The organism is Streptomyces sp. NPDC055239 (assembly GCF_053606205.1).
In genome coordinates, this window is sequence record NZ_JBSGRD010000002.1 from 1 (window position 1) to 227,757 (window position 227,757).

Below are 227,757 nucleotides of genomic sequence, written 5' to 3' on the forward strand. Positions count from 1 at the left end.
GTTGATAGGCCAGATCTGGAAGCCCGGCAACGGGTGGAGGTGACTGGTACTAATAGGCCGAGGGCTTGTCCTCAGTTGCTCGCGTCCACTGTGTTGGTTCTGAAACCACGAACAACCCCGTATGTCGGGCCACGACTGCGGTGCGGTTGACAGTTTCATAGTGTTTCGGTGGTCATAGCGTGAGGGAAACGCCCGGTTACATTCCGAACCCGGAAGCTAAGCCTCACAGCGCCGATGGTACTGCAGGGGGGACCCTGTGGGAGAGTAGGACGCCGCCGAACTATTATTAACGGGAAACCCCCGCACCCTCTGGGTGCGGGGGTTTTCTGCGTTCTGGAGTCTTTTCTCATTCTGCATTTCTTATTTCTCGTCCGAGGCCCCTCTCCGGGGCCTTTTTTATTTCAGTCAGAGGCGGCCGGCCGCCTTCAGGGACAGGTATGCGTCCGCCAGGGCAGGGGCCAGGTCGGTGGGAGTCGCGTCCACGACTGTGACGCCGTGACGGATGAGTTGTTCCGCCGTGCGATGGCGTTCCGTGTGGGCCTGGGCTGCGGCTGCGGCGTCGTACACGGCCTCTGCTGTTCCGCGGGCCTTGGCCATCTCCTCGATGTGGGGGTCGGCCACCGAGGCGAGCAGGACTGTGTGGCGCTGGGTGAGACGGGAGAGTACGGGCAGCAGGCCCTCTTCGATGGGGGCCGCGTCGAGGCTGGTCAGCAGGACGATCAGAGAGCTGCGGGTCGCGGTGCGCAGGGCTGTCGACGTCAGGCCTCTGGCGTCCGTCTCGACGAGTTCCGGTTCCAGTGTCGACAGGGCGTTGACCACGGAAGGGAGTACCTCGCCTGCGGCCTTGCCCTGGACCAGGGCGCGTACCCGGCGGTCGTAGGCGAGGAGGTCCACCCGGTCGCCCGCTCGGGAGGCCAGGGCCGCCAGGAGCAGGGCCGCGTCCATCGAGGCGTCGAGGCGGGGTGCGTCGCCGACCCGGCCCGCCGAGGTGCGGCCGGTGTCGAGGACCAGCAGGATGTGGCGATCGCGTTCGGGGCGCCAGGTGCGTATGGCGACGGTGGAGCGGCGGGCGGTGGCCCGCCAGTCGATGGAGCGGGTGTCGTCGCCAGGAACGTAGTCGCGGAGGCTGTCGAATTCGGTGCCCTGGCCGCGGGTCAGGACGCTGGTGCGGCCGTCGAGTTCGCGCAGGCGGGCCAGCTTCGAGGGGAGGTGCTTGCGGCTGGTGAAGGGCGGCAGGACCCGGAGCGTCCACGGGATCTTGTGGCTGCCCTGGCGGGTGAGGAGGCCCAGGGGGCCGTACGAGCGGATGGTGACGCGGTCCGCCTGGTGGTCGCCGCGACGGGTGGGGCGCAGGCGGGTGGTGAGGCGGCGGCGTTCGCCCGGAGGGATCGTCAGGCCGTGGCGGGATGCCTCGATCTCGGTGCCGGGCTGCCAGCTGCTCGGGGGCCAGGCGTCGCGGATCTTGGCGCGCAGGGGGCGGCCGGAGGGGTTGGTGACGGTCAGTTCGACGTCGGCGGATTCTCCGAGTCGTACTGAGGTGTCGCCCGTGCGGGTCAGGCCGAGGCGGCGTACGGGAGCGGCCAGGGCGAAGTCGCAGGCGCAGGCCAGGGCCAGTGGGGCGTTCACGGCGAGGATGCCTGCCCAGCCGGGCCCCCAGATGCCTACCGGGAGGCTGCCGATGGCCGCAAGGAGCGCTGTGCGGCCGGTGACGGCCATCAGCGGGGGACCGGGACGTGGGCGAGGATCGCGTTGATGACCGAGTCGGCCGTCACGCCCTCCATCTCTGCCTCCGGGCGGAGTTGCACGCGGTGGCGGAGGGTGGGCAGGGCGAGGGCCTTCACGTCGTCGGGGATGACGTAGTCGCGGCCGGTCAGCCAGGCCCAGGCGCGGGCGGTGGAGAGCAGGGCGGTCGCGCCGCGCGGAGAGGCGCCCAGGGTGAGGGACGGGGATTCGCGCGTGGCACGGCAGATGTCCACCACGTAGGCGGTGATCTCGGGGGAGACGGACGTCTTGGCGACTGCCGTGCGGGCCGCTTCCAGATCGGCGGGGCCTGCCACGGGGCGGATGCCGGCGGCGTGCAGGTCGCGGGGGTTGAAGCCTTCCGCGTGACGGGTGAGGACGTTGATCTCGTCCTGGCGGGAGGGGAGGGGGACGGTGAGTTTGAGGAGGAAACGATCCAGCTGTGCTTCGGGGAGGGGGTACGTGCCTTCGTACTCGACCGGGTTCTGGGTGGCCGCGACGAGGAAGGGCTCCGGGAGCGGGCGAGGGGTGCCGTCCACCGTGACCTGGCGTTCCTCCATCGCTTCGAGGAGGGAGGACTGGGTCTTGGGAGGGGTGCGGTTGATCTCGTCGGCGAGCAGGAGGTTGGTGAAGACCGGGCCCGGCTGGAACGAGAACTCGGTGGTGCGGGCGTCGTAGATGAGCGAGCCCGTGACGTCGCTCGGCATCAGGTCCGGGGTGAACTGGACGCGCTTGGTGTCGAGTTCGAGGGATGCGGCGAGGGCCCGGACGAGGAGGGTCTTCGCGACTCCGGGTACGCCTTCGAGGAGGACGTGGCCGCGGCAGAGGAGAGCCACGACGAGGCCCGTCACCGCGGGGTCCTGGCCGACCACGGCCTTGGAGATCTCGGCGCGCAGGGACTCCAGGGAGGAGCGGGCGCTGCTGGAGCTTCCGGAGATCCCGGTGCTTCCGGAGTTCTCGGCGTTGTCAGTGGTCGGGTCCATCATGAAGTACGTACCTCTTTTTCGAGGGCGTCGAGTTGGTCGGCGAGGGTGATGAGGGCTGCGTCGTTGCCCGGGGGCGGGCCGAAGAGGAGGGGGTGCAGGTCCTGGCCGGGGGCGCGGAGCCTGGCGGACAGGGCGGGGAGCAGGGTTTCGGGTGCGTGGGCCTGGCCGGGGGATACGCCGATGAGGGGGGCGATGCGGGTGCGGGTGGCCGAGCGGAGGGCGGCGGATGCGCGGTCGCGGGCGTTCGCCTTGCGGTAGAGGCGGGCTCGGCCTTCGACGGTTTCGGAGGCGCGGATGGCCACGGGGAGGCGTTCGGGGACCAGCGGGCCGAGGCGGCGGGCGCGCCACAGGGCGGCGAGTGCTGCGGCGACGGTGAGTTGCAGGGTGCCCCAGAGCCAGCCGTCGGGGATCAGGTCGAAGAAGCCGCGGTCGGCGGTGTCGTCGGTCGCTGCGTCGTCGGCGGGCGAGGGGAGGTACCAGACCAAGTGGGGTCGGGAGCCGAGGAGTTGCAGGGCCAGTGAGGCGTTGCCCTGCTTGTCGAGGCGGTCGTTGAGGAGGATGTCGGGGGCGCCGAGCACGACGGTGTCGCTGCCTCCCTTGGCTGCCGGGAGGTGCAGGAGGCTGGGCAGGCCGTCGCTGAGGTAGCAGGCCTCGGCGTCCGGAGCGAGGGTGTCGTAGCGCAGGCCGCCCACGTCGGCGGAGCCCGCGCGCTCGGCGGCGGGCAGGGAGCAGCGGGGGGAGAGCGTGGAGTCGAGGCTGGGGGTGGCGTCCACGGTGACCCCCGGGGCGAGGGTGCTGACCGAGGGGGTTCCGGGGGCGATGAGGACGGTGCGGCCTCGGGAGTCCTCGGTGGCCGAGCGCAGACGCTTCTGCTGGCGTTCGGTGAGCCGGTCGGGGGCGGCCACCAGGAGGGTGGTGTCCGGGCCTGCCGCGGACCTGGCCTCTTCGGAGGTGGTGACGACGCGGGTGGATACGCCGCGGTCGGCGAGGAGTTCGGCGACGGCGCGGCTGCCGTAGGGGTCGGCGGAACGCGGGTCGAGGCGTCCGTGCTGGGCGCTGGAGCGGACAGCCGCGATGGCGATGGCGGCTGCCAGGAGGACGACCAGGGCGAGGAGCAGGCCTCGGGTCCGGGTCCAGAGTTGGCGGGGGGTGGGGGAGATGGATGTGGGGGCTGAGGGGCCCGGTGAGGGTGCGGTTGAGGGGGCCGTTGAGGGGGCGGGCCCTGCGGTCCTGGGGCCGGCGGTTGTGATGCCGCCGGTTGTGGAACCGGACGTGGTTCGGCTGCGGGTTCCGGTCCTGGTCCCGCTTCGAGCCTCGGTCCCGGGCTCCGTCTCGGCCCCTGTGTTCGTGGGGTCCTTGGGGGCCGTCACCTTGGGGCTCCCTCGGGGGTGGTGGTGAGGGTTGGCCTTGTGCGGGTCAGGGCGTTGTCCAGGGACGTCAGTTGGTCGTACGTCGGTTCTGTGGCTGTACGGCCGCCGTAGGTGATCGCGTCGAACGACTGGGCCGCCGTGTGGAGTTCGGTGGCGTGGCCCGGGAGGGTCCGGGAGGCCTCTGCCGCTGCCTCGTCCGCCGTGCGGCCGGGGCGGGGGTCCAGGAGGGCGCGTTCCTCCAGGGAGCGGACTATGGCCCGCATGCGCTCCTGGACGGCTTGGTTCCAGTGGCCCTGGGCGGCGTGGGCCTCGGCGGCGGCGCGGTGTTCCGCGGCGGTGCGGGGGCGGTCGTCGAAGAGGGCGGGGGATGTGGTGGGGGCGCGGTGCGGTGTGCCCAGGCGCCACCAGAGGGCCCCGATGAGGGCCAGTACGGCGAGGACGATGACCAGGAGGCCAAGACCGCCGCCCGGGGTTGCCCCCGAGGCGGCGTTGAACAGGTCGTCGACCCAGTCCCAGAAGCGGTTCAGGGCGCGTTGCAGGAGGCTGGGGTCGTTCTCGTGGTACGTCGGCTTGGAGAGTTCGCGTTCGGCCGCCTCCCGTGCGGGGTCGCGCGGGATCGTCACCGGTGGGGCGTCGTCGCCGCCGGTGCGTGCCAAGAGCGAGGTGACCGTCTTCGACCCGTGCAGTACTGCCCCCGTCACCGCATCAGCTCCCGGGAGTTCCGGGGGCGTTGGAGCCGCCGTTGTCCTGGAGGCCCGCCGCGCGCGCCAGTTCGAGGTCGAGGGCCTCGCGGCGGATCCGCTGGTCGATGTAGAGGAGGACCGTGACGCCGGCGGTGATCGGGAACGTGAGCATCGAGCCGATGACCGAGCCGACGCCGCTGACGATCAGGAAGGTCCAGCCGAGGTCACCGGTGCCGCTGTCGAGGAAGCCGGTGACGCCGTCGCCGCTCAGCGCGCCCGCGATGAGCGTGAAGGGGATGACGATGATCGACGCCACCACGTTGGCGATGATCGCGGCGAGCAGCTGGATGCCGAACACCCGCCACCAGGAGCCGCGGACCAGCTTCACCGAGCGGGTCATCGACTTCTTGACGCCCTGCTTCTCCAGCATCAGGGCGGCCGAGGCGAGCGAGAAGCGGATGAGCAGCCAGATGGCGACGATGAGGGCGCCGAGTCCGCCGAGGACGGCGAGACTGATGCCCGCGTCGGTCGACCCGGCCACCGCGATCAGTACGCCGGGCAGGGTGCCGACGGCGACGACCGCGGCGCCGATGAGCGGCAGGAGCAGCGTCAGGCCGATCAGCTTCGGCAGCTGCGGCTTGGCGTCCTGCCAGGCCTCTGCCGTGGTGACCGACTTGCCGAGCACCGCGCGGCTCGTGACCATCGTGAGCAGGGCGGTCGCGACGATCGTGCCGAGCAGCGTGATCAGCAGGATCACGCCGGAGTTCAGCAGGGTGTCGCCCAGGGCGCGGGTCAGTTCGCCGACGGTCGCGCTCGGGTCGTCGATGGCGTCCGTGCTCACGCTGTCGTCGAGGACGAGGCCCTGGAGCAGGATGACGATGATTTCCGTGAACACGGCCACGGCCAGGGAGATGCCGAGCACCGTGCGCCAGTACGTACGCATCGTGGAGACCGCGCCGTCCAGGATCTCGCCGACGCCGAGCGGCCGCAGCGGGATGACGCCGGGCTTGGCGGCGGCCGGAGGGCCCTGCCAGGCACCCCAGCCGGGGTAGCCGCCGGGGCCGCCACGGCCGGGTCCACCTGGTCCGGGGCCGCCGGGGCGTCCGCCGCCCCAGCCGCCGCCGGGCGGAGTCGGCGGCGCAGGCGGGGTCTGGCCGGATGCCGGCGGGCTGGGGGCGGACCACTGGGCGGGCGGCGGCTGCTCCTTGGACCACTTCGAGGGCGGGCCCTCGGGCTTGTCCGCGGGCTTGTCCTCGGGCTCGGCGGGTCCGGACGTGCCGGAGTCCTGTCCGTCGGAGGGGGCGGATCCGGGCGAAGCCCAGCCCGGAGTGTCGTTCATCGTCGCTCCTTCACGGTGCCCGTCCGCGGTCGCGGCGGCCGGTTGGCAGCCATCGTGCCACGGCACACCCTTGCGGTGACTGGGCGGCGTATGGGCTGCACACCTTCAATTGTCCGTCAGGTACGGGGCAGACTGGGCGGATGGCTGATCAGTACGCGCAATCAGGCGAGGACACACGGCCGACCGACACCCCGATGAGCGCAGCGCAACCAGCACACCCCGCACACGCTGCGGACCCAGTGGACCCGCTGAAGCCGCTGGACACGGCGATTCCCGCGATCCGCTGGGCCGAGCCCCCGGAGGGCCCCGTACTGGTCCTCCTCGACCAGACCAGGCTGCCCGGCGAGGAGACCGAGCTGGTGTGCACGGACGCGCCGGCTCTGGTGCAGGCGATCCGCACGCTCGCGGTGCGCGGGGCGCCGCTGCTCGGCATAGCCGGTGCGTACGGGGTCGCGCTTGCCGCCGCGCGCGGCTTCGACGTGGACGAGGCGGCGGGGGCGATCGCGGGCGCGAGGCCCACCGCGGTCAACCTCGGTCACGGCGTACGCAGGGCCCGGGCGGCGTACCGCTCGGCGGTCGTGGGCGGGGCCGATCAGGAGCAGGCAGCCGCCGCGGCCCTCGCGGCGGCGCGGGCGCTGCACCGGGAGGACGCCCTGGCCAGCGCGGAGATGGCGGTGCACGGTCTGGCGCTGCTCGACGAGATGCTGCCGGGCGGCGGGCACCGGATCCTGACCCACTGCAACACGGGGGCGCTGGTCTCCGGAGGTGAGGGCACGGCGTTCGCGGTGGCCCTCGCCGCGCACCGGAAGGGACGTCTGCGCAGGCTGTGGGTGGACGAGACGCGTCCCTTGCTGCAGGGTTCGAGGCTGACCGCGTATGAGGCGGCGCGGAGCGGAATGGCGTACACCTTGCTTACGGACAACGCGGCGGGGTCGCTGTTCGCGGCGGGTGAGGTGGATGCCGTACTGATCGGCGCCGACCGCATCGCGGCCGACGGTTCGGTGGCGAACAAGGTGGGGAGCTATCCGCTCGCGGTCCTTGCCCGCTACCACCACGTTCCGTTCATCGTGGTGGCGCCGGTCACGACCGTGGACCCGGACACCCCGGACGGAGCGTCCATCGAGGTGGAGCAGCGGGCGAGTCATGAAGTGACGGAGGTCACGGCACCCTATGTGCCGATGGCCGGATTTGAAGCGGGAGGCGGGATCGCGGTGGCACCTCTGGGGACCCAGGCGTACAACCCCGCTTTCGATGTGACACCTCCGGAACTGGTGACGGCGATCGTCACCGAGGAGGGCGTCGTTTCGCCCGTGACAGCAGGGGGCCTGGCCGAGCTGTGTGCCAGGTCACGCCAGGTATCGATGAGCTAATGGGATGATGTCAGGCATGAAGGGACGAGTCCTTGTCGTCGACGACGACACCGCACTGGCCGAGATGCTCGGGATTGTGCTGCGTGGAGAAGGTTTTGAGCCGTCGTTCGTAGCTGATGGCGACAAGGCGCTGGCCGCTTTCAGGGAGGCAAAGCCGGATCTTGTACTGCTGGATTTGATGTTGCCGGGCCGTGACGGCATCGAGGTGTGCCGCCTGATCAGGGCGGAGTCCGGGGTGCCGATCGTCATGCTCACGGCCAAGAGCGACACCGTGGATGTGGTGGTCGGGCTCGAGTCCGGCGCCGATGACTACATCGTGAAGCCCTTCAAGCCGAAGGAGCTCGTGGCCCGTATCAGGGCGCGGCTGCGGAGGTCCGAGGAGCCCGCGCCGGAGCAGCTCGCCATCGGTGACCTGGTCATCGACGTGGCGGGGCACTCCGTGAAGCGGGAGGGGCAGTCGATCGCCCTGACGCCGCTCGAGTTCGACCTCCTGGTCGCGCTCGCCCGCAAGCCGTGGCAGGTGTTCACGCGTGAGGTGCTCCTCGAGCAGGTCTGGGGCTACCGCCACGCGGCCGACACCCGCCTGGTGAACGTGCACGTCCAGCGGCTGCGCTCGAAGGTCGAGAAGGACCCCGAGCGGCCGGAGATCGTGGTGACCGTCCGTGGTGTCGGTTACAAGGCCGGACCGAGCTGACGTGACCCGGGACAGTTCCCCCGCACCGCCCGGGGCTCCGGGTGGCCGCTCGGGGCGGACTGGAGGCCCCGGGCGGCGCGCATCCACGTACGGACGGCTTCTCGAAGGCGGTCTGCTGTTGCAGGGCGGGGTTCAGGGCAGCCCCGTCCTGAGGCTCTTCGTGCGCTGGGTGCGGCGTCCGCTGCTGCCCGCTCTGCGGCTGTGGCGGCGCAACATCCAGCTGAAGGTCGTCGCCACGACGCTGCTCATGTCGCTCGGCGTGGTCCTGATGCTCGGCTTCGCCGTTCTCAGCTCGGTGAACAACGGCCTGCTCAAGGCGAAGGTGAAGGCCTCACAGAGCCAGGCCGACGGTGGATTCCGGGCCGCTCAGGACGAGGCGAACTCCGCCAGGTCGCGCTCCGGCGGGCAGGACAGCGGCAGTGGCACGACCGGCGGCGGTGCGACGCCGCCCACCGCCGTGTGGATGTCCGACCTGGTCGAGCAGCTCTCCAGCGGCGGTCAGAGCGCGTTCAACGTGGTGACCCTGAGCCCGACGTCCACGGCCGACGGCGCCAGCGTGCGCGGGCCGCGTGCCTCCGGGGGAGTGGACCCGATCCAGAGCGTGCCCGAGTCGCTGCGCGACAGCGTCGACAAGGGCACCAGGGCGTATCAGAGCAATACCCGGATCGTCTTCAACGACGGCCGCGACGCACAGCCCGGTCTGGTCATCGGCAAGCGCCTGAACGACCTGAACGGCAAGCCCTACCAGCTGTACTACCTCTTCCCGCTGACGCAGGAGGAGGAGTCGCTCGGCGTCGTAAGAACGACGCTCGCCACCGCCGGTCTGTTCGTCGTGGTCCTGCTCGGTGCCATCGCCTGGCTGGTGGTGCGCCAGGTCGTCACGCCGGTACGGATGGCCGCGGGCATCGCCGAGCGGCTCTCCGCCGGGCGCCTTCAGGAACGTATGAAGGTCACCGGAGAGGACGACATCGCGCGGCTCGGTGAGGCCTTCAACAAGATGGCGCAGAACCTCCAGCTGAAGATCCAGCAGCTGGAGGAGCTCTCGCGGATGCAGCGGCGGTTCGTCTCGGACGTCTCGCACGAGCTGCGTACGCCGTTGACGACCGTCCGGATGGCCGCCGACGTCATCCACGACGCGCGCGTGGACTTCGATCCGGTGACGGCGCGCTCGGCCGAGCTGCTCGCCGACCAGCTCGACCGGTTCGAGACGCTGCTCGCGGATCTGCTCGAGATCAGCAGGTTCGACGCGGGCGCGGCAGCCCTGGAGGCCGAGCCGATAGACCTGCGTGAGGTCGTACGACGTGTCGTGGGCGGTGCTGAACCGCTCGCGGAGCGCAAGGGGACGCACGTCCGGGTCGTCGGGGACCAGCAGCCCGTGGTCGCCGAGGCCGACGCACGCCGTGTGGAGCGTGTCCTTCGCAACCTCGTGGTCAACGCCGTGGAGCACGGCGAGGGCCGGGACGTCGTGGTGCGGCTCGCGGTGGCGGGCGGCGCGGTGGCGGTCGCGGTGCGGGACTACGGAGTGGGGCTCAAGCCCGGCGAGGCGACCCGCGTGTTCAGCCGCTTCTGGCGGGCCGACCCGGCACGCGCGCGTACCACCGGTGGTAACGGTCTCGGGCTCTCCATCGCGCTTGAGGACGCACGGCTGCATGGCGGCTGGCTGCAGGCGTGGGGCGAGCCGGGCGGCGGTTCGCAGTTCCGTCTGACACTGCCGCGTACGGCGGACGAGCCGCTACGGGGATCGCCGATACCGCTGGAGCCCGACGATTCGCGGCGCCACCGTGGCCTCAACGACGCGGGTCTCCCGCTCGGCGGCGCGAACAAGCTCGCCACGGTGCCCGCACAGCCGTCGGCTTCGGCGTCGGAGCGGGTGCCGCCGCCGGTCCCCGCGAGGGCGCCGATAGCGCCGCGGCTCGCACAGTCGGCCGCGACGGCGGACCCGACTGCGTTGCCGGGCAACGGGTCGCGTGTCGTCCCGCGGCGACCGATGGACGACGGCGTGCCGGAGGGTGAGGAGCCGGAGGGCTCTGCACCGGAGGGCTCCTTGCCGGAGGGCCCCGTGTCGGAGGGACCCGAGCCCGATGTGGCCCTGAGAGCCGGTGAACCGGCGACCGGAACAGACCGTGCGCACGCGATCGAAACGGATCCCGCCAGGGAAGGGGAGGCCTCTCGTGGGCGCTGACCACGATCGCCGCGCTCAGCGGCGTACGGCCCACCTGCGTCCGCTGCGGGCCGGTCTGCTGTTCGGCTCCTGCGGGCTGCTGCTCGCGGGCTGCGCCTCGATGCCCGACAGCGGCAACCTCAAGGCGGTCGACGCCTCCCAGCGGCCGGACTCGCAGTCGCAGGTCAGGGTCTACGCGATGCCGCCGGGTGAGGACGCGGGCCCAGTCGAGATCGTCCAGGGCTTCCTCGAGGCGCTGACCAGCGACGACCCCGATTTCGCGATGGCGCGCAAGTACCTGACCAAGGAAGCGTCCAAGAGCTGGAACCCGGATCTGCAGACGACGGTGCTAGAGAACGGGCCGAGCACGGGATCGGGCAGCGTCGCGGACGGCACCGAGACCGGCCGTTCGTTCCCGCTGACCGGGCGCAAGGTCGCCACGGTCGACAAGGAGCACGCGTACCAGCTCGACAACGACGCCTACAACAAGAGCGTCCACCTCACCCAGCGGGACGGTCCTAGCGGCAAGGAATGGCGGATCGACCGGGTCCCCCAGGGAGTCGTGCTCGGGCAGTCCGACTTCCAGCGGATCTACTGGTCCGTCAATAAGTACTACTACGCGACGCGTTCGGCAGGCGCCTCCGCGACGTCCGCCGCGACCGGCGGCGGCCAGAATCTCGTCGCCGACCCCGTCTACATACGCCAGCGAATAGATCCCGTGACGGAGACCGTCAAGGCGGTGCTCGACGGGCCCACCACCTGGCTCAAGCAGGTCGTGGACACGCGCTTCCCGACGGGTACGCGGCTCAAGGCGGGCACCAAGACGCTGGCGCCCGACGACCAGGGCAAGCTGACGGTGCCGCTGAACGAGAAGGCCGATCCCATAAACCAGGAGCGGTGCACCGAGATGGCCGCGCAACTGCTCTTCACGCTCCAGGACCTGACGTCGTCCGGCGTCGAGGAGGTGGAGCTGCAGCGCCGCAACGGCTCGCAGCTGTGCGTCCTGAGCAAGGAGCGGGCCGAGTCCGTCGCCTCGCGCCGCACCGCGGACCAGCCCGACTTCCAGTACCTCATCGACGACAAGCGGCGCCTTGTGCGGATGTCGGCCAATGGCGGCAGCAAGGTGCCCGTGCCCGTGCAGGGGCGGCTGGGCAGTGGTGAGCAGCCGCTGCGCTCCGCCGCCGTGTCGCGGGACGAGGAGCGGGCGGCCGGGGTGTCGCTCGACGGGCGCGCGCTGTACATGGGGTCGCTCGTCTCGCCCGGCGCGCTCGGCAAGCCGGAGGTGCGCAGCAAGGCCAAGTCGGAGGAGGACGGTCTCTCCACGCCCAGCTGGGACGGCCGTGGCGACCTCTGGGTGGCCGACCGCGACCCGAAGCGGCCGCGGCTGCTCTGGCTCGAGCAGGGCGCGGGAGAGCCGCAGTCGGTCGAGATCTCGAACCTCGACGGACGGATCGAGGCGGTGCGGGTGTCGGCCGACGGCGTACGGATCGCGCTTCTCGTGAAGGACAAGGACGGCAAGAAGTCCCTGAAGATAGGCCGCGTCGAGCGGTCGGGGGCCAAGGGCGAGCAGCCGGTCATCTCGGTGGTCGAACTGCGCCGGGCGGCACCGCAGATGGAGGAGGTCACCGCCATGTCGTGGGCGGGCGGCAGCCGTCTCGTGGTGGTCGGGCGCGAGTCCGGTGGCGTGCAGCAGATGCGGTACGTCCAGTGCGACGGCTCGGTGCCCGCGAGCGCGACGCTGCCCGGCCTCACCGGCGTGAAGGAGATCGCGGCGTCCGAGGACGAGCGGCAGCCGCTGCTTGCGCACTCGGACGACGGGATCGTGCGGCTGCCGACGGGTGCGCAGTGGCAGACGGTGGTCAAGGAGGGTTCGGCGCCGTTCTATCCGGGGTGACGCGTCTATCTGGGGTGTCCCGTCCATCCGGGGTGACGCGCCCCAACGACTCTTCCGCGCGGTGGAGTTGTCCACAGGCGGTTGTCCACAGGGGTGGCAGCGTCGCGCGCGGGTTGGCACAGTGGTGGGCATGCCGGGGTGGTGGCAGGACCTCACCGATCTGGTGCTGCCGGCCGAGTGCGGAGGCTGTGGCAGGCCTCGCGCGGCGCTCTGCGCTCAGTGCGGCGACGCTCTGTGCGGTGCCGTGCCGCGCAGAGTGCGCCCCGATCCACGGCCGCCCGGCCTTCCGGTGGTGCACGCGGCGGCTCCCTACGAGGGCGCGGTGCGGGCGGTGCTGCTCGCGCACAAGGAGCGGGGCGCGCTGGGACTCGCGGGGCCGCTGGGCGCGGGTCTGGCCGGGGCGGTGCGGGCGGGGCTGCGGCTGAGGGACGGTGACGCTTCAGTACGTGGCGCGGCTCCCGTACATGGTGACGCTCCGGTACTGCTCGTGCCCGTGCCGTCGGCTCGTGGGGCCGTGCGGGCGCGTGGGCACGATCCGGTACGGCGGATCGCGCTGGCCGCCGCGGCTGAGCTGCGGCGGGGCGGGACGCGGGCCCGGGTGCTCTGCGTGCTGCGCCAGCGGCGTGCCGTGGCCGACCAGTCGGGGCTCAACTCCCGGCAGCGGCAGGCGAATCTCCAGGGCGCCCTGGAGGTGACCGCGGGTGGTGGGCGGCTCATCGCCGACGGCGGCGACGGTGGTCGGGTCGTGATCGTGGACGACCTGATGACCACGGGCGCGTCTTTGGCGGAGGCGGCCCGCGCAATATGTGACGCATACACGGAAGGTAAAGAAAGGCGCGCGGCGGTAACAGCCCGTGAAATAGCGTGCGAGAACACGATCACCGCAGCTGTTGTCGCCTCCTCACCGGATTCTTTCGGAATAAACCGGAACTGATTGGGAACTTGCATCGTTGCAGGTAGTGAGAGGGTCGATACACCTGAATGGAGGTATGCGGCGGTAGAGGGTGACGCCATCCGCCCGAGCGAGATATCTTCAGTTGTGAGGAATGGCGGACGCCGTCCCTCGCATATCGGAATGCCGGTCGTCGGGGTTTTCTGTAAACACCCTGGCCGGTCGGGGTGGAGATCTTGTTCGTGGGGGAGGAGGAGGTGGAAGTCACCGAGTCCGAGGCTCCGGGAGTCACCGGGGCCTGGTGCAAAGAGGGGATGCTCCGCCGCCGAAGCGGGGCGATCCGGGAACGGAGTTCTGCGTGGACATCGTCGTCAAGGGCCGCAAGACCGAGGTACCCGAGCGGTTCCGCAAGCACGTGGCCGAGAAGCTGAACCTGGAGAAGATCCAGAAGCTCGACGGCAAGGTGATCAGCCTCGACGTCGAGGTGTCCAAGGAAACCAACCCCCGTCAGGCCGACCGTTCCGACCGCGTGGAGATCACACTCCGCGGACGCGGACCCGTGATCCGCGCGGAGGCCTCGGCAACCGATCCGTACGGGGCGCTCGACCTGGCCACGGCCAAGCTCGACGCACGGCTCCGCAAGGAGCACGAGAAGCGCCACAACCGGCGCGGCACCGGCAGGCTCTCCGCCGCCGAAGTGGCCGAGCGGGTGCCGGACGCGGCGACTCTCAACGGGGACGGCACCATCGCGCGTGACGAAGAGCCGGACGGCGTGCCCGTCAAGAGGATCGGCTCGTTGGAGATCCAGGGCGAAGGCCCGCTCGTGGTCCGCGAGAAGACCCACGTGGCGGCGCCGATGTCGCTCGACCAGGCGCTCTACGAGATGGAACTCGTCGGGCACGACTTCTACTTGTTCGTCGACTCGGAGACCAAGGAGCCGAGCGTCGTCTACCGGCGGCACGCCTACGACTACGGCGTCATCCGCCTGAACACCGACCCGATGGTCGCGCAGCCCGAGACGGGCGGCGGGGGCGGCGCGCTCGGCGGCTGACCTCGGTCGGCCGAGGGTGAGATGGTGCCTCTGGAGCGCATGTGCGCCCCCAGGGGCACCATCGTGCGACCCCTGCGCGCACCGCACGGCCGTCCGGGCATGAAATCATGGACGGAGACGGCCAACCGGTGTGCTGCTGCCTCGGGTTGGCGGCAGCCAACGCACAACGGGCCATGGCCTTCAGGGGGAGGAACGATGGCGGACAGCTTCGGACCGATGCGGGATGAGAGTGCCGACGGCGGCACGGGCATCGGCACGGACACGGGCGCACCGCGCAAGGAACCCATCAGGGTCCTTGTGGTGGACGACCACGCGCTCTTCCGCCGCGGCCTGGAGATCGTCCTCGCCGCCGAGGAGGACATCCAGGTGGTCGGGGAGGCGGGCGACGGCGCCGAGGCGGTGGACAAGGCCGCGGACCTGCTGCCGGACATCGTCCTCATGGACGTACGCATGCCCAAGCGCGGCGGGATCGAGGCGTGCACCTCCATCAAGGAGGTCGCGCCCAGCGCCAAGATCATCATGCTGACGATCAGCGACGAGGAGGCCGACCTCTACGAAGCGATCAAGGCGGGCGCCACGGGCTATCTCCTCAAGGAGATCTCCACGGACGAGGTGGCCACGGCGATCCGCGCGGTGGCCGACGGGCAGTCGCAGATCAGCCCGTCCATGGCGTCGAAACTGCTCACCGAGTTCAAGTCGATGATCCAGCGCACCGACGAGCGCAGGCTGGTGCCCGCGCCGCGGCTGACCGACCGCGAGCTGGAAGTCCTGAAGCTGGTGGCCACGGGGATGAACAACCGCGACATCGCGAAGGAACTGTTCATCTCCGAGAACACCGTGAAGAACCACGTGCGCAACATCCTGGAGAAGCTGCAGCTGCACTCCAGGATGGAGGCGGTCGTGTACGCGATGCGGGAGAAGATCCTCGAGATCAGGTGAGGCCCGCGGCTCGGGCTCAGCTCAGGGCGCGGGCTCAGCCCAGGGCGCGGACCAGTTCGGCGGTCAGCTCGGGGCGGTTCACGCGCTCCACCCGGACGGAGTCGCAGTTCACCCAGGAGGCCGCCTCACGCAGCGCCTGAGCGACCGCGGGCACGGCCTTGGGGCTGTCGAGCGACACCTGCTTGGCGACCAGCGTGCTGCCCTCACGGGCGGGATCCACGCGGCCGACCAGGTGGCCCCCGGCAAGCACCGGCATCGCGAAATAGCCGTGGATCCGCTTCGGCTTGGGGACGTACGCCTCCAGGCGGTGGGTGAAGCCGAAGATCCGCTCCGTGCGGGCCCGCTCCCAGATCAGGGAGTCGAAGGGCGAGAGGAGCGTCGTGCGGTGGCGGCCGCGCGGGGTCGTCTCCAGGGCCGCGGGGTCGGCCCAGGCGGGCTTGTCCCAGCCCTCGACCGTCACCGGGACGAGCCCTGAGTCCGCGACCACGGCGTCGAACTGCTCGCCCTTGAGGCGGTGATAGTCCGCGATGTCCGCGCGGGTGCCGACGCCGAGCGATCGAGCGGCGAGGCGGACCAGGCGGACCAGGCACTCGGCGTCGTCCAGGTCGTCATGGAGCAGCGTGTCCGGGATCGCGCGCTCCGCGAGGTCGTACACCCGCTTCCAGCTGCGGCGCTCGGTGCAGACCACCTCGCCGTACATCAGCGCGCGCTCGACGGCGACCTTCGCGTCGGACCAGTCCCACCACTCGCCCTTGTTCTTCGCGCCGCCCAGCTCCGTGGCGGTGAGGGGGCCTTCGACGGTGAGCTGTTTGATGACCGTGTCGTACGCACCGTCGGGCAGGTCGTGGTGCCAGTGCGGGCGGGTGCGGTAGGCGCGGCGGCGGAAGGCGAAGTGCGGCCACTCTTCGATGGGCAGGATGCACGCGGCGTGCGACCAGTACTCGAAAGCGTGCGGCCGGGCGGGGCCCGCGCCCGCCGACGCCCCGTCCCAGTACGCCGCCTCGACCCTGTCGCGGCCCACGGCGCCCAGACGCGCGTACGGAATGAGCTCGTGGGAGCGGGCCAGGACCGAGATCGTGTCGAGCTGGACCGCGCCGAGATGCCGCAGCACGCCTCGCACACCGGATCTGCGGTCCGGGGCTCCCATGAACCCCTGGGCGCGGAGCGCGATGCGGCGGGCCTCGTCGGCGGACAGGGCGATGGCGGGGCGCGGCAGGCTCGTCATGCCGGAAACCATAGAGGGCACCACTGACAACGCCCGTGGCCCGCGTGAACGGCTCGGAGGCCGGGGCGGTCCTCAGTCCCGGGCTCAGTCCGTTCCTCAGTCCGGGGCTCAGTCCCGGACTCAGCCCCGCGCCGGCAGATACGGCTGGACCGGCGACAGGCCGACGTCGCTCGGCAGCAGGGCGCCCACCCAGCAGTCACGGAGCGTGGACTTGTTCAGGAGGGCGCCGCGCAAGGTGCCCTCGAAGGTGAAGCCCGCCTTCTCCACCACGGCGCGCGATCCCGCGTTGCCGACCTCGGCGCGCCACTCCAGGCGGGTGCAGCCCAGGTCGGTGAAGGCCCACCTGGCCAGTTCGAGGACGATCTCCGTCATGTAGCCGCTGCCCCGGTGCTCCTTCGCCGTCCAGAAGCCGACCTCCCAGGCGCCCGAGCGCGGGTGGTGCAGGCTCGCGGCGGCGATCAGGGGGCCGCCGTCCCGGGGACGTACGGCGAAGGTGTACTCCGTGTCGTAGCGCCAGCCGTCCGGCACCATGCGCGTGATGAAGCCCGCCGCGTCCGCGCGCGCGTAGGGCGAGGGGATCGTGGTCCAGCGCTGGATGTCGGCGTCCTGGCAGGCTTTGTACGTCTCGTCCGTGTCGGCGGGCGTAAAGGCGCGCAGGCACAGACGTTCGGTGGTGAGGGTGACGGGCTCCATTCGGCGATTCTGCGGGGGCGAGGGAGCTGAGGCCAGTGCTTTTCAGCGCCCTTTCACCCGCATTTCGCCGAGCGCTGATCGGCACAACCCGGCACCTTCCAGGCCCCCCGTCCGTTGACGTATCGGCAGACCTCCCGGCGCGGCCCGCTCCTCGCTTACGATGGCCGTTGCCCTATGAGTAAACCGACCATGCCAGGCCCGACCGGCAAGGAGACCAACCCTCGTGTCCGTCCTCTCGAAGATCATGCGTGCAGGCGAAGGCAAGATCCTGCGCAAGCTGCACCGCATCGCGGACCAGGTCAACTCCATCGAAGAGGACTTTGTCAGCCTCTCCGACGCCGAGCTGCGCGCGCTGACCGAGGAGTACAAGGAGCGTTACGCCGACGGCGAGACCCTTGACGACCTCCTCCCCGAAGCCTTTGCCACCGTGCGCGAGGCCGCCAAGCGCGCCCTCGGCCAGCGGCACTACGACGTCCAGATGATGGGCGGCGCCGCCCTGCACCTCGGCTATGTGGCCGAGATGAAGACCGGTGAGGGCAAGACCCTCGTCGGCACCCTTCCCGCATACCTCAACGCCCTGTCGGGCAAGGGCGTGCACCTGATCACGGTCAACGACTACCTGGCCGAGCGCGACTCCGAGATGATGGGCCGCGTCCACAAGTTCCTGGGTCTGAGCGTCGGCTGCATCATCGCCAACATGACCCCGGCCCAGCGCCGCGAGCAGTACAGCTGCGACATCACGTACGGCACCAACAACGAATTCGGCTTCGACTACCTGCGCGACAACATGGCGTGGTCGAAGGACGAACTGGTGCAGCGCGGCCACAACTTCGCGATCGTCGACGAGGTCGACTCGATCCTGGTGGACGAGGCCCGTACGCCGCTGATCATCTCCGGCCCCGCCGACCAGGCCACCAAGTGGTACGGCGACTTCGCCAAGTTGGTCACCCGCCTCTCCAAGGGCGAGCCCGGCAACACCCTCAAGGGCATCGAGGAGACCGGGGACTACGAGGTCGACGAGAAGAAGCGCACCGTCGCCATTCACGAGCCCGGTGTCTCCAAGGTCGAGGACTGGCTGGGCATCGACAACCTGTACGAGTCGGTGAACACGCCGCTCGTGGGTTACCTGAACAACGCCATCAAGGCCAAGGAACTCTTCAAGAACGACAAGGACTACGTCGTCATCGACGGCGAAGTCATGATCGTCGACGAGCACACCGGCCGTATCCTCGCCGGCCGCCGCTACAACGAGGGCATGCACCAGGCGATCGAGGCGAAGGAAGGGGTGGACATCAAGGACGAGAACCAGACCCTTGCCACCATCACCCTTCAGAACTTCTTCCGCCTCTACAAGCGCCAGGACCACGGAGGCAAGGAAGTCCCCGGCCTCTGCGGCATGACCGGTACGGCCATGACCGAGGCCGCCGAGTTCCACCAGATCTACAAGCTGGGCGTCGTGCCGATCCCGACGAACCGGCCCATGGTCCGTGCCGACCAGTCGGACCTGATCTACCGCACCGAGGTCGCGAAGTTCGCCGCCGTCGTCGACGACATCGCCGAGAAGCACGACCGGGGCCAGCCGATCCTGGTCGGCACGACGTCCGTGGAGAAGTCGGAGTACCTCTCCCAGCAGCTCTCCAAGCGCGGCGTCCAGCACGAAGTGCTCAACGCCAAGCAGCACGACCGTGAGGCGCCGATCATCGCCCAGGCCGGCCGCAAGGGCTCCGTCACCGTCGCCACGAACATGGCCGGACGAGGCACCGACATCAAGCTCGGCGGCAACCCCGACGACCTCGCCGAGGCGGAGCTGCGCCAGCGCGGCCTCGACCCCGTCGAGCACGTCGAGGAGTGGGCCGCCGCGCTGCCCGCCGCCATGGAGAAGGCCGAGCGGTCCGTCAAGGCGGAGTTCGAGGAGGTCAAGGACCTGGGTGGTCTTTACGTCCTCGGCACCGAGCGGCACGAGTCGCGGCGTATCGACAACCAGCTGCGCGGTCGTTCGGGACGTCAGGGCGACCCCGGTGAGTCCCGCTTCTACCTCTCGCTCGGCGACGACCTGATGCGGCTCTTCAAGGCGCAGATGGTCGAGCGCGTGATGGCCATGGCGAACGTCCCCGACGACGTGCCGATCGAGAACAAGATGGTGACGCGCGCGATCGCGTCCGCCCAGTCGCAGGTCGAGCAGCAGAACTTCGAGACGCGTAAGAACGTCCTGAAGTACGACGAGGTCCTCAACCGCCAGCGCGAGGTCATCTACGGCGAGCGCCGCCGCGTCCTGGAGGGCGAGAACCTCCAGGACCAGGTCACGCACTTCATGGACGACACGATCGACGCGTACATCGCGGCGGAGACCGCCGAGGGCTTCGCCGAGGAATGGGACGTGGACCGGCTGTGGGGCGCCTTCAAGCAGCTCTACCCGGTGAAGGTCACCATCGAGGAGCTGGAGGAGGACGCGGGTGACCGCGCGGGTCTGACCGCCGAGTTCATCTCCGAGTCCATCAAGGACGACATCCACCAGCAGTACGAGACGCGTGAGGAGCAGCTCGGCTCCGAGATCATGCGTGAGCTCGAGCGGCGCGTGGTCCTCTCGGTCCTCGACCGCAAGTGGCGCGAGCACCTCTACGAGATGGACTACCTCCAGGAGGGCATCGGCCTCCGCGCCATGGCGCAGAAGGACCCGCTGGTCGAGTACCAGCGCGAGGGCTTCGACATGTTCAACGCCATGATGGACGGCATCAAGGAAGAGTCCGTCGGCTACCTGTTCAACCTGGAGGTCCAGGTCGAGCAGCAGGTCGAGGAGGTTCCGGTGACGGACGCGGCTGCGACCTCGCTGGACAAGAAGGACGCCGTTCCCGCCGGGAACGGCCGTCCCGAGATCCGCGCCAAGGGGCTCGACGCCCCGCAGCGTCCCGACCGTCTCCACTTCCAGGCGCCGAACGCCGAGGGCGGGGTCGACGAGGGGGACTTCGAGACCGAGGACGCGGGCGCACGGTCCGACTCGGACGGTACGACGCGCGCCGAGCGGCGCAAGGCCCAGAAGGGTGGGCGTCGCCGCAAGAAGTAGTCGCGGGACGCTTTAGCGGGACTGCTGGGGCCGGGCGCCGAGAGGTGCGCTCGGCCCTTTGCGTTGAGTTCTGTGTGGACCTTCGCGTTGCTACTTCGCCGGCGCGCCCACTTCCACCGCCGTGCAGCGCCACCTCTGGTCCGCTCCCAGGTGCAGGCGGAAGGCCAGGGCCCTGAGGGTGGGGCCCGTACCGATCCTCGCGAAGACCTCGTAGACCCCGGGGCGCGGTTCGTAGTGGCCGATCCGGTGGATCGTGGGGCGGCGGCCGTTCACGTTCAGGGGAGCCAGCTCGGCGAGGCGGGTCACGTCGTCGAAGGCGGTGTGCGCGATGTGGCGGGCCGCCCAGTGGACCGGCTTCTGGCCGCTGAGGACCAGGAGCAGGCGCTCGGTGAAGAGCTCTGTGGGGTGCGGTGGGGGCTGGGGCGGGGTCCTGAGGGGGCGAGCCGCCGTACGTGCCGCTGGGGCCGCCGTGGGGCGGCGGGTGTCCGTGCGGCCCGGTGGGCGGGTGGTCATCGGGCGGGTACGGGGCCTGGTCATCACCTTTTGCATGCCGTGTCGCCTCCGGTACTGGCTGGTAACTTCCGTTGGAGATCTTGTACGGGGGTGGAGGCGGGGGTCGCAAGGGGGTGCCGCTGCCGGGGGCGGGGCCGGGGGATTCACCCATCAGGGTGATCGGGGGTGTCCGGTGCCTTGGGGGCGCTGAGGTGTGCCGGGTGAAGGACGGGCGTTTCGGGTGACGCGGGGGGTGGGTACGGGGCGCAGCTCGAAGGGGGACTCCCGCGCGTATTCTGGGAGTCTGATCTTTGACCACTGTGAAAGCGGGCCGTCATGCGTGTCTACGTTCCCCTGACCCTGAGCAGCCTCGCCGAGGTGTACAAGGCGGGCGAGCTGGGTCCGGGGCCGCTGACCGCCTATGCCGTGACGCCCGCGCTGCGTGAGTGGTACGCCTCGGACGACATCGAGGAGCTGGAGTACGCCGCTCTTGGGCGGGCGGCGCTCTCTTCGTTGCGGCTGATCGCCGGGGATGCGGGGGCTGCTCGGCGGCGGGTCGTGCTGGTTGCGGATGTGGCGGACGGCGCGGTGGATCCGGGGGATCAGGGCGCGGGGGCGGATGAGCTTGGGGTCGGTGAGGTGCGGGTCACCGGGGCTTTGGGGATGAAGAAGGTTGCCGCCGTGCATGTAGATGCGGAGGACGCTGTGGCGGATGTTGCTGCAGCTGTGGACGGGGATGCGGGGGCCCTTGTGGACGGGGTTGAGGATCATGAGCTTCTTTGGTTTGCCACGCAGGAGATTCCTGGGTTGATCGGCTGAGGGTTCCCTGCGGGGCTGGGGCGGTGGGGCCCGCGTCTGCCTCTGGGCGAGCTTGCTCTCCCGCCCACCCGCCCGATTGCCCCGCGTCTACCTCTGGACGAACGAGCTTTCCCGCCCACCCGCCCGATTGCCCCGCATCCGACCTGGACCAACAACCCAAGGGTGGGCCCGTCCGGCGCGCGGGTACCGTTCCCCCATGGGGAAGCTTCAGCGCGGGGCGCACATCGTGTGGGACTGGAACGGGACGCTGCTGCATGACATTCATGCGGTGATCGAGTCGACGAACGCCTCGTTCGCGGAGATCGGGCTCGATCCGATCACGCTGGAGCGGTACCGGGATCTGTACTGCGTCCCCATCCCCCTCTTCTACGAGCGGCTGATGGGACGCCTTCCCACGGACGCCGAGTGGCAGGTCATGGACGCCGTGTTCCACAAGCACTACTGGGCGCGGGCCGAGGCGTGCGGCCTCGCCGACGGTGCGGCCGAGCTGCTCGCCGGGCGCCGGGCGGCCGGACGTACGCAGTCGTTGCTCTCGCTCGCGCCGCACGAGCACCTCGTGCCGATCGTGCGGCGGCACGGGATCGAGGAGCACTTCGTGCGCATCGACGGGCGCATGGACACCTCGCACGCCGGCAAGGCCGAGCGGATGGTGCGCCACCTCGCGGCCCTGGAAGGGGTGGCCGCCGCCGAGCGGATAGTCGTCATCGGTGATGCCGTCGACGATGCCGTGGCGGCGGCGCACGTGGGTGCGCGGGCCGTGCTCTACACCGGGGGCTCGCACAGCAGGGCCAGCCTGGAGGCTGTCGGCGTCGAGGTTCCCGTGGTCGACAGTCTCGCCGAGGCCGTGGAGGTGGCCGAGCGGTTGGCAGCCTAGGCCACCCCCCCCGGGTCCGGGTGCACCCCGCCTAGGTGGCAGGTGCCTTCGCGCGCAGCACCGTCAAGAACTCCCTCATCCAGCCCGAGTGATCCGGCCACGCGCGGGCCGAGACCAGCGTGCCGTCGACCACCACCTCCGCGTCCTGGAACGTCGCGCCCGCCGTCTGCATGTCCAGCTCCAGAGCCGGATACGCCGTCACCCTGCGGCCGCTCAGGCCGCCGATCGCCGCCGTCAGGAGCGGGCCGTGGCAGATCTGCGCGATCGGCTTGTCCGTGTCGAAGAAGGACTTGAGGATCTTGCGGAGCTCCGGGTCGTTGCGCAGATACTCCGGGGCCCGGCCGCCGGGGATCACCAGGGCGACGTACTGGCCGGGGTCGACCTCGGAGAAGGCGAGGTCCGCGGGCCACGTGTAGCCCGGCTTCTCCGTGTACGTGTCGAAGCCCGGCTCGAAGTCGTGCACCACGAACTGCAGCTTCTTGCGGGCGGGGGCGGCGATGTGGACGTCGTACCCCTCCTCGCGCAGCCGTTGGAAGGGGTACAGGACCTCCAGCGACTCCGCCGCGTCACCGGTCACTATCAGGATCTTGGCTGCCATCGGTGCTCGCTCCCCAATCGTGGGCGGACCGGATCCGGCCCGTCGCGCGCTGTCCGTTGTTGTCCGTCTGTCCGTCCCGCTCAACGTGCATCCGTGCGTCCGGTTTGCCAAGAGGGCGGGCGGTTGACGGATGGCGCGATAGTTCCTGTGCAGAGTGTCAAAGTTCCACCCCTTGTTTTGTACACATCCGGCTCATGACGAGCCCAGGGTGGAGGGCGATAGCCTGGAGCCGTGATCAGCGCGATATCCCGCGGGGGCGTGTACGCCCCCGCCCTGCGCCCGGGGAACACGGAGGACATCCGTGCCCGGGGCGTCGCTGACGCTTCTTCGTGGTGCGGACAGCCCACTATTCCCAGCCATCGATCAGCGAAACCGCTGAAAATGGCGGATAACCGCCCGCTCATCTCTCACCGCGGCATAACGTCGACTTCGACCGGAGACCCCGCGTCGTGGCGTTACGTCGGATCATTTCCTTCTACGTCACGCAACGGCGCGCGACAGGAGTCAGAGGACAATGCAGAACAAGCTGGACGAAGCCAAAGCCGAGTTGCTCGCACGGGCGGCCCGGGTAGCTGAGAACAGCCCGGTCGGTGGCCGCCTACCGAGTGGCGCACCGACCGGGTCGAAGGGCGAAGAGGCCACGACCGACCAGGACATGGCTCTCGCGTTCCTCCAGCGCTACTACCTGCACACGGCCCCGGAGGACCTCGCCGACCGAGACCCGGTCGACGTCTTCGGAGCAGCCTTCTCCCACTACCGACTCGCCGAGACCCGCCCACAGGGCACGGCCAACGTCCGCGTGCACACGCCGACGGTCGAGGAGAACGGCTGGACGTGCAGCCACACCGTCGTCGAGGTGGTCACCGACGACATGCCCTTCCTCGTCGACTCGGTCACCAACGAGCTCTCGCGGCAGGGGCGCGGCATCCATGTCGTCATCCACCCCCAGGTCGTCGTACGACGGGATCTGACCGGAAAGCTCCTGGAGGTCCTCACGGACCCGGGAACGGAGCGCCCGCACGACGCGGTCACCGAGTCCTGGATCCACGTCGAGACCGACCGCGAGACCGACCGTGCGGACCTGAAGCAGATCACCGCCGATCTGCTGCGGATCCTCTCCGACGTGCGCGAGACCGTCGAGGACTGGGAGAAGATGCGCGATGCCGCACTGCGCATCGCCGACGAGCTGCCCACCGAGCCGACCGCGAACGACCTGCTCGACCAGGAGGTCGGCGAGGCGCGCGAGCTCCTTCGCTGGCTGGCCGACAACCACTTCACCTTCCTCGGCTTCCGTGAGTACAACCTGACGGACGACGACTCGCTCGCCGCGGTGCCCGGCACCGGCCTCGGCATCCTGCGCGCCGACCCGCAGCACGACGGGGAGGAGGACCATCCGGTCAGCCCCTCCTTCAGCCGGCTGCCCGCGGACGCGCGCGCGAAGGCCCGCGAGCACAGGCTCCTGGTGCTCACGAAGGCCAACAGCCGTGCCACCGTGCACCGGCCCAGCTACCTCGACTACGTCGGCGTGAAGAAGTTCGACGCCGAGGGCAACGTCGTCGGTGAGCGGCGCTTCCTCGGGCTCTTCTCGTCCGCCGCGTACACCGAGTCCGTGCGCCGCGTGCCGGTCATCCGCCGCAAGGTCCAGGAGGTCCTCAAGGGCGCGGGCTTCTCGCCCAACAGCCACGACGGCCGCGACCTGCTCCAGATCCTGGAGACCTACCCGCGCGACGAGCTCTTCCAGACCCCGCCCGACGAGCTGCGCTCCATCGTCACGTCCGTGCTCTACCTCCAGGAGCGCCGTCGGCTGCGGCTCTACCTGCGCAAGGACGAGTACGGCCGTTACTACTCGGCGCTCGTCTACCTGCCGCGTGACCGCTACACCACCGGCGTACGCCTGCGGATCATCGACATCCTCAAGGAGGAGCTCGGCGGCGACAGCGTCGACTTCACCGCCTGGAACACGGAGTCGATCCTCTCCCGGCTGCACTTCGTGGTCCGTGTCGCGCCGGGCGGCGGGCTTCCGGAGCTCACCGACGCCGACACCGACCGCATCGAGGCACGGCTCGTCGAGGCCGCACGCTCCTGGGCCGACGGCTTCGGCGAGGCGCTGACCGCCGAGTGCGGCGAGGAGCGCGCAGCCGAGCTGCTCCGCCGCTACTCGGGAGCCTTCCCCGAGGGCTACAAGGCGGACCACACGCCGCGCGCCGCCGTCGCCGACCTGGTGCACCTGGAGCAGCTGAAGCAGGGGCGCGAGGACTTCGCCCTGAGCCTGTACGAGCCGGTGGGCGCCGCCCCCGGTGAGCGCCGCTTCAAGATCTACCGTTCGGGCGGCCAGGTCTCGCTCTCCGCGGTCCTTCCGGTGCTTCAGCGCCTGGGCGTCGAGGTCACCGACGAGCGCCCCTACGAGCTGCGCTGCACGGACCGTACGAACGCGTGGATCTACGACTTCGGGCTCCGCATGCCCAAGCCGCAGAACGGCAACGGCGACTACCTCGGCGACGACGGCCGCGAGCGCTTCCAGGAGGCCTTCGCCGCCGCCTGGGCGGGTGAGGCCGAGGTCGACGGCTTCAACTCGCTCGTCCTGCGGGCCGGGCTCAACTGGCGCCAGGCGATGGTGCTCCGCGCCTACGCCAAGTACCTGCGCCAGGCGGGCTCCACCTTCAGCCAGGACTACATGGAGGACACCCTCCTCAACAACGTCCACACGACCCGCCTGCTCGTCTCGCTCTTCGAGGCGCGGATGTCCCCGGACCGCCAGCGCGCCGGGACCGAGCTGACCGACGGGCTCATGGAGGAGCTGGACGGGGCGCTCGACCAGGTCGCCTCCCTGGACGAGGACCGGATCCTGCGGTCCTTCCTCACCGTCATCAAGGCGACGCTGCGCACGAACTTCTTCCAGGAGGCGGAGGGCGGCAAGCCGCACAACTACGTCTCGATGAAGTTCGACCCGCAGGCCATCCCCGACCTCCCCGCGCCGCGTCCGGCGTACGAGATCTGGGTGTACTCGCCGCGCGTCGAGGGCGTCCACCTGCGCTTCGGCAAGGTCGCCCGCGGCGGGCTCCGCTGGTCCGACCGGCGTGAGGACTTCCGTACCGAGATCCTCGGCCTGGTCAAGGCGCAGATGGTGAAGAACACCGTCATCGTGCCCGTCGGCGCCAAGGGCGGCTTCGTCGCCAAGCAGCTGCCCGACCCGTCCGTGGACCGCGACGCGTGGCTGGCCGAGGGCGTGGCCTGCTACAAGACGTTCATCTCGGCGCTGCTCGACATCACCGACAACCTGGTCGGGGGCGAGGTCGTGCCGCCGGCCGACGTCGTGCGCCACGACGAGGACGACACGTACCTCGTCGTCGCCGCCGACAAGGGCACCGCGACGTTCTCCGACATCGCGAACGAGGTCGCCCAGTCCTACAACTTCTGGCTCGGCGACGCCTTCGCGTCCGGCGGCTCCGCCGGTTACGACCACAAGGGCATGGGCATCACCGCCCGCGGCGCCTGGGAGTCCGTCAAGCGGCACTTCCGGGAGCTGGGCACCGACACCCAGTCCGAGGACTTCACGGTCGTCGGCGTCGGCGACATGTCCGGTGACGTGTTCGGCAACGGCATGCTGCTCTCCGAGCACATCCGCCTGGTGGCCGCCTTCGACCACCGGCACATCGTCATCGACCCGAGGCCGGACGCCGAGACCTCGTACGCCGAGCGCCGCCGCCTCTTCGAGCTGCCGCGCAGCTCCTGGGCGGACTACAACAAGGAGCTGCTCTCCGCGGGCGGCGGGATCTTCCCGCGCAGCGCCAAGGCGATCCAGCTGAACAACAACATCCGCGAGGCCCTCGGCATCGAACGGGGCATCGCGAAGATGACCCCGGCCGACCTGATGCAGGCCATCCTCCAGGCGCCGGTCGACCTGCTGTGGAACGGCGGCATCGGTACGTACGTGAAGTCGTCCGCCGAGTCGAACAGCGATGTCGGCGACAAGGCGAACGACTCCATCCGCGTCAACGGCGCCGACCTGAGAGTCAAGGTCGTCGGCGAGGGCGGCAACCTCGGTCTGACCCAGCTGGGCCGCATCGAGTTCGCGCGGTCCGGCGGGCGCATCAACACCGACGCCATCGACAACAGCGCGGGCGTGGACACCTCCGACCACGAGGTGAACATCAAGATCCTGCTCAACGCGGTCGTCGCCAACGGCGACATGACCGTCAAGCAGCGCAACAAGTTCCTCGCCGCGATGACGGACGAGGTCGGCACCCTGGTCCTGCGCAACAACTACGCGCAGAACACCGCCCTGTCGAACGCGGTCGCCCAGTCCCCGTCCCTCCTCCACGCCCACCAGCGCTTCATGCGCAGGCTCGGCAAGTCGGGCCACCTGAACCGGGGCCTGGAGTTCCTGCCCAACGACCGGCAGATCCGTGAGCTCCTGAGCTCAGGACGCGGGCTCAGCCAGCCCGAGCTCGCCGTGCTCCTCGCGTACACGAAGATCACGGCGGCCGACGAGCTGATCCAGACGACGCTCCCGGACGACGACTACCTGCGCAGGCTGCTGCACGCGTACTTCCCCGAGGCGCTGCGGGAGAAGTTCCCCGAGCAGGTCGACGGGCACGCGCTGCGCCGCGAGATCATCACCACGGTCCTCGTCAACGACACGGTGAACACGGGTGGTTCGACCTTCCTGCACCGTCTGCGTGAGGAGACAGGGGCCTCGCTCGAGGAGATCGTGCGGGCGCAGCTCGCGGCCCGCGAGATCTTCGGTCTCGGCAAGGTCTGGGACGCGGTCGAGGCCCTGGACAACGTCGTGGCGGCCGATGTCCAGACCCGCGTCAGGCTGCACTCGCGCCGTCTGGTCGAGCGCGGTACGCGCTGGCTGCTCAACAACCGGCCGCAGCCGCTCCAGCTCGCCGAGACCATCGACTTCTTCCGCGAGGGTGTCGCCGAGGTCTGGACCGAGCTGCCGAAGCTGCTCAGCGGCTCCGACCTGGAGTGGTACGAGGGCATCCGCGACGAGCTCGCGGGCGCGGGCGTCTCCGACGAACTCGCCCAGCGCGTCGCCGGGTTCTCCTCGGCCTTCCCGTCGCTCGACATCGTGGCGATCGCGGACCGCATGGACAAGCAGCCGATGGCCGTCGCCGAGGTCTACTACGACCTCGCCGACCGGCTGCGGATCACCCAGCTCATGGACCGCATCATCGAGCTGCCGCGGGCCGACCGCTGGCAGTCGATGGCCCGCGCGTCGATCCGCGAGGACCTGTACGCGGCGCACGCCGCCCTGACGGCCGACGTCTTGGCCGCCGGGAACGGCGAGGACACTCCCGAGCAGCGCTTCAAGGCCTGGGAGGAGAAGAACGCGGCGATCCTGAGCCGGTCGCGGACGACCCTGGACGAGATCCAGAGCTCGGACGCGTTCGACCTGGCGAACCTCTCGGTCGCCATGCGGACGATGCGGACGCTCCTGCGCACGCACTCGTAGGCCCCTGGCCCAGAGCACAAGGGGGGCGCCGGAGGCCAGACCCGATGTGTCCGTAGTGGTGATCGTCTACAACGACGCCGAGCGGCTGCCGACCGCCGTTCAGTCGGTGCTCGGCCAGACGCTGCACGGCGTCGAGATCGTCATCGTCGACGACTGCAGCACCGACGACTCGTACGGGACGGCGCAGCGCCTGGCCGCCGAGTACCCCGAGCGGGTGCGGGCCTACCAGCTGCCGGAGAACAGCGGCGCGGGCGGCGAACCCCGCAACGTGGGCATCGGCCACACCGTCGGCACGCACGTGATGTTCCTCGACAGCGACGACGTCCTGGAGCGCAACGCCTGCCGCAACCTCCTCGAAGCCGCCGAGCGCGACGGCTCCGACATCGTCTCCGGGCTCTGCGTACGCCTTTCCATGGACACTCGCAACAAGAAGCGCGACCAGTGGTACCCCTGGCTCTACGCCACGACGCGCACCCTGGATTCCGTCACCGAGCTGCCCGACCTGTTCGTCTGGGACACGCTCTCCACGAACAAGCTCTACCGCCGCGACTTCCTCGTCGAGAACGCCCTCCGCTTCCCCAAGGGCATGTTCTACGAGGACCTGATGTTCATCGCCGAGGCCTACCTCGCCGCCGGGCGCATCACGCTCATCCCCAACCAGGTCTACTTCTGGCACGTCCACGAGCGCGCCACCGCCGCCGCGAAGTCGGTGACCAACCGGCGCCACGAGATGACCAACTTCCAGCACCGCCTGGAGATCCACCGCCGGATCGACGCGCTGCTCGCGGAGCGCGGCCTCGACGAGCTGCGGCTCTTCAAGGACATCAAGTTCCTCAAGCACGACCTGGTGCTCCACCTGCGCGACCTGCCGTTCCGCGACGACTCCTACCGCCAGGAGTTCGCGGACCTCGCCCGCGGCTACCTCGCCGGGATCGACCGCGCCGCGTACGGCGAGGTGCTGCCCGCCCAGGCCATCTGCGCCTACCTCCTTGAGCAGGGCGACTGGGAGAACCTCCTTCCCGCCGTCGACACCCTCACCAACCGCGACAAGATCTCCGCGCCGCTCACCGAGCGGGACGGCCACGTGTACTGGTGCGCCGAGCACCTCGACGACCCGTTCGGCCGCCAGGTCCTGGACGTGACCGCGCTCGGCTATCACAGCAAGCGCCTCGACCAGATGTTCCTGCGCAATGTCCTTACCGGCTACGAGGAGTCGGCCGGAGTCGTGAAGATGGCGGGCCGCATCACCAACCCGCTCGGCATCGTCGGCCCCGACGCCGTGCTCACCGCCGAGCTCGAGTTCAGCGCCCGGCGCCGCAGCCTGCAGTCCTTCCGCTTCCCCGTCTCCACCGTGCGGCAGGAGGGGGAGAGCGTGACCTGGGAGGCCTCGGTCGACCTCGCGCGCAAGCTGCGTCCGCTCGGCGTCGTCGACGCGGTGTGGGACGTACGCCTCCACCTCGTCGCCGATGGCGTACGCACCCGGACGCGGCTCACCCCGAGCACTCCGGGGCTCGCCGAGGGGATGCTTCCGGTGCGGCCGAGGCTGACCCGGCTCGTCGCCGATCATCTGGAGCCCGAGGTCTCGCAGCGCGGGCACCTCGCGTTCCGGCTCGTCACGCGGGACGCGGCGGGCGGCCGGATCCAGGACCTGGTGGCGCGCGGCACGCAAGGTGTACCGGGGCGGCTTGCCAAGTCCGGCTTCCGCAGGGCGAAGAAGCTCCGCAAGGACCTCACGTCCGGGCAGAGCAGACTGCGCGTGTACGACGAGGTGTTCAGCCGCCTGCCGGTGAAGAAGGGCACGGTCGTCTTCGAGAGCCACCTCGGCAAGCAGTACAGCGACAGCCCCCGGGCGATCTACGAGGAGATGCGCCGCCAGGGTCTCGACTTCGACGCCGTGTGGTCCTACGCCGGGAAGCCCGAGGGGTTCCCGGATGACGCGACGCTGGTGCGGCGCTGGTCGTTGCCGTATCTCCGGGCCCTCGCGCAGGCCGAGTTCTGGGTCGACAACCAGAGCTACCCGCTCAAGCTCACCAAGCGCCCCGGGACGACGTACATCCAGACCTGGCACGGCTCTGCGCTCAAGCGCATGGGCTTCGACGAGCCCGCCTGGAAGCTGCGCAGCAAGGCGCGCCAGGGCGAGCAGGAGCGGGTGCTCGACCGCTTCGACCGCTTCCTGATCCGGTCCGAGCACGACGTGCGCACCCTCGCGAAGGCCCTGCGCCTCAAGGAGAAGGTGCTGCTCCGGGTCGGCTATCCGCGCAATGACGCCCTGGTGCGGTCGAAGCGGGCCGAGGACGCGAGCGGTGTGCGCGAACGCGGGCCGCTGGCAGCGGAGTTGGGCATCCCCGACGACAAGCGGGTGCTCCTGTACGCGCCGACCTTCCGGCGGCACGGCGGCCGGCACGGGCGCTTCGAGCTGCCCTTCGACGTGGAGAGGTTCGCCGAGGAGTTCGGCGACCGGTACGTGCTGCTCGTGCGCTCGCACTACCTGAACCACGTGGTGCTCCCGCCGTCCGTGCGCGGCCGCGTCATCGACGTCTCCGCACACCACGACGTCACACCGCTCTACCAGCTCGCCGACGCGATGATCACCGACTACTCGTCCGTGATGTTCGACTACGCCCTCCTGGACCGGCCGATGCTGTTCTTCACGTACGACTACGAGCAGTACGTCCACGAGGGCCGCGGCACCTACTTCGACCTGCGGGAACGGGCTCCCGGGCCGGTGCTCGACACCGAGGACGAGCTGTTCGGGGCGCTGAAACCGCTGAACGCCCTTGACGAGCAGGCCCTTGAGTACGGGGCGGCGCGGGCGCGGTTCGTGGCCGAGTTCGGCGAGTACGACCGGGGAGATGCCGCCAAGAGCGTCGTCGATCAGTTCTTCTCGCACCTCTCCGACACCTCGCGCGGGAGCCGTCGATGACCGAGTACGCAACGCCCCGGCGGGACATCTTCTTCGTCTCCAACAGCGTCAACGAGCTCGGCGGGATCACCAGTTGGTCCCACCAGATGGCACGCCTCTTCGTCGAGCGCGGCCACCGCGTGCACGTCATCGGCGTCACGGAGCCCGGCGAACCGCAGGACATCGGCACGGACCTGCCGTACCCCACCACGACGCTGTACGACGAGCATCCGCCGCGCGTCGGCCCCGCGCGCGGCATCAAGGGGCGGCTCAACGTGGCCGAGCACCGGCTGCGGACACGGCGCGCGGAGGGCATGCTGGAGCAGGCCGCCAAGCTGACCGCGCTCTTCGCGCAGGCCGGACCCGGTGCCGTCGTCATCGTCACGCAGGTGTGGGCGATGGAGTGGGTCGAACTCGCCGACACGGACGGCCTGTTGGTCATCGGCATGAGCCATGAGTCGTTCGGCTACTCCCGGTCGTCCTCGCGCGGCGCGCGCGTGCGCAAGCACTACAAGGACATCGACCGGATGCTCGCGCTGACCCGCGAGGACGCCGACCTGTGGATCAGACAGGGCCTGGACAACGCGTCCTTCATGCCGAACCCGCTGCCGTTCATGCCCGATGTGCCCTCGCGGCGCACCGAGAAGATCGTCACCAGCATCGGCCGCCTGCACGACCAGAAAGGCATCGACATGCTCCTCGACACCTGGGCGGAGGTCGCGCCGCTGCACCCGGACTGGAAGCTGCGGATCTACGGCTCCGGCGAGGACGAGGAGATACTCAAGAAGCAGTGCACGTCCCTCGGCCTCGACGGCTCCGTGGAGTGGATGGGGCGCACCAGCGATGTGCCGGGCGCGCTGCGGGGCGGATCGGTGTTCGTGCAGTCGTCGCGGGGCGAGGGATTCCCGCTCGCGCTGATGGAGGCGATGGCCACCGCGGTGCCGTGCGCCGCCTTCGACTGCGCGCCCGGCGTGCACGAGATCGTCCAGGACGGCGTCGACGGGCTGCTCGCGCGGCTCGGGAACACGGGTGAACTGGCGCGCAGGCTCGACACGTTGATGTCCGACAAGGAGCTGCGGGACCGGATGGGGGAGCTGGCGAGGGTGAACATCCAGCGCTACACGACCGAGGCGGTCGTGCGGCGCTGGGAGGAGTTGTTCTTGTTCCTGGAGCGGTAGTCGGGCGGGGCGCCTCGGCTACTTCTTGCCGCCCGTGAAGCTCTCGTACTCCTTCAGTACGTCCTCGGTCGGGCCGTCCATGCGCAGCTCGCCGTGCTCCAGCCAGAGCACGCGCTCGCAAGTGTCGCGGATCGACTTGTTGTTGTGGCTGACCAGGAAGACCGTGCCCGCGCGCTTGCGCAGCTCGCGGATGCGGGCCTCCGAACGCTTCTGGAAGGAGCGGTCGCCGGTCGCCAGGGCCTCGTCGATGAGGAGTACGTCGTGGTCCTTGGCCGAGCCGATGGAGAAGCGCAGGCGGGCCGCCATGCCGGAGGAGTACGTACGCATGGGGAGCGTGATGAAGTCGCCCTTCTCGTTGATGCCGGAGAAGTCGACGATGTCCTGGTAGCGCTCCTGGACCTGCTCGCGGGTCATGCCCATCGCGAGGCCGCCGAGGCGGACGTTGCGCTCGCCGGTCAGGTCGTTCATCAAGGCCGCGTTCACGCCGAGGAGGGAGGGCTGGCCGTCGGTGAAGATGCGGCCGTGCTCGACGGGCAGGAGCCCCGCGACCGCCTTCAGGAGGGTCGACTTGCCCGAGCCGTTCGTGCCGATCAGGCCGATGGCCTCGCCCTTGTAGGCGGTGAAGGAGACCTTCCTGACGGCGTGCACCTTGCGCACGCCGGACTCTTCGCCGTCCTTGCCGCCCCGCTTGAGGATGCGGCCGAGGGCGGCGGTCGCGCTGCCCCGGCCCGATGCGGATCCCGCGCCGTGCACCCGGTAGACGATGTCGACCTCGTCGGCGATGACGGTGGGGGCGGGGGCGGCGGGGCTGTTGGTGGGGGGATCTGTCTTCGTCAGTGTTGCTGTCGTCTCAGCCACGGCCGTACGTCTCCTCTGCCTTCCAGAAGTAGATAAACCCGCCGACTCCGGCGAGCAGCGCCCAGCCGAGCGCCCACGCCCATACGTGGTGCGGGAGCTGGTCCGCGTGGAAGCTGTCGATCAGCGCGAACCGCATCAGGTCGATGTAGACGGCGGCCGGATTGCTCTCCAGGAGGACCTTGAGGACGTGCGGCAGGTGCCGGTCCTTGAGGACCGCGTCGATGCTCCACATCACGCCGGACACGTACATCCACGTACGCAGGACGAACGGCATCAGCTGGGCGATGTCCGGCGTCTTGCTGCCCAGGCGCGCCATCACGAGGGCCAGGCCCATGTTGAACGTGAACTGCAGGGCCAGGACCGGGAGCACCAGGAGCCAGGACAGGGTCGGCGGTACGCCGAAGCAGAGCAGGATCACGACGAGCGCGCACATGGAGAAGAGGAGCTGCTGGAGCTGCTGCAGGCAGAACGAGATCGGCAGCGCGGCCCGCGGGAAGTGCAGGGCGCGGACCAGGCCGAGGCTGCCCGCGATGGCGCGGGTGCCCGCCATCACCGAGCTCTGCGTGAACGTGAAGATGAAGACGCCGGTGACCAGGAACGGGACGTAGTCCGGGACGTCGCGCTTGGTGTTCATCAGCATGCCGAAGATGAAGTAGTAGACCGCCGCGTTCAGGAGCGGCGTCATCACCTGCCAGACCTGGCCGAGCTTCGCCTGGCTGTACTGGGCGGTGAGCTTGGCGGTGGCGAAGGCGGTGATGAAGTGGCGCCGCTGCCACAGCTGCCGGACGTAAGCCGGGAGCGTGGGGCGGGCGCCGCTGACGGTCAGGCCGTGCAGGGCGGCGAGCTCGGCGGGGTCGGGCGCGGCGACCGCGTCCGCGGATCGGGATGGAGGGTCGAGGACCTGACTCACGTCCGCTGCTTTCACTCGGGAGTCATGGGGCATGCGGTGCGTACTGGCGTCCTTACGTCGGGACGGGACCGTATCGTCGCCACGTCGAGAGTAGAGTGATTCGACGTCGGAACGCAACCGTATCGTCGTCACGTTCTATGCTGTCCCTATGACGACGAGCAGGCCAGGAGATGAACAGTCGCGTGAGCAGTCGCGCCGCAGAGCCCCCGCAGGGGCCGCGGTGCTCCGCGAGGACGTGACCGAGGCCATCAGGGCCGCCGTCTTCGAGGAGCTGGCGGCGGTCGGGTACGCGCGCATGTCCATCGAGGGCATCGCGCGCCGAGCGGGCGTCGGCAAGACCGCCGTCTACCGGCGCTGGCGCTCCAAGCTGCACCTCGTGCTCGACCTGGTGTCCGCGATAGCGGTCCAGGGCCTCCCGATGCCGGACAGCGGCTCCCTGGAGGGTGATCTGCGGCTGCTTTACGAGGTGACGTCGCGCGCCCTGCGGCACCCGGTTGCCTCGCAGGTGATCCCGGATCTGCAGGCGGAGGCGGCACGCAACCCGGAGATCGCGGAGGCCATGCAGAAGGCGCTGCGGGAGGGGCAGCACGGGGTGGCGAACGGCATCGTGCGGGCGGCCGTGGCGCGGGGCGAGGTGCGGGACGGGGTCGACGAGGACCTGGCCCTCGACCTGGTGTCGGGGCCGCTCTACTGGCGCTCCGTGGTGGTGCGGGCCGAGCTGCCCAAGGGATACCTGGGCAGTCTCGCGACGGCTACGGCGGCGGCGCTTCGGGCGTTGTGAGCGGTGTGAGTGGTGTGAGTGGTGTGGGCGTTGTGGGTCCTCAGGCCTGGGGGTGCCTTTCCCGCATCAGGAACAGGGCCGTGCCCGAGCCGAGCGTGGCGATGCCGGTGCAGACGCTGATCAGGACCTGCTGCACCCCGTCGAAGGCGAAGCTGGTGGAGACGTTGGTGACCAGGGCGATCGCGAGGACGAGCCAGAGCAGGGCCTTCATGGCGGGGCCTTTCAAGTCGGTGGTGGGGCGGGGTTCGTGTCCCGCCGTGTGATCAACTCTCCCCGGTCGCGGGCGGCGTGACGATGGTGTCCTCTCCCGGACCGGGGGTGTAGCGCGCTACACCATCGCCCGGGGAGCGGCCTCGCCCGCGCGCGGGAGCGGGGTCGCATAGCCTCATGACCCATGACCATGCGGGACATGCGAGGCATGCGGGAGACACTGCGGCGGACGGAACGGGCCCTGGAGCAGCTGGGCGCGGCGGCGCTCCTGTCCCTCGCGTCGTACCTCTTCATCGGGGTCATCCTCCTCACCCTCGTCACCACGCTCCTCGTTGTCGGCGCGGGCATCATGCCCGAGACGGTCCTGATGCTGAGGCGGATGGCGGGCTTCAAGCGGCGCCGCGTCGCCCTCTGGACGGGCAAGGAGATCCCCGAGGCGTACGTGCCGCTGACCGGCACGCTCACCCGGCGGGTGCGCGCGGGGGTCACGGACCCGGCGACGTACCGCGATCTGCGCTGGCTCGGCCTGCACTTCTTCTACGGCTGGCTGCTCCTGTACGTCGCCCTGCCGGTGTTCATCGTCGGGATGCTGGTCGACGGCGTGTGGTGCGGGCTGCTCGGCCGCCGGGCCGTGGTCCTTCCGCTGGTGGCACGTATCGCCGACCTGGAAGCTCTGTGGTCGGGGGCGCTGCTCAAGGCGTCGCCGGAGGCGGAGCGGGCCGCGCGGCTCACCGAGCGAGTCGAGGAGCTGACCGTCACGCGGGCCGGCGCGGTCGCCGCGCACGGCGCCGAACTGCGCCGCATCGAAAGGGACTTGCACGACGGTACGCAGGCGCGGCTCGTCTCGATGTCGATGCGGGTGGGCCTCGCCAGGCGCGCGTTCGACAAGGACCCCGAAGCGGCGCGGAAGCTGCTCGCCGATGTGCAGGACCAGGCCGAGGAGGCCCTGACCGAGCTGCGGCACGTCGTACGCGGCATCCATCCGCCGATCCTCACGGACCGGGGTCTGGTGGGGGCGGTGCGGGCGCTCGCCGCGAGCAGCGGGCTCGATGTGGCCGTGCGCGCGGAGGGGGTGGAGGGCGAGGTCGAGGGCGGGGTGGGGGACGCCGTGCGCGCCCCGGCGGCGGTGGAGGCCGCCGCGTACTTCGTCGTCGCGGAGGCGCTCACGAACGCCGCCAAGCACAGTGGGTCGGAGCGGGCCTCCGTGGAACTTGTCCGGGCGGGTGGCGTGTTGAGGATTTCGGTACGTGACGAGGGGCGGGGCGGTGCCGACGACGCGGGCGGCACCGGGCTGCTCGGGATGCGGCGCAGGGTCGCCGCGCTCGACGGGACCGTGGAAGTGGCGAGCCCCGTCGGGGGGCCGACCGTGATCGAAGTGGAGCTGCCGTGCGCGTGGTGATCGCCGAGGACAATGCCCTGTTGCGGGAGGGGATGGTGCTGTTGCTGTCCTCCGTCGGGCACGAGGTGGTGGCGGTGGCGGCGAGCGGACCCGAGGTGCTTCCGGCGCTCCTGGAACACCGGCCGGACGTCGCCGTCCTGGACGTACGGATGCCGCCGGGGTTCCGGGACGAGGGGCTGCGGGCCGCGCTCTCGGCCCGGGAGCGGATCCCCGGACTTCCGGTGCTCGTGCTCTCCCAGTACGTCGAGGAGACGTACGCCGCTGAGCTGTTGGGCGGGGGTGCGAGCGGGGTGGGCTACCTCCTGAAGGACCGGGTCGGGCGGGTCGACGAGTTCCTGGACGCGCTGGAGCGGGTGGCAGGGGGCGGCACCGCGCTTGACCCGGAGGTGGTCACGGAGTTGCTGACCCGGCGCCGGGACGACCCCTTGGACTCGCTGACGCCTCGGGAGCGGGAGGTTCTTCAGCTGATGGCTGAGGGGCGGGACAACGGGACGATCGCGTCGGTGCTGGTGGTGTCGGACCGCGCGGTGAGCAAGCACATCGGGAACGTGTTCGCGAAGCTGGGGCTGCCGCCGAGTGACAGTGGTCATCGGCGGGTGCTGGCCGTCCTTGCTTATCTGAACAGGGAGTAGGGATCAGCTGGTGGTGTGGGTCAGGACCGCTTCTCCCGCTTGACGAACAGCGTCACGCCGCAGGCGAGGGCGACCGCGCCGGTTGCCACGCTGACCAGGGCCTGCCGTGTGTTGTCGTCTATGACGAAGCTGGACGAGATGTTGACGACGAGGGCGATGGCGAGCACGAGCCAGAGCATGATCTTCATGGGGTCAAGTGTGCCGGTCCTGCGGTGCGGGTTCGTCTGTGGGGGCGGGGCCGCGCCGGTATGTCCGTCCTCGCCATCCGCTGGTGGGCGCCTTTTCGCTTCGGCGGGGGAGTGCTGCTTACCGTGCTCCGGGCGGAAATACCGGCACACCCCCTCGCGTCTCGATGCCGACTGCGGGTGCGATGGGGGCCGGTTTCCCACGGCTGGGGTGCGTCGCATCTGGACCGCCCTCGCCGGTGGCACTCGTGCCCTCCCTCCCACCCGCCCGCCCGTGCTGCTGTACGAGTTCCCCGCCCACGCCCGTCTGCGTCAATCACTCCACCCGCCCACCCCTTGGCAACGCGGGGCAATCGGGCGGGTGGGTGGGAGAGCTTGTTCGTTCGGGGTGGATGCGGGGTGATCGGGTGGGTGGGTGGGGGACATCCGCCGCGGAGCGGTGGGCTTGTTCGTGCGGTCAGCGCCCCTGCGAGGGGTAGCGGCCTCGCAGCACCCGCCAGGCCGGCGGCAACGTGCCCGCGGCGGTGGTCGCCGTGACCACCAGAGCTATCAGCCCCGCCTGCGTCGCCGCCACGTGCGGCACCGTACGGAGCATCCCCACGCTGAAGGCGAGTAGCGGGACCAGGCCCACCACCCCGCCCACCGCGAGCCCGGTGACCGCGGAGGCCGCCGCCTCCAGGCGCAGCATGCGGCGCAGTTGGCCGCGCCCCGCCCCGGCAAGGCGGAGGAGCGAGAGCTCGGGCCGCCGCCCGATGGTGATGAGGCACAGCGTGCTGAGGATGGCGATGACGGTGAAGCCGCCGATCGCACCGACCGCCGCCACGGTCACCACCTCACCCAGCGCCTGGTCCTCCGGTTCCAACTGCTCGGGCGCGGGGTCCCGTTCGACCCGCGCCCCGGGTGCGGCCGCCCGCAGGGCATCGGCATCGGCGCCACTGCCGTCCGCGGCGACCAGGATCCGGTCCGCCGCCGACCCCGGTGAGGACACGTGTCGGAGCAGCTGTTGCTGAGAGAAGAGGAAGGCGCCCAGCGCCAGTTCGCGCTCATACGTCGCCACCACCCTGAGCCGCGCCTCGACCCCGTCCCCGAAACGCACCGTCACCGTCGAGCCGGGTCGTGCGTCCAGGGAGCGCGCCTGATCCCGGCCCACCGCCACCGTGCCGGGACGCAGCTCGCCGATGTCGCCGTCCCGGACGCCGGGGTCAAGGGTCCTGGCCAGGCCGCCGGGCGTGACGCCGAGCACCGGGAGGCGGTCGAGGCGTGGCGAGCCCGTCTCCTTGCGGGCCAGGACCACCGTGCTCCGCGTGACGCCGGTCGCGGCCACCACCCCGGGTACATCGTGGACCCGCTCCAGCGTGCCCGCGGTCAGGCCGCCCTCCGCGCTCACCGCGAAGTCCGCCCGCGCCGCTTCCCGCGCCTGCGTGCCCGCCGCGTGCGTCACCGTCGCGCCCGCCGAGAGCTGGACCAGGACGAACGCCGTCACCAGGATGATCGGAGTGATCGCCGCCCCCAACCTGCGTGCCGATGCGGTGCAGTTGGCCGCCGCGAGATGGCCTGCCGCGCCGCCGAAACGGCGCATCGGCGACCCGAGCACCCGCATCGCGCCCTCGGCGATCCACGGGCCGAGCAGCGCGCAGCCGATGGCCAGGACCACCGTCGCCGCACCGGCGGCCGCCGCCGCGGCCTCCCCGCGCTGGAGCGTGGCGGTGCCCGCCGAGCTCACACCGAGGAACAGCAGCACCAGGCCGGTGACCCTGCGCGCCGTGCCGGGCGCCTCATCGCGCAAGGCCTCCGCGGGGCGCACCTTCGCCGTCCTCGCGCACGCGATCAGCGCGGCGAGGCGGGCGACGAGAAGCGTCAGGCCCGCGGTGACGAGCGGGGCGGGCAACAGCCAGAGGGGGAGGGGGAGTTCCAAGCCTGATGGCAGTGCGCCGCGCGCGTCGAGGAGCGTACGGAGGCCGAGGAAGGCGGGGATCGCCGCGACCGCTCCCGCCAGCGCCGCCACCGCGGCGACTCGGCCGACCTCACGGCCCACCGCACTCCGCAGCTGCCGGGGTGTGGCGCCGACCGCCCGCAACAGGCCGAGCTCGCGCGAGCGTTGCTGCAGCGCCTGCACGATCGTCGACGACACGACGAGCAGCGCGATGAGTACGACGGTGCCGGCCACGGAGCCGAGCAGCGCGAGCATGCCCGCGCGGGCCGGGGCGACCCGGAGGAATTCGGCGCCGCCGCGCCCCTCCCCGGTCAGGACGCGCAGCCCGGCGCCGTCCCCGTCCGCCCGGTGCCCCACGCTCTTGAGGCTCGCGCTGTCCAGAGCGTGCCGCACGCGCGCGTGGAGGGCGGATGTGCTGGTGCCGGGCTCCGCCGTGACGCCTATCGCCGCCACCGACCCGGGGTGACCGGCAAGGCGGCGGGCCTCGGTGGAAGTGAAGTAGACGGCGGCGCGGGGTCCTTCAGCCACCCCGGTCACCTTGTACGTCGCGTCGGTGCCGGACGCGCGGACGGTGATCCGTTCGCCGACACGGGCCGTCCCCTCGCCCACGACGACCTCGCGGGCGTGCTCCGGTCCGCCCCCGTCCCGTAGGGCGTGGGGAGCAAGGCGGGCGGCGCTCCACGGCCGACCGACGGCCTCGCCGCCCCGCACGCCCACCTGGAAGACCTCGTCGGCGACGGCCGAACGGACCCCGGGGACCTCGCGCACGGCCGCGAGCGCTGCCCGCGGGACCCGCACGCGCTCGGTCAGGCCCGCGGTCGCCGTCTCGGGGTCACTGCCCCACGGCTTCGCCGTGAAGCGGGTGTTCTGGTCGCCGGTGACGACGAGGTCGGCCCCGGCGTACCGCTCGACGCGCGCGTTCCCGAGTCCGGCCGAGGCGAGCGCGAGGCCGAAGGAGCCGAGGAGGAGAGAGGTGAGGGCCAGCGCGGCGAAGACCGCTGCCCAGGCCTTGCGGTGCATGCGGGCGGCGCGCGAGGCGAGGAGCCGGGTGACGTTCGGGTTCGCCGCCATCACGCCGACGCTCCCTTCAAGCTCCGCATGATGTCGTGCACTTGGTCGCTGTCCGGCTTGAGGAGCCGGGTGGCGACGTGGCCGTCGGCGAGGAAGAGCGCCTCGTCCGCCCAAGCCGCGGCCGCCGGGTCGTGGGTCACCATCACCACGGTGTGGCCGTCCTGGTCGACGGCCTGACGCAGCAGCGCGAGCACGCCGTGCGCGGTGACGGGGTCGAGGGCGCCGGTGGGCTCGTCGGCGAAGACGACCTCCGGTCGGGTGACGAGGGCGCGGGCGACGGCCACGCGCTGCTGCTGGCCGCCGGAGAGTTCGGTCGGGCGGTCGTCCGCGCGGTCGCCGAGCCCGACCTCGGCGAGGCCGAGCGCGACGCGGCCGCCGTCGGGCTCGCCGCCGAGGAGCAGCGGCAGGGCGACGTTCTCGGCGACGCTGAGCGAGGGCACGAGATTGTGGGCCTGGAACACGAACCCGACGCGTTCGCGCCGCAGCCGGGTGAGTGCGGCTTCCTTGAGGGAGCCGATGTCCACGCCCCCGATGCGTACGGTCCCGGCGCTCGGCCGGTCAAGCCCGGCCGCGCACTGCAGCAGGGTGGACTTGCCGGACCCGGACGGCCCCATCACGGCGAGGAACCTGCCCCGGGGGAGCGTCAGCCGGAGGGGCGCGAGCGCGGCGGGCCCACCGCGCCGGTAGGTCCGGGTCACCCCGTCGAGACCGAGCGCCTCGGCACCACCCGATGGGCCGCTCTTTTCCAGGGTTCCCGCCACGGAACCTTGCCGCCTGAACATCGCTGAGAGCTCCCTGCCGCCGACCGTCACTGCCACCGGAAACGCTAGGCAGCGGGGGCCGGAGGGACGAGAGAGCGCGCTCCCGGAGCCGGGGTGTAGCAGGCTCCACCAGGGGTGGGGGTGAGGGCCTAACTCGGGGCGGCCTCAGGATGCGTCCGCACCCACCCCGCCCACGCCGACGCCACCATCTCGCGCACGTCCCGCTTGGCCGACCAGCCCAGTTCCGCGGCGGCGCGGTCCGCCGACGCCACGACGCGGGCCGGGTCGCCGGGGCGGCGGGGGGCCACGGCGGGTGCGCGGTCGTACCCCGTGACCTCGTTGATCAGGGTGGCCATCTCCTGGACCGAGACGCCCTCGCCGCGGCCGATGTTGAGCGTGAGGTCGGTGCCGCGCGGTGCCGTGGCCAGCTTGCGGGCCGTCGCCACATGGGCCTCCGCGAGGTCGACCACGTGGATGTAGTCGCGTACGCACGTGCCGTCCGGCGTCGGGTAGTCCGCGCCGAAGACGCGCGGGGCCTCGCCGTCCGTGAGCTTCTCGAAGACCATCGGGATCAGGTTGAAGACGCCCGTGTCGGCCAGGTCGGGGCTCGCCGCGCCCGCCACGTTGAAGTAGCGGAGGGACGCCGTCGACAGGCCGTGCGCCCTGCCCGTGGCGCGCACCAGCCACTCGCCGGCCAGCTTCGTCTCGCCGTACGGGCTCATCGGGAGGCAGGGGGTCTCCTCCGTCACCAGGTCCACGTCGGGCATGCCGTACACCGCAGCCGATGAGGAGAGGACGAAGGAGGCGACACCGGCCTCCGACACCGCCGAGAGGAGGACTCGCAGGCCTTCCACGTTCTCGTGGTAGTAGTGCAGCGGCATCTCCACCGACTCGCCCACCTGCTTCTTGCCCGCCAGGTGCACGACACCGGTGATCGCGTGCTCCGTCAGCGTGCGGGAGAGCAGGTCCGCGTCGAGGGTCGATCCGGTCACCAGCGGTACGCCGTCGGGGACGCGCTCGGCGATGCCCGTGGACAGGTCGTCGTAGACCACGGCCCGCTCGCCCGCCTCCGTCATGGCGCGGACCACGTGGGCCCCGATGTAGCCGGCCCCGCCGGTGATCAGCCAGGTCATCGTCAGTCAGCCAGCCTTTTCTGTCGTCAGCTCTGTCGTCAGCTCGTCGTCAGCGGTTCGGACGTGCAGTCTCGCAGAGCCCCGTGTACGGGCCGCGTCAGCGCCCGCCGACGCCCGCCCACCGCGCCAGACGCCTGCGCGCCACCCCCGCCACGCCCCGCATCCCCGGCGCGAGCCGCACGGCGAGGTTCCCCGCCTGTGTCGCGTAGGGCTGGGCGAGCAGCAGGCCCCGGCGCGACGGCAGTGCCGTGCGCCGAAGGAGCCCCGGGCCCGCGACCGCCCGCGCCGTCGTCTCGCGCGTCGTACCGTCGCCGAAGTGGAGGCGCAGCCGCAGGTCCCATACGCCGCCGCCGAGCGGACCCAGGTCCAGGACGACGTCGGTCAGCCAGGTGGCACCGTCTTCGGCGGGGTTGAACGCCGCCGTCCTGCGCAGCACCGGGCCCTCGCCGCTCCTCGGGGCGAGCTCCACGTCGACCGTGGTCGGGCCCGCGTCGGCCACCCGCCCGTACAGCTCGTGCAGCCGCAGCGTCAGGCGGCTGCCGTGCGCGCGGGGGCGCAGTTCGGCGTCCACCGCGAGGGGGAGGAGGCGGATGGGGCGTACGAGGAGGTGTTCCAGGGGCACCTGGGGGAGGTCGGGGGACCAGAGGGGGGTGGCGCCGTCGGGCGACCGTGCGTACGGGGGCGAGAGGCGCGCGGGGCGGGCCGCCACCTCCTGGAGGCGGGGCAGGTCGCGCGGCTCGGGGGAGGCCAGGATCACGCGGGCGATGACCCTGCCGGGGGCGGGCGCCGCGTCCAGGTCTGCCGTGTCGAAGGTCGCGAGGTACGCGCGCGTGGCCGTCCACCACTCCTGGCGGTACGCGGGACTGCGGGAGGTGAGCTCACGTGCGTACATCCGCAGGCTGTGGTCGATGAACTTCGCCCGGGAGGCCTGCGCGAGCCGTTTGCCCGCCGTGCCCGTCGGGCTCCGTGCCTCGCGCAGGATGTCGACCGACTGACGGTGGGCCTCCATGCGGGCCCGCCAGTTGTCGATGCCGGACCGGTCGAGGGAGATCGACAGCTTGGCCGCCGTGCGGCGCACGTTCCATACGTAGACCTGGTCGGTGATCAGCGCGATGCGGGGGCCCGCCGCGAGGACGCGGGCCGTGAAGACGAAGTCCTCGTACGTGAAGCGGCCCTCGGGGAAGCGGAGGGCGTGGCGGCGGAGGAAATCGGTGCGGTAGAGCTTGTTGACGCAGAGCGTGTCGTGGACCAGGCGGGTACGCAGCTCGGGGCGTGCGATGAGGCGGGCCTTCTTGTAGAGCATGGGCTGCCAGGGGGTCTCGCGTCCGGAGGGCAGCTCACGGCGTACGCAGAGACCGGTGACCACCTCGGCGTCGTGCCGTGCCGCCGCCTTGAGGAGGGCGTCCACCGCACCCGGCGGCAGGATGTCGTCGCTGTCGAGGAACATCACGTACGCGGATGTCGTGGCCTCGATCCCGTCGTTGCGGGGAGTGCCGCAGCCGCCGCTGTTGACGGCGCGGCGGACGGGCTTGACGCGCGGATCCTCCTGCGCGAGCGCCGCGAGCAGCGCGCCGCTGTCGTCCGTCGAGCAGTCGTCGACGGCGATCACCTCGCGGACGGCGGGGCCCTGGGCGAGCGCCGAGCGCACCGCGTCGGCGAGGTGCGCGGCGTCGTTGTAGCCGATCACGACGACGCAGACCTGGGGCGACGGGGCCGACGGGGGCGGGAGAGACAGAGAGGGGTCCACGGGGGAAATTTTAGAGGTTGCTGGTAATTATCCGATTAGGGGGGTTCGAGAAGTTAGGTGGGTTTAAGGGTGAATGGGTTAGGGGGTGGGTTAAGGGGGGCGATTCCGTCGCTCACCTCACCCGTGCGAGCACCTCGCCCGTCCGTGGTCCCCACGCCACGACCACCGCCTCCTCGGGCACCTTCTGGTCGGGCGAGAGCAGCAGCCAGCGCACGTGGTTGCGGCGGACCGTCCGTGTGCGCTCGGCGCGGGTCGAATCGGGGGAGAGGTAGTCCCGCACCTCCTGGAGGCGGCGGTTGCGCGTGTCCTCGGCCAGTGAGGGGTCCGGCCAGGCGGGCGCGACGAGGTTGGCGCCGTACGCGGGGAGGGAGCGGGTGGGGTAGTAGCCGTCGGTGAGGACCACGTCGCCCGCGTGCAGGCGGCTCGCCGCCCAGCCGTAGCCGGGCCAGCGCGGCGGCTGGTCGAAACCCACCGGGTCAAGGGCGCGCGGTACGACCGCCCCCGCCTGGAGCGTGAAGAAGCCGATGGCAGCTCCGGTGGCCGCGACGCCCCCGAGCGCCATGCGCCACCGGCGCCAGGGCCGTGGCGCGGCCAGCTCGATCGCGAGGGCGAACTGGAGCGGGACGAGGGTCAGGCCCAGGATGCGGCCGTAGGTGTAGTGGCCGCTCAGCCAGCCGTACGCGACGACCGCGCAGTCCAGGGCGAACATCAGGACCAGGGGGTCGCGGCGGTTCCTGCGGAATCTCAGGGCGAGGGCGGGGAGGCCGAGCAGCGCGAGCCAGAATCTCCCCGGCATCTCGGTGTAGAGCTGGCGGTGGATCCAGTCGACGCTCTCGTCGCCGACGAGGGAGAACACGGAGTAGTAGGGCCAGCTCGCCGCGATCACCGCAGCCGTCACGGCGGTCGCCGCCCACTTCCACAGCGCGGAGAGCGCGAAGGGGCGACGGGCCGACGCGGCGAACGCGACCACCCCGATCACCGCCGCCACGGACGAGATCGGGTGGACGAGGAGGATCACCCCGCACAGCGCGCCGAGACCCGCGTACGGCATGACGCCCCGAGGCGCCTTCGCGAGGGAGCCCGCGAAGGCCCACGCCCAGAACGCCAGGCCGATCGCGAACGTCGACGGATATCCGAGGTTCCCCGTCATCGACATCAGGCCGAGGTAGCCGCTCCACCACGCCATCCGGGTGCCCCAGAGCACCACCATGGCGAACAGGGCGAGAACGGGCGCCCACTGACGCGACGTCAGGACCCTCACGAACCGCCCGAGGCCCGTGAGCAGCACGAGCAGGTTCAGTGGCCCCGCGAGCTTCACCACCTCCCAGCCCGCGAGCCCCGTCGCCCGCGCGAAGACGCCCTGCGCCACCGCGTACGGCGAGTAGTACGGGCTGCCCGCGCCCGGCAGGTCCGCCATCGGGTGGCGCGGGTGGAGCAGGTCGGCCTTGAGCCGCTCGATCACCGCCGCGTGCTGCCCGAAGTCGCAGCACATCGGCACCCGCCAGAAGGCGAGGGACATGACGATCCAGAAGAGGCCGCCGAACACGACGTACGGGCTCGGCCGCCACCGTCTGCGCCTGTGCAGCGCCGTCGAGCCGTGGACCTGGCGCCGCGTGAGGAGCGCGGCCCCTCGCGTCGCCATGGTCATCGCATGAGCCTCTCCGCGACCCGCGCCGACGCCTGCCCGTCGTCCAGGTCGCAGTAGGCCTCGCGGAACGCCGCGTACGCGTCCGCGTGCCGTGCCGTGAGCGAGTCCAGGTCGCGAAGGGCCTCGACGACCTCGCCGGTGGAGGCGAGCAGCGGCCCTGGCGCCCGGGTCTCGAAGTCGAGGTAGAAGCCGCGGACCGTGTCGCGGTAGTGCTCCAGGTCGTAGGCGTGGAAGAGCATCGGGCGGCCCGTGTGCGCGAAGTCGAACATCAGCGACGAGTAGTCCGTCACCAACACGTCCGAGATCAGGAGGAGTTCGGCCGTGCGGGGGTGGGACGACACATCGCGTACGAAGGGTGCGTGGGCCCCGGGCAGGCGGCCCGCCGTCAGCGGGTGCTTGCGTACGAGCAGGACGTGGTCGTCGCCGAGCACGTCCTGCGCCGCGCGGAAGTCGAGCGCGGGTTCGTAGCGGAAGCGGCCGGGGGAGTAGGCGAGGTGGTCCCGGTAGGTCGGCGCGTACAGGACGATCCGTTTGCCGGGATCGATGCCGAGGTCGCGGCGCACGCGTTCGGCGACCTTGGCGCGGTCCTCGGAGAAGAGGACGTCGTTGCGGGGGGAGCCCGCCTCCATGACCTCGCCGTCGTAGGCGAGTGCCCGCCCGAGGTGCGGAGTCGAGAAGCGGTTCGGCGACACGAGCACGTCCCACTGCCGGGAGAGCTTCGGCAGGGCGTCGAGGTGGCCGTGGTCGGCGTAGAGGGTGTCGGTGAGATCGGTGCCGATGCGCTTGAGGGGCGCGCCGTTCCAGGTCTGTACGACGGTCTGCCCGTCACGCCGCTCGAAGAAGTCGGGCAGATGCCCTGCGGTGACGATGCGGCGGCAGCGGGCGAGCGCCTCGTACCAGGCGGCGCTGTGCTCCTCCACGCCCTTCGCTCCCGCGGGGACCCGCGTCTGCTGGTCGTGCGTCACCCACAGGTGCTCGACGTCCGCGCCGCGCCGCACCAGCTCCTCGTGGACCGCGCGCGGGGAGTCCCCGTCGAAGTAGAGCACCGCGTCCCGCAGTGGTTGGGTGCGTCGGCTCGGATAGTGCGCGGTACGCAGCCGATGCCGACGGTAGTCACCGCGCTCGCCCCGCGCGAGCACGGACCCGGACTCCAGGAGCAGCCGGTCGCCGAACCGCCGGTCGACGGTGAACTCCCGCCCGCCCACGGTCTGGTGGAGGGGAAAGGCAGCGGACACGGAGGCGAGCAGCCGCACGGGCATGCCGTCCTGCGGAACGCCGTGCGCGGCGGCGTCACTTCCCGCCTCCCGCAGAAACGCGTACCACCGCCCCTCCCGCAGCACCCCGCCCCCCGGCGCCACCACCCCACGGAAGCGGCCGGCGGTGCGCTCCACCGGGACCGTCAGTTCCTCGTCCCTGCCGCTGTGCCGGAGCACCAGTTCCGCCGTGTCCCAGTTCGCGTCGGAGACCGTGCCCTCGATCGTCAGCGTGCCGTCCTCGCTCCACACCACCCGGTCGGCGATCGGCTGCCGGGTCAGTTCGACGACGAGCTGGCCCTGGTCGTTGGCCGATGCGCACAGCTCGCGGCCGTTCGCGCGTGAGGCGTAGCGGCCCGGCGGCAGGTCGAGGGAAGCGGCGAGGGACTTCAGCTTGCCGTCGGGCAGGACCAGGTTGGCCTGCCAGCGGTCGCCGTGCGGGGGCTCGACCTCCTTGGGGGCGAGGTGCGGGGTCGGTGCGATGTCCTCCAGGTCCGCGAGGCGCACGCGTACGTCGAAGCGGTCGTCGCCCGGGAGCGCCACGGGGTAGTCGAACTCCGCCGACGAGTGCTTGTGCGTCAGGCGCAGGGCCGTCGGGCGCAGATGGCTCGGCAGATGGCCGCTGAGGACCATCTCGTCCCCGTCCTGGTGATGGGCGTCGACCCGGGCCACGTAGTCCTGGATCCGCAGCACGAGGCGGCCCTTGCTGTAGCCGAGTACCAGGCGCAGACCGTCGCCCAGTTCGCGCAGGACGGACTGGGCGGACGAGCCGTCCAGGGGGCGGACCGCCGCCCGCCGCACCGCACCGTGGCCCGCGACGACCACGCCGAGCAGCCAGTTGCCGGGTCGCCACCTGCCGCCCGTCTTCAGCTGCTCGGGGTCGATGGTCAGCTCGAAGCCGGAGAGGTCGTAGCAGTGCAGCTGCTGCCGGGAGTTCTCGGTGGCCTGCGGGGCGGCGACCGTACGGGTGGAGACCTTCCTCAACTGCGCCCTGCTGTGCGCCGACTTGAGGACGGCCGCCTTGACGGAGTGCCCGGGGCGCGTCGCCTCAAGGTTGCGCACGTACGCGTACCCGCTGATCCGAAGGAGACCGTCCGCACCCCAGCCGGCCTCCCGCACACGGGCGATGACCGGCAACTCACCACGGCCGATGCGGGCCAGCTCCTGCGGCACCCGGATGTGACCGCCCGACGCGCGGGGGTACGCGGCACTGCGCCGCACCACACCCCGGATCTGGAAGGCGCTCCCGTTGCGCTGCTCGAAGGTGAGCAGGTCGATCAGATCGGCGGTGCGGCCTTCGCGTACGAGGTGCCATTTCACGCGCAGGGACACCGGGAGCCCCGTGATCACCTCCGGGTCTGCGCGGCGCAGGAACGCCGACGCGCCCTTCATGAAGGTCGCGCGGTACTCGGGCCCGCCCATCGGCAGACCCTGGAGGAAGTACACGAAGTCGTCGCGCAGGCAGGAGGTGTCGTACGTCTTGCGCATCTCGGGCGCGTGCTCGGCGAGGAACGCGCTGACGTGCGCGCACGCCGCGATCCGGTCGCGCACGCCCTTGACGTCCGTGCGCCGCCGGGTGATCGAGCCCTCGCGCACCCGCCAGTAGTAGACGTGCTCGCTGAGCACGTCCACGGAGCCCGCGAGGAAGTGCGCGGGGATCATGACGGGCGTGTCCTCGTAGAGCTTGCCCTCGGGGAAGGTGAAGCCGTGCCGGTCCCAGAAGGCGCGGCGGAAGACCTTGTTCCAGGCGACGCGGTCGGCGAGCAGCTCCAGGTCGCGGCTGATGTGGGTGCGCGAGCGCGGCTCGGTCAGCCACTTGTACTGCCAGGCCTGCTGGCGTCCGCGCTCGTTCAGGCGCCAGACGTTGCCGCTCGCGAAGTCGGATCCCGTCGAGTCGAGGCTCGCGGTCATCCGCGCGTACGCGTCGTGCGGCACGACGTCGTCGCTGTCGACGAACGTCAGATACTCGGCGGTCGGGGTCGCGTGCCGCACCCCGGTGTTGCGGGCGGCGCTGAGCCCGGCGTTCGGCTGGCGCACATAGACGAACCGTGGGTCCTTCGCCGCGAACTCACGTGCGATACGCGGACTGCCGTCCGTCGAGCCGTCGTCGACGAGCACGGCCTCCAGGTCGGCCATGGTCTGCCCGGCGATCGACTCCAGGCACTCTTCCAGGAACTCTTCGACGTTGTAGATGGGCACGACGACGCTGAGACGGGGCTGCACGGCGACCGGCCTTTCATACGCTCCCGGACAGGGGAGTGGCGTGGGGGGGGCAATCATGGGAGTACGGGCGTATTCATCCCCTTTGCCCCTTCCCGTCAATTTCTTTGCCTTCCTTCACCCCAATGAGTGAGGCGGGGTCTTCGACAGGACGTGTTCGGTTGACTACCTTCGGTGTTCATGTCGCGCTTCTCGGTCGTCGTCCCCGCCCATCGCGTCCAGGGCTATCTGCGGGAGTGCCTGGACTCCGTGCTCGCCCAGAGCCACCGCGATCTGGAGCTGATCGTCGTGGACGACGCCTCTCCGGACGCGTCCGCCGCGATCGCCGCGGAGTCCGCCGAGCGCGACCCGCGCGTGCAACTCGTCCGTATCCCGGCGCACGCGGGCGCGGGCCCCGCCCGCAACATCGGAGCTGACCGCGCCACCGGCGACTACCTCCTCTTCCTCGACGGCGACGACCTGCTCCTGCCGGGCGCCCTTGAGGCGATCGCCGAGGCGCTCGACGAGAACGATGGCCCGGACGTCCTGCTCTTCGGCCACGACCGCGTCGACTGGTGGGAGAACGTGCGCGCGGGCGGCGACGACCTGACCGGAGACCCCCTTGCCGTCACCGTCGCCGCCTGGAACCGCGTCTTTCGGCGCGGCTTCTGGCAGGAGCGCCGCCTCGCGTTCAGCGACGGGGCGTACGAGGACGTGGTGCCGGTGCGGCGCGCCACCCTGGCCGCGGGCGCACGCACCGCCGTCCTCGACAAGGCCTGCGTCCGCTGGCGCGAGCGGCGCGGCGGCAGCTTCGCCACGTCACCGGGCCGGGCGCACTTCGCCGTCATCGGGCGGTACGAGGAACTGCTCGCCGCCGCCGACCCGGCAGAGCGCGCCCGGCTCGTCCCGCACGCCGCCGCGCATCTGCTCGCGGTGCTCGACGACGCCGGGCGCATCGCGCCGCGCGACCGGCGTGACTTCTTCCGCGGGGCGGCCCGCCTCTACCGGACGTACGGGCCGGTGGAGGCCGCGTCCACGCCGGGGGAGAGGGCCCTCGCCACCGCCTCGTACGCCGCGTACGAAGCGCAGCGCAAGAGCCGCTCCCGCAGGAAGGGCGTCACGCAGAAGCTCAAGGAGCAGAAGAAGAAGCTCCGCGCCCGCGCCATGCGCCTGACCTACCGCACCGACCTGCGCCGCCCCCTCGACCCCCACCTCGCGGTCTACGGCGCCTACTGGAACCGCGGAATCTCCTGCAACCCCGCCGCCATCCACGCCAAGGCCCGCGAACTCGCCCCGCACATCAAGGGCGTGTGGGTCGTCTCGTCCCGGCACAAGCACCGCGTACCCGCCGGGGTCGAGTACGTCGTCGAAGGCTCGCGGCCCTACTGGCAGACGATGGCGAGAGCGACGTACCTGATCAACAACTCCAGCTTCCCCGGCGGATTCACCAAGCGCCCCGGCCAGGTCTACCTCCAGACCCACCACGGAACCCCGCTCAAGAAGATGGGCCTCGACCAGCGCCGCTACCCCGCGGGCACGCACGGCATCAGCTTCCAGAAGGTCCTCGACCACACCGACCAGTGGGACTTCAGCCTCTCCGCGAACCCGCACTCCACCGAGGTCTGGGAGCGGGTCTACCCCTCGACGGCGTACCAGGCCCTGGAGGCGGGCTATCCGCGCAACGACGTCTACTTCACGACGGGGGCGGCTGAAATCGTCCGTATCCGGGAGGAGTTGGGGGTGGCGGACGGGCGCACCGTACTGCTCTACGCGCCCACTCACCGCGACTACCAGAAGGGCTTCCTGCCCCGCGTCGACCTGGAACGCTTCGTGGGCTCGCTCGGCCCTTCGTACGTCGTGCTCGTGCGCGCCCACTACTTCTACGGTGCCGACGCGGGCCTGCGCCGCCACCCGCAGCTCGTCGACGTCACCGGGCACGCGCGCGTGGAGGACCTCTGCCTGGCCGCCGACGCCCTCGTCACGGACTACTCGTCGCTGATGTTCGACTACGCCTGCCTGGACCGCCCGATCGTGACGTACGCCCCCGACTGGCAGGCCTACCGCCTCGCGCGCGGCACCTACTTCGACCTCCTGTCGGGGCGCGCGGGCGAGACGCCGGGGGCCGTGGCCACCACCGAGGAGGAGCTCGCCGGGCTCTTCCGCAGCGGCGAGTGGGACACGGCAGAGGCGGCACAGCTGCGCAAGGCCTTCCGTGCGCGGTTCTGCCCGTACGACGACGGGGGCGCCGCCGAACGCGTGGTCCGGCGGCTGTTCCTGTCGCGGTCGCAGTAGGTCAGCCCCGCTCGTGGTCGGTCAGCCCCGCTCGTAGGGCGAGCGGACCGGGAAGTACGCCGTCAGGAACGAGCGCATGGCAAGGGCCATCTCCTCGTCGGCGAGCTCGCTGTCCGGGGACTCGCCGATGCAGAACGCCGTCTTGTTGCGGCCCTGGAGCAGCTGGCCAAGACGTGAGTGATCGGCGCGGCTCCCGATGTCGACGAAGTCGTAGGAGATGCCCGCAGGTACCGCGCGCCCGGTGAGGTAGGCGTAGTGGTGGTGCAGGGACGACACCAGGGCCAGGTCGCTGTTCGAGCGGAAGCGGCTGCGCGCTGTGGCGCCGAGCTCGTCGGAGAAGCGTTCGGTGAGCTCAGCGAGGACGCTGCGGTGCAGGGCGTAGGGCGCGTGGAAGAAGCTGTGCGTCGTCGTCCTGCCGAACTCCCGCCGCAGCAGTTCCCGGTTGTTCTTCGCCGCTGCCAGATAGCCCTCGTCGTCCGGTGAGACGGGCAGCGCGGGCACGGACGCCGACGACCAGAAGAAGCGGGAGGTGCCCGAGCTGAGGAAGAAGGTCTCCGGGGTGGTGGGGCGGCCGAGGAACATGTCGTCGTTGAGGTAGAGGAAGTGCTCCGACAGGCCCTCGATGCGGTGCAGTTGGCTCTCGATGGAGTGGGAGTTGAAGGTGGGGAGCGCGGTGTCCGGGTCGGCGAACAGGTCGCGGTGGTCGATGACCGTGATGCCCGGGTGGGCCCCGTTCAGCCAGGACGGGGTCTGGCCCGCCGTGACGAGGTAGATGTGCCGGATCCAGGGCGCGTTCATCGCCAGGGAGCGCAGTGAGTAGCGCAGCTCGTCGCGGTTGCGGAAGCGGACGGCGCCGTGGTCCGGCGACGACTCGTCGTCGGGGCGGCCGAGTGCCGCCTTGCGGCGGGCGTGCCATTCGGGGTCGGAGTCGTCGACCCAGGTGTAGACCGCGTCGATCGGGAAGTCCACGTCGCCGATGAGGAGTTGGGAGAAGACGTCGAGGGTCGGGTACGTGCGGTCGGCGACGCGGAGGGTGGCGGTGGGGGAGAGGGAGGGCAGCTCGGATCCGGCGAGGGTGCTGCCGAAGGGCGCGCGCCGGGCGTCGGTCCCTCCGTCCGGGACCCGTGGCCAGAACGCCACCGTGCAGGACTGCCCTACGCCGTGCCGCAGGGAGAGCGTCGTCGTGGTCACCGGCTTGAAGATCTTGACGCCCGCGACCTCGCCGATGCCGTCGAGACGCTCGGCGAGTACGACTCCGGGTGCGGCGTCGCGCGGATGGATCAGCTCGGCGTAGACGGGCTGGCCGTGCAGGGACTCGGCGAGCGCCTTGAGCGCGCCGTCGCGTTCGTCGTCGGCCACGGCGAGGGTGTGCGTGGTGCCTGACGTGCGGACGAGGACGTAAGGGATGTCCTCCGACTCCAGGGCGGTCGCGGTGAGTTCGAGGTTCCAGTCGGTCATGTCGGGCGCGAGGACGTCGTCGCGGCGCTCGGCGAGGCGGCCCACCGAGCGGATGAGGATGCCGCTGGTGTCGGCGGCGATGATCTCGTCCTCGCGGGCCCGCTCCTCGACGCCGGGCGCGGCGTCCAGGGTGTACGGCGTGGTCGGGCGGAATCCGCATCCGCCGGACGCGACGCCGAGCGCCACCCGGTCCGCGCGGTCGTCGAGCCGCTCGGGGGCGTCGCGCCGGGCCACGAGCCGCGAGTACAGCTCCTGCCAGCGCGCGGTGACGTCGGTGGAGGAGAAGCGGGCGTATACGCCTTCGCGGGCGGCGTGGGCGTAGGTGCGCCTGGTCTCCGGGTCGCCCATCAACTCGCTCATGGCGGCGGCCAGTTCATGGATCTCACCGGGCGGTACGAGCAGCCCGTCGACGCGGTGCCTGACGATCTCGGCGGGCCCGGTCAGGACGTCGTACGCCACGACGGGCACCCCCGCGGCGAGCGCTTCGAGCAGCACGAGCGGGAACGCCTCGTTGTGCCCTGCGGTCATCAGGGTGAGCCCCGCCTTGGCCCACTCGGCGGCCATGTCCTGGCAGGGGCCGAGGAGTTCGATGCGGTCCTGGAGCCCGAAGCCGTCGACCAGGCGGCGCAGCTGCTGCTCGCGGTGGCCGCCGCCGAAGACGCGCAGGGTCCAGTCGGGGTAGGCGTCGGCGATCTCGGCGAAGGCCCGCACTGCGTGGTCGACGCGCTTCTCGCCGGTCAGGCGCGCGGCCATGACGATGACCTTGCTCTCGCCGTCGGCGCGGGGCCGGAAGCCGTCGGGCACGGCGTTCGGGATGACCGCGAGCTCGGGGGCGGTGGCGCCGAGGGACTCCGCGATCCAGTCGCGGGTGCGCTCGGTGAGGGTGACAAGGGCGTCCAGGCGCGGCGCGTGCAGGAGCAGGGGTTCGCCGGAGGGGCCGCGGCGCTGTGTGGGGCGGTGCTCCTGGTGCACGGTGACGACCGTGGCCGGGACGAGTCCGACGGCGGCGGCCATCAGGGCGGGCGTCGTGGTGACCAGGACATCGGTGTCCAGGGTGGTCAGGGCGGCGGCCATCTCGACGTCGGAGAGGCGGTCGAAGGCGGACTCCCAGGAGGGCTTGATCAGTTCGCTGGGCAGCGCGGCGAGGGTGCGGCAGGCGGCCTCGTCGAGGCGCGACGCGCGCACCGGACGTTCGGGGGTCGCCGTGCGGTCGACGAGATAGCGGACGGGGAGGCTGCTGGCCTCGGGGAAGAAGGGCTCGGGGCGGGTCCGGAAGACGGAGATGACCTCGACTTCGTGCCGGTCGGCGAGGTGCTGCGCCTGGGTGTAGGTGGCCAGCTCGGTGCCGCCCATCTCGTCGCCCCAGCCGAGGAGGTACGTGATTTTCATGAGGTCTCCTTCGAGATGTCCCAGCACGTCAGGGCGAAGGCGCCGGACTTGGTGAAGTGGGCGTGGGCGCGGACCAGGGCGCCGCCCGGCAGGGCGAAGACACGGAAGGGGGTGGGGCAGGCGGCCGAGGGGTCGCGTACGTCGGAGAGCCATCGCCCGAGGGGGAGCGGGGCGGTGCCGCGGCTCTCCGTCTCCACGTGGAAGTCCCACACCCACTGCCCCGGGCTCGCCCCTGCCATCTCCCCCAGGGGCAGCCGGAAGCTGAAACCGGCGCCGTCCCACACCGCCCCGACGGGCACGGTGACGCCGTCCCGACGCCGCACGGCCTTCGCCCGCCACCGCCGCCGGTCGCCCGCCATGACGAGCCGCCCGTGCACGGTGATGCCGTCGCCGCCGGGCACGAACCGCAGGAGCTCGGCGCGGGGCTTGGACCGGGTCACTTGAAGCACCGCGCGCCCGCTGCGGCACCGGACGACGCGGATGAGCGTGCCGGTGCGGGGGTCGGGGGCGTGCAGGAGGGTGGGCGTGGGCGGCAGTTCGGTGTCCCCGTCGATGCCGATGCCGCGCCGCAGCTCGCGCCCGCGGGCATCGGCGGTGACGACGGTGAGCCGCCAGACGCCTTCGCCGAGACGCGGGCGGGCGGACACGGCCTCTCTGCCGGGTGCGTCGGGTGCGTCGGGTACGTCGAGTACGTCGCGCAACGTTGCCGTCCCGGCGAGCAGCAGCCCCCCGTGGGCGTGCTGTTCGAAGGCGAGCGGGATCCGGAACCGGCGGTGGCCGCGCGAGACGACCAGATGTGCCCGCTCCACCTGTTCGTCGGGCAGGACGGCGACGGCGAGGTTGAGCGTGCGGCTGTCCCGGATCGACAGGTGCACGGGAGCCAGGAGCGCCTGCGCCCCGCCGCCCCCGGACCGGCCGCCGACCCGCCCCGCCGCGGCGCGTTCCGCGCGGAAGCGCGTGGTCCTCGCGGTGGCGAGGAGCCGCCGCACGGCGGGTGGCAGAGCCGGGGTCATGGCGTGAACCCAATGTGGTGCATTGGTCTACTTTGCCCGCTGTTCGCTCCGATGTGCCCGTTGTTCGCTCCGGTGCGGGGCGAGGCCGCGTACGGGTCACCCGGCTGGCGGATGAGACCGTAACCCGAGGCGAGTTGTGGTGTTATGCCCCTTAATGGTTATTTCTCTCGCGCAGTTCCAGCGCCGTAAGGAACCATCCGTACCGCCTGCCGAAGCCCCCTCTCCGGCACACCTGTCTCCGGCTCACCCGCCACGCGCACTCGCCCTGTGCCGCCGCTGGGCCGACCCCGCGGCCGTGGCGCTCACGACCCTCCTGGTCACCTGGCGCGCGAGCTCGCTCGGCCAGTGGATCGTCGACGACGCGGCCATCACCTTCGCCTACGCCCGCAGCATCGACGAGGGCCTTGGCCCCGTGCAGCAGCCGGGCGCCGACCCCGTCGAGGGGTACTCCAACCCCTCCTGGCTCGCCCTGCTGGTCATCGGCCGCAGGCTCGGCCTCTTCGACCACGGCGCGCTCCTCGGCGTCAGCGACCTGGTGCTCTACCCCAAGGCCCTCGCGCTGCTCTGCACGGCGGGCGTGCTCGCCTGCGTGGCCGTGGCGGCGCGGGCCGTGCTTCCGGGCCGGGCCTGGATGGTGACGCTGCTCGCCGGCGGCATCCTCGCCGCCAACCTGTCGTACGTGGCCTGGTCCTTCTCGGGACTTGAGAACCCGCTGTACGCGCTGACCGCCGCAGCGACCGGGGCGCTCCTCGTCCGGGCCGCCGTGCGCGGCACCCTGCTGCGGCCCACCGTCGCCGTGAGCGCGGGCGCCCTCGCCCTGCTCGCCGCGCTGACCCGCCCCGACGGCGCGGTACTCGCGGCGGCCTACCCCGTGACCGTGCTGCTCTTCCTGCGCCGGGACCACCTCGCGCGTGCCGCGCGTGCGGTGGCCCTGAGCTGCGGCACGTTCGCGTTGCCGTACGCCGCGTTCCTGCTCTGGCGGCGCGCGTCCTTCGGACTCTGGGTCCCCAACACGGCGGTCGCCAAGTCCCAGAAGCCCCCGCAGCTCGCCCAACTGTCCTCGGCGGGAGAGCTGCTGACCTACGGCGGCTGGGCGCTCGCCCTGATCGGCGCGGCCTGCGCCGGCCTCGCGCTCGCCCGCGAAGGACCGGCACGCCGTGCCCTGACGGCGCTGCTCGTCCCCCTCGCCCTGACCCTCCTCGCGTACGGCGTGCTCGGCCGGGACTGGATGAAGCTGTACCGCTTCGCGACCCCGGTGTGGGTGCTGGCGGCGACGGCGCTCGCGCTGGCCACGGTCGCCGTCTGGCAGGGAGAGCAGGCGGAACGTTCCGGCGTGCGCGCGCGCGTCCTCATCGGCTGCGCCCTCGTCGGCGCCCTGCTGCTCTCGGTCACCGGACAGGCCGCGCAGGACCGGAGGTTCGTCCACCGCCCGACCGTGTCCATGTGCTTCGTGGCCGAGCGCTACGGCGAGACCTTCAACGCGTACGCCCGCCACCTCGGCCTGCGCGACGCCACCGTCGCCCTGCCCGACCTGGGCGGCACCCTGCTCACCTCGCGCCTGCGCGTCGTGGACCTCGCGGGCCTGACCGATCGCCGAGTCGCCGACACGTACGCCGCTGCCGACACCGCCGCCCTGCGCGACTACGTACTGAACGAGGTGCGCCCCGAACTCCTCCACGTCCACGCCGCCTGGACCCGGAAATCGGGCCTGACCCCGCCGCTCCTGGCAGCCGCGGGCTACGTACCCCTCTACATCGAGGGCAACGGCGGCGACTTCGTCCGGGCGAACGCGGTGAAGGACCCGGCCCGGATCACCGCGGTGCGCGAACGCGTCCGCCCGGCCCTGGACGACATGGTCGCCGAGATGCGCCCGGCAGGGTGCGGTCCGACCCTGCGCGCCGGAGAGGGGTCCCCCGCATGACGACAGCTCTCCCGCGCCAGACCCGCCCGCTCCCCGAACTCCCCACCGCCGCCGAGCCCGCACCCCGGGTCGACTCCCTCACCGGGATGCGCTTCATCGCCGCCTTCGCGGTGTTCGTGCACCACTTCACCGGGCTCAGCGCCCAGGGCGGCGTCGCCCACGCGCCGCTGCTCTTCCCGTACTCGACGCTCGGCGCGAACGGCGTGGGGTTCTTCTTCGTGCTCTCCGGCTTCCTGCTGACCTGGGGGCACAGGACCGGCACGCTCGCCCGCCTCTTCTACTGGCGTCGGGCCGGGCGCATCCTGCCCGCCCACCTGGTCGCGACCATCCCCTGCATCTGGGTCTTCTACCTCTGGGGCGGTGTGCCGACGGACGACTTCAGCTTCGTCGCCTCGCTCTTCCTCGTACAGACCTGGTTCCCCGGTGTCGTGCCGACGCTCCCCGGCAACGGCGTCGCCTGGACGCTCAGCGTCGAGGCCTTCTTCTACGTCCTCTTCCCGTTCGCGATCCGCGGCGCCCTGCGCCTGCGCACCCGCACCCTCGCCCTGCTCGCGGGCGGCGGGCTCCTTGCCATGTGGCTGGTCAAATGGTGGACGGCCGTGCATCTCTCGCCCTTCGCGAGCGAGTGGATCATGCGCAACCCGGTGAGCAGGCTCCCCGAGTTCGGCGTCGGGATGGCCTGCGCGCTCGCCCTGCGCCGGGGGTACCGCTTCCGGATCGACCCGCCCGCGCTGCTCGCCTGCCTCGCCGCGTACGCCGTCCTGTACTGCCACCGCACGACCTGGTTCGGACCGCAAGTGGCCGAGCAACTCCTGTGGACCCTGCGGCCGTTCGCCGCGCTCTTCTCCGTCCTCTTCATCGCCGCCTACGTCCAGCGCGAGCTGACCGGGCGGCGCGGCTGGCTCTGCTCACGCCCGATGGTGCTGCTCGGGCTCTGGTCGTACGCCTTCTATCTGCTGCACCAGACCCTCAACCGCCTGATCCTCGACACCTGGGGCCGCCCGCAGCCGGAGAACTCCGCGCTGTTCACGCTCCTGGGCGTCGCGGTCGCCGTGGTCGCGCTGTCCTGGGCGATGTTCACGTACGTCGAGGAACCCGCGCGGAAGTGGTGCGCCCGGCGCACTCCGGACAGTTGGCGCCGCTGTGTCGGTACGCGGTAAATGCAGCTATTGCAGAGAAGATCCCCGTTGAGGCTCATGTAGGAGGAGACGTGCACCAGTCCGCGTACGAACAGATGGAACTCTGTGTGGAGCGGTACATGCCCACGGGGAAGCGCCATCGGGTGGTCGATCTCGGCGCCCGGGTCTCCGACGGGCAGACCCGCACCCACAAGGCCCTGCTCGAAGGGCGCGACACGGAGTACGTGGGCGTCGACGTGCTCGAAGGACGCAACGTCGACGCGGTGATGACGAAGCCGTACCGCATCCCCGTGAAGTCCCGCAGCGCCGACTTCGTCATCTCCGGGCAGGCGTTCGAGCACATCCCCTTCTTCTGGGCGACGGTGCTCGAGATCGCCCGCGTCCTGAAGCCGCAGGGCATCGCCTTCGTGACGGCGCCCTCGCGCGGCCACGTGCACGACGCGCAGGACTGCTGGCGCTACTACCCCGACGGGTTCCGCGCCATGGCCGCGTACAGCAGGCTCGAACTCCGCGAGGCCTACACGGACTTCCCGCCCATGAAGGGCATCCGCCACGCCTACGGAAGCATCGACGCCAAGCACGCCTACTGGGGCGACTCCGTGGGTGTCTTCCAGCGCCCCAAGAACTATCCGGGTCTCACCATGGCCTTCGTGCGGGGCACGACCACGTGGTGGGCGAACAGGATCGGCGGGGTCGACGGCGTACCGCTGCCCGAGCCCATCGAGGGCCGCGCGCACTGCGGCAGGCCGAAGACGGTGGTGGCGCCGCGCTCGGTGGACGAGCAGCCGGAGAAGCCCGTACAGCCGGAGAAGCCCGTACAGCCTGCACAGTCCATTTCGACAACAAATGACGCCCGATGAACCCATGTTGACGAAATGTGACATCAAGAACGAGATGGGCGTACTGTCCGCTTCCATGGCATGGCGACGCGCTGTGAATGGCGCACTGAAGCAATTGACCGGATACCAGCTGACGCGCAAGCCCGTACCGGCCCCGCGCTCGGCGGTGGCCCCGGCGCCGAAGCCCACCCCGGCGTCGAAGCCGAAGCCCCAGCCCAAGCCGAAGGCCCTGAACCTCCCCGCCGACTACGACGACGAGGCGAAGGACATCATCCGTGCGGTGAAGCCGTACACGATGACCTCCCCCGAACGTCTGAACGCCTTCATCCTGGCGACCCGGCACGTCGTCCGGCACAACATCCCCGGCGACATCGTCGAGTGCGGTGTGTGGCGCGGCGGTTCGATGCAGGCCTGCGCGAAGGCGCTGCTCGCCGCCGGGGAGACCGGGCGCGACCTGTACCTCTTCGACACCTACGAGGGCATGACCCCGCCCACCGAGGAGGACCTGCGCCTGGACGGCAAGTCCGCCGAGGAACTGCTCAAGGTGCAGGGCAAGGACCGTCCGATCTGGGCGGTCGCCTCTCTCGACGACGTCAAGTCGGGCTTCGAGAAGGTGCCTTACCCCAAGGAGCGCGTGCACTACGTACGGGGAATGGTCGAGGAGACCATCCCGCGCGAGGCGCCCGAACAGATCTCCGTCCTGCGCCTGGACACCGACTGGTACGCCTCGACCAAGCACGAACTCGAAGAGCTGTACTCGAGGTTGGTCAGCGGCGGCGTCCTGCTCATCGACGACTACGGCTACTGGCAGGGATCGCGCCAGGCGGTCGACGAGTTCATGGACAAGACCGGCGAGAGGCTGCTGCTCCTGCGCATGGACGAGGGACGCATCGCCGTCAAGCCCTGACCCGGGAGTCAACCAACTGTATGCGGCGAGTACTTGAGCGGGCCCTGTGTCCGGCAGCCCCGAGCTGCCGGGCGCGGGGCCTCTGGCGTGATCACTCGAATGGCCCTGCGCGGGTGACCCAGAAGGACGGTGGTTGTTAACCGGGTGGCCCCCCGCAGGACGCGCAGCCGTGCCCGTCAGTACTCCGGAAGGAATGTGCGCAGCGCATGACACCCCGACTCGCCGTCGTCGTCCCCGTCTACAACGTCGAGGAGTTCCTCGGCCCCTGTCTTCGGTCACTGGCCGAGCAGACCATGCCGGATCTCGAAGTCGTCATGGTCAACGACGGTTCCACCGACGGGAGTGCGCGCATCGCCCGCGAGTTCGCCGCCGGGGACGGCAGATTCAGGCTCGTCGAGCAGGAGAACGCGGGACTCGGGGCGGCCCGCAACGCGGGGGTGCGCGAGGCGCGGGGGACACACCTGGCGTTCGTCGACAGCGACGACGTCGTACCGCTGGACGCGTACGAGCGGATGCTCGCGGCACTGGAGAAGTCAGGATCCGACTTCGTCACCGGCAACGTCCACCGGCTGCGCTCCGGCGACAGGAGCGAGCAGTCGCCGATGTTCCGCAAGGTGATGGAGAGCGACCGCAGCGGCACGCACGTCACCCGCGACTGGGACCTGCTCGGCGACCGCATCGCCTGCAACAAGGTCTTCCGCAGGGACTTCTGGGACCGGCACGCGTTCGTCTTCCCCGAGGGCGTGCTGTTCGAGGACACCCCCGTCATGATCCCCGCCCACTTCCTCGCCGAGTCCGTCGACGTACTGAAGGAGCCCGTCTACCTCTGGCGCGACCGCGACGGCTCCATCACGACCCGGCGCGCCAAGCCCCGCGCCGTCCGCGACCGCACGGCCGCCGTCCTCGCGGCCAGCGGATTCCTCGCGGCGAAGACCACGGAGGCGGCGGGCACACCGCGCGCGAAGGTCTTCGCCCGCGCCAAGCGGCGCTACGACGCGACCGTGCTCGCCGGGGATCTGTGGCTGTTCATGGAGGCCCTGCCGCACGGCGACGCCACGTACCACGACGCCTTCATGGAGCAGGCCAACGCCTTCGTCGACACCGTCGACCCCGCGGTGCTCGCCGCGCTGCCGCTCCCGCTGCGCGTGCGCTGGCAGCTCATCCGCCAGTGCCGGGTCACCGAACTCCTCACCTTCATGGCGTTCGAGAAGTCCCACCCCGGCGCCTTCCGCGTCCGCGGCCTGCGCGCACGCCGGGCCGACTTCCCCGGGGTCGGAAGCCTGCCGCGCGAGACCGTCGCCCTGAAACGCTCCGACCTGCCGCTCACGGCGGAACTCACGCACGCCGCCTGGGACGAGCAGGGCAAGCTGCGGCTCAAGGGCTACGCCTACATCCCCAACCTGCCCGCCGGGCGGATCGGGGCGCGCGCCAGGGTCGCCTGGCTGCGGGCAGGGCGGCGGCGCGTCCTTCCGCTGAAGCTGCGCACGGTGCGGGCGCGCGAGGCGACGTACCGCTCCAAGCAGGGCCTGCACAGCTACGACCGGTCGGGGTTCGAGACGGTCATCGACCCCCGCAGGACCGTCACCAAGGCGCGCAGCACCACCTGGAAGGTGGAGATGGGCGTGGTCAGCGGGCTCCTGCCGCGCACGGGCCCGGTGCGCACGAGCGCGGCGCCGCGGCTTCCCGTGCGGTATCTGGAGGAGTTCCTGCGGGTGGCCGTCACCCTCAGCAAGGGGCGCCTGCGGCTGCGTACGGAGCGGGTGGCGGCGCGGCTCGTCGCGCACGAGGGATGCGGCGGTGTCGTACGGCTGCACGGCAGGCTCGCCCCGGGGGAGTCGCAAGCCGTCGACGCCCTGCGCATCGAGAACTGGCACACCAAGGAGGCGCACTACGCCAAGGCCCTGGTCAACGGCCGCGAATTCAGCGCCGATGTGCCGCTCGGCCTCTTCCACGCCGGTGCGGACGCGCGCACAGGCCGGCCGCGCAAGGCCGAGCCCTGGGGCGTCGCGCTCGTCCGCGAGGGCGGCGGCCGCACACCGCTCGCCGCCCGCCCCGATGTGCCGCCGGGGCGCTACGGCCTGCTGCCGGGGCGTGAACTCCTCGTCCTCGCCAACGCGTCGGGCAACCTGGAGCTGCGCGACCAGACCGTACGGCCGCTCGTCGACAGCGTGACCTGGGACGACGAACTGCTCATCGAGGGCAGCCACCCCGACACGGCGGCCCGCGCGGGGGAGCTCGTCCTCGTCCACGGCGGGCACGGCGACGAGGCCGTGACGCCGGTACGGATCGAGGGCGGCCGGTTCACCGCGACGCTGCGCCCCGAGGCCGTGCCGGGCCCCGGCGGCACCCTGCCCCTCGCCGAAGGACGCTGGAACCTCTTCCTGCGCGAGCCGGGCGAGAGCGACCCCGAGCAGTACACCCCGGTGTGCGTGGCGCCGGGCATGAGCGGTGAACTCCCGCTCGTACGCACCCGGTCGGGCCGTGACATCAGCCTGAAGCGCCACGCCCACGACGGCCTCCATCTGCGCGCGGGCTCCGCGCTCCCCATGGCCGACCGTGGCGGCCCGCGCCAGCGCCGCCTGCGCGAGGTGTACGCGGAGCGGCGCGGCGAGCAACTGCGGGACGCCGTCCTGTACTGCAGCTTCGACGGACGGCAGTACTCGGACTCGCCCCGCGCCGTGCACGAGCACCTGGTCGCCAAGGGCGCCGACCTCGAACACCTGTGGGTGGTCCGCGACCAGCAGGTGGCGCTGCCCGGGAGCGCCACGCCCGTCGCCCTGTGGAGCGCCGAGTGGTTCGACGCCCTCGCCCGCTGCCGCTACATCGTCACCAACACCCAGCTGCCCGAGTGGTTCGAGCGGGCGGATGGCCAGTACGTCGTACAGACCTGGCACGGCACCCCGCTCAAGCGCATCGGCCTCGACCTCGCGGGCCGCTCGTCCGGAGACCGTGCCTACATGGACACCCTGCCCGGACGCGCGGCCCAGTGGAGCGTGCTCGTCTCGCCGAACCGCTTCTCGACGCCCGTCCTGCGCCGCGCCTTCGGCTACACCGGAGAGGTCCTGGAACGCGGCTATCCGCGCAACGACCTGCTGCACGCCCCCGACCGCGCGAAGGTCGCCGCCTCCGTGCGCGAGCGGCTCGGCATCCCCGAGGGCAGCCGCGTCGTCCTGTACGCGCCCACCTGGCGCGAGAACCAGCCCAAGCAGGCGGGCCGCTACGGCCTCGACCTCCAGCTCGACCTCGACGCCGCCCGACGCGCCATCGGCGACGACCACGTGCTCCTCGTCCGCAGGCACTACCTCGTCGGCGGCGCCGTCCCCGGCTCGGACTTCGTGCGCGACGTCACCCGTCACCCGGACGTCAGCGAACTGCTCCTGATCAGCGACGTCCTGGTGACGGACTACTCGTCCCTGATGTTCGACTTCGCGCAGACCGGCCGCCCGATGCTCTTCCACACCTACGACATCGACCACTACCGCGACACCCTGCGCGGCTTCTGCTTCGACTTCGCGGCCCAGGCGCCGGGACCGCTGCTCGCCACCAGCGACGAGGTGATCGCCGCGCTGCGCGACCCGCAGGCAGCCACCGCCGCGTACGCCGACGCGTACGACAGGTTCCGCGAGGTCTTCTGCGATCTGGACGACGGGAACGCGGCCGCCGGAGTCGTGGACGCCATGCTTGAGGGAGGCCGCGCATGAGGACGCCGGAACTGCACGACGTCAGCTGTGTCGTGGTCGCGGGCCCGGACACCGACGCGCTCGAACATTCGGTGCGGTCCGTGCTCGACCAGACGATGGGCAACGTCGAGGCGGTCGTCGTCGACCCCGGTGCGGACGGACCCGCCCGGGAGGCGGCACAGGCGCTCGCCGCCGATCAGCCGCACCGGGTGCGCCTGGTCCGTGCCGGGGGCCCGATGTCCGTGGCCGCGTCGCGGAACCTCGGGCTCGACGCGGCACGCGGGCGGTACGTCATCGTGCTCGGCGAGGGCGAACTCCTGGAACGGCACGCCTGCCGCAACCTCTTCGACGCCGCGCGCACCACAGGGGCCGACCTGGTGGCGGGGCGCTGGACGCGGCTCACGGCAGGCGGCAAGAAGCAGCGGGGCCCCGGCTGGCATCCTCAACTGCACGCGCGGACGAGGAGCGTGGAGAACCTCGCAGACGTCCCCGAACTCGTCGCCAGGGACTCCCTGGTCACCGGGTTCTGCGTCCGCAGGGACTTCCTCCACGCGGCGCGCCTGAGGTACGCGGATGACCTCGTGCACAGCGAGGTCCTCTTCGGCGTCGAGGCCGTCCTCGCGGCGCGCGGCATCACCCTCGTACCGAACCTCATCACCACCCACCGCGCCGAGCCCGATCACGCCCGCGAGACCCCCGCACTCGCCGAGGCCAACGACCGCGTCGCGGCCCTCCTCATCACCCTGGGCCGCCTCGACCTGTGCGACCGGCGCGAACGGGCCTTCCTCACCGATCACGTACTGCCCTGCGCCCGTACGTTCCCGCAGCTCACCGCGGCGGACCGGCGCCGGGCCACGGCCGAACTCGCCCCGCACCTCGAAGCCCGGGCGGACACCCGCGCCCTGGACGCCCTCGAACCCGTGGAGCGGGTGTGCGTGCGGCTGCTCGCCGAGTGCGACACGGACGGCGTGCTCGCTGCCGCGTACGCCCTTGGACGGCCCGGCACCGTCGTGTCGGAGCTGACCGAGTGGGAGGGGAAGGTCTACTGGCGCGCGGACGGACTCGACGACCCTCGCGTACGAGAAATGCTCGACGTCAGTGAACTCGGCCACCAGCACAGGGGGTTGGGCGACGTGCGTCTCCTGAACCGCCTCACCAGATGCGCCGTGAAGGGCGGCAGGGCGGTCCTCGAAGGGAAGGTCGTCCTGCCCGGCGGTCTGGTGCCCGACCGGCCGCCGCTCACCGCCTGGCTCGACGTGCGGGTGCGCGGCACGAACACGAAACGGCGCGGCTTCCGCGTACCCGTGGAGGAAGTGCACTACGACGGCGGCGCCGTCGTCTGGCGCGCCACGGTGGAACTCACCGCCGCGCTGCGGGACCTCGGCATCCGCGACCGGGCCTGGGAGCCGCGGCTTCAACTCGCCGCGGGCGGCCAGGACATCACCACCGAACTCGTCGCCGAACAGGAGACGGTGGGTGCGGTGGGTGCGGTGGGGGCGATGGGGACGGGCCACGGGATCACCGTCACCGGCGGGAACAGGCTGGAGCTGCGCCTCGCGCCCCGCCACCGCGCCGCCCGCACCGTGCGCGCGGCACTGCACTACGCCACCCACTTCCGCCCCGCGCGCAAGCTGAGGCTCCGGGTGCGCGCCCTGCGCAAGAGGTGGGACAGGCTCAGCGGCAAGGCGTTCAAGCTGCGCGTCTACCGCCGTGTGCTGCGGCGCCTCCCCGTCAGCAAGGGCGCGGTGGTCTTCGAGAGCCACACCGGCAAGTGCTACGGCGACAGCCCCCGCGCCGTCCACCAGGAGATCCTCGACCGTGGCCTCCGGCTGCGCTGCACCTGGTCGTACGCCGCCTCGCCCGACGGATTCCCCGACACGGCCCGTCTCGTGCGCCGTTGGTCCTGGCGCTATCTGTGGGCCCTGGGCCGCGCCGAGTTCTGGATCGACAACCAGGGCTTCCCGCACGCCCTCGCCAAGCCGCGCCACACCACGTATCTCCAGACCTGGCACGGCTCCGCGTACAAGCGGATGGGCTTCGACGAGGCGCGCCTGAAGACGCAGAACGCCCCGCAGCGCGAGCGGCTCCAGGAGGCCGTCGACCGCTTCGACCACTTCCTGGTGCGCTCCGAGCACGACGTGAACACCCTGGCCCGCGCCTACGGCATCTCCGACGAACGGCTGCTGCGCTGCGGCTACCCGCGCAACGACCGCCTGGTCGCCGCGCGCGCCCGCGACGAGTCGTCGGGCCGCTTCCCGAGGCCCTCCGTCGCCACCGACCTCGGCATCCCCGACCACAAGACGGTGGTGCTCTACGCGCCGACGTTCCGCGGTCTGCCCTCGGGCAACAGGCCGGTGCGGCTGCCCCTGGACGTGCGGGGGTTCGCGGCCCGCTTCGGCGACACCCACGTACTCCTGGTGCGCGCCCACTACATGGAGGCGGCCAGCCTCCCGGCGTGCCCGCCCGGCACCGTCATCGACGTCTCGGCCCACCACGACGTGAGCGAGCTGCTCTGCCTCGCCGACGTCCTGGTGACCGACTACTCCTCGATCATGTTCGACTTCGCGCTCCTGGACCGGCCGTTGGTGCACTTCGCGCCCGACCTCGACGCGTACGCGGCCGAGCGGGGCAGTTACTTCGCGCTGCGGGACGACGCGGGCGGGCCCGTCGTCGAGACGGAGGAGGAGCTCCTTCGCGTGCTCGCCACGCTGAAACAGGCCGACGGCGCGTGGGCACAGGCCCGGCGGGCGTTCGCGGGGCGGTTCGGCGTGTACGACAAGGGGCGGGCCGCGGCCGACGTGGTGGACGCGCTCTTCGGTGAGCGGTTCGGGAACAGCGAGCGGTTCGGAAGCACGGAGAAGAGGGGCGACGCATGACCACGACGACGACGATCGCGAGCGGGCCGAGCACGACGAAGAGCCGCGACCTCTTCCTCGTCGCGAACACCGTCGACGAACTCGGCGGCGTCACCGCCTGGGCCCACCAGATGGCCCGGCTCTTCCAGGGCAACGGCCACCGGGTGCACGTCATCGGCGTCCACGAGGCCGAGCTGAAACTGGCGCTCCCCGACGACCTCGGCTACCCCGTGACCAGCCTGTACGGCGAGCATCCCGCGACCCCGCGTCCGGCGCGCGGCCTCGGCCGCCTGAACGTGGTGGCGCGCTGCCGCGAGTCGGCGAGGGCCGCCGCCCAGCGCCGCGTCGTGGACCGGCTCTCGGAGCTCTTCCGTGCCGCACGCCCCGGCGCGGTCGCCATCGTCACGCAGGTCTGGCCCATGGAGTGGATCAGGGAGGCGGACATCGCGGGCCTGCGCGTCATCGGCATGAGCCATGAGTCGTACGCCTACACCCGTGCCTGTCACCGCTACCGCGCGGTCAAGCGCAGCTACCCGTCCGTGGACCGCTGGCTCGCCCTCACCCAGGAGGACGCCGACGACTGGATCGCCGACGGCATGCACAACGTCGGCGCGATGCCCAACGCCCTCGCGCACCTGCCCGCGGTGCCTTCGCGGCGCGAGGGCAAGGTGGTGTGCAGCATCGGCAGGCTCGCCGACCAGAAGGGCGTCGACATGCTCGTCGACACCTGGGCCCTTGTGGCTCCGCAGCGGCCCGACTGGACGCTGCGGATCTATGGCGCGGGCGCGGACGAGGCGGACCTCAGACGGCAGTGCACGCGGCTCGGTCTCGACGGTTCGGTGGAGTGGCGGGGTCGCACCAGCGATGTGCCGGGCGTCCTTGCCGAGAGCTCCCTCTTCGTGCAGTCCTCGCGGGGCGAGGGGTTTCCGCTGGCCCTGATGGAGGCCATGGCCAGCGCGGTGCCGTGCGCGGCGTTCGACTGCGCGCCGGGCGTACGCGAGATCGTGCGCCACGGCGAGGACGGCCTTCTCGCCCCCGCCGGCGACGTCGAGGCCCTCGCCGACCGCGTCCTGCGCCTCACCGGCAACCCGCGGCTGCGGGACGCGATGGGGGAACGGGCCCGGATGAACGTGCAGCGGTTCTCGCAGGCGCGGGTGCTCGAGCGCTGGGAGGCGCTGTTTGAGCTGCTTGAACGGTGAGTGCTCCTGCGGGTCGGTGGGGGCTGGGCGCGCCGTTCCCCGCGCCCCTTACGGGGCGCGAGGACCCGGCGTCAGGTACGGCCCGAGCGGGCCAGCAGCGACGACAGCAGGCCCCTGGCCCTGCTCCCCGCCCCGGTGGTCGGCATGGACGGTGCGGGCGCCGGGGTCTGCTGCTCCGGGGCCGCCTCGCCCGCGTGGCGTGACGGCGGCTGCTCCGGCGGGGTCGCCTTCTTGCCGCTGATGCGGATCATCGGGAGGCCCGCGACCTCCTCGGCGCCGTGCCACATGTCGTCGCGCCCCTTCAGGAACGCGGCGAGGTCGGCGTGGATCGCGTCGTAGTCGCCCCACGTGCCGTAGAACTTCGTGGCCGTGATGCAGAGCGGTTTGAGCCCCGTGCTCGCCACCGCGCCCCATGTCGCCGCGGCTACCCCCGGACAGTGCTCGGCCCGGAAGTCGTCGAGCACGACGATCCCGTCCTGCCCGAGCACCTCACGGGCGGCGGCGATGTCCGCGTGGACGTGCTCGTACAGGTGCGAGGCGTCGATGTGCACGAAGCGGCAGCTGTCCGCCTCCACGTGCGCGGTGATCCCCGAGGACGGCTCCTGGACGATCTGCGGCAGCCCCTCGTGGAAGGAGCGGTAGTTGGCCTCGAAGGCGCGGCGCGTGAGCGTGGCGTACGAGCGGCCCATCTCGGCGGAGTTGGCCTCGTCGGGGGCGGGCGAGTCGAAGAGGTCGCAGACCGTGAAGGTCTCCTCCGCGCGCAGGTACGCGCCCATGAAGATGGCGCTCTTGCCCAGATACGCGCCGAGCTCGAGCAGATCACCCCGCTCGGCCCTGTCCAGCTGCCTGCTCATGATCCAGTCGAAGAGCACCTGGTCGACCGGGTGGAACCAGCCCTTCACATCGGAGAGTCCGCGTGGCCGCGGCAGCTGACCGGGGGCGTCGGCGGGCTTGGTGGCTGTGGAGGCTGAAGCGTTCTGCATATCTGGTCCCGTAGGTGGGGGGATGAGGAGGACAGTGCGGCGGACGCGTGGGGGCGCCGGAAGCACGGTGCGGCGGGATGCGGTGCGGTCAGAAGCGTCGAGTGGGCCGGGAGGCGTCGGCCCGAGGCAGCGGCTCATCGGCGCTCCCCGCGGCAGGCGCCGGGTGCCGGTCCGCCAGTGGCGCCACAGACGGTAGACCCCCTGCCTCACCGAGCACCACATGCCTCACAACCCGTTCAGCCGCCCGCCCGTCGTCGTACACGCAGAAGCGGTCTCGGAACGCCGCGCGCAGCTGTGCCGAGCGCGAGCCGCGCCAGTGCCCGGTCGCGAAGATGTCGGTGAGCTCGTCCTCGCTGCGGGCGATCGCGCCCGGCGGGAAGCGGCGCACGTCGAAATAGGTGCCGCGGGTCGCCTCGTACGCCTCCCAGTCCTCGGCGTGCAGGACGACGGGCCGGTCGAGGTTGGCGTAGTCGAACATCAGTGAGGAGTAGTCGGTGACCAGGGCGTCGGAGGCCAGGCAGAGGGACTCGACGCTCGGGTGGTCGGAGACGTCGATCAGGCGGCCCGCCGAGGGCGCCATGGGTGCCCCGTACGAGTGATGGGCGCGGGTGAGGATGACGAAGCGGGGGCCGAGGTTGTGCAGCACGCGCTCCAGGTCGAGGGAGCGCAGCTGCGTGTGGCGGTAGTCGCGGTGGGTGGGCGCGTACAGGATGGCGACGGCGCCCCGGGGGATGCCGATGGTCTCGCGCAGGCGGGCCACGTCGGCGGAGCTCGCCCGCTGGTAGATGTCGTTGCGCGGGTAGCCGTACTCCAGGGTCGTGTAGGAGGCGGGGAACACGCGCTCCCAGACCAGCGTCGAGTGCCGGTTCGCCGACAGGAGGTAGTCCCATTTGTCGGCGTTGCGCATGAGCGCGGCGAAGTCCATGCCCCGTGCGGCGGCCGGGCGGTCCTGGAGGTCGAGGCCCATCAGCTTCAGGGGGGTGCCGTGCTGGGTCTGGATCATGATCTGGCCGGGGCGTTTGACCATCCTGCGGTCGAAGTTCACGTTGTTGACGAGGTACTTGGAGCGGGCAAGGGCCGTCCAGTACGCCGCCGTGCCGGGGCGGAGCCTGCGCGTCGCCGTCGGCAGGGTGTGGTGGTGGACCGGGTCCGCGATCCACGCGGTGCGGATGTGCGGGGCGTGCTCGCGCAGCGCGGCCTCCAGGGCGCCGGGGTTGCAGCCGTAGCCGCGTCCCCAGTACGAGGAGAAGACGGCACGGTCGGCGCGGACCGGCAGGTGCAGCTGGATGCGGTAGTGCAATTGCAGCACGGCGCCCTTGGAGCGGCGCCGCGCGGTGGCCGCGTACCGCGCGGCCCTGGTTCTCAGGCGCATCGCCGTCCACAGGGTGCGGTACGTGCGGTGCGTGCCCAGGCGTACGAGGCCGTGCCGCAGCCGGGTGCTCGCGCGCGGGCGTGCGCCGGGGACGCGGTAGCGGCGGTAGTGGGTGCGGGCCTTGCGCAGGAACGCGGGGCGGCTGCCGCGCGGGAGGCGGTCGCGCTTGGTGAAGACCGTCGAGAGGTGGTCGACCATCCGCCGGAAGAGGAGGGGCCGCCAGGCCGCCGAGAGCTCGGGGTGCTGGTCGAGGAACGTGAAGACCCGCTCGTACTGGTCGAAGATGTCGAAGTGCCGACGCGTCGTGGTGCGCAGGATGCTGCCGCGGCGGCGCTGGAGGTAGTGCACGCAGACCCGGTCGAGGGTGGCGATCGTGCCCGCCTTCATCAGGACCGGGTACGTCCAGGGCGTGTCCTCGTAGAGGCCGGGCGGGAAGGTGAAGCCCTCGCGCTCGATGAAGTCCCGGCGGTAGGCCTTGTTCCAGGCGACCATCAGGAGCCGCAGCAGGCCGGGCCTCTCGCTCAGCGGGAAGGGGACGTCGCCGTCTTCCTTGAGGAGCCCCGAGAACTGGTTGCGCACGGCCTCGCCCGACCAGAACACGCGCGCGTAGTCGTAGATCAGGACGTCCGGCTCGTCCGTCTCCTTGATGCGGTCCGAGATCGCGTGCAGGGAGTCCGGGGTGAGGGTGTCGTCGCTGTCGAGGAAGATCAGGTAGTCGCCGGTGGCATGCTCCATGCCCGCGTTGCGGGCCCTGCCAAGGCCCACGTTCTCCTTGAGGTGGACGGCCCTCACCCGGGTGTCACCGGCCGCGCACTCGTCGATGAGGGCGCCGCACGCATCGGGTGAGCAGTCGTCGACCACGATCAGTTCGAGGTCCGTGAACGACTGACCGAGGACGGATCCCAGGCATGCGTGCAGATACGCCTGCACCTTGTACACGGGCACGATGACACTGAACCGGGGCAAGGCACATCCATGGGTCGGCGGGGGCGTACTGCCCGGCAACGCCCCGACCGCCGGTCGGGTTACGCCGACGCGGCATCCGGGGGACCCGCGTTCGGGGGACGGACGTGAGCGAGGCGGCCCCCGTCCTCGTGGGCCGCCTCACTCGTCGTCGAACGCATGCGCCTATCCGTGGCCGACCGGCTACTTCACCGCGCCCGCCATCACACCGGACACGAACTGCCGCTGGAACGCGAAGAACACGGCCAGCGGGATCACCATCGAGATGAACGCGCCGGGCGCCAGGATCTGCACGTTGTCGCCGAACGACCGCACCTGCTGCTGGAGCGCGACCGTGATCGGCGGATTCTTGGAGTCGGCGAAGATCAGCGCGATCAGCATGTCGTTCCAGACCCAGAGGAACTGGAAGATGCCGAGCGAGGCGATCGCGGGCGCGCCGAGCGGCATCACGACCCGGAAGAAGAGCCGCAGCTCACCGGCCCCGTCCAGGCGTGCGGCCTCCAGGAGTTCGCGGGGGATCTCCGCGAAGAAGTTCCGCAGGAGGAAGATCGCGAACGGCAGACCGAACGCCACGTGGAAGACGACCACGCCGACCGTCGTCTCGAAGATGCCGATCGCGCCGAAGATCTTCGACACCGGGAGCAGCGCCACCTGCACGGGCACCACGAGCAGCCCCACCACAGCGAGGAACCACCAGTCGCGCCCCGGGAACTCCATCCACGCGAAGGCGTATCCGGCGAGGGACCCGATGATCACGACGAGCAGTGTCGCCGGGACGGTGATCGTGATGCTGGACAGGATTGAGTCGGTGATCGTCTCGTCCTTGAGGAGGTTCGTGTAGTTGTCGAGGGTCAGCTGCGACGGCGCGGTGAACACCTTCCACCAGCCGCTCTCCGCCATGTCGGCCGAGCTGCGCAGCGACCCGAGCAGCAGACCGACGGTCGGCACCAGCCAGAAGAGCCCGACAAGGACGAGGAAGACGCGTACGGCGGTGCCGCTCAGGACGGAGGCGATCCGCCCGCCGAGCGACTGCTTGGCCTTCACCACTTCGACTTGGGTGGTCATCGCTGTCGCTCCCGCCGCAGTCGCCGGACATTGAAGAGCATCACCGGGATCACGAGGAGGAAGAGCAGCACGGCGATCGCGCTCGCCACGCCGGAATCGTCATCGAGGAACGCGGAGTTGTAGAGCTGAAGGGCCAGGACGTTCGCGTCGTCCTTCGACGAGTTCGGCGGGATGATGAAGATCAGGTCGAAGATCTTCAGTACGTTGATCATGAGCGTGACCGCCACCACCGCGAGCACCGGAGCCAGGACCGGCACGGTGATCCGGCGGAAAACCTGCCACTCGTTGGCGCCGTCCACGCGGGCCGCCTCCAGGAGTTCACGCGGCACACTCGCGAGCCCGGCCGCGATCAGGACCATCGCGAAGCCCACCCAGATCCACAGGTACGAGCCGATGACCGCGGGTGTGATGAGGGAGGGGCCGAGCCAGTCCACGCCGTTGTAGGGCTCTCGGAAGTTCGACGCGGGGAAACGGAGTTGAGCCCCGTCGGCCTCCTTGGGAAGCGCGAAGGTGCCGTCGCCCGCCGCCTCGGTCGAAGCCACCACCTTGCCGTCCTTGACGGCCTCGACCTTGATCCCGGCATAGCCGAACTCGGTCTTGTCCGGGGCGTTCATCTCGCCCCTGCCCTTGCCGCGCGTGAAGTCCTGCCAGGCAGTGCCCGTGACCTTGTCGGGGTCCGGCTTCGCGGCCGCCGCGGACTTGGCGTCGTCCGGCATGTTCTCCGGCGCCACGCCGGTCAGCGGCAGCGCCACCGGAGAACCCGCGCTGACCGGCTCACGCGTGATGAAGGCGCCACCGCCCGCGGACTTCAGGGGCGACTCCGTACTGGGATGCGCCTGCGGGAAGGAGGACGACTTGGCGAACGTGTCGTGCACGCCCACGATGACGGCGTTGGCGACACCCCGGTCGGGATCGGACTCGTACACGAGCCGGAAGATGATGCCGGCCGCGAGCATCGAGATCGCCATCGGCATGAAGATGACCAGCTTGAACGCCGTGCCCCAGCGGATCCGTTCGGTGAGCACGGCGAAGATCAGGCCGAGGCCGGTCGCCAGGGTCGGGGCGACGACCACCCAGATCGCGTTGTTCTTGACCGCGGTCAGGATGGTGTCGTCCGTGAACAGGGTCTTGTAGTTGCCGAACGCCGTGAAGTCGCCCGACTTGTCGAAGAAGCTGCGGAAGACGGAGTACCCGATGGGGTAGAGGACGAGCGCGCCGAGCAGCACCAGGGCGGGCAGCAGGAAGAGCACCGCCATGCCCCTGTGCGTTCCGGTCACGCTCTTGCGCGGCTTGGGAGCCGGGGACAGCGCCGAGCTCGGCGTGCCCCCGGCGTTCGCGGACGCCATCGCGTCAGTCCTTGTAGGCCTTGGCGGCGGCCGTCTCCAGAGCCTTCTGCGTGCCCTCGACGTCCTTCGGGTTCTTCAGGAAGTCCTGCAGCGCCTTCCACTCCCCCTTGCCGGGCGTGCCGCCGAAAGCCTGCGGGGCCTGGTCGGACATGTCGAAGCGGATGTCGTCGCCCGCCGCGATGAGGGCCTTGGCGATGCTCCGCTGCACGTCGTTCGGGTACGCCGCCATGTCGAGGCTCTTGTTCGGCGAGACGAAACCGCCCGCCTCGGCCCAGATCTTGGCAGAGTCCGGAGACGCGAGATAGGTGAGCAGGGCCTGGGCGCCCTTGGTTTCCTTCAGCGCGACGGCGGCGTCACCGCCGACGACCGCCGGGGACTCGCCCCCGACCGCGGGGAACGGGAACACCTTGGCGTCCGTGCCGATCTCGGCCTTCGTCTCCGAGATCGGCAGCGAGACCATGTCGCCCTCGAAGACCATGCCCGCCTTGGGCTGGTCGCCGCCGGTGAAGGTCTGCTTGACCGACACGGGGAACTCGGTCTGCAGCGCGCCGTCGGCGCCGCCCGCGACGAAGCCCTTCGTGCCGAAGACCTGGCCGAGCGTGGTCAGCGCCTTCTTCACGGACGGGTCCGTCCATTTGATCTCGTGCTTGGCGAGCTGGTCGTACTTCTCGGGGCCCGCCTGCGAGAGGTAGATGTTCTCGAACCAGTCGGTGAGGGTCCAGCCGTCGGCGCCCGCGACCGAGATCGGCGGTACGCCGGAGTCGTACACGGTCCGGGCCGTCTTCATGAAGGCGGACCAGGTCTTGGCCGGCTTGGCGCCCGCGTTGTCGAAGACCTGCGTGTTGTACCAGACCAGGGACTTGTTGGCGGCCTTGAAGTACACGCCGTACTGCTTGCCGTCGACGGTACCGAGGTCCTGCCAGCCCTTCGCGTAGTTCTTGTCGAGCTCCTTCTGCGCCGCGGGCCCGACCGGCTTGGCCCACTTGTTGGCCACGGCCTGCTTGATCGCGCCGACCTGCGGAAGCATCGCGACGTCCGGCGGCTGACCACCCGCGACCTTCGACTCCAGGAAACTGATGATGGGATCCTGGGCGGGTACGAAAGTGACCTTGGCCCCGGTCCGCTTCTCGAACTCGTCGAGAACCTTGAGGAAGACCTTCCGCTCCGAGCCGCCCCATACGGCGGCGACGGAGACGGTCTGCCCGTCCAGCTTGGGCAGTTGAACCGCGGCGCCGCTCTCCTTGCCGCTGGCCTTGCCCCCGCCGTCCTTGTCGTTGTTGTCGTCGCCACCGCACGAGGTGACGGTGAGCGCGAGCGCGCTCGCGACGACTGCCGCGGCGATTCTGGCGGTGGTACGCCGATGGTGCGGTGCCCTGCGTGTACGAAGAGTGCTGCGCATCACTGCCCCGTTCTCTTCCCTGGTCCCTGGCGAGTCCGTGCGGCCTGTCTACGCCCGCGCGGGGAGAAGCGGCAAGAGCGCCAACCATGACAACGGGTTGATCGTGATGGCGTTGTGACGTGCCGTCATGAGCTGGTCTGTTCTTCGTTGTGGGCAGGCGTTCCGCAGGGCGGAACGGGTGGGCGCAACGCAGCAGTGCCGGGCACCAATAGAAGAGGCGCCCGGCACAAGCAGCAACGCAGAGCTACAAAAGGGACGGCACCTGATCCGCGGCAACAGAGCGCGCGGCCCGCTCCAGGGCGCTGGCGAGGAGGGCCAAGTCGGTAGGCCCGTTACCGAGTTCACGGACAGGGCGGCGGGCCGGAGGGTCGCCCATCCGCTCCCACTCCAGAGGAACAACCGTGGGCCGCAAGGTGGACGTACGAGGAATCCGCCCCGTAACCCGCCCCGCCTGAAAGGGACTCACCCGCCCCTCGGCGGTACGAAGCTCCCCCCGCCCCGGGGCAGGCTCCTCCGCCCCAGGAGAAACCGCGTCCAGAGCGATCCGCACGGCGGCCCGCCGCCCCAGCTCGGTCTCGGGCATCCGCTCACTGCGAGCCGTAGTGGCGACGAGATGCACCCCGAGCCGCTCCCCGTCCCGGGCGACAGCCTCGAGCGCCCGCACGACGGACCCCGCCGCAGGCCGCCCCGGCGACCCGAGCGCAGGCGAGAGCAGCGCGTCGAAGTCATCGACGAGCACGACGAGCCGAGGCAACGGAGGTCCGGGCTCGACCCCCTTGCTGACAGCGACGGGCCGCAACCGCATCGTGGAACTCGACGGCGGCTCAAGATCGCCCCCGCCGCTGCCGGAACCGCTGACGGAAGACGCCCGCGTATGCCACTCGGCGAACCCGAGCCGTCCGAGCAACTCGGCCCGCCTCTTCAGCTCGGCGGTCAGGGACTGGGCGAACTCCCGCATCCGCACGGGGTCGTTGGCGGCCAGGTGTGTGGTGACGTGCGGCAGGTCCATACAGACCGCGAGGCCCTCGACCAGCCGTACGTTCCCCCCGTTCGTCCCGCTGTTCCCGCTCCCCGTGCTGTCCCGTCCGTCGATGAGGACCATGCCGAGACGGTCGGGACGCTCCGCCGCGGCCAGCGACGCGGCGATGGACCGCAGCAGTTCCGTACGACCGCTCCCCGAAGGGCCCTCGGCAAGCACGTGCGGACCCTCGGTGGAGAGGTCCACGACCACGGGCCCGCGCGGCCCGGCCCCGAGCACCGTCCAGGCCCGCCCGCCCGACGCCTCCGCGTCGTCGGCGGCAGCGGCCCACCGCGCCATCAGGGACGCGGGCGTGGCTCGGGCTAGTCCCAACTCGTCGAGAAGCCGCGCCATTTGGGGCAACGGAGCAGACACGCGCGCGTGCCCGTCGCCGGGCGCCCCGTCCGTGCGGAAAGGCGCCAGGGCGCGCGCGAACCGCTCGGCCCAGGCCTGCGACACCGCGTCCACCGCCGCGATGGTGCCGTGTCCCGCCGGATGCCCGTCCACGGTCCGCAGCAGCCGAAGGGCGGTCGCCACGTCGCCGCTGAGCAGCGCGACGGCACCGCAGGCGCGGAAGGCGGGCGATACGGAACAGGCGGCTTCGTACGTGGCGGACACCGGCGACGCGGGCGACGCGGCGGGCGTCTCCGCCAGGCAGACGACGTGGATCCCGGCGCTGCCCCCTTCGCGCGCGAGCCGCGTCACGGCTTCGCGAAGACCGGCGGACCCGGGATCGCCGTCCACCACGACGACGGTGCGGGACCCGGCGTCCAGGGGGCTCTCGGCGGGGCTTTCGGCGGCCCTTTCGGCGGCGGACGCCTTGTCCGCCACGTAGTCCTCGAGGCGCCGGAGCAGCTCTCCCGTACGCGCTGCCGCCTGCTCGCGGTCGTAGGCGAGGAGGAGGCGGCAGTCCTGGCCGTGCGTGGGCCGCAGATGCGGGAGCCAGCCGAGCCAGGACCACTCGGCTGCGCGCTCCGGTGTGGGCCGTGCCCGGTCCGTGCTGAGCAGCACGATCTCCAGGGCGTCGGGGGAGTGCAGCGCCGCGAGCTGGGAGACGACGGCACGGGCGAGCCCCGTGAGCCGCTCGCGCGGTCCCGCGAGGCCGAGTGCGCCCGCCTCCCGCAGGCTGACCGTCACGGGAACGGCGGGCAGCAGGCCGCGCTCGTCAGGGGCCGTGCGGTCGACCGTGCCGAGCCTGACCGCGAGCGCCTCCGGGTGGCCGGGCCCGCGCTCCCAGAGCCGGGGGCCCGGACCGAGCGCCGTGAGCAGCAGGGCGGCGGGGTCGGGCCAGGACTCCGGGGTCCGCGCGGCGGCGGCCACCGCGAGATCCTCGGGGGTGGGAACCGCCGGTTGCGGGGGCGAGGCGCCGTCCCCCGTCGTTTCGTACATGTCGTCTTCGTAGCCGCTCTGCCCCGGCTCGTCGTCACGGGCGCCCGTGATCCGCCGGGCCCAGGCGGAGAGGCCGCCTCGTTTGCGCAGGTTGCGCGGCACGGTCGTCCCGCGCGCGGGGGTGCCCAGGCGGGTGCTCTCGGTGTCCGGGGCGCCGCCCTGCTGGGGCACGAGCGGCACATCGGTGAGGGAGGTCCGGCCGTACTCCCCTTGCGTTCCCTGCGTCCCGTCCCGGCCGTCGTCGCCGGCGGAACCCCAGCCCGCGGAGCCGTAGGCGTGATGGGTGCCGCCGGAGGGCGCGTGGCCCGCTCCGGGGGGCGCACTCCGGAGGTCGTCAGCGCTCGGGCCGCTCTGGCCGCTCGCGGCGACCCGCACGCGCACGTGCCCCTCGCCGTCCGCCGCCGTCGGCAGCGCGCCGCCCGTCCCGTCCCCGGTGGTGAGCCGCAGCGCCGACTCGCCGAGCCGCAGCAGGGAGCCGGGGGAGAGGCGCACCGGCTGGTCGGTGATCTCGCGGCCGTCCACCGTCGTGCCGTTCGTGGAGCCCAGGTCCGTGACGGTGACCTGGCCGTCCGGGGCGAGCGTCACCGCGCAGTGCAGTCGGGATACGTCCGGGTCGTCCAGCGGGACGTCCGCGTCCCCCGAGCGGCCGACGCGGATCTGGCCGCCGTGCAGGAGGTGTACGCCGCCCGCGTCGGGGCCCGCGATGACGTGCAACTGGGCGGCGGCTGATGCGAGTTCGGGTCCTGGCTCGGCGGGGGAGCCGAGCGAGAGCACCGCTCCGTCGATGAGCGGGGGCTCCCCGATGGTGCAGCGCTGGGCGTCGAGCCGCTCCGACTCCGCGTACAGGACGACCGGTCCCTCACCGCCTGATACGACCGCGGCGAGGCCGGAGGCGACAGTGGCGAGCGCGGTGCCCGCGGGGGCGGTGACCAGCACGTCACAGGCGCCGCGCGGCACGGCAGGACGGCCCTGGGGCTCGGCGGTCTGGCCGCTGCGCGGCCCGAGGACGGTCAGCCGGATCTGCATCGCCGTCAGCGGTCCCTTCTGCCCTTGCCGCAGGGCGCGGGGACGCGCGCTGTACTCGCGCTGTGATTCCCCCCACCGCACACGGCCACATCGGCCAGTAACAAGAAGGCATCTTCGCACCTGCCGCTGACAACACGCCCGGCGGCCACCCGTAAGTGATCTTGATTGGTCGGCTCTGCTCGGAAAAGTGCCTGCTTGGACCGTTGCGATCACCGGTCGGCGCATCGTGACGAAGGTCAATTCGACGCCCATCGGCAACCAACGGCGTCAGTGGAGCGTCTTTCCACCGAACAGTTATCCGGTCAGCTGCCCGGCCACCCCGTGGCCGGGTCGGAATGAGACCGGCCGGTGCCCCGTTCGGCGGCACTAGAGTGGGTCGGAACACCCTCCGGCGGGTAGCCGGGTACGGACAGACCAGTCAGATCAGTAGATCAGCAGGGAGCCTGACGTGCGGCCGGTAGGCAGCAAATACCTGCTCGAGGAGCCGCTCGGTCGCGGCGCCACGGGCACCGTCTGGCGGGCCCGCCAGCGCGAGACCGCGGGTGCCGAGGCGGCAGTCCCGGGCCAGCCCGGCGAGACCGTCGCTATCAAGGTCCTCAAGGAGGAGCTCGCCAACGACGCGGACATCGTGATGCGCTTCCTGCGCGAGCGATCCGTCCTGCTCAGGCTGACGCACCCGAACATCGTGCGGACCCGCGACCTGGTCGTCGAGGGGGAGCTCCTCGCCCTCGTCATGGACCTGGTCGAAGGACCTGACCTGCACCGCTATCTCCGTGAGAACGGCCCGTTCTCGCCGGTCGGCGCGGCCCTCATGACCGCCCAGATCGCCGACGCCCTCGCCGCGAGCCACGCGGACGGAGTCGTGCACCGCGACCTGAAGCCCGCGAACGTCCTGCTCAAGCAGGACGCCGACGGCTCGATGCATCCGATGCTCACCGACTTCGGCATCGCGCGCCTCGCCGACTCCCCGGGTCTGACCCGCACCCACGAATTCGTCGGCACGCCCGCGTACGTGGCGCCCGAGTCCGCCGAGGGCCGCCCGCAGACCAGCGCCGTCGACATCTACGGCGCGGGCATCCTCCTGTACGAGCTCGTCACCGGCAGCCCGCCCTTCGGCGGCGGCTCGGCCCTCGAAGTCCTGCACCAGCACCTGAGCGCCGAACCGCGCCGCCCCTCCACGGTCCCCGACCCGCTGTGGACGGTCATAGAGCGCTGCCTCAGCAAGAACCCCGACCACCGCCCCAGCGCCGAGAACCTCGCGCGGGGCCTGCGGGCCGTCGCGGAGGGCGTGGGCGTGCACGCGTCCAGCGCGCAGATCGCCGCCGCGGAGGGCGTGGGCGCCCTCCTCATGCCCGACCCGTCGCCCGCCGCGGTGCCGGGCACGGCCGGTGCGGCCGACCCCACCCAGGTGCTTCCGAACAACGCGGGGTCGTACGACCCCAGCGCGCCGACGAGCGTCATGCAGAACACCGGCGGCCATGGCTCCGGGGACGCCGACCCGACGTCGGTGCTGCCCACCGGCAGCGGCAGCCGCGGCGCGGCCGACCCGACGGCCGTCATGCCGCCGGTGCCGCCGAACCAGCCCGGCGGCACCCCGGACGACCAGCATCCCTGGCAGAACCAGATGCGGGCGGCCCGGGACCGCAACGAACAGACGCAGGTCCAGTCGTACATGGACCCCAACGACGACCCGCTGCGCCGCCGCCCGCAGCGCCAGGTGGCCCGCCCGCAGCAACAGCAGCCGCAGCAGCGCCCCCAGCAGTACGCGCCGCAGCAGCAGCGCCAGCAGCGTCCCCAGCAACAGCAGTACGCTCCCCAGCCTCAGCAGCAGCAGTACGCGCCGCCGCAGCAGACGCCGCCCCAGCAGCCGCCCGCGGGACGGCCGCCGCGTGAGCCCAGGCAGCGCGGCTCGAACCCGAACCGGATGAAGATCCCGGGTCTCGGCTGCCTCAAGGGGTGCCTCTTCACGATCATCATCCTCTTCGTGGCGAGCTGGCTCGTCTGGGAGCTGAGCCCGCTCCAGGAGTGGATCGGCACGACGAAGGGCTACTGGGAACAGCTGACGGACTGGTACGACACGGTGTCCAGCTGGATGGGGAAGGTGGGCGGCAACTAGCCGCGACCGGCCGCCCTGCGATCAGTGGTGGGCGAATCCCCGACCGAGTCTGGGGATTTGTCGACACCTGCAGGGTGATTTCTGCTCCTGGAGTGAAGGTTGGCGTCGAGGCCGCGTAGCTTTGTCGCCAACACGCATCCGTAGGAGCAGTCTTGGCACGCAAGATCGGCAGCCGGTACACCGCCCACCAGATCCTTGGTCGGGGCAGCGCCGGCACGGTGTGGCTCGGCGAGGGACCCGAGGGTCCCGTCGCCATCAAGCTGCTGCGCGAGGACCTGGCGTCCGACCAGGAGCTCGTCGGCCGCTTCGTCCAGGAGCGCACGGCGCTCCTCAGCCTCGACCACGCGCGCGTGGTGGGCGTCCACGACCTGGTGGTCGACGGCAACGACCTCGCCCTGGTGATGGACCTGGTCCGCGGCACGGACGTGCGCACCCGCCTGGACCGTGAGCGGCGTCTCGCTCCGGAGGCGGCGGTGGCGATCGTGGCGGACGTCGCTGACGGCCTCGCGGCGGCGCACGCAGCGGGGATCGTGCACCGTGACGTGAAGCCGGAGAACGTGCTGCTCGACATGCAGGGCCCGCTCGGCCCCGGCGGCTCGCACCCCGCGCTCCTCACGGACTTCGGGGTGGCGAAGCTGATCGACTCCCCGCGCCGCACCCGCGCCACAAAGATCATCGGCACGCCGGACTACCTCGCCCCGGAGATCATCGAGGGCCTGCCCCCGCGCGCGGCCGTCGACATCTACGCGCTCGCGACCGTCCTGTACGAACTCCTCGCGGGGTTCACGCCGTTCGGGGGAGGCCACCCCGGGGCGGTGCTCCGCCGCCACGTCACGGAAACGGTTGTGCCGCTCCCCGGCATCCCGGACGAGCTCTGGCAGCTGATGGTCCAGTGCCTTGCGAAGGCCCCGGCGTCCCGCCTGCGCGCCTCGGAGCTGGCGGCGCGGCTGCGGGAGCTGCAGCCCCTGGTGGCGGGGATGCCGCCGCTCGACGTGGACGAGCCGGATACGGAGCCGCTCGAGGAGGAGGCGCAGGAGGAGCCGGCGCCGGAGCCGGCCCCGGGCGCTCCACGCCGTGGCGCGGTCCCTCTCGTCCCCGGGTCGTCCCCCGACTCGAACCGGGACACGCACACCTCCATGCGCGTGCCCGGCCCCGACGAGCTCGCCGGGGGCGCCCGCGGCACGGCTCGCGCCCCTCGCGCGTCCGGCGCGGCCCGCCCCGGCTCCGCCCGCCACCGCGCCTCGGCCCGCCGCCGCAGGATCACGCTCGGCGTGGCGGGGGCGGTTCTGGTGGCCGCGGCAGGCATCGGTACCTGGGCGGCCACGAACGGCGACGACGCGGACGCGACCCCCCAGGACCAGAAGAACTCCTCCCCCGCAACACCGTGACCCCGGACTCCCCCCCCCCCCCCCCGGGACAGGCTCGGCCGGAGTGGACCGGCAGGCGGAGACAGGGCCCGAGGCGGGCAACCCGGCGCCCGTGCCCCTACGGGCCCGGCCCGACGCGGGAGGACCCGGCCCGGACGGCGGGCCCGGACAAGCCGCTCGGCAGGGGCGGCGACCACGCCCCCGTAGCCGCGAGGGAAGACCGCTTGCCCCCAGCCGTTAGGCTGGACCCGTGGCAGTCGTCGATGTATCCGAAGAGCTCAAGTCCCTCTCCTCGACCATGGAGTCGATCGAGGCCGTCCTGGACCTCGACAAGCTGAGGGCAGACATCGCTGCGCTCGAGGAGCAGGCGGCCGCGCCGTCCCTGTGGGACGACCCGGAAGCGGCACAGAAGATCACCAGCAAGCTGAGCCACCTCCAGGCGGAGGTCCGCAAGGCCGAGGCGCTCCGTAACAGGATCGACGACCTCAGCGTGCTCTTCGAGATGGCCGAGGAGGAGGACGACCCGGACACCCGCGCCGAGGCCGAGACCGAGCTCACGGCCGTCAAGAAGGCGCTGGACGAGATGGAGGTCCGCACCCTCCTCTCCGGGGAGTACGACGCCCGTGAGGCTCTCGTCACCGTCCGCGCGGAGGCCGGCGGCGTGGACGCCTCCGACTTCGCCGAGAAGCTGCAGCGCATGTACCTGCGCTGGGCAGAGCGCCACGGCTACAAGACGGAGCTCTACGAGACGTCGTACGCGGAAGAGGCCGGCATCAAGTCGACCACCTTCGCCGTCCAGGTCCCGTACGCCTACGGAACGCTCTCGGTCGAGCAGGGCACCCACCGTCTCGTCCGCATCTCGCCCTTCGACAACCAGGGCCGTCGCCAGACCTCCTTCGCGGGCGTCGAGATCCTCCCGGTCGTCGAGCAGACCGACCACATCGAGATCGACGAGTCCGAGCTGCGCATCGACGTCTACCGCTCGTCGGGCCCCGGCGGCCAGGGCGTGAACACGACCGACTCCGCGGTCCGCCTGACGCACCTGCCGACCGGCATCGTCGTCTCCTGTCAGAACGAGCGCTCGCAGATCCAGAACAAGGCGAGCGCGATGAACGTCCTCCAGGCCAAGCTCCTCGAGCGCCGCCGCCAGGAGGAGCAGGCGAAGATGAACGCCCTCAAGGGGGACGGCGGCAATTCCTGGGGCAACCAGATGCGTTCGTACGTCCTGCACCCGTACCAGATGGTCAAGGACCTGCGCACGGAGTTCGAGGTCGGCAACCCGGAGTCCGTTTTCAACGGCGAGATCGACGGCTTCCTCGAAGCGGGAATTCGCTGGCGCAAGCAGCAGGAGAAGTAAGCGCCGCTTTATCGACAAGGCAACGTAAGGCAACTGCCGCCCAAGAGGCGGCAGTTGCCTTTTACGTCACAGTCACATCTCCGTACGCCGGTCAACTGCTGCTATTTCAGACATCGCTCGCGCAACGACCTTGACGTTGCTCGGGAAACTGGAAAGGCTAGCGAGCGGCATGCGTATCTCTGGGGCGCGTGTGATCTGTGGGGGCGGATTCAGCGCTCCTGACGAACGCGGACCCGGACGCTGCCTCACTGACGATTCAGCTACTGGGGGTAGCAGCCAGATGACCAAGAAGACGCGGATCCGCGTTGCACGCATAGCGGCAGGTGCGGTGATCGCCGCCGGTGCTTCGCTGACCGCCGCGGGTGCCGCCTCGGCCCTCGACGTCGGCGTCGACCTCGGCGGCGGTGTGGGCGCGAGCGCCAGCGCCGACGAGAACGGCATCGGAGTCGACGTCGGCCTCGGCGACGACGAGACCGAGGACCCCACCGACCCGCCCACGGAGATCCCGACGGAGCCCACCGAGGGCCCGACGGACCCCACGGACGACCCGACGGACCCCACCGAGGAGCCCACGGAGCCCACCGAGGACCCGACGGACCCGGGTACGCCCACCGACGACCCGACGGACCCCTCGGACCCGGGTACGCCCACCGAGGGCCCCAGCGACCCCGGTAACGGCAACGGCACCGGTGGTGGCGGCAACGGCGGCAACGACAACGACCCTGACGGCGGCGCCAACAACCCCGTCGAGCAGGGCAAGGGCAAGGACAGCCTGAACGACACGGGCTCCGCCCCGGTCGAGCAGGGTGACAAGGCCGACAAGGGTGAGCTCGCCGAGACGGGTGCCGCCGAGACCACGTTCCTGCTCATCGGTGCCGCGACGATGATCGCCGGCGGCATCGGCTTCCGCGTTCTGCCGCGCTTCGTCGGCAACCGCGGCGCCGCTGCCTGATAAAGGGCATCGGCACGGCACGTACGTATGACATGACATGACAGAAGGGCCCGGAGCAGCCAGCTCCGGGCCCTTCTGGTGTCCTGGTACGCGCCTGCGGCGCACTGAAGCGCGCCGAGGGGCGCTAAGCGGTCTGGTGCGCCAGCAGGGCCACTGCCGCTATCAGCACGACGAGCAGTCCTATCAGGGCCGCAGGGCTGAGGCCGCCGAACGGCCCCTCTTGCTGCATGCGCTCGCGATTGGCCCGGCACACGGGGCAGCGGCCTTCGCTCACGGGCGACGCGCAGTTCGCGCACACCAACCTGTCGTAGGTCATGCGCTCCTCCTCCCGCACAGTCACAGCCTGCCCAACGCTAGGGGGAACTCAACCGTTCCCCCTACCACTGTGCCAGCTTCCACGAGTTTCGGCGCGGCCCGCCCGTCCTCGTCGGTTTCCGGCTGTTACGTTCCGTGGTATATCCGCGACAATTCGCGCAACTCAGGACGCTGACTGCGCTCCGCTACCCGCTTCGCGTATGGTCACGCTCACCTACCCCCGGCGACCCGTGGTGCATCCGTGATCCGATTCGACAACGTCTCCAAGGCCTACCCCAAGCAGACCCGGCCCGCCCTCCGGGATGTCTCTCTGGAGATCGAAAAGGGCGAGTTCGTCTTCCTGGTGGGCTCTTCCGGCTCCGGAAAGTCCACCTTCCTGCGTCTTGTCCTGCGCGAAGAGCGCACCAGCCACGGCCAGGTGCACGTCCTCGGCAAGGACCTCGCCCGCCTCTCCAACTTCAAGGTGCCGCACATGCGGCGCCAGTTGGGCACCGTCTTCCAGGACTTCCGTCTCCTTCCGAACAAGACCGTCGGCGAGAACGTCGCCTTCGCGCAGGAAGTCATCGGCAAGTCCCGCGGCGAGATCCGCAAGTCCGTCCCCCAGGTCCTCGACCTCGTCGGCCTCGGCGGCAAGGAGGACCGGATGCCCGGCGAGCTCTCCGGTGGTGAGCAGCAGCGGGTGGCGATCGCGCGAGCCTTCGTCAACCGCCCCAAGCTCCTGATCGCCGACGAGCCGACAGGCAACCTCGACCCGCAGACTTCGGTCGGCATCATGAAGCTGCTCGACCGGATCAACCGGACCGGCACGACCGTCGTCATGGCGACCCACGACCAGCAGATCGTGGACCAGATGCGCAAGCGGGTCATCGAGCTGGAGAAGGGCCGTCTCGTCCGCGACCAGTCGCGCGGCGTCTACGGCTACCAGCACTGACGACCCGTACTGATCCACTGCACTGATCCACTGAAAGGGAGCCATGCGCGCCCAGTTCGTCCTGTCGGAGATCGGCGTCGGTCTCCGCCGTAATCTCACGATGACCTTCGCGGTCATCGTCTCCGTGGCCCTCTCGCTCGCCCTGTTCGGCGGCTCGCTGCTCATGCGTGACCAGGTGAGCACCATGAAGGGCTTCTGGTACGACAAGGTCAACGTATCGATCTTCCTCTGCAACAAGGCCGACGCGGAGCAGGATCCCAAGTGCGCCAAGGGCGCGGTCACGAACGAGCAGAAGGAACAGGTCAAGGTCGACCTGAAGAAGATGCCCGTCGTGGAGAAGGTCGAGTACGAATCGGCCGACCAGGCCTACAAGCACTACAAGGAGCAGTTCGGCGACTCGCCGCTGTCCAGCTCCCTCACGCCGGACCAGATGCAGGAGTCGTACCGCATCAAGCTGAAGGACCCGGAGAAGTACCAGGTGGTCGCGACCGCCTTCTCCGGGCGTGACGGCGTGCAGTCCGTGCAGGACCAGAAGGGCATCCTGGAGAACCTCTTCGGGCTGCTCAACGGCATGAACTGGGCCGCGCTCGCGGTGATGGCGCTGATGCTCGTCGTCGCGCTGATGCTGATCGTCAACACGGTGCGTGTCTCCGCGTTCAGCCGGAGACGTGAAACCGGGATCATGCGGCTCGTCGGCGCGTCCAGCTTCTACATCCAGATGCCGTTCATCATGGAGGCCGCCGTCGCCGGGCTCATCGGTGGCGGTGTCGCCTGCGGAATGCTCCTCGTGGGCCGGTACTTCATCATCGACCACGGGCTCGCGCTCTCCGAGAAGCTGAATCTGATCAACTTCATCGGGTGGGACGCGGTCCTGGCCAAGCTGCCGCTTGTACTCGCCATCAGCCTGCTGATGCCCGCGCTCGCCGCGTTCTTCGCGTTGCGCAAGTACCTGAAGGTGTGACAAAACCCGCTGGAGCATTGGGGCGCTGTGCGGTTCAACCGACCGTACGGCGCCCTTCGTTGTCCTAGACTCACCGGCATGTCAGGCCCCGACCGGTTCTGCGACCGGCTCTCCCGGACCCGCCGTATCCGCCGCGGGGCGACCCTGACATTGGTGTTCGCGAGCGTGCTCGCCACCGGTGCGGCCACCGGGTCCTGGGACGACGTGGCCGACGAAGGCCGGAAGTCGCCCGCCCCTTCGTCTTCGTCTTCCGCTTCCACCCGTTCCGTCGCCTCCTCCACGGACGCCGCCTCCGAAGCTGCCGACGCCGCGGCCGAGGCCATGGCTGACGGCAAGTCCGGCGAGAAGGCCGCTGAGGACGCCGTGAGCCGCAGTGGCGACCGCTGGGGGGCGGTGTACTCCCCCGGGGAGTATCAGGAGTTCGAGCAGTCCCTGGACGGCGCGTACACCGGTGTCGGCCTCTGGGCCAGGCGCACGGCCGACGGGCGCATCGAGGTGTCCCGGGTCCAGCGCGGCGGCCCCGCCGAGCAGGCCGGTATCCGCGAGGGCGACCAGCTGAGCAGCATCGACGGCAAGCGCGTCGCGGGCCTTCCCGTCACCGAGGTCGTGTCCCTGCTGCGCGGTACGCACGCGGGCAGCCCGGTCGAGCTCGGCCTGAAGCGGGGCACGCGCGCGTGGAGCGAGACACTGCGCCGGGCCCGCCTCTCCACGGACTCCGTCACGGTCACGCAGCTCGCGGGCGGCGCCGTCCTGATCAAGGTCGAGGCCTTCACCAAGGGGGCGGGCAAGCGCGTACGTTCCGCGGTGCGCGACGCTCCCAAGGGCGCCGGAATCCTGCTCGACCTGCGCGGCAACTCCGGGGGCCTGGTGTCGGAGGCGGTCACCGCGGCATCGGGGCTCGTCGACGGGGGCCTGGTGGCGACGTACGACGTACGCGGTCGGCAGAAGGCCCTGCACGCGGAGCGGGGCGGTGACACCACCAGACCCGTGGTCGCCCTGGTCGACGGCGGCACGATGAGCGCGGCGGAGCTGCTCACGGGCGCCTTGCAGGATCGCGGCCGCGCGGTCGTGGTGGGCTCACGGACCTTCGGCAAGGGCTCGGTCCAGATGCCGAGCCGGCTGCCCGACGGCTCGGTCGCCGAGCTGACGGTCGGGCACTACCGCACTCCTTCGGGGCAGGCGGTCGACGGCCGTGGCATCACCCCGGACCTGGAGGTCCAGGACGGCGCCGAGAGACGGGCCGAGACAGTATTGACTGGCCTCGGACCCCCCTCGTAGTGCGAAAATGGCCAGACTATGGCGAAGGAAAAGGTAAAGCGCAAGGCCGCGAAGGCCGCTGAGAAGGCCCCTGCCCGGAAGATGGTCGCGCAGAACAAGAAGGCGCGGCACGACTACCACATCATCGGCACGTACGAGTGCGGCCTCGTCCTGATGGGCACCGAGGTCAAGTCGCTGCGGATGGGCAGAGCCTCCCTGGTGGACGGCTTCGTGCACATCGACGGCGGCGAGGCGTGGCTGCACAACATCCACATCCCGGAGTACGTGCAAGGGACCTGGACCAACCACTCCGCCACGCGGAAGCGCAAGCTCCTGCTGCACCGGGCGGAGATCGACAAGCTGGATTCCAAGTCGCAGGAGACGGGTCACACGATCGTGCCCCTGGCCCTGTACTTCGTGGACAGCCGGGTCAAGGTCGAGATCGCGTTGGCCAAGGGCAAGAAGGAGTACGACAAGCGTCAGACGCTCAAGGAGAAGCAGGATCTGCGCGAGACGAACCGCGCGGTCGCGGACGTCAAGAAGCGTCAGCGCAGCGCCTAACCCGCGGGTCCGCGTGGGCCCGAACGGGGCGCGCGGGAATTGGCTGGCCCCGTCGGGCGTTGGTCACGTACGATGGGCACTGCCCCGCACAGCCGGGGCGCGCATTGATAAAAAAACATGGGGATGATCGGTTTCGACAGCGGATGTCGAAGCAGGGGAAGCGAGCCGAGGAAGCGACAATGATCTCGTTAACCACATGTCGCAACCAATAATCGCCAATTCCAAGAGCGATTCCCAGTCCTTCGCCCTCGCTGCTTAATTAGCAGTGAGTGAAGGACCCTTAATGGGTGTCAGCCCGGGAGTGTTCCCGACCCGGATCCTGGCATAATCTAGGGGACTAAACCATCGAGCCCGGTCACGGGGTTCGATGGGAAATCAAACAGTGACTGGGCCCGTCGGAGACTTGTTCGCGAGATCACCGGGGCCGAGAAAATCGTAGCGAACTGCGCTCGGAGAAGCCCTCCTTTTGCACCGTTGGACGCGGGTTCGATTCCCGCCATCTCCACAATTCCCATGTGAGGTCAAAGCCTCCTGGCCACTGGCCAGGGGGCTTTTTCCGTGTCCGGGGAAGAGAAACGGTGGGCGGGAACGGTGGGTGGACGGGGGCACATCCTCTGGGCATGTGACTCGTTACTGCATCCGAGTGCAGGTTATGTAGAGGTAAGTCCAGGTTCCCGACAGCCCGGCGTGCGGTGGCCGGGCTGAGTACGCAAGTGCAGGAGGCAGTCGCTTGGATGCCACCGTCACTCTTTTCGGCTCCCTTCTCGCCAGCCTCGGAGTCCTTGGCGCGGCAGTGGTGGCGTATCTCGGTAAACGCGGCGAGAACGCGCTTACCGGCTATTCCAGCCTCACGGAGAAGCTCCAGACGGAGCGGGACCGGTTGGAGCGCCAGGTCGCCGAACGCGACGCGAAATTAGCCGAGTTAAACGCTCTGCACGTCCATGACCAGAGCGAGATCGCCCGGCTGCTCAACGACAACCAACGGCTCGGAGGCACTCCGTGATCCAGCTCGAGCGTGTCCTGGCCCCGCGTTGGCGCAGCGTGTTCCTCGTGTGTGTGCTTGTGGCGCTCTCCGGTGTCGCGGCGCTGCTCTGGGCGCGAATCGACGCCGGTGACCGCCGCGCCGACCGGCTCGCCACGGAGGCGGACCGGCGCGGCGACGCGGTGTCCACGCTGGCCAGGGACGTACGGACCCTGCGCGCACAGGTCCGCTCCCACGGGGACACCCCCGCGGCGCCGGACCCGTCCGACGCCGTGGACGACCTCCTGAACCGGGTGCGGGCGCCCGGTTCGCCCGGCGCGGACGGGAAACCGGGGGACAAGGGCGCGCAGGGGGCCGGCGGCCGGAACGGTGATCGGGGTGCGGCGGGAGAGCCCGGGAAAGCGGGAGCGTCCGGCAGCCCCGGCCGGTCCGGCGCCGCGGGCTCGGACGGAGCGGACGGCACGAACGGCACGAACGGCGAACAGGGCCCGGAAGGCCCGGCAGGGGCGGCGGGGCCACCGGGCTCGGACGGCGCCGACGGCGCTGACGGCGCCCATGGCTCCGACGGCGCGGGCGGCGCATCGGGCCCTGCGGGTCCCCAGGGCCCCACAGGCCCGGCAGGCCCCCACGGCGAGCGCGGCCCCAAGGGCGAGCCGGGCGACGCGGGTTCCCCCTGCCCCGACGGCTACAGCCTCCAACAGCCCTCGGCGGACCCGGACGCCTTGGTCTGCCGCCGCAACGGCGTACCCCCGTCGGACCCGGCCCCCGCCCTCCTGCTGCTGCCCGCACTGCTGCCTCGGTGCCGCCGAACGCCGGGTGCGCCGGGCTGACGGGGGCTGCCGGAGGGTCGCGCATCCCGGACCGCCGCATCCCAGCCGAGGCCGCTCCACAGATGTCCGGAGTGGGGTCTGTCGCCGGGCGGTCGTGTCCGGGATGCTCCTGGGTCATGAGTAGACCCGTGAGACGCGTCAACGCCCGCATGCGCCACTGGATCTGGCCCGCCGTGCTCGGTGTCGCGGCGGCCACCCTCTCCGTCAGTTCGCCTGCCGGGGCGGACTCCGACAACAGCGGCCTGCCCGAAGCCATCGACACCATCCTCGGCGATCCACGGATGGAGGGCGGCGCGGCAAGCGTCGTCGTCGCCGACGCCGCGTCCGGTGACGTGCTCTACCAACACCTTCCCAGCGGGCGCCTGATGCCCGCGTCCAACACCAAGCTCCTCACCTCGACGGCCGCCATGGAACGGCTCGGGCCCGACCACCGCTTCACCACCGATGTGCTCACCGACGGCAAGCAGCACGGCTCCGTCCTCTCCGGCGACCTCTACCTGCGCGGCACCGGCGACCCGACGACACTCGCCAAGGACTACGACCAACTCGCCGCGAAGATCGCCGACTCGGGGGTCCGTAAGGTCTCGGGGAGGCTGGTCGCCGACGACACCCGGTTCGACGACAAGCGCATCGGCGACACCTGGTCCGGGGACGACGAGTTCGCGTACTACGCCGCCCAGATCTCCGCACTGAGCGTCGCCCCGGACACCGACTACGACACCGGGACGGTCATCGTCGAGGCCACGCCAGGAGCGAAGGCGGGGGACAGGCCGAAGGTCACGGTGACCCCGAAGACCGATTACGTGGACGTCGACAACACCGCCAAGACCGTCGCAGCCGGCGGCGAGGACACGCTCACCATCGAGCGCGAGCACGGCACCAACACGATCACCGTCACCGGCACTGTTCCGGTGGGGGGTTCAGCCACCAAGGAGTGGATCACCGTCTGGGAGCCGACCGGCTACGCGGCCGCGATCTTCCGGGACGCGCTGAAGGCGCACGGGGTGCGGGTGAGCGGGCCGACGAAGGCCGGACTCGCCACTCCCAAGGGCGCGCGGCAACTCGCCTCGCACGACTCCATGCCGCTGAAGGAGCTGATGATCCCCTTCATGAAGCTCTCCAACAACATGCACGCGGAGAACCTCACGAAGACGATGGGGTACGAGGCGACCGGGCGGCCCGGCAGCTGGCCCGACGGGCTCGCCGCCATCAGCGCCTATCTCAAGACCGCCGGTGTCGACCCCGGCAAGGTGCGCCAGGTCGACGGCTCCGGGCTCTCGCGCAAGGACAACGCCCCCGCCGACCAGCTGATCAAGCTGCTTCTCTCGGCGAAGGGCGAGCCCTGGTACGCCGACTGGTACAAGTCCCTCCCGGTGGCCTGCGCCCCGGACAAGTTCGTCGGCGGCACGCTGCGTACGCGCATGTGCGGGACCCCTGCCGCCCTCAACGTACGGGCGAAGACGGGGTCGTTGACTGCCGCGTCCGCGCTTTCGGGGTACGTGAAGGACGCGGGCGGGCGTGAGCTGGTGTTCAGCATCATCCTGAACAACTACATGCCCTCTTCGGTGAAGGCCCTGGAGGACGCGATCGTCGTGACGCTCGCCAAGTCGACCGAGGACAAGGCCGTTCCGGTCATGCCGCGCTCGCGACGCGGGGCCGAGCCGAGCGGGGATCTGGAGTGCTCGTGGCGCAAGCCCGCACGATGCTGAGCAGCAGCGCGCAGCACGCGGCGGTGACAGGGACCGCGTAACCCTGGGCGGGGCTCAGGTGCTCCACCACCCAGCCCCCTGCCGCGGCCCCGCACGCGATGCCCCCGAGGATCCCGGTGACGGCGAGGGTCATGCCCTCGTTCAACCGGCCCTCGGGGGTGCGCTGTTGGACCAGGGTCATGCCGGTGACCATCGTCGGTGCCGTAGCCATTCCGGCGACAAGGAGAGCCCCGGCGAGCACAAGGAGCGAGCCGGTGAGCGTGGCGGCCAGGAGCGGCAGCGTCATCAGGGCCGCCATCGCGGTGACGCACATGATGTGGCGGCGGTGCAGGGGCCCGCTCGGCTTGAGCGTTCCGTAGAGGAGGCCAGCCGCGCAGGAGCCCGCGGCCTGGAGCGCGAGGATTGCCCCGGCGGCCGCCTTGTGCCCCTGCGTGTCCGCGAAGGCGATCGTCACGACCTCCATCGAACCGAAGACGGCACCGGTGGCGAGGAAGGCGGCGAGCAGTGTGGGCATCCCGCGCGCGCGAAGGAGCGACTTCTCCTTCGTGGCCGTACGTCCCCGGGGCGGCGGTTCCGTCGTGCGCTGGGCGGCGAAGAGCAGGACGCCGGTCAGGAGCAGTACGACTCCGATGAGGGTGCCCGCCTCCGGGAAGAGCGCCCCGCACAGGAAGGCCGCGAGGACGGGTCCGAGCATGAAGCACAGCTCGTCCGCGGCCTGCTCGAAGGAGTTGGCGGTGTGCACGGCCCGCTCGTCGTCCTTGAGGAGGTGGGCCCAGCGGGCGCGGGACATACCGCCGGTGTTGGGGGTCGTGGCCGTCGCGGCGTACGAGGCGAACAGGGTCCAGTCGGGCGCTCCGTAGTGCACGCACAGGAGCAGGGAGAGCGAGCCGAGCGCGGCGATCGCGGTGGCGGGGACGGCGATCCGGGCCTGGCCGTACCGGTCCACGAGGCGGGCGGTCCAGGGCGCCACGAGGGCGGTCGTGGCGAGGCCCGTCGCGGTGACGGCGCCTGCGAGCGCGTAGGAACCGCGCGCCCCGGCGATCATGATGACGGCGCTCACGCTGAACATCCCCATGGGGAGGCGGGCGATGAGGTTGCCGATGGTGAAGGCGGTGGCTCCGGGTATGCGGAAGAGGCGGGCGTAAGGGTTGCGGCGGTTGGGTGCGTGGGGTTCGGCGGGCGGCATGGGATCACCCTCACCGGGGCGCTGGTGCGGGGTCCAACACCTTCTGGGGCCCTACTCACGCACTCCTGTTGTAAGTCCCGGTCTCCGACCCCGTATCCACCGCTGTCCCCGATGTAGGTTCTCGGCGTGACAGACCTGGACCCCCGCCTCCTGCGCGCCTTCATGGCCGTCTCCGAAGAGCTGCACTTCACACGGGCCGCCGCCCGCCTCTACGTCGCCCAGCAGGCGCTGAGCCGTGATGTGCGGCGCCTGGAGCGGGAGTTGGGTGCCGAGCTCTTCGTACGGACGACGCGGCAGGTCACGCTGACGGCCGACGGCGAGCGGCTGCTGCCGTACGCGCGGCGGGTGCTCGACGCGCACGACGACCTGGCCGCCGCCTTCGTGCGGGGCGCCCGCTCCGGCGGTGCGGCGGCCCGACCGCTGCTCGTGGACCTGAACAGCGAGGGGCTCATCAGCGGCCGCATCCTGGAGCGGGCCCGCGAACTCGCCCCGGACTGCGAGTTGATGGCCCGCTTCGAGAGCGGCCTCACCTGGGCCGCCGCCGAGATGGCCGCCGGGCGGCTCGACGTCTCCTTCGGCCGGTACGCCGGGCTCGAACCTGCCCTGCGATCAAGGCTCGCCCAACAGCCCGTGCGGTACGAGCCGATGGCGGTGCTCCTGCCGCTCGGTCACCCCTTGGCCGAGCTCGACGCGGTGCCGCTCGGGGCGCTCGCGGGGGAGAGCGTGTACGCGGGGGCGGGCAATCCGCGGACGCTGGAGTGGACCGACCTGGCGCACCGCCTCTTCGAGGGGCACGGCATCGAGGTGGCGCCGCCCGCGCCCCTCGCCGTGGGCGCCGAGGAGTTCGGGCGGGTCATGGCGAAGAACCGGAACCCCGTACTCGCGGCTGTGGATTTTCCGGCCATGCCCGAGTCGGTCCTGCGGCCCTTGATCGATCCGGTGCCGCTGTCGCCCGTGTCGTTGGTGTGGAGAAAAGGGCTCGTGCATCCGGGGGTCGACGCGCTGCGCGCGGCCGCTGCCGAGCTCTCCGAGGCGGAGGGGTGGCTGCGCAGGCCCGAAGACGGATGGGTTCCGGCCACGGATGCGCTCGTCATGGGTGAGACGGGGGCTGATGGATTGGTGAGACGGGACTGAATGGATTGGTGAGACAGGACTGATGGATTAGTACGACTGTCACCGCTGTGCGCTACATTCATGGTCCGGGCGCGGTGTGATAGGGGGGCGCTCGGATCGGGTGGGGGCCCGGTCCGACGGCAAAAGTTGCCCGGAGTCGTGCGCGCCCGAGCCAGGTTATGTGGGGGTTGTGCGTACGCATGGAGTATTGGCGAGAAGATGCCCTACCGGAACACACTCACGATCCGAACGAGGTCACCGTTCAGATCGACGGGCTGGGGCGACAGCTGGCGGACCTGTCCGCCGAGAGTGACCAAGAGGCGTCCGACGGGCCGGTTTTCGTCGACGAGACGGGCCGCCGCAGCCGGAGATACCGCCGAATAGGCGTGCTGGTCGGCATAGCCTGCGCCGTGTACGCGGTGATCATCGTAGGCACCCTGCTCTCCGGCAACTCCGACGCGCCCTGGCTGCCGGTCGACCCCAAGGACGAGAAGCCGGCGAGCAAGGTGGACACACCGAACCGCCCGGCCGACTCCCTCGACCCCTCGGCGTCATCAGGCACGACACCCTCGCCCGGCGCGTCGGAGAGCGGCACCACCGCCCCCGCGACCGATGGCGACGGCACGGCCGACCCGTCGGAGACGGACGACGGCAAGGGCGACGAGGCCGACGGAAAGCCCGACCCGGACCCCACGGGCGGCGGCAAACCCGACCCCGACCCGACAAGCGGCGGCGGTGGCGGCGGAGACCCCGACCCGACCGTCGACCCCACGAAGCCGGGCACGGAACCGGACCCGACCGTCGACCCCACCACGCCGACCCCGGACCCGTCGACCGAGAACCCGGGTGACGCGGGCGCGGGAGGCGGCGGCGAAGTCCCCGTAATGCGGCCCGCCGCCGAGCAGCAGTCCCCGCTGCGAGTCCAGGTCGCCGTCTACGTCCCTCAGTCCCCGCTCAGCCAGTCCCCGCTCAGCTCCGCCCAGCAGCCCTCGGAGGGCTCACAGCGATGAACTCCCGTACCAACAGGGGCCGGTCAGCCGGTTCCCGGAACGGCCACGCCCAGACCCGGAACGGCCGAGCCCAGACCGGGAACGGCCAGGCCCCGACCGGGAACGGTCACGCCCAACCAGGGGGTGGTGGCGGCCGACGCCACGCGGGGCCGGCCCGCGGCACCAAGCGGCGCAGACTCCCCCTGCGCTACCTCCTGCCCCTGCTCCTCCTCGTCGCCCTGATGGCGATGCTCATGCTGCGCGGCTACACGCACAGCGAGATCCTCGCCGACCACCGCATCCGCCCGCCCGCGGGCACCGGCAAGGTCCCGGAGAAGATCCTCGAGGGCGGCCCGGTCATCGACACCCGCGGCGGCCACGAGGGGACGCTGAGCGTTCCGCGCCACCGGCTCGTGCTGACCTTCGACGACGGCCCGGACCCGGAGTGGACCCCCAAGGTCCTCGACGTACTGAAGAAGCACCACGCGCACGGCGTCTTCTTCGTCACCGGCACGATGGCGTCGCGCTACCCCGACCTCGTCGAGCGCATGGTGGACGAGGGCCACGAGGTCGGCCTGCACACGTTCAACCACCCTGATCTGTCGTACCAGTCGCCGAGCCGCATCGACTGGGAGCTCTCGCAGAACCAGCTCGCCCTCGCGGGCGCCGCGGGCATCCGCACCTCCCTCTTCCGCCCGCCGTACTCGTCGTTCTCCGACGCCATGGACGACAAGTCCTGGCCGGTGACGAAGTACATAGGCGGACGCGGCTACCTCACCGTCGTCAACAACACCGACAGCGAGGACTGGAAGCGCCCCGGCGTCGCCGAGATCATCCGCCGCGCCACGCCCAAGAACGGCGACGGCGCCGTCGTCCTGATGCACGACTCCGGCGGCAACCGCTCGCAGACGGTCGCCGCGCTGGACACCTTCCTGCCCGATCTCCAGCACGAGGGCTACCACTTCACGAACCTCACCGAGGCACTGGACGCCCCCAGCGCGCACGCGCCCGTCTCCGGCATAGAGCTGTGGAAGGGCAAGGCCTGGGTCTTCCTTGTCGGTGCCTCGGAGAAGATCACCGGCGTACTCGTCGTCGCCCTCGCCGTCATCGGATCCCTGGTCCTTTTCCGCTTCGGCCTGATGCTGCTGCTCTCCGCGGTGCACGCGCGCAAGGTACGCAAGCGCGGCTTCCGCTGGGGCCCTGACATCACCGAACCGGTGTCGGTCCTCGTCCCGGCCTACAACGAGGCCAAGTGCATCGAGGCCACGGTCCGTTCGCTCATGTCGAGCGACCATCCCATCGAGATCATCGTCATCGACGACGGCTCGTCGGACGGCACCGCGCTGATCGTCGAGGGGCTCCGCCTCCCGAACGTACGCGTCGTGCGCCAGCAGAACGCGGGCAAGCCCGCCGCGCTCAACCGCGGCATAGCCAACGCCCGTTACGACCTCATCGTGATGATGGACGGCGACACGGTCTTCGAGCGGTCCACCGTGCGCGAGCTGGTGCAGCCGTTCGGCGATCCGCGCGTGGGCGCCGTCGCGGGCAACGCGAAGGTCGGCAACAGGGACTCGCTGATCGGCGCCTGGCAGCACATCGAGTACGTGATGGGCTTCAATCTCGACCGCCGGATGTACGACATGCTCGGCTGCATGCCGACGATCCCCGGCGCCGTGGGAGCCTTCCGGCGCTCGGCCCTCGAGCGGGTCGGCGGCATGAGCGACGACACGCTCGCCGAGGACACCGACATCACGATGGCGATGCACAGGGACGGCTGGCGGGTCGTGTACGCCGAGAAGGCGCGCGCGTGGACCGAGGCGCCGGAGACGGTGCAGCAGCTGTGGTCGCAGCGCTACCGCTGGTCGTACGGCACCATGCAGGCGATCTGGAAGCACCGCCGCTCGGTGATCGAGTCGGGCCCTTCGGGCCGCTTCGGCCGGGTGGGCATGCCGCTGGTTTCGTTGTTCATGGTCCTGGCCCCGCTCCTGGCCCCCCTGATCGACGTGTTCCTCCTGTACGGCCTTGTCTTCGGCCCCACCCAGAAGACGATCGTCGCGTGGCTCGGCGTCCTCGCCGTCCAGGCGGTGTGCGCGGCGTACGCCTTCCGGCTCGACCGCGAGCGCATGACCCATCTGATCTCGCTGCCCCTCCAGCAGATCCTCTACCGGCAGCTGATGTACGTCGTGCTGCTGCAGTCCTGGATCACCGCCCTGACCGGAGGCCGCCTTCGCTGGCAGAAGCTCCGGCGCACGGGAGTGCTCGGAACCCCGCCCTCGATTCCGCAGCAGCGGACGGGCAGCCCTGATCGGAGGCCCGTCGCATGACCTATCCCACGCAGCCCCTGCCCCAGGTGCCGCCGCCTCCTGGGTTGGCGATGACGCCGGTGGGCCCGTCTCACATCGAGGTGGCCCCCGCTGCCTCCGCCCCGGCCAAGAAGCCGGGCCGCGACCGCTACTTCGACGTACTGCGCTCCCTGGCCCTCGTCCGCGTCGTCATCTACCACCTGTTCGGCTGGGCCTGGCTGACGATCATCTTCCCGTCCATGGGCGTGATGTTCGCGCTGGCGGGCGCGTTGATGGCGCGCTCCCTGAAGCGCCCCGCGTGGGGCGTCATCAGGGGCCGCATCCGCCGACTCCTGCCGCCCATGTGGGCGTTCAGCGCGGTGGCACTCTTCCTGCTGTTCTACGGCGGCTGGAACGTGAGCAAGGACCCGGACCACGGTGGCACCTGGGGCCTGGTCAGCATGCTCAACTACGTCTTCCCGATCGGCGCCCCGCCCTTCCCCTGGAACCTCGGGGACAAGGCGGGCCTCCTGGAGGACACCTGGCCCGCCCAGGCTGCGGGCCCGCTCTGGTACATCCGCGCGTACTTGTGGTTCGTGATCGCCTCGCCGCTGTTGCTGTGGGCGTTCCGCCGGGTCCCGTGGGCGACGCTCTTCGCGCCCCTCGCCCTGACGGCGGTGCTCGCCACGGGCGTCGTGACGATCCCCGGCGAGACGGGCAACGCGGTCTCGGACTTCGCGGTGTACGGCAGCTGCTGGGTCCTGGGCTTCGCCCACCAGGAGGGCGTCCTCGCCCGCGTCCCGCGCTACCTGGCGGTTTCCGTCTCGGCCCTGATCATGGCCTTCGGCCTGTGGTGGGCATCGGGCCATCAGGGCCCGGACGGCTGGGACCTGAACGACATTCCGCTCGCCCAGGCGGCATGGTCCTTCGGCTTCGTCGTCATCCTCTTCCAGTACTCCCCGTCGTGGCAGGAGCTGCCGGGCCGCCTGAAGCGGTGGGACAAGCTCATCACCCTCTCCAACAACCGAGCGGTGACGATCTACCTCTGGCACAACCTCCTGATCATGGCCACGGTGCCGATCATCGACCTGGCGTACGACCTGCCGTTCATGGAGGACGAGCAGTGGAGCTCGGCCCTGGACACCACGTACATGCTGTGGATGACCGTGCTTGTCTGGCCGTTGATCGGCCTGATGGTGATGGCCGTGGGCTGGATCGAGGACTTCGCGGCGAAGAGGAGCCCGAGGCTGTGGCCGAACGGGGCGAAGTCGCGTCGGCGTTCTGAGGCGGCTTCGCGGGGTGGTGCGCACCGGGGCTGAGGCTCCGCTGCGGCGGGCTCAGTGGTGTTCCAGGCCTCCGGGCGCCCACCCGCCGGACTCCGACCAGCTGTACAGGGGGCGTCCCTCCTGGCCGCTGGTCCGGAACGGCTTGCCCTGGTCGTCGATGCGCAGCACGTCGTGGCGCTTGCCGATGGACCACTCCATCTCCAGGTACCAACGCACGTCGTGCAGGTCGGAGTTGGCCTCGACGTAGAAGACCTGCGGGTCCTTCTCGGTGACCTTGTACGGGAAGTGGCTCTGGTCCGGATCGGGCGTGGCGCGCGGCGTCGCGTCGTCGAGGTCGACGGTGAAGACCTTGTTGAACAGCTTGTCGCCGCAGTGGGTCCCCATCTGGAAGTTGTTCCAGGCGAGCGGGGCGCCGCTGCTCTGCACGCGGACGTTCATGTTCCGCAGGGTGACGGTCTCGTCGCCCGTGCCCTGCACGGTGAACGCGACGTACTGGTTGCGGGCCGAGACGGCACCGAGTTCCCCCACCCAGGCGGGTACGTCGCCCTCGGAGGGCGGCTCCGGCATCTGGGCCGGCTTCCGGTCCACCAGGAAGTGGTGCTCGCAGTCTTCGTAGAGATACGGGCTGACGCGTGCAGCCAGGGGCACGTCGGGGTCTTCGCCCCGCCCGCCGTCGGGTGAGGGACCCTTGCCGATGCCGCGGGGGCCGGCGGGGGCAGGTCGGCCGTTCTTGTTCCTGTCGCTTCCGCTGCTTCCGTCGCTTCCGTCGCTTCCGCCGCTTCCGCCGCTTCCGTCGTCCTCGGAGTTCCCGGACGGTGAAGCGGAAGGGTCGATCTCCTCGGCCTTGCCGTCGGGCCCGCCCTTGGCGACGGACTCGGGCCGGTCCGGGCCTTCGAGCCGTTCCCTGTCGGCGGTTTTGCCGGGCCGGTCGTACGGCGGGCCGCTCGGGTCCGGCGGGGCGGTGGGCCCGGCGTACTCCTGCTGCGTCTGCTTGTGCGCGTCGCCGTCACCGCTGCGGTTCATGGCGAGAGCGATGGAGCCGATCCCGACGACTGCGGCGACGGTGGCGGCGAGGACGAGGATTCGCCGCTTGCGGGACGGGGGTGAGGAGGGCGATGAGGACGATGAGAGCGATGAGAGTGATGAGAGCGATGAGGCGAACGAGACGGTCACAGGGGCCGGGCCGGACTGCGTCTCGGGCTCGGGCTCGGGTTCCGGCTCGGGCTCTGGCTCTGGTTCCGGCGCCGGTATGGGCTCCGCCCTCCGCCTCCGATCCGCGTCCGCCAGGACCCACTGCCGGTGGACCTCCACCAGCTCTTCCGGAGTAGCCCCGCAGAGGCGGGCGAACTGCCTCACCGGCGTGAACTGGGGCGGCGGCGCACCCCCGTTGCAGTACCGGTGCAACGTGGACGTACTCATGTGAAGCCGCTGGGCCAGCACTTTGTAACTGAGGCCTGACCGCTCCTTGAGCTCCCGCAGCAGCTCCGCGAGAGACGCCATCTTTGCCCTCCACCATCCCGGTCAGTCGTTTCCACCGCACAGCTGGACAGGCGTCTACTCGTGGGCGCTGATCTCGCCACCGGCGCTGAGCACGATGTACACGCCGTTGGCGACGGCCCCGTCATCCTGCTGGTCCGCCTCGAGCGTGCCTTCCACCGCACCCTCGTTGCCGAGGATTTCCGCGCGGTAGTGGAGCTCGCCGACCTTGGTGACCTTGACCGTCCAACCGCCCGCGACCTTGAACGTACCCGGTCCCTGGTGTTCGCCGCCCATCCAGGAGTGGATCTTGCCGTCCAACGTGAGCACCACGAACATGCCGTTGGCGTCGATCCCGGTGTCTTCCCCGTTCGCCTCAAGGTCGCCGACGACCTGACCGTCGCTGACGATGTCGGCACGGTAGTGCTGGCCGCCGAGCTTGTAGACCTTGGCCGTGCTGCCGTCCACCAGCTTCTGGGTGCGGTACGGCGAGGCCGCCTTGGAGGTGTCGGACACGGACACGACGTCGTTGGCCCGGGAGTTGCCCGCGCCGCTCTCGGATCCGTTGACCGTGACCACACCACCGCCACCGCCACCGTCACCGGTGGAGTACGAGGCGGAGGCGGAGTCCCTCTTCGCCGGCCCCGCGGCGCCGTCCTCGCCCGCGCCACAGGCGGCCAGCGAGAGTGCGGCAGTCGCGGCGGCGACCACCAGGGCGGCGGAACGGGCGGTACGGCGAGCGCGGCGAGTGGTCATCACTAGGTTCCCCCACGGGATATCTGAACGGGCTGTTGGCTGTACCCCCTCAGATGAGCCCCAGGTAGGCCCCGTTCACCGGGTTCCGTCCGCACTCGGTAACAAGAGATCCGTACTCGGTAACAGGGGTCTTCAGTACCCGGCGGTGAAACGAGTGCGGTGGTGCTCGGGGCGTTCGGCCTCGTCCAGGAGTGCCACCGCCAGGTCCTCCATGGAGATCGCGGAGTTGCCGTCGGCATCGACGATCAGCTCGTCGGCGCCGAGACGGTAGGTGCCGGTGCGGACGCCGGGCTCAAGGAGGGCGGACGGGCTTACGTACGTCCAGTCGACGTCGGTGTCGGCGGTGCGGACGGCGTCGTACTGGGCGTTGGAGGCCTCGGCGATGTGCCGCCAGGCGGCGGGGACGTAGGCGGGATCATCGATCGCGAGGGTGCCTCCCGTGCCCGGCACGACCAGACTCCCGGCCCCACCGACGATCATCAGGCGTACGTCGTCGACGCGGGCGAGTCCGGTGAGCAGCGCCCGGCTGATGGCGGCGTGTTCGGCCTCGCGGCCGGGGGCGGGTCTGGTGGCGTTCACCACGAGATCCTGTCCGGCACTCAACTGGGCCACCTGCTCCGGGACTCCGGCGTCGCCGGTGCGGTGCGTGGCGCCCGGGTGCAGCTCGCTGAAGCGGGCGGGATCGCGGACGACGGCGGTGACGTCGTGGCCGCGGGTGAGGGCTTCGGCGACGACGCGGCTGCCGACGTTTCCGGCTGCTCCGAAGACGGTGATGCGCATGGGTCTGCTCCTTGGGCCGTGGTTCCGGGGCGGGGGACGGACTACGGGGTGGGGGATGGACTACGGGTTCTGCGAAGTGACGGCCGGGCGGTGCCCTCGGCCACGGCCGCCCTGCCCGACCAGGACGCTCGCCACCACGAGCACGAGACCGCCGACCTGCCAGAGGGTGAGGGTCTGTCCCAGGAGGAGCAGCCCGGCGAGGGTGGCGACGACGGGGTTGGTCAGCCCCAGGAACGAGACGGAGGAGGCGGGGAGCCGCTCGATACCGCGGAACCAGAGGGCGTACGCGATGGCGGTGCCGATGATGCCGAGGTAGGCGTATCCGGCGAGGTTGGCCCCGGTGAAGTGGTCAGGAAGCCCTTCGAAACCGAGCGCGATGGGCGCCAGTACAACCCCGCCCACGGTGAGTTGCCACCCGGTGAAGGCGAGGAGCGAGACGCCTTCGGGCCGTCCCCAGCGCTTGCTGAGTACGACGGCGAGTGCCATCAGAGTCGTGGCGACCAGCATGGCCACGAGCCCCGCGAGGTCGAAGGAGGCGCTGCCGCGCAGGACGAGCAGCGCGACGCCGACGACGCCGACGAGCCCGGCGATCAGCGTGCGGCGCGTCGGCCGCACTTTCAGCACGCCGATCCCGAAGCCGGCGACGAGCAGCGGCATGACGGCGCTGATGGTTGAGGCGACGCCGCCGGGAAGGTGGTAGGCGCCGAAGAACAGCAGAGGGAAGAAGGCACCGAAGTTGAGCAGCCCGAGGACCGCTGCCTTCCACCACCAGTCACCGCTGGGCAGCCGCCGGGTGAGGGCGAGCAGGATGAGCCCGGCGGGCAGCGCGCGCAGGGCCGCGGCGAGCAGGGGGCGGTCGGGGGGCAGGAGTTCGGTGGTCGTGACGTAGGTGGTGCCCCAGGTGGCGGGGCCGATGGCGGCGAGGCCTGCGGCGGCGAGGGCGGGTGCCCGCGGCGCAGGCCGGTCTTGGCCGACCGGGTGATGCGCGGTGCGTGTGGTGTCTGCCTGCTGTGTCTGCTGTGCCTGCTGTCCACGGATGGACATGGTTGCTCCCCCTCGATTCTGCTCAATGCTGTTATTCTCAACGTTGAGATAAATATGAACCCAGGGTCCGTGAACGTCAAGTATCTCAACATTAAGAGATCTGCCTGGTTCCGGCCTGCTGAGAGGGGCACGACAGTGGCTGAACCCGAGGCCGACGCCATCGACGAGCTGCGTGGTCAGTGGCACCGTGAACGCCCGGACATGGATGCGGCGGGCCTGGACGCGATGGCTCTGGTGGGCCGCATCACGCGGGCGAACCACCTGCTGAGCAGAGGAATGAAACCGACCTTCGCCGAACACGGCCTGGAGTTCCCGGAGTTCGACGTACTCGCCACACTGCGCAGGGTGGGCGCCCCGCACGAACTGACGGCGGGTGGCCTCCTGAAGAGCGCGATGGTGACGTCGGGTGCGATCACCAACCGCCTCGACAAGCTGGAACGCAAGGGCTTCATCGAACGCCACCCCGACCCGTCCGACCGCCGGGCGATCCGGGTCCGCCTGACGCGGGCGGGCCTCGAACTGGTCGACCGCGCGGTGGTGGACCACGTGGCGAACGAGGAGCGGATGCTGGAGTCCCTGTCGGCGGACGACCGGCGGGCGCTGGACGGGGCGTTGCGGAGGTTGTTGGTGTCGCTGGGGGATACGCATCTGGGGTAGCGGTGCGGGATAGGTGCCGCCTGCTTTCGCGGACGTGAAGGCTGAGGCATGGGTATCGCGGCCTGCCGCAAGTGATCAATTCACTGCGCATTGCAACCGATTAGCGGCGCAGGGGGCAGTATCTGGCCGCTATGCCCGCGTATGTCTCACCAGTGACGAACCTCCCACGTGGCATCGCCTTCGGCTCATGGATAGCTTGGTTCACTCCAGAGAACCTTCGCCCCACCAGGAGCTGACTGTGAACCGCCGACCCACCCTGCTCGCAACGGCCGTCCTGACTGTTGCCGCGGTCCTTTCGCTCTCCGCCTGTGGAGGCAGCGATGACGGTGGTTCCAAGGGGAGCGACAAGATCGAGGGAGCGGGGTCGGGCGACGAGAAGAGAGAGTCACCGTCCCCGACAGCGTCCGACGACGGGATCGAGCGACCGGAGATCAAGCTGCCGAAAGACGTGAAGGACGTCTTTGAGGGCAGTAAGACCGGCGACGCGAAGAAAGACGCGATCCTTGCGGACAACGCGCGGCGGATCAGTTCCTTGACTGAGGCGGTCACCGTCGACGCGAAGGAGCACCCGGCGCTGAAGTTCTATTCGTCCGGTGATGCGCTGCTGTCGGCGGCGAACTACGTTCAGGATTTCTACAAGGACGGCAGGACCTTCGTCGGGACCTCCCGGTATTACGACCGCGAGGTCACGTTCCTCAAGGGTGGCGCCGCCGCGGTGACGTACTGCGAGGACAGCACCAAGACGTACCCCAAGGATCGTAAGACCGGCAAGGTAGACAGGTCGATCCCGGCGTCCGAGCAGGACTACGCCTTCTACAACACCCGTCTGGAGAAGAACGAGGACGGCATCTGGCAGACGGCATCGGTGTTGACCACGACGAAGGCGAAGCGGTGCATGCCGTGAATCGGCGCAGTTTGAGCCGTCGGTACGTTCCCCTTCTCGCGTTGGTCGTCGCCGTGGTGCCGAGTACCGCTTACGCCGGCGGTGGTAGGGGAGCGGAAGTAGCTCCTCCACAGGCGAAGGGCGGACGTCAGGACCGGAATCTCTCCGTCGAGACGAAGATTCAGACGACGGTCAATGGCGCTCAGAAGACCGCCAAGACGGGCACGCTCACGCCCGCCAACAGCAACTGGGATCCACCGGCCTGCTGGTACGAGCCCGCCTATTCCCCGAAGCAGATCCAGGCCGCGGTCAAGGCGATCCGGCAGGTGAAGGTATTCGGGGTAGGCGACTTCGTGGGCGGCGCATTCGACTCGTACTTCAAGGAAGGTAACCCCTACAAGGACTACAACCTCGACAAGCAGGGCGACGGGCAGTTCTGGGCGGCGGCCATCAACGAAAAGCGCAAGGACGACCCGGAGGCCAACTCCTGCAAGAGGATGCCCTTCTGGGTACCCACGGGCGACACTCCCAAGGAACCGCTCGCAGTCTCGCCCAAGATCCTCGCCGAGTACGCCTACGACGAACTGCCCGTACCCAGCACCGAGATCACGATGGCACCCGAGGGGACGACGAAGGTCAATCTCCCGACCTGGGTCTGGCTGGACAAGGCGAAGTTCAAGAAGGTCTCCGTCACCGCGAGCATCCCGGGTTCGGGGCTCTCCGCGACCACGACCGCTGAGCCCGTGTCCCTCTCGATCGCCCCAGGGACGGAGGACGCCGAGACCTACCCCGCTTCGGGGCAGTGCCCCATCGAGAACGGCCGGATCGGCAAACCCCGAGCCAAGGGCACGCCCGCGGAGACGATGCCGCCGTGTGGCGTGCAGTACCTGCGGTCCTCCGGCGACGACTCGTACAACCTCCAGGCCACCCTCACCTGGAAGATCAGCTGGACGAGTACGACCGGCGAGGGCGGTGACCTCCCGGACGGCGAGTTCGGCGCGGACCAGGACGTCGTCGTTCAGGAGATCCAGTCCGTCAACCGCTGAATGAACGCGGGGCGCTGTCGCTCGGTCGAGCAGAACGCCGTGTGCGGGCCCGCCTGCGCCGCTGTCCACGGCGCGACTCTAGAACCCATGGGCGATTGCAGGAAAGTCCCAGTGAGCGCGGCATTTTGCGGCGTGTCACTGGGACTTTTCTGCAATCGGCCGACGGCGTCCGTCAGCTCCGGCCATGAAGTTCTTCCTCGGCCGCGTCCTCGACGTTGGCTACCATCCTGCGCAGGACCGTGAGTGCGGCCACGTACTCTTCGTCGCTGATGCCCTTGTGGACCACGGCGCGCAGTTCGGTCACCAGCTCGCGCAGCCGCACCCTGGCGGCCTCCCCGGCATCGGTGAGGTGCAGGCGGTGCTCGGCGTCGATTCGCAGCCAGCCACGGTGGATCAGCTGGTCGACGACTCGCCCCATCTCATGTGGCCCGTCCGCGAGGGGCGTCAGCTGGATGACTGTCTCCTCGCGGCTCGGCGCCAAGGGCCCGCCGTTCACGCGGTTCAGCACCCAGTACTGCGGCTGTGTGACGTCGATCCTGGCCATGGCATCACGCAGATGCCGGGTGACGACCTCATGGGCGAGGCCGCTCCAGTACCCGACGGGCTGGGTGGCCAGCATGCCGTCGGCGGCGGCCGGATCGGCCGGTGCCTGATCGGTGGCGGTATCGGTCGGCGGATTCATGATCCGACGCTATATCCCCCAAGCACGCCCGGTCACAAGGAGACTTCTGCCAGTGGGGTTCGGGGATGGGGGCCTCAGCGTGGGGTGGTCTTGAGGGTGCGTATCAGGTTGTGCAGGCGGTCGGGGGTCGTCGTGAGGATGGCGTCTGGGGTGTCGCTTTCGCGGAGGTGGATTGTGCCGTCGGGGGTGGCGGCGACGTAGACGCAGTTCGATGCGTCTCCGCTGTACGTGGACTTCTGCCAGTCGTATGTGTGCATGTTGGCGTTCCTCAGAGTTCCTGGGCCAGGTTGTGGATCAGGTCGCGTGATGGAGATGGCTGGAGCGCGCCCTTCTCCATGCGGTCCAGCACGGAGCGGTACTTAGCCAACTGTGCCTCTGCGTCCAGAAATTCGCAGCCGTGGTGTGTGTCCAGTTGAACGGTGTCGAGCTGCGGGACTGACCCTGCGAGGTAGTCGACGGACTGCCCGGTTCCGGGGAAGGGGGTGTGCCCGAAGGGGACCACTCGGACGGACACGTTGGGTAGCTCGCTCATCTCGATGAGGTGCTGGAGCTGCGCGCGGCTGACGGCTGAGCCGCCGAATCCCATCCGCAGAGCGGACTCGTGAATGACCGCGGTGTACGGGAACGGAGTTGCCCGGTGGAGAACCTCTTGGCGCTTCATGCGGTGCGTGAGTCGGTGTTCGATCTCGTACTGGCGCATAGGTGGAACCACCTCGCGGAAGAGGGCGCGGGCGTGATCCGCAGTCTGCAGGAGTGCGGGGATGTGGATGACCAGCGCGACCCTCAACTCCGTTGCGTGATGTTCCAGTTCGGCTAGGTCAATCAGACTGACAGGCAGGTACTCGCGGTACTGGTCCCACCAGCCGCGCTTTCGGCCGCCTGTCATCGATGCCAAGGCGTCGACCAGGTCGTCGTCGGCGCAGCTGTAGCTACGGGCGAAGGTGCGTACTCGGTCTGCGCTCACGGGGTAGCGGCCTGCCTCGATGCTGCTGATCTGCCCCTGCTTGAGATCGAGAAGTGCTGCTGCGGCGGTCGCGGTCAGACCTGCGTGCTCGCGGAGCTTGCGTAGTTCTGTTCCTAGCCGCCGCTGACGCAGGGTGGGATTGGTGCTGGGCGGCACGCGTGCCTTCTCTCTCATCGGACCCCACCCTCGGATCACCCACACGAGGGAAAAGTGAAGCTCAACTCCAGTTCGGTATCAAGTATCACACCGACTGCTCTACGGTGAACGTCATGCCGCTCAACTGGCCTCGTCTGTAAGCCGGAAGAGCACCGCGCCATCGCGGTACCGCCACCGCTGCACGTGGTCCCCGGGCGGCTCGCATCCCCTTCCTTCCAGGAGGCCCCCATGGTCACCGTAGCCCCACCCCAAGGCTGGTCATACGCCCTTCATCTGCCCCACGATCCAAGAGCACCCCGCGTCGCCCGTATGACCTTGCGGGCCGCGCTCACCGGGCACGGCATGGGAGAACTCCTGGACGTCGCCGAGTTGTTGACGTCGGAGATGGTCACCAACGCCTACCGGCACACGAAAGGGCCCTCCGCGCTGCGGTTGCGGTCCGTTCGGGGCGGGCGGCTTCGCGTCGGGGTGTGGGACAGCGATCCCCATATCCCCGCCCCCTTCGATAGACCACCTGGTCCGTTCGGTGCGCCGCCCGTGCCTACGGACTCTGACCGCGGGCGTGGGCTCTTCCTCGTACGGGAGTGCGCGGACGCGTGGGGCGGGTGGCCGCTCGGGGGTCAGCTCTTCGGCACCGGGGGGAAGTTGCTGTGGTTTGAGGTGGGGGAGGACGGGGGTTGTGTATCCGGTGCCGCGTAGTGGATGTTGGGGGTGGGCGGGGGCCAAGGGTCTTCGCTGGGCTCTGTGAGGAGTCGGTCGGACAGCGAGGGGATCCGAGACATATGACCCAGCCGCCTGAGGGCCAGCCGCCGCAAGAAGGATTCGGGCCCCCGCAACAGCCTCAGCCGCCCGTACCGGGGCCGCCCGCCGGTCCTTACGGTGCCCCACCGCCCCCTCCCCAGCAGCCCGACGGGCAGAACCCCTACGCGGGCCCGCCGCCAGCGCAGCCCCCGCAGCCGCCCTACGGCCAGCCCCAACCCCCTTACGGGCAGCCGCAGCCCTTCGGCCAGCCCGACCCCCAATACGCCGGTTACCCGCCGCCGCCCCCTCCGCCCGGCGGTCCCGGCGCCCCCGGCAAGAAGAAGCTCGCCCTCATCATCGGCTCCGTCGTCGTGGTCGCCGCGCTCATCGGCGGCGGGATCTTCCTCGCCACCAGCGGCGGCGACAGTGACGACGATCAGAAGCCCAAGGCCGATAAGAGTGTTTCGGCCAGTCCCTCCGCCAGCCCATCCACCTCCCCCTCCGCCTCCGAGTCCGAAGACGTGCCCTCCGAAGATCCCACCACCGAGGACCCCCTCGACGAGCCGACCGGGGGGAGCAGGCCCGCCGGCGACACCGGGTACCAAGGCCAGTGGCAGGACAGTGACGCCAAGACCCTCACCATCGGCGACAAGCTCACCTCGGGGCAGGGCAAGGGCAAGCACTCGGTGTCGTACATCGACGCCGGTGGCGACGGGCTCTGCATGGGGCTCGGGCAGGAGCAGGGCGGCGACGGTTTCCGTATCGCCCTCAAGTGCGGCACCGGCGACGACAAGAAGTACATCTCGGCCGACCTCACCCAGGCCAATGACGAAGTGACCCTGAAGTGGGACAAGGGTGGCGGCACCGATGTCCTGCCGTGGGTGAACAAGCCCTGAACCGACCCCTGAACCGACCCCTGAATTGGCCCCTGAACTGACCCCTGAACAAGGCTTGACCTGCTTCGATGCCGCCCGGCGCGCGCCCCTCACCGCCCACCCCGCCCCCAGGTGAGAGCAACGTTCCCCGCCGGTCACCGCGTGCCACAGGACTGAAACCCGCCCTCCCTACCTTCGGGCCATCAGCCGTCGGCTGTGGAGATGCGGAGGTCTGGCATGTGGATCCAGCGGTGGGACCCGGAGGACGAGAGCTTCTGGAAGGAGGAGGGAGGCGAGCGCGTCGCCCGGCGGAATCTGGTGTTCTCGATCCTCTCCGAGCACATCGGGTTCTCCATCTGGACCCTGTGGTCCGTGATGGTGCTGTTCATGGGGCCCGAGTACGGGATCGACCCCGCCGGAAAGTTCTTCCTGGTGTCCATGGCCACCCTGGTCGGGGCCATCGCCCGCGTCCCCTACACCTTCGCCGTCGCCCGTTTCGGCGGGCGCAACTGGACGATCATCGCGGCAAGCGCGCTCCTCGTGCCGACCGTCGCGGCCTTCGTCGTCATGGAGCCCGGCACCTCGTACACCACCTTCATGGTGTGTGCCCTCCTCACCGGCGTGGGCGGCGGCAACTTCGCCTCCAGCATGACCAACATCAATTCCTTCTTCCCCCTGAAGAAGAAAGGGTGGGCGCTCGGGCTCAACGCGGGGGGCGGCAACATCGGCGTGCCCGTCGTGCAGCTCGCCGGGCTCGCGGTCATCGGGGCCGGGGGAGGGCCGCGTGTGCTTCTCGGGATCTATATCCCCTTCATTCTCGTCTCCGCCGTCTGCGCCGCCCTCTTCATGGACAACCTCGCCACCGTGAAGAACGACACCGGCGCGGCCAAGGAGGCCGTCCGGGACGCCCATACGTGGATCATGGCTTTTCTGTACGTCGGGACCTTCGGGTCTTTCATCGGGTACAGCTTCGCCTTCGGGCTCGTCCTTCAGACCCAGTTCGGTCGTACGCCGTTGCAGGCCGCCGCAGTCACCTTCATCGGGCCGCTGCTCGGCTCGCTGATCCGGCCCGTGGGCGGGCGGCTCGCCGACCGGTTCGGTGGGGCCCGCATCACGCTGTGGAACTTCGTCGGGATGGGCGCGGCCACCGCTGTCGTCGTCATCGCCTCCATGCGGGAGTCGCTCGCCCTCTTCGTCGCCGCGTTCATCGCCCTCTTCGTGCTGACCGGGCTCGGGAACGGGTCCACGTACAAGATGATCCCGGGCATCTTCCACGCCAAGGCCCTGCAGAAGGGGCTCCACGGTGAAGCCGCCGCTGCTTACGGGCGTCGGCTCTCCGGGGCCTCCATGGGGCTCATCGGCGCCGTCGGCGCGCTCGGCGGGCTCGGGATCAATCTCGCCTTCCGGCAGTCCTTCCAGACCGTGGGGTCCGGCACCGGTGCCTTCGTCGCCTTCCTCGTCTTCTACGCCGCCTGCTTCTGCCTCACCTGGGCCGTATACCTTCGCCGCCCTGCGGCCGCGCCGGACTCCGGCCGTATCCCGGACGCGGAGACGAAGCCCCAGCTCACGTACGCGCAGGTCTGAGCGATGGGTGGTCGTAGCCTGGTGTAACACGCACGACATCGTGATGATCCGGGGTTGTCACGGGCCGTTGGCAGGCTCGTGAGACCCCGGACCACCCATCACGCAGTACTAGCGGGACGAGAGCAGCTGCCATGCACGGGACCCCTCAGAACGGCGAACACGGACGTGGAAACGCGCCGCTCGCCGGATTCACCGTCGGCGTCACCGCCGCCCGGCGCGCCGAAGAGCTCGGCACGCTGCTCCAGCGGCGGGGCGCCACCGTCCTGCACGCGCCCGCACTGCGCATCGTCCCGCTCGCCGACGACAGCGAACTCCTCTCCGCGACCAAGCAGCTCATCGACCACGCACCCGACGTGGTGATCGCCACCACCGCGATCGGGTTCCGGGGGTGGGTCGAGGCCGCCGACGGCTGGGGCTTCGGCGAGGCGCTCCTGGAGTGTCTGAGGGGCGTCGAAGTGCTCGCCCGCGGGCCCAAGGTCAAGGGCGCCATCCGTGCCGCCGGACTCACCGAGGAGTGGTCGCCCTCGTCCGAGTCCATGGCGGAAGTGCTCGACCGGTTGCTTGAGGAAGGGGTCGACGGGCGGCGCATCGCACTCCAGCTGCACGGCGAACCGCTGCCCGGCTTCATCGAATCCCTGCGCGCCGGGGGAGCGGACGTCGTCGGCGTGCCCGTATACCGGTGGATGCCGCCCGAGGACCTCGCGCCCGTCGACCGGCTCCTGGACGCCACCGTCGCGCGCGCCGTCGACGCCCTCACCTTCACCAGCGCGCCCGCAGTCGCGTCCTTCCTGGCCCGCGCCGAGGACCGCGGCATGTCCATCGAACTCTTCGCCGCCCTCCAGCACGACGTGCTCTCCGCCTGCGTCGGCCCGGTGACCGCACTGCCGCTCCAGGCCCGGGGCGTCGACACGGTGCAGCCCGAACGCTTCCGGCTCGGCCCCCTCGTACAGACCCTGTGCAAGGAACTGCCCGCCCGCGCCCGTACGTTGCCCATCGCGGGCCACCGCGTCGAGATCCGCGGGCACGCCGTCCTGGTCGACGACGAGCTGCGGCCCGTTCCGCCCGCGGGCATGTCGCTGCTCCGGGCGCTCGCGCGGCGCCCCGGGTGGGTGGTCTCCCGCGCCGAACTCCTTCGCGCGCTGCCCGGCGCGGGGAGCGACGAGCACGCCGTGGAGACCGCGATGGCCCGGCTGCGTACGGCACTTGGGGCGCCGAAGCTCGTCCAGACGGTGGTCAAGCGCGGTTACCGGCTCTCGCTCGATCCGGCCGCCGAGTCCAAGTACGCGGACTGACGGGACGTACTGTCCCGTCCCCGCAAGCTGTCCCGTCCCCGCAAGACCAACGCCCTTGCGAGGAGCGCGAAGGAGAGGGTGCAGAGCGCGGCCCGCACGACGTTCCAGGCCACCCAGGTGTCCTGGAACTTCTCGCGCACGGCGGCCGGATCGGCGATCTTCGCCGGGTCGCCCGCGTCGGCGAGGTCGTTGTTCAGCGGCACGTTCACGCCAGACGTGAGGGCGAAGGCCACGGCGTAGACGATGAGCGCCGCAAGCACCCATCGGGCGGGCGGCGTCCCGCGCAACTGCCATGCGCTGAACGCGGGGAGGACCAGGGCCCCGAGGAAACTCAGGAAGAAGACCGGGTTCTGGATCACGTCGTTGATGTTCTGCATGACCTCGATGTAGACGCGGTCACCGCTCCGGCCGAGGGCGGGCATGACGGCACAGGCGAAGATGTAGAAGGCCCCGGAGATCAGACCCGCCGCGACGGTCGCCGCCCCCAGCACGACCCCGGCAGCACCCCGCCCCCACCCTCGCCCCCGCTCTCGTCGCTGTTCCCGTGTCACGTGTTTGTCTGTCATGGGGCAGAGTCAATCGGCCACGGACGCCCCGGACCATGGCCGTGCCGCGCACCCCCATAAGCGGGCGTCTCAGCCCCGTACGCGGTGGCAGGGGTTCCGCAGCAGCCCAAGGCGAGGCACTGTAGGGGGAGCACTCACCGGTAACCCCACAAGGCGGTGACAGGCGCATGGCACTGGGCATGGACCCGGCCACGTACGAGCTGCGATTCGACTCCGGGCGGAGTTGTCTGGACCTCGTGGCGACGAACCATCCCGTGGAACGGCTCGACTCCGTGGACCGGCTGCTCGCCTGGCTCGCGGGCGCCGGGCTCATCCCGGATCCCACGGCCCTGCCGGGTGCGGGTCCGGTATGGCTGGTGGCCTTCCGTGAACTGCGGCGATACGTCGAGCAGTTGATGCTCGCCGAACTCGAAGGGCGTTACGAAGAAGGCGCGTTGGCCGGTGTCAACGCCCTCGCCGCCACCGCGCCGCCCGCCCCGCGCGCCGTCCGGCGTCCCGACGGCAGCCTGGTCCGCGCCCTGGACGGCGACCCCGGCTGCGCGGCCCTGCTCGCCGCCGTCGCCCGTGACGCCGTCGACCTGCTCACCGACCCCGCCGCGCGCGCCCTGCTGCGCCAGTGCGAGGGCGACAACTGCCCCATCGTGTACCTGGACACGTCACGCGGGCGCCGCCGCCGCTGGTGCTCAAGCGAGGTGTGCGGCAACCGGGAGAGGGTGGCCAGACACCGGCGCCGGGCGGCACTCGCACGGGCCTGACGTGCAGTCAGAAACGCACGGTCGAAAACTCGTGTGATCTCCGTTGAACGCAACTCCGGCTGCCTACGTAAGTCCAGGGTGAACAGCCGACAGGGCGAAGCCCGACGAAGAGCGGACACCGGAGGCAGACGTGCGCAAGGATTCCGCCGTGGCCGATGAGCGCCCGCAGGAACGCCCGCACCGACATCGCCTCGTCCCCCGACGCAACGGACCCGACGAGGAGTTGATGCGTGCCCTGTACCGCGAGCACGCGGGTCCACTTCTGGCCTATGTGCTCCGTCTGGTGGCGGGGGACCGGCAGCGCGCCGAAGATGTCGTACAGGAAACGCTCATCCGTGCCTGGAAGAACGCCGGTCAGCTCAATCGTGCGACCGGTTCGGTACGCCCCTGGCTGGTGACGGTCGCCCGGCGCATCGTCATCGACGGCCACCGCAGTCGGCAGGCCCGGCCGCAGGAGGTCGACCCGTCGCCGCTGGAGGTCATCCCCGCGGAGGACGAGATCGATAAGGCGCTGTGGCTGATGACTCTCTCGGACGCACTCGAGGACCTGACTCCCGCACATCGGGAGGTACTTGTCGAGACCTACTTCAAAGGGCGTACGGTCAATGAGGCGGCCGAGACGCTGGGTATCCCCAGTGGGACGGTGCGTTCGCGGGTCTTCTACGCGCTTCGCTCGATGAAGCTTGCGCTCGAGGAGCGGGGGGTGACGGCATGAACGAGTCCTACGGACATGACGCGCGGGGCCATGCGGAGGCGGGCGACGTGCACGAGACCGTCGGCGCCTACGCCCTCGGCATCCTCGACGACGCGGAGGCGACGGCCTTCGAGGCACATCTGGCGGGCTGCGCCTACTGCGCGCACCAGTTGGAGGAGTTCTCCGGCATGGAGCCGATGCTGGCCGCGCTCGCCGACTTCCCCGGCGCACGCGGCGTACCGGCGATCGGTGAACAGCTCGCCGCGAGGCCGAGCCCGCACCTCGCGGACCGGCTCGTGGACGAGGTCGCCGTGAAGCGCGCCCAGAAGCGCAGGCGCGGCATGTATCTGGTGGCCGCCGCTGCCGCGCTGATCATCGGCGGGCCGCTCACGGTCCTCGCGGTGAGCGACGACGGCGGTTCGCACGAGGTGGCGGGCGAACCGCACCCCACGAGCCCCGCCGAGGACGCCTTCTTCAATCACATGACCGACAAGATCAAGGCCACGGACCCGAAGACCAAGGTCAGCGCCACGGTCGGCACGGAGGAGAAGCCCTGGGGCACGCACGCGGTCCTGGAGCTGAAGAACGTCAAGGGTCCGCTCAAGTGCTCCCTGATCGCGGTCGGCAAGGACGGCGAGAAGGAGACGGTGACCACCTGGTCCGTCCCGAGGTGGGGTTACGGCATCAAGGACAGCCCGAACAAATGGTCGCGCAGTCCCCTGTACGTCCACGGGGGCGCCGCCATGGACCGCAACGAGATCGACCACTTCGAGGTGACGACCTTCAACGGTGATCGCCTGGTGGAGGTGGACGCGTAGGAGAAGTGCACATAGGGGTCCCCTTTCGCGTACGGTAGACGGCTGCTCAATAGAGCAGCTGCACGTCCGGAAAGGGGCCTCGGTGGCCGACGTACGCGACCGTGAGATCAGCGTCGAACAAGAACATCTCGACCAGGTCTACCGGCGTCTCGAGGAGAAGATCCACGAGGCCGAGTTCCTCATGACCGACGCGGCCAAGCGCTCCCAGGTCGGCACGCCAGGGGCGCTCGCCGAGCGGGACGCGCAGGTGTTCCGCGCGGGAGTGCATCTCAACCGCCTCAACAGCGAGTTCGAGGACTTCCTCTTCGGGCGCATCGACCTGCTGCTCGGCAAGGACGGCAAGAAGGGCCCGGACGGCGCGTACACGTCGGTCGAGCCCGCCGAGGACGCGGTGAGCGAGAACAACACCGCCGAGATCGCCGAGACCCTGCACATCGGCCGTATCGGCGTCCTGGACGCCGACTACTCCCCGCTCGTCATCGACTGGCGCGCTCCGGCCGCGGCGCCCTTCTACCGCTCGACGCCGGTCGACCCCGGCCGTGTCGTACGCCGCCGGGTCATCCGCTCCAAGGGCCGCAAGGTGCTCGGCGTCGAGGACGACCTGATGCGCCCCGAGCTGACGGCCACCCTGAACGGCGATTCGCTGCCCGTCATCGGCGACGGCGCCCTGATGGCGGCGCTCGGCCAGGCCCGCAGCCACACGATGCGGGACATCGTGGCGTCGATCCAGGCCGAGCAGGACATGGTGATCCGCGCGCCCGCCGCATCGGTGACGTACGTCGAGGGCGGACCCGGCACCGGCAAGACCGCCGTGGCCCTGCACCGCGCGGCCTACCTGCTCTACCAGGACCGCCGCAGGTACGCGGGCGGCATCCTCATCGTCTCGCCGACCCCGCTCCTCGTGGCCTACACGGAGGGCGTGCTTCCCTCGCTCGGCGAGGAGGGGCAGGTCGCGATCCGCGCGGTCGGCGCTCTTGCCGACGACGCGACGGGCACGGTGGAGGCCACGGTCTACGACTCGCCCGCGGTGGCCCGCGTCAAGGGCTCGTCCCGGATGCTGCACGTGCTGCGCAAGGCCGCGCGGGGCGCTCTGGAGAGCGGCGTGGGAGCGGCCCCGAAGGCGGCCTCACAGAGCGGCCAGCTCTCCTTCGGGGAGTTCGGCGACTTCGGCGACGATGACGACGACGAGGGCCCCCAGACCCCCCTCGAGACCCCCACACGCCTGCGTGTGGTCGCTTTCGGCCGCCGTCTGGAGCTGGAGGCCGACGCCCTGGGCCGCATCCGCCGCAACGCGCTCAGCGGCACGGCGCCCGTCAACCTGCTGCGCCCGCGCGCCCGCAAGCTCCTGCTCGACGCCCTGTGGTCGCAGTCAGGCTCCGCGGGCCGGCACAGCGACCCGGAGCTTGCCGCCGAGCTGCGCTCCTCCTTCGACGAGGACATCACGTCCGAGGACGACTTCATCCGCTTCCTCGACGCCTGGTGGCCCGAACTCACCCCGCGCGCCGTGCTGTCCGCGATGGGCGACGAGCGGCGTCTCGGCCGCTGGTCGCGGCGCGTCCTGAACCCGGGCGAGGTCCGCAAGGTCGCACGCTCCCTCAAGCGCGACGCCCTGTCCGTGCACGACGTGGCGCTCGTCGACGAGCTCCACTCGATCCTCGGTACGCCGCCCAGGCCCCGCAAGAAGAAGGATCTCGACCCCCTCGACCTGCTCACCGGGCTCGACGAACTGATGCCGCAGCGCGAGGAGTCCCAGCGCGAGCGCGCCGAGCGCCTCGCGGCGGAGCGCACCGAGTACGCCCACGTCATCGTCGACGAGGCCCAGGACCTGACGCCCATGCAGTGGCGCATGGTCGGCCGCAGGGGACGGCACGCCACGTGGACGATCGTCGGCGACCCGGCCCAGTCGTCCTGGTCCGACCCGGACGAGGCGGCCGCGGCCCGTGACGAGGCCCTGGGCAGCCGCCCGCGCCGCCGCTTCACCCTCACCGTCAACTACCGCAACCCCGCCGAGATCGCCGATCTGGCCGCCAAGGTGCTCGCGCTCGCGATGCCGGGCGCCGAGTCGCCGTCAGCCGTTCGGTCCACGGGGGTGAAGCCCCGTTTCGCCGTCGTACGCGACAAGGATCTCGGCGCGTCGGTCCGCGACGAGGCGGCGCGGCTGCTCGAACAGGTGGACGGCACGGTCGGCGTCGTCGTGGCGATGAACCGCCGTGAGCAGGCTGCCCGCTGGCTCGCCGGGCTCGGCGGCCGGGTGGTGGCGCTGGGCAGCCTGGAGGCCAAGGGCCTGGAGTACGACGCCACGGTCGTCGTGTCTCCTGCGGAGATCGCGGACGAGTCCCCGGCCGGCCTGCGCGTCCTGTACGTGGCCCTGACCAGGGCCACTCAGCAGCTGACGGTCCTGTCGGGCGAGCGCGACGAGCCGGACGCGGACGGGGTGCCGGACCTGCTCCGCGAGTGACCGGCAGACCTGCTCCGCGAATGACTTTGCGGTACGGGAATTGCCTTGCGGGGATCGTTTGTTACCGTTGATGTGGCACCGGCCCGATCCAAGCCCCCGGGCCCAACCTTCGTCGCTTCGAGCGACCACTTGCCGCGAGGCGAGCATGGCGGGTCGGTGTCATTAGCGTAGGGAGAGGCCCTCGTCACGACGTGACGAGGGCCTCTTTCCGTTTCCCCTCGTTTCCCTCTACCGGCTTCCCTTAACTTCTCGTATGGTGGAAACTAGTTTCCGAAAAACTAGTGAACGAAAAGTTCGCAATCCGAGGCGGCTACCACGTACTCAGTGGTAGGTGCGACGATCGGACGGCAAGAGCAACACGGTGAAAGCAGAGGAAGTCGGCCATGGCAACGGCGCCCAGCGTCTCCTACTCGAACACGGTCCGGTTGGAGGTGCCCGCGAGCGGCACCGCGGTCTCCCAGATCACCACGGCCGTCGAGTCCCACGGAGGCTCGGTGACCGGCCTCGACGTCACGGCCTCCGGCCATGAGGCACTCCGGATCGACGTCACGATCGCGGCGACCTCCACGACGCACGGCGACGAGATCGTCGCGCAGCTGCGCACCATCGAGGGCGTCACCGTCGGCAAGGTCTCCGACCGTACGTTCCTGATGCACCTCGGCGGCAAGATCGAGATGGCGTCCAAGCACCCCATCCGCAACCGTGACGACCTCTCCATGATCTACACCCCGGGCGTGGCCCGCGTGTGCATGGCGATCGCCGAGAACCCCGAGGACGCACGCCGCCTCACGATCAAGCGAAACTCCGTTGCGGTCGTAACGGACGGTTCGGCCGTTCTCGGGCTCGGCAACATCGGCCCGAAGGCCGCGCTGCCGGTCATGGAGGGCAAGGCGGCCCTCTTCAAGCGCTTCGCCGGCATCGACGCGTGGCCGCTGTGCCTGGACACCCAGGACACCGACGAAATCGTCGCGATCGTCAAAGCGATCGCCCCCGGCTTCGCCGGCATCAACCTCGAGGACATCTCGGCGCCGCGCTGCTTCGAGATCGAGGCACGGCTGCGCGAGGCCCTGGACATCCCCGTCTTCCACGACGACCAGCACGGCACGGCGATCGTCGTGCTCGCCGCCCTGACCAACGCACTTCGCGTGGTGGGCAAGGGAGTCGGCGACGTACGCGTCGTCATGTCCGGTGCGGGCGCGGCCGGTACGGCCATCCTCAAGCTGCTCATCGCGGCGGGCGTCAAGCACGCCGTCGTCGCCGACATCCACGGTGTCGTGCACGCGGACCGCGAGGACCTGGTGGACGCCGCGCCGGACTCGCCGCTGCGCTGGATCGCCGACAACACCAACCCCGAGGGCGCCCGCGGCACCCTCAAGGAAGCGGTCGTCGGCGCCGACGTCTTCATCGGCGTGTCGGCTCCGAACGTCCTGGGCGCGGACGACGTCGCGGCCATGGCCGACGGCGCCATCGTGTTCGCGCTCGCGAACCCGGACCCCGAGGTCGACCCCGCGATCGCCCGCCAGACGGCGGCAGTCGTGGCCACGGGCCGCTCGGACTTCCCGAACCAGATCAACAACGTCCTGGTCTTCCCCGGCGTCTTCCGCGGCCTGCTCGACGCCCAGTCGCGCACGGTCAACACGGAGATGATGCTGGCGGCGGCGGGCGCCCTCGCGGACGTCGTCGCCGAGGACGAGCTCAACCCGAACTACATCATCCCCAGCGTCTTCAACGACAAGGTCGCGGGCGCCGTAGCCGATGCGGTGCGCAGCGCGGCGAAGGCCGCCGGGGTGACTGTGACAGGTGCCACGGGCCAGTAGTACGGCGCGTCGCGGAACCCGGGGCCCGCAAAGGCCCTCTAGGGTGGCGTGGAAGCGCGCCCCCGACTGCCACCTTCCAGGGGGCGGTGAAGCTGTTCGTGTGACCCCCCAAGGGCTCCGGATTGGCTTTCCCGCCGCAGGTGGGGGCAGGATGCCTTTCTGGGCGCGAGGGTCCGGAACACGGACCCGGGTCCGGGGCCTGACCGAGGACCCTGGCAGCATCGGCTTCGCTGTGCCCATCATGCGGCTCCGCCGCGTGGCACGCCTCAACGGCAAGAAGAACACGGGAGTACAAACATGAACCGCAGTGAGCTGGTGGCCGCGCTGGCCGACCGCGCCGAGGTGACCCGCAAGGACGCCGACGCCGTGCTGGCCGCGTTCGCCGAGACCGTCGGCGAGATCGTTGCCAAGGGCGACGAGAAGGTCACCATCCCCGGCTTCCTGACCTTCGAGCGCACCCACCGTGCCGCTCGCACCGCCCGGAACCCGCAGACCGGCGAGCCGATCAACATCCCGGCCGGCTACAGCGTCAAGGTTTCGGCGGGCTCCAAGCTCAAGGAAGCCGCCAAGGGCAAGTAGCCTCAAGCAGCGAATAGAAGGGGCGGCCACCCGGTTGGGTGGCCGCCCCTTCTGCGTGCCGTACAAAAGATGGCCTCAAATGCCGGCCGGGCTGAAGCCCGCTACAACGTCGCCCTGCCCGGCAGCTCGACCTTCGCGCCGAGCTCCACGAGCTTGTCCATGAAGTTCTCGTAGCCGCGGTTGATCAGGTCGATGCCGTGGACGCGGGAGGTGCCCTGCGCCGCGAGGGCAGCGATCAGGTACGAGAAGCCGCCGCGCAGGTCGGGGATGACCAGATCGGCGCCCTGGAGCTTCGTGGGGCCGCTGACGACCGCCGAGTGGAGGAAGTTGCGCTGGCCGAAGCGGCAGTCGGAGCCGCCGAGGCACTCCCGGTAGAGCTGGATGTGTGCGCCCATCTGGTTGAGCGCGGAGGTGAAGCCGAGACGGGACTCGTAGACCGTCTCGTGGACGATGGAGAGGCCCGCGGCCTGCGTCAGGGCCACGACCAGGGGCTGCTGCCAGTCCGTCTGGAAGCCGGGGTGCACGTCCGTCTCCAGGGCGATCGCGTTGAGCGAGCCGCCCGGGTGCCAGAAGCGGATGCCCTCGTCGTCGATCTCGAAGGCACCGCCCACCTTCCGGTAGGTGTTCAGGAAGGTCATCATCGAACGCTGCTGGGCGCCGCGGACGTAGATGTTGCCTTCGGTGGCCAGGGCCGCGGAAGCCCAGGAGGCGGCCTCCAGGCGGTCCGAGAGGGCGTGGTGGTTGTAGCCGCCCAGGCTGTCGACACCGGTGACCCTTATGGTCCTGTCGGTGTCCATCGCGATGATCGCGCCCATTTTCTGCAGAACACAGATGAGGTCTTCGATCTCGGGTTCGACGGCGGCGTTCGAGAGCTCGGTGACGCCCTCGGCCAGCACGGCCGTGAGGAGCACCTGCTCGGTGGCGCCGACGGACGGGTACGGCAGCTGGATCTTCGTGCCGCGGAGCCGCTGCGGGGCCTCCAGGTACTGGCCGCCCTCGCGCTTCTCGATGGTGGCGCCGAACTGGCGGAGCACCTCGAAGTGGAAGTCGATCGGCCGGCCGCCGATGTCGCAGCCGCCGAGGCCGGGGATGAAGGCGTGGCCGAGGCGGTGCAGGAGCGGCCCGCAGAACAGGATCGGGATCCGCGAGGAGCCCGCGTGCGCGTCGATGTCCGCGACGTTGGCGCTCTCCACGTGCGAGGGGTCCATGACCAGCTCGCCCGGCTCCTCACCGGGGCGGACCGTGACGCCATGCAGCTGCAGGAGTCCGCGTACGACGCGGACGTCGCGGATGTCGGGGACATTGCGCAGCCTGCTCGGAGCGCTGCCGAGCAGCGCGGCGACCATGGCCTTGGGCACGAGGTTCTTCGCGCCGCGGACACGGATCTCGCCCTCCAGCGGGGTTCCGCCGTGGACAAGCAGTACATCGTCGGTGACGGTCATGAATCTCGCGTTCCGATTGGATGGACGGGTGGACCAAAGGGCAAGCGTAATGGGCGAGTACCCCCCTTCCGTAAGGCTAAGGACGTCCGGAACACGTCAGGAGTCCGTGACAACACGAAACGTTCGGAACCGGACACTCCGGGTCACTGCCGAAAGCGTGCGCTCCGGCAGCTTCAGTGCGCCCCTGAGCTGCATTCACTGCCGTACGCGCATTGCCTCCCCCCGCGGGGCAAAGATGCGGGATCATGTCGTTCATGACCGAGGTGTCCTCGCTCACAGGGCGGCTGCTCGTGGCCACGCCTGCCCTGGCGGACCCGAACTTCGACCGCGCGGTGGTGCTTCTCCTCGACCACGACGAGGAGGGCTCGCTCGGCGTGGTCCTCAACCGGCCCACGCCGGTGGAGGTCGCGGACATCCTGGAGGGCTGGGGTGATCTGGCCGGCGCGCCGGGAGTCGTCTTCCAGGGCGGCCCCGTCTCGCTCGACTCGGCGCTGGGCGTCGCGGTGATCCCAGGCGAGGAGGGCCCGGCCTCCGGATCCCGGCCGCGTTCGGTCAGAGGCGAGCCGATCGGCTGGCGCCGCGTGCACGGCGCGATCGGCCTGGTCGACCTGGACACGCCCCCCGAACTCCTGGCCCCCGCGCTCGGCTCGCTGCGGATCTTCGCCGGGTACGCGGGCTGGGGCCCGGGCCAGCTGGAGGACGAACTCACCGAGGGCGCCTGGTACGTGGTCGAGTCCGAGCCCGGCGACGTGTCGTCGCCGGACCCGGAGCGGCTGTGGCGCGCGGTGCTTCGACGGCAGCGCAGTGAGTTGGCGATGGTGGCGACGTATCCGGATGATCCGTCCCTCAACTGACAGGTCGGCGCCACCTCCCGTCACGGGCTGAAGTCCGGGCCTTCGTCTACGTCGTCTATGTCGTTGAGATACCGCTCGGCGAGCGGGTGCGGGCCGCGGGACGGGGCCGCCAGGTGGACGGGTACCGGCGGCGCGTTCTTCAGGCGTACGTGGCGCAGGCCGGGGTGGGTGGTGCCGGTGATCATCGCCTCGCTCGGCGTACCGCTGGGGGTGCTGCCCCCCGGTCCTCGCGTCGGCGGGCGGCGTGGCGGAAGAGGGCGTCGCCCCCTGTCCATATCTATGGGCGTGGGGGATCGGCGGCATCCTGGGCAGCGTTCTCGCGGGCCCTGGTGGTGTGGGGTGCGGCGGGCTGGGCGCTCCAGGTCCCGCAGCAGCACCGCCTGTTGGCGCTGCGCGCGGAGCGGGGCACGGTGGGCCGCGCGCGAGTTCCGTCGCCCGCCCGTCCGGGCGATGCCCGGACGCGGTCGGCGTAGGTACCCTTGGATGCCATGAGCACTCTTGAGCCCGAGCCCGAGCGCGGGGCAGGTACGGGGACCCTCGTTGAGCCGACGCCGCAGGTGTCGAGCGGTGACGGCGACCACGAGCGCTTCGCGCACTATGTCCAGAAGGACAAGATCATGGCGAGCGCGCTCGACGGTACGCCCGTCGTCGCGCTCTGCGGCAAGGTGTGGGTGCCGGGTCGTGACCCGAAGAAGTACCCCGTCTGTCCCATGTGCAAGGAGATCTACGAGTCCATGAGCGCCGGTGGCGACAAGGACAAGGGCGGTAACGACGGCAAGGGCGGCGGCAAGAAGTAGCCCGCACCGGAGTCGTCCGGACCCTCCTCGCGACGGGGCGTTGCGTGTACCGCAACGCCCCTTTTGCGTTGTGCAACGGCATGGCAGCCTCGCCCCATGACCTTGACCTTTGAGGAACTGATCCCGGCGCCCTCGCATGCCGAAGGACCTCGCGCCGAAGGACCGCACACCGAAGGCTTCTTCCTCGACTCCTCGACCGTGCTCCGCGCGGCACCCGGCACCGAGTCCACCGAGCGCTGGCTGCGCTCCACCCTCGGTGCCGCGCTCGGCCTGACCCTGGCGCCGGGTGAGGGCAGTGGCGTGTCGCTGGAGATCGACGACTCCCTCGCGCCCGAGGCGTACCGGCTCACCGTGGGGGCGAGCGGCATCGAGATCGTCGGCGGCGCGGCCCCCGGCGTCTTCTGGGGCGCGCAGACCCTGCGCCAGCTCATCGGGGCGGACGCCTTCCGCCGCGCCCCCCTGCGGGCCGGGGTTCCGCACACGGTGCCGGGGTGCCTCATCGAGGACAGCCCCCGCTTCCGGTGGCGCGGCATGATGCTCGACGTGGCCAGGCACTTCATGCCCAAGGACGGCGTCCTGCGCTACCTGGACCTGCTCGCCGCCCACAAGCTGAACGTCTTCCACTTCCACCTCTCCGACGACCAGGGCTGGCGCATCGAGATCAAGCGCTACCCGAAGCTGACGGAGGTCGCGTCGTGGCGGCCGCGCTCGAAGTGGGGGCACCGCGCATCGGAGTTGTGGAACGACACCCCGCACGGCGGCTACTACACGCAGGACGACATCCGCGAGATCGTCGCGTACGCCCATGAGCGGCACATCGCCGTCGTACCCGAGATCGACATCCCCGGGCACTCGCAGGCCGCCATCGCCGCCTACCCGGAGCTCGGCAACACCGACGTCGTCGACACCGCGTCGCTCGGCGTCTGGGACACCTGGGGCGTCACCCCCAACGTCCTCGCCCCGACCGAGAACACCCTTCGCTTCTACGAGGGGGTGTTCGAGGAACTGCTGGAGCTCTTCCCCTCCACCTTCATCCACGTCGGCGGAGACGAGTGTCCCAAGGACCAGTGGAAGGCGTCCCCCACCGCGCAGGCCCGCATCAAAGAGCTGGGCGTCGCTGACGAGGACGGTCTGCAGAGCTGGTTCATCCAGCACTTCGACACCTGGCTGACCGCGCGCGGGCGCCGTCTCATCGGCTGGGACGAAATCCTCGAAGGCGGCCTCGCGGACGGCGCCACCGTGTCCTCCTGGCGCGGGTACGGGGGCGGCATCGCGGCGGCCAAGGCAGGGCACGACGTCGTCATGTGCCCCGAGCAGCAGGTGTACCTCGACCACCGGCAGGACGCCGGCCCCGACGAGCCCGCGCCCATCGGCTTCGTCCGCACCCTGGAGGACGTCTACCGCTTCGAGCCGCTGCCGCCGCAGCTCACCGCCGAAGAGGCCCGGCACGTGCTCGGCACCCAGGCCAACGTCTGGACCGAGGTGATGGAGTACCACGCACGCGTGGACTACCAGGTGTTCCCGCGTCTCGCCGCCCTCGCCGAGGTCGCCTGGAGCGACCTGCCCGCATCCGCCGAGCGCGACTTCGCGGACTTCGAGCGGCGAATGGTCCCGCACTACGCGCGACTTGACGCACTCGGCGTCGACTACCGCCCGCCCGGCGGCCCGTTGCCGTGGCAGCAGCGCCCGGGCGTGCTCGGACGCCCGATCGACGGGGCGCCCCCGAACGTGTGAGGAAGACCCCGTAGCCGGTGTGTCGGGCTGCCCGCGCTGGGAGCGTGGGCAGCCGGACGAAAGTCGTACAAGGATCACCGAAGAGTGGCAATTCCCGCCGACCGGCGAGGGCGTGTGAAATCGGCACAACCCCCTGGTCTGCGGACGAATGGCTCCTAGCGGACCCCCGCGCCGAGGGCCCGGGAAGATGTGCCAGAGTTGCCACGTCCGGGCTGTGAACACGTACCGTACGGCGGAACAGGCGTAACGGTGGGTACGGCGAGAAAGCCGCCGGACATCGGGAAGGGGCAGCCGGTTTTGACCACGCACGCACCGCAGGCGGCGCAGACCGCGCAGACGGCGAAGCTGCCTGGAACGCTGGACGAGGCCGTGGAGGCACTCGCCGCGATGCCCGCCGCCGTGCCCGTGGCCGGCGGCACCGACCTCATGGCCTCCGTCAACGCGGGCCTCCTGCGCCCCGCCGCGCTCGTCGGCCTCGGCCGCATCAGGGAGATCCGCGGCTGGCAGTACCAGGACGGTCACGCGCTGCTCGGCGCGGGCCTCACCCACGCACGTGTCGGGCGGCCCGACTTCGCCGCCCTGATCCCTGCGCTCGCCCACGCCGCGCGCGCCGCCGGACCCCCGCAGATCCGCAACGCGGGCACCCTCGGCGGCAACATCGCCACGGCGGGCCCGACCGGCGACACCCTGCCCGTCCTCGCCGCCCTCGAAGCCGTCCTCATCATCGCGGGCCCCGGCGGCGCACGCCGCGAGGTTCCCGTGTCGCACCTCCTCGCGGGGATGGACATGCTCCGCCCCGGCGAACTCATCGGCTTCGTGCGACTGCCGCTCCTGCACGCCCCGCAGGTCTTCCTGAAGGCGACAGGGCGCACCGGGCCAGGACGCGCCACCGCGTCCGTCGCGCTCGTCCTGGACCCCGCGCGGCGCGGTGTGCGCTGCGCGGTCGGCGCCGTCGCTCCCATGCCGCTGCGGCCCCTGGAGGCCGAGCAGTGGGTCGCCTCGCTGATCGACTGGGACGGCGAGCGGACGATCGTGCCGGAGGCCCTCACCGCCTTCGGTGAGTACGTGGCCGCCGCCTGCATCCCCGACCAGCCTCCGGCGGAGGACGGCTCACCGCAGCCGCTGCCCGCCGCCGTACTGCACCTGCGGCGCACCGTCGCCGCGCTGGCCCGACGAGCACTGGGGAGGGCGCTGTCGTGAGCGACGACCAGAACGGCAATGGCGGCTGGCAGCCGCATCCGCAGGGCGAGTACGACTCGGACGCCACGGCCTTCGTACAGCTGCCCGAAGGTGCCCTCGACGCCTTCGACCACTCGCCGCTCGCCGCGCCGGGACACGGTTACGTCCCGCCGCAGATAACGGTCACCCCGACGACGGCCGACGCGACGGATCCGGCCGCCACGGGTGTCTGGGCCATGCCGCCCGAGGTGACCGGCGTACAGAACGTGCAGTGGCCCGCCGCGGGCGGAGTGCCCGAGCCCGCGCCGTCCGGTCACGTGCAGGAGCAGGTGCAGGAGCACGCGTACGACCCCCGGGCCACGGGCCAGTGGAGCTTCCAGGAGGCGGAGGGGCACGCGCCCGCCGCCCCCGCGCCCGCCGATGTCACGGGGCAGTGGTCGATTCCCGTCGCCAATGGTGATCTTCCGGATGAATCGGGCGAGTTCACCACGTCCTCGCTCGCCGCGCAGTGGGGCGGTACGCCGCCCGCGACGCTGCCGGGCGGCGCGGCGGCGCCGTGGGCGACAGGTGGCGCGGGTGTGGGCGCGCCGTGGTCGGAGCCGGCGCAGCACCCGCATGCCGAGCTGCATCCGCATCCGCATGCCGAGCCGCATCCGTACGCCGAACCGCATCCGCATAGCGAGCCGCAGCACCAGCAGTACGTCGAGCCGCAGCACCACGAGCACGTGGCGCCCCCGGAGGCGTTCGTCCCCGAACCGCCGGTCGCTCCTGAGATGCATGTGACGGTGCCCGAGGAGGTCGTAGCGCCGCCCGAGGCGCACGAGGCCCCCGCAGAGCCGGAACCCGAGCCGGAGCCCGAAGCCGAGGTCGAGGCGGAGGCGGAGGTCGAGGCAGAGGCAGAGGCAGAGGCCGAAGCGGACACCGAAGCCGGTACCGAAGCCGGGACCGAGGTCGAAGTCGGCGCCGAGACGGACGCCGAGACGGACGCCGAGACCGACCCCGAGGCCGACGCCGACGCCGACGCCGAAACCGACCCCGAAGAAGCAGCCACCGGCGCCGTCACCGCCCACGCCGACGAACACCCCCTCTGCTCCTACGTCCTGCGCGTCAACGGCGCCGACCGCCCCGTCACCGACGCGTGGATCGGCGAGTCGCTGCTCTACGTCCTGCGTGAGCGCCTCGGCCTCGCGGGCGCCAAGGACGGCTGCTCGCAGGGTGAGTGCGGAGCCTGCAACGTCCAGGTGGACGGCCGTCTCGTCGCCTCCTGCCTGGTGCCCGCCGCCACCGCCGCCGGAAGCGAGGTGCGTACCGTCGAGGGCCTCGCCGTCGACGGCAGACCCTCCGACGTGCAGCGGGCGCTCGCCGCCTGCGGTGCCGTCCAGTGCGGCTTCTGCGTACCGGGCATGGCGATGACCGTGCACGACCTGCTCGAAGGCAACCCCGCCCCGTCCGACCTGGAAGCCCGCCGCGCCCTGTGCGGCAACCTGTGCCGCTGCTCCGGCTACCGGGGCGTGCTCGACGCCGTGCAGGAAGTGGTCGCCGAGCGTGAGGCATCCGCGTCCGCGTCCGCCGCCGAACCGTCCGGCCAGGGCGACCAGGCGGGCGAGGCGCGCATTCCGCACCAGGCGGGACCCGGCGCCGGAGGGGTCAACCCGGCGGCGCGGAGCGGAACGTACGAAGGACCTTACGGCCAGGACGGAGGCCAGGCGTGAGCAACGAAGCCGCGGGTACGGCGAACACCGCGACCGCAGTGGAGACGCAGCCGGGCCCCGAGCCGCTGCCGCACGGCATCGGCGCGTCGCTGCCGTCCGCCGAGTCCCGCGCCAAGACGGAGGGCACGTTCCCCTACGCGTCCGACCTGTGGGCGGAGGGGCTGCTGTGGGCGGCCGTCCTGCGCTCGCCGCACGCGCACGCGCGCATCGTCTCGATCGACACGTCACAGGCGCGAGAGATGCCCGGCGTGCGCTCCGTCGTCACGCACGAGGACGTGCCGGGCGAGGCCCTGCACGGCCGCAAGACGGCGGACCGTCCGGTCTTCGCGTCCGACGTCGTACGCCACCACGGCGAGCCCATCGCCGCAGTGGCCGCGGATCACCCCGACACGGCGCGGATGGCCGCCGCCGCCATCTTCGTCGAGTACGAACTCATGGAGCCGGTCACCGATCCGGAGAAGGCGTTCGCGGCCGAACCCCTGCACCCCGACGGCAACTTGATCCGGCACATCCCGCTGCGGCACGGCGACCCGGAAGCGGCGGGCGAGCTCGTCGTCGAGGGCCTGTACCGCATCGGCCGCCAGGACCCGGCGCCGATCGGCGCGGAGGCGGGGCTCGCGGTGCCGCGTCCCGACGGGGGCGTGGAGCTGTACATCGCCTCCACCGACCCGCACACCGACCGCGACATGGCCGCGTCCTGCTTCGGCATCGACCCGGACATCGTGAAGGTCGTCGTGACCGGCGTCCCCGGCGCGACCGCCGACCGCGAGGACGCCAGCTTCCACCTGCCGCTCGGCCTGCTCGCGCTCACGACGGGCTGCCCGGTGAAGCTGACGGCGACCCGCGAGGAGTCCTTCCTGGGCCACGCCCACCGCCACCCGACACTGCTCCGCTACCGCCATCACGCGGACGCCGAGGGCAAGTTGGTGAAGGTCGAGGCGCAGGTCCTGCTCGACGCGGGCGCGTACGCGGACACGTCGTCGGACGCGCTCGCAGCGGCCGTCTCCTTCGCCTGCGGTCCTTACGTGGTCCCGAACGCCTTCATCGAGGGCTGGGCTGTGCGCACGAACAACCCGCCGTCCGGACATGTCCGGGGCGAGGGCGCCATGCAGGTGTGCACGGCGTACGAAGCCCAAATGGACAAGATCGCAAAGAAGTTGGGCATCGACCCGGCGGAGCTGCGGCTGCGCAACGCGATGGCCACCGGCGACATCCTGCCGACGGGTCAGACGGTGACGTGCCCGGCCCCGGTGGCCGAACTCCTCGCCGCCGTAAGGGACTTCCCCCTCCCCGAACTGCCCAAGGACACCCCCGAGGACGAGTGGCTGCTGCCCGGAGGCCCTGAGGGCGCGGGCGAACCGGCCGCGGTGCGCCGGGGCGTCGGCTACGGCCTCGGCATGGTCCAACTCCTGGGCGCCGAAGGCACGGACGAGGTCTCCACGGCCACGGTGAAGGTCCACGACGGCATCGCGACCGTCATCTGTGCCGCGGTCGAGACGGGCCAGGGCTTCTCGACGCTCGCCCGCCAGATCGTCCAGGAGACCCTCGGCATCGACGACGTACGCGTGGCCCCCGTCGACACGGACCAGCCCCCGGCGGGACCGAGCTGCCACGGCCGCCACACATGGGTGTCGGGCGGCGCGGTGGAGCGCGCGGCGAAGATGGTCCGCACGCAGCTCCTCCAGCCCCTGGCCCACAAGTTCGGGATGTCGACGGAGCTGCTCCAGATCACCGACGGCAAGATCACGTCGTACGACGGGGTGCTCAGCACGACCGTCACGGAGGCGATGGACGGCAAGGAGCTCTGGGCCACGGCGCAGTGCCGCCCGCACCCGACCGAGCCGTTGGACGAGGCGGGCCAGGGCGACGCGTTCGTCGGGATGGCCTTCTGCGCGATCCGCGCGGTCGTGGACGTGGACGTCGAGATCGGTTCGGTACGGGTCGTGGAGCTCGCGGTCGCCCAGGACGTGGGCCGCATCCTGAACCCGACCCAGCTGAAGGTACGTATCGAGGCGGGCGTCACGCAGGGAGTGGGCGCGGCTCTGACGGAGAACCTCCGTACGCCGCGCGGCCTGGTCCGCCACCCCGACCTGACGGGATACGCGCTTCCGACCGCCCTGGACACCCCCGACATCCGCATCGTGAAGCTGGTGGAGGAGCGGGACGTCGTGGCGCCCTTCGGCGCGAAGGCGGCGAGCGCGGTGCCGGTGGTGACGACTCCGGCGGCGGTGGCCTCGGCGGTGCGGGCGGCCACGGGGCGGCCGGTGAACAGGCTGCCGATCCGCCCGCAGGCGGCGGTGGCGACGTGACCGCTCCTGCGAGCGGCGTGGTCGTCATCACCGGAATCATGGCCGCGGGCAAGTCCACGGTGGCGCAGGCCCTCGCCGAGCGGCTGCCGCGCGCGGCGCACGTGCGGGGCGATGTCTTCCGCCGGATGATCGTGTCGGGCGGCCAGGAGTACGAGCCCGGGGCATCGGACGAGGCGGCGGCCCAACTCCGCCTGCGGTACGGCCTGTCGGCGGGGACGGCGGACGCGTACGCCGCCGCGGGCTTCGTCGCGGTGGTCCAGGACGTCATCCTGGGCGAGGAGTTGAAGACGTACGTGGATCTGCTGCGTACGCGCCCCGTGCACGTGGTCGTCCTCGCCCCGCGCCCGGACGCGGTCGCCGCCCGGGAGGCCGGTCGCGGCAAGACCGGGTACGGGGCATGGACCGTGGAGGCCCTGGACTCGGGGTTCCGGTCCACGACACCGAGGCTCGGGCTCTGGCTCGACAGCTCCGACCTGACGGTCGAGGAGACGGTGGACGCGATTCTCGCGGGGCTCGACGAGGCGCGGCTCCAGCCCCTCTAGCCGCTCTAGTCCTCAGGCCCCCGTGGGCTCCTCGGCCTGGCGGGCCTCCTGCACGGTCTTCTGTATCGAGCGGGACCAGGACGTCGTGGGTGCTGCCAGGCGGCCGATCACGCGGCCGAGCCAGTCCGCGTCACCGAGCCGCTCCGCCTCGTGCGCGGCGACGGTCTGCGTAAGGAGCTGCTCCAGGACGGCCACGTCGAGCATCCGGTACCAGCGGGGGTGCCGGTGGAAGTCGATCCGCCAGTCCTCGTACGGATGGCGCAGCGTCATGTCCAGGTGGCCGGTGCCGCGCCCCCTGAACCACGGGAGACCGCAGAGCAGGCCGGGCAGCGTGAAGTTCCCGCCCTTGGACGGGTATCCGCCCCCTATGGTCACGCCCATGCCCAGCATGACCCTGGACCAGGGGATCAACTCGCCCTCAGGAGTGCCCGAGTGCCGGTAGAGCCCGTCCGTGCGGAACTCCACCCAGGTGCCGCCCGGTCGCAGGGCATCGCCCATGACCCAGCGGCCGTCGACCAACTCCAGGGGCCCCAGGGCCGGATTCACGCCACTCATGCGTGTATTGGACCACGAGGCGTCGGACCATGAGCGGCCGAGGCTCAACGCAAAGAGGGGCGGCTCCTGACGGGGCCGCCCCTCGTTCACCTGAGGCCGTGGCGGGAATCGAACCCGCGTTACTGGCTTTGCAGGCCAGCCCCTAAGCCACTCGGGCACACGGCCGAGTCTGTGCTCGACCCCTTGAACCTAAGTGCCCGGAACCAGCCGCTCAAGGGAATCGCCGCCCCCGAAACGGGACTGCCACACCGCGTTCATGAACGGGCTCCGGCGGGCGAGCGGTCGTACGACCAAGGGACCAGCGGCAGCCCGCCTCCGGACAGGGGTCATACCGCATCACGCCCCTTACGCTGGCCAGTATGAGCGCCCAGGAACCGCGCGACACCGATGTCGCCACCGACCCGATAGCCCTGACCGTCCCGACAGTCCCGACGCCCCCGCCGTCGGAGCTCCGGGGCGGGGTGCTGCGGCCTCCCTACCGTGCGCTCAGCCTCGGCATCGTCTCCGTGGTCCTGCTCATCGCCTTCGAGGCGACCGCCGTCGGTACCGCCATGCCGGTGGCCGCCCGTGAGCTGAACGGCGTCTCCGTCTACGCCTTCGCCTTCTCCGCGTACTTCACGACCAGTCTCTTCGGCATGGTGCTCTCCGGGCAGTGGGCCGACCGGCGCGGGCCGCTCGGGCCGCTCGCCACCGGGATCGCGGCCTTCGCGGCGGGGCTGCTGCTCTCCGGGACCGCCCAGGCCATGTGGATGTTCATCCTGGGGCGGGCCGTGCAGGGGCTCGGCGGGGGGCTCGTCATCGTCGCGTTGTACGTCGTCGTCAGCCGGGCCTACCCGGAGCACCTGCGGCCGTCCGTCCTCGCGGCGTTCGCGGCCAGCTGGGTCGTGCCTTCCGTGGTCGGGCCGCTCGTCGCGGGGACGGTCACCGAGCACCTGGGGTGGCGGTGGGTGTTCGTCGGGATTCCCGTTCTCGTCGTGGCGCCGCTGGTGCTCGCGCTGCCCGCGATCCGACGTTCCGCCTCCGGGCCCGTCGACCCCTCCGCGCCCGTCGAGGCCTTCGACCGGCGGCGCATCCGGCTCGCGCTCGGGATCTCGCTGGGGGCGGGGCTCCTGCAGTACGCCGGGCAGGATCTGCGGTGGCTCTCGCTGCTGCCCGCGGTGCTCGGGGCGGTCGTGCTCGTGCCCGCCGTCCTCGGTCTGCTGCCGCGCGGTACGTACCGGGCCGAGCGGGGCCTGCCCTCCGTCGTGCTGCTGCGGGGCGTCGCCGCCGGGTCCTTCATCGCCGCCGAGTCCTTCGTGCCGCTGATGCTGGTCACCGAACGCGGGCTCACCCCGACCATGGCGGGGCTCTCGCTCGCCGTCGGCGGCGCGACCTGGGCCCTCGGCTCCTACGTACAGTCGCGGCAGCGCATGGAGAGGTACCGGACGCGGCTGATGGTGACCGGCATGGTGCTGGTCGCCGCCTCCATCGCGACCGCGCCGACCGTGCTGATCGACGCCGTCCCTGTGTGGATCGTCGCCGTCGCCTGGGCTTTCGGCTGCTTCGGCATGGGCACGGTGATCGGTTCGACGAGCGTGCTGCTCCTGCGCCTCTCGGCACCGCAGGACGCGGGCGCGAACTCCGCCGCCCTCCAGATCTCCGACGGCCTCTCCAACGCCCTGCTCCTGGCGGCAGGGGGCGCCGCGTTCGGCGCGTTGGGAGGCGGGGCGGTGGGCGCCGCGCACGTTGCCGTCGGTGCGGGCGGGTCCCACCCGGGGGCGTTCGTCGCCGTGTTCCTGCCGATGGCGGCAGTCGCCCTGGTCGGCGCCTGGGTGGCGACGCGGCTGAAGGAACGTACGGACTGAGGAAGGTGTGTGACTCCCGTCGCACCCGGCCCGGGCCCCGCATCGTCATCAGGCCGGCGTCAACACATCACCGGTAGGGTGGCCCGGTTGTCGTACGTACCCGTCGTACTCGTCTGTCGTCCGTACCCGAGCGCCAAAACCGGAGACCGTGACTACCACCGCCGCCAACTCCGCCTCCTCCCACCACCTCTCTCCCGCCTTCCCCGGCCGCGCCCCCTGGGGCACCGCCAACAAGCTGCGTGCCTGGCAGCAGGGGGCGATGGAGCGGTATCTCCAGGAGCAGCCGCGTGACTTCCTCGCCGTCGCGACACCCGGCGCAGGCAAGACGACGTTCGCGCTGACGCTCGCCTCCTGGCTGCTGCACCACCATGTCGTGCAGCAGGTGACGGTGGTCGCGCCGACCGAGCATCTGAAGAAGCAGTGGGCGGAGGCCGCGGCCAAGATAGGGATCAAACTGGATCCCGAGTACAGCGCCGGACCGCTCAGCAAGGAGTACCAGGGCGTCGCCATCACGTACGCGGGTGTGGGCGTGCGGCCCATGCTGCACCGCAACCGCGTGGAGCAGCGCAAGACCCTGGTCATTCTCGACGAGATCCACCACGCCGGTGACTCGAAGTCGTGGGGCGAGGCCTGCCTCGAAGCCTTCGAGCCCGCCACGCGGCGCCTCGCGCTCACCGGTACGCCCTTCCGGTCCGACACCAACCCGATCCCCTTCGTCGCGTACGAGGAAGGGAACGACGGCATCCGGCGGTCCGCCGCCGACTACACGTACGGATACGGGAGCGCGCTCGGCGACGGCGTCGTCCGGCCCGTCATCTTCCTCTCCTACTCCGGCAACATGCGCTGGCGTACCAAGGCCGGTGACGAGATCGCGGCGCGGCTCGGCGAGCCGATGACCAAGGACGCCATCTCGCAGGCCTGGCGCACAGCCCTTGACGCGCGCGGCGAGTGGATGCCGAACGTCCTCAAGGCCGCCGACAAGCGCCTCACCGAGGTCAGGAAGGCCATCCCGGATGCGGGCGGGCTCGTGATCGCCTCGGACCAGGACTCCGCCCGCTCGTACGCCAAGCTGATCCGCGAGCTCACCGGGGAAAAGGCCACCGTCGTCCTCTCCGACGACACCGGCGCGTCCAAGCGGATCGACGACTTCACCGTGAGCAACGACCGGTGGATGGTCGCGGTCCGGATGGTGTCCGAGGGCGTCGACGTGCCGCGCCTCGCGGTGGGTGTGTACGCCACCACCATCTCGACGCCGCTCTTCTTCGCCCAGGCCGTGGGCCGTTTCGTACGTTCCCGGCGGCGCGGCGAGACCGCGTCGGTCTTCCTGCCCACCGTCCCCGACCTCCTCGGCCACGCCAACGAGATGGAGGTCGAGCGCGACCACGTGCTCGACAAGCCGAAGAAGGAAGGGGAGGAGGATCCCTACGCCGAGTCCGAGAAGGAGATGGACGAGGCGAACAAGGAGGAGGACGAGGACACCGGCGAGCAGGAGCAGTTCTCCTTCGAGGCCCTTGAGTCCGATGCCGTCTTCGACCGGGTTCTCTTCGACGGCGCCGAGTTCGGCATGCAGGCGCACCCCGGGAGCGAGGAGGAGCAGGACTATCTGGGCATCCCCGGGCTCCTCGAACCCGACCAGGTGCAGATGCTGCTCCAGAAGCGGCAGGCCCGGCAGATCGCGCACAGCAAGAAGCGGCCCGACGACGAGGCCGATCTTCTCGAACTCCCCGCCGAGCGGCGGCCCGTGGTCTCCCACAAGGAGATGCTCGAACTGCGCAAGCAGCTCAACACGATGGTCGGCGCGTACTCCCACCAGAGCGGCAAGCCGCACGGCGTGATCCACACCGAGCTGCGCCGCACGTGCGGCGGCCCGCCGAGCGCGGAGGCCACCGGGGGACAGCTGCGGCAGCGGATCGCGAAGGTCGGGGAGTGGGCCACCCGCATGAAGTAGGGCGGGCCGCTCACGGGAGGGGACGGCTCCCTGGAGCGGACCGGTGCGTTCCATGTGCGGGAATCGTGCGTACGTCCGCCCGGCGCGCACCGCGTATAGGGGCATTGCGCCCCTAACAGCTCGTCTGATGACCGGATTCTGGACGGAGTCTTCCGCTGAGCGGGACGGCCTCGCTAATGTCCCCGAAACGTACACGCCCCGTGGCAGCGCCGCCGCGGAGCGCAGCCGGAGTTCCGACCGGCGGCCTCTGACGCGCGTCGCCCACGGGACCGGCGACGCAACCGCCGCGTAAAGGGGCCGTCGACCCTCATCTAAGGAGTGGGCGTCGTGACCGCGGAGACTTCCCAGACGCTCGACCGAGGACTGCGCGTCCTCAAACTGTTGGCCGACACCGATCACGGGCTCACCGTCACCGAGCTTTCGAACAAGCTCGGTGTGAACCGCACCGTGGTGTACCGCCTCCTCGCCACGCTGGAGCAGCACGCGCTGGTCCGCCGTGACCTGGGCGGCCGTGCCCGCGTCGGACTCGGAGTGCTGCGACTCGGCCGCCAGGTGCATCCGCTGGTGCGGGAGGCCGCGCTGCCCGCGCTGCGCTCCCTCGCCGAGGACATAGGGGCGACCGCGCACCTGACCCTCGTCGACGGCACCGAGGCACTCGCCGTCGCCGTCGTCGAGCCCACCTGGACGGATTACCACGTGGCCTACCGCACCGGTTTCCGGCACCCCCTGGACCGGGGCGCCGCGGGCCGGGCGATCCTCGCCGCGAGGCAGGGGCTCGCCACCGATCCGGGGTACGCGCTCACGCACGGGGAACTGGAGGCGGGCGCCAGTGGAGCCGCGGCGCCGCTGGTCGGCGTCACCGGGGTGGAGGGGAGCGTCGGCGTCGTCATGCTCGCGGACTCCGTGCCGGAGCGGGTGGGACCGCGGGTGGTGGACGCGGCACGGGAAGTGGCCGACGCGTTGAGGTGAGGCCCCTCCGGCGTACCGTCGATCACCGGCTCCGCCGAGTTCGTCCTCAAACGCCGGACGGGCTCGTCCATCCCGCCGCACGTTAGATTGATCCCGTGTTCTCCCTCTCTCGTCTCACGCGCCCCAAGGCCCTCGCCGTCTGTGCCGTCCCCGTGGTCGCCCTGTTCGCGGTCGCCGCCCTCGCGCCGCTGCCGTTCGCCGTGGCCCAGCCGGGGTCGACGGCGAACGTGCTCGGCACGAGCGAGGGCAAGCGGGTCATCTCGATCACCGGCGCGCCCACCCGCGAGACGAGCGGTCAGCTGCGGATGACGACGATCGTGGCCACGGGGCCCGACACGGACGTGAGCCTGAGCGAGGTGGTGGACGGCTGGTTCCGTAAGGACCGTGCCGTGATGCCCAAGGACTCGGTGTACCCCACCGGCAACAACGTGAAGGAAGTCGAGAAGCACAACCTCGGCGACATGAAGGAGTCGCAGGAAACGGCCACGAAGGCCGCGCTCTCCTACCTCGAAGCGAACGGCGTGGACGGCACCGACAAGGTGAAGGTCAAGGTCGACCTCGGCAAGATCGGGGGCCCGAGCGCGGGCCTCTTCCTCTCGCTCGGCATCATCGACCTGATCGACGGCAACGGCAGCGGCGGGGACCTGACGGGCGGCCGGAAGATCGCGGGCACCGGCACGATCGCCGACGACGGCGAGGTCGGCCCGGTCGGCGGTGTCGCGATGAAGACGCAGGCCGCGAAGCGGGACGGGGCGACGGTCTTCCTGGTCCCCAAAGCGGAGTGCTCGGACGCTCAGGCGGAGCTGCCGAAGGGGCTGCGGCTGATTCCGATCACGACACTGAAGGGAACGGTCGACGCGCTGCGTTCCCTGGAGCGGGGCGAGAAGGTCCCGAGCTGCTGACGAGGCGCAGGCCCAATTCGACCATCTTCCAGCCGAGTTGAGTACGCAGATGGGGGCGCCGCTTCTGTAAGGGCGCCGCTCGCTGGAGTTCTGCGGCGCGGGCGTGGTGCAGCCGCAGATGTATGTCGGGGTGCATGGCTGAGGCCTCTCACTCGGAGTAGTGCGTCGGGAAGACGTGGGTGTGCAGGCGCACCCTGGCGGAGTCCGGATGTGTGTCGTCGACGGCCAACGGGCGGTAGCTCTCGATGAGTTCTTCGATCTTGCCGGCCAGTTCGGTGGTGAGCTCGGGCGTCAGGCGCAGGGTGTAGTCGCTGAGGGCGGAGCTGTCGATCCACTCCGTGGACCAGTCGTGCTGTGTGCCGATCCAGGTGGAGACTTCCGTGGCGTGGAACGTCGCGACCTCGTGGAGGTAGACGGTGACCGCGCCGCGCACCGTCGGGTCCGGGTCGTTCATGAGCGTCTCGTCCAGGCGCGTCCCCTGGTGCGCCGACTGCCACCAGCGCTCGCGCCCCTTGCCTCGGCCCGGGGCGTCCTCGACGAAGCCGTGGGCCGCGAGCTGGCGCAGGTGGTAGCTGGTCGCGCCGCTCGACTCGCCCAGGCGGTCGGCCAGTTGGGACGCGGTCGCCGGTCCTTCCCGCCGCAGCGAGATGAGCAGCTGCATGCGCAGTGGATGCGCGAGCCCCCGCAGCGAGCGGGGGGTGAGGTGGTGGACCTTGCGGCCCTCGGGCTCTGCCGTGCCGTCCGTCATGGCTCTTACGGTAAGCATGCAAAGACTCCGTTGCAACCCTTTCTTTGCAACGGAGTCTTTGTAAGTCGGAGGCCCCCCGGCCCGGCTACTCCTTGACGAACCCCTCCTTGATCAACCACTCCTTCGCCACCTCATGCGGATCCTGCCCGTCCACATCCACCTTGGAGTTCAGCTCCTGGGCCACCGTGTTGTTCAGCTTCTTCGTGATGGGGTCCAGGACCTTCTCGATCTCCGGGTGCTCCTTCAACGCCTTGCTGTTGATCTCAGGGGCGGCGTTGTAGTTGGGGAAGAAGTGCTTGTCGTCCTTCATCACCGACAGGTCCATCGCCTTGATGCGGCCGTCCGTCGTGAAGACCTCGCCGAACACGCACGACCCCTTGGAGACCTGGGTGTAGATGATCCCGGTGTCCATCTTGGTGATGTTGGAGTTGGGGATCTTCATCCCGTACTGCTTCTGCATGCCAGGAAGGCCGTCCTCGCGCGAGGAGAACTCGCTCTCCACGCACAGCGTGACCGCCTTCGGGTCCGACTTCGACAGGGCCGCCACGTCGGAGAGCGTCTTCGGCTTGTACCTGGCCTCGTTCTTCCGGTTGATGGCGAGCGCGTAGGTGTTGTTCAGCTCGGCGGGCGGCAGCCAGGTGACGCCGTTCTTCGCGTCCGCCTCGCGCACCACCTCCCACTGCTTCTGCGGGTCTTCGACGGGCTTGGAGTTGCCGAGGTACGTGATCCAGGCGGTGCCCGTGTACTCGTACATGGCGTCCGCGTCGCCGCTCTTGACGGCCTCGCGGGCGCCGATCGAACCCTGGATGCCCGTCCGGTCCAGGACATCCGCGCCGGCCGCCTCGAAGGCGATGCCCATGATCGCGCCGAGGATCAGCTGCTCGGTGAACTCCTTGGACGCGACGGTGAGGTCGGCGCCCTTCAGGGGCAGCCCCTTGCCGACCGTGCCCGGCTTGACGTCGTCCACCATCGGGCTGCCGCTGGTGAGGCCGCAGCTCACCAGGAGGGCCCCGCCCACGGCACCGACGGCCGCCGTACGCCACGTCATTCTCGTCCTCGTCCTCGTCCTCATGAACCGGCCTCCAAGCCGCGCGGACGAAGGACCAGTTCGGCCAGGGAGGCCAGCCAGTCCACGAGCAGCGCGAGCGCGATCGTCAGGATCGAGCCGAGCATGAGCACCGGCATCCGCTGGTTGGTGATCCCGGTGGTGATGAGGTCGCCGAGCCCGCCGCCACCGCCGAACGTGGCGAGCGTCGCCGTGCCGACGTTCAGGACGAGCGCGGTGCGCACACCCGCCAGGATCAGCGGCACGGCAAGGGGGAGTTCGACCTTGCCGAGGACTCCCCACGCCGACATGCCGATGCCGCGCGCGGCTTCGAGCAGGGTCGGGTCGTTGGCGTTCAGGCCCGCGATCGTGTTGGAGAGTACCGGCAGGACGGCGTAGATGATGATGCCGATCAGGGCCGCCTTCTCGCCGATGCCGATCCAGATCACCAGGAGGGCGAGGAGGCCGATCGCCGGTGTCGCCTGGCCGATGTTGGCAAGGGCCATCGCGACGGGCGCCGCCTTGCGGAGCTTCTTGCGGGTCAGCAGGATGCCGAGCGGGATCGCGATGATCAGCACGAAGAAGGTGGAGATCACCGTCAGCTGGATGTGCTGGCGGAGCCTGAGCCAGACGTTGCCGTCCGCCAGGGCGTTCGTGGAGATCGAGTCCAGGTCGGCCTGCTGGAACCACCACCAGGTGAGCAGCAGGAGCACGATCAGGAACGCGGGCAGGACGGTCAGCTTCTGCCAGCCGATCCGCCGCCGCGCCCGGCCCGTGGCCGACGCCGATGGCGGGGGAGGGGCCTCCTGCTCGGCGGCCTCGCCCGTGTCGCGGAAGTGGTGGCCCTTGACCTCGTGCTCGCCGTCGGGCCGTGGCTCGGGTCCGTCGCCGGGCGACGGCTTGTTCTCGGGGATCCGGGGGTTGTTCCCGGGGATGCCGCTCACGCCTGCGCCGCCCCTCCGTCGCCCTCCTGCTCGTGGTGGGTCACCGGGGAACGCTGGTCCTGCAGTTCGTGCTGGTGCTCCACGGCGTCGAGCCGGTCGGCCTCCAGCATCTCGTGGACGGAGTTCATCAGGGTCTGCATGTCCACGACGCCGGTGAACTCGCCGCGCCGCCCGGTGACCGCGACCCGCCCCGCGTTGTCCGTGAGGACCGCTTCGAGCGCGTCGCGCAGGGTGGCGTCGCGGGTGACCGTGTCGTGGACGAGGGTGCCCGCGCGGGCGAGGGAACCCTCGGCGCGCATCAGATCGCCGCGCCGCAGCCACTTGTAGGGACGGCGGCGCTTGTCCAGGAGCAGCAGTTCGTTCGTGCCGCTGTCACGCAGCTTGTCGAAGATGTCCTGGAGCGGGTCGTCGACGGTCACCGTCGCGAAGTCGGCGATCTCCACATCGCGTACGCGGGTGAGGTTGAGCCGCTTCAGGGCCGCGCCCGCGCCCACGAAACCGGAGACGAAGTCGTCGGCGGGGTTGGTGAGGATGGCTTCCGGGGTGTCGAACTGCGCGATGTGCGAGCGCTCCCTGAGCACCGCGATGCGGTCGCCGAGCTTGATGGCCTCGTCGAAGTCGTGCGTGACGAAGACGATCGTCTTGTGCAGCTCGTGCTGGAGCCGGATCAGCTCGTCCTGGAGGTGGTCGCGGGTGATCGGGTCGACCGCGCCGAAGGGTTCGTCCATCAGGAGTACGGGAGGGTCGGCGGCCAACGCCCGCGCGACCCCCACGCGCTGCTGCTGGCCGCCGGAGAGCTGGCGCGGATAGCGGCCGTGGAACTCGGCTGGGTCGAGCCCGACGAGGTCGAGCATCTCCTCGACCCGGGACTTGATCTTCGTCTTCCCCCAGCCGATCATCTTCGGCACGAGGGCGATGTTCTGGGCGACCGTCATGTGCGGGAAGAGCCCGGAGGACTGGATCGCGTACCCGATCTTGCGGCGCAGCTTGACCGGGTCCATGTCGGTGACGTCCTCGCCGCCGATGCGGATGCGCCCGCTGGAGGGCTCGATGAGCCGGTTGATCATCTTCAGCGTGGTCGACTTACCGCAGCCCGAAGGGCCGACGAGGATGACGATCTCGCCCGCCTTGATCTCCATGCTGACGCTGTCGACCGCGGGGTCGTTGCTGCCCGAGTACCGCTTGGTGAGGTTCTCCAGCTCGATCGTCGCGCCCGTGGTGTCGCTCGGGGCCGCCGCGCCCGCGGCCGTCGCCCCGTTGTCGGTGTTCGTCGCGGTGGTCTCAGACACGGATACCCCTCGAGATGGTCAGGCGGCCGATCAGTACGTAAGCGGCGTCGAAGAGCAGCGCCAGGATGATGATCCCGAGCGTGCCCGCGAGCACCTGGTTGAGCGCGTTCTTGCTGCCGAGCGAGCCGATGCCGCGGAAGATCTCGTTGCCGAGGCCGGGGCCCGACGCGTACGCGGCGATGGCCGCGATGCCCATCAGCATCTGCGTGGAGACGCGGATGCCGGTCAGGATCGGCGGCCAGGCGAGCGGCAGCTCCACCTTCACCAATCGCGCGACACGCGACATGCCGATGCCCTTCGCCGCGTCGACCAGGGAGGGATCGACGCCGCGCAGGCCGACGATGGCGTTGCGCACGATGGGGAGCAGGCCGTAGAGGGTCAGCGCGATGACCGTCGGGGCTACACCGAGTCCGACGACGGGGATCAGCAGACCGATCATGGCGAGCGACGGGATGGTCAGGATGGTGGAGGTCGCGGTCGTGGCCAGGTTGCCCGCCCAGTCGCTGCGGTACGTGATGACGCCGATCAGTACTCCGATGACGGTCGCCACGACCATGCACTGGAAGACCGCACTGGCGTGCTGGTACGCGTCCGTCAGCAACTGCTGATGGCGGTTGCCGAGGTAGTCCCAGAAGTTCACTGAACTGCTCACCTCGCCCAGGCGCGGTTCGGACGGCGCCGGGAGTCTCCCGGTGCCCGCGTGCCGCGTACGTCGTGGGGGCGTACCGCGCTGTGTCTGTTCTGCCGTTCGCTGTCCGCTGTGTCTTTGTTTCGGCTGTCCGGATTTCGGCTGTCCGGCTGTTCGTTCTCTTGTCTACCCGCGTCAGGTGTCTTCTGACGCCTGTTCGACCAGCGGGATGATCCGCAGCGGAACAGGGTTCTCCATGACGATCGCCGTGGAGGCCCGGACAATGCCATCAAAACCCAGGACCCGGTCGATCACACGTTGGAGATCCGCGTTCGAACGGGCGACGAGACGGCAGAGCATGTCTCCGTGGCCGGTGATGGTGTGCAGTTCGAGCACCTCGGCGACGGTGGCCAAATGCGCCCGTACGTCGGCACCCTGGCCCTGTTTGATCTCCAGCGTGGCGAAGGCGGTGACGGGGTAGCCGAGGGCGGCGGGATCGACCTCGGGGCCGAAGCCGCGGATGACTCCGTTCGACTGAAGACGGTCCATCCGGGCCTGCACGGTCCCGCGTGCGATACCGAGCCGGCGCGACGCCTCCAGAACGCCGATGCGGGGTTCGCGGGCGAGCAGCACGATGAGCCTGCCGTCCAGATGATCGATCGTCATGGTGCGTTCTTCTCCGCTCGTCGGGTGGTCATCATGTACAGATAGCCCGCTGATGGTGGCCTGTCAGTGGTCAGATTGCCCACTGAATACACAAACTATTGCGCACCTTGCGATACGGCGGGAGCCTGCGGACATGGCAGCTACCGCGAACACCCAGCACACGGCCACCACCCCCCACACCGCGCGCGAGGCCGATCCCTTCCCGGTCAAGGGAATGGACGCGGTCGTCTTCGCCGTGGGCAACGCCAAGCAGGCGGCGCACTACTACTCCACGGCCTTCGGCATGAAACTCGTGGCGTACTCGGGCCCGGAGACGGGCAGCCGCGAGACCGCTTCGTACGTGCTCACCAACGGCGGCGCCCGCTTCGTCCTGACCTCCGTCATCAAAGCCTCGACGGACTGGGGCCACTTCATCGAGAGCCATGTCGCCGAGCACGGCGACGGCGTCGTCGACCTCGCCATAGAGGTGCCGGACGCGCGCGCCGCGTACGAGTACGCCGTCGAGCACGGTGCCCGCGGCATCACCGAGCCCTACGAGGTCAAGGACGAGCACGGCACGGTCGTCCTCGCCGCCATCGCGACGTACGGCAAGACCCGCCACACGCTCGTCGACCGCACCGGCTACGACGGCCCCTACCTGCCCGGATTCGCGGCCGCGTCCCCGATCGTCGAGCCGCCCGCCAAGCGGACCTTCCAGGCGATCGACCACTGCGTCGGCAACGTCGAGCTCGGCAAGATGAACGAGTGGGTCGCCTTCTACAACAAGGTCATGGGCTTCACGAACATGAAGGAGTTCGTGGGCGACGACATCGCGACGGAGTACAGCGCGCTGATGTCGAAGGTGGTCGCGGACGGCACCCTCAAGGTGAAGTTCCCCATCAACGAGCCGGCCATCGCCAAGAAGAAGTCCCAGATCGACGAGTACCTCGAGTTCTACGGCGGCGCGGGCGTCCAGCACATCGCGCTCGCCACGAACGACATCGTGGAGTCCGTACGCACCATGCGCGCGGCCGGCGTCCAGTTCCTCGACACCCCGGACTCGTACTACGACACGCTGGGAGAGTGGGCGGGCGAGACGCGCGTCCCCGTCGACATCCTGCGCGAGCTGAAGATCCTGGTCGACCGCGACGAGGACGGCTACCTGCTCCAGATCTTCACCAAGCCGGTCCAGGACCGCCCGACGGTCTTCTTCGAGATGATCGAGCGGCACGGCTCGATGGGCTTCGGCAAGGGCAACTTCAAGGCCCTGTTCCAGGCGATCGAGCGGGAGCAGGAGAAGCGGGGCAACCTGTAGGAGCCGGGGCCCGTCGCTGGCTAGAGTGCGGACATGGCCAGGATCAATGACGTCGGCGGGATGACGGGCTTCGGGCCCGTCGACACCACCGACGACACGGAGCCCTTCCACGCGGACTGGGAGGCGCGGGTGTTCGCGCTCAACAGTGCGCTGGTGCGTGAAGGCGTCTACAACCTGGACGAGTTCAGGGACGCGGTGGAGACGATGCCGCCGGGGGAGTACCTGGCGGCGTCGTACTACGAGCGGTGGTTCCACGCGATCCGGGTGCTGTTGGTGCGCAAGGGTGTGGTGGCGGAGGGTGATCTTGATGCCTGATCGCTTTGTCGCGGGCGCGGCCGTCCGCACCGTCCACCACGACCCGACCCACCACACCCGCCTGCCGCGCTACGCCCGGGGCAAGCGGGGCGTGGTCCTCGAACCCGAGGGGCGGCACGCGCTGGCGGACGTCAGCTCGCAGGGGCGCGGGGACGCGCCGGTGGAGCAGGTGTACGCGGTGCGGTTCGCTGCGCGGGAGCTGTGGGGTGAGGGAGACCACGGGGTGGTCCTTGACCTGTGGGAGAGCTACTTGGAACCGGCCTCGGGGGGCAGCTGATGTCCGGTACGCACTCGGATGCTGCGATCTCCCGCCAAGTACGTCACTTGGAAACCCTGTTGGAGGAGCGGGGAATCGTCGCCGGGGCCGCTCTGGACGAGGCCCTGGACGCGTTCCTCGCGGGGTCGTCCCCGTTGAACGGGGCGCGGGTCGTCGCACGGGCTTGGACGGACCCGGAGTTCAAGGAGCGCCTTCTCGTGGACGGTACGTCTGCGGTGGCGGAGCTGGGTTACGCGGCGGGCGGCGTCCAGCCACAGCGCCTCCGGGTGGTGGAGAACACCGCCCACACCCACAACGTGGTCGTCTGCACGCTCTGCTCCTGCTATCCGGTGCGGCTGCTCGGGCCTTCTCCCAGCTGGTACAAGAGTGAGGCGTATCGGTCGCGGGTGGTGCGGGAACCGAGGGCGGTTCTCGCGGAGTTCGGCCTCGTCGTGCCTCCCGACACGGAGGTCACGGTCTGGGACTCCAGCGCGGAGACCCGCTACATGGTCCTTCCGGTCCGCCCTCCGTCCACCGATTCCCTCTCGGAACCGGCCCTCACCAGCCTGATCACCCGCAACGCGCTGATCGGCACGGCTCGCTTGTAGCGGACTTGCGCGGGGGCTCGTCGTCCGCCTGCGGCTGGTAGCTGGCGGTTCCTGTCCCGGCGCTCCGCGCCCGACGTTTTCCCGCCCACCCGCCCGATTGCCCCGCGTCGCGTCGGTTCTTCCTGTGGGCCTGTGATGCCGGGTGATCGGGTGGGTGGGTGGGAGACATCCGGCGCGAAGCGCCGGGACAGGGAGTGTGGCGGCCCGCAGATGTCAGCGCTGTTGGGTTGGCGTTGGCGTTGGGGTCGGCCCGGGGCGAGGGGGGCTCGGGGGTGTTGGCGCCGGAGGGGGTGCCGGGGCGTACATCTGGTCCGGGCCGCCGTCCGGGGGGTCGCCCAGGGACTTCAGGGCCTCCCTGGCCTCCGGGGCGAGGAGAGGGGAGAAGTGGGGGTTCAGGCGCAGCGCCTCACCGATGTGGCGTCGTGCAGCCCCGTACTCGCCCAGCTCCCGCTCGATCTCACCCCGGTGGTAAGCGAGCAACGCGCTCCGCGGCCCCTTGTCCGTGGCCCGCGTCGCGAATTTCAGGGCCTCCTCATCGTCCCCGGCCCTATGCAGCGCCCAGCCGAGCGCGTCCGCCACCTCCGGACTGCCGTGGCGTTTGAACTCCGCCCGGAGGCGGTCCACCGCCGCATCCGCGTCCCCGTGGTCCGCCTCGAAGAGGCCGAGGATCCGTTCGTCGTTGACGCCGTTGACCCCCTCCTGCTTCACCCGGGCCCGCAGCACGTCGTACTGGGCCCGCGCGGCAGGCGTCAGGCGCAGCGACTCGTACAACTCGCCAAGCGCCAGGGCGTACTCCGGTGCGGGCTGCCTGACCAGCGCGTTCTGGTAGGAACGTAGGGCCTGAGACGTACGGCCGAGAGCGGCGAGCGCCCGGCCCTTCCCGGCGAGGGAGGGATGGTGGTCCGGGTCCGATGCCAGTGCCGCGTCGTAGTAGCGCAGGGCCTCCGCGGGCTCGCCCCGCTCCCACGCGAGCTCGCCCTCCAAGTACAGGCAGGCCGCCTTCTGCGCGGGCCCCTCCGCGAGCGCCGCCGCGTCCATCAGCGCCACGGCCGCGTTCTCGCGCCAGCCGCGGTCCCGGTAGACCTGCCCGGAGCGCGCCATCACGGAGGTGGCGTTCGCGTTCAGCTCCTGAAGTGATTCCAGGGCCTTGTCCGCGCCCTTCGCGTCACCGAGGCCGCTGTACGCGTCGATCAGGGAGGGATACGCCGACCACCTCTTCGGCGCGAGGGCGACCGCGCTCTGGGCCCACTTCTTCGCCCCGCGGAAGTCGTGCCGCGCGTTCGCGAGCACCGCCATGCCCGTCAGCGCCCGCGCGTTCCCCTGCGGCCGCGTCTTCAGGGACGTACGCAACGCCTTCTCGGCCCTGGGGTAGTACGCGGAGTCCGCGGTCCGCTGACCCCGCTCGACGTAGGCGGCCCCGAGCACCGCCCACGACTCGTCGTCACCGGGATTCTTGCGCAGGTGCGCCTCCCGCTCCCCGATCAGGACCGTGAGATCGGGCAGCGCCGCCGGAGCCCCGGCACCCGCCGCCGCCATCGCCCGCCCGGCGGGCCCGAGCGCGGGCGGCGCCGCCTTCCCGCCCCCGCCGGGCCGCAGCACCAGTACGCCGCCGAGCACCACACACCCGGCGACCGACGCGATCAGTACCCGCCGGACGGCGGGGGAGCGGTGCGAGCCCCGCGGCGACTCGTTCCGGACGCGGGGCGCGGGCGCGGACGGCGGAGGCTGTTCCTTCTCGGCCACGGACTCGGCCACGGACTCGGCCACGGACTCGGCCACGGACTCGGTCACGGACCCGGACCGGCTCTCGATCTCCATGGCGCTCACTGTGCGTCAATACGAAGAGCACATCCCGGCATGCGGACCGGCGTCGCACACGGGTTCACACCGATGGCCCCGGGTGCGAGGCTGTGATCATGAGCCGCACACTCATCGAACTCCTCCTCGAGGGCCACGAGGGTCACGACGGCCTTCCCGCCGAGGCCGTCCTCACGGACCCCGACATCACGTCCTCCTACGCGAACGACATGGCGAGCTTCTGCGACGCGGGCACCCCGGCCGTCGTCGTCCTGCCGCGCACCGTCGAACAGGTCCAGCACGTCATGCGCACGGCGACCGAGCTACGGATCCCGGTGGTGCCGCAGGGCGCCCGCACGGGCCTCTCGGGCGGCGCGAACGCCAGCGAGGGCTGCATCGTCCTCTCCCTGGTCAAGATGGACCGCATCCTGGAGATCAACCCCGTCGACCGGATCGCGGTCGTCGAACCCGGCGTCGTCAACGCCACGCTCTCCCGCGCAGTGAACGAACAAGGTCTCTACTACCCGCCGGACCCCTCCAGTTGGGAGACCTGCACCATCGGCGGGAACATCGGCACCGCCTCGGGCGGCCTGTGCTGCGTGAAGTACGGGGTGACGGCGGAGTACGTCCTCGGTCTCGACGTCGTTCTCGCCGACGGGCGGCTCATGAGCACCGGACGGCGCACGGCCAAGGGCGTCGCCGGCTACGACCTGACGCGCCTCTTCGTCGGCTCCGAGGGCAGCCTCGGCATCGTCGTCCGCGCGACCCTCGCCCTGAAGCCGCAGCCTCCCCAGCAGCTCGTCCTCGCCGCCGAGTTCGGCTCGGCGAAGGCCGCGTGCGACGCCGTATGCAAGATCATGGAAGGGGGGCACGTTCCCTCACTCCTCGAGCTGATGGACCGTACGACCATCAGGGCCGTGAACGCCCTTGCCAACATGGGCCTGCCGGAGACCACCGAAGCGCTGCTCCTCGCCGCCTTCGACACCTCGGATCCCGCCGCCGACCTCGCGGCCGTCGGCGCCCTCTGCGAGGCCGCGGGCGCCACCCAAGTGGTCCCGGCCGAGGACGCGGCCGAGTCCGAACTGCTGCTCCAGGCAAGGCGGTTGTCACTCACCGCGCTCGAAGCCGTCAAGGGCACGACGATGATCGACGACGTGTGCGTGCCGCGCTCCAAGCTCGCCGACATGCTCGAAGGCGTCGACCGCATCGCCGATAAGTACAGCCTCACGATCGGGGTCTGCGCACACGCGGGCGACGGCAACACCCACCCCACCGTCTGCTTCGACGCCACGGATGCCGACGAAGGCCGCCGTGCCCGCGAGTCCTTCGACGAGATCATGGCTCTGGGCCTGGAACTCGGCGGCACGATCACCGGCGAGCACGGCGTGGGTGTCCTCAAGAAGGAGTGGCTCGCCCGCGAGATCGGCCCGGTGGGCGTGGAGGTGCAGCGCTCCATCAAGGCCGCCTTCGACCCGCTCTCCCTCCTCAACCCCGGGAAACTGTTCTGATCCCGGTCCTCATACGTCGCCCCCGTGGCGGCGGAGCTCACTCACCGTCCTTGGACTCGTCGGAGGGCCAGGGGTCGCGCAGCCAGAGCTCGTCGACACGGCCCGTGGTCGGTGTGAGCAGCTCGGCGAGGCCGTCGTCGATGCCGAGCCGCTCTGCCTCAGAGCCCGGAGGGACCACCCGCAGCGTGCGCTCGAGCCAGGCGGACACGGCGGGCGCCGGTGCCTCGAGGAGGGCGTCACCGTCGGGTGAACTCAGCGCCATCAGAACGACGCTGCGTCCGTCGACCTTGGTCGGCCAGACCCGGACGTCACCGTGCCCGCAGGGCCTGAACACTCCCTCGACGAGGAGTTCGCGGGCGAACGTCCAGTTCACGGGATGATCGGAGCCGATGTGGAAGGCGATGTGGACGGCGTAGGGATCTTCTGTGCGGTAAGTGAGGCGGGCCGGAACGGGGATCGCGCGTTCCGGCGAGAGGACGAGTTTGAGCTCAAGCTCGCGTTCCACCACGGTGTGCATGTCGGTGCTGTTCCTTCCTTGTTCAGGGCCCTGGAGCGGGTCCGTGCAAGGAGAGAGCGCGGCGGGGGCGGAGCGTTACGCGGGTTTCGGAAACTTTCTCCGTACGAGGCCGAACTGTGCCCGGAAAGTGGTCTGTGGGGCAGGACTCGCACAGGGGGACGCGGAGGTCTGATAGATGTGGAGCCTCAAAAAGACCCCCGAGCAGATACGGGACGACGGACATGAGCGCCCCAACTCCGGCCCCAGGCGACGACAGGCCCCGCGAAGGCTACTACCCCGATCCTTCCATTCCCGGATATGTCCGGTACTGGAACGGCGCGGCCTGGGTGCCCGGGACCAGCCGTCCCGCTCCGACGGACGGAGAATCGCTCCCCGCGCCTCCGGGATCGGCTCCCGAGTCCGCACCCGCACCCGCACCCGTGTCCCTGCCCGCGGAGGAGACCGGTCCGCACTTCTTCGACGAAGAGCCCTTGGCGGCGGGCAGCGCTGTTGATGCCGACGCCGCGCAGCACGGTGCAAGGCCCGAACCCGCCTCCGCGTGGCAGGCGGACTCGGCCCGGCAGGCGGGGCTCGGCGGCGAGCAGGAGCAGCGGATCTCGTGGGGCGGGCCCGAGCAGCCGAGTGCTCCGGGGACAGGGGAGCCGCGGGATCCGCGCGATCCTCGGGTGCCGGGTGCGTCGACCCCGCCGGACACCCCCTCCGCCAACTCCTCTCCCTCTCCTTCCTCTCCCTCTCCCTCCCCGGAGACGAACGGGCCCGGCACCGTGCAGATCCGCGCGATCAAGCCGGGCGGGTCGGGTACGCCGCCGGGGCAGGAGCAGCCGTCGACGGAGGGCACGGTGACGTTCCGCAGGCCCGCCGGGCCGGTGCGCCCCGCCGCAGCCTCGCCCGCCACCGAAGGCACCATGGCGATCCGGGCGCTGCGCCCGAAGTCCTCCGGTGCGGCGGAACGGACTCCGGCGCCGCCGCAGACCTCCGTACCTCCCCAGGCCGCGGCGCCCGCGCCCGCGCCGACGCCCACCCCTGCACCCGCTCCCGCACCCGCCCCCGCCCAGCCGTCCGTTCCTCAGCAGGGCGGTGCGCCGGCCGGTTCGGTCTCGCCCATGACCTCGGGGCCCGGCGGCGGTTCGCCCTCGTGGGCGCAGCAGGTGCACCAGCTCGCCGAGGGGGACGGGCAGCAGCAGCCCGTCGTGCCGTGGAAGCCGGTGGCCAGCGACCCGTTCCTCGCCATGGCGCAGAACCAGGCGGCGGGGCGGCCCGCGGGGCTCGGCAAGCGGTTCGCCGCGCGGTTCATCGACACGGTCCTCCTGGTTGCCGTGACCGGGGCCGCGGCGCTGCCGCTCGGCACGAAGGCCGCCGATCACGTCGACAGCAAGATCGACGCGGCGAAGATGTCCGGCGAGAAGGTCACCGTATGGCTGCTCGACGGCACCACGGCGGGGTACCTCGGGATGGTCCTGGCCGTGCTGCTCCTCTTCGGCGTCCTCTATGAGGTGCTGCCCACGGCCAAGTGGGGGCGGACGCTGGGCAAGAAGGTCCTCGGCCTCCAGGTGCGGGACATGGAGGAGCACGAGACGCCGACGTTCGGGGCCGCGTTGAAGCGGTGGCTGGTCTACGTGGTGCCGGGGGTCCTGGTCATCGGGATCGTCGGCGTCCTGTGGTGCGTGTTCGACAGGCCGTGGCGCCAGTGCTGGCACGACAAGGCCGCGGGAACGTTCGTGGCGGGGTAACTGGCCCCTGGGCCTCGGGCACCGTCAATCACCGGCTTCGCCGAGTTCGTCCTCAAACGCCGGACGGGCTGGAATATCCAGCCCGTCCGGCGTTTGAGGACACCCTTAACCCAGACAGCCGCTCGCCGGATGCGCCCCCGGCGCACTCGCGATCGACTCGCACCATGAGTACCGAACCGCCGCAATACCCGCCGCCCCCCGACGACAACGACCCCTTCAGGAAGCAGCCCCCGCAGGACAGCGGCGGCGGCTCTCCTTACGGCACACCCCCGCCACCCCCGCCGTACGGCGGAGGCGGAGATCCGTACGGGGGAGGCGGAGATCCCTACGGCGGCGCCGGTGACCCCCTCGCCGGTATGCCGCCCCTGGCGCCGAGCGGCAAGCGCGTACTCGCCCGCATCCTCGACATGATCATCATCGGCGTGATCGTCTGGCTGCTCTCCTGGGCCTTCGGCACGAGCGAGTTCGACGTGGACCCGGACAAGGTCCAGTACGGGAAGAGCTTCGGGCAGTCGCTGCTGGCCGCCGTGCTCTACATCGCGTACGACACCTTCATGATCTCCAAGACGGGCCAGACCCTGGGCAAGAAGTGGCTGGGGCTGAGGGTCGCGAACCTCAATGACGGGGCGACCCCGACCCTGCAGACCGCGCTCGTCCGCGCGGCAGTGCTCTGGCTGCCGTTCGCCTTCTGCTGTGCCTGCATCTGGACAGCGATCTGCGGCGGCTGGAGTTTCTTCGACAAGCCCTACAAGCAGGGCCTGCACGACAAGGCTGCCAAGACGGTGGTGGTCAGCACCGGCTGACGGCAGAGGGCACTGCTACCGCGGCGGCAACAGGTGCGGCGGCAGAAGCGGCAGAAGCGGCAGAATCGGCGGGCTCGTGATCCTTACGGGCCCGCCGGCTCGTGTACGGGCTCGGCGAGCACGGGAGTGGCGGCCCGCTGGACCGGAACTCGGCCCTCGGCAGCCAGTGGGGCGGGGGCGGCCTGTGCGGCTTCTGGAGCCGGTGAGGCAGCGGGTTTCGGTTGGGGAACCGTCATGGCCACGAGTAATCCGAGGCCGAGCGCGGCGACGGCTATCACCGCGACACCGACGCCCGAACTCGTCTGGGAGAGCAACAGCATGGCGAGTGTGGAGAAAATGACCGTCAGCGTGCCATAGGTGACCTGAGCAGGGGTCGGACGAGGCAGCGACATGGGACGAGGCATGGCGTAATCCGTCCTCGGGGAAGCGGATGCGGGAGGGGTCGAACCCGATATGAAGCTGTAGCGCGAATCAAAGGGCGCCCGGCTGCCGCGACTTGATATGTGCCGCCTCGCACTGTGGCGCACCGACGAATAACTCTAATCCGCTGCATGCCCGACGGGAACGGGCAGTAAGCGTGACCTAACCCACGGTGCGGCAGCACAGGGGGCGCACGGGTTCATGACGTCCACCAAGTGGACGGTGCGGCGCGCCTGTTGACCATGCCGACGGGCGGGCGCACGCGTTCGGATAGCGGACCTCCAGGCCTGCATAGTGCACTTGGCCTGTTCAAGTCAAGGTCTGTCTTTTCTCCCGTATCTCCGGTCGAATGTCGTCACTTGTGACGCGTATCGCGCGCGGACCTCCTCCGACCGGGGCTCTCGGCCCGCCTTCGCGCGGACGCGGGGGAGGACAGCATCAAGTGACAGTCAGAAGACGGACGTTCAGAGCCACCGCGGCTGCCGTGGCGATGGCCGCGGCAGCCGCCACGTTCTCGGCAGCCACCGCATCGGCCGACGACAGTGGGTCCACCGGGGCTCCCGCCATCGACCGGCAGGACCCGAGCAGGGCCAAGGCGCAGGTCGACCACGACCTCGACGGGCCCTTCAGCAAGCAGCAGGCGCAGCAGCGCAAGGCGGCCCTTCAGCAGGTCGTCGCGGGTGACGCCAAGGTGCAGAAGCGCGGCGGCTCCCAGGTCGTGAAGCTCGACGACAAGAAGTACGTCGAGCTCGGCCGGGAGAAGACCGACAAGATCTTCACGATCCTGGTGGAGTTCGGGGACAAGGTGGACGACACCACCATGTACGACACCGACGGGGCGGACGGCCCCGAGCCGCCCGTCAAGAAGTACGGGGGCAAGCCGGGCCCGGCGCACAACAAGATAGCCGAGCCGGACCGTGCGAAGGACAACAGCACGGCCTGGCAGAAGGACTACAACAAGAAGCACTTCCAGGACCTCTACTTCGGTGAGGGCAAGGACGCCAAGGGCAAGGCCAAGCACTCCCTGAAGACCTACTACGAGAAGACCTCCTCCGGCCGTTACTCGGTCGACGGCGAGGTCTCCGACTGGGTCAAGGTCGACTACAACGAGGCGCGGTACGGCTCCAACTACTGCGGCGACACCAACTGCCCCAACGTCTGGGACGCGGTCAAGGACGGCGTGACCGCCTGGACCAAGGACCAGAAGGCACAGGGCCGCACGGACGCCCAGATCAAGGCGGACCTCGCCAAGTACGACCTCTGGGACCGCTACGACTTCGACGGCGACGGCGACTTCAACGAGCCGGACGGCTACATCGACCACTTCCAGATCGTGCACGCGGGCGAGGACGAGTCGGCAGGCGGCGGCGCCGAGGGCACCAACGCCCTGTGGGCGCACCGCTGGTACGCGTACGGCAACGACGCGGGCAACACGGGACCCGGCAAGAACAAGGCGGGCGGCACGCAGATCGGCGACTCGGGCATCTGGGTCGGCGACTACACGATGCAGCCGGAGAACGGCGGCCTCGGCGTCTTCGCCCACGAGTACGGCCACGACCTGGGCCTGCCCGACCTGTACGACACCTCGGGCAAGGGCGAGAACTCGGTCGGCTTCTGGTCGCTGATGTCGGCGGGATCCTGGCTCGGCACCGGCAAGAACGCCATCGGTGACCTGCCCGGTGACATGACCGCATGGGACAAGTTCCAGCTGGGCTGGCTGGACTACTCCAAGGCCAAGGCCGCGACGACTTCCGAGCACAAACTGGGCGTCTCGGAGTACAACACGAGACACCGCCAGGCGCTCGTCGTCGACCTGCCCAAGAAGGCCGTCACCACCACGGTCACCAAGCCCACCGAGGGCTCCAAGCAGTGGTGGAGCGACCAGGGCGACGACCTCAAGAACACCCTGACGCGCTCGGTCGACCTGACCGGCAAGTCCAAGGCCGAGCTCTCGCTCGACGGTTGGTGGGACATCGAGGCCAACTACGACTACCTCTACACCGAGGTGTCGACGGACGGCGGCGCCAACTGGACGCCGGTGGACGGCACGGCGGACGGCAAGCCCATCCCGCGCGACGCCGGTGACAAGCCCGCGTTGACCGGTGTCTCGGGTGCGTACAAGAAGCTCGCGTTCCCGCTCGACGCGTACGCGGGCAAGAAGATCGATGTCCGTTTCCGTTACTCGACGGACGGCGGCGCGGGCGGCAAGGGCTTCGCGGCCGACGCGCTCGCGGTCACCGCGGACGGCGCCAAGCTCTTCGAGGACGGCGCCGAGGGCGACGACAACGGCTGGACGGCGAAGGGCTTTTCGCGCATCGGCGAGTCCTTCACCAAGAAGTACGACCAGTACTACCTCGCCGAGAACCGGCAGTACGTGTCGTACGACAAGACCCTGGAGAACGGCCCGTACAACTTCGGCTTCTCCAAGTCCCGTCCGGACTGGGTCGAGCACTACGCGTACCAGACCGGCCTGATGGTCTGGCAGTGGGACACCTCGCAGAAGGACAACAACACCAGCGCGCACCCCGGTGAGGGTCTGATCCTTCCGGTGGACGCGCACGCCAAGCCGCTCAAGTGGGCGGACGGCACGCTGCTGCGGAACAAGATCCAGCCGTTCGACGCGCCCTTCAGCAAGTACGCGACGGACAAGTTCACGCTCCACAACGCGGACGTCGCGCTGAAGATCAAGTCCCAGAAGGGTGTCCCGGTCTTCGACGATCACAAGGGCACCTACTGGTACAAGGAGAACGGCACGGGAAGCGTCAAGGTCACTGACACCAACACCCAGATCAAGATCATCAAGCAGCCGAAGGATGGCTCCTCGATCACGGTCCAGGTAGGCCCCTCCAAGAAGTAATTTGCATTTTCGCAGGTCAAGCCATGATCGGCCGTCGCCCTCTAGCGGGCGGCGGCCGATCGTGTTTAGGTGCGTCCTGTGGATTTCTTATTGACACGGGGTCCGGCCAGGGGCCCCGTGCGCCGTCTCACGGGGGTGTGACCAGCCATGTCCGCAGGAGGTTTCAGCAAGCTGCCGAACGGCAGTGTGGTGGTGGCCCTGACCCTGCCGAGCCCGGTCATGGGCGGCGGCAACGTCCGGATGATCGTCCACGCGATGAACCGCGCGAGGGCGCTGACGCGGCTGCGGAATCTGGGCATGCGTGCGGTGTACCTGCGGGGCAACGCGGAGCCGCCGACGCCGGACGAGATCACGGCGGTGCTTCATCATCCGGACGGGTTGATATGGCGTGCGGCGCCGGACGCTGCGGCTGAGCTTTGGCATCCGATTCGGGCCCTGAAGCGACAGGCGCTCCAGGGCCAGAGACCCGGGCGGCCGGAGGCCCGTACCTTGGGCGTGTGAGTTACCGCTCGGCTGGGGCATGCGGATGGCTGCGGGCCCGGTGGGGGCTTGTCGCGCAGTTCCCCGCGCCCCTTACGGGGCGCTGTGGCTGACCGCGCCCGTGCGGCGGGGCCGCATGTGTCACAGCCCCGCGCCCCTACGGTGCACGGCCCCCGCGACCCCTTTACGGGGCAGTCTCGCGCCCCTGGCGAGGCGCAGCCCCGTGCCCCCTACGGGCCCTAGACCACCGGCTTGCCCGTCAGTTCCACCCCGGCTGCTCGCAGCTCCTCCAGGGCCCGTTCCGTCGTCTCCTTGGAGACGCCTGCGGTCAGGTCGAGAAGGACCGTCGTGCCGAAGCCCTCCCGCGCCGCGTCGAGCGCCGTGGCGCGCACGCAGTGGTCCGTGGCGATCCCCACCACGTCCACCTCCGTGATCTTCCGGTCCCGCAGCCACTCCGCCAGCGTGACGTCGTTCTCGTCGGCACCCTCGAACCCGCTGTAGGCGGCCGAGTGGGCCCCCTTGTCGAAGACCGCGTCGATCGCCCCGGACGCGACGACGGGCGCGAAGTTCGGGTGGAACCCGCCGCCCTCCGTGCCCGCCACGCAGTGCGGGGGCCAGGAGTGGACGAAGTCCGGCTGGTCCGAGAAGTGGTCCCCCGGATCGATGTGGTGATCGCGGGTGGCCACCACGTGCCGGTAGCCCGCGGGGGCCTGTCCGATCAGCTCGGTGATCGCGGCGGCCACATCAGCTCCCCCGGAGACCGCGAGGCTGCCGCCCTCGCAGAAGTCGTTCTGCACATCGACGACGATCAGTGCGCGGCGCATCGGGTGTCCTTCGGTTCGGCAAAGACTCTTAGGTGTGGGGGGCTCGGCCGGATGAACCGAGCGTAGAGACTTCGTACGCATTGCGGGAGTAGGCGTTCGAACGCCCTCCCCCGCGCTCCGGCGCACAATCGGACGTAGCCCGCCGGTCGGACGTATTCCTCCAGGTCAGACGCATCCCGCCGGGTCAGACGTACTCCGTCGGGATGACCGCCTCGCCCTTGGACAGCTGCGTCGCCGACAGCGGAAGCCGCTCCCGCGCCGCCGCGTGCCGGTCGCGCACGGTGTCGAGCGGCTCGCGCGCGACCACCTCACCGCCCTTGACCAGCTCGACGAGGAGCTGGTGGTCGGCGAGCTCCGCCGGCACCGCGCCCGTGCCGATCACCTCGGCCTCGGCGACCCCGTGCTCGTCGGGCCGCCGGGCGGCCCACTTGCGGCCGCCCACGGACGATTTGGCGCCGAGCGACTTCTTGGCCACCGGCTCCAGCGGGGCCTTCGGGTCCGCCGAGTGGGCGCGGGCCACCAGCTTGTAGACCATCGAGCAGGTCGGGTGCCCGGACCCGGTGACGAGCTGCGTGCCCACGCCGTACGCGTCCACGGGCGCCGCGGCGAGCGAGGCGATGGCGTACTCGTCGAGGTCGGAGGTCACGACGATCTTCGTCTTCGTGGCGCCGAGCTCGTCAAGCTGCTGACGCACCCGGTGCGCGACCAGGAGCAGGTCACCGGAGTCGATGCGCACGGCGCCGAGCTCGGGCCCGGCGACCTCGACGGCGGTGCGGACGGCAGCGGTCACGTCGTACGTGTCGACGAGCAGGGTCGTGCCGGGGCCGAGCGAGTCGACCTGGGCCTGGAAGGCGTCGCGTTCGTTGTCGTGCAGGAGGGTGAAGGCGTGGGCCGACGTGCCGACGGTGGGGATGTCGTAGCGGAAGCCCGCCGCGAGGTCGGACGTGGTGGTGAAGCCGCCGACGTACGCGGCGCGCGACGCGGCGACGGCAGCCAGCTCGTGCGTGCGCCGGGCGCCCATCTCGATCAGCGGGCGCTCACCGGCGGCCGATGCCATCCGGGAAGCGGCGGCCGCGATCGCCGAGTCGTGGTTGAGGATGGAGAGGATCACCGTCTCCAGGAGCACGCACTCCGCGAAGGAACCCTCGACGCGCAGGACGGGCGAGCCGGGGAAGTAGACCTCGCCCTCCGGGTAACCCCAGATGTCGCCGCTGAAGCGGTACGCCGCGAGCCACTCCAGGGTCGCCTCGTCCACGACATTGCGCTCGCGCAGGAATCCGATGACGTCGGCGTCGAAGCGGAAGTTCTCGACGGCGTCGAGGACCCGGCCGGTTCCGGCCACCACTCCATAGCGGCGCCCCTCGGGCAGTCTGCGCGTGAAGGCCTCGAAGACGGAGCGCCGATCGGCGGTGCCGGCCTTCAGGGCGGCCTGCAGCATCGTGAGCTCGTAGTGATCCGTGAAGAGCGCGGTCGACGGAACATCCACCGGCAGCCCAAGGTCCGCTGTGTTCATACGAAGGATGCTACCCCGCATCTCGTCACTCTGACGATTTCCTGGGCCCATTTGTGCGAGTGCCCCCTGAGGGTGGCAGCATGGGCCAGGTGAGTACGGCTCCCGCAGAGATCACCCGCCCTGATTCGGCCGAAGAGACCTTCGCCGTTCCTGAGCCGGACGTCCCATGGATCACGCTCGTCCACAACGACCCGGTCAACTTGATGAGTTACGTGGCCTATGTGTTCCAGTCCTACTTCGGGTACTCGAAGGAGAAGGCCACGAAGCTGATGATGGACGTGCACCAGAAGGGCCGGGCCGTCGTCTCCACCGGCTCCCGCGAGGAGATGGAGCGCGACGTACAGGCCATGCACGGGTACGGCCTCTGGGCCACCCTCCAGCAGGACCGGAAGTAGCGACGTATCTGATGCCAGGACAATTCGAAGCCATTCCCGGGGGCGGCGCGGCCGTCGCGCTCGACGAGGTCGAGATCTCGATCATCCGGTCCCTCGCCGTGCAGCTCCTGGAGCTGATCGGCCCAGGACCGGCCGAGGACGCCTCCGACGACCCCCTCGCGGAGCTGTTCGCGGAGGGCCCGAGCGAGCCGCCCACCGACCCGGTCCTCCAGCGGCTCCTGCCGGACGCGTACGGCGGCCCCGGCAGCGAGAAGGCCGATGAGGACGAACTGCGCGCGTACTCGTCCGAGTTCAGGCGCTTCACCGAGAACGACCTGCGGGCCAAGAAGCGCGACGACGCCCTGGTGGTGATCCGCTCCCTCGACGCCATGACGTCGAAGGGTGAGGGCGGCGCCGTACTGAAGCTGTCCACCGACGAGTCGCAGCACTGGCTCGGCGCGCTCAACGACCTGCGCCTGGCGATCGGCGCCCGCCTCGAAGTGACCGACGAGGACGACACGGACCTGCTTTTCCAGCTCCCGGACTCCGACCCGCGCAAGCCGATGGTGATGGCCTACCTCTGGCTCGGCGGCCTCCAGGAGACGCTGGTGGGCACGCTCATCGGTTAGCTCATCGGTTAGCTCATCGGTGAGCTCATCGGTGAGAAGTCACACCGTGGCTTCCGCAAAGTCGGTGTATGGGGCAGCTGTTACCTCACGTTCGCTCATCGGACGCTCAAATCCGGATAACGATCGCGTCACTCCGCTGGCCACCTTTGGCGCGGCGGGGGAATTTTGTCCGCTTCTTCTCGTGACGTGAGCCACACGCGGCCCGGCCGATCACTGTTGCGACCGTGATAAATCTTCACGACCACTCGGTGACGCCACCCATGTCACGGGGTGGCGCTCGGGCCGGCAGACCGCCGGTAGCACTCCATCCATATCCGGGGGGATCAGGACCTGACCCGTGGCCATACGCAGTCTGCGGGCACGGATCAGCGTGGAGAAAGGCGTCACCATGACCTCAGCGCAGGTCGAAGAGCATCACGACGGCAATGAGGCCGACGGCACGGGCGGTGCGCCCGGCTCGTCAGGCGAGGGTTATCAGCGCGGGCTAGGGGCCCGGCAGATCCAGATGATCGCGATCGGCGGTGCCATCGGCACCGGCCTGTTCCTCGGTGCGGGCAAGGCCATTCACAAGGCCGGACCGAGCCTCATCCTGGCGTACGCCATCGCGGGCCTCGTCATCTTCTTCATCATGCGGGCCCTGGGCGAGCTGCTCATGTACCGCGCCGTGTCGGGCTCCTTCTCGGAGTACGCGCGTGAATTCATCGGCCCGTTCTTCGGGTACGTGACCGGCTGGACGTACTGGCTCTTCTGGGTCGTCACCGGCATCACGGAAGTGACGGCGGCCGCCCAGTACATGCAGTACTGGACACACGACTCCATTCCACAATGGGGATACGCGCTGATCTTCACGGTCATCCTCTACGGCGCCAACCTGATCTCCGTGAAGCTCTTCGGTGAGCTCGAGTTCTGGTTCTCGATGGTGAAGGTCACCGCCATCATCGGCATGATCCTGATCTGCGCCGGCATCCTCACCATCGGCTTCTCCGACGCCGGTGACACCGCCTCCGTGTCCCACCTGTGGGACCAGGGCGGCTTCTTCCCCAACGGCATCGGCTCCACGCTGATGACGCTGCAGATCGTGATGTTCGCCTTCCTCGCCGTCGAGCTCGTCGGCGTCACCGCGGGCGAGTCCAAGGACCCGAAGACCGTCCTGCCCAAGGCCATCAACACCGTGCCGTGGCGCATCGCCGTCTTCTACGTCGGCGCGCTCATCATGATCCTCTCGGTCGTCCCGTGGACGGAGTTCGTGCCGGGCGTCTCGCCGTTCGTCGCCGCCTTCGACAAGATGGGCCTCGGCGTCGGCGCGGCGATCGTCAACTTCGTCGTCCTGACGGCCGCGCTCTCCTCCTGCAACTCCGGCATGTACTCCACCGGCCGCATGCTGCGCGACCTGGCGATGAACGGCCAGGGCCCGAAGTTCTTCACCAAGCTCACGAAGAACGGCCTGCCGCTCGTCGGCACGACCTTCTCTGCCGCGCTGATGCTGGTCGGCGTCTGGATCAACTACCAGTGGCCGGGCGAGGCGTTCAACTACGTCGTCTCCTTCGCGACCATCTCCGGCATGTGGGCCTGGATCATGATCCTGGTCTGCCAGATCAAGTACCGGCGCAAGGCCGACCGCGGCGAGCTCCCGCAGTCCACCTTCCGGGCCCCCGGCGCCCCGTACACGAGCTGGTTCGCCCTCGCCTTCATCGGCATGGTGATCGTGATGATGGGAATCGACAAGGACGCGCGTATCTCGCTCTACGCGGCTCCCGTCTGGGCCCTGATCCTGGGCGTCGGCTACCTGATCATGCAGCGCAGGAACACGCAGGTGTCCGGCGGCGGCAAGGCTGAGCCGCAGGACGCGGTGAAGTAGCGCAAGCAGCGGAAGTAGCGCAAGACGCGCAGCAACCGCCTGATCCCAGCATGTGGGCCGGTCCGTACCACTCTTCGGTACGGGTCGGCCCTTCTGCTTATCCTGGCTGCCATGCTGACCCTCACCCAGGCCCTCCACGACCAGATCGTCGCGCACGCGCGCCAGGACCACCCCGACGAGGCCTGCGGTGTGGTCGCGGGCCCGGAGGGCACCGGCCGCCCCGAGCGCTTCATCCCGATGCTGAACGCGGCCCGCTCGCCCACGTTCTACGAGTTCGACTCGACCGACCTCCTCAAGCTCTACCGCGAGATGGACGACCGCGACGAGGAGCCGGTGATCGTCTACCACTCGCACACGGCGACCGAGGCGTACCCCTCGCGCACGGACATCTCGTACGCCAACGAGCCGGGCGCCCACTACGTCCTGGTCTCCACGGCCGACGCCGACGACGCGGGCGAGTTCCAGTTCCGCTCCTTCCGGATCGTCGAGGGCGAGGTCACCGAAGAAGAGGTGAAGGTCGTCCAGGCATACTGAGCTCACCTTTGAGGCGGCAGGACCCAGGAAGCCGGTGCGAATCCGGCACGGTCCCGCCACTGTGACCCCACCCTTCGCGGGCGGGGCAGTCAGGAACTGACCTGCCGCCTTCTTCTCCCACGACGCAGGGGACGCGGAATCCCCTGGAGGAGGCAGCTCAGCCATGTCCCGCCCCATACGTGTGCTCATAGCCGCGGCCCTGCTGGTACCGCTCGCCGCGTGTTCGTCCTCCGACGGCAGCTCGGACTCGAAGCCGGAGTCCAAGGCTCCGGGCTTCCCGTACACGGTCACGAACTGCGGCGTGAAGACGACGTACGAAGCACCCCCGAAGCGCGCCGTGACGATGAACCAGCACGCGACGGAAGTGATGCTGGAACTGGGCCTCAAGGACCACCTTGCCGGTACGGCGTACCTCGACGACAAGGTCCTGCCGAAGTACGCGAAGGAGTACGCGGACACCCCGGTCCTGGCCAAGGAGTACCCCTCGTACGAGAAGCTCCTGGCCGCGAACCCCGACTTCGTCTACGGCGGCTACGCGAGCGCCTTCCTGGCGGGCGAGGGCCGCAGCCGCGGGGCCCTGGCGAAGTCCGGCATCGAGAGCCGCCTGAACGTCGAGGGCTGCGCGAAGCGGCCGGTGTCGATGGAGGACGTCTACAAGGAGGTCCGCGAGGTCGGCAGCACGTTCGGTGTGCGGCAGCGGGCGGACAAGTGGGTGGCCGCGGCCAAGCGCGAACTGTCCAAGACGGAAGCAGAGTCGAAGTCGAAGAAGCCCGTCCCGGTCTTCGTCTACGACAGCGGTGACAAGACGGCGTTCACGGCGGGCGGCCGGGGCATCGGCAACGACATCATCGAGCGGGCGGGCGGCCGCAACGTCTTCGCCGACCTGGACAAGTCCTTCGGCGACGCGTCCTGGGAGTCGGTGGTCGACCGCAACCCTGAGACGATCGTGATCCTCGACTACGGCGGCACGACGGTCGCCCAGAAGAAGAAGCGCCTCCTGGACGACCCGGTCCTGGCCGATGTCCCCGCCATCAAGCACAAGAGCTTCGCGGTACTGCCCCTCTCGGACGCGGTGGTGGGGGTGCGGGCACCGGGCGCGGTGAGCAAGCTGGCGGACCAGCTGTGAGGCGGCTTTTCGTACGTCAGCCCGTCCGGCGTTCGAGGACGAACTCGGCGAAGCCGGTGACAGACGGCAACCGGTCAAGGGCGGGGGAGGGGCTCCGGTACGGCACGGTCGTCGCAGGGCTGCTGATGGCCCTCGCGGCAGCGATCCTCGCCGGGCTCGCCCTGGGCTCCGTCCGGATCCCCCCGTCAGAGGTCCTGACGATCCTCACCGGAGGGGCGGACCCCTCCCCGTTCCGCACCATCGTCCTGGACGTAAGACTCCCCAGGGTCCTGCTCGGCGCAGCCGTAGGCGCGGGGCTCGCAGTCATCGGCACAGTCCTCCAGGCCCTGGTGAGAAACCCCCTGGCCGACCCCTTCCTCCTCGGGGTCTCCTCAGGCGCCTCCGCAGGAGCCGTCGCCGTCATCGTCCTGGGCAGCGCTTTCGGCATAGGCGCGGGCCTGGCCACCACGGTCACCATCCCGGCCGCGGCCTTCGCGGGCGCCCTGCTCTCCCTGCTCGTCGTCTACACCTTGGCGAGATCGGGAGGGGGCGGCTTCGCCACGGGCCGCCTGATCCTGGCGGGCGTGGCCGTCTCGTACGTCCTCTCCGCCCTGACCAGCCTGATCCTGATCATGGCCGACAGCGCGGACCACCTGAAGGAAGTCCTGTACTGGACGCTCGGCGGCCTCGGCAGCGCCCGTTGGGACATGCTCGCCCTGCCCGGCGCCGCCCTGCTCGCGGGCACGGCGCTGCTCGTGGCCCTGGCCCGCCCCCTCGACCTGCTCCTGGTCGGCGAGGAGGGCGCCACCGTCCTGGGCCTGGACACGGCCCGCTTCCGCGCCGCGGTCTTCGTCCTCGCCTCGCTCCTGACCGGCGTACTCGTCGCCTACAGCGGAGCCATCGGCTTCGTCGGCCTGATGGTGCCGCACGCGGCCCGGATGCTGGTCGGCGCCGCGCACCGGGCGCTCCTGCCGGTGGTGGCCCTGATGGGCGGGGTCTTCCTGGTGGCCGCCGATCTCGCCGCGCGCACGGTCGCGGCGCCGCAGGACATCCCGGTGGGCGTCCTGACGGCGCTGACGGGCGGCCCGTTCTTCCTGTGGATGCTGCGAAGGAACCGTACGGAGGCAACCGCATGAACCACCCGGCGATCCTGGCCACCGAGTCCCTCACCTACCGCGTGGCCGACAAGAACCTCGTGAACGACGTCACCCTGCACGCCGCCCGAGGCGAGACCGTCGGCCTCGTGGGCCCCAACGGCAGCGGCAAGACCACCCTCCTGCGCTGTGTCTACGGCACCTTCGCCCCCACCACCGGCCGCGTACTCCTGGACGGCGACGACCTCGCGGCCCGCTCGGCCAAGGACCGCGCCCGCCGTATCGCCACCGTCCCGCAGGACGGCCACACCGGCTTCGAGCTCACCGTCCGGCAGATCGTCGCCATGGGCCGCTCCCCGCACAAACGCTTCTGGGAGGCGGACACCGCGCGGGACGCCGTCCTGGTCGGCGACGCCCTGGACCGCGTCGGCGCGGCGGACCTCGCGCACCGCTCCTTCGCCGGGCTCTCCGGCGGCGAGCGCCAGCGCGCCCTCGTGGCGAGGGCCCTGGTGCAGGAGCCCGCGGTCCTCGTGCTCGACGAGCCCACCAACCACCTGGACATCCGCTACCAACTGGAGATCCTCTCCCTGGTCCGCGACCTCGGCACGACGAATCTCCTGGCCCTGCACGACCTCAATCTGGCGGCGTACTACTGCGATCGTCTGTACGTTCTCGACGCCGGACGCCTGGTCGCCTCAGGACCGCCGAAAGAGGTCCTGACCAGCGAACTCCTCGCCGAGGTGTACGGAGTGACGGCGGAGGTGGCGGTGCATCCGGCCACGGGTGCCCCGACGGTCACCTACCTGCCCTCAGCTGCCCCGAAGGTCCCCTCATCCAGGTGATGGACGCAATCCGTCCACCATTCGAGATCACATTCCAGAACCCGGACCGGGAATCGATACGATGACCGCATGGTTCCCCACGACGTGAGCGACAAGATGCCGGGCATGCTGCTCGTTGCGCGTCTGCACGTCGATTTGTGCAGGCTTTCCAGTGCGATCTGTTCGCGCTGACAGCCGCCGCCGTACGGCCGTGAGCCGCGGCGCCACCCCCGCGTAACGCTCTACGCACCCGCACTTACGCACTCGCAGGAACGGGCCGCCGCGCGCCCACCCACGTGACTTCTCCCGACAGGAGCCCCCAGCCATGGCCATCGAGGTCCGCATCCCGACCATCCTCCGCACCTACACCGACGGCGCCAAGGCCGTCGAGGGCAGCGGGGACACCCTCGCCGATCTCTTCACCGACCTCGACTCGCGGCACGCGGGCATCGCCGAGCGCATCGTGGACGACGGCAAGCTGCGCCGCTTCGTGAACGTGTACCTGAACGACGAGGACGTCCGCTTCCTGGACGGCATCACCACCAAGCTCACGGACGGCGACAACGTCACGATCCTCCCGGCCGTGGCCGGCGGCATGGTCTGATCGCGGATGCCTCGCTACGACTCCCCGCTGGCGGCCGTGGGCAACACGCCGCTCGTCCGCCTGCCGCGCCTTTCCCCGTCCGACGACGTCCGCATCTGGGCGAAGCTGGAGGACCGGAACCCGACCGGTTCCATCAAGGACCGCCCGGCACTGCACATGGTCGAACAGGCGGAGAAGGACGGGCGGTTGACGCCCGGCTGCACGATCCTGGAGCCGACGTCCGGCAACACGGGCATCTCGCTCGCGATGGCGGCCAAGCTCAAGGGCTACCGCATCGTCTGCGTCATGCCGGAGAACACCTCGCAGGAGCGGCGTGAGCTCCTCGCGATGTGGGGCGCGGAGATCATCCCGTCCCCGGCGGCCGGCGGCTCCAACACGGCGGTACGCGTCGCCAAGGAGCTGGCGGCCGAGCACCCGGACTGGGTGATGCTCTACCAGTACGGGAACCCGGACAACGCGGGCGCGCACTACGCGACGACAGGACCGGAGATCCTCGCCGACCTCCCCTCCGTCACCCACTTCGTGGCGGGCCTCGGCACGACGGGCACGCTCATGGGCGTGGGCCGCTTCCTGCGCGAGCAGAAGCCGGACATCAGAATCGTCGCGGCGGAGCCCCGCTACGACGACCTCGTCTACGGCCTGCGGAACCTCGACGAGGGCTTCGTACCGGAGCTGTACGACGCGTCGGTCCTGACGACCCGCTTCTCCGTCGGCTCGGCGGACGCGGTGACGCGGACCCGTGAGCTTCTCCAGCAGGAGGGGATCTTCGCCGGGGTCTCCACCGGCGCCGCGCTGCACGCGGCGATCGGCGTGGGCAAGAAGGCGGTGGCCGCGGGGGAGTCCGCCGACATCGTCTTCGTGGTCGCCGACGGCGGCTGGAAGTACCTGTCGACCGGTGTCTACACGGCGGCGACGACGGAAGCGGCGATCGAGACGCTTCAGGGTCAGCTGTGGGCTTAGGCGCCCGGCAGTACCGGATGATCACCGGCTCCGCCGAGTTCGTCCTCAAACGCCGGACGGGCTGGACGTCTCCAGCCCGTCCGGCGTTTTTTGCTGCTCACCGCGCCAAGTGCCGCACCTGATCCCACAACGCCGGATCCACGATCCCCGCCCGCCTGCGGAACTCCCACACCGGCACGTCCCGCAGCTCGTCGGTCTCCAGAAAGCTGGGCCGCCCCCGCGCGTCCCCCACCGATCCTGGCGGCAGCGGAATCACCCCGGGGCGCTCGTCGTGGTACTTGCTGGTGATCTTCGCGACGACCGCGCTCTCTCCCCGCACGGACAGGACGAGACAGGGCCGGTCCTTGTCACCCGGACCGTCCTCGTACGGCACCCGCGCCCACCAGATCTCCGAGGGTTTCGGCGTCGGCAACTGCCGTCGCGGGCCGCGCGGCCGGCTCGGGGGTCGACCCGGCGGCCGGGTGGTCCGCCCACGCGGTCCGCGGCTGCCGCGGCCCCAGCCGTCGACCACCGTGGCGACCACAGCGAGCACCACCACAGCGGCCAGCGCGAGCCACCATGACGTATCCATACCGCAGACCGTACCGGCGCGCTCCCCGCCCCGCGCGCCCCCCGAACCGGTGACAGAGCAGGTGAGTTCTCCCACAACGGCCCACGGCGGAGGAGCTACCGGCACTTTTGCGCCTTACGCTCGACGGACCGCAGCACTCCTCGAAGAGCCGCTCGCAGGCCCCTTCGAGAGCCCCCGCAAGGCCCCCGCACAACCCCCGTTTCGCCCCCGGAGGTTTCCGCTCCATGAAGCTCACCGTCGTCGGCTGCTCGGGGTCGTTTCCGTCCGCGGACTCGGCCTGTTCGAGCTACCTCGTCGAGGCCGACGGCTTCCGGCTGCTTCTCGACATGGGCAATGGTGCCCTGGGCGAGTTGCAGCGCCATGTCGGTCTGTACGACCTGGACGCGATTTTCCTCAGCCATCTGCACGCCGATCACTGCATCGATATGTGCGCCTATTTCGTGGCGCGCTACTACCGGCACGAAGGCGGACGCTGCGCCCCCATCCCGGTCTACGGACCCGAGGGCACGGAACAGCGACTGACCACCGCGTACGCCGACACCCCCTCGGCCTCCTCGATGAGCGAGGTCTTCGACTTCCACACCGTCAAGCCGGCCTCGTTCGACATCGGCCCCTTCTCGGTCCGCACGGAGAAGGTGTGCCACCCCGTAGAGGCGTACGGCATCCGTATCGAGCACGGGGAGAAGTCCCTCACGTACTCGGGAGACACGGGTGTGTGCGGCGCGCTCGACGAACTGGCCGCCGACACCGACCTGTTCCTCTGCGAGGCGGCCTTCACGCACGGCAAGGAGAACATTCCTGACCTGCACCTCAACGGCCGTGAGGCAGGCGAGTCCGCCCAGCGCGCGAGGGCCGCACGCCTCCTTCTGACCCACATCCCGCCGTGGACGGACCCCCAGGTGAACCTGGCGGACGCCCGCACGGCGTACGAAGGCCCGGCCGAACTGGCAACGGTCGGCCGGAGCTACGAGATCTAGCGTCGCCTGAAGACGGGAGAGCCCCGCACCGTTGAGATCAACGGTGCGGGGCTCTCCCGATTCGTGCGGCGAAACCTACTTCGCCTCGGCCTTCTGGAGCTCGGCGAGCTCCTCGTCGGACTCGCGGCCCGGCGTCGGGAGGTTCCACTTGGTGATCGCGAAGCGGAAGATCGCGTAGTAGACCGCCGCGAAGCAGAGGCCCACGAGGACGAGCATCCAGGGCTTGGTCGCGATGCCCAGGTTGAGGAAGAAGTCGATCGCACCGGCCGAGAAGCCGAAGCCGTCCTTCATGCCGAGTGCCCAGGTCAGCGCCATGGAGACACCGGTGAGCACCGCGTGGATCGCGTACAGGACCGGCGCGATGAACATGAACGTGAACTCGATCGGCTCGGTCACGCCGGTGACGAACGCGGTGAGCGCGAGGGAGAACATCATGCCGCCGACGACCTTGCGGCGCTCGGGGCGTGCGCAGTGGACGATCGCGAGGCAGGCGGCCGGGAGGGCGAACATCATGATCGGGAAGAAGCCGGTCATGAACTGTCCCGCGGACGGGTCGCCCTGGAGGAAGCGGGCGATGTCGCCGCTCTTGCCCTCGTACGAACCGGCCTGGAACCACGGGAAGGAGTTCAGGAGGTGGTGCATGCCGACCGGGATCAGCGCACGGTTGACGACACCGAAGATGCCCGCGCCGACCGCGCCCGAACCGACGAGCCACTCACCGAAGTTGTGCAGACCCGTGCCGAGGACCGGCCAGATGTAGCCGAAGATGATGCCGATGAACAGACCCGCGAAGGCGGAGAGGATGGGGACCAGACGGCGGCCACCGAAGAAGCCCGCCCAGTCGGGCAGCTTCGTACGGTAGAACTTCTGGTACAGCAGGGCCACGACTATGCCCATGACCACACCGCCGAGGACCTTGGCGTCCACGGGCGCGTCCACCATGACGACCTTGCCGTCGACGGCGGTGGCGACCTTCGGCAGGTTCTTGTCCGTGAAGGTGCCGAGCACCTTCTGGAAGACCAGGTAGCCGGTGACGGCGGCGAGAGCGGTCGAGCCGTCCGACTTCTTGGCGAAGCCGATCGCGATGCCGACGGCGAACAGCAGCGCCATGTTGTCGATGATCGCGCTGCCACCTGCCGCCATGAATGTGGCGATCTTGGTGACGAACTCGGGGAAGGACTCGCGGCCCAGCATGTCGGTCTGGCCGAGGCGGATGAGCAGGGCGCCTGCGGGCAGCACGGCGACCGGCAGCATGAGGCTGCGGCCGATGCGCTGCATGACAGCCATCGCGCCGGCGCCCTTCTTCTTCTCTGCCGCGGGAGCGGAACTGGCCGTGGACACAACTTCCTCCAGTGGGCAAGGCGCCGCCTGGGGACAGGGAAGTGGGTGACGGCGGCGTCTCCGGGGACCGCGGCGGACGGCCGCGTGGTCTACACCAATAAGTGGTGTAGACCTGTTGTAGCACGGTGAAGGTGACGTAAGGAACCCACGAGTTTTGTGGGGTCCGCCATAACGCGAAATAGACAAGGAAAGACCCCCGGACCGAAGGTCCGAGGGTCTTCCGCATGCGGCCGCGCGCCGGGGCGTCCGCTCCGTGCCTGCTGGAGCTAAGCCTTCGTCTGCTCCGCGTCCTGCGCTTCCGTTTCCTCCTCGGGTTCTCGCCCGGGGGTATGCAGGTCGAACTTGCGGATCACGAAGCTGAACAGCACGTAGTACACGACGGCGAAGGCCAACCCGATCGGAATGATCAGCCAGGGTTTGGTCGCGAGGCTCCAGTTGATGACGTAGTCGATGAGCCCCGCCGAGAAGCTGAAGCCGTCCTTGACCCCCAGGGCCCACGTCACCGCCATGGAGACACCGGTGAGGACCGCGTGGATCCCGTACAGGAGTGGCGCGATGAAGAGGAACGAGTACTCGATCGGTTCGGTGATACCGGTGACGAACGACGTCAGACCGACCGAGAGCATCATGCCGCCGACCACCTTGCGGCGCTCCGGGCGGGCCGCGTGGGTGATCGCGAGGGCCGCCGCGGGGAGCGCGAACATCATGATCGGGAAGAAGCCCGAAGTGAACTGACCGGCCGTCGGGTCGCCCGCCAGGAAGCGGTTGATGTCACCGTGGACGATCGTGCCGTCCGCCTTGGTGAAGTCGCCGAACTGGAACCAGACGAACGTGTTCAGGAACTGGTGCAGGCCGATCGTGAGCAGCGCGCGGTTGGCCACGCCGAAGATCCCGGAGCCCAGCCACCCGAGGTCCACGAGCCACTTGGAGAAGCTGGTCAGACCGTCACCGATGGGCGGCCAGATCCACACGCAGACACCGGCGAAGACCAGGCCGACGAAGGCCATGATGATCGGCACCAGACGGCGGCCGTTGAAGAAGCCGAGCCAGTCGACCAGCTTCACGCGGTGGTAGCGCTGCCAGAACCACGCGGAGAGCAGGCCCATCACGATGCCGCCGAAGACGCCAGGGTTCTGGTACGCGGCCTGCGCGACCGTCCCGTCCTCCGCCACGCAGACGCCGCTCCACATCCCGGCGCCGCTGAACGTGGTGTCGGCGGGGCAATTGTCGGGGAAGGCGCGCAGTACGGCGTAGTAGACGAGGAAGCCCGCGACCGCCGCGAGAGCCGTGGAGCCGTCCGACTTCTTGGCCATGCCGATCGCGACACCGATGCAGAACAGCAGGGGCAGGCCGAGCGTGGAGTCCAGGAGCGAACCGCCCGCCGCGGCGAAGACCTTGGCGACGTTGTCCCAGCCGAGACCGTCGGTGCCGAAGACGTCCGGCTGGCCGAGGCGGTTGAGGATGCCCGCGGCAGGCAGGACGGCGATGGGGAGCTGGAGGCTGCGGCCCATCTTCTGGAGGCCCTGGAAGAGGCCGTTCCACCACTTCTTCTGCGGCTTCCTGTGCGGCACCGCTGCTGCGTCGGTACTCATCGGCGTCCCCTCCGGAACAAGCCAGGTTTGGCGGTCGTTGAAAACTGGTGTAGACCAGTTGCGGAACGAGTACGGTGCCGTCCCGGCAGGAATGGCATGAGGGATCGCACCTTGATCGCCATCATTGGGTACGAGTGCCGTAACCGCCCGCGAAGATGCTCCAACCGTGCGTTACCGTGACAAAGCGGACCTACGGTGTGGTGAGGCCGCGTCCTTTGAGAACAGGGAGAACACCATGGCCACCAAGGCTGAGAAGATCGTCGCCGGGCTCGGCGGCATCGAGAACATCGAAGAGGTCGAGGGCTGCATCACCCGCCTCCGCACCGAGGTCAAGGACCCGAGCCTGGTCGACGACGCCGCGCTGAAGGCCGCGGGCGCGCACGGCGTCGTCAAGATGGGCACCGCGATCCAGGTCGTCATCGGCACCGACGCGGACCCCATCGCCGCCGACATCGAAGACCTGATGTGAGCAGCTGAACGCAGACGCTGAGGGGCCCTTCCCGGGGAACGGGAAGGGCCCCTCAGCCATGTGCGAATAAGGCCCCTCAGCCATCTGCCGATAGGGTCAGCCGCATGTCCTCCACGCCCCGCATCGACGGCCGCACCCCCGAACAGCTCCGCCCGATCACCATCGAGCGCGGCTGGAGCAAGCACGCCGAGGGATCGGTCCTCATCTCCTTCGGCGACACCAAAGTCTTCTGCACCGCCTCCGTCACCGAAGGCGTCCCGCGCTGGCGCAAGGGCAGCGGCGAAGGCTGGGTCACCGCCGAGTACTCGATGCTGCCGCGCTCCACCAACACCCGCGGCGACCGTGAGTCCGTGCGCGGCAAGATCGGTGGCCGCACCCACGAGATCTCGCGCCTCATCGGCCGCTCCCTGCGCGCCGTCATCGACTACAAGGCGCTCGGCGAGAACACCATCGTCCTGGACTGCGACGTCCTCCAGGCCGACGGCGGCACCCGCACGGCGGCGATCACCGGCGCGTACGTGGCGCTCGCCGACGCCGTCGCCTGGGCCCAGGGCAAGAAGATCATCAAGGCGGGCCGTCAGCCCCTCACCGACACCGTCTCCGCCGTCTCCGTCGGCATCGTCGGCGGCGTACCGCTCCTCGACCTGCGCTACGAGGAGGACGTGAAGGCCGACACCGACATGAACGTCGTCTGCACCGGCGACGGCCGCTTCGTCGAGGTCCAGGGCACCGCCGAGGCCGAGCCGTTCGACCGCAAGGAACTGAACGCGCTGCTCGACCTCGCGGTCGGCGGCTGCGAGGACCTGGCCGCGTTCCAGCGCGAGGCGCTCGAAGCGACCAAGTAGGCGGCGCGAGCGACGAAGCAGGCGGCGCGAGCGGCCAACTGGAAGGCCGGGTCAGGCAACCATCGACCCTCCACGAGCGTTCTAACGAGTGCGGGCGCACGGGCAAAGCTGTGCGCCCGCACCAGCACCCGGGGAGGGACCCAAGCATGGCCGCGCGCCACCGCCGTATCGCCATCGCCATCACGTCAGTTCTGATCGCCGTACCGGCGGGCATCGGCCTTGTCGGTTGCGACGCCGTCAACAAGGCGCTCGACTGCGTTCAGACAGCGGACGCCATAGCCGACAGCGTCACCGACCTCCAGCAGGCCGTCGAGAAGGCGGGCGACGACCCCACGCAGGCCGACAAGGCGCTCGACGACATCGACAAGAACATCGACGAGATCGGCGACAAGACCGACAACACCGATGTGAACAAGGCGGTCGACAGCCTCGACAAGGCCGTCGGCAACGTCCGCAAGTCCATAGACAACGGCGACGCGACCCCGGACCTCAGCCCGATCACGGACGCGGCGGGCGAACTGACGAAGGTCTGCACGCCGTAACGTCCGCGGGCTTGGATACTGGTCGTCATGACCCGCCTCATCCTCGCCACCCGTAACGCCGGCAAGATCACGGAACTCAAGGCGATCCTCGCCGACGCAGGCCTCACCCACGACCTCGTCGGCGCGGACGCCTACCCCGAGATCCCCGACGTCAGGGAAACCGGCGTCACCTTCGCCGAGAACGCCCTCCTCAAGGCCCACGCCCTGGCCAAGGCCACCGGCCTCCCCGCGGTCGCCGACGACTCCGGCCTCTGCGTCGACGTACTCGGCGGCGCCCCCGGCATCTTCTCCGCCCGCTGGGCAGGCCGCCACGGAGACGACCAGGCGAACCTGGACCTCCTCCTGGCCCAACTCGGCGACATCGACGCCGACACCCACCGGGGGGCCCACTTCGCCTGCGCGGCGGCCCTCGCCCTGCCGGACGGCACGGAACGAGTGGTCGAGGGCCAACTACGAGGCGTCCTGCGCCACGCCCCCGCGGGCTCGGGAGGCTTCGGCTACGACCCGATCCTCCAGCCGGAGGGCGAGAAGCGAACGTGCGCGGAACTCTCGGCAGCGGAAAAGAACGCGATCAGCCACCGGGGCAAGGCGTTCCGGGCGCTGGTGCCGGTGGTGCGGGAGCTGTTGGCCTGAGAGGCCGCATGTACGAGGAAGGGCGCGACGTTCATACGCCGCGCCCTTCCGTTGCGTGGGCCCGGTGGGATTTGAACCCACGACACACCGGACCTAAACCGGCGCCCTCTAGCCGCTGGGGTACGGGCCCGCCGGGATACTCTACTGCGCCGCGCGCCGCCGGTTGGAGAAGGTTCTGGTCTGGCTGTGGCAGGTAGGACACAGGTAGCGAAGGTTCTCCCGCCGGTTGTCCAGACGGTCCCCGTTGATGTGGTCGATCTCCAGGACGAGTCGTTTTCCCTGCCAGATCTCACCCAGCCCGCACGCCCCGCAGATACGTGGTGCACCGACTTCGTCGAGAGCCCGCCGCAGCATGATGGTCCGGGTGCGACCTGCGTCCGAACCGAGCCGGATCAGGATCTCGTCGGCATTCCTGCGGTTGGCTCCGGACCGGCCGGCGTTGTGCCCTTGTCCGACGAAGTGTGCGGTCGAAAGACCGTATGCCTCAATGCTGCGTACGGCCTTGGCGCGTCCGGCGCCACCGGATGGTGAGCAGCCCAACGCCCTCATCACTCCGGCCAGTCCACAGGACTCGGCGACGGCGCGTGCGAGTTCCTCGTGTGGAAAGAGGCTGCCTGCGGCTTCGCCGCGCCGCAAGGCGAAGTGGCTTGTGTCGATTCCGAACTGGTCCAGTTTCTTCTTGACGTGCCAGTACGGGCCGTCCTCCGGAGGGATGCCCATGTGCAGGAACATCTCCCGGATGCTGGAGGAGTGCGCTGCGGCATCCGTCAGGATCTCCTTCGAATAGGAGCGGGAGGGACGTTCGGGTAGGGGCTCGTCGCGGAAATGCGTGGTGTCGATCCCGTAATGCCGAAGGCGATCACGCAGGTATCGGCGGGGCCCGGCCCCCATCGGCATTCCCAGCCGGTGCATCAGATCCACCAGGCTGGCGCACGAGGGGGCCATGCGGGCCAGCGTGCCGCGCGGATATTTCACGCTGCTCACGAAGCCCTCCGCTTGCGACCGCGGTAAGTGTCCGTCACGGCATGACAGTTCGGGCAGATGAGGCGAAGATTCCCGGGGCGGTTGTCCCACCAGTCCCCATTGATGTGATCGACTTCCAGCTGAAGCGGCTTGCCGTTCCATTCGGTGCCGACACCGCATTCCGTGCATTCCTCAGGAGTTCCTGCACGCAGCAGCTCCCGGCGGAGCCGCGTTCCGGGGACCCTTCCGTCATCCGGCGATCTCAGGGCGAGTACGGGCCCGAGGGATCCTTTGGGCCTACCGCGTGGCGTGACGAAGTGCGAGGTGTCGATCCCGAGAGCGCTGATCCGGCGACCGATGTGGGCTTGGTTCCCGCCCACGTTGCTGATGCCCAGATGGCGCACGACCCCTTTCAGGGTGACGGACTGTGCCACGGCCTCGCGGAGCCGCTGTTCGGTATGGCGCACCCATTGTCGAGGGAAATGTGAAGTGTCGATCCCCTCCGAGGCCATCTTCCGGCGTATGTAGCTCCGGCTCCCTGGCGTGGGCACACCTCCGCACCACCGCACTGCCTCATCCCATGTCGTGGTCTCCCGGGCTGCTTCCTCCAGCAGCTCGCGGGTGTAGCGAACCTGCATGTCACCCCTCCCGTCCCGGCCACCCGTCGCAGCCTCGTACGGCCTAACGAACCGACAATCGGACCGTCACGTCCGAAATGCGGAACGGCCCGCCCCACTTGCATGTGGGGCGGGCCGTTGCGGGGCGGAGCGGGGTGGAGGAATCAGAACCTCGGAGTCGGAGCTGCCGACTCCACCATTTCTGCTGCCTCCTCCTTCGTCTCCACCGACGGGGGCGAGCCCGAGAGCGGCTTCTGGGCTGTTTCCTTCATGCAGAGCACCGCGATGACGCCTACCAGGGCCGCCGCCATCGAGTAGTAGGCCGGGATCATGTCCGTTCCCGTGATGCTGATCAGGGACGTGATGACCAGGGGGGCCGTGCCGCCGAAGAGGGACGCGGAGATGTTGTAGCCGACCGACAGGGAGCCGTAGCGGACCGATGTGGGGAACAGCGCCGGGAGCGTTGCCGACATGGTGCCGAGGAGACAGACCAGGGAGAGGCCGAGCAGGAGCATGCCGCCGGAGACCGCGATGAGGCTGCCCTGCTGGATCAGGAGGAACGCCGGGAAGGAGAGGACCAGGAAGCCGATCATGCCCGTCATCAGGAGCGGCTTGCGGCCGAAGCGGTCGGACAGCTTGCCCACCTGGCTGATGATCAGCATCAGGACGATCATCGTGCCGATGAGGATCAGCAGGCCGTGCGAGTCGTCGTAGCCGAGTTCGTCGGAGAGGTACGTCGGCATGTACGACAGGAGCATGTAGTCGGTGATGTTGTACGCGCCGACCAGCGCGATGCAGAGGATCAGCGTGGGCCAGTAGTTGGTGAAGATCTTCGCCAGGTCGCCCTTGGCGGTGGTCTCCACGCTGGAGGCGCCCTCGGAGGCCGAGTGGAAGGTGGCGTCCTCCAGCTTCTGGAACGCGGGTGTCTCGTCGAGCTTCAGCCGCAGGTAGAGGCCGACGAGGCCGAGCGGGCCCGCGACGAGGAACGGGAGGCGCCAGCCCCACGACTCCATGGCGTCCGAGCCGAGCGCGGTGTTCAGGATGAGGACGAGGCCCGCCGCGCCGACGTATCCGGCGAGGGTGCCCATCTCCAGGAAGCTGCCGTAGTAACCGCGCCGCTTGTCGGGCGCGTACTCGGCGATGAAGGTCGATGCGCCGCCGTACTCACCGCCCGTCGAGAAGCCCTGCACGAGGCGGAAGAAGATCAGCAGGACCGGGGCCCAGAAGCCGATCGTGGAGTAGGACGGGATGAGTCCGATGGCCAGGGTGCCGATGGCCATCATGATCATGGTCAGCGCAAGAACCTTTTTGCGCCCGACCTTGTCACCCATCGGGCCGAACACCATGCCGCCGATGGGGCGCACCAGGAACGACACCGCGAACGTGGCGAACGAGGAGATCAGCTGGACCGTGTCGTTCCCGGAAGGGAAGAAGACGTGGCCGATGGTGACGGCCAGGTAGCTGTAGATGCCGAAGTCGAACCACTCCATGGCATTTCCGAGCGAGGCCGCTTTGACCGCCCGCTTGACCGCGGCGTCGTCCGTGACCGTGATGTCAGTACGGCGCAGCGGTGGATCCTTGCGGCGTTTGACGGCTCGGAAGAGGGTGCGGTGACGCTTCACAGCCTCTGTATCGGCCTCTGCCTCGTCGTGGGCCGCCATGGGTAGTCCTTCCGTTCTGCGAACAATCCTCCTCGCATCACTTGCTCGATCTTGGCCGACGCAAACGGAAGCCCCCTCGGACTTGAAGGGGGCTTCGTCACAGTGGGTGGGGAGGGGCAGGCCGAAGGGGTAGGTCAGATGCCCAGGTCAGATACCCAGGTCCTTGATGATCTTCGCTACGTGGCCGGTCGCCTTGACGTTGTAGAAGGCGTGCTCGACCTTCCCCGTCTCGTCGACCACGATCGTGGAGCGGATGACGCCGGTCACGGTCTTGCCGTACAGCTTCTTCTCGCCGAAGGCGCCGTAGGCCTCAAGGGTCTCCTTGGAGGGGTCGCCGACCAGCGTGACCTTGAGGTTCTCCTTCTCGCGGAACTTGGCCAGCTTCTCCGGCTTGTCCGGGGAAACGCCGATGACGTCGTACCCGGCGCTCGCCAGGACGTCGAGGTTGTCCGTGAAGTCGCAGGCCTGCTTGGTGCAGCCGGGGGTGAGGGCGGCCGGGTAGAAGTAGACGATGACCTTGCGGCCCTTGTGGCCGGCCAGGGAGACCTCGTTCCCGTCCGCGTCCGGCAGGGTGAAGGCCGGGGCCGTGTCGCCGGGGGTGAGTCGCTCGCTCATCTTCGGTCTCCTCGCACAGGGGGGTATCGCACAGGGTGTATCGCACAGAGTGTTCGTAAAACGTGTGGTGACGGAGTCGAGGGTAATAGGGGTGCCGTGGGGTGAGGTGAGCGTGGAGCTGACAGACTGTCGGCGATACGTACAGCGATACGTACAGCGATACGTGCACAAGGAACAGGCAGAACACACAGCCGGACACGACCACGGAGGCAGCGCGGTGTCGGATACGTCGGATATCAGGACCCCGGCGCAGATCGAGGCGGACATCAAGCACCGCCGCGAGACGCTCGCCGAGACGCTCGACGAGATCGGGGTGCGGGTTCACCCGAAGACGATCGTGGGTGACGCGAAGGCCAAGGTCGCCGCGAGCGTGGACAACACCCTCGGCCGGGCGTACGTCGGTGCCAACCGCGTCGTGTCGGACGTGCGGGCCCAGTTCGTGACCGAGGAGGGTGCGCCGCGGCTGGAGCGCATCGTGCCGGTGGCGCTTGTCGCCGTGGGTCTCGTGGGGCTGCTCGCGGTGGGTTCGCGGCGCCGCAAGGACTGACCCGGCAGCGTACGGGCGTGCCGCCTGCGGGTAGGTTCGGGGCGTGAGCGCCAAAAGCCAGGGACAGAGCCCGCACGACGACAAGTTGCCCATCCGGATGCTGCACGACCGTGTGCTCGTGCGGCAGGACACCACGGAGGGTGAGCGCAGGTCGGGCGGAGGCATTCTGATCCCCGCGACCGCCGCCGTCGGCAGGCGCCTCGCCTGGGCCGAGGTCGTCGCCGTCGGGCAGAACGTGCGGGCGGTGGAGCCGGGCGACCGGGTCCTTTACGACCCGGAGGACCGGGCCGAGGTGGAGGTGCGGGGCGTGGCGTACGTCCTCATGCGCGAGCGCGATCTGCACGCCGTGGCCGCCGACCGGTTCGAGGGCTCCGAGGATTCGACCGGCTTGTACCTGTAGTACTTGCAGTACCTGTAGTGCCTGTAGCGGGCCGAGAACATGCGTAAGGGGCTGGTGACCATCGTCACCAGCCCCTTTTGCGCGTTCTTTGCTACCTTTTAAGGACCCCGACGAGACGCGCCGTACCGGGTCACCGCAAAGACGACGCACCCCCATTCAAGTGACGCGATCTCGCGTCTCTACGTGTCGGAGGTGCCGTCGTGGCCTGGGTTCTGTTGATCATCGCCGGTCTGCTCGAAGTGGGCTGGTCGATCGGGATGAAGTTCACCGAGGGGTTCACCCGGCTGTGGCCGAGCGTGTTCACCGGCCTCGGGATCGTCGTGAGCATGCTGCTGCTCTCGCACGCCGCCAAGACGCTGCCCATCGGCACGGCGTACGGCGTGTGGGTCGGCATCGGCGCTGCCGGTGCGGCGGTGGTCGGGATGATGGTCCTCGGTGAGCCCGCCACCGCCGCCCGGATCTTCTTCGTGGTGCTGTTGCTCGTCGCCGTCGTGGGTCTGAAGGCGACCTCGGGGCACTAGTGCCGGCAGGGCCAGGAGGGGGTGCCCGGGGCTAGTCGAAGCCCTCGCCCTTCCTCCTGGCCGCCGCGTTGTCCGGGAAGCCGCCCACGGCCCCCTCGGCGACTCCCGTCCCGCCGTCGACGGTGGCGCCGTCCGTCTGGCCGCCCTGGGCGGCACCCGGGTCGGTGGGAGTGCCACCGTCGGTCGCTCCGCCGTCGACGGTGGCACCGCCGTCCGTCTGGCCCTGCGTCTGTCCTTGGTCCTGCCCCTGCGTCTGGCCCTGGTCCTGGCCCTGGCTGGTCTGACCCTGGTCCTGGCCGCCCTGCGTCTGGCCCTGGTCCTGACCCTGGGTCTGTCCCGCGTCCCCGCCCGGCGTCTCGCCGCCACCGGTGACCACTCCGCCGGTCGCCGGGTCCACCGCGGTGCCCGAGGGGTCCGGGATCTCCGGTACGTCGGAGCCTGCCTCCACATCCAGGTCGAAGTCCGTGACCGGCTCGTCCTCCAGGGCCGTCCTGGTGAACTGCGCCCAGATCTGCGCCGGGTAGGCGCCGCCGTTGATGCGGGGCTGGCCGAGCGCCCCGTACAGCGGGGTGTGCGCGCCGGTGTCCGGGTTCTGGCCCATCACGGAGACGACGGTGGCGAGCTCGGGGGTGTAGCCCGCGAACCAGGCCGCCTTGTCCTCCTCGGCGGTGCCGGTCTTGCCCGCCGACGGGCGGCCCGAGGCCTGTGCGGCCGTGCCGGTGCCGCCGTCGACGACGCTCTGCAGGACGGACGTGGTGGTGTCGGCGGCCTCACGGCTGACGGCCTGCGCGGTGGTCGCCTCCGGCAGTTCGACCGCCTGGCCGCTCTTGGTGACCTTCTTGACCATCGAGTACGTGGGCTTCTTGCCGTGGTTGGCGAGCGTCGCGTACGCCTCCGTCATGTCGAGGACGGAGGCCGTGGACGGGCCGAGCGCGATGGAGGGGGACGCGGTCAGGTCGGGGGTGCTCTTGGGGACGCCGAGGGACACCGCCGTGTCCTTGACCTTGTCCGAGCCGACGTCGACGGCCATCTGCGCGTAGACCGAGTTGACGGACTTGTCGGTGGCGGTGCTCACGGGGATGTCGCCGTAGTTGACGTCGTCCTCGTTCTCGGGGGCGTACGTGCCACCGTCCCAGCCCTGCACGGGGCGCTTGTTGGTGCCGTCGTAGATCGTGTTCGGGGTGATCGTGCGGCCGTCCTGGGTGACCGAGCCGTTCTCCACGGCCGAGGTGAAGACGAACGGCTTGAAGGTGGAGCCCACTTGGTAGTCGCGGCGCGTGGCGTTGTTGACGTACTGCTTGGTGTAATCGATGCCGCCGTACATGGCGACGACCTCGCCGGTCTTCGGGTCGATCGAGGCGCCACCGGCCCGCACGTTGCGGTCGACCTTGCGGGCCTTCTTGTCGATCTTGGACATCACCTGGTCGTCGACGGCTTCCTTGAAGGCGTCCTGACGGTCCTTCTGGAGAGTGGTGGTGATGCGGTAGCCGCCCTTGGCCAGGGTGTCCTCGCCGACGATCTTGTTGGACGTCAGATAGTCCTCGACGGCCTGCACGAGGTAACCGCGCTGCCCGGAGAGACCGGAAGAGCCCTTGGCCTCCTTGGGCGCGGGGAACTCGGCCTTGGCCCGGTCGGCGGCGCTGAGCCACCCCTGCTTGACCATGCCGTCCAGGACGTAGTTCCAGCGGCCCACGGCGCGCTTCTTGTTCTCCGGGTGGGTCGCGATGTCGTACGCGTTGGGGGAGTTGAGGAGCGTCGCCAGATAGGCGCCCTGCGCGGTGGTGAGCTTCTTGACGTCCTTGCCGAAGTACGCCTGGGCCGCGGCCTGCACGCCGTACGCGTTGCGCCCGAAGTAGCTGGTGTTCAGATACCCGGCGAGGATGTCGTCCTTGCTCACCTCGCGGTCCAGCTTGATGGAGATGAAGAATTCCTTGGCCTTGCGGGTGACCGTCTGCTCCTGGCCCAGGTAGTAGTTCTTCACGAACTGCTGGGTGATGGTCGAACCGGACTGCTTTCCCTTGCCGGTGACGGTGTTGTAGGCGGCGCGGATCATCGCCTTCGGGTCGACCGCGGACTCGCTGTAGAAGTCCCGGTCCTCGGCGGCGAGCGCCGCGTGCTGGACCTCCTTGGGGATCTGGCTCAGCGGTACGTTCTCGCGGTTGACCTCGCCGTCGCGGGCCAGCTGGGTGCCGTCGGCGTAGAGGTAGACGTTGCTCTGCGCGGTGGCCGCCGCGTTGGCCGGGGGGATGTCGACGATCATGTAGCCCGCGGCGAAGCCGCCGACGAGGAGCAGGATCAGCAGGACGAACCCGCCGAGCACCATGCGCCAGGTGGGGAAGATCCGGCGCCAGCCCTTGCGCTTGGGCCGTTTCTTCTTGCCCTTCTTGCCCTTCTCACCGGTGCCGTCGGCACCGGTCGCGCCTTCCGCGGCGCCTTGTGGGGCTTCGGCGCTGTCGGCCGGGGGATCCACGGGTTCGCGGGGCGCCCAGCCCTCGGGCTCTTTGCCGCCCGGCTGCTGCGGCTCGTCGCTGCTGCTCATGTCTCGTGGAACTCCCGGTTCGCGTCGTACGTCACGTACGCCTCGTACGACCCATTGCACACTGTCGCTTCCTGCGTTCCCCGCCAGGCACGCGCCGCGCGCGGAAAATGCCTGGCACGAGCGGTGACGACCGCACTAGGCTCCGTCTCTTTGGCCCGGACCGGGCTGGGTCGGGCTGGATCCGGGCCCGGCTCACGCCAAGGCTCTCGCAAAGAACGTAAAGACTCTCGGTAAAGGGGATGCGTGTGCGTACAGGACGGTTCCGCTTATACGCGGCCGTCGCCCGAGGAGGCTTCCGGCGGTACGCCACCTATAGGACGGCCACCCTGGCGGGGGTGTTCACCAACACGGTCTTCGGACTGATCCTCGCCTACACCTACATCGCGCTCTGGGACGAGCGTCCTGGGCTCGGCGGCTACGACCAGGCGCAGGCACTGACGTTCGTATGGCTGGGGCAGGCGCTGCTCACGGTGATGGCCCTTATGGGTGGTGGCTTCGAGGGCGAGCTGATCGAGCGGATCCGCACCGGGGACATCGCCGTCGACCTGTACCGGCCCGCCGACCTGCAGATCTGGTGGCTGGCGACCGACCTGGGCAGAGCCCTGTTCCAGCTCCTGGGACGCGGTGTCGTGCCGATGGTGGTCGGCGCTCTCCTCTTCGACCTGGCCCTGCCCACCGAACCGCTGCGCTGGCTGGCGTTCCTGCTAGCCGTGTTCCTCGGCGCGCTCGTCAGCTTCGCGATCCGCTTCCTGGTGGCGCTCTCCGCGTTCTGGCTGATGGACGGCGCGGGCACCAGCCAGGTGGCGATGCTCGCGGGCACCTTCTTCTCCGGGATGCTGCTCCCGCTGAACGTCTTCCCGGGCGCCCTCGGCGAGCTCGCCCGCGCGCTGCCCTGGTCGGCGCTGCTCCAGGTGCCCGCCGACGTGTTCCTCGGCAAGCACACGGGCGTGGACCTGCTGTGGACGTACGCCTTCCAGATCGGCTGGGCGGCGGCGCTGCTCACGGCCGGGCGGCTGCTCCAGGCCGTGGCCACGCGACGGGTGGTGGTCCAGGGTGGCTGACGTCGAGCAGGCGCGCATCGGACCGTCGCGGGTGCGGCACGGCCTTGCGCAGGTGCGGGACGGCCTCCGTGCCTACCGGCTGATCTCCGGGATGTGGATCCGCTCCCTGATGGCCTACCGCCTGTCGTTCGTGATGACCGCGGTCGGCAACCTCGCCGTGACGGCGTTCGACTTCGTGGCGATCCTGCTGATGTTCTCGCAGGTGGACCGGCTCGGCGGCTACACGCTCTCCGAGATCGCCTTCCTCTACGGCGCCACGTGCACGTCGTTCGGGTTCGCCGACCTCGCCCTGGGGTCCATGGACCGTCTGGGCAAGCGGGTGCGTGACGGCACGCTCGACACGCTTCTCGTGCGGCCAGCGCCGGTGATCGCGCAGGTCGCCGCCGACCGCTTCGGCCTGCACCGGCTCGGGCGCGTGACGCAGGGCGCGCTGGTCCTCGCGTACTCGCTCGTGGTCCTGGACATCGGCTGGACCCCGCTGAAGGTCCTGATGGTCCCGCTGATGCTGCTCTGCGGGGCGGGCATCTTCGCGGCCGTGTTCGTGGGGGGCGCGGCCTTCCAGTTCGCGGCGCGGGACGCGGCCGAGGTGCAGAACGCCTTCACGTACGGCGGCACCACGCTGCTCCAGTTCCCGCCGACCGTCTTCGCCAAGGACCTGGTGCGCGGCGCCACCTTCATCCTGCCGCTGGCCTTCGTGAACTGGATCCCCGCGCTGTACGTCCTCGGGCGGCCCTACCCGCTCGACCTGCCGACATGGGTGGCGTTCACGCCGCCGCTCGTGGCCGCAGCCCTTCTCGCGCTCGCGGGCCTCGCCTGGCGCACGGGACTTCGTTCGTACCGCAGCACAGGGAGCTGAACTGCCTTGGAACCCTCGGGACCAGACCTCATCGAGCTCGACGGCGTCGAGAAGGTCTTCGACGTACGCAAGAAGACCGGCTTCATGCGGCGCGAGAAGCACGAGGTGCGTGCCGTCGACGGCATCAGCTTCACCGTGCCGCGCGGCGAGATGGTCGGCTACATCGGCCCGAACGGCGCGGGCAAGTCGACGACGATCAAGATGCTGACGGGCATCCTGACGCCGAGCGGCGGCCGGTTGCGGGTCGCGGGCATCGACCCGTCCCGCGAGCGCACCCGCCTCGCGCGGCGCATCGGCGTCGTCTTCGGACAGCGCACCACCCTGTGGTGGGACCTGCCGCTGATCGACTCGTACCGCCTGATGCACCGCATGTACCGGATCCCGGACGCCCGCTTCAAGGAGAACCTCGACCGGTGCGTCGAACTCCTGGAGCTCGCAGACCTGTTGGACGTCCCCGTACGTCAGCTCTCGCTCGGCCAGCGGATGCGCGGAGACATCGCGGCGGCGCTGCTCCACGACCCGGAGGTCCTCTACCTGGACGAGCCGACGATCGGCCTCGACGTGATCAGCAAGGCCAAAGTCCGGGGATTCCTGCGGGACTTGAACGCCGAGGCGGGCACGACGGTCCTGCTCACCACGCACGACCTGACCGACATCGAGCAGCTCTGCAAGCGCGTGATGGTCATCGACCACGGGCGCCTGATGTACGACGGCGCCCTCGCCGGTCTGCACGAGGTGGGGGAGAGCGAGCGGACCCTGGTCGTGGACCTGGAGCGTGAACTTCCGCCCATCGAGGTGGAGTCGGCGCGCGTGGTGAAGGTGGAGGGGCCGCGGCAGTGGCTCGCCTTCCCGGCGGCGGAGTCGGCAGCTCCGCTTGTCGCCCGGGTCGCGGAGCGCTATCCGATGGTCGACCTCTCGGTCAGGGAACCCGACATCGAGGCGGTCATCGCCAAGATGTACGCGGACAAGACGACCTCGTAGGCTGCTCGTATGACCGACGAGCAGCCTCATCTCCCCGATCTTCGGGCCGCCGACGCCGACCGCGAACGCGTCGCCGAACGACTCCGTGACGCCGTGGCCGAAGGGCGCCTCGACATGGAGGAGTTCGAGGAGCGCCTGGACGCGACGTACAAGGCACGTACGTACGGCGAGCTCGAGCCGATCACGCGGGATCTGCCGGCGGTGGGCGGCGCCAAGGTGTCCATGGTGAAGGGCCCGGTCAGCGACGACCCCGCCGCCATCGACTGGTCCGAGCGGATGGTGGGCGGCGAACCGTCGTCGAAGATCGGCTTCGCCTTCTGGGGCGGTTTCGGCCGCAAGGGCGGCTGGGTGGTCGGCCCGCGGTTCGACGGGATCGCGATCTGGGGCGGCGGCGAGATCGACCTGCGCGAGGCGCGCTTCACGGAGCGCGACGTGGAGATCCGCTGCTGGACCCTCATGGGAGGCATGCAGGTCATCGTGCCGCCCGAGATGACCGTCGTGGTCAAGGGCTTCGGCTTCATGGGCGGCTTCGACGACAAGGCGACCGGCGAGGGAACGCCGGGATCGCCCCGCGTGGTCGTCAAGGGCTTCGCCATGATGGGCGGCGTCGGCGTCGACCGCAAGATCCGCCGGGTCGAGAAGCTGCGCCTGAAGGAGGAGCGCCGCCGCGAGCGCCTTGAGAGGCGCGAGGAGCGGCGGGAGCTGCAGATGCGCAAGCGCGGAGAGGAGCGGGGCTGAGGCCGGGCTGAGGTTCGCCCGGGGCTCGGTCTCAGAACCGAGCCCCTGCCTGGTACAGCGTTACTGCGTGCTGGGTTACAGCTGGGCGGCCGCGGAGCCCCGCAGCTGCGTCACGTTGAACGTGTCCGCCATCTTCAGGTAGCCCGAGTCGCTCGGGTGCAGGTGATCGCCCGAGTCGTACTGGGCGCGCAGCTTGCGGGGGTCGTACGGATCGCGCAGCGCCTTGTCGAAGTCGACGAACTCGTCGAAGACCTTGCCGCCACGGATCTGCTCGTTCACGGCCTGGCGCACGTTCTCGAGCGAGGGCTCGTACCCCCGGTGGCCGCCGAACGGCATCAGGGTCGCCCCGACGACCCGCAGCCCGCGCGTGTGCGCCTGCCGGGTCAGCTCCCGCAGTCCTTCGACGATGCGGTCGGGGTTGTTCTGGTGCGGGTTGCGCAGGATGTCGTTGACGCCGAGCGCGACGACGACGGCCTTGACGCCGGTCCGGTCCAGGACGTCGCGGTCGAAGCGGGAGAGCCCGCTCGGGTTGTCCGCGGGTGATCCGTTCCCGTCCGAGAGGACGCGGTTGCCGCTGATGCCCTCGTTCACGACGCCGTAGCGCGGGGCGCCCGAATCGGTGCGCAGGCGGGTGGCGAGGCCGTCGGTCCAGCGGGCGTTGGCGCCCATGGTGGAGGAGATGCCGTCGGTGAGCGAGTCACCGAAGACGACGACGGTGCCGTCCGACTCGTGGCTCAGGACGTCCACGGCCGACAGGTAGCGCCAGGAGGTGCTCTGCTGGTTGTACGCGGTGCCGTTCGGGTCTTCCGTACGGTCGCCCTCGGCGACGTAGCTGACCTGGCGGGCGTGCGGGTGGAAGGTGACGGGACCCGAAGCGGTCGGCGAGAACGTCGAGACCAGGAGGTCACTGTCGTGCGGCACGCGCAGCCTGACCGCGTCGCTCATCACCTGCTGGCCCGCGGGGATCACCACGGACGTGTTGCCGTTGAAGTTCAGGCGGCGCAGGGTGCCGGGGGCCGCGGCCGGGTTGTTCGACCCGAGGGCGACGGCGATGGAGGCGTGGGTGATGCTCAGCGGCTGCTTGCCGTACAGGTTCGACAGGGTGATGCGGGTGCTCTCGCCGCCGACGCTGGTGTGCACGACGTTGCGGATGGACCGGCCCGCGAAGCCGTTGCGGTGCGTGTTCGGCTCGGCCGCCGCAGGGGATGCCGCCCAGGAGCCGACCCAGGTGCCGGAGGACGCGGGCGCGGCAGAGTTGCGCGGGCCGCGTGGCCCCGCGCTGATGTTGTCCTGAGAACCGTCGTCGGTGCCTGACACACCGAGGTATATGGCGGCGGAAATCACCACTATTACCGCGAGCACCGCGGCAAGCAGGGCATAACCGTGACGCTTGGTCATGCGGGCTGTGTCTCCTCGAGCAGGGGGAGCCCGAGGCTCCGATGTGATCACCCCATGATGCGTCATGGGCCGTGAGGCGGCCGACACTGCCCCCCTCCGTCCCTTCAGACGCCGGGAACTTGTGGTCCGTTCCAGGAGTCGGTCAGGAAGAGAACAGAAAGGGAGCGTGAAGGGAGCAGGAAGGGAAGCAGAGAGACGGGGACAATAGGGATGAGGGCGACGTGCACCACGCGAACGGGCCAGGTGGAGTGAGTGGAACGTAGGAATCGATCAGTTCCGGCGGGCGCGGCCCGTGACGCGGTCCGTGACGCGGATCATGACGCGACTCACACGGAGCCGGCGCCCGGGACGGGCGGTGGCAGCGGCGGTGGCGGCTTCATGTACAGCCCCGCCGACGAGGAGAAGCGGCGCGGCGTTCGCCGGATGAAGATCACCGCGACGGGCCTGCTGATCTTCGTCGCGCTCGTCTATGTGCTGGCCAAGTGGGCGCAGAACTCGGGCGCGGGCGCCTGGGCGGGCTATGTGGCCGCGGCGGCCGAGGCGGGCATGGTCGGCGCGCTCGCCGACTGGTTCGCGGTGACGGCGCTCTTCCGCCACCCGCTGGGCCTGCCCATCCCGCACACGGCGATCATCCCGAACAAAAAGGACCAACTGGGCGTCTCCCTGGGTGAATTCGTGGGTGAGAACTTCCTCTCGTCCGATGTCGTACGGGACCGCCTGCGCGCCGTGGGTATCGGCAGCCGCCTCGGCACCTGGCTCGCGGACCCCGAACACGCCGATCGGGTGACGGCCGAACTGGCGACGGCACTGCGCGGCGCGCTGACGGTCCTGCGCGACTCGGACGTCCAGGCGGTCGTCGGCGAGGCCATCACGCGCCGGGCCGACGCCCAGGAGATCGCGCCCGGCATCGGGAAGATGCTGGAGAAGGTCGTCGCGGACGGCGGCCATAGGCGGGTCGTCGACCTGGTCTGCACGCGCGCCCACGACTGGCTGGTGACGCACGACGAGTCGGTCATGGACGCGGTGCAGGGCGGCGCCCCCGGCTGGACCCCGCGGTTCGTCGACAAGAAGGTCGGCGAGCGCGTCTACAAGGAGCTGCTCCGCTTCCTCGCCGAGATGCGGGACATGCCCGAGCACCCGGCGCGCGGTGCCGTGGACCGTTTCCTCGCCGACTTCGCCGCCGACCTCCAGTCCGACTCGGACACCCGTGAGCGCGTGGAGCGGCTCAAGCGGGAGGTCCTCGGCCGGGGCGAGGTGCAGGACCTGATCGCCTCCGCCTGGTCGGCCGTACGCCAGATGATCGTGGCCGCCGCCGAGGACGAGCGCAGCGAGCTGCGCCTGAGGGTGCGGGCCGCGCTGCTCTCGCTCGGCTCACGGATGGCGACGGACGGCAGGCTCCAGCAGAAGATGGACGGCTGGGTCGAGGGCGCCGCGGTGTACGTGGTCACGACGTACCGCAACGAGATCACCTCCCTGATCACCGACACGGTCGCGGGCTGGGACGCGGAGCACACCTCGAAGAAGATCGAGGCACACATCGGCAGGGACCTGCAGTTCATCCGGATCAACGGGACGGTGGTGGGGGCGTTGGCGGGGTTGGCGATTTATGCGGTGTCGCATGCGTTGGGGGGATAGACGGTCTTGGTTCAGCCCGTCCGGGGGTCTTTCTGAGCTTTCCAGCCCGTCCGGCGTTTGAGGACGAACGCGGCGAAGCCGGTGATGACGGTGCGCACAAGGCACAGGGCCCCCGCGCCGAGCGGGTTTTCGGGAAGGGGCGGGGTTGGGGAAAGGAAAAGCGCAGTGACGAAGCCCCGGGTGACCAAGCCCCACAAGATCGCGGTCCTGATCCGCGACGGCGTACTCCCCATGGAGCTGGGCCTGGTCCACCAGCTGTTCGGCAACGCCCGCGCCCCTTCCACTGGAGAGCCCCTCTACGACCTCCGCACCTGCGCCCTCACTCCCGGCATGATCCGCACGGACGCGGACTTCCCCGTCTACGCCGAGCACGGCCCCGAGGCGGTGGCAGGCGCGAACACGGTGATCATCCCGGCCTCGCACGAACAGGACGAGTCGCTGACGCCGAGCGGCGGCCTCCCGCCCGCCCTCGCGGAGACGCTGAGGTCCGCCACAGCCACCGGCGCCCGCATCGCCTCGATCTGCACAGGCGCCTTCGTACTCGCGGCAGCAGGCCTCCTGGACGGCCGCAGGGCGACGACGCACTGGCTCTCGGCGGACCTCTTCGCCCGTACGTTCCCGGCGGTGACGGTCGACCCGGACGTCCTGTACGTGGACGAGGGCAAGGTCCTCACCTCCGCGGGCGAGGCTGCGGGCATCGACCTCTGCCTGCACATGATCCGCGGCGACCACGGCTCGGCGGTGGCGGCAGACGTGGCCCGCCGCACCGTCGTACCCCCGCACCGCGAGGGCGGCCAGGCCCAGTACATCCGGCGCCCGGTGCCGGAGCCCCGCCTCACGTCGACGGGCCGGGCCCGCGAGTGGGCCCGGACGCGCCTGGCGGAGCCGCTGACCCTCGCGGAGATGGCCGCCCAGGAATCCATGAGCGTGCGCACCTTCAGCCGCCGCTTCCGCGAGGAGACGGGCCTGACGCCGATGCAGTGGCTGACCCAGCGCCGCGTGGACCGGGCCCGCGAACTCCTGGAGGAGACGGACCGCACGGTCGACCGCATCGCGGCGGAGGCGGGCTTCGGCACGGGCGCGTCGCTGAGGCAGCACTTCCAGGCGGGGCTCGGGGTGTCGCCGGGTTCGTACCGGACGACGTTCAGGGGCACGGGGAGCGCGGCGGGCACGGGGCCGGTCTGAATGGTCCGACCGGTCTGAGTACGCATACTCTGTCGCACCCCATGGCCGGCTCGACAGGCTCGTACGCATGACGGCAAAGTCGATGAACATGAGCACGCGCCCGAGTCTGCGAATAAGCCCGCGCAGGTACCCGCGCATGCACTCGCGTATGAGCCCGCGCCATGAACTGAGCCCCATAAACCGGCGGAACCTGCTGTGGTCCCTGCCCGACAGCCCGCCCCTGCGGCGCTGGGTGACGCGCGCGCTCGGCGCGGGCCTGGCGGCAGCGGCGTACCTCCTCTGCCTGCCCTGGGACCTGCGCAACCGCCCCGAGACGCCCGGCGCGATCGACGAGACGTCACCGGTGACGGCGCTCGGCATCACCGCCCTGGCCGTCACGATGCTGGCCCTTGCGGCCTACATCGGCTTCCGTGACCGCCTCGGCTGGGCGCTGCTCCTGGTGGCGGGCCCTCCGGCGACGCTGATGTACGTCTCGTTCGACAGCCACCCGGAGCCGGACGCGTCGGTGTGGCCGCTGGCGTGGGGGGCCTTCGCCCTGCTGATGGGGGCGGGGGTCCTCGCGGTGGCGGGATTCGCGCGCCTGTTCAGGGACAGCGAGAGCGAGGCCTGACCCGAGGCGTGCCGTCAGACGCAGCAGATGGGGTCAGACCGAAGCCGGACAGGATGGGGCCAGACCGAAGCCCGACAGAGTGGGGCCAGGGTGGGGTCAGCCTGGGGTCAGACCGAAGCCGAGCGTCGATCGGCGAGCACCCAAGAGGCAAGCCCCACGCCCCCCGCGACGCCGAAGACCGCGGGCCAGGCCCCGACCTTCTTGGCGAGCGGATGCGACCCGGCGAAGGCGGCGACGTAGGTGGCGCTGAGCGCGACGGCGGTCCTGCCGCCCGCGCTCTGCCGCCACTGCTGCGCGGCGGCGGCCCCCGCGGCGGCGAGGACGAGGCCACCGAGCGGCCGCTTCTTGGTCCACCGTGCGACGGCGAACCCGCCGACGAGCCCACTGGCGGCCACTGCCGCTGCCGGTACCTTCGCCATGCCCACACCTTCGCTTCCAGCCGATACGCCCTCAATGCGCCCTCAATGCGCCTTCGGCCCGAGGCTAACGCGCCAGGAAAGCCTTGCGGCGAGGGGGTCTGTGCCACGTAGGTTGGTGCGGGTGTGCGCTGCGCATCCGCGGCGCGCTCGAAGGCGCTGCCGACGAGGGACCGATAGTAGAGATGACCGCGCGAACCACTGCCCGCACCCGAACAGCCCTGGTCATCGGGGGTGGCATCGCAGGCCCGGTGGCGGCGATGGCCCTGCACAAGGCGGGCATCGAGGCGACGGTGTACGAGGCGTACGACGACTCCGTTTCGAAGGAACGGAGTTCCCGCTTCGGCGGCGGCATGACGGTCGCCCCGAACGGCCTGCGGGCCCTTGAGGCGATCGACGCGGCGGATGCGGTGCTCGCCATCGGCACCCCGGTGACCGCCCTGGGCCTGCGCAGCTGGACGGGCAGGCACCTGGCCCGACTCGCCCCGCCCGCCGACCTCCCCACCACCCGTTTCGTCTGGCGCACGGAGCTGCAAGAGGCGCTCGTGGCGGAGGCGACGCGCCGCGGGATAGCGATCCACAGGGGCAAGCGCCTCCTGGACGCGACCGACACGGGCACGGGAGTGACGGCCCGCTTCTCGGACGGTTCGCTGGCGAAGGCGGACATCCTGATCGGCGCGGACGGCCTGCGCTCGACGGTACGTTCCTTGATCGACCCGTCGACTCCGAAGCCGCACTACGCCGGAATGCTCACCTTCTCGGCAAGCGTGCCAAGGCCAACGGACCTCCCCTCGACGGAGGGGGTGCTGTACATGTGCTTCGGCAAGAAGGCGTACTTCGCCTACCAGATCCTGGACGACGGTTCGGCGGTCTGGACGGCGAACCTGCCGCACCGCGAGCCGATGACGTCGACGGAGACGCAGGCGGTGGGCGCGGGGGAGTGGCTGAAGCGCCTGAGGGAGGCGTTCACGGACGACCGCACCCCGGCACCGGACCTGCTGGCGGCGACGCTCGCACCGGACCTGGTCATCACGGGCCCCACAGAAACGATGCCTCCCCTGCGCACCTGGAGCCGGGGCCGCATGATCCTGATCGGGGACGCGGCCCACGCGACGCCTCCGACATCGGGCCAGGGCGCGGCACTCGCGTCGGAGAGCGCGGTAGAACTTGCCCGCTGCCTGAGGGACTTGCCACCCGCCAAAGCATTCAAGGCGTACGAGTCGCTGCGCCGCCCCCGAGTGGACCGCATCCTCAAACACACGACGGCCACCCCAACAGCCACCTCCGCGGCGGCCCGCACGGCCACCCCGAAACCGGCGGGCCCCCTGAGCCGCGCCCTGCGGGACGCGGTACTGCCGATGGCGACGAAGGTGGGCGGGGGAGCGGTGTGGGGGGCGTGGCAGTTCGAACACCGGATTGATTGGGACGAGCGGGTCGGGTAGGGCGAGTAGGGCGGGCTGTACGGGTGAAATGCACCGGGGAGGGTCTGTGCGGTCCGGGAAGAGGGGAAACCTGGACAAACGCCATGATCATCGTACATACCTGAAAGGGACCCCATGCGTATTCGTACCGCCTTGGCTGCCACCGCTCTCGCCGCCGCGGCTGTGATGGGCGCCAGCGGCACCGCCCTCGCCCACGACGACTACGACCAGGGCTCGGAAGGCAGCGTCGCCTTCGAGAACCTCGGCGGCGCGGCCGGGATCACCGAGGGCGCCGGTCACTTCGAAGGCGACCACGGCGATGGCTGGAAGGCCGGCTTCGCCTTCGAGAACCTCGGCGGCGCGGCAGGCATCACCAAGGGCGCGGGCTACGGCGCGGGCCACGGCGAGGGCGGCTTCGACGGCCAGCCCGGCGAGTAACCACTGCCACACCTCTCCACTGCCACACCTCTCCTCGGCCACGCCTCTCGGAGTCGGGACCGAGGACCCCGGGTCCTGAACCCGGAGCGCCACTTTGAAGGGGGCCCGCCAGGAGCGGGCCCCCTTTTCGCTTGCCCGCATCAGCCGACGGCTGGGCCGGCCGTCGGCTGTCGCCTCAGTGATGGTTCACCGTTCGCGGCGGATCAGTGAGGCGCAGGCGCCGCCGCTCCCCGGTCACGACCGAAGCCCGTGTGCAGGACGGCGAACAGCCCCCGGGCCGAGGTGCCGTCCGGCACGCGCCAGGAGCCGGAGACGCGGCCGGTCGCTCCCTGCGGAAGGACCGGCGGGTCGTCCTGGGCGGGCTGTAGGGACCGGCGCAGGCGGAGGGCTGCGCCATGCGGGAGAGCGAGCGCGGTGCCGTCCTGGTCGTCGGTGGCAGTGGCGGTGAAGGCCGATGCGGGCGCGGAAGGCGCGGCGGCCGAGCCTTCACCGACGTAGGAGCAGGTGATGTCCCGGTCGCGGGTGTCGCTGGTGTTCTGGTCCTGGGCCTGGACCCGGCCCTCGATCAGGGCGAGCAACTGGGCGACCAACACCGGGTCTTGGCAGCCGTCGTAGGCCCAGCGCCGCCCCAGCACCCCGTGCTCCATCGTGCCGACGAGGGCGTGCTCCAACCCGTCGAGCGGGGCGCCGCGATAGGTGAGCGGCACCAGGTAGGTGGCCGGGTGGGGGCCGGAGGCGTCGGTGACCACGATGAACTCGATCCCCACTTCCCCCTGAGGATCGTCCAACCGGAAGCCGCCGGACTTGGCCAACTCTGGTTCGCCGTGTTCGTCTCGGCCGTCGCGATACCAGGGCCGGGGGGGAAGCCAGGAGGTGAGCAGCTCCAGCTTGGTCGGCCTGAGGGCGGTGCGGTGGATGACGGCCATGCTGACGTGTCCTTCCATTGGGCGGACGTGGGCCCGGAGCGGGCGGGGCAGGGTGGATGGCAGGGGCGAAATGCAGAGAAATCCCACTCGGCCCGCTCCTTTACCGGCGTGTCGTGGGACTTTCTTGCAGTGCGCGAGATTCGGCAGCTTCCCCTGGGTGGGGGCGCACCGCGCGGGCGGGGGCTGGGCAGTGGGGGCAACGGGGCAAACGGGTCGCGGCTGTCCCGTCCCGTCTCTCTCACGAACAGTCGGAGTGGTACCGGAAGGGCATGGCGGGGCAGCCGTGCCCGCAGACGAAGAGATACATGCCGCCCATGTCGCCGAGCATGATGCCGGGCGCGCACTGAAGGGCCTGCCGCTCCTCGTAAGAGAGACGGAGCACGCTCCACCCGTCCCCGTCCCCGTCCCCGTCCCTGGCACCGTCGTCCGCTCCTCCGCCGGGCCGGTCCTCGACGGGCACCCAGCGCCGCCAGGACACCCCGTCGAACTCGGAGCTCTTGATGGTCACCAGGTGCCGCATGCGTTGCCCGCAAGGTCCGGGGCAGGTGGGCCAGTACGGCTCCTGGGTCCAGCTCGGATAGCCGCCTGCCTTGATGCCGGGAGCGACACTGAGGTGGGACCAGTAGGCGACGGGGCTCCCGTCCTCCTCGGCGCGTTCCTCCATCTCCTCGAGCGTCTCCTCCAACTCCTCGGCCAGCGCGTCATCGAGATCCCAGTTCGGGTACTCGACGACCCGCTCGGGGTGCAGCACGCAGGGGTCCGGCAGATAGAAGTCGCTGGCACCGACGGGTTGAGGCGGTTCCTCGATCAGCGGCTCCGACCGCGCGCTGTCCCGCCAGTAGATCTCGGGCCGGGGCACGTACCCGGCCTCATGGTCGAAGGGACACCAGACGACCTGAAGGACGTCGGTGCCCTCGGGAAAGGGCAGTTCGGGAACGTCGCGGGCGTACAGCTGCAGCACCGGAACCATGGCCTGCGCGAAATCATCGTCGGCCGGAGCGAGCCTGGTCCGCGGATGTGAGTCCTCACAGTGCGGCCAAGGCTCACTGGCCGGCCACGACAGAGGCCCACCCACGGAACTCTCCCAAGGACCGGGCTGCCCCCGCCGCGGATGCAGCCGCACGGCCTCCCGCCGCAGAGGCTTGACCATGGGGAAGAGCGCTTCGACGTCCAGGAGGGGCGGCGGGGTGGTGCGGGGCATGGGGGTTACTCCTGGGTTGGTCGAGACGGCGATGACGCCGGTTGAGGTTCTGCCTTCACTTCAAGCGGATGGGCCTGTCCCGCACGGGCCGCTTCCACGCGTTCCATAGACCGCGCCCGCCGCGGCCCCGGCCGGCGCCCCGCAGATCCCGGCCGCGCCGAGCACCAGCTCGGCGCGGCAACAGCCGCAGACCCCCACCAAGGGGGCGCCGACTTCAGGGGCTTACTGGAACTCGGTCAGAGCTTCAGAGCTTGGGTTCCACCGGAAACGGCAGGGCGGCGGACCACTCGGCGAGGGAACCGGCAGCGGTGGACCGCAGGTCACCCTGTACGGCCACCTCGGCCAGCAGGCGGCGTTCTGCGTTCGGGAGGGCCAACTCCCGGTAGAACCGCAGGTCTTCGAAGCCGTTGGCAGCGACATCGTGACTGGTCGCGGCGTATACGAGGCGGGGGATCCGGGCCCAGTAGCAGGCGGTTAGGCACATCGGGCAGGGCTCACTGCTCGCGTACATCACGGCATCCTCCATGAGGTGCCGCCCGAGCCGCTTGCCCGCGTCGCGCAGCGCCATGACCTCCGCGTGCGCGGTCGGGTCCTGGAGTTCGACGACGGAGCTGGTGCCCGTGCCCACGACCTCACCGTCCACCACCACGACAGCGCCGAAGGGAGTCTTCCCTTCGTCTTGCAGGGAGTGCCGTGAGATGGCGATGGCCTGCTCCAGGAACTTGCGGTCCTGCTCGGTCTCGGGTGCGTAAGGCATCGGAATCTCTCTCCCTCGCGTCGTACGTGTCACATGTGGACCGACGGGTCCGAATCGCTGAACGGCCCGTCCAGGTTCACGTCGTAACCGGTCAGAGGCGTCGTCGCGCCCGGGCTCGAGATGATCCGCAGGACCTCTGCGGTGCGCGGCGCATCGCACCAGCGGCCCTCTTCCTGGACATCGACCATATCCGGTACGGGTGCGCCGGCTTCGCTTCCTTCGATGATGAGCCGCTCGACGTGCGGGGAGGGCGCCTGGAGGAGCACGGTGGAAGCGGCGAGCCGATGGTTCCACTGCTCGAAGGACCGCGCCATGGCCGGTCCCCTGGGCCCGTCGCTGATGGCGGCCGGAAGATTGTGTAGCAGGACGCGGGTGATGCGCAGCGAAGTACCGCCGCGCAGCTGGGCGTTGATGAGAGCTTCGTCGACGGCGTTACGGAGGGGCAGCCGTTCGGGAAGGAGCCACTCCAGACCGCACTGGACGACAAGGGCGGCCCGTACGCCGGTTCCGCCGACGCGGTCGATGGCCGCGACCCATTCTTCATAGTTCACGGGGTGCTCCCGGCATGGGCGCCGACGAGCTGGAGAACACGTAACCCGGTGACGACAGCCTCCTGCGGGTCATCGAGGCCCGCGGTGCCGGGCAGGACGCGACGCGCGAGACCGGCCGCGGCGTTCAGTGCAGGCGCGGACAGCCCACTGAGGAAGGCGCGGAGTTCGTCATCCGGTTCTCCGTGAGCGAGGGGCGCCAGGCGGGCGGCGACAGCGAGGACCATGGCAGCGGGTCGGCCATGAGGCGCACTACGGGGAGCGGGCGTACGGATGACGGACCGCTCCCGGCGCCGCTGGGCCTCCTCCCAGGGTGAGTCGGATCCGTCGCTACGCACCATGAGGGTGAGCAGGGCCTTCTGTGCATCCGCAGCGGTGTCGAACCATCGATGGCTGGCGAACGTCCGCAGATACGCGCCGAGAAGCTGCGGATCCGGAGTGAACTCGGGCCGGATGAGCTCGGCGGGATGCTCGGTCCGCACATCGCGCAGGGTGGCGAGGGCATTGACGGAGACGAGACCCCAGAAGCGATCGAACTCAGCTATACCGCCGAAGAGTTCACGGGACCGGCGAGCTTCGGTAGTACCTGCCGGGGGTCTGCTGGCGTCTCCGTAGAGGACGGCCCGAGTCTCGCTCAACACGGAGGCGCCGTCCCAGTAGTTCCCCATGAACTTCCGCCCGGTGAGGAACTGGTGGATGCCATAGAAGGCCCCGGCCTGGTCCGAACCGTGGAACTCAGTGAAATCCTGAGCCCAGAGCAGCATGGCCACCGGGCTCTCGAAGACGGACCCCATATCGGCGGAACTGCTGACGGACACGGGATCGGGATCGGCCTGCCGGAGCACGAGCCGACGGCTGTCGACGGACATGGCGACGAGCTCACGGGCGGCACGTTTGTCGGCGATGCCGCGCTGGGACATCAGCGTCGCGGTGCTGCCGAGCCAGGCGAGATAGCGACTTGCCTCACCGAGCGCGACGGCGGGATCTGGCAGTGCCCGAACGCGGCGTATCAAGGATTCGACGATCGACTCCGCACACCCGACCACGACGACGGGATCGGTACCGCGTACGAGAGCGGCGCGGCAGAGCCGGTGCAGGACCTCCAGATGGAGGGCGACAAGGTGCTCGCTCGCGGGCGCGGGGACTTGGGCGCTGGTGAGCTGAAGTACGAGATCACGTACGCCGTTGGGGTCGTTGCCGCTGATGACTTGATCGAGGGCGCCGAGATAGGAGGCGACAACGGGATCATCGCTGAGGTGTTGATCCACATGACCCGGGGTGGCTTGCCGCGCCCGGAGTTCGGCAATCCCGAGCCCGAGGGTGCGCCGCAGCAGCCGATTGCGCCCGCCGATGCTGGCGAGCCCGAAGAGCCGGGCAAAGGAGAAGATGCCGAAGCAGTTGGCGAGGAGGAAGAGGAGCGCCCCGTAGGTCGTACTCCGCTCACTCTGCCCAAGAATCCCTCCCGCGGTGAACATGGCAGCGATCCACCCTGCCAACACCCACTCGCGGAAGGCGATATGGCTGTCTATGGCGCGGAGGGAGGGCCATGAACTGGCGGCGGAAAAGGAGAGAGCGAAGATGACGGCTTCGCCGGTGAGGAGCGTGGCGAAGAAGGCGATGGTGAACTGGGTGGCATCGACGGCGTCGTCCCGCCCGACGGGCCACTGCCACGCCACACCGCCGAGCACGAGGGCCCCGAGTGCGAGTGCTGCGCGCCGCCGGGTGTGCCCCATGCCCCTGTCTGCCCCTGCTCCTTGAGCTGGTTTCGTCCGAGTAACTGTGCCAGGGGTGCACGGGGGTTGCCAAGCGGTGCCCGGCGGGTCGGATGGGTCAGGAGCGCGGTATGTCTCGTATGGATGCGACGAATCCGGCCCAGGTATTCGGCTCGACGACAAGGCGATCGTGGGTGGTGCGCTTTGAGTCGCGCACCAGGACCCTGTGCTCAGTCACTGCCACCTCGACGCACTCGGTCCCGGATCCCCCGCTGTAGGAGGACTTGAACCAGTGGAGAGGGCGTCGGGCGTCCATCACAACTCCATGAGACTTCGGCGAATGGCTTCGCTGGATGATGGCAGATCAAGAGCCTGTGCACGAAGGTAATCGAACGCCAACTTGTACCGCTCCAACTCCTTCGGCTTCTCCATGAAGAGTCCGCCGCCGAGCAGGTCCACGTAGACGACATCCAAGTCCTGGCTCTGTCCTCGCAGGAGAGCGAAGCTTCCCACTGCGGCGGCATGAGCCCCGGCCGAGAACGGCAGTATCTGTACCGTCACGTGTGGGGACTCGGTCAGCTCCAGGAGGTGTTGGAGTTGCTCCCGCATGATGTGGGCCCCGCCTACGACGCGATGGATGGCGGCTTGGTCGATGACGGCCCAGATATGGGGCGGCTCGGAGCGCTGAAGGAGCTCCTGCCGCTTCATCCGAATGTCGACCATGTGCTGCACCTCACGATCCGAGCAGCCCACCTCGGACGCCCGGTGCACGGCTTCAGCGTACGCCCGGGTCTGGAACAGGCCAGGGATGTACATGCACGCGTAGTGATCCTCGCGCACCACCTCGTCCTCGAGGGTCAGCATGAGGTTCATGGACTCCGGAACGGGGTCGGCCAGGGAGCGCCACCAACCCTGGATCTTGGCGCCCTTGGCGAGTTCGACCAGGGCTGTACGTACGTCATCGTCGGCGTCGTACTCGCGGCAAAGGGCTTCCACCGTAGGCCACTTGACCGTGCCCTCTTTGGTCTCATATCGGCTGAGGGTGGCCTTGGAGATACCCACGCGAGCGCCGGCGTCCTCCAGCGTGAGTCCCTTACGTTCGCGCAGACGGCGGAGATCGGCGCCGAGCTGGCGACGGCGAGTGGTCGGCCCAACTGCCATATTCCTGGCCTTTCTTGTTGATCGATCCGAGAGTGCCCGTGCATCGGTGGCGGAGCAAGGGCGTACGACCAGGGGCGCGCGCGAGGGGCACGTGCTCCCGCGACTCCCTTATGAGAGTTCCATTTTGAGAGTTCCACTGCGACTCTAAGTGCACAGGCGGGGACATTAAGCGATGTCTGTCCAGTGTGAAGGGGGATGGTCGAGCATGTCTGACTGTCGGTGCGGGGTGCTGCGAAAAGAATGGGAACTGCCCTTCCTGGCCGAACCGGAAGAAGTGGCAGGCCTGCGGCGCATCGTGCGGCTGCATCTGACTCAGTGGGGCTTGCCCGAAGCCGTCGAAGCGGCGCAGCTGTGTGCGACCGAGCTCGTCGCCAACGTCATTACGCACGTGGGCCCGCATACGCCCACCACGTTCCGGCTGGCTATGAAGGACACATGCGTCCGTATCGAGGTCGGCGACCCCGATACTCGTGCCCTCCCGACCCTGCTCGCGGCCGAGACGGACGCGGAGAGCGGGCGGGGCATGGCCCTGCTCGATGCTGTCGCCGACCGATGGGGCGTGATCCTTCGGAGCGACTCCAAGGTCACATGGTGCGAACTGGCCACGGGCCTCGGGTCGTCGACCGGCCACACGGGGGGTCTGCGGGTTGATCGTGCTGAGGCTCTGATCGGCCTCTACGGCGAGAAGGGGGTCCCGAGGCGCGAGGGGCATTCATCCTTGACGGTCGCCGTTGCGGAGGAGGCCGCGATCGATGTCATCGCGGACCTCCTCCACTGGCTGCGGGCGCATGGTTGCGATCCGGACGAGGCTTTGGAGCGGGCACGGATGCACTTCGAGGCCGAGGGCATAAGCGGATGAGTCAGGGGTGAGCCGACGATCGAATCAGCCCGCTTCGGGGGCGTTCTGGTCGCCCATCCGTCTGCCCCGGTGGGGAGTTGGTACCGCTTCCCGGATGAGCCGGCGGTTGGGCTCCCTGACTCTTGAGCGTTGAGTGTCCGACTTGCTTCGCCGATCGAATCACTGTGGTCACCTGGACGGCCACCTGCTCTGGCTTTTCGTGCGTATAGAAGCGAAGGACGGTCCAGCCGAGGGATTCGAGGTGGGCGGTGGTCCTGGTGTCACGCATGGCGTTCTTGTTGATCTTTTCGCGCCAGTACGCGGAGTTCGCCTTCGGAAAGGTGGCGTGCTCGGGACAGCCGTGCCAGAAGCAGCCGTCGATGAAGACGGCGACGCGGGGCCCGGGGAAGGCGATGTCGATCGTGTTGCGGGCCATTCCGGGAACGCGTCGCTGGAGCCGGTATCGGAGGCCGGCGGCGTGGAGCAGACGGCGGACGGCGACTTCCGGCTTGGTGTCCCGAGAGGGCTGTTTGCTCATGCTGGCGGAGACAGCGGGGGACGAGGGGATCGGTCGTGAAGCGGACACCATCTCAGTGTGGGGCGTCTGACTTGGCCTTGTCACGGACCTGTGGGTACCAGTCGGCGAGCGCGCGCCACACGTCTTCCCCCGGCGTCGTCAGACCGAGCGCGGCACTGAGGACGTGGATGCCGAGGCGGGGCGGAACGGCGTTGCCGATCTGCTGGGAGATATCGCCGCCGGACCAGGGGAACCGCTTGGGGAAGGTTTGGAGCTGACCTGCTTCCCCCGTGCTCAGCCGGGGAAGGTCTTGCTCCGTCGTGTCGTCGGTGACGATGCGGTTGCGGGAGACCTTGCCGGTCACCGTGGCTGCGGGTTCGCAGGAACGACGTCGGCCGCGGAGCCTGGGATTGCCGCCGGTGCCGTAATTGGAGACGACCTGGAACGGGGCGGTGCGCTCCGACAGCACGTCCTCCATGGCCACCCAACTCTGGAGCACGAGATCGCCCGGTGGGCGTGGGGCGCCCTTGCGGTAGCGCTTATGTGTGGAGGTGGGAAGGGCGGCTGTGTGCCCGTCACGTCGGGCGACGAGGATCGCGCGGCGGCGGGTCTGCGGTACGCCGAACTCCTCGGTGTACAGGATGCCGTGGGCCACCGAGTAGCCCTCGTCGGCAAGCGCTGCCCCGTACGCCTCCCAGACGGGGAGGGCCGCGGGTACCTGTTCGAGCACGATTGCGTCGTATGGGCGGAGCTCGTTGTTGTCGATGGCGCTCAGCGCCCAGCGCAAAGGCTCCAGGACGAGCCCAGTGCGCTTGTCGTCCATTTCGGCGAGGTCGGCATCGATGTTGGCGCGTGCGTCGCGGTCGACGAGGCGCTGCACGAACTTCAACACGTCGTCCAGGGCACGGCGACCGGCCCCGCTGCCTGCGACGGTGAAGCTCTGGCAGGGCGGGCCTCCGGCGAGGACATTCGCTTCGGGGAAGTCCTCCGGACCGTAACTGCGTACGTCGCCGGGGACCGTTCGCAGCCCCGCCGCGGCACGTGTCGTGACGGCGTTCGCGTCCCATTCGATCCCCGTTGAGGGGATGCCCAGGACCGTCGCGGCCATGTCCAGCCCGCCGGGGCCGGCGAAAAGGTCCACGATGTGGAAACCCACAGGTGGGAGCTGGTGAGGTAGAGCGACGGTCATGGTGAGCGAGTTTATAGGTGATGGAGGGGGCGAGGGAGCAGGTGGAGGGCCATGACGTCACGCGGCCGACAATGCGGCGTGGATCGCGCGCCCCAGCGCCTCGCCGACCGGAGGCGGGGATGCATGGCCGACCTGGCGGTAGCGGGCGGTCTTGCGTCCCGCGAAGGCCCAATCCTTGGGGAAGCCCTGGAGCAGGGCGGCCTGCTCGACGGTGAGCGCCATCATGCCGTCGCGGCCGAGGGCCGGGTTCCACTCGAAGTCGGGGTCCGGCACTTCGTTTGCGACCGTGCCGCCGTCCACTCCGATGCGGGCCCAGGCCCGCTTGGAGCCGGTCGGGCCCAGGTCGGCACCGCCGCGTTCCCAAGAACCGCCGACGAGGGTGGGAGCGACCCCCGTGGCCTGCGCCGCCCACTCGGCGGCACCGGGCCAGCCGCGGGCGGCCATGGTCGGGCCGAGCGCCTGGCCGACGCTGGCGGGGGGGTCGGGGCAGGGCTCCGGGACCCGGAACGCCTTGGCCGCCGCTGTGCTTGCAAAGGCTAGGAGAATGCCTTGTTTCCGGTACTGCGGTACGCCGTACTCGGCGGCGTTGAGGACGAACCAGAACGGGGAGTAGCCGCTCGCAGACAGCTCCTGCTGGACGTGGTCCCGGAGCGGTGCGTACGTCTCGCTCGTGATCAGATCCGGCACATTCTCGATCAGGAGGGCACGGGGGTGCAGGATCCGGGTGAGATCGAGGGTGGCGCGGAATACCGCCAGTTCGTGGTCATTGCCACGTTCGCGGGAGACGGCGGCCGCTGCCTTCACACGCGGCAGACCGCCGGAGATCAAGTCGAGATTCAGCAGGGTCGGTTCCTGGGCGAGCGACTCCGGAACCAGGGTGCTGAGGTCCTCCTCGCGGAGGCGCCAGTCGGGTCGGTTGAGGCGCAGAGTGTCGAGGGTGACGGGGCGATTGTCGATCAGCATGGCGGGGTCGAACCCCGCGTATTCCAGGCCGAGTGCGAGGCCGCCGGCACCCGCGCACAGCTCCAGGGAGGTGAGGCGACGGGCGGGGGACACGGACACGGGCGTCGGCGTCGGGGCGGAGTTCGGCTCGGGTTCGGGTCTGTGGACCGGATCCGGCGAGATCGTGCGCGTGGGCGCGGGATCTAATGCGGTCGGCTGCGTTTCGTCGGGCCTCAAAGCGGCCACGGACTCCTCGGCCACGGCGCGCAGTTCAGCCCGCAGCTCGGCGTCGTCCAGGGCCTCGAAGATGACGAAGGGGGCGAGCCTGAGGAGCCGTTTGAGGAAGTCCCGCAGCACCACACGCTCGGCGAGGCCTTGCAGATCGACGGCAGCCCAGGCATGGAGGATGTTGCGTACGAGATGGGGGCTGCCGCCGAGGGACTTACGGCGGGCGTAGATCTGGTCGAAGGCGGCCTCTCCGAGGATGTCGAGCGCCGCGTACGGCTCGGGGGCCGCGGGGTCACGGACGAGGTGCGCACGCCACCACAGACGGCCGAAGACGTGCCGGGTGAGGTCGCTGGCCACCACACGGTCGCCGGGCGGACGAGGATAGCGCCAGTACGCGACGTCGGGGAGCAGGATCAGCGCGAGAAAGGCCCAGACGTCGCCGGACGCGGCTTCGGCCGGCATCAGTTCCATCTCGCTGTGCAGGAGCGCGGCCAGATCGAGGTCGAAGCGGGCCCGTGCCGCGCGAGAGGACTCCTCGGGGAAGCCCGAACGTGCGGCGGTCTCCAGGATGCGGGCTCGAAGGTCACGCAGTTGGGTCTCCGTGATCCGGTCGCCGCCGGTGGCGACGTAGACCGCGGACTCATGGCGATACGTGACGTGTTCGGCCAGGTCGTGAGGCGGCATCTCCTTATACCGCTGGTGTAGCGGCTTTGCCTGTCCGGCGAGGAGGCGGGGGTAGAGGAGAGCCATGGATCACGCCTCCTGGAGGATTCGGGTCGCAGCCTGGAGTTCGGAGGCGAACAGGCTCGGTGAGTTCTGCCGGAGCTGCCGGAGGTCCTGAAACGTGCGGCCAGGAAACAGTCGGTGGAAGAGGTTGACGAGCGTGGCGCCCAGCGAGTCCTCGGGGAAGTCAGCTTCGTCGACGAACTCCTCCTTGAGCAGGGCATGTTCCACCATGATCCGCGCGCAGTCGGAGTACACCATCGAGAGGACGACGCGATCCACCGGGCCGGGTCTGGCGGCGCGGGCAAAAGCAGCAGACACTTCCTCGGCCTTCTCGTTGACGAGGAGGAGCATGGAGCCCATTGCCGCGGCATTCAGGTCCGAGCCGAGTTGCAGGTGCCAGGCTGCACCGTCCCGGAACGAAGTGTGGGCGAAGTCGATCACCGTCATGGGGAAGAGCGGGGCATCGCCTTGGAGACGCAGTGCCGCGATGTGGTCCCAGAGCAGCGACCCGGCGCGGCGCGGCGCGAAGGGGGCAGATGCCCCGGCCGCACGGGAGAGGACGAGGCACGTCTCCAGGGAGAGCACGCCACCGAGCTGCGCACCCGGCAGGACGGCGTGGAGGGACACGGTGCGTACGCCGTCACCGGTGAGCGGAACTCGCTGTACGGGGCCGCGGAGGTTGGAGCCAGAGGCGGTCCAGACGGCCGCGAGGATGAGCACCGCGCCGTCGGTGAGGCCCGCACCCGCGCGAGCCGCCGGCAGATTGACGTGCACGGTGCGGCTCAGCTCGACGTCCATGCGGTAGTCCCAGAAGTCGAGCGACTCAGGGAGATCGACGGTGGCGCCGTCGAGGACGAGTTGCCACGGCTCGGCCTGGACGCAGGAGGTGGCGGGTGAGCGGTAGGGAAGGGCGAGCTTGCTCACGACGCGTTCACCGCCTGGGTCTTCACGGTGATCTCCGTGATGGTGTCTGGGGCCGGAAGGACGACGGCGCGCCAGACGGTGTCGTCGCCGCCCTCGATGACGAAAGTGGGCGAAGCGTGGAGAGTGCCGGTCGCATCTTCCCAGCCGACAAGGCCCGGCATGGCGGCGCCCGCAGGGGGGTCGGTCTCGCGGTTGCCGGTGCCAGGGAGGGCCACGGCCAGCTCGACCCGAACGCGTTGCGCGATCGGCACGGGGAGGGTGAACGCCTGTACGAGGACAGAGTGTCCGAAGCGCTCTTCGTACGTGGTTTCGCCCGCATACTTCACGCGAGGGCGGAGGGCGCGGACGGTGCCGCCCTCCGGGGACGTAGCGTCGCCTGTGCCTGTGCCTGTGCCTGTGCCTCGGCCACTTTGACGCGTGCCTGCGCGGACCTGCGAGTCCGAGGGTTCCTCATCGTCGTCCGGCGCCGCGGTGGCGCGGCCCGTGGAGGAGGTGCCGTAGTCCGTGGCGCCCCCGGTTCCCCAGGCGCCCCCGACCAGTGGGGAGAAGCGGGCGCTGGCCGCGCCGAGCGCCACGTTAGCCGAGCCCTCTCGGGCGCTACCGCCCAGCTGGAGGAGTTCGTCGACCGCCTCCTTTAGACGGGTGAAGGTGGTACGGACGAAAGTCCGGTCCTGACCTTCCATGCGCTGGTGATTCCATGCGTCATGTGTCGGAGGCTCGGCCTCGGCGTAGGTGACGTCCATCTCTTCGGTCGAACGGAAGACGCCCGCGTACGAGAGGAGTTCGGCACCAGTCTCACGCCCCGGCCAGTAGGTGACCACCAACTCCGCGGGGCGCATCAGTGCCACGTGGTGCACGGACCGCTCGACCTGCACCATTTCCATGGCCCGGCGTGCGGCGGGGGAAGGCTCGAGCGGGATGACCGGACGCTTGACGAGTCCCAGCCGTCCCAACTCCCTGACGGGCTTCATGCACGACAGCGTTCGGCCCGCGTCTGTGGCCAACTGGCGGTAGGCGTCGACGAAGAGATTGATCGGGGACGTGGTGCGCGGGTCCGGGACCGGGAAGTCGCGCCCCTCGCAGGTGACGGTGAACTGCATGGGCAGGGTGCCGTCGGCGCGCTCCAGCATCTTGGGCCACAGGTGCCAGGCCACGGTCTCGGCAAGATAGGCGGCGGCCTCTTTCGGCTCCAGGCCGTCGAGTTGGGGATCGAGGACGGTGACGCTCGTACCGGTCTCCTCCTCGCTAAAGGGTGCGAGACCAAGCTGGCGAGCTGTCTCCTCCGCATCGGCGCCGACCAGGGGGTCGATCACGTCCCCTGAAGCGTCACCCCACCAGTGCCGGCCCGTGTATCGCGTTTCGTTGCCCTGTGTGTCCCTGTCTTGATAGCTCTGCCACAGGGCGCAGCCGATCAGGCGGGTCTCCAACTTCCCTCTGTCGTTGCGGCAGCGGGTGTGCACGAGCACTGTGCCGAGGCTGGAGAGAAGGTAGAAGATGGCCTTGCCGAAGCCGTAGGTGCCGCCGCCGAGTTTAGTGTCGCGGGGTTCGCCGACGTTGCGCACAAAGGCGACGAAGTCTTGACGGCCCTTGGAGATCTCGTGGGCGCGAGTGGGGCCGCCGAGGCCATTGGTACCCCGGTCGGAGATCGTCATGATCCGAATGCCCGCGCGAAGTGCTCTGCGCAGAGCGAGATGATCGTTCGAGGGAGCGCCGTTCAGCAGAAGCCTTCGCCAGGAGTCGGCATATGCGGGGCCGACGTACCCCAGATCCATGCCGAAGCGGACCGGTTCGTCCTGCCGGGGGTCCTTGGCGTCCCAACTGTTTTGGGCTGCTTCCCGAACAAGGATGGTGAGCAGGTCTAACTCGGGGCGCCCGAGCTGGTTGCGGATGCCTTCGGCCGCGCTTGCGCCTTCCGGCGGATAAGGCTGGGAGTACCACTGTGGTTGGGTGCGCGCGTCTTTCACTTGCTCTCCCCGAGCATGGCGGCCAGATGTCTCTCCACTCCGGTCATCGGGAGAGGGTTGGGTGGGGACACGGTGAGGTCCACGGTGTATTCGACGTCGGTCACGTTGCCCGGCACCTCGGCGACGGCGAGGTCGGCCGTCGTAAGACTGGGGAAGCCCGCAGCCACCGCATACCAGCGCTCCTCGCGCACGAAGAAACGGGCCGTGCGGTAGCGCTCCGCGTCGACGGTGAGGTAGCCGACCTCGGCGAGGAGGGCGAGCAACGTGCTCTCGTCGTCGCACAGCCGCAGTGCCCGATCCACGAGGTCCACGACGCTCGCCCCCTCGCCGCCCTCGGGGACGCGCTCGATCCGCAGGCAGGCGAGCTGGAGGGAGCCACCTTCCGGCGGCTCCAATTGGCGCAGGCCGTGGACGCGTATGCGCAGGGCGTCACTGGTGGTGGTCTTCACCTCGACGGCGTCGGTTCCAGAGGTGAAGTCGTGCGGGCAACCGCTGGGCCCCGTCCACAGGCGGTGGGCGCTGGGATTTTCGGCGAGGAGTCGGAGCAGGATGCACAGTTCGCCGTACAGGCCCGCGAGTTGTACGGGACCCAGCAGTGTGCCGTGCGTACGGAACAGGGCTCGCCAGCGGTCCAGGACCCGGTGCAGAGCTTTGAGCGTCTGGGAGGAGGTGCGAGTCTGCTCGTCCCCGCCGAGTTGGGCAATCTCGCGCAGGACATTCTCGCTGAGCCCGGTGAACACGTCGTCGAGGTCGTGACGCAGGCAGCCGAGGTCGGCGTAGTGCTGGTAGACCTCCGCGTCCTCCAGGGGGCGCTTGCGCAGGTGCAGGACCTGGCCGTCGCGGATCTCGCGGACGTGCTGCTTCCCCGCGATGGGTACCAGCAGGTGTCGATGACCCTCGTGATCGACGCCCGCAAGGACCGGGCCGCGTGACGTGGTGACCGGCAGCGGCGCGGTGCGGAGCCGATTGTCCGCAGAAACGGGATCGAGAAGGAGATCCCGCCAACTCTTCTCCAGTGCCTGCCGGAATACGTCATTCACGCCGCGTCCTCGCCTTCGAGGGTGCGAAGGTCCTCGTCGTCGTTGTCCTCCAGCCGGATGCCGGAGAGGTCCGCAGAGATATAGCTGCCGTCCCAACGGACCTCGCTGTCCTGCTTGGGTTCCGGAAAGACCAGCCCAACGCCGATCACGTGGTCCTCGGCGCTGAGGGGCTCACGGAACTTTTTGCGGCGCTCGGATGGGCACGAGTCCTTGTCTATCGGATACAGCACGAGGAGACCCGTGTCCGGGAGCTGCTCGCGGCGCTCCCGCTTGATCTCGTCCTCCTCCAGTCCACGGGGGACGTCCACCAGGTCGACTGTGGCGTCTGCCCGGCTCATCAGGGTCTTGATGTCTGCAAAGTCCGCTTCTCCCTTGAGGTTGCGGATCCGGGCACGGGTGATGCGGCCTACGGTGACGTCCGGGGCAAAGGCGAAGTCAGTGTCGGTGTTGCCCGCACGGTTGCCGATGATCGCGACGTTCCAGCGCAAGAGGGAGCCCCGTTGAACGCGGCGCTGGATGTACGCGGAGATCAGTTCCGCGTCGCACTCCTGGGAGCTCTCGTGGAAGCGGTACCGGCTCAGGAAGCCGAGCACATCGGTATGCGGGACCCCGTGCAGGACATGACGGCCGTCCTCAGGGCGCGAGTCCTGCGTGACGGCCTCGGTCACGGCGCGACGCACGAGATCACGGGCCGCCGCCTGGTTGTCGATCAGCCAGTCGGAGGCGGTGTGGAAGTAGCGGGTCTGGATGCGGCGACCGCCGTACGCCGCGCTGGCTCTGATCGCGGACTGCATCTTGGCCGCGGCTGTCACTCGTAGCACCGGATGGGTGCGCAGACGGACCGCGAATGTCTGCGGAGTCTCGTTCTCGTGGAGGTACACGTCGATGTCACGACGCATGTCGGCCTCGACCGTGGCCAGATGCCGGAAGGAGGAGTGGAGTTCGTCCGTCATCCACACACGGGGGAGGTCGGCGTACCCGTGCCGGAAACCGAACCAACGGCCCATCTGGAGCAGGGTGTCGTACGCCGAGGCGGCGCGTACGAAGTAGGTGACGGCCAATCCTTCCAGCGTTAGGCCGCGAGAGAACTTGTTGCCGCCGACGGCGATGGCGACCACCGGGCCGTTGTCGTAGTCGAGGGTGTCCTCGCTGTCGGAGTTGTCCATGATGATCCGGCAGTCGCCGATCACGCTCGGCAGCTCCTTCAGGAGCGTTTCGAAGGGGACCTTCGTCTCTCTGAAGTCCTCTGCGGGCACCCGCGCGGTCTCGTCGTCCCACAGGTTTCGCAGTCGCCGTAGGAGATCGGGATCGTTCAGGTGGTCCAGTGTGTGCGCTCGGAGCTTCTTGAGCGGTTCACGGAAGCTGTTGTGGACCTGGATGCGCATGCTGGTGTGGATCAGCATGGTGGCGTGCCTGTTGCCGCTGCCGCGGGCCCGGCGCGCGGCGGTGGTGAGCCAGAAGTACTGGATGGCGTCTTCGAGGGTGTCGGTGATCTCGGGCGTGAAGCCGTCGGCGTCCGCCCTCGTCGCAGGAGTGACCAGCGGGACGTCCTCGCCGGGGACCCTGCGGATCATGTCGTACCCGTCGTCGACGTCCTCGGGGTCTTCGCCGTCGAGGGCGTACCGGCCGAAGAGGACCTCAGTGCCGAAGTGCTCCGCGGGCTGCGGCAGGTTGACGATGAAGTCGCTCGGGTACAGGTCTTTCGCTGCCGGGTCGATGAGGACGTTGGCGAAGGGCGTTGCGGTGTAGCCGACGTATGCCGCCTTCGGCAGGGTGTCGAGAATCCGGAGGATCAGCGGGTTGATCGAGGCGGTGGCAACGCTGGCTTGGTCGGCCTCGTCGTCGATCACCAGTGCGGGGGCCTGTTGCAAGTATTCGGAGGCCGACTCCAGCCAGCGGGCGAACTTACGGAGCACGGTGGCGTTCTTCTTCACCACGCACAGGACGTGGGTGCGGTTACTGCCGCCGAAGAACGACGCGGCATTCTCCGTCGGCACGAAGTCGCGGTCCAGACCCGTGAGTTGGGACCAGCCCGTCGGGTTTGACTCCACCAGCTGTTGAGCGAGGCGGGCCTGGGTCTGACGGCGCAGTCCGTTGTGGATCCCGGCGAGCACGATGAAGAGCTTGTAACCGCGATCCGCCGCTTTGGCCATCACCGAAGTGAAGTTGGTGGTCTTGCCGGACTGTACGTAGCCGACCACCAGGCCACGTGTGGAGAACTCGGGTTCCTTGGGGTGGTTGAGCAACGAGACGACGCGCGTGGACGCTGCGTCGAGGTCCTCGATCGCGCCCGGGTCCCAGCCCGACTTCTCCAGCTCGCGCTGGATCGCGGGCCACGCACGGTCGTTGTCGCGCGGGCCGGTGTACCAGGTCTCCCGGTTTCCGTTTACGGCTACCCGCGGCTCTTCCATCTCCTTGATCGAGAGCAGCTGCTGTTCGTGGAACTCGCGGATGCGTTGGATCTGCTCCTCGTCGACACCCAGGATCTCCAGCTTCTTCACCGCTTCTGCGGGCGTGCTGGTGTCGAGGAGATCCCGGAAGACGCCGTATATCTGGTCGATTCCGCTGCTCACTTGGTCTCCTAACCGGGCCGAGCGTGGCGCCGGTCCCCCGAGTACTTGCGGGCCCACCGAAGTTGGTGGAGCCATAAATTCCTGACTCCGCGAAAAGCGCGCTCGGCACTATCCGGGGTGCGAACCGCCCGGACTCACCCGTGGGGTTGTGCGCCCGAGACCAAGGAAGCCTTTAGGTCGGCAAGCCTGTGCGCAGTTGGTGACGTCTTCATGGCACCAGCAGGCGGGGCGCATCAGGCATGGCCGTCGTGTTCCTCTGGAGCGCGAAACGGCCTCTGCGGCAGCAGGAGGCAACGGCTCTGCAGTTCTAAATTTTCCACTTCAATGATATCGCACAGACGTTTCAAATGGGGCGGGAGTGTGGAAAGAGACCGGGGCCTGGTCAAGGACGTTGACAGGCCCCGCGGGGGCTGAGATCCCGGCGACATGCAGCGCCGCTACGGCCTTCCGTGGCACTCGGCGTATGAGGTGCCCGACCCACACCAACAAGCCGCCCCCGCCTCCGGCGGCCACCCCACTGCCCGCCCCCGCGCGGCCAGCGTCGTCGCGTACTGCGGTAGTAGTGAGGCGTCCGTCGGTTGGGCGCCCTCTGAGGCTGCGAAGGCCTCGTAGGACGGGACCGTGCCCGTGACGATGCCCAAGTTGGGGGTGCCCGAGGCGGAGAGTTCGCGCAAGGAGGACTCTATGGTCGACAAGTGCGCCTCGTGCGAGGGGTATTCGGATTCCAGGGGTGGGTACGCCGTCAGGAGTTCTTCCAGTTCCGTTGACGGCCAGTGCAGGACCGCCACCGGGAACGGGCGGGACAGGGCCTCCCTGTACGAGCCCAACTCCGCCTGGATGCGGGAGATTTCCGCGCGGAGTTCTACCGGGTTGTCCGAGCCCAGGGACCAGATTCGTTTGGGGTCGTGCAGCTCGTCCAGGGGGACGGGGGACGTCGAGATCTGGTCCGCCAGCGCGTCCCACTCGTCGTGGGTCGCGCCCAGCAAGCGGCGTACCCGGTGGCGGCCGAACAGCAGCGGGCGCTGTTCGTAGGACGGGGTGCCGCCGGAGCCCGGGGGGAGCAGGAGTTCCAGCGCCTGCGTGAAAGTCTCCTGCGCTTGACTCAGTTCGTCGTGCGATTCCAGGGACTCCGCCGCGATCACCCACGGGGCCGGGTCGCGCGGGGCCGCCGCCCGTACGCCGTCGATGATCGCCCTTGCCTCCGCCTCGTGGCCGTACTCCCAGAGGTTCGAGGCCTTCAAGGCTCGGATGAGGGTCGGGGCCGACGCCGGCTGGGGGGCGTCCGGGGCCAGTAGGCGGTCGTAGAGCGTGGTCGCGCGGTCGCGTTCGCCCGCCAGTTCCAGGTGGGCCGCGGCTTGGAGCAGCAGGTGCTCGGTGTCCTCGGGGTACAAGCCGGCGGTCCGCTCCAGGCGCTCGGCTTCGGCGATGTGGTCGGCAGGCGTGTCGGGGCGCATACGGGACACCGTACTGCCGAGTGGGGGCGTTGCAGCAGGGTTGCCGTGCAGATCAGGGCAGATCAGGGCGGCCCGATCTTTTTTGGGGCTTCGGCCGTGTCGCCGGTATGCGGGCGGCATGGATTGTTCGCGGGCTTGCGCTTAACCTGCCGCCCTCTTGGTAGCGGAGGTGCCTACGTGCGGGAGCGGGCGGAACAGGTTCCTGTTGTTGTGGTGCATGGGCGTCGTGGTCGGCGGCGGCGGGGGTGGGAGCCGGGGTCGGGACGGGGGAGGGGTGCTCGTCTTGTGTGGGGCGGCGCCGAAGTCGCCGTCACTTGCGGGGTCGTGTTGTTGCTCCTCGTCGTCCATCAGCTCTGGTGGACCAACCGGCAGGCCCGCGAAGGCGCCGAGCGCAAGGTCCACGCCCTGGAGCGCGAGTGGCAGGGGGAGGGGGAGGGGGAGGGGGATGAAGGGCGGGGGAGGGCGTCAGCTCCCGCTGACCTCCCCGGCGCCGGGTCCGAGTCGCGCGACTCAGGTGGCGGTGAAACCTCTGGTCAGAAACCCGCCCGGCGGCAGCAACCCGTCACCGCCCCCGCACCCCGCTGGGACCAGGCCTACGCCGTCCTGCGCGTCCCGCGCATCGGGATACGGGTGCCCGTCGCCGAAGGGGTCAGCAAGAGCGCCGTACTCAATAAGGGATACGTCGGGCATTATCCGCGTACCGCCCAGCCCGGTCAGGGCGGGAACTTCGCGCTCGCCGGGCATCGCAACACCCATGGCGAGCCCTTTCGCCACATCAATCGGCTTCGTGGTGGTGACGAGGTCGTCGTCGAGACCCGGAAGGCCGTCTATACGTACGTCGTCGACAAGACGCTCGCCCAGACCTCCGCCCGTGACAGCGGCGTCATCCGGGCCGTGCCCCGCAGCCTCGTGAAAGCCGGGCACGGGTACGACTCCCCCGGGTACTACATCACCCTCACCACCTGCACCCCCGAGTACACCTCGAAGTACCGGCTCATCGTGTGGGGGAAGCTGCGGTCCATGCGGCCCCGGTAGGGCGACCCCTACGGCCGTCGAGACGGATCCTGTATAACGGCAGTACGCGATATAGCGGCAGTACGCAGGGAGAGAGGGGGCGAGAAGCGATGCAGGACATGATCTGCGGCTGGAAAGCCGCCCTCCGTCCCACCGGCCTTCTCCTCTTCCTCCTCGTCGAGGTCGTCCTCCTCGACGCGAGCAGCCTCACCGCCGCCGTCGCGCTCGCCGCGACCGCCGCCGCGGGTTCCGCACTCGCCGTCTGCTCCGTGCTCGCCGCGCGCTGCGCTCCCGCAGTGCCGCGCACTAGGGTGCGTACCGCCATCCGCGACCGCGAGAAGCGCACGGCGTTCCTGCCGCAGCGCGATCCCGACGCCTCCGGGCGCAGGAGGCCCCGAGCACCGGGCCGTCTCGTCATGACGGCCGCGTAGGGGACCTGCACTTCTTTCCGCACCTCTAGCCGCACCTCTAGCGACTGATCGAGAGTCCTCCCGGGCTCTTGACCCCTCGCGGGCCGTCACGCCGACATGAGTTCTTTTCTCTCTTCCTCGGTACGACGAGACCCCCGGAGGGCTTCTCCATGCCCGGCTTCCTGTCCGATTTCATGTCCCTGTTCGCCGATCTGGTCGCCTCCATCGCCGACCTGCTCGAGCCGCTCTTCCACGCCTCCGCGACGGCCGCCGCCATCGTGCTGTTCACCGCGTGCGTACGACTCCTCGTCCACCCCCTGTCGCGGGCCTCGGCCCGTGGCCAGAAGGCGCGCGCCAAGCTGTCGCCGCAGATCGCCGAGTTGCGCAAGAAGCACTCCAAGAACCCCGAGAAGCTCCAGAAGGCGGTTCTTGAGCTGCACCGCGCGGAGAAGGTCTCGCCGCTCTCCGGGTGCTTCCCCAGTCTCTTCCAGCTTCCGGCGTTCTTCCTGCTCTACCACCTCTTCTCCAACTCGAGCATCGGCGGGGAAGCCAACGCGCTGCTCGGTCACAAGCTCTTCGCCGCGCCCCTCGGCGGGCGGTGGAAGGACGCGCTCTCCGACGGCGGGGTCTTCGGGGCGCAGGGGCTCGTCTACATCGGGCTCTTCGTGATCGTGGCCGCCGTCGCGACCTTCAACTTCCGGCGTGCGAAGAAGCAGATGGCGATGGCCGCGCCCGCCGCCGGTAGCTCTGGCGGCGGCTCCGGTGACGTGCAGCAGATGCCCGGCATGGGTGCGATGACCAAGATCATGCCGTTCATGTCCTTCATGACGCTGTTCACCGTCGCCTTCGTGCCGCTGGCCGCCGCGCTGTACGTGGTCACCAGTACGACCTGGAGCGCGGTCGAGCGCGCCGTGCTCTACCGGGACATGCCGTACGGCGCCGGGGCGCTGGCTGCTACCCCCGGATAACGGGGCTACTGCCGGATAACGGCTACTCCCGGATATCGGCTACTGCCGGGTAACGGTCCGGTCTGTGAACAGGGTCTTGCGGAGTGGACCGCGAGATTGGAGGATCTTCCAAACCTCCGATGGCCGCGACCCACGCGGCGGTCAGGACGCGGGCGCGACTCGACCAAGGGAGATTGACCATGAAGCTGCTGCGAGTCGGTACGGCGGGGGCCGAGCGCCCGGCGCTGCTCGATGCCGAAGGCACGTTGCGGGACCTGTCGGGGACCGTCACGGACATCGACGGGGCGCTGCTCGCCGACGCGGCCGCCCTCGACCGGATCAGGGCCGCCGCCGATTCGGGCGAGCTGCCCGCGCTCGACGCCCAAGGGCTGCGGGTCGGGCCGCCGGTGGGCCGGATCGGCAAGGTCGTGTGTATCGGGCTGAACTACCACGACCACGCGGCCGAGACCGGGGCCACGCCGCCCGCCGAGCCCGTCATCTTCTTCAAGGCGGCGGACACGGTGGTGGGTCCCGACGACACCGTCCTCGTGCCGCGCAAGTCGGTCAAGACCGACTGGGAGGTCGAGCTCGCGATCGTCATCGGGCGCACCGCGCGCTACCTGGAGTCCGACGCGGAGGCGCTCGCGCACGTCGCCGGGTACGCGGTGTCGCACGACGTCTCGGAGCGCGAGTTCCAGATCGAGCGCGGCGGCACCTGGGACAAGGGCAAGAACTGCGAGACGTTCAACCCGCTCGGCCCGTGGCTCGTGACGAAGGACGAGGTGCCCGACCCGCAGGCGCTGTCCCTGAAGCTCTGGGTCAACGGTGAGCTGAAGCAGGACGGGACCACGGCCCAGCAGATCTTCCCGGTGGCGGAAGTGGTGCGCTACGTAAGCCACTTCATGACGCTGTACCCGGGCGACGTCATCAACACCGGTACGCCGGCGGGGGTGGCCATGGGACACCCCGAGCCGAAGCCGTACCTGCGGGCCGGTGATGTGGTGGAGCTGGAGATCGAGGGGCTCGGCAAGCAGCGTCAGGAACTCAAGGACGCGTAGCCCTTCGGGGCGGGGGCGCGGCTGACCCGCCGTGCGCCCTGGGTGGCGCGCAGGCGGAGGGGGTCCTCCGCCTGCGCCCTCCGCGGGCGCGTCGTGGCTGGTCGTGCAGTTCCCCGCGCCCCTTCGGGGCGCTCCTCGGGACTCGCCTACACGAATCGCTCCAGCGCCTCCACCACCAGCGCGTGGTCCGCCGCCTGCGGAAGTCCCGAGACCACCACCGTGCCGATCACGCCCGCGCCCCGCACCGCGATCGGGAACGCGCCGCCGTGCGCCGCGTACACGTCCGGGTCCAGGCGCGAGGAGTCCTCGAACGTCGTGCCCTTGGCACGGAAACGCGTGCCGACCAGGAACGACGAGCAGCCGTAGCGCTCGACGACGCGGCGCTTGCGGGCGATCCAGGCGTCGTTGTCCGGAGTCGATCCGGGCAGGGCCGCGTGGAAGAGCTGCTGGCCGCCGCGGGTGATGTCGATGGCTACAGGGGCCTGGCGCTCGCGGGCCATTTCGACCAGGAGCGTGCCGAGTGCCCAGGCGTCCTCGTACGTGAAGTGGGCGAGCACCAGGCGGAGTTCCTGGGTCTCGAGCTCCTCTACGGTGAGGGGCGCGGGGCTCGTCATACGACCACCGTCACACCGTCGCGGGCCGAGCGGCGTGCCGCCTCCAGGACGTCGAGGGCCGACGCTGCCTCGTACGCGGACACGGGGTTCTGGCCGGTGCCCTGGAGCGCCGCGGCCACGGCCGCGTAGTACGCGGGGTAGTCGCCCGGCAGCGTCCGGATCGGGTTGCCGCCGCCGGTCAGCGGGGACTCGCCGGAGCCGACGCGGCCCCACATGCACTCGAGCTCCTCGCCCCAACTGTCCTCGGTCGCGGGTCGCTTGCCGTCGCGGAGTGCGGCTTCCTGCGGGTCGAGGCCGTACTTCACGTAGCCCGCCGCCGAGCCGAGCGCGCGGAAGCGCGGGCCGAGCTGGGCGGTGGTGGCGCTCATGTAGAGGTGCGAGCGGACGCCGCCCAGGTGCGTGATCGCGATGAACGTGTCGTCGTCGGCCTCGGCGCCTGGGCGGCGGACGTCGGACTCGGCGTACACGGTCTGGGCGGGGCCGAAGAGCACGAGCGCCTGATCGACGACGTGTGCCCCGAGGTCGTACAGGAGACCTCCGATCTCTTCGGGGTTCCCGGACTCGCGCCAGCCGCCCTTGAGTTGCGGACGCCACCGCTCGAAGCGGGACTCGAAGCGCCATACGTCGCCGAGCTCGCCGTCCGCGATGAGCTTCTGGAGAGTGCGGAAGTCGTTGTCCCAGCGGCGGTTCTGGAAGACGGAGAGGAGGAGGCCGCGGTCGTCGGCGAGCGCGGCGAGCTCGCGGGCCTCGGCGGCCGTGCCCGCGATCGGCTTGTCCACGACGACCGGGAGGCCCGCCTTGAGGGCGGCGGTCGCGAGCGCGACGTGCGTCTTGTTCGGGGAGGCGATCACCACCAGGTCGAGCTCGTCCGCGCGGACCCAGAGGTCGTCGGCCGACGCGGCGAAGCGCAGCTCGTCACCGAACTCGGCGCGGGCCTGCGCCTGCCGCTCGGGGTTCGACGTGACGATCGTGTCGAGGACGAGGCCCTCGGTGGCGGCGATCAGCGGGGCGTGGAAGACGGAGCCCGCGAGGCCGTATCCGATGAGGGCTACGCGTAGAGGGGAGCCGTGAGGTCCGGGGGCGCCTGAGCCTGTACCAGTCATGCGTTCCACTTAAGCAACGGTGTTGCCAAAGCGCAAGCGCGCGCGACAATGGGGGTGTGAACAGGACTGATGCGAGGGCCGATGACGGTAGAGGGAGCGGGAGTGGGAGCGGCAGCGGTGGCGGCAGGGCGGGCGCCGGGGCGAACCTGCTCGCGCTGCGCGGGCACAACGCCGCCCTCGTGCTCGACCTGCTGCGCACGGCGGGCCAGGCCGGCATAAGCCGCCTCGAAATCGCCGAGCGCACCGGGCTCACGCCGCAGGCCGTCAGCAAGATCACCGCGCGGCTGCGTACGGAGGGGCTCGCGGCGGAGGCGGGCCGCCGCGCGTCCACGGGCGGCAAGCCGCGCACGCTGCTGCGGCTCGTACCGGACGCCGGTCACGCGGTCGGCCTGCACCTCGACCGCGATGAACTCACGGCGGTCCTGGCCGACCTGACGGGCCACGTGGTCGCGGAACGCCGGGCGCCGCTGGAGTTCGGCGATGGTGCGGAGGCCGTGGTCGACGTGGCGGTGGGGGCGGTGCGGTCGCTGGCCGGGGGCCTCGACCGGGGCGACGGCGCGACGCCGACGCCGGGGCCGGGGCTGCTCGGTATCGGGGTCGCGCTGCCCGGGCCGCTCGACCACTCCGACGGGGTTCTGCACCGTGTGACCGGGTTTCCCGCGTGGGACGGGTTCCCGCTGCGGGACGCGTTCGCCGGGCGGCTCGGTCTTGGGCTGCCGGTGGTCGTGGACAAGGACACGAACGCCGCCGCGCTCGGCCTCGCGCTGGGCGGCGTCGCGGAGTCCTTCGCGTATCTGCACCTCGGTACGGGTCTCGGCGCGGGACTCGTCCTAGGCGGCGGTCTCTACCGGGGTGCGCGGACTGGGGCGGGCGAGTTCGGCCACCAGGTGATCCAGCTGGACGGTCCGGAATGCGGGTGCGGCGACCGCGGCTGCATCGAGGCGCTGTGCCTGGCGGCGGTCGCGCGCGGGGACCTCGACGAGGCGGCGCGGGTCCTCGGAGCGGGGGCGGGCAACCTGGTCAGCCTGCTCGACATCGACCTCGTACTGCTCGGCGGTCGGGCCGTCCTCGCCGACGAGGAGCGCTTCGTACGAGGAGTGGGCGCCGTCGTCACCGCACGCGCCCGGCGGGGCGGCGGAGACACGGAAGTCCCGGTCGCCGTCGCGTCCGGGGGTGACCGGGGGGTCGCGGAGGGCGCCGCGCAACTGGTACTCGCACCGCTCTTCGGGCGGGCGGCGGATGTGGCGTTTCAGGGTGGGCGGGGGTAGCGGGCGGGGACAAGGGGCGGGGGTAGAGGGGGTCTTCCGGGTCGGTCCACGCCAGTAGCCGCCTCACCATCCGCCCTGCCAGCCGCATTTAACGGAAAGTCAGCTGATAGGAGTGACTTGCGCGGTCCAGTCGGCGGTACGGGGCTGTGGCGGGCCCCGTGAGCTCGTGCGGGCGTGGCAGGGTCGCGGCCGACCAGTGTCTTATGGCCCTCGCCCCAGCCCCCGGCTCCCGCTCCCGCTCCCGCCCGCCCCGCGCTCAGCAAAGGCCCTATATGCGACTCCGCCGCTCCCTCGCCTCCGGCGTCACCGCCGCTGCCGCCGCTCTCGCGTCCGGGGTGATCGGGGCGGGGCCGGCGGTTGCCGCGTACGGAGTGCCGGAGAGCGGCCCGGCGGCGCCCGTGCAATGGCCTCAGGCGGCCCAGCCCCCCGTCTGCTCCGCCCCCGACGGCGAAGGCTTCCCCATCGGGACGCGGATCCGAGGCGGGCCCGCCACCTACGAGGCCGGGGGCGGCTACCGGAACTGGTCCCTCAAGCTGGCCAACTCCACCCGTGGCAGCTGCGCCGACATTCACCCTGTCGTCGTCATCGTCGACAAGGAGCGTCAGCTGCGGCCCCGGCAGATCCAGTTGGAGTTCCACGACGGCACGCGCTGGCGTCCCGTGAGGATCGAGCGGACCGACCGGGACGAGAACGTCGGCGTCTTCGACGGCGGATTCCCCGGGTTCACGGTCAAGGCGGGGAAGACCCGCTCCGTCAAGATCCGCCTCTCCTTCACCTCCGAGGCCCGGTCCGAGCGCGCCGTGATCTCCGCCGCGGTCGTCCAGCGCCGCGACGACGACGGCGACTGGGTGGGCGAGTCCAACGACTATGTGTTCGCCGTCGACAGTGAGAGCGACAGCGAGCGCGATAGTGACAGTGACAGTGGCGGCGGTGGAGGTGGCGACGGGGACGGCGGTGTGGACGGAGGCGTGGGCGAGAGCGGCGCCGACGGTGGTGGTAGCGGGAGTGGTGGCGGAGGGCAGGAGCGGTACGACGCCGGGGGATCGTCGTACGCCGATGAACTGGCCGCGACAGGGCCCCGCGCCCTGCTCGGCGTCGGGGCTGTCGCCGGAGTTCTCTTCGCCGGGGGGTGGGGTCTCTTCGTGGGGGCCCGACGCCTGCGGTCCGCAGCCCGGCGGCGTTGAACCCGCCGCGCCCTACCTGCCCTCACCTGCCCGGAGTCACGCCTCGCCTGCGTCGCAGCCTGCCGGAGCCGCGCCTTGCCTGCGTCGCGCCTTGCCCGCGTCGCTGCCCTGCCCGGAGTCGCGCCGTGCCCGCGTCACAGCCCCGCCCGGGGTCACGCCCTGCCCGCGCCACAGCCCCGCCCGGAGTCGCGCCCTGCCCGCAGTCACAGCCCGCCCGGGGTCATGCCCCGCCCGCATTGCTGCCCGCCCGCAGTCGCGCCGTGCCCGCGTCGCCGCCTGCCGGGGTCACGCCCTGCCCGCGTCACAGCCCCGCCCGGGGTCACGCCCTGCCCGCAGTCACAGCCCGCCCGGGGTCACGCCCCGCCCGCGTCACAGCCCCGCCCGGAGTCGCGCCCTGCCCGCAGTCACAGCCCGCCCGGGGTCATGCCCCGCCCGCGTCACAGCCCCGCCCGCAGTCACGCCCCGCCCGCAGTCACAGCCTTGAGTTCGTCGAGTGAATCCCGGATGAGGTGCGACAAGCCCCGCTGTTCGGTCTCGCTGATCCAGCGCTCGAACGCGATCTTGAAGACGGCGATCCCCGCCTCCGCGGCCAGACCCGCAGCCGGGTCCGCCACCCCGCGTCGGCGCAACGCGTCGGTGAGCGCCGATGAGAGCGAGGCGAGTTTGACCAGTTCGCGTTCCTGGAGCTCGGCGTTGGCCGCGATGACGGCCTGACGCTGGACGGCGAGTCCGCGGCGCTCCCGCATCAGCTCGCCGATGGTGTCCAGAGCCGCGGCGACGGCGTCGATCGGCGGCACGGAATCAGGGACGCCGTCGAGCGCGTCGACCAGGACGTCCCGCAGGGGGTTCGACTCCGGGAACAGGACCTCGCGCTTGTCCGTGAAGTGCCGGAAGAACGTGCGCTCCGTGAGGCCCGCCAGCTTGGCGATCTCCTTCACCGTGGTCTGTTCGAAGCCGCGCTCGCTGTAGAGCTCCAGCGCTGCCTGTTCGAGGCGCCCGCGCGCGTTCGGCTCCCATCGACCCATGCCGAGGATCCTACGGCATGACAGTGACTGACATCAGGTGTACTGTCGATGACAGTCACTGACATCGGCTGTCGGTGCCGACCGCCGACCATCTGCACCCATCGCTCGGAGGATTCCCATGCGTGTTTTCGTCACCGGCGCTTCCGGCTGGATCGGCTCCGCCGTCGTTCCGGAACTCATCGGCGCGGGCCATCAGGTCGCCGGCCTCGCCCGCTCGGACGCCTCCGCCGCCGCTCTCACCGAGGCCGGGGCCGACGTGGTCCGCGGCACTCTTGATGACCTGGACGCCCTGCGCGGTGCGTCCGCCGATGCGGACGGCGTGATCCACCTCGCCTTCAAGCACGACATCGCCTTCTCGGGGGACCCCGCGGGCGCCACCGGCGCGGACCGCCGCGCCGTAGAGGCCATGGGTGAGGCGCTCGCGGGGTCCGACCGGCCGTTCGTCATCGCCTCCGGTACGCCCCATGTGCCCGGCCGCGTGGCGACCGAGCGGGACGGGCTCGATCCCGACCCGGCCGCCGAGGGGTTGCAGGCCAGGCTCGCCACCGCCGCGTGGGTGCTCTCCCTCGCCTCCCGAGGCGTCCGTTCCTCCGTCGTCGGCCTCCCTCGGACCAACCACGGGGAAGGGGACACCGGCTTCATCGCGATGCTGGTCCAGATCGCCCGCGACAAGGGCGTCTCCGGCTACATCGGCGACGGGGCCGCCCGCTGGCCCGCCGTGCACCGTCTCGATTCCGCGCACCTGTTCCGCCTCGCGCTGGAGAAGGCCCCCGCCGGGTCGATGCTGCACGCCGTCGCCGACGAGGGCGTACCGATCCGCGACATCGCCGAGGTCATCGGCCGCCACCTGGACCTGCCGGTGGTCTCCGTCGCGCCCGATGACGCGGCAGCGCACTTCTCCTGGCTGGCCGCCATCCTCGCGCCCGACCAGCCCGCTTCCAGCGCGCTGACCCGCGAGCTGATGGGGTGGCGGCCGACGCGGCCGGGGCTCATCGAGGATCTCGACAAGGGGCACTACTTCGGCGGGCACTTCCGCAGCCCGTCCGCGTGATCGACGTCCTGGCCGGGCGCTGCCCGGCCAGGGTTCACGTACGTCTGCGAACATCCCCGGGTGGACAACCCGAACCCGCCCCACCCCCCGCACCCTCCCGCGCACCTGCTCGACCAGGCCCCCGGCGCCCCCATCCGCTCCGGCATCCCCGAGCACGGCCGCATCCCGAAGTACTACGCGGTGAAGGCCAAGATCGCCGACCTGATAGAGGAGTTGGGGGACGGGCAGACGCTGCCCACCGAGCGGGATCTCGCCGTGCGGTACGAGGTCGCGCGCGAGACCGTGCGGCAGGCGCTGCGCGATCTGCTGCTCGAAGGGCGGCTGCGCAGGCAGGGGCGCGGCACGGTCGTCGCGGGCCCCAAACTGGAGCAGCCGCTGTCGCTCGCCAGCTACACGGAAGGCGTACGGCGCCAAGGACGTACCCCGGGACGACACCTCATCTCCCTCGACCGCTTCCCCGCCCCCGAGGCCCTCGCCGCCGAGATCGGGGCCGAACAGGGGGAACCCGTCTGGCACATGGAGCGCGTACTGCTCGCCGATGAGGAGCGGGTGGGGCTCGAGAGCACGTACGTCTCCGTGGCCCGCGCCCCCGCCCTCGACCGGGACTTCGAGCCCGACTCCTCCTTCTACGCCTACCTGCGCGACCGGCTCGGCATCTCCTTCGGGGACGCCGACGAACGCATCGAGACCGTCCTCGCCACTCCCCGCGAGGCCCTCCTGATCGGCACCCCGCCCGCGCTGCCCATGCTCCTGATCCACCGCGTCTCACGCGACACATCCGGCAACCCCCTCGAGCGGGTCCGCACCCTCTACCGGGGCGACCGGTTCTCCTTCACCACGCACCTGGGCAACGGCGGCGGCTGAACTCCAGCTCCCGCTACAGAAACAATCGCCAGTTATAACAGAAACATAACGGGTCTAGGCCAACCTTGGGTGGCAGTTCACCGTCCCGTTGCCGACAGGACCGCGGCGGGTCACCCTCCCCCAGGAGCGTTGCCGCCGTGAGAGTCATCGTCGTAGGAGCCGGCGTGGTGGGAACCATGCACGCCTGGCACGCAGTGGAACGCGGCCACGAGGTCGTACAGATCGAGCGCGAGAGCGAGGCCCGTGGAGCCTCGCTGCGCAATTTCGGGCAGATATGGGTGAGCGGGCGCGCCGGGGGCGAGGAGCTGGACACCGCCCTGCGGGCCCGTGAGCTGTGGGAGGAGATAGGCACGAGGGTGGAGGGCATCGGCTTCCGGGCCAACGGCTCCCTCACCCTCGTACGCAATGAGCGCGAGCGCGCGGTGGCCGAAGCCGCCCTCGCCCGCCCCGACGCGGCGGCCCGCGGCTACAAGCTGCTCGACGCCGCCGAGGCACGCGCTCTCAACCCGGCGCTGCGCGGTGACTTCGTCGCCGGTCTGTGGTGCGAGCGGGACGCGGCCGTGGAGCCGCGCGTCGCTCAACTCAGGCTGCGCGAGGCCTTGCTGGCGTCGCCCCGCTACACCTTCCTGCCCGGCCGCGAAGTGCGCGAAGTCGTCGGTGAGAACGCGGTGCGGGACGACCACGGCGACGTACACACCGGTGATGTCGTCGTGCTCGCCACCGGCGCCTGGCTCGGCGGCCTCGTCCGCGAGCTGGCCGGACCCGACCTGCCCGTGCGCCGCGTGCGCCTGCAGATGATGCAGACCGAGCCCCTCGGCGAGGCGCTCACCACCTCCGTCGCCGACGCGGACAGCTTCCGCTACTACCCGGCGTACAAGTCGGACGCCCTCGACGCGCTCAACGCGGGGCAGCCGCAGGCGCCGACCGCCGCCGCGCACAAGATGCAGCTGCTCATGGTCCAGCGCGAGGACGGCGGCCTGACCATCGGCGACACCCACGAGTACGAGCATCCCTTCGCCTTCGACACCCTCGAAGACCCCTACGACCACCTGACCGAGGTCGTCGAAGGCTTCCTGGGGCGCCCGCTGCCGAGGATCAGGCGGCGCTGGGCCGGGGTGTACGCGCAGTGCGTCGACACGACCCGCGTCGTGCACCGACAGCAGGTGCGCGAGGGCGTGTGGCTGGTCACCGGGCCCGGCGGGCGCGGCATGACGTGCTCGCCCGCGATCGCAGAGAAGACCGCCGACGAGTTGGGATGGTGAGGGAGATGCAGGAGTTGGACACGCGGTGTGGGCTTGTCGTCCTCGACATGGCCGGTACCACCGTCGCGGACGGCGGGCTCGTGGAGCTCGCCTTCTCCGCCGCCGCGCGGGAACTGGGCGTCGAGCCGGACTCCGCCGACCACGCCGAGAAGCTGGACTACGTACGCGCCACCATGGGCGAGTCCAAGATCTCCGTCTTCCGGCATCTGTTCGGGGAGGAGGCGCTCGCCCAGCGGGCCAACGTGGCTTTCGAGAAGGCGTACGGGGAGCTCGTCGACGGCGGTCGGATCGCGCCGATCCCCGGGGCCCGGGAGGCCATCGAGGAACTGCGGGGCGAGGGGCGCACCGTGGTGCTCACCACCGGGTTCGCCCGCGTCACACAGGACGCCATTCTCGACGCGCTGGGGTGGCGTGACCTGGTCGAGCTGACGCTGTGCCCCGCCGACGCGGGGGGCCGGGGGCGGCCGTACCCGGACATGGTGCTGAGCGCCTTCCTGCGGACGGCGGCCGTGGACGGGGTGCGGGAGATCGCCGTCGCGGGCGACACGGCGTACGACATGCTCAGCGGCGTACGTTCCGGAGCCTCGGTCGTCGCCGGGGTGCTGACGGGGGCGCACGACGACGGGGCGTTGCGAGGCGCGGGGGCCACGCACGTGCTCGGGTCCGTCGCCGAACTGCCCGCTGTGCTCAGGGGTGTCGAGGGATGAGCAGCGGCATTCGCTTCGAGAGCGTCTCTGTCGCCTACGGCAAGAACACCGTCCTCGACTCGTTCGACCTGACCGTCGAGCCCGGCGAGGTCATGGCCCTGCTCGGCCCGTCGGGCTCGGGCAAGACGACCGCGCTGCGGGCCGTCGCCGGGTTCGTGCGGCCCGTTTCCGGGCGGGTTTTCATCGGGGAGCGCGATGTCACCGGCCTGCCGCCGCACCAGCGGGGGATCGGCATGGTCGTCCAGCAGTACGCGCTCTTTCCGCACATGCGGGTCGCGGACAATGTCGCCTTCGGCATGAAGGCGCAGAAGGTGCCCAAGTCCGAGATTCCGGGTCGGGTCGCCGAGGCGCTGGAAATGACGGGGATGGCCTCGTACGCCGAACGCTTCCCCCGGGAGCTTTCCGGAGGGCAGCAGCAACGGGTCGCCATCGCGCGGGCGTTGGCCATCCGGCCGGGGGTGCTGCTGCTCGATGAGCCGCTTTCCGCGCTGGACGCGCAGTTGCGGTCGGGGATGCTGGGGGAACTTGCCCGGCTGCACCGGGAGTTGCCCGACGTCTCTATTCTGTACGTCACCCATGACCAGGTCGAGGCGCTGACTCTGGCGGATCGCATAGCCGTCATGGACAAGGCGCGGTTGCGGGACTGCGGGACGCCGCAGGAGCTCTATCGGGCGCCTCGGACCGAGTTCACGGCTTCCTTTGTAGGCAATGCGAATTTGTTGCCGGTGACCGTCGGGTCGGGGGACGTCGCCTTCGGCGGGGCGGATTTGAAGGTCGATACGGGGGAGGCGGCTCGGGGCGCCACCGCCACGTTGTGCGTGCGGCCGCATCTGGTCGGTCTGGGGGATGGGCCCAATGCCCTGACGGGCAGCGTTGCCGAGGTGCAGTGGCGGGGGGCCACTCATCGGCTGTACGTCGATGTCGCCGGGCAGCGGGTGAAGGCGGACCTTCGGGAGCTTCGGACTCCGCCGGTTATCGGTGACGAGGTCACGCTGCACTTTGCGCCCGAGGACGCGGTGCTGCTGTCCGCGGGGGTGACCGATGGCTAGCGAATCGCTTACCGCGCCCGCGCCCGCACCCGCACCCGCGCGGGAGAACAAGCTGCCTTTGAAGGTACCGGGCTGGGTATGGGCCCTGCCCCCCGTCGCAGCCCTCGCCCTCGTCTTTCTCTACCCCCTCGCCCTCGTCGTCCAGCAGTCCGTTCAGCCCGATACCGGAGGGACCTCCCTCCAGCCGTACTCCGACGTCTTCGCGTCCGAAGCGTTCCGGGAGGCGCTCGGGACCACCGTGTGGCTGGCCGTCGGGGCCACGGTCGGGTGTCTCGTGCTCGGGTTCGTGCTCGCGCTTGTCATCGCCTTCGTGCCGTTCCCCGGAGGGAAAGCCGTCGCCAGGTTCATCGACGTCTTCCTCTCCTTCCCGTCCTTCCTCATCACCCTGGCCCTGCTGTTCCTCTACGGAACCAAGGGAATGGCCAACGGGATGTGGACGGACGCCACCGGCGCCGCCGACGGACCGTTCCAGTTCCTCACCACCCCGTGGGGCGTTCTCCTCGCCGAGATCACGTACTTCACGCCCTTCGTGATGCGCCCCCTGCTCGCCGCGTTCTCGCAGATCGACACCGCGCAGCTGGAAGTCGCGTCGAGCCTCGGGGCGAAGCCCGCCCGTATCGTCCGGCGGGTCATCCTGCCCGAGGCGCTGCCCGCACTCGCCGCGGGCGGCAGCCTCGTACTCGTCATGTGTCTGAACGAGTTCGGGATCGTCCTCTTCACCGGGGCGAAAGGGGTCACGACCCTTCCCATGCTCGTCTACAGCAAGGCCATTCTCGAATCCGACTATCCGGCCGCCTGCGTCGTCGCCGTGGTCAACATCGCGATCTCCGTGGGCCTTTACAGCCTCTACCGGGTGGTGAGCCGTCGTGTTGGTGCATAGCCGCAAGGGGAAGTGGGCCACCTGGGTTCTCTTCTTCGTCCTCTTCCTGCCCCTCTTCGCGCTTCCCCTCCTCGTGATCCTGGCCGCCTCGTTCTCCTCGCAGTGGTCCGGCGCCTTCCCCTCCGGATTCACCACGGAGCACTACGCGTCCGCCACCCGCGGGGACTCCCTCAAGGCGCTCACCACCAGCCTGGTCACCGCCGTCAGCGCCAGCCTGATCGCACTGGCCGTCGGGTCCTGGGCCGCGCTCGCCGCGGCCTCGCTGAAGAGGGGAGGGAAGCGCGTCCTCGACACCCTCTTCATGCTGCCGGTGGCCGTTCCCTCCGTCGTCGTCGGGCTCGCGATCCTCGTCGCGTTCAGCAAGCCGCCGATGATCCTCAACGGCACGCGCTGGATCGTGATCCTCGCGCACACCATTCTTGTCACCGCGTTCGCCTACCAGTCGGTCTCCGCTGCCATCGTCCGACTCGACCCGGCGTACGAACAGGCCGCCGCGTCGCTCGGCGCCCGGCCCGCGTACGTCCTGTGGAAGGTGAAGCTGCCCCTCCTGCTGCCGTCGCTCACCGCGGCCGCGGGCCTCTGCTTCGCGCTCTCCATGGGCGAGTTGAGCGCCACGATGATGCTCTACCCGCCGGACTGGATGCCGCTTCCCGTGCAGATCTACGCGGCCACCGACCGCGGCTCCCTCTTCACCGGCGCTGCCGTCGCCGCGGTCCTGATGGCGGCGACGCTGCTCGTCCTCTTCGGCGTCTCCCGCATCCGCACCCGCGCCTCCTATCGCTGAACCCGAACCCTCCCCGAACCCCCGAAGGAGCACGAAACGTCATGTCGCGCCGCCCCCGCATCCACCCCCGCACCCGCACGCTCGCCGCCATCTCCGGCAGTCTCGTCCTCGCCGGATCCCTCACCGCGTGCGGCGGCGACTCCTCCGCGTCCGACGCGAAGGAAGTCACCGTCTACAGCGCCGACGGCCTCAAGGGCGAGAACGGCGACGGCTGGTACGACCAGGTCTTCAAGGACTTCGAGAAGAAGACCGGCATCAAGGTGAACTACGTCGAGGGCGGCTCGGGCGAGATGGTGCAGCGTGCCGTCCGCGAGAAGTCCAACACGCAGGCCGACGTCATCATCACCCTGCCGCCGTTCATCCAGCAGGCCGACGAGAAGGGCCTGCTCCAGGCCTACAAGCCCGAGGGTTCCGCCCAGGTCGACGGCGCCGACAAGGCCACCGACGGCAAGTGGACCTCCGTCGTGAACAACTACTTCGGCTTCATCTACAACAAGAAGGAGCTCAGCGGCGGCAAGGCGCCCAAGACCTGGGAGGACCTCACCGACGCCTCGTACAAGGACAAGGTCCAGTACTCCACGCCCGGCGTCGCGGGCGACGGCACCGCCGTGCTCATCAAGGCCATGCACGACTTCGGCGGCAAGAAGCCCGCCATGGATTACCTGAAGAAGCTGCAGACGAACAACGTCGGTCCGTCCGCCTCCACCGGCAAGCTCGCGCCCAAGGTCGACAAGGGCGAACTCCTCGCCGCCAACGGCGACGTCCAGATGAACCACGCCCAGTCCAAGGACATGCCGAACCTCGGCATCTGGTTCCCCGCGAAGGAGGGCGCCAAGGAGGGTGGCAAGCCCACCACCTTCGCCCTGCCCTACGCGGCAGGCCTGGTCGACAAGGCCCCGCACTCCGCCAACGCCAAGAAGTTCCTCGACTATCTGCTCAGCCAGAAGGCCCAGCAGCAGGTCAGCGAGATCGGCGGCGGCTTCGCCGCGCGCAAGGACATCAAGGCCACCGACGCCAACGCGGTCGCGCTCGACGGAATCATCGACGGGGTCGAGATCTTCGAGCCCGACTGGTCCGACATCTCCAAGAACCTCCAGACGTACGTCGAGGACTGGAAGTCGGCCACGGGAAGCTGACGGACGATCGCGCGGTGATCGAGGGGTGATCGAGGGGGTTCGCGATCACCGCATCCTGATTAGGCTGAGGGCCGTCGGCACAGAGCTGTCCCGGCGCCTCTCAGCTCACCCGTATATCGCAGACCGCAGGAGTGCACCCCATGGCAGAGCGCAAGCCCATCGAATCGTGGCTCACCGACATGGACGGCGTGCTCATCCACGAGGGCGTGCCGATTCCCGGCGCCGACGCCTTCATCAAGAGGCTCCGGGAGTCCGGGAAGCCCTTCCTGGTCCTGACGAACAACTCGATCTACACCGCCCGCGACCTCCAGGCCCGCCTCACCCGCATGGGCCTCGAAGTGCCCGTCGAGAACATCTGGACCTCGGCGCTCGCCACCGCGAAGTTCCTGGACGACCAGCGTCCCGGCGGCACGGCGTACGTGATCGGCGAGGCGGGGCTCACCACCGCCCTGCACGACATCGGGTACGTCCTGACCGACCACGACCCGGACTACGTGGTGCTCGGCGAGACCCGTACGTACTCCTTCGAGGCCATGACCAAGGCCGTACGTCTCATCAACGGCGGGGCCCGCTTCATCTGCACGAACCCGGACGAGACCGGGCCTTCCACGGAGGGGCCGCTGCCCGCCACGGGCGCCGTCGCCGCGCTGATCACCAAGGCCACGAAGCGGACCCCGTACTTCGCGGGCAAGCCGAACCCCTTGATGATGCGGACCGGGCTCAACGCCATCGGGGCGCACTCCGAGACCAGCGCCATGATCGGCGACCGCATGGACACGGACGTCCTCGCCGGTCTCGAGGCCGGAATGGAGACCTTCCTGGTCCTCACGGGCCTGACCACCCGGAACGACATCGACCAGTACCCGTTCAGGCCCTCCAACGTCGTGGACTCGATCGCGGACCTCGTCGACCGGGTCTGACCGCCTCCGTGGCGCCACCCGTTTGCCGCACACGGGAGGCGTGACGTGTCGCCGCGCGTGAACCTCGAAACAGGAGGTTCACGATGCGTAGAGGTTCACTCACCCTGCGTGGCATAGCTGGTATAGCCGGGGCGGCTGTACTCGCCACGCTTCCCGTCGCCGCCACAGCACCCGCGTACGCCCATGACGAGGGCAAAGTGCATGCCACGATCTCCCCGTCGAGCACCGCGGCCGGTGCCGAGGTGGAGATCAGCGTCACGGGCTGTGACGGCACGACCGGGTCCGCGGGGTCCGGGGCGTTCGAGGGGGACGCCAAGCTCACGGGCAGGGACGGCGACAAGTACTCGCTGAACGGCTCCGCCAGGATCAGGAACGGCGTCTCCGGCTCGTACGAGGTCACCGTCGACTGCGACGGCCACCCCCACCAGCGCGCGGGCTCCGTGGAGGTCGTCCAGCACCACGCCACCCCCGTCTCGCCGGTCCACGCGGGCGGCGGCGGCACAGCGCAGCTGGCCGCGCACGCCCAGGAGGCGGGTCCCGGCACCCGGCACGCGGTGATCGGCCTGGTGCTCGCCGGGGTGGCGGCCGTGGCCGTGGCGTTCCGCAGTGTCCGCCGGCGCCGCTCCGAGTGACGGGCGACGACCGAGATGTCGGGCCATGAGAAACCGGCTGGGCACGGGCGATTCCTCACCGGGGTCGCCTGGGCGCTGCTCCTTGTGGGGCTCTGGCTGTGGGGCAGTGACCTCACCGACGTGCGCGGCGGTGTCTCGGAGCCCACGAACGGTGACGTCGCCGCGGTGGGCCGCCCGTTCGGTGTCGAACTCCCGGACGCGCACGAGCCGTTGGGTGCCGCGAAGCCGCAGCGCGTCGATGTCCCCTCGCTGAAGGTGCGGGCTCCCGTGATCACGCGTGGGCTCGATCAGGACGGTGCCATCGATCCGCCGCCCTTCGCGCAGGCGAGCTCCGTCGGCTGGTACGGCGGCGGTACGCGCCCCGGTGCGGCGGGCACGTCCCTGTTCGTGGGCCATGTCGACACCGAGACGCGCCCCGCTGTCTTCTACGACCTCAGCGCGGTGCGCCCGGGCGAGAAGGTCCGGGTGACCCGGGACGACGGCTCGGTCGCGGAGTTCACCGTGGACGACGTGCAGGTCCTCAGCCGGGACCGCTTCGACGCGAAGAAGGCGTACGGCCCCCACCAGGAGGGCCGTGCCGAACTCCGCCTGATCACCTGCGGCGGCACGTTCGACCGGGCGACCAAGACGTACTCGGCGAACGTGGTGGTGTCCGCCTACCTCACCGGGGTCGGCTCGTAGGGATGGTGGGGCGGTGCCGGGGGTGGCGCCGGGCGCGAGGGCACTCCCGCCGCGCTCGCGCCCACGGGGGCACCCCCGGCGGGCCCTTGTCGTCCTGTGCCGTTTGTCCTGTGCCGTCTCGTGTCGTCCCGGAGAGTCCCAGTTGGTCATGGACACTGTCAACGGTGTACGTCTCTGCCCGTGTCCGTGTGCCCGTGTCCGTCCGCCTGCGTCAGGACAACCCGGCCCGGTCGGCGGCCCGCTCCCCCCGGAGCCGTCGACCGGGCTGGTCCTCGACCGCGCGCGCACGAGCTGCGGGAGTAACCCGGCGCCGGCGCGGGAGGTTCGGTGGCCAACCCCGCAATGCGGGATGGTCGATCAATCAGGCCGGGGGCTTGGGCCGTTGGGACGACTCTAGAACGGATGGGCGCTGGAGCCTAGGGGGTGTTTGACGCCAAGTCGTGATCCGCTTTCTCTCCGTGATCATCGCAGGTGGTGGCGTTTCCGGAATGACCTTCGGGGAGATTCGGATCAGCTGCCGCGCAATGCCGAGTCGTCGAGCGTTCCCTTGATCACTTCCGTCGCGACCAGGTCCATGACCAGGCGTTCTCTGCGTGCGTAATGCCGCAACGCCTCAAAGGCCTCATCCACACCAGTGTGCCAGCGCTCGGCGAGTATGCCTTTGGCCTGTTCAATG

197 protein-coding genes, 2 tRNA genes, 1 rRNA gene, 1 other RNA gene and 2 riboswitches (1 of these 203 only partly in view) are annotated in these 227,757 nt (G+C 70.0%); of the genes, 119 read left to right on the forward strand and 82 right to left on the reverse strand.

The genetic code is table 11. The annotated features are described in order from the left end of the window. Positions 1-164: 164 nt before the first annotated feature. Positions 165-281 (forward strand): 5S ribosomal RNA (gene rrf, locus ACWFRJ_RS06270). A 124-nt stretch (positions 282-405) separates the two neighbouring features. On the opposite strand, the gene ACWFRJ_RS06275 is transcribed toward rrf, so the two are convergent. The 5 genes from ACWFRJ_RS06275 to ACWFRJ_RS06295 form a co-directional block, all read right to left on the reverse strand. Further along, positions 406-1,716, reverse strand: a complete 1,311-nt coding sequence (locus ACWFRJ_RS06275; RefSeq protein WP_453525081.1) for a DUF58 domain-containing protein — start codon at positions 1,714-1,716, stop codon at positions 406-408. Next, positions 1,716-2,723 (reverse strand): AAA family ATPase, encoded by a 1,008-nt coding sequence (locus ACWFRJ_RS06280; protein WP_453525082.1) that lies wholly within the window; start codon positions 2,721-2,723, stop codon positions 1,716-1,718. Before ACWFRJ_RS06280 ends, ACWFRJ_RS06275 begins: the two co-directional genes overlap by 1 nt. Beyond that, positions 2,723-3,976 carry a DUF4350 domain-containing protein gene (locus ACWFRJ_RS06285; protein WP_453527057.1) on the reverse strand — a complete coding sequence of 418 codons (1,254 nt, stop codon included), beginning with the start codon at positions 3,974-3,976 and terminating at the stop codon, positions 2,723-2,725. The genes ACWFRJ_RS06280 and ACWFRJ_RS06285 overlap by 1 nt, the downstream gene beginning before the upstream one ends. A gap of 116 nt (positions 3,977-4,092) precedes the next feature. Further along, the gene (locus ACWFRJ_RS06290; protein WP_453525083.1) at positions 4,093-4,797 is read right to left on the reverse strand and encodes a DUF4129 domain-containing protein; all 705 of its coding nucleotides are present in this window, start codon (positions 4,795-4,797) and stop codon (positions 4,093-4,095) included. Between the two features lie 4 nt (positions 4,798-4,801). Then, a complete protein-coding gene (locus ACWFRJ_RS06295; RefSeq protein ID WP_453525084.1) occupies positions 4,802-6,118 on the reverse strand; it encodes a DUF7847 domain-containing protein in 1,317 nt (438 codons plus the stop codon). A 140-nt stretch (positions 6,119-6,258) separates the two neighbouring features. Here ACWFRJ_RS06295 and mtnA point away from each other — a divergent pair, with 140 nt between their 5' ends. The 7 genes from mtnA to ACWFRJ_RS06330 all read left to right on the forward strand — a co-directional run bounded on the left by mtnA (position 6,259) and on the right by ACWFRJ_RS06330 (position 15,119). Then, positions 6,259-7,488, forward strand: coding sequence for an S-methyl-5-thioribose-1-phosphate isomerase (gene mtnA / locus ACWFRJ_RS06300; protein ID WP_453525085.1), 1,230 nt, complete (start codon positions 6,259-6,261; stop codon positions 7,486-7,488). 4 nt (positions 7,489-7,492) lie between these two features. After that, complete coding sequence (gene mtrA, locus ACWFRJ_RS06305; RefSeq protein ID WP_190080121.1) at positions 7,493-8,182, forward strand: two-component system response regulator MtrA; 690 nt, start codon at positions 7,493-7,495, stop codon at positions 8,180-8,182. 1 nt (position 8,183) lies between these two features. Further along, positions 8,184-10,364 (forward strand): MtrAB system histidine kinase MtrB, encoded by a 2,181-nt coding sequence (gene mtrB / locus ACWFRJ_RS06310; protein ID WP_453525086.1) that lies wholly within the window; start codon positions 8,184-8,186, stop codon positions 10,362-10,364. After that, positions 10,354-12,237, forward strand: a complete 1,884-nt coding sequence (locus ACWFRJ_RS06315) for an LpqB family beta-propeller domain-containing protein (RefSeq protein ID WP_453525087.1) — start codon at positions 10,354-10,356, stop codon at positions 12,235-12,237. The genes mtrB and ACWFRJ_RS06315 overlap by 11 nt, the downstream gene beginning before the upstream one ends. 130 nt (positions 12,238-12,367) lie before the next feature. Beyond that, entirely contained in the window at positions 12,368-13,171 is an 804-nt protein-coding gene (locus tag ACWFRJ_RS06320; RefSeq protein ID WP_453525088.1) for a ComF family protein, read from the forward strand. A gap of 316 nt (positions 13,172-13,487) precedes the next feature. After that, positions 13,488-14,180: a ribosome hibernation-promoting factor, HPF/YfiA family gene (gene hpf, locus ACWFRJ_RS06325; RefSeq protein ID WP_453525089.1), complete on the forward strand. Its 693-nt coding sequence runs from the start codon at positions 13,488-13,490 to the stop codon at positions 14,178-14,180. A gap of 195 nt (positions 14,181-14,375) precedes the next feature. Beyond that, positions 14,376-15,119, forward strand: coding sequence for a response regulator (locus ACWFRJ_RS06330; protein WP_453525090.1), 744 nt, complete (start codon positions 14,376-14,378; stop codon positions 15,117-15,119). Between the two features lie 34 nt (positions 15,120-15,153). Here the strand turns inward: ACWFRJ_RS06330 and ACWFRJ_RS06335 are convergent, their stop codons facing one another. Next, positions 15,154-16,344, reverse strand: a complete 1,191-nt coding sequence (locus ACWFRJ_RS06335; protein ID WP_453525091.1) for a winged helix-turn-helix domain-containing protein — start codon at positions 16,342-16,344, stop codon at positions 15,154-15,156. 120 nt (positions 16,345-16,464) lie between these two features. After that, entirely contained in the window at positions 16,465-17,037 is a 573-nt protein-coding gene (locus tag ACWFRJ_RS06340) for a GNAT family N-acetyltransferase (RefSeq protein WP_453525092.1), read from the reverse strand. Positions 17,038-17,260: 223 nt separating this feature from the next. Between ACWFRJ_RS06340 and secA the strand changes: the two genes are divergently transcribed. Further along, the gene (gene secA / locus ACWFRJ_RS06345; protein WP_453525093.1) at positions 17,261-20,098 is read left to right on the forward strand and encodes a preprotein translocase subunit SecA; all 2,838 of its coding nucleotides are present in this window, start codon (positions 17,261-17,263) and stop codon (positions 20,096-20,098) included. 90 nt (positions 20,099-20,188) lie between these two features. Here the strand turns inward: secA and ACWFRJ_RS06350 are convergent, their stop codons facing one another. Next, on the reverse strand, positions 20,189-20,635 hold the full coding sequence (locus tag ACWFRJ_RS06350) for an Rv3235 family protein (RefSeq protein ID WP_453525094.1): 447 nt from the start codon (positions 20,633-20,635) through the stop codon (positions 20,189-20,191). A gap of 291 nt (positions 20,636-20,926) precedes the next feature. Between ACWFRJ_RS06350 and ACWFRJ_RS06355 the strand changes: the two genes are divergently transcribed. Together ACWFRJ_RS06355 and ACWFRJ_RS06360 are read left to right on the forward strand one after the other, a co-directional pair. Continuing rightward, positions 20,927-21,409, forward strand: coding sequence for a DUF6912 family protein (locus ACWFRJ_RS06355; protein ID WP_453525095.1), 483 nt, complete (start codon positions 20,927-20,929; stop codon positions 21,407-21,409). A 196-nt stretch (positions 21,410-21,605) separates the two neighbouring features. Further along, the gene (locus ACWFRJ_RS06360; RefSeq protein ID WP_389908625.1) at positions 21,606-22,283 is read left to right on the forward strand and encodes an HAD family hydrolase; all 678 of its coding nucleotides are present in this window, start codon (positions 21,606-21,608) and stop codon (positions 22,281-22,283) included. Between the two features lie 31 nt (positions 22,284-22,314). Here the strand turns inward: ACWFRJ_RS06360 and ACWFRJ_RS06365 are convergent, their stop codons facing one another. Next, entirely contained in the window at positions 22,315-22,881 is a 567-nt protein-coding gene (locus tag ACWFRJ_RS06365; RefSeq protein WP_453525096.1) for a DJ-1/PfpI family protein, read from the reverse strand. Between the two features lie 514 nt (positions 22,882-23,395). Here ACWFRJ_RS06365 and ACWFRJ_RS06370 point away from each other — a divergent pair. Genes ACWFRJ_RS06370 through ACWFRJ_RS06380 form a run of 3 tightly spaced genes read left to right on the forward strand, consistent with a single transcriptional unit; the run spans position 23,396 to position 32,422 of the window. Beyond that, a complete protein-coding gene (locus ACWFRJ_RS06370) occupies positions 23,396-28,342 on the forward strand; it encodes an NAD-glutamate dehydrogenase (protein WP_453525097.1) in 4,947 nt (1,648 codons plus the stop codon). A 46-nt stretch (positions 28,343-28,388) separates the two neighbouring features. Further along, the gene (locus ACWFRJ_RS06375; RefSeq protein WP_453525098.1) at positions 28,389-31,265 is read left to right on the forward strand and encodes a bifunctional glycosyltransferase/CDP-glycerol:glycerophosphate glycerophosphotransferase; all 2,877 of its coding nucleotides are present in this window, start codon (positions 28,389-28,391) and stop codon (positions 31,263-31,265) included. Next, positions 31,262-32,422 (forward strand): glycosyltransferase, encoded by a 1,161-nt coding sequence (locus ACWFRJ_RS06380; RefSeq protein WP_453525099.1) that lies wholly within the window; start codon positions 31,262-31,264, stop codon positions 32,420-32,422. Before ACWFRJ_RS06375 ends, ACWFRJ_RS06380 begins: the two co-directional genes overlap by 4 nt. An 18-nt stretch (positions 32,423-32,440) precedes the next feature. Here ACWFRJ_RS06380 and ACWFRJ_RS06385 read toward each other — a convergent pair whose 3' ends face one another. Together ACWFRJ_RS06385 and ACWFRJ_RS06390 are read right to left on the reverse strand one after the other, a co-directional pair. Beyond that, positions 32,441-33,280 (reverse strand): ABC transporter ATP-binding protein, encoded by an 840-nt coding sequence (locus ACWFRJ_RS06385; RefSeq protein WP_453525100.1) that lies wholly within the window; start codon positions 33,278-33,280, stop codon positions 32,441-32,443. Continuing rightward, entirely contained in the window at positions 33,273-34,190 is a 918-nt protein-coding gene (locus ACWFRJ_RS06390; RefSeq protein WP_453525101.1) for an ABC transporter permease, read from the reverse strand. Before ACWFRJ_RS06390 ends, ACWFRJ_RS06385 begins: the two co-directional genes overlap by 8 nt. 148 nt (positions 34,191-34,338) lie before the next feature. Here ACWFRJ_RS06390 and ACWFRJ_RS06395 point away from each other — a divergent pair, with 148 nt between their 5' ends. Then, positions 34,339-34,971 carry a TetR/AcrR family transcriptional regulator gene (locus tag ACWFRJ_RS06395; protein ID WP_453525102.1) on the forward strand — a complete coding sequence of 211 codons (633 nt, stop codon included), beginning with the start codon at positions 34,339-34,341 and terminating at the stop codon, positions 34,969-34,971. Between the two features lie 40 nt (positions 34,972-35,011). On the opposite strand, the gene ACWFRJ_RS06400 is transcribed toward ACWFRJ_RS06395, so the two are convergent. Next, the gene (locus tag ACWFRJ_RS06400) at positions 35,012-35,182 is read right to left on the reverse strand and encodes a hypothetical protein (protein WP_453525103.1); all 171 of its coding nucleotides are present in this window, start codon (positions 35,180-35,182) and stop codon (positions 35,012-35,014) included. A gap of 207 nt (positions 35,183-35,389) precedes the next feature. Between ACWFRJ_RS06400 and ACWFRJ_RS06405 the strand changes: the two genes are divergently transcribed. Beyond that, the gene (locus ACWFRJ_RS06405; RefSeq protein ID WP_453527060.1) at positions 35,390-36,580 is read left to right on the forward strand and encodes a histidine kinase; all 1,191 of its coding nucleotides are present in this window, start codon (positions 35,390-35,392) and stop codon (positions 36,578-36,580) included. Further along, positions 36,568-37,212 carry a response regulator transcription factor gene (locus ACWFRJ_RS06410; RefSeq protein WP_453525104.1) on the forward strand — a complete coding sequence of 215 codons (645 nt, stop codon included), beginning with the start codon at positions 36,568-36,570 and terminating at the stop codon, positions 37,210-37,212. Before ACWFRJ_RS06405 ends, ACWFRJ_RS06410 begins: the two co-directional genes overlap by 13 nt. Before the next feature lie 20 nt (positions 37,213-37,232). Here the strand turns inward: ACWFRJ_RS06410 and ACWFRJ_RS06415 are convergent, their stop codons facing one another. The 7 genes from ACWFRJ_RS06415 to ACWFRJ_RS06445 form a co-directional block, all read right to left on the reverse strand. Beyond that, the gene (locus ACWFRJ_RS06415; RefSeq protein ID WP_453525105.1) at positions 37,233-37,400 is read right to left on the reverse strand and encodes a hypothetical protein; all 168 of its coding nucleotides are present in this window, start codon (positions 37,398-37,400) and stop codon (positions 37,233-37,235) included. Between the two features lie 454 nt (positions 37,401-37,854). Beyond that, complete coding sequence (locus tag ACWFRJ_RS06420; RefSeq protein WP_453525106.1) at positions 37,855-40,401, reverse strand: ABC transporter permease; 2,547 nt, start codon at positions 40,399-40,401, stop codon at positions 37,855-37,857. Next, positions 40,401-41,183: an ABC transporter ATP-binding protein gene (locus tag ACWFRJ_RS06425; RefSeq protein WP_453525107.1), complete on the reverse strand. Its 783-nt coding sequence runs from the start codon at positions 41,181-41,183 to the stop codon at positions 40,401-40,403. The genes ACWFRJ_RS06420 and ACWFRJ_RS06425 overlap by 1 nt, the downstream gene beginning before the upstream one ends. 128 nt (positions 41,184-41,311) lie before the next feature. Continuing rightward, entirely contained in the window at positions 41,312-42,295 is a 984-nt protein-coding gene (galE, locus tag ACWFRJ_RS06430; protein ID WP_453525108.1) for a UDP-glucose 4-epimerase GalE, read from the reverse strand. A 97-nt stretch (positions 42,296-42,392) separates the two neighbouring features. Beyond that, the gene (locus ACWFRJ_RS06435; RefSeq protein ID WP_453525109.1) at positions 42,393-44,042 is read right to left on the reverse strand and encodes a glycosyltransferase family 2 protein; all 1,650 of its coding nucleotides are present in this window, start codon (positions 44,040-44,042) and stop codon (positions 42,393-42,395) included. A 112-nt stretch (positions 44,043-44,154) separates the two neighbouring features. After that, positions 44,155-45,684 carry a hypothetical protein gene (locus ACWFRJ_RS06440; protein ID WP_453527063.1) on the reverse strand — a complete coding sequence of 510 codons (1,530 nt, stop codon included), beginning with the start codon at positions 45,682-45,684 and terminating at the stop codon, positions 44,155-44,157. 2 nt (positions 45,685-45,686) lie between these two features. Continuing rightward, a complete protein-coding gene (locus tag ACWFRJ_RS06445; protein WP_453525110.1) occupies positions 45,687-49,166 on the reverse strand; it encodes a CDP-glycerol glycerophosphotransferase family protein in 3,480 nt (1,159 codons plus the stop codon). Positions 49,167-49,343: 177 nt separating this feature from the next. Here ACWFRJ_RS06445 and ACWFRJ_RS06450 point away from each other — a divergent pair, with 177 nt between their 5' ends. Then, complete coding sequence (locus ACWFRJ_RS06450; protein ID WP_453525111.1) at positions 49,344-51,434, forward strand: bifunctional glycosyltransferase/CDP-glycerol:glycerophosphate glycerophosphotransferase; 2,091 nt, start codon at positions 49,344-49,346, stop codon at positions 51,432-51,434. A gap of 21 nt (positions 51,435-51,455) precedes the next feature. Here the strand turns inward: ACWFRJ_RS06450 and ACWFRJ_RS06455 are convergent, their stop codons facing one another. Beyond that, on the reverse strand, positions 51,456-54,281 hold the full coding sequence (locus ACWFRJ_RS06455; RefSeq protein WP_453525112.1) for a stealth conserved region 3 domain-containing protein: 2,826 nt from the start codon (positions 54,279-54,281) through the stop codon (positions 51,456-51,458). Continuing rightward, positions 54,278-55,294 carry a hypothetical protein gene (locus ACWFRJ_RS06460; protein WP_453525113.1) on the reverse strand — a complete coding sequence of 339 codons (1,017 nt, stop codon included), beginning with the start codon at positions 55,292-55,294 and terminating at the stop codon, positions 54,278-54,280. Before ACWFRJ_RS06460 ends, ACWFRJ_RS06455 begins: the two co-directional genes overlap by 4 nt. Positions 55,295-55,589: 295 nt before the next feature. On the opposite strand from ACWFRJ_RS06460, the gene ACWFRJ_RS06465 reads away from it, so the two are divergent. The 7 genes from ACWFRJ_RS06465 to ACWFRJ_RS06495 all read left to right on the forward strand — a co-directional run bounded on the left by ACWFRJ_RS06465 (position 55,590) and on the right by ACWFRJ_RS06495 (position 67,834). Beyond that, a complete protein-coding gene (locus tag ACWFRJ_RS06465) occupies positions 55,590-57,215 on the forward strand; it encodes a hypothetical protein (protein WP_453525114.1) in 1,626 nt (541 codons plus the stop codon). Beyond that, complete coding sequence (locus ACWFRJ_RS06470) at positions 57,212-58,375, forward strand: acyltransferase family protein (RefSeq protein WP_453525115.1); 1,164 nt, start codon at positions 57,212-57,214, stop codon at positions 58,373-58,375. Before ACWFRJ_RS06465 ends, ACWFRJ_RS06470 begins: the two co-directional genes overlap by 4 nt. A gap of 50 nt (positions 58,376-58,425) precedes the next feature. Next, a complete protein-coding gene (locus tag ACWFRJ_RS06475) occupies positions 58,426-59,214 on the forward strand; it encodes a class I SAM-dependent methyltransferase (protein WP_453525116.1) in 789 nt (262 codons plus the stop codon). 55 nt (positions 59,215-59,269) lie between these two features. Then, positions 59,270-60,100: a TylF/MycF/NovP-related O-methyltransferase gene (locus tag ACWFRJ_RS06480; protein WP_453525117.1), complete on the forward strand. Its 831-nt coding sequence runs from the start codon at positions 59,270-59,272 to the stop codon at positions 60,098-60,100. A gap of 206 nt (positions 60,101-60,306) precedes the next feature. Next, positions 60,307-63,801, forward strand: a complete 3,495-nt coding sequence (locus ACWFRJ_RS06485; RefSeq protein ID WP_453525118.1) for a bifunctional glycosyltransferase/CDP-glycerol:glycerophosphate glycerophosphotransferase — start codon at positions 60,307-60,309, stop codon at positions 63,799-63,801. Continuing rightward, positions 63,798-66,656: a CDP-glycerol glycerophosphotransferase family protein gene (locus ACWFRJ_RS06490; RefSeq protein WP_453525119.1), complete on the forward strand. Its 2,859-nt coding sequence runs from the start codon at positions 63,798-63,800 to the stop codon at positions 66,654-66,656. The genes ACWFRJ_RS06485 and ACWFRJ_RS06490 overlap by 4 nt, the downstream gene beginning before the upstream one ends. Next, positions 66,653-67,834 carry a glycosyltransferase gene (locus tag ACWFRJ_RS06495; protein ID WP_453525120.1) on the forward strand — a complete coding sequence of 394 codons (1,182 nt, stop codon included), beginning with the start codon at positions 66,653-66,655 and terminating at the stop codon, positions 67,832-67,834. The genes ACWFRJ_RS06490 and ACWFRJ_RS06495 overlap by 4 nt, the downstream gene beginning before the upstream one ends. Positions 67,835-67,905: 71 nt before the next feature. On the opposite strand, the gene ACWFRJ_RS06500 is transcribed toward ACWFRJ_RS06495, so the two are convergent. The 6 genes from ACWFRJ_RS06500 to ACWFRJ_RS06525 form a co-directional block, all read right to left on the reverse strand. Next, entirely contained in the window at positions 67,906-68,817 is a 912-nt protein-coding gene (locus ACWFRJ_RS06500; RefSeq protein WP_453525121.1) for a class I SAM-dependent methyltransferase, read from the reverse strand. 88 nt (positions 68,818-68,905) lie between these two features. Beyond that, positions 68,906-71,155 (reverse strand): bifunctional glycosyltransferase/CDP-glycerol:glycerophosphate glycerophosphotransferase, encoded by a 2,250-nt coding sequence (locus ACWFRJ_RS06505; RefSeq protein ID WP_453525122.1) that lies wholly within the window; start codon positions 71,153-71,155, stop codon positions 68,906-68,908. A gap of 180 nt (positions 71,156-71,335) precedes the next feature. Further along, the gene (locus ACWFRJ_RS06510) at positions 71,336-72,217 is read right to left on the reverse strand and encodes a carbohydrate ABC transporter permease (protein WP_453525123.1); all 882 of its coding nucleotides are present in this window, start codon (positions 72,215-72,217) and stop codon (positions 71,336-71,338) included. Then, positions 72,214-73,563, reverse strand: coding sequence for a carbohydrate ABC transporter permease (locus tag ACWFRJ_RS06515; protein WP_453525124.1), 1,350 nt, complete (start codon positions 73,561-73,563; stop codon positions 72,214-72,216). Before ACWFRJ_RS06515 ends, ACWFRJ_RS06510 begins: the two co-directional genes overlap by 4 nt. Before the next feature lie 4 nt (positions 73,564-73,567). Continuing rightward, entirely contained in the window at positions 73,568-74,962 is a 1,395-nt protein-coding gene (locus tag ACWFRJ_RS06520; RefSeq protein WP_453525125.1) for an ABC transporter substrate-binding protein, read from the reverse strand. Between the two features lie 244 nt (positions 74,963-75,206). Continuing rightward, on the reverse strand, positions 75,207-78,395 hold the full coding sequence (locus ACWFRJ_RS06525; RefSeq protein ID WP_453525126.1) for an FHA domain-containing protein: 3,189 nt from the start codon (positions 78,393-78,395) through the stop codon (positions 75,207-75,209). Positions 78,396-78,843: 448 nt separating this feature from the next. On the opposite strand from ACWFRJ_RS06525, the gene ACWFRJ_RS06530 reads away from it, so the two are divergent. The 4 genes from ACWFRJ_RS06530 (at position 78,844) to ACWFRJ_RS06545 (ending at position 84,187) form a co-directional block, all read left to right on the forward strand. Further along, positions 78,844-80,511 (forward strand): protein kinase domain-containing protein, encoded by a 1,668-nt coding sequence (locus ACWFRJ_RS06530; protein WP_453525127.1) that lies wholly within the window; start codon positions 78,844-78,846, stop codon positions 80,509-80,511. A gap of 152 nt (positions 80,512-80,663) precedes the next feature. Beyond that, positions 80,664-81,899, forward strand: a complete 1,236-nt coding sequence (locus ACWFRJ_RS06535; protein ID WP_453525128.1) for a serine/threonine-protein kinase — start codon at positions 80,664-80,666, stop codon at positions 81,897-81,899. Positions 81,900-82,128: 229 nt separating this feature from the next. Continuing rightward, positions 82,129-83,235: a peptide chain release factor 2 gene (gene prfB, locus ACWFRJ_RS06540; protein WP_453525129.1), complete on the forward strand. Its 1,107-nt coding sequence runs from the start codon at positions 82,129-82,131 to the stop codon at positions 83,233-83,235. Positions 83,236-83,515: 280 nt separating this feature from the next. Beyond that, the gene (locus ACWFRJ_RS06545; protein WP_453525130.1) at positions 83,516-84,187 is read left to right on the forward strand and encodes an LPXTG cell wall anchor domain-containing protein; all 672 of its coding nucleotides are present in this window, start codon (positions 83,516-83,518) and stop codon (positions 84,185-84,187) included. A 124-nt stretch (positions 84,188-84,311) separates the two neighbouring features. Here the strand turns inward: ACWFRJ_RS06545 and ACWFRJ_RS06550 are convergent, their stop codons facing one another. Then, on the reverse strand, positions 84,312-84,503 hold the full coding sequence (locus ACWFRJ_RS06550) for a hypothetical protein (protein WP_389908534.1): 192 nt from the start codon (positions 84,501-84,503) through the stop codon (positions 84,312-84,314). A gap of 240 nt (positions 84,504-84,743) precedes the next feature. On the opposite strand from ACWFRJ_RS06550, the gene ftsE reads away from it, so the two are divergent. The 8 genes from ftsE to dacB all read left to right on the forward strand — a co-directional run bounded on the left by ftsE (position 84,744) and on the right by dacB (position 91,733). Further along, entirely contained in the window at positions 84,744-85,433 is a 690-nt protein-coding gene (gene ftsE / locus ACWFRJ_RS06555) for a cell division ATP-binding protein FtsE (protein ID WP_030788113.1), read from the forward strand. Between the two features lie 43 nt (positions 85,434-85,476). Then, on the forward strand, positions 85,477-86,394 hold the full coding sequence (gene ftsX, locus ACWFRJ_RS06560; RefSeq protein WP_453525131.1) for a permease-like cell division protein FtsX: 918 nt from the start codon (positions 85,477-85,479) through the stop codon (positions 86,392-86,394). Positions 86,395-86,472: 78 nt separating this feature from the next. After that, positions 86,473-87,672 (forward strand): S41 family peptidase, encoded by a 1,200-nt coding sequence (locus ACWFRJ_RS06565; RefSeq protein ID WP_453525132.1) that lies wholly within the window; start codon positions 86,473-86,475, stop codon positions 87,670-87,672. Between the two features lie 18 nt (positions 87,673-87,690). Further along, positions 87,691-88,212, forward strand: coding sequence for an SsrA-binding protein SmpB (gene smpB / locus ACWFRJ_RS06570; protein WP_453525133.1), 522 nt, complete (start codon positions 87,691-87,693; stop codon positions 88,210-88,212). A gap of 119 nt (positions 88,213-88,331) precedes the next feature. Continuing rightward, positions 88,332-88,720: a transfer-messenger RNA gene (ssrA, locus tag ACWFRJ_RS06575) on the forward strand. A 222-nt stretch (positions 88,721-88,942) separates the two neighbouring features. Beyond that, on the forward strand, positions 88,943-89,215 hold the full coding sequence (locus tag ACWFRJ_RS06580) for a hypothetical protein (protein ID WP_453525134.1): 273 nt from the start codon (positions 88,943-88,945) through the stop codon (positions 89,213-89,215). Next, positions 89,212-90,024 carry a collagen-like protein gene (locus tag ACWFRJ_RS06585; RefSeq protein WP_453525135.1) on the forward strand — a complete coding sequence of 271 codons (813 nt, stop codon included), beginning with the start codon at positions 89,212-89,214 and terminating at the stop codon, positions 90,022-90,024. Before ACWFRJ_RS06580 ends, ACWFRJ_RS06585 begins: the two co-directional genes overlap by 4 nt. Before the next feature lie 116 nt (positions 90,025-90,140). Continuing rightward, positions 90,141-91,733 (forward strand): D-alanyl-D-alanine carboxypeptidase/D-alanyl-D-alanine endopeptidase, encoded by a 1,593-nt coding sequence (gene dacB, locus ACWFRJ_RS06590; RefSeq protein ID WP_453525136.1) that lies wholly within the window; start codon positions 90,141-90,143, stop codon positions 91,731-91,733. Here dacB and ACWFRJ_RS06595 read toward each other — a convergent pair. After that, entirely contained in the window at positions 91,657-92,919 is a 1,263-nt protein-coding gene (locus tag ACWFRJ_RS06595) for an MFS transporter (protein WP_453525137.1), read from the reverse strand. The two genes, dacB and ACWFRJ_RS06595, sit on opposite strands and share 77 nt — an antisense overlap. A gap of 126 nt (positions 92,920-93,045) precedes the next feature. Here ACWFRJ_RS06595 and ACWFRJ_RS06600 point away from each other — a divergent pair, with 126 nt between their 5' ends. The 4 genes from ACWFRJ_RS06600 to ACWFRJ_RS06615 all read left to right on the forward strand — a co-directional run bounded on the left by ACWFRJ_RS06600 (position 93,046) and on the right by ACWFRJ_RS06615 (position 98,622). Then, positions 93,046-94,053: a LysR family transcriptional regulator gene (locus ACWFRJ_RS06600; RefSeq protein WP_453525138.1), complete on the forward strand. Its 1,008-nt coding sequence runs from the start codon at positions 93,046-93,048 to the stop codon at positions 94,051-94,053. Positions 94,054-94,232: 179 nt separating this feature from the next. Then, positions 94,233-95,042, forward strand: a complete 810-nt coding sequence (locus ACWFRJ_RS06605) for a hypothetical protein (protein WP_453525139.1) — start codon at positions 94,233-94,235, stop codon at positions 95,040-95,042. Beyond that, positions 95,039-97,345, forward strand: coding sequence for a glycosyltransferase (locus ACWFRJ_RS06610; RefSeq protein ID WP_453525140.1), 2,307 nt, complete (start codon positions 95,039-95,041; stop codon positions 97,343-97,345). The genes ACWFRJ_RS06605 and ACWFRJ_RS06610 overlap by 4 nt, the downstream gene beginning before the upstream one ends. Before the next feature lie 50 nt (positions 97,346-97,395). Beyond that, positions 97,396-98,622 (forward strand): acyltransferase family protein, encoded by a 1,227-nt coding sequence (locus tag ACWFRJ_RS06615; RefSeq protein ID WP_453527066.1) that lies wholly within the window; start codon positions 97,396-97,398, stop codon positions 98,620-98,622. A gap of 18 nt (positions 98,623-98,640) precedes the next feature. On the opposite strand, the gene ACWFRJ_RS06620 is transcribed toward ACWFRJ_RS06615, so the two are convergent. The 4 genes from ACWFRJ_RS06620 to ACWFRJ_RS06635 all read right to left on the reverse strand — a co-directional run bounded on the left by ACWFRJ_RS06620 (position 98,641) and on the right by ACWFRJ_RS06635 (position 102,645). Beyond that, positions 98,641-100,089 (reverse strand): helix-turn-helix domain-containing protein, encoded by a 1,449-nt coding sequence (locus tag ACWFRJ_RS06620; protein ID WP_453525141.1) that lies wholly within the window; start codon positions 100,087-100,089, stop codon positions 98,641-98,643. Positions 100,090-100,143: 54 nt separating this feature from the next. Next, positions 100,144-100,821, reverse strand: coding sequence for a hypothetical protein (locus ACWFRJ_RS06625; RefSeq protein ID WP_453525142.1), 678 nt, complete (start codon positions 100,819-100,821; stop codon positions 100,144-100,146). Positions 100,822-100,953: 132 nt separating this feature from the next. Next, positions 100,954-101,601 carry an NAD(P)-dependent oxidoreductase gene (locus tag ACWFRJ_RS06630; RefSeq protein WP_453525143.1) on the reverse strand — a complete coding sequence of 216 codons (648 nt, stop codon included), beginning with the start codon at positions 101,599-101,601 and terminating at the stop codon, positions 100,954-100,956. 60 nt (positions 101,602-101,661) lie between these two features. Next, positions 101,662-102,645 (reverse strand): EamA family transporter, encoded by a 984-nt coding sequence (locus ACWFRJ_RS06635; protein WP_453525144.1) that lies wholly within the window; start codon positions 102,643-102,645, stop codon positions 101,662-101,664. A 135-nt stretch (positions 102,646-102,780) separates the two neighbouring features. On the opposite strand from ACWFRJ_RS06635, the gene ACWFRJ_RS06640 reads away from it, so the two are divergent. The 3 genes from ACWFRJ_RS06640 to ACWFRJ_RS06650 all read left to right on the forward strand — a co-directional run bounded on the left by ACWFRJ_RS06640 (position 102,781) and on the right by ACWFRJ_RS06650 (position 105,231). Then, positions 102,781-103,302 (forward strand): MarR family winged helix-turn-helix transcriptional regulator, encoded by a 522-nt coding sequence (locus ACWFRJ_RS06640; RefSeq protein ID WP_453525145.1) that lies wholly within the window; start codon positions 102,781-102,783, stop codon positions 103,300-103,302. A gap of 238 nt (positions 103,303-103,540) precedes the next feature. Beyond that, a complete protein-coding gene (locus ACWFRJ_RS06645; protein ID WP_453525146.1) occupies positions 103,541-104,206 on the forward strand; it encodes a hypothetical protein in 666 nt (221 codons plus the stop codon). 56 nt (positions 104,207-104,262) lie between these two features. Next, positions 104,263-105,231, forward strand: coding sequence for a hypothetical protein (locus tag ACWFRJ_RS06650; protein ID WP_453525147.1), 969 nt, complete (start codon positions 104,263-104,265; stop codon positions 105,229-105,231). A 172-nt stretch (positions 105,232-105,403) separates the two neighbouring features. Here the strand turns inward: ACWFRJ_RS06650 and ACWFRJ_RS06655 are convergent, their stop codons facing one another. The 3 genes from ACWFRJ_RS06655 to ACWFRJ_RS06665 all read right to left on the reverse strand — a co-directional run bounded on the left by ACWFRJ_RS06655 (position 105,404) and on the right by ACWFRJ_RS06665 (position 107,033). Then, positions 105,404-105,913: a MarR family winged helix-turn-helix transcriptional regulator gene (locus ACWFRJ_RS06655; protein ID WP_453525148.1), complete on the reverse strand. Its 510-nt coding sequence runs from the start codon at positions 105,911-105,913 to the stop codon at positions 105,404-105,406. A gap of 74 nt (positions 105,914-105,987) precedes the next feature. After that, a complete protein-coding gene (locus ACWFRJ_RS06660) occupies positions 105,988-106,170 on the reverse strand; it encodes a DUF397 domain-containing protein (RefSeq protein WP_453525149.1) in 183 nt (60 codons plus the stop codon). Between the two features lie 11 nt (positions 106,171-106,181). Then, positions 106,182-107,033 (reverse strand): DUF5753 domain-containing protein, encoded by an 852-nt coding sequence (locus ACWFRJ_RS06665; protein ID WP_453525150.1) that lies wholly within the window; start codon positions 107,031-107,033, stop codon positions 106,182-106,184. 309 nt (positions 107,034-107,342) lie between these two features. Here ACWFRJ_RS06665 and ACWFRJ_RS06670 point away from each other — a divergent pair, with 309 nt between their 5' ends. The 4 genes from ACWFRJ_RS06670 (at position 107,343) to ACWFRJ_RS06685 (ending at position 111,525) form a co-directional block, all read left to right on the forward strand. Then, positions 107,343-107,732, forward strand: a complete 390-nt coding sequence (locus tag ACWFRJ_RS06670) for an ATP-binding protein (RefSeq protein WP_453525151.1) — start codon at positions 107,343-107,345, stop codon at positions 107,730-107,732. A gap of 83 nt (positions 107,733-107,815) precedes the next feature. After that, on the forward strand, positions 107,816-108,670 hold the full coding sequence (locus tag ACWFRJ_RS06675; protein ID WP_453525152.1) for a hypothetical protein: 855 nt from the start codon (positions 107,816-107,818) through the stop codon (positions 108,668-108,670). 201 nt (positions 108,671-108,871) lie between these two features. Continuing rightward, positions 108,872-110,233, forward strand: coding sequence for a nitrate/nitrite transporter (locus ACWFRJ_RS06680; RefSeq protein ID WP_453525153.1), 1,362 nt, complete (start codon positions 108,872-108,874; stop codon positions 110,231-110,233). Between the two features lie 131 nt (positions 110,234-110,364). Next, the gene (locus ACWFRJ_RS06685; protein WP_453525154.1) at positions 110,365-111,525 is read left to right on the forward strand and encodes a uroporphyrinogen-III synthase; all 1,161 of its coding nucleotides are present in this window, start codon (positions 110,365-110,367) and stop codon (positions 111,523-111,525) included. Here ACWFRJ_RS06685 and ACWFRJ_RS06690 read toward each other — a convergent pair. Beyond that, on the reverse strand, positions 111,477-112,091 hold the full coding sequence (locus ACWFRJ_RS06690; RefSeq protein ID WP_453525155.1) for an anthrone oxygenase family protein: 615 nt from the start codon (positions 112,089-112,091) through the stop codon (positions 111,477-111,479). The two genes, ACWFRJ_RS06685 and ACWFRJ_RS06690, sit on opposite strands and share 49 nt — an antisense overlap. Before the next feature lie 167 nt (positions 112,092-112,258). On the opposite strand from ACWFRJ_RS06690, the gene ACWFRJ_RS06695 reads away from it, so the two are divergent. The 6 genes from ACWFRJ_RS06695 to ACWFRJ_RS06720 all read left to right on the forward strand — a co-directional run bounded on the left by ACWFRJ_RS06695 (position 112,259) and on the right by ACWFRJ_RS06720 (position 119,212). Then, positions 112,259-112,846 carry a CGNR zinc finger domain-containing protein gene (locus ACWFRJ_RS06695; RefSeq protein WP_453525156.1) on the forward strand — a complete coding sequence of 196 codons (588 nt, stop codon included), beginning with the start codon at positions 112,259-112,261 and terminating at the stop codon, positions 112,844-112,846. A gap of 130 nt (positions 112,847-112,976) precedes the next feature. Further along, positions 112,977-113,561 (forward strand): sigma-70 family RNA polymerase sigma factor, encoded by a 585-nt coding sequence (locus tag ACWFRJ_RS06700; protein WP_190080178.1) that lies wholly within the window; start codon positions 112,977-112,979, stop codon positions 113,559-113,561. After that, a complete protein-coding gene (locus tag ACWFRJ_RS06705) occupies positions 113,558-114,358 on the forward strand; it encodes a zf-HC2 domain-containing protein (protein WP_453525157.1) in 801 nt (266 codons plus the stop codon). Before ACWFRJ_RS06700 ends, ACWFRJ_RS06705 begins: the two co-directional genes overlap by 4 nt. Positions 114,359-114,440: 82 nt before the next feature. Then, complete coding sequence (locus ACWFRJ_RS06710) at positions 114,441-116,816, forward strand: HelD family protein (RefSeq protein ID WP_453525158.1); 2,376 nt, start codon at positions 114,441-114,443, stop codon at positions 116,814-116,816. Positions 116,817-117,199: 383 nt separating this feature from the next. Next, entirely contained in the window at positions 117,200-118,633 is a 1,434-nt protein-coding gene (locus ACWFRJ_RS06715; RefSeq protein WP_453525159.1) for a malic enzyme-like NAD(P)-binding protein, read from the forward strand. A 297-nt stretch (positions 118,634-118,930) separates the two neighbouring features. Further along, on the forward strand, positions 118,931-119,212 hold the full coding sequence (locus tag ACWFRJ_RS06720) for an HU family DNA-binding protein (protein ID WP_016645140.1): 282 nt from the start codon (positions 118,931-118,933) through the stop codon (positions 119,210-119,212). A 101-nt stretch (positions 119,213-119,313) separates the two neighbouring features. Here the strand turns inward: ACWFRJ_RS06720 and murA are convergent, their stop codons facing one another. After that, on the reverse strand, positions 119,314-120,654 hold the full coding sequence (gene murA / locus ACWFRJ_RS06725; RefSeq protein ID WP_344521857.1) for a UDP-N-acetylglucosamine 1-carboxyvinyltransferase: 1,341 nt from the start codon (positions 120,652-120,654) through the stop codon (positions 119,314-119,316). A 245-nt stretch (positions 120,655-120,899) separates the two neighbouring features. Between murA and ACWFRJ_RS06730 the strand changes: the two genes are divergently transcribed. Next, positions 120,900-121,508 (forward strand): YqgE/AlgH family protein, encoded by a 609-nt coding sequence (locus tag ACWFRJ_RS06730; RefSeq protein ID WP_453525160.1) that lies wholly within the window; start codon positions 120,900-120,902, stop codon positions 121,506-121,508. Positions 121,509-121,528: 20 nt separating this feature from the next. Here ACWFRJ_RS06730 and ACWFRJ_RS06735 read toward each other — a convergent pair whose 3' ends face one another. Next, positions 121,529-121,693: a hypothetical protein gene (locus ACWFRJ_RS06735; RefSeq protein ID WP_453525161.1), complete on the reverse strand. Its 165-nt coding sequence runs from the start codon at positions 121,691-121,693 to the stop codon at positions 121,529-121,531. Between the two features lie 303 nt (positions 121,694-121,996). Between ACWFRJ_RS06735 and ACWFRJ_RS06740 the strand changes: the two genes are divergently transcribed. The 6 genes from ACWFRJ_RS06740 to ACWFRJ_RS06765 all read left to right on the forward strand — a co-directional run bounded on the left by ACWFRJ_RS06740 (position 121,997) and on the right by ACWFRJ_RS06765 (position 129,781). Beyond that, positions 121,997-122,305 carry a DUF3039 domain-containing protein gene (locus tag ACWFRJ_RS06740; protein WP_383275550.1) on the forward strand — a complete coding sequence of 103 codons (309 nt, stop codon included), beginning with the start codon at positions 121,997-121,999 and terminating at the stop codon, positions 122,303-122,305. Between the two features lie 96 nt (positions 122,306-122,401). Continuing rightward, complete coding sequence (locus ACWFRJ_RS06745; RefSeq protein ID WP_453525162.1) at positions 122,402-124,039, forward strand: beta-N-acetylhexosaminidase; 1,638 nt, start codon at positions 122,402-122,404, stop codon at positions 124,037-124,039. A 297-nt stretch (positions 124,040-124,336) separates the two neighbouring features. Next, positions 124,337-125,239, forward strand: a complete 903-nt coding sequence (locus ACWFRJ_RS06750) for an FAD binding domain-containing protein (RefSeq protein ID WP_453525163.1) — start codon at positions 124,337-124,339, stop codon at positions 125,237-125,239. After that, positions 125,236-126,930, forward strand: a complete 1,695-nt coding sequence (locus ACWFRJ_RS06755) for a 2Fe-2S iron-sulfur cluster-binding protein (RefSeq protein ID WP_453525164.1) — start codon at positions 125,236-125,238, stop codon at positions 126,928-126,930. Before ACWFRJ_RS06750 ends, ACWFRJ_RS06755 begins: the two co-directional genes overlap by 4 nt. Beyond that, positions 126,927-129,239 (forward strand): xanthine dehydrogenase family protein molybdopterin-binding subunit, encoded by a 2,313-nt coding sequence (locus ACWFRJ_RS06760; protein ID WP_453525165.1) that lies wholly within the window; start codon positions 126,927-126,929, stop codon positions 129,237-129,239. The genes ACWFRJ_RS06755 and ACWFRJ_RS06760 overlap by 4 nt, the downstream gene beginning before the upstream one ends. A 38-nt stretch (positions 129,240-129,277) precedes the next feature. After that, entirely contained in the window at positions 129,278-129,781 is a 504-nt protein-coding gene (locus tag ACWFRJ_RS06765; RefSeq protein ID WP_453527069.1) for an AAA family ATPase, read from the forward strand. 12 nt (positions 129,782-129,793) lie between these two features. Here ACWFRJ_RS06765 and ACWFRJ_RS06770 read toward each other — a convergent pair whose 3' ends face one another. Both ACWFRJ_RS06770 and ACWFRJ_RS06775 read right to left on the reverse strand, forming a co-directional pair. Beyond that, positions 129,794-130,336 (reverse strand): hypothetical protein, encoded by a 543-nt coding sequence (locus tag ACWFRJ_RS06770; RefSeq protein WP_453525166.1) that lies wholly within the window; start codon positions 130,334-130,336, stop codon positions 129,794-129,796. A gap of 93 nt (positions 130,337-130,429) precedes the next feature. Beyond that, positions 130,430-130,501, reverse strand: a tRNA-Cys gene (locus ACWFRJ_RS06775). Positions 130,502-130,695: 194 nt separating this feature from the next. On the opposite strand from ACWFRJ_RS06775, the gene ACWFRJ_RS06780 reads away from it, so the two are divergent. The 4 genes from ACWFRJ_RS06780 (at position 130,696) to ACWFRJ_RS06795 (ending at position 135,999) form a co-directional block, all read left to right on the forward strand. Then, the gene (locus ACWFRJ_RS06780) at positions 130,696-132,180 is read left to right on the forward strand and encodes an MFS transporter (RefSeq protein WP_453525167.1); all 1,485 of its coding nucleotides are present in this window, start codon (positions 130,696-130,698) and stop codon (positions 132,178-132,180) included. Positions 132,181-132,328: 148 nt separating this feature from the next. Further along, complete coding sequence (locus tag ACWFRJ_RS06785; protein WP_453525168.1) at positions 132,329-134,128, forward strand: DEAD/DEAH box helicase; 1,800 nt, start codon at positions 132,329-132,331, stop codon at positions 134,126-134,128. A gap of 327 nt (positions 134,129-134,455) precedes the next feature. Then, complete coding sequence (locus ACWFRJ_RS06790; protein WP_389908412.1) at positions 134,456-135,097, forward strand: IclR family transcriptional regulator; 642 nt, start codon at positions 134,456-134,458, stop codon at positions 135,095-135,097. 95 nt (positions 135,098-135,192) lie between these two features. Further along, on the forward strand, positions 135,193-135,999 hold the full coding sequence (locus ACWFRJ_RS06795; protein WP_453525169.1) for a S16 family serine protease: 807 nt from the start codon (positions 135,193-135,195) through the stop codon (positions 135,997-135,999). Between the two features lie 148 nt (positions 136,000-136,147). Here ACWFRJ_RS06795 and ACWFRJ_RS06800 read toward each other — a convergent pair whose 3' ends face one another. The 6 genes from ACWFRJ_RS06800 to ACWFRJ_RS06825 form a co-directional block, all read right to left on the reverse strand. After that, on the reverse strand, positions 136,148-136,765 hold the full coding sequence (locus ACWFRJ_RS06800) for an ArsR/SmtB family transcription factor (RefSeq protein ID WP_453525170.1): 618 nt from the start codon (positions 136,763-136,765) through the stop codon (positions 136,148-136,150). Between the two features lie 67 nt (positions 136,766-136,832). Further along, positions 136,833-137,795 (reverse strand): glycine betaine ABC transporter substrate-binding protein, encoded by a 963-nt coding sequence (locus ACWFRJ_RS06805; RefSeq protein ID WP_453525171.1) that lies wholly within the window; start codon positions 137,793-137,795, stop codon positions 136,833-136,835. A gap of 20 nt (positions 137,796-137,815) precedes the next feature. Next, positions 137,816-138,727: an ABC transporter permease gene (locus ACWFRJ_RS06810; RefSeq protein ID WP_453527071.1), complete on the reverse strand. Its 912-nt coding sequence runs from the start codon at positions 138,725-138,727 to the stop codon at positions 137,816-137,818. Positions 138,728-138,732: 5 nt separating this feature from the next. Continuing rightward, positions 138,733-140,025 carry a betaine/proline/choline family ABC transporter ATP-binding protein gene (locus ACWFRJ_RS06815; protein WP_453525172.1) on the reverse strand — a complete coding sequence of 431 codons (1,293 nt, stop codon included), beginning with the start codon at positions 140,023-140,025 and terminating at the stop codon, positions 138,733-138,735. Next, positions 140,018-140,665, reverse strand: a complete 648-nt coding sequence (locus tag ACWFRJ_RS06820) for an ABC transporter permease (RefSeq protein ID WP_453527074.1) — start codon at positions 140,663-140,665, stop codon at positions 140,018-140,020. Before ACWFRJ_RS06820 ends, ACWFRJ_RS06815 begins: the two co-directional genes overlap by 8 nt. A gap of 183 nt (positions 140,666-140,848) precedes the next feature. Continuing rightward, positions 140,849-141,319 (reverse strand): Lrp/AsnC family transcriptional regulator, encoded by a 471-nt coding sequence (locus ACWFRJ_RS06825; protein WP_383275605.1) that lies wholly within the window; start codon positions 141,317-141,319, stop codon positions 140,849-140,851. A gap of 133 nt (positions 141,320-141,452) precedes the next feature. Between ACWFRJ_RS06825 and hppD the strand changes: the two genes are divergently transcribed. Genes hppD through nthA form a run of 4 tightly spaced genes read left to right on the forward strand, consistent with a single transcriptional unit; the run spans position 141,453 to position 143,792 of the window. Further along, positions 141,453-142,613 (forward strand): 4-hydroxyphenylpyruvate dioxygenase, encoded by a 1,161-nt coding sequence (gene hppD, locus ACWFRJ_RS06830; RefSeq protein ID WP_453525173.1) that lies wholly within the window; start codon positions 141,453-141,455, stop codon positions 142,611-142,613. 33 nt (positions 142,614-142,646) lie between these two features. After that, positions 142,647-142,928, forward strand: a complete 282-nt coding sequence (locus tag ACWFRJ_RS06835) for a hypothetical protein (RefSeq protein ID WP_453525174.1) — start codon at positions 142,647-142,649, stop codon at positions 142,926-142,928. Further along, the gene (locus tag ACWFRJ_RS06840) at positions 142,921-143,205 is read left to right on the forward strand and encodes an SH3-like domain-containing protein (RefSeq protein WP_453525175.1); all 285 of its coding nucleotides are present in this window, start codon (positions 142,921-142,923) and stop codon (positions 143,203-143,205) included. Before ACWFRJ_RS06835 ends, ACWFRJ_RS06840 begins: the two co-directional genes overlap by 8 nt. Then, on the forward strand, positions 143,205-143,792 hold the full coding sequence (nthA, locus tag ACWFRJ_RS06845; RefSeq protein WP_453525176.1) for a nitrile hydratase subunit alpha: 588 nt from the start codon (positions 143,205-143,207) through the stop codon (positions 143,790-143,792). Before ACWFRJ_RS06840 ends, nthA begins: the two co-directional genes overlap by 1 nt. A gap of 213 nt (positions 143,793-144,005) precedes the next feature. Here the strand turns inward: nthA and ACWFRJ_RS06850 are convergent, their stop codons facing one another. Continuing rightward, positions 144,006-145,610 carry a tetratricopeptide repeat protein gene (locus ACWFRJ_RS06850; RefSeq protein ID WP_453525177.1) on the reverse strand — a complete coding sequence of 535 codons (1,605 nt, stop codon included), beginning with the start codon at positions 145,608-145,610 and terminating at the stop codon, positions 144,006-144,008. A 98-nt stretch (positions 145,611-145,708) separates the two neighbouring features. On the opposite strand from ACWFRJ_RS06850, the gene ACWFRJ_RS06855 reads away from it, so the two are divergent. Beyond that, the gene (locus ACWFRJ_RS06855) at positions 145,709-147,097 is read left to right on the forward strand and encodes an FAD-binding oxidoreductase (RefSeq protein ID WP_453525178.1); all 1,389 of its coding nucleotides are present in this window, start codon (positions 145,709-145,711) and stop codon (positions 147,095-147,097) included. A gap of 37 nt (positions 147,098-147,134) precedes the next feature. On the opposite strand, the gene ACWFRJ_RS06860 is transcribed toward ACWFRJ_RS06855, so the two are convergent. After that, complete coding sequence (locus ACWFRJ_RS06860; RefSeq protein ID WP_453525179.1) at positions 147,135-147,614, reverse strand: SsgA family sporulation/cell division regulator; 480 nt, start codon at positions 147,612-147,614, stop codon at positions 147,135-147,137. Between the two features lie 221 nt (positions 147,615-147,835). On the opposite strand from ACWFRJ_RS06860, the gene ACWFRJ_RS06865 reads away from it, so the two are divergent. Both ACWFRJ_RS06865 and ACWFRJ_RS06870 read left to right on the forward strand, forming a co-directional pair. Beyond that, on the forward strand, positions 147,836-149,344 hold the full coding sequence (locus tag ACWFRJ_RS06865; RefSeq protein WP_453525180.1) for an RDD family protein: 1,509 nt from the start codon (positions 147,836-147,838) through the stop codon (positions 149,342-149,344). Between the two features lie 164 nt (positions 149,345-149,508). Next, positions 149,509-150,147 carry an RDD family protein gene (locus ACWFRJ_RS06870; protein ID WP_453525181.1) on the forward strand — a complete coding sequence of 213 codons (639 nt, stop codon included), beginning with the start codon at positions 149,509-149,511 and terminating at the stop codon, positions 150,145-150,147. An 83-nt stretch (positions 150,148-150,230) separates the two neighbouring features. Here the strand turns inward: ACWFRJ_RS06870 and ACWFRJ_RS06875 are convergent, their stop codons facing one another. Beyond that, positions 150,231-150,533: a hypothetical protein gene (locus ACWFRJ_RS06875; protein ID WP_453527077.1), complete on the reverse strand. Its 303-nt coding sequence runs from the start codon at positions 150,531-150,533 to the stop codon at positions 150,231-150,233. A gap of 476 nt (positions 150,534-151,009) precedes the next feature. Between ACWFRJ_RS06875 and ACWFRJ_RS06880 the strand changes: the two genes are divergently transcribed. Continuing rightward, positions 151,010-153,424 carry an immune inhibitor A domain-containing protein gene (locus tag ACWFRJ_RS06880; RefSeq protein WP_453525182.1) on the forward strand — a complete coding sequence of 805 codons (2,415 nt, stop codon included), beginning with the start codon at positions 151,010-151,012 and terminating at the stop codon, positions 153,422-153,424. Between the two features lie 147 nt (positions 153,425-153,571). Continuing rightward, positions 153,572-153,925 carry a hypothetical protein gene (locus tag ACWFRJ_RS06885; RefSeq protein ID WP_453525183.1) on the forward strand — a complete coding sequence of 118 codons (354 nt, stop codon included), beginning with the start codon at positions 153,572-153,574 and terminating at the stop codon, positions 153,923-153,925. Positions 153,926-154,143: 218 nt separating this feature from the next. Here ACWFRJ_RS06885 and ACWFRJ_RS06890 read toward each other — a convergent pair whose 3' ends face one another. Continuing rightward, positions 154,144-154,728, reverse strand: coding sequence for a nicotinamidase (locus tag ACWFRJ_RS06890; RefSeq protein ID WP_453525184.1), 585 nt, complete (start codon positions 154,726-154,728; stop codon positions 154,144-154,146). Positions 154,729-154,912: 184 nt separating this feature from the next. Continuing rightward, the gene (locus ACWFRJ_RS06895) at positions 154,913-156,241 is read right to left on the reverse strand and encodes a nicotinate phosphoribosyltransferase (protein WP_453525185.1); all 1,329 of its coding nucleotides are present in this window, start codon (positions 156,239-156,241) and stop codon (positions 154,913-154,915) included. Positions 156,242-156,321: 80 nt separating this feature from the next. On the opposite strand from ACWFRJ_RS06895, the gene clpS reads away from it, so the two are divergent. The 10 genes from clpS (at position 156,322) to ACWFRJ_RS06945 (ending at position 164,220) form a co-directional block, all read left to right on the forward strand. Continuing rightward, positions 156,322-156,636, forward strand: a complete 315-nt coding sequence (clpS, locus tag ACWFRJ_RS06900; protein WP_453525186.1) for an ATP-dependent Clp protease adapter ClpS — start codon at positions 156,322-156,324, stop codon at positions 156,634-156,636. Between the two features lie 11 nt (positions 156,637-156,647). Next, complete coding sequence (locus tag ACWFRJ_RS06905) at positions 156,648-157,244, forward strand: DUF2017 domain-containing protein (protein ID WP_383282802.1); 597 nt, start codon at positions 156,648-156,650, stop codon at positions 157,242-157,244. A 388-nt stretch (positions 157,245-157,632) separates the two neighbouring features. Continuing rightward, the gene (locus ACWFRJ_RS06910; RefSeq protein ID WP_453525187.1) at positions 157,633-159,102 is read left to right on the forward strand and encodes an amino acid permease; all 1,470 of its coding nucleotides are present in this window, start codon (positions 157,633-157,635) and stop codon (positions 159,100-159,102) included. Positions 159,103-159,213: 111 nt separating this feature from the next. Then, on the forward strand, positions 159,214-159,636 hold the full coding sequence (locus ACWFRJ_RS06915) for a Mov34/MPN/PAD-1 family protein (protein WP_453525188.1): 423 nt from the start codon (positions 159,214-159,216) through the stop codon (positions 159,634-159,636). A 1-nt stretch (position 159,637) separates the two neighbouring features. Then, positions 159,638-159,755, forward strand: a riboswitch (cobalamin riboswitch). 44 nt (positions 159,756-159,799) lie between these two features. Continuing rightward, positions 159,800-160,762 carry an ABC transporter substrate-binding protein gene (locus tag ACWFRJ_RS06920; RefSeq protein WP_453525189.1) on the forward strand — a complete coding sequence of 321 codons (963 nt, stop codon included), beginning with the start codon at positions 159,800-159,802 and terminating at the stop codon, positions 160,760-160,762. Between the two features lie 125 nt (positions 160,763-160,887). Then, the gene (locus tag ACWFRJ_RS06925; protein WP_453527080.1) at positions 160,888-161,877 is read left to right on the forward strand and encodes a FecCD family ABC transporter permease; all 990 of its coding nucleotides are present in this window, start codon (positions 160,888-160,890) and stop codon (positions 161,875-161,877) included. Next, positions 161,874-162,677: an ABC transporter ATP-binding protein gene (locus ACWFRJ_RS06930; protein WP_453525190.1), complete on the forward strand. Its 804-nt coding sequence runs from the start codon at positions 161,874-161,876 to the stop codon at positions 162,675-162,677. The genes ACWFRJ_RS06925 and ACWFRJ_RS06930 overlap by 4 nt, the downstream gene beginning before the upstream one ends. A gap of 69 nt (positions 162,678-162,746) precedes the next feature. Next, entirely contained in the window at positions 162,747-162,848 is a 102-nt protein-coding gene (locus tag ACWFRJ_RS06935; protein ID WP_336605789.1) for a putative leader peptide, read from the forward strand. 133 nt (positions 162,849-162,981) lie between these two features. Next, a complete protein-coding gene (locus ACWFRJ_RS06940) occupies positions 162,982-163,260 on the forward strand; it encodes a MoaD/ThiS family protein (protein WP_453525191.1) in 279 nt (92 codons plus the stop codon). Positions 163,261-163,266: 6 nt separating this feature from the next. After that, positions 163,267-164,220 carry a PLP-dependent cysteine synthase family protein gene (locus tag ACWFRJ_RS06945; RefSeq protein WP_453525192.1) on the forward strand — a complete coding sequence of 318 codons (954 nt, stop codon included), beginning with the start codon at positions 163,267-163,269 and terminating at the stop codon, positions 164,218-164,220. A 97-nt stretch (positions 164,221-164,317) separates the two neighbouring features. On the opposite strand, the gene ACWFRJ_RS06950 is transcribed toward ACWFRJ_RS06945, so the two are convergent. Next, positions 164,318-164,791 carry a type II toxin-antitoxin system PemK/MazF family toxin gene (locus ACWFRJ_RS06950; RefSeq protein WP_453525193.1) on the reverse strand — a complete coding sequence of 158 codons (474 nt, stop codon included), beginning with the start codon at positions 164,789-164,791 and terminating at the stop codon, positions 164,318-164,320. Positions 164,792-165,015: 224 nt separating this feature from the next. Between ACWFRJ_RS06950 and ACWFRJ_RS06955 the strand changes: the two genes are divergently transcribed. After that, positions 165,016-165,768: an MBL fold metallo-hydrolase gene (locus ACWFRJ_RS06955; RefSeq protein WP_453525194.1), complete on the forward strand. Its 753-nt coding sequence runs from the start codon at positions 165,016-165,018 to the stop codon at positions 165,766-165,768. Positions 165,769-165,843: 75 nt separating this feature from the next. Here the strand turns inward: ACWFRJ_RS06955 and ACWFRJ_RS06960 are convergent, their stop codons facing one another. Together ACWFRJ_RS06960 and ACWFRJ_RS06965 are read right to left on the reverse strand one after the other, a co-directional pair. Continuing rightward, on the reverse strand, positions 165,844-167,109 hold the full coding sequence (locus ACWFRJ_RS06960) for a PTS transporter subunit EIIC (protein WP_383270203.1): 1,266 nt from the start codon (positions 167,107-167,109) through the stop codon (positions 165,844-165,846). Positions 167,110-167,375: 266 nt separating this feature from the next. Beyond that, a complete protein-coding gene (locus ACWFRJ_RS06965) occupies positions 167,376-168,701 on the reverse strand; it encodes a PTS transporter subunit EIIC (RefSeq protein WP_453525195.1) in 1,326 nt (441 codons plus the stop codon). 235 nt (positions 168,702-168,936) lie between these two features. On the opposite strand from ACWFRJ_RS06965, the gene ACWFRJ_RS06970 reads away from it, so the two are divergent. From ACWFRJ_RS06970 to rdgB, 4 genes are all read left to right on the forward strand, one after another. Beyond that, positions 168,937-169,170 (forward strand): glucose PTS transporter subunit EIIB, encoded by a 234-nt coding sequence (locus tag ACWFRJ_RS06970; protein WP_453525196.1) that lies wholly within the window; start codon positions 168,937-168,939, stop codon positions 169,168-169,170. A 104-nt stretch (positions 169,171-169,274) separates the two neighbouring features. Next, positions 169,275-170,015 (forward strand): ribonuclease PH, encoded by a 741-nt coding sequence (gene rph, locus ACWFRJ_RS06975; RefSeq protein WP_453525197.1) that lies wholly within the window; start codon positions 169,275-169,277, stop codon positions 170,013-170,015. A 146-nt stretch (positions 170,016-170,161) separates the two neighbouring features. Further along, complete coding sequence (locus ACWFRJ_RS06980; protein ID WP_453525198.1) at positions 170,162-170,557, forward strand: hypothetical protein; 396 nt, start codon at positions 170,162-170,164, stop codon at positions 170,555-170,557. Positions 170,558-170,584: 27 nt separating this feature from the next. Beyond that, positions 170,585-171,190, forward strand: a complete 606-nt coding sequence (rdgB, locus tag ACWFRJ_RS06985) for an RdgB/HAM1 family non-canonical purine NTP pyrophosphatase (protein ID WP_453525199.1) — start codon at positions 170,585-170,587, stop codon at positions 171,188-171,190. Between the two features lie 56 nt (positions 171,191-171,246). Here the strand turns inward: rdgB and ACWFRJ_RS06990 are convergent. From ACWFRJ_RS06990 to bcp, 5 genes are all read right to left on the reverse strand, one after another. Beyond that, positions 171,247-171,320, reverse strand: a tRNA-Leu gene (locus ACWFRJ_RS06990). Between the two features lie 11 nt (positions 171,321-171,331). After that, positions 171,332-172,174, reverse strand: coding sequence for an HNH endonuclease signature motif containing protein (locus ACWFRJ_RS06995; protein WP_453525200.1), 843 nt, complete (start codon positions 172,172-172,174; stop codon positions 171,332-171,334). Further along, on the reverse strand, positions 172,171-172,791 hold the full coding sequence (locus tag ACWFRJ_RS07000) for an HNH endonuclease (RefSeq protein ID WP_453525201.1): 621 nt from the start codon (positions 172,789-172,791) through the stop codon (positions 172,171-172,173). Before ACWFRJ_RS07000 ends, ACWFRJ_RS06995 begins: the two co-directional genes overlap by 4 nt. A 143-nt stretch (positions 172,792-172,934) precedes the next feature. After that, positions 172,935-174,431: a glycine betaine/L-proline transporter ProP gene (gene proP / locus ACWFRJ_RS07005; protein ID WP_453525202.1), complete on the reverse strand. Its 1,497-nt coding sequence runs from the start codon at positions 174,429-174,431 to the stop codon at positions 172,935-172,937. Positions 174,432-174,578: 147 nt separating this feature from the next. Beyond that, a complete protein-coding gene (gene bcp, locus ACWFRJ_RS07010; protein ID WP_389908303.1) occupies positions 174,579-175,046 on the reverse strand; it encodes a thioredoxin-dependent thiol peroxidase in 468 nt (155 codons plus the stop codon). A 217-nt stretch (positions 175,047-175,263) separates the two neighbouring features. On the opposite strand from bcp, the gene ACWFRJ_RS07015 reads away from it, so the two are divergent. From ACWFRJ_RS07015 to ACWFRJ_RS07025, 3 genes are all read left to right on the forward strand, one after another. Continuing rightward, positions 175,264-175,593, forward strand: coding sequence for a DUF3618 domain-containing protein (locus ACWFRJ_RS07015; RefSeq protein WP_389908301.1), 330 nt, complete (start codon positions 175,264-175,266; stop codon positions 175,591-175,593). Positions 175,594-175,690: 97 nt separating this feature from the next. Then, entirely contained in the window at positions 175,691-175,993 is a 303-nt protein-coding gene (locus tag ACWFRJ_RS07020) for a GroES family chaperonin (RefSeq protein WP_453527083.1), read from the forward strand. 81 nt (positions 175,994-176,074) lie between these two features. Beyond that, positions 176,075-176,144, forward strand: a riboswitch (guanidine-III (ykkC-III) riboswitch). A 49-nt stretch (positions 176,145-176,193) separates the two neighbouring features. Next, positions 176,194-176,514, forward strand: a complete 321-nt coding sequence (locus ACWFRJ_RS07025) for a DMT family transporter (protein ID WP_453525203.1) — start codon at positions 176,194-176,196, stop codon at positions 176,512-176,514. A gap of 31 nt (positions 176,515-176,545) precedes the next feature. Here the strand turns inward: ACWFRJ_RS07025 and ACWFRJ_RS07030 are convergent, their stop codons facing one another. After that, on the reverse strand, positions 176,546-179,053 hold the full coding sequence (locus ACWFRJ_RS07030) for a transglycosylase domain-containing protein (protein ID WP_453525204.1): 2,508 nt from the start codon (positions 179,051-179,053) through the stop codon (positions 176,546-176,548). Positions 179,054-179,292: 239 nt separating this feature from the next. Between ACWFRJ_RS07030 and ACWFRJ_RS07035 the strand changes: the two genes are divergently transcribed. From ACWFRJ_RS07035 to ACWFRJ_RS07050, 4 genes are read left to right on the forward strand one after another with little or no spacing between them, the layout of a single operon-like run. Continuing rightward, positions 179,293-180,114: an ABC transporter permease gene (locus ACWFRJ_RS07035; protein WP_453525205.1), complete on the forward strand. Its 822-nt coding sequence runs from the start codon at positions 179,293-179,295 to the stop codon at positions 180,112-180,114. Continuing rightward, entirely contained in the window at positions 180,107-180,970 is an 864-nt protein-coding gene (locus tag ACWFRJ_RS07040; protein WP_453525206.1) for an ABC transporter permease, read from the forward strand. The genes ACWFRJ_RS07035 and ACWFRJ_RS07040 overlap by 8 nt, the downstream gene beginning before the upstream one ends. A 6-nt stretch (positions 180,971-180,976) precedes the next feature. Further along, complete coding sequence (locus tag ACWFRJ_RS07045; RefSeq protein ID WP_453525207.1) at positions 180,977-181,951, forward strand: ABC transporter ATP-binding protein; 975 nt, start codon at positions 180,977-180,979, stop codon at positions 181,949-181,951. Positions 181,952-181,960: 9 nt separating this feature from the next. Further along, the gene (locus tag ACWFRJ_RS07050; protein WP_453525208.1) at positions 181,961-182,689 is read left to right on the forward strand and encodes a DUF1707 SHOCT-like domain-containing protein; all 729 of its coding nucleotides are present in this window, start codon (positions 181,961-181,963) and stop codon (positions 182,687-182,689) included. A 75-nt stretch (positions 182,690-182,764) separates the two neighbouring features. On the opposite strand, the gene ACWFRJ_RS07055 is transcribed toward ACWFRJ_RS07050, so the two are convergent. Next, positions 182,765-184,087 carry an SGNH/GDSL hydrolase family protein gene (locus ACWFRJ_RS07055; protein ID WP_453525210.1) on the reverse strand — a complete coding sequence of 441 codons (1,323 nt, stop codon included), beginning with the start codon at positions 184,085-184,087 and terminating at the stop codon, positions 182,765-182,767. Between the two features lie 378 nt (positions 184,088-184,465). On the opposite strand from ACWFRJ_RS07055, the gene ACWFRJ_RS07060 reads away from it, so the two are divergent. From ACWFRJ_RS07060 to ACWFRJ_RS07070, 3 genes are all read left to right on the forward strand, one after another. Next, positions 184,466-185,722 (forward strand): DUF445 domain-containing protein, encoded by a 1,257-nt coding sequence (locus ACWFRJ_RS07060; RefSeq protein WP_453525212.1) that lies wholly within the window; start codon positions 184,466-184,468, stop codon positions 185,720-185,722. 165 nt (positions 185,723-185,887) lie between these two features. Beyond that, positions 185,888-186,907, forward strand: coding sequence for a GlxA family transcriptional regulator (locus ACWFRJ_RS07065; RefSeq protein WP_453525214.1), 1,020 nt, complete (start codon positions 185,888-185,890; stop codon positions 186,905-186,907). Positions 186,908-187,043: 136 nt separating this feature from the next. Then, positions 187,044-187,517, forward strand: a complete 474-nt coding sequence (locus tag ACWFRJ_RS07070; RefSeq protein WP_453525216.1) for a hypothetical protein — start codon at positions 187,044-187,046, stop codon at positions 187,515-187,517. Positions 187,518-187,624: 107 nt separating this feature from the next. On the opposite strand, the gene ACWFRJ_RS07075 is transcribed toward ACWFRJ_RS07070, so the two are convergent. Next, positions 187,625-187,936 carry a hypothetical protein gene (locus ACWFRJ_RS07075; RefSeq protein WP_453525218.1) on the reverse strand — a complete coding sequence of 104 codons (312 nt, stop codon included), beginning with the start codon at positions 187,934-187,936 and terminating at the stop codon, positions 187,625-187,627. 182 nt (positions 187,937-188,118) lie between these two features. On the opposite strand from ACWFRJ_RS07075, the gene ACWFRJ_RS07080 reads away from it, so the two are divergent. Next, the gene (locus tag ACWFRJ_RS07080) at positions 188,119-189,375 is read left to right on the forward strand and encodes an FAD-dependent monooxygenase (protein WP_453525220.1); all 1,257 of its coding nucleotides are present in this window, start codon (positions 188,119-188,121) and stop codon (positions 189,373-189,375) included. 114 nt (positions 189,376-189,489) lie between these two features. Further along, a complete protein-coding gene (locus tag ACWFRJ_RS07085) occupies positions 189,490-189,792 on the forward strand; it encodes a hypothetical protein (protein ID WP_453525222.1) in 303 nt (100 codons plus the stop codon). Positions 189,793-189,995: 203 nt separating this feature from the next. Here ACWFRJ_RS07085 and ACWFRJ_RS07090 read toward each other — a convergent pair whose 3' ends face one another. The 7 genes from ACWFRJ_RS07090 to ACWFRJ_RS07120 all read right to left on the reverse strand — a co-directional run bounded on the left by ACWFRJ_RS07090 (position 189,996) and on the right by ACWFRJ_RS07120 (position 196,097). Continuing rightward, entirely contained in the window at positions 189,996-190,718 is a 723-nt protein-coding gene (locus ACWFRJ_RS07090) for a maltokinase N-terminal cap-like domain-containing protein (protein WP_453525224.1), read from the reverse strand. A 238-nt stretch (positions 190,719-190,956) separates the two neighbouring features. Beyond that, the gene (locus ACWFRJ_RS07095; protein WP_453525226.1) at positions 190,957-191,919 is read right to left on the reverse strand and encodes a DUF1963 domain-containing protein; all 963 of its coding nucleotides are present in this window, start codon (positions 191,917-191,919) and stop codon (positions 190,957-190,959) included. Between the two features lie 244 nt (positions 191,920-192,163). Continuing rightward, a complete protein-coding gene (locus ACWFRJ_RS07100) occupies positions 192,164-192,676 on the reverse strand; it encodes a nucleoside deaminase (RefSeq protein WP_453525227.1) in 513 nt (170 codons plus the stop codon). A 29-nt stretch (positions 192,677-192,705) separates the two neighbouring features. Beyond that, positions 192,706-193,227, reverse strand: coding sequence for a hypothetical protein (locus ACWFRJ_RS07105; RefSeq protein ID WP_453525229.1), 522 nt, complete (start codon positions 193,225-193,227; stop codon positions 192,706-192,708). Further along, positions 193,224-194,957 (reverse strand): hypothetical protein, encoded by a 1,734-nt coding sequence (locus ACWFRJ_RS07110; RefSeq protein ID WP_453525231.1) that lies wholly within the window; start codon positions 194,955-194,957, stop codon positions 193,224-193,226. Before ACWFRJ_RS07110 ends, ACWFRJ_RS07105 begins: the two co-directional genes overlap by 4 nt. A 97-nt stretch (positions 194,958-195,054) precedes the next feature. Then, positions 195,055-195,252, reverse strand: coding sequence for a DUF397 domain-containing protein (locus tag ACWFRJ_RS07115; protein ID WP_453525233.1), 198 nt, complete (start codon positions 195,250-195,252; stop codon positions 195,055-195,057). Beyond that, positions 195,252-196,097 (reverse strand): helix-turn-helix domain-containing protein, encoded by an 846-nt coding sequence (locus ACWFRJ_RS07120; RefSeq protein ID WP_453525235.1) that lies wholly within the window; start codon positions 196,095-196,097, stop codon positions 195,252-195,254. The genes ACWFRJ_RS07115 and ACWFRJ_RS07120 overlap by 1 nt, the downstream gene beginning before the upstream one ends. Positions 196,098-196,302: 205 nt before the next feature. On the opposite strand from ACWFRJ_RS07120, the gene ACWFRJ_RS07125 reads away from it, so the two are divergent. Next, positions 196,303-196,956 (forward strand): ATP-binding protein, encoded by a 654-nt coding sequence (locus ACWFRJ_RS07125; protein WP_453525237.1) that lies wholly within the window; start codon positions 196,303-196,305, stop codon positions 196,954-196,956. Between the two features lies 1 nt (position 196,957). On the opposite strand, the gene ACWFRJ_RS07130 is transcribed toward ACWFRJ_RS07125, so the two are convergent. The 8 genes from ACWFRJ_RS07130 to ACWFRJ_RS07165 all read right to left on the reverse strand — a co-directional run bounded on the left by ACWFRJ_RS07130 (position 196,958) and on the right by ACWFRJ_RS07165 (position 208,492). Beyond that, the gene (locus tag ACWFRJ_RS07130) at positions 196,958-197,524 is read right to left on the reverse strand and encodes a very short patch repair endonuclease (RefSeq protein ID WP_453525239.1); all 567 of its coding nucleotides are present in this window, start codon (positions 197,522-197,524) and stop codon (positions 196,958-196,960) included. A gap of 1 nt (position 197,525) precedes the next feature. After that, complete coding sequence (locus ACWFRJ_RS07135; RefSeq protein ID WP_453525241.1) at positions 197,526-198,641, reverse strand: DNA cytosine methyltransferase; 1,116 nt, start codon at positions 198,639-198,641, stop codon at positions 197,526-197,528. A gap of 57 nt (positions 198,642-198,698) precedes the next feature. Continuing rightward, positions 198,699-200,495: a DUF6339 family protein gene (locus ACWFRJ_RS07140; RefSeq protein ID WP_453525243.1), complete on the reverse strand. Its 1,797-nt coding sequence runs from the start codon at positions 200,493-200,495 to the stop codon at positions 198,699-198,701. A gap of 69 nt (positions 200,496-200,564) precedes the next feature. After that, entirely contained in the window at positions 200,565-201,461 is an 897-nt protein-coding gene (locus ACWFRJ_RS07145; RefSeq protein ID WP_453525245.1) for a hypothetical protein, read from the reverse strand. Next, a complete protein-coding gene (locus ACWFRJ_RS07150) occupies positions 201,458-203,425 on the reverse strand; it encodes a hypothetical protein (RefSeq protein ID WP_453525247.1) in 1,968 nt (655 codons plus the stop codon). Before ACWFRJ_RS07150 ends, ACWFRJ_RS07145 begins: the two co-directional genes overlap by 4 nt. Beyond that, complete coding sequence (locus tag ACWFRJ_RS07155) at positions 203,422-204,465, reverse strand: PD-(D/E)XK motif protein (protein ID WP_453525249.1); 1,044 nt, start codon at positions 204,463-204,465, stop codon at positions 203,422-203,424. Before ACWFRJ_RS07155 ends, ACWFRJ_RS07150 begins: the two co-directional genes overlap by 4 nt. After that, a complete protein-coding gene (locus ACWFRJ_RS07160; RefSeq protein WP_453525251.1) occupies positions 204,462-207,038 on the reverse strand; it encodes a Z1 domain-containing protein in 2,577 nt (858 codons plus the stop codon). The genes ACWFRJ_RS07155 and ACWFRJ_RS07160 overlap by 4 nt, the downstream gene beginning before the upstream one ends. 437 nt (positions 207,039-207,475) lie before the next feature. Further along, positions 207,476-208,492 carry an SEC-C metal-binding domain-containing protein gene (locus ACWFRJ_RS07165; protein ID WP_453525252.1) on the reverse strand — a complete coding sequence of 339 codons (1,017 nt, stop codon included), beginning with the start codon at positions 208,490-208,492 and terminating at the stop codon, positions 207,476-207,478. Positions 208,493-208,702: 210 nt separating this feature from the next. Between ACWFRJ_RS07165 and ACWFRJ_RS07170 the strand changes: the two genes are divergently transcribed. From ACWFRJ_RS07170 to ACWFRJ_RS07185, 4 genes are all read left to right on the forward strand, one after another. Continuing rightward, on the forward strand, positions 208,703-209,527 hold the full coding sequence (locus ACWFRJ_RS07170) for a class E sortase (RefSeq protein ID WP_453527086.1): 825 nt from the start codon (positions 208,703-208,705) through the stop codon (positions 209,525-209,527). Between the two features lie 89 nt (positions 209,528-209,616). Next, entirely contained in the window at positions 209,617-209,937 is a 321-nt protein-coding gene (locus ACWFRJ_RS07175; RefSeq protein ID WP_453525254.1) for a DUF6412 domain-containing protein, read from the forward strand. 161 nt (positions 209,938-210,098) lie between these two features. Next, positions 210,099-210,884, forward strand: coding sequence for a YidC/Oxa1 family membrane protein insertase (locus ACWFRJ_RS07180; protein WP_453527089.1), 786 nt, complete (start codon positions 210,099-210,101; stop codon positions 210,882-210,884). A gap of 179 nt (positions 210,885-211,063) precedes the next feature. Then, a complete protein-coding gene (locus tag ACWFRJ_RS07185; RefSeq protein ID WP_453525256.1) occupies positions 211,064-211,921 on the forward strand; it encodes a fumarylacetoacetate hydrolase family protein in 858 nt (285 codons plus the stop codon). Between the two features lie 146 nt (positions 211,922-212,067). On the opposite strand, the gene ACWFRJ_RS07190 is transcribed toward ACWFRJ_RS07185, so the two are convergent. Beyond that, entirely contained in the window at positions 212,068-212,535 is a 468-nt protein-coding gene (locus ACWFRJ_RS07190) for a heme-degrading domain-containing protein (RefSeq protein ID WP_453525258.1), read from the reverse strand. Further along, complete coding sequence (locus ACWFRJ_RS07195; RefSeq protein WP_453525260.1) at positions 212,532-213,638, reverse strand: Gfo/Idh/MocA family oxidoreductase; 1,107 nt, start codon at positions 213,636-213,638, stop codon at positions 212,532-212,534. Before ACWFRJ_RS07195 ends, ACWFRJ_RS07190 begins: the two co-directional genes overlap by 4 nt. 56 nt (positions 213,639-213,694) lie before the next feature. On the opposite strand from ACWFRJ_RS07195, the gene ACWFRJ_RS07200 reads away from it, so the two are divergent. Further along, on the forward strand, positions 213,695-214,906 hold the full coding sequence (locus tag ACWFRJ_RS07200; protein WP_453525262.1) for an ROK family transcriptional regulator: 1,212 nt from the start codon (positions 213,695-213,697) through the stop codon (positions 214,904-214,906). Positions 214,907-215,178: 272 nt separating this feature from the next. Next, complete coding sequence (locus tag ACWFRJ_RS07205) at positions 215,179-216,090, forward strand: cell wall protein (RefSeq protein ID WP_453525264.1); 912 nt, start codon at positions 215,179-215,181, stop codon at positions 216,088-216,090. Between the two features lie 455 nt (positions 216,091-216,545). Here ACWFRJ_RS07205 and ACWFRJ_RS07210 read toward each other — a convergent pair whose 3' ends face one another. Beyond that, a complete protein-coding gene (locus ACWFRJ_RS07210) occupies positions 216,546-217,115 on the reverse strand; it encodes a TetR family transcriptional regulator (RefSeq protein ID WP_453525266.1) in 570 nt (189 codons plus the stop codon). A gap of 118 nt (positions 217,116-217,233) precedes the next feature. Between ACWFRJ_RS07210 and ACWFRJ_RS07215 the strand changes: the two genes are divergently transcribed. The 11 genes from ACWFRJ_RS07215 (at position 217,234) to ACWFRJ_RS07265 (ending at position 227,081) form a co-directional block, all read left to right on the forward strand. Further along, the gene (locus ACWFRJ_RS07215; RefSeq protein ID WP_453525268.1) at positions 217,234-218,166 is read left to right on the forward strand and encodes an SDR family oxidoreductase; all 933 of its coding nucleotides are present in this window, start codon (positions 217,234-217,236) and stop codon (positions 218,164-218,166) included. Between the two features lie 60 nt (positions 218,167-218,226). Then, entirely contained in the window at positions 218,227-219,030 is an 804-nt protein-coding gene (locus ACWFRJ_RS07220; RefSeq protein ID WP_453525270.1) for a GntR family transcriptional regulator, read from the forward strand. A 137-nt stretch (positions 219,031-219,167) separates the two neighbouring features. Next, positions 219,168-220,292, forward strand: a complete 1,125-nt coding sequence (locus ACWFRJ_RS07225; protein WP_453525272.1) for a TIGR03364 family FAD-dependent oxidoreductase — start codon at positions 219,168-219,170, stop codon at positions 220,290-220,292. 5 nt (positions 220,293-220,297) lie between these two features. After that, positions 220,298-220,999, forward strand: a complete 702-nt coding sequence (locus ACWFRJ_RS07230; protein ID WP_453525274.1) for a phosphonatase-like hydrolase — start codon at positions 220,298-220,300, stop codon at positions 220,997-220,999. Then, positions 220,996-222,048 carry an ABC transporter ATP-binding protein gene (locus tag ACWFRJ_RS07235; protein WP_453525276.1) on the forward strand — a complete coding sequence of 351 codons (1,053 nt, stop codon included), beginning with the start codon at positions 220,996-220,998 and terminating at the stop codon, positions 222,046-222,048. Before ACWFRJ_RS07230 ends, ACWFRJ_RS07235 begins: the two co-directional genes overlap by 4 nt. Continuing rightward, positions 222,041-222,928: a 2-aminoethylphosphonate ABC transporter permease subunit gene (locus tag ACWFRJ_RS07240; RefSeq protein WP_453525278.1), complete on the forward strand. Its 888-nt coding sequence runs from the start codon at positions 222,041-222,043 to the stop codon at positions 222,926-222,928. Before ACWFRJ_RS07235 ends, ACWFRJ_RS07240 begins: the two co-directional genes overlap by 8 nt. Next, the gene (locus ACWFRJ_RS07245) at positions 222,915-223,712 is read left to right on the forward strand and encodes an ABC transporter permease (RefSeq protein ID WP_453525280.1); all 798 of its coding nucleotides are present in this window, start codon (positions 222,915-222,917) and stop codon (positions 223,710-223,712) included. Before ACWFRJ_RS07240 ends, ACWFRJ_RS07245 begins: the two co-directional genes overlap by 14 nt. 41 nt (positions 223,713-223,753) lie before the next feature. Next, a complete protein-coding gene (locus ACWFRJ_RS07250; protein ID WP_453525282.1) occupies positions 223,754-224,848 on the forward strand; it encodes a 2-aminoethylphosphonate ABC transporter substrate-binding protein in 1,095 nt (364 codons plus the stop codon). A gap of 140 nt (positions 224,849-224,988) precedes the next feature. Next, on the forward strand, positions 224,989-225,768 hold the full coding sequence (locus tag ACWFRJ_RS07255) for an HAD-IIA family hydrolase (RefSeq protein WP_453525284.1): 780 nt from the start codon (positions 224,989-224,991) through the stop codon (positions 225,766-225,768). A gap of 83 nt (positions 225,769-225,851) precedes the next feature. Continuing rightward, entirely contained in the window at positions 225,852-226,400 is a 549-nt protein-coding gene (locus ACWFRJ_RS07260; protein ID WP_453525286.1) for a hypothetical protein, read from the forward strand. Positions 226,401-226,415: 15 nt separating this feature from the next. Further along, positions 226,416-227,081, forward strand: coding sequence for a class F sortase (locus tag ACWFRJ_RS07265; protein WP_453525288.1), 666 nt, complete (start codon positions 226,416-226,418; stop codon positions 227,079-227,081). A gap of 510 nt (positions 227,082-227,591) precedes the next feature. Here ACWFRJ_RS07265 and ACWFRJ_RS07270 read toward each other — a convergent pair. Then, a protein-coding gene (locus ACWFRJ_RS07270; RefSeq protein WP_453525290.1) for an ANTAR domain-containing protein crosses the window boundary here: on the reverse strand, positions 227,592-227,757 show its end. It continues 575 nt past the right edge of the window; 166 of the gene's 741 nt are visible here — the last part of the coding sequence; its start codon lies off the right edge, out of view; the stop codon is at positions 227,592-227,594.

What these genes read in the sequence shown, in the direction of transcription:
- ACWFRJ_RS06275 (WP_453525081.1), bottom strand. Translation starts at nt 1,716, where the DNA reads ATGGCCGTCACCGGCCGCACAGCGCTCCTTGCGGCCATCGGCAGCCTC.
- ACWFRJ_RS06280 (WP_453525082.1), bottom strand. Translation starts at nt 2,723, where the DNA reads ATGGACCCGACCACTGACAACGCCGAGAACTCCGGAAGCACCGGGATC.
- ACWFRJ_RS06295 (WP_453525084.1), bottom strand. Translation starts at nt 6,118, where the DNA reads ATGAACGACACTCCGGGCTGGGCTTCGCCCGGATCCGCCCCCTCCGAC.
- mtnA (WP_453525085.1), top strand. Translation starts at nt 6,259, where the DNA reads ATGGCTGATCAGTACGCGCAATCAGGCGAGGACACACGGCCGACCGAC.
- mtrA (WP_190080121.1), top strand. Translation starts at nt 7,493, where the DNA reads ATGATGTCAGGCATGAAGGGACGAGTCCTTGTCGTCGACGACGACACC.
- ACWFRJ_RS06320 (WP_453525088.1), top strand. Translation starts at nt 12,368, where the DNA reads ATGCCGGGGTGGTGGCAGGACCTCACCGATCTGGTGCTGCCGGCCGAG.
- ACWFRJ_RS06330 (WP_453525090.1), top strand. Translation starts at nt 14,376, where the DNA reads ATGGCGGACAGCTTCGGACCGATGCGGGATGAGAGTGCCGACGGCGGC.
- ACWFRJ_RS06335 (WP_453525091.1), bottom strand. Translation starts at nt 16,344, where the DNA reads ATGACGAGCCTGCCGCGCCCCGCCATCGCCCTGTCCGCCGACGAGGCC.
- ACWFRJ_RS06340 (WP_453525092.1), bottom strand. Translation starts at nt 17,037, where the DNA reads ATGGAGCCCGTCACCCTCACCACCGAACGTCTGTGCCTGCGCGCCTTT.
- ACWFRJ_RS06350 (WP_453525094.1), bottom strand. Translation starts at nt 20,635, where the DNA reads ATGACCAGGCCCCGTACCCGCCCGATGACCACCCGCCCACCGGGCCGC.
- ACWFRJ_RS06355 (WP_453525095.1), top strand. Translation starts at nt 20,927, where the DNA reads ATGCGTGTCTACGTTCCCCTGACCCTGAGCAGCCTCGCCGAGGTGTAC.
- ACWFRJ_RS06360 (WP_389908625.1), top strand. Translation starts at nt 21,606, where the DNA reads ATGGGGAAGCTTCAGCGCGGGGCGCACATCGTGTGGGACTGGAACGGG.
- ACWFRJ_RS06365 (WP_453525096.1), bottom strand. Translation starts at nt 22,881, where the DNA reads ATGGCAGCCAAGATCCTGATAGTGACCGGTGACGCGGCGGAGTCGCTG.
- ACWFRJ_RS06370 (WP_453525097.1), top strand. Translation starts at nt 23,396, where the DNA reads ATGCAGAACAAGCTGGACGAAGCCAAAGCCGAGTTGCTCGCACGGGCG.
- ACWFRJ_RS06380 (WP_453525099.1), top strand. Translation starts at nt 31,262, where the DNA reads ATGACCGAGTACGCAACGCCCCGGCGGGACATCTTCTTCGTCTCCAAC.
- ACWFRJ_RS06395 (WP_453525102.1), top strand. Translation starts at nt 34,339, where the DNA reads ATGACGACGAGCAGGCCAGGAGATGAACAGTCGCGTGAGCAGTCGCGC.
- ACWFRJ_RS06400 (WP_453525103.1), bottom strand. Translation starts at nt 35,182, where the DNA reads ATGAAGGCCCTGCTCTGGCTCGTCCTCGCGATCGCCCTGGTCACCAAC.
- ACWFRJ_RS06405 (WP_453527060.1), top strand. Translation starts at nt 35,390, where the DNA reads ATGCGGGAGACACTGCGGCGGACGGAACGGGCCCTGGAGCAGCTGGGC.
- ACWFRJ_RS06415 (WP_453525105.1), bottom strand. Translation starts at nt 37,400, where the DNA reads ATGAAGATCATGCTCTGGCTCGTGCTCGCCATCGCCCTCGTCGTCAAC.
- ACWFRJ_RS06420 (WP_453525106.1), bottom strand. Translation starts at nt 40,401, where the DNA reads ATGGCGGCGAACCCGAACGTCACCCGGCTCCTCGCCTCGCGCGCCGCC.
- ACWFRJ_RS06425 (WP_453525107.1), bottom strand. Translation starts at nt 41,183, where the DNA reads ATGTTCAGGCGGCAAGGTTCCGTGGCGGGAACCCTGGAAAAGAGCGGC.
- galE (WP_453525108.1), bottom strand. Translation starts at nt 42,295, where the DNA reads ATGACCTGGCTGATCACCGGCGGGGCCGGCTACATCGGGGCCCACGTG.
- ACWFRJ_RS06440 (WP_453527063.1), bottom strand. Translation starts at nt 45,684, where the DNA reads ATGGCGACGCGAGGGGCCGCGCTCCTCACGCGGCGCCAGGTCCACGGC.
- ACWFRJ_RS06450 (WP_453525111.1), top strand. Translation starts at nt 49,344, where the DNA reads ATGTCGCGCTTCTCGGTCGTCGTCCCCGCCCATCGCGTCCAGGGCTAT.
- ACWFRJ_RS06455 (WP_453525112.1), bottom strand. Translation starts at nt 54,281, where the DNA reads ATGAAAATCACGTACCTCCTCGGCTGGGGCGACGAGATGGGCGGCACC.
- ACWFRJ_RS06460 (WP_453525113.1), bottom strand. Translation starts at nt 55,294, where the DNA reads ATGACCCCGGCTCTGCCACCCGCCGTGCGGCGGCTCCTCGCCACCGCG.
- ACWFRJ_RS06470 (WP_453525115.1), top strand. Translation starts at nt 57,212, where the DNA reads ATGACGACAGCTCTCCCGCGCCAGACCCGCCCGCTCCCCGAACTCCCC.
- ACWFRJ_RS06480 (WP_453525117.1), top strand. Translation starts at nt 59,270, where the DNA reads ATGGCATGGCGACGCGCTGTGAATGGCGCACTGAAGCAATTGACCGGA.
- ACWFRJ_RS06485 (WP_453525118.1), top strand. Translation starts at nt 60,307, where the DNA reads ATGACACCCCGACTCGCCGTCGTCGTCCCCGTCTACAACGTCGAGGAG.
- ACWFRJ_RS06490 (WP_453525119.1), top strand. Translation starts at nt 63,798, where the DNA reads ATGAGGACGCCGGAACTGCACGACGTCAGCTGTGTCGTGGTCGCGGGC.
- ACWFRJ_RS06495 (WP_453525120.1), top strand. Translation starts at nt 66,653, where the DNA reads ATGACCACGACGACGACGATCGCGAGCGGGCCGAGCACGACGAAGAGC.
- ACWFRJ_RS06500 (WP_453525121.1), bottom strand. Translation starts at nt 68,817, where the DNA reads ATGCAGAACGCTTCAGCCTCCACAGCCACCAAGCCCGCCGACGCCCCC.
- ACWFRJ_RS06510 (WP_453525123.1), bottom strand. Translation starts at nt 72,217, where the DNA reads ATGACCACCCAAGTCGAAGTGGTGAAGGCCAAGCAGTCGCTCGGCGGG.
- ACWFRJ_RS06515 (WP_453525124.1), bottom strand. Translation starts at nt 73,563, where the DNA reads ATGGCGTCCGCGAACGCCGGGGGCACGCCGAGCTCGGCGCTGTCCCCG.
- ACWFRJ_RS06520 (WP_453525125.1), bottom strand. Translation starts at nt 74,962, where the DNA reads ATGCGCAGCACTCTTCGTACACGCAGGGCACCGCACCATCGGCGTACC.
- ACWFRJ_RS06525 (WP_453525126.1), bottom strand. Translation starts at nt 78,395, where the DNA reads ATGCAGATCCGGCTGACCGTCCTCGGGCCGCGCAGCGGCCAGACCGCC.
- ACWFRJ_RS06545 (WP_453525130.1), top strand. Translation starts at nt 83,516, where the DNA reads ATGACCAAGAAGACGCGGATCCGCGTTGCACGCATAGCGGCAGGTGCG.
- ACWFRJ_RS06550 (WP_389908534.1), bottom strand. Translation starts at nt 84,503, where the DNA reads ATGACCTACGACAGGTTGGTGTGCGCGAACTGCGCGTCGCCCGTGAGC.
- ftsX (WP_453525131.1), top strand. Translation starts at nt 85,477, where the DNA reads ATGCGCGCCCAGTTCGTCCTGTCGGAGATCGGCGTCGGTCTCCGCCGT.
- ACWFRJ_RS06565 (WP_453525132.1), top strand. Translation starts at nt 86,473, where the DNA reads ATGTCAGGCCCCGACCGGTTCTGCGACCGGCTCTCCCGGACCCGCCGT.
- smpB (WP_453525133.1), top strand. Translation starts at nt 87,691, where the DNA reads ATGGCGAAGGAAAAGGTAAAGCGCAAGGCCGCGAAGGCCGCTGAGAAG.
- dacB (WP_453525136.1), top strand. Translation starts at nt 90,141, where the DNA reads ATGAGTAGACCCGTGAGACGCGTCAACGCCCGCATGCGCCACTGGATC.
- ACWFRJ_RS06595 (WP_453525137.1), bottom strand. Translation starts at nt 92,919, where the DNA reads ATGCCGCCCGCCGAACCCCACGCACCCAACCGCCGCAACCCTTACGCC.
- ACWFRJ_RS06605 (WP_453525139.1), top strand. Translation starts at nt 94,233, where the DNA reads ATGGAGTATTGGCGAGAAGATGCCCTACCGGAACACACTCACGATCCG.
- ACWFRJ_RS06610 (WP_453525140.1), top strand. Translation starts at nt 95,039, where the DNA reads ATGAACTCCCGTACCAACAGGGGCCGGTCAGCCGGTTCCCGGAACGGC.
- ACWFRJ_RS06615 (WP_453527066.1), top strand. Translation starts at nt 97,396, where the DNA reads ATGACGCCGGTGGGCCCGTCTCACATCGAGGTGGCCCCCGCTGCCTCC.
- ACWFRJ_RS06620 (WP_453525141.1), bottom strand. Translation starts at nt 100,089, where the DNA reads ATGGCGTCTCTCGCGGAGCTGCTGCGGGAGCTCAAGGAGCGGTCAGGC.
- ACWFRJ_RS06625 (WP_453525142.1), bottom strand. Translation starts at nt 100,821, where the DNA reads ATGACCACTCGCCGCGCTCGCCGTACCGCCCGTTCCGCCGCCCTGGTG.
- ACWFRJ_RS06630 (WP_453525143.1), bottom strand. Translation starts at nt 101,601, where the DNA reads ATGCGCATCACCGTCTTCGGAGCAGCCGGAAACGTCGGCAGCCGCGTC.
- ACWFRJ_RS06635 (WP_453525144.1), bottom strand. Translation starts at nt 102,645, where the DNA reads ATGTCCATCCGTGGACAGCAGGCACAGCAGACACAGCAGGCAGACACC.
- ACWFRJ_RS06655 (WP_453525148.1), bottom strand. Translation starts at nt 105,913, where the DNA reads ATGAATCCGCCGACCGATACCGCCACCGATCAGGCACCGGCCGATCCG.
- ACWFRJ_RS06660 (WP_453525149.1), bottom strand. Translation starts at nt 106,170, where the DNA reads ATGCACACATACGACTGGCAGAAGTCCACGTACAGCGGAGACGCATCG.
- ACWFRJ_RS06670 (WP_453525151.1), top strand. Translation starts at nt 107,343, where the DNA reads ATGACCTTGCGGGCCGCGCTCACCGGGCACGGCATGGGAGAACTCCTG.
- ACWFRJ_RS06675 (WP_453525152.1), top strand. Translation starts at nt 107,816, where the DNA reads ATGACCCAGCCGCCTGAGGGCCAGCCGCCGCAAGAAGGATTCGGGCCC.
- ACWFRJ_RS06680 (WP_453525153.1), top strand. Translation starts at nt 108,872, where the DNA reads ATGCGGAGGTCTGGCATGTGGATCCAGCGGTGGGACCCGGAGGACGAG.
- ACWFRJ_RS06685 (WP_453525154.1), top strand. Translation starts at nt 110,365, where the DNA reads ATGCACGGGACCCCTCAGAACGGCGAACACGGACGTGGAAACGCGCCG.
- ACWFRJ_RS06690 (WP_453525155.1), bottom strand. Translation starts at nt 112,091, where the DNA reads ATGACAGACAAACACGTGACACGGGAACAGCGACGAGAGCGGGGGCGA.
- ACWFRJ_RS06695 (WP_453525156.1), top strand. Translation starts at nt 112,259, where the DNA reads ATGGCACTGGGCATGGACCCGGCCACGTACGAGCTGCGATTCGACTCC.
- ACWFRJ_RS06705 (WP_453525157.1), top strand. Translation starts at nt 113,558, where the DNA reads ATGAACGAGTCCTACGGACATGACGCGCGGGGCCATGCGGAGGCGGGC.
- ACWFRJ_RS06715 (WP_453525159.1), top strand. Translation starts at nt 117,200, where the DNA reads ATGGCAACGGCGCCCAGCGTCTCCTACTCGAACACGGTCCGGTTGGAG.
- ACWFRJ_RS06720 (WP_016645140.1), top strand. Translation starts at nt 118,931, where the DNA reads ATGAACCGCAGTGAGCTGGTGGCCGCGCTGGCCGACCGCGCCGAGGTG.
- murA (WP_344521857.1), bottom strand. Translation starts at nt 120,654, where the DNA reads ATGACCGTCACCGACGATGTACTGCTTGTCCACGGCGGAACCCCGCTG.
- ACWFRJ_RS06730 (WP_453525160.1), top strand. Translation starts at nt 120,900, where the DNA reads ATGTCGTTCATGACCGAGGTGTCCTCGCTCACAGGGCGGCTGCTCGTG.
- ACWFRJ_RS06735 (WP_453525161.1), bottom strand. Translation starts at nt 121,693, where the DNA reads ATGATCACCGGCACCACCCACCCCGGCCTGCGCCACGTACGCCTGAAG.
- ACWFRJ_RS06740 (WP_383275550.1), top strand. Translation starts at nt 121,997, where the DNA reads ATGAGCACTCTTGAGCCCGAGCCCGAGCGCGGGGCAGGTACGGGGACC.
- ACWFRJ_RS06745 (WP_453525162.1), top strand. Translation starts at nt 122,402, where the DNA reads ATGACCTTGACCTTTGAGGAACTGATCCCGGCGCCCTCGCATGCCGAA.
- ACWFRJ_RS06765 (WP_453527069.1), top strand. Translation starts at nt 129,278, where the DNA reads ATGGCCGCGGGCAAGTCCACGGTGGCGCAGGCCCTCGCCGAGCGGCTG.
- ACWFRJ_RS06770 (WP_453525166.1), bottom strand. Translation starts at nt 130,336, where the DNA reads ATGAGTGGCGTGAATCCGGCCCTGGGGCCCCTGGAGTTGGTCGACGGC.
- ACWFRJ_RS06780 (WP_453525167.1), top strand. Translation starts at nt 130,696, where the DNA reads ATGAGCGCCCAGGAACCGCGCGACACCGATGTCGCCACCGACCCGATA.
- ACWFRJ_RS06800 (WP_453525170.1), bottom strand. Translation starts at nt 136,765, where the DNA reads ATGCTTACCGTAAGAGCCATGACGGACGGCACGGCAGAGCCCGAGGGC.
- ACWFRJ_RS06805 (WP_453525171.1), bottom strand. Translation starts at nt 137,795, where the DNA reads ATGACGTGGCGTACGGCGGCCGTCGGTGCCGTGGGCGGGGCCCTCCTG.
- ACWFRJ_RS06825 (WP_383275605.1), bottom strand. Translation starts at nt 141,319, where the DNA reads ATGACGATCGATCATCTGGACGGCAGGCTCATCGTGCTGCTCGCCCGC.
- hppD (WP_453525173.1), top strand. Translation starts at nt 141,453, where the DNA reads ATGGCAGCTACCGCGAACACCCAGCACACGGCCACCACCCCCCACACC.
- ACWFRJ_RS06835 (WP_453525174.1), top strand. Translation starts at nt 142,647, where the DNA reads ATGGCCAGGATCAATGACGTCGGCGGGATGACGGGCTTCGGGCCCGTC.
- ACWFRJ_RS06840 (WP_453525175.1), top strand. Translation starts at nt 142,921, where the DNA reads ATGCCTGATCGCTTTGTCGCGGGCGCGGCCGTCCGCACCGTCCACCAC.
- nthA (WP_453525176.1), top strand. Translation starts at nt 143,205, where the DNA reads ATGTCCGGTACGCACTCGGATGCTGCGATCTCCCGCCAAGTACGTCAC.
- ACWFRJ_RS06850 (WP_453525177.1), bottom strand. Translation starts at nt 145,610, where the DNA reads ATGGAGATCGAGAGCCGGTCCGGGTCCGTGACCGAGTCCGTGGCCGAG.
- ACWFRJ_RS06855 (WP_453525178.1), top strand. Translation starts at nt 145,709, where the DNA reads ATGAGCCGCACACTCATCGAACTCCTCCTCGAGGGCCACGAGGGTCAC.
- ACWFRJ_RS06860 (WP_453525179.1), bottom strand. Translation starts at nt 147,614, where the DNA reads ATGCACACCGTGGTGGAACGCGAGCTTGAGCTCAAACTCGTCCTCTCG.
- ACWFRJ_RS06865 (WP_453525180.1), top strand. Translation starts at nt 147,836, where the DNA reads ATGAGCGCCCCAACTCCGGCCCCAGGCGACGACAGGCCCCGCGAAGGC.
- ACWFRJ_RS06870 (WP_453525181.1), top strand. Translation starts at nt 149,509, where the DNA reads ATGAGTACCGAACCGCCGCAATACCCGCCGCCCCCCGACGACAACGAC.
- ACWFRJ_RS06885 (WP_453525183.1), top strand. Translation starts at nt 153,572, where the DNA reads ATGTCCGCAGGAGGTTTCAGCAAGCTGCCGAACGGCAGTGTGGTGGTG.
- ACWFRJ_RS06890 (WP_453525184.1), bottom strand. Translation starts at nt 154,728, where the DNA reads ATGCGCCGCGCACTGATCGTCGTCGATGTGCAGAACGACTTCTGCGAG.
- ACWFRJ_RS06895 (WP_453525185.1), bottom strand. Translation starts at nt 156,241, where the DNA reads ATGAACACAGCGGACCTTGGGCTGCCGGTGGATGTTCCGTCGACCGCG.
- clpS (WP_453525186.1), top strand. Translation starts at nt 156,322, where the DNA reads ATGGGCCAGGTGAGTACGGCTCCCGCAGAGATCACCCGCCCTGATTCG.
- ACWFRJ_RS06905 (WP_383282802.1), top strand. Translation starts at nt 156,648, where the DNA reads ATGCCAGGACAATTCGAAGCCATTCCCGGGGGCGGCGCGGCCGTCGCG.
- ACWFRJ_RS06910 (WP_453525187.1), top strand. Translation starts at nt 157,633, where the DNA reads ATGACCTCAGCGCAGGTCGAAGAGCATCACGACGGCAATGAGGCCGAC.
- ACWFRJ_RS06915 (WP_453525188.1), top strand. Translation starts at nt 159,214, where the DNA reads ATGCTGACCCTCACCCAGGCCCTCCACGACCAGATCGTCGCGCACGCG.
- ACWFRJ_RS06920 (WP_453525189.1), top strand. Translation starts at nt 159,800, where the DNA reads ATGTCCCGCCCCATACGTGTGCTCATAGCCGCGGCCCTGCTGGTACCG.
- ACWFRJ_RS06925 (WP_453527080.1), top strand. Translation starts at nt 160,888, where the DNA reads ATGGCCCTCGCGGCAGCGATCCTCGCCGGGCTCGCCCTGGGCTCCGTC.
- ACWFRJ_RS06930 (WP_453525190.1), top strand. Translation starts at nt 161,874, where the DNA reads ATGAACCACCCGGCGATCCTGGCCACCGAGTCCCTCACCTACCGCGTG.
- ACWFRJ_RS06935 (WP_336605789.1), top strand. Translation starts at nt 162,747, where the DNA reads ATGGTTCCCCACGACGTGAGCGACAAGATGCCGGGCATGCTGCTCGTT.
- ACWFRJ_RS06940 (WP_453525191.1), top strand. Translation starts at nt 162,982, where the DNA reads ATGGCCATCGAGGTCCGCATCCCGACCATCCTCCGCACCTACACCGAC.
- ACWFRJ_RS06945 (WP_453525192.1), top strand. Translation starts at nt 163,267, where the DNA reads ATGCCTCGCTACGACTCCCCGCTGGCGGCCGTGGGCAACACGCCGCTC.
- ACWFRJ_RS06950 (WP_453525193.1), bottom strand. Translation starts at nt 164,791, where the DNA reads ATGGATACGTCATGGTGGCTCGCGCTGGCCGCTGTGGTGGTGCTCGCT.
- ACWFRJ_RS06955 (WP_453525194.1), top strand. Translation starts at nt 165,016, where the DNA reads ATGAAGCTCACCGTCGTCGGCTGCTCGGGGTCGTTTCCGTCCGCGGAC.
- ACWFRJ_RS06965 (WP_453525195.1), bottom strand. Translation starts at nt 168,701, where the DNA reads ATGAGTACCGACGCAGCAGCGGTGCCGCACAGGAAGCCGCAGAAGAAG.
- ACWFRJ_RS06970 (WP_453525196.1), top strand. Translation starts at nt 168,937, where the DNA reads ATGGCCACCAAGGCTGAGAAGATCGTCGCCGGGCTCGGCGGCATCGAG.
- rph (WP_453525197.1), top strand. Translation starts at nt 169,275, where the DNA reads ATGTCCTCCACGCCCCGCATCGACGGCCGCACCCCCGAACAGCTCCGC.
- ACWFRJ_RS06980 (WP_453525198.1), top strand. Translation starts at nt 170,162, where the DNA reads ATGGCCGCGCGCCACCGCCGTATCGCCATCGCCATCACGTCAGTTCTG.
- rdgB (WP_453525199.1), top strand. Translation starts at nt 170,585, where the DNA reads ATGACCCGCCTCATCCTCGCCACCCGTAACGCCGGCAAGATCACGGAA.
- ACWFRJ_RS07000 (WP_453525201.1), bottom strand. Translation starts at nt 172,791, where the DNA reads ATGCAGGTTCGCTACACCCGCGAGCTGCTGGAGGAAGCAGCCCGGGAG.
- proP (WP_453525202.1), bottom strand. Translation starts at nt 174,431, where the DNA reads ATGGCGGCCCACGACGAGGCAGAGGCCGATACAGAGGCTGTGAAGCGT.
- bcp (WP_389908303.1), bottom strand. Translation starts at nt 175,046, where the DNA reads ATGAGCGAGCGACTCACCCCCGGCGACACGGCCCCGGCCTTCACCCTG.
- ACWFRJ_RS07020 (WP_453527083.1), top strand. Translation starts at nt 175,691, where the DNA reads ATGCTGCACGACCGTGTGCTCGTGCGGCAGGACACCACGGAGGGTGAG.
- ACWFRJ_RS07030 (WP_453525204.1), bottom strand. Translation starts at nt 179,053, where the DNA reads ATGAGCAGCAGCGACGAGCCGCAGCAGCCGGGCGGCAAAGAGCCCGAG.
- ACWFRJ_RS07035 (WP_453525205.1), top strand. Translation starts at nt 179,293, where the DNA reads ATGCGTGTGCGTACAGGACGGTTCCGCTTATACGCGGCCGTCGCCCGA.
- ACWFRJ_RS07050 (WP_453525208.1), top strand. Translation starts at nt 181,961, where the DNA reads ATGACCGACGAGCAGCCTCATCTCCCCGATCTTCGGGCCGCCGACGCC.
- ACWFRJ_RS07055 (WP_453525210.1), bottom strand. Translation starts at nt 184,087, where the DNA reads ATGACCAAGCGTCACGGTTATGCCCTGCTTGCCGCGGTGCTCGCGGTA.
- ACWFRJ_RS07060 (WP_453525212.1), top strand. Translation starts at nt 184,466, where the DNA reads ATGTACAGCCCCGCCGACGAGGAGAAGCGGCGCGGCGTTCGCCGGATG.
- ACWFRJ_RS07070 (WP_453525216.1), top strand. Translation starts at nt 187,044, where the DNA reads ATGCACTCGCGTATGAGCCCGCGCCATGAACTGAGCCCCATAAACCGG.
- ACWFRJ_RS07075 (WP_453525218.1), bottom strand. Translation starts at nt 187,936, where the DNA reads ATGGCGAAGGTACCGGCAGCGGCAGTGGCCGCCAGTGGGCTCGTCGGC.
- ACWFRJ_RS07080 (WP_453525220.1), top strand. Translation starts at nt 188,119, where the DNA reads ATGACCGCGCGAACCACTGCCCGCACCCGAACAGCCCTGGTCATCGGG.
- ACWFRJ_RS07085 (WP_453525222.1), top strand. Translation starts at nt 189,490, where the DNA reads ATGCGTATTCGTACCGCCTTGGCTGCCACCGCTCTCGCCGCCGCGGCT.
- ACWFRJ_RS07090 (WP_453525224.1), bottom strand. Translation starts at nt 190,718, where the DNA reads ATGGCCGTCATCCACCGCACCGCCCTCAGGCCGACCAAGCTGGAGCTG.
- ACWFRJ_RS07095 (WP_453525226.1), bottom strand. Translation starts at nt 191,919, where the DNA reads ATGCCCCGCACCACCCCGCCGCCCCTCCTGGACGTCGAAGCGCTCTTC.
- ACWFRJ_RS07100 (WP_453525227.1), bottom strand. Translation starts at nt 192,676, where the DNA reads ATGCCTTACGCACCCGAGACCGAGCAGGACCGCAAGTTCCTGGAGCAG.
- ACWFRJ_RS07110 (WP_453525231.1), bottom strand. Translation starts at nt 194,957, where the DNA reads ATGGGGCACACCCGGCGGCGCGCAGCACTCGCACTCGGGGCCCTCGTG.
- ACWFRJ_RS07115 (WP_453525233.1), bottom strand. Translation starts at nt 195,252, where the DNA reads ATGGACGCCCGACGCCCTCTCCACTGGTTCAAGTCCTCCTACAGCGGG.
- ACWFRJ_RS07120 (WP_453525235.1), bottom strand. Translation starts at nt 196,097, where the DNA reads ATGGCAGTTGGGCCGACCACTCGCCGTCGCCAGCTCGGCGCCGATCTC.
- ACWFRJ_RS07125 (WP_453525237.1), top strand. Translation starts at nt 196,303, where the DNA reads ATGTCTGACTGTCGGTGCGGGGTGCTGCGAAAAGAATGGGAACTGCCC.
- ACWFRJ_RS07130 (WP_453525239.1), bottom strand. Translation starts at nt 197,524, where the DNA reads ATGGTGTCCGCTTCACGACCGATCCCCTCGTCCCCCGCTGTCTCCGCC.
- ACWFRJ_RS07135 (WP_453525241.1), bottom strand. Translation starts at nt 198,641, where the DNA reads ATGACCGTCGCTCTACCTCACCAGCTCCCACCTGTGGGTTTCCACATC.
- ACWFRJ_RS07140 (WP_453525243.1), bottom strand. Translation starts at nt 200,495, where the DNA reads ATGCCGCCTCACGACCTGGCCGAACACGTCACGTATCGCCATGAGTCC.
- ACWFRJ_RS07165 (WP_453525252.1), bottom strand. Translation starts at nt 208,492, where the DNA reads ATGCGCCCCGACACGCCTGCCGACCACATCGCCGAAGCCGAGCGCCTG.
- ACWFRJ_RS07175 (WP_453525254.1), top strand. Translation starts at nt 209,617, where the DNA reads ATGCAGGACATGATCTGCGGCTGGAAAGCCGCCCTCCGTCCCACCGGC.
- ACWFRJ_RS07185 (WP_453525256.1), top strand. Translation starts at nt 211,064, where the DNA reads ATGAAGCTGCTGCGAGTCGGTACGGCGGGGGCCGAGCGCCCGGCGCTG.
- ACWFRJ_RS07190 (WP_453525258.1), bottom strand. Translation starts at nt 212,535, where the DNA reads ATGACGAGCCCCGCGCCCCTCACCGTAGAGGAGCTCGAGACCCAGGAA.
- ACWFRJ_RS07195 (WP_453525260.1), bottom strand. Translation starts at nt 213,638, where the DNA reads ATGACTGGTACAGGCTCAGGCGCCCCCGGACCTCACGGCTCCCCTCTA.
- ACWFRJ_RS07205 (WP_453525264.1), top strand. Translation starts at nt 215,179, where the DNA reads ATGCGACTCCGCCGCTCCCTCGCCTCCGGCGTCACCGCCGCTGCCGCC.
- ACWFRJ_RS07210 (WP_453525266.1), bottom strand. Translation starts at nt 217,115, where the DNA reads ATGGGTCGATGGGAGCCGAACGCGCGCGGGCGCCTCGAACAGGCAGCG.
- ACWFRJ_RS07215 (WP_453525268.1), top strand. Translation starts at nt 217,234, where the DNA reads ATGCGTGTTTTCGTCACCGGCGCTTCCGGCTGGATCGGCTCCGCCGTC.
- ACWFRJ_RS07230 (WP_453525274.1), top strand. Translation starts at nt 220,298, where the DNA reads ATGCAGGAGTTGGACACGCGGTGTGGGCTTGTCGTCCTCGACATGGCC.
- ACWFRJ_RS07235 (WP_453525276.1), top strand. Translation starts at nt 220,996, where the DNA reads ATGAGCAGCGGCATTCGCTTCGAGAGCGTCTCTGTCGCCTACGGCAAG.
- ACWFRJ_RS07240 (WP_453525278.1), top strand. Translation starts at nt 222,041, where the DNA reads ATGGCTAGCGAATCGCTTACCGCGCCCGCGCCCGCACCCGCACCCGCG.
- ACWFRJ_RS07250 (WP_453525282.1), top strand. Translation starts at nt 223,754, where the DNA reads ATGTCGCGCCGCCCCCGCATCCACCCCCGCACCCGCACGCTCGCCGCC.
- ACWFRJ_RS07255 (WP_453525284.1), top strand. Translation starts at nt 224,989, where the DNA reads ATGGCAGAGCGCAAGCCCATCGAATCGTGGCTCACCGACATGGACGGC.
- ACWFRJ_RS07260 (WP_453525286.1), top strand. Translation starts at nt 225,852, where the DNA reads ATGCGTAGAGGTTCACTCACCCTGCGTGGCATAGCTGGTATAGCCGGG.
- ACWFRJ_RS07265 (WP_453525288.1), top strand. Translation starts at nt 226,416, where the DNA reads ATGTCGGGCCATGAGAAACCGGCTGGGCACGGGCGATTCCTCACCGGG.